The following is a 230,686-nucleotide window of genomic DNA, read 5'->3' on the forward strand; positions in this document are numbered from 1 at the left end:
ACCCGCAACAACAGGTCCAGGGTTTCCCGGATCGCCCAGGCGTGCGCGTAGGGGCCGAAGTACCGCACGCCCTTCTTGCGCGCGCCGCGATAGACGAACAGACGGGGGAACTCCTCGTTCAACGTCACCGCGAGCACCGGATACGACTTGTCGTCCCGGTAGCGCACGTTGAACCGAGGGTCGAACTCCTTGATCCAGTTGTATTCGAGCTGCAGCGCCTCCACCTCGGTGGAGACGACGGTCCATTCGACGCTCGCGGCCGTGGTGACCATCTGCCGCGTGCGCGGATGCAGCGACGCGACGTCGGCGAAGTAGGAGTTCAGTCTGCTGCGCAGACTCTTTGCCTTGCCGACGTAGATGACCTGCCGATATGCGTCCCGGAACTTGTACACCCCTGGTTCGACGGGAATCGTGCCCGGCTTGGGCCGGTACGTCGCTGGATCTGCCACCCATCAAGCCTATCGAGCACGTCCGACAAGCTCGGCAAGGCGATCCGGGTTCGGTTCCGGTGCGGCGTCGCGACTCGGATCGAGCTGCTGCGCTCTGCCGAAACACGCTGCCGGACAGGGGGTTCAGTGCCCGGGTTCGCGACCGCACGCGTCATTCGCCGGCGCTGAACCACTCCTTGGCTTCGGCGCGGCACAGCTGGTAGACGACGGCGCCCGACGTACCGAGCGAGAAGAGCACCGCCACGATCCACTGCTCGAACGGGATGTCGTTGGGTTGCGTGCGCCAGCCGACCACGGCCTGCGCGAGCGCCAAGATGACCGCCAGCACCCGCACGCCGCTCGCGCCGCGGGTGAATCCCCAGGCGACGAGGCCGAGCAACCAGCTGAACAGGAACTGGATGGCCGCACCGCCCGCGGCCTCTGCGCTGCGCGTCAGACCCATGACCACCGGATAGGCCAGTCCGAATGCCGCCAGCCCCCAAGCGGCTTCCCGGGCTTCCCTTGCCGCCTCGGGCAGCTCGGTCAGCGCCCATAATCTCTCGGCGACCGCTAAGTCCTCGTCCGAAAAGTCCGCGCCCACGGCGCTCCCCACTCCCGATCAACACTCTCGACCCGAATCAACGGGTGCGCCAGCAGGACGCTAGAGCACCGGAGAGAGCCGGACAACTCGGGCGCGGCGGGGGTTATCCGGAAATGATGCCGTCTTGATCACGGGCGCGCCGGTTGATCAGGACAGTCCGTGCTGGTCCAACGCGTCGAGCAGACCGGACGGGCGTTCGGTGGTGGGCAGCGGGTCTACCAGGGCGAATCGGCAGCCGAGCGCGGTTGCGCCGCCGTCTGCCTCGGCGCTGTCACCGACCATCAGGGCTGCGGCCGGATCGACACCGAGTTTGTCGAGGGTGGCGGCGAAAATTCGGGGATCCGGTTTCACCGCGCCGATCTCGAAGGAGAGGGCGAACGCGTCGATGTATCGGTCCCAGTTCCGGGTGGTAAAGGCGGGGCGGATGTCGAACGCGATATTGCTGACCACGCCGACCTGAATGCCCTGGGCCGCAAGTGACGTCAGCGCTTCGTCGACGTCGGGGTAGGGCGTCCAGGACAGCGGATCGATCAGGCGGCCGTAGAGGACGGCGGCTTGGTCGTCGGTCGGTACCCCGGACTTGCGCAGGACCTCCAGGTAGGCCCGCCGGTGCAGCTTCGGGTCCAGGTCACGGTTGTCCCAGGCGTGCTGGCCGTCCGCGTCGAAGTGCACCAGCTGGCCGACCGGTGCGGTCATCCTGCGCAGGATCTCGGCCTTCTCGTGCACATCGAAGGGGCGGCCGTCGGCCGCGACCAGGTCCGCACCCCAGGATTCGTCCTCCTCGAGTCGAAACAAGGTTCCGGAATAGTCGAAGAGCACCGCTTCGATGGTCACCGGATCAGCCTACCGACCGGTCCGCAGTGATCGGAGTCGTCGCAGGTCACGAGGGTGACGGGCGGATATGTGGTGGCGCGCAATCGAGTTCGTCGTCGTCACGCGTGCCTCGTTGTGCCGGGAAGAATCCCTTCGATGCGCCGACTTCCGTCCGGCACTGGTATCGCCGGACTCTCCGGGCGTTGGTCGGACAAACTCTCCCCCGGTGTCGGCGCCGAGCGTTAGAGTCCCCCCATGAGGCGCGCGCGAGGAACGTGGACGGGTGTGGCGGCTGTGGTGCTGCTCGCCCTCGGAACGGTCACGGCTTGTTCGTCCGACGAAAACAAAGCCGGAGCCGTCTGCGACACGGTGCCGAACGGAACACCGGTGGCCGCCACCTCGGCAGGCGCCACGGGCGGCAAGACCCAGGACATCAGCACCAACCCGGAGATCTCCACCGGCTACCGGTCCGGCATGACGGCGGTGCGCACCAAGACGTACGCGGTCGCGACCGCGAACCCGGTGGCCACGAAGGCCGCGTGCGGCGTGCTGCGCGAGGGCGGCACCGCCGCGGACGCGCTCATCGCCGCCCAGACGGTGCTCGGCCTGGTCGAACCCCAGGCCTCCGGCATCGGCGGCGGCGCGTTCCTGATGTACTACGACGCCACCACCAAGACTGTCGACGCCTATGACGGGCGAGAGGTCGCGCCTGCGGCGGCCACCGAGAACTACCTGCGCTGGGTCAGCGACACCGATCGGTCCGAGCCGAAACCGAACGCGCGCGCCAGCGGCCGATCCATCGGCGTGCCAGGGGTTTTGCGCATGCTGGAGATGGCGCACCGCGACCACGGCAAGACCGGCTGGCGGGAACTGTTCGACCCGGCCATCGACCTCGCCGACCGCGGGTTCCCGATCAGCCCCCGCTTCGCCGGGCAGATCGCGGAGTCCGCCAAGGATCTGGCGCTCGATGAGGCCGCGAAGGCGTACTTCCTGAATCCCGACGGCACACCCAAGCCCGCGGACACCATGTTGACCAACCCGGCGATGGCGAAGACGTTGGGTGCCGTCGCGACCGAAGGCGCACAAGCCTTCTACACCGGCGCCATCGCGGCCGATATCGTGGACGCGGCCACCTCCGCGTCCGGCGGCCGCACCCCAAGCCTGATGACCACCGCCGATCTGGCGAACTACCAGGCGAAGAAACGCACCGCGCTGTGCACCACCTATCGCGCGCACGAGATCTGCGGCATGCCGAACCCGTCGTCCGGCGGCAACACCGTCGCCGCCACCCTCGGCATCCTGGAGAACTTCGACCTCGCCGCGCTGCCGCCGGACAATCTCGGTGCCGGTTCCGACGCCCGCAACGGCGGCAAGCCGAAGGCCGACGCGGTCCATCTCATCGCCGAGGCCGAACGCCTCGCCTACGCAGACCGCAACAAGTACGTGGCCGACTCGGACTTCATTCCGCTGCCGGGCAATTCGCCGCAGACCCTGGTGGACAAGAACTACCTGAAGCAGCGCTCCGCACTGATCGACCGCGGCCGCAGCATGGGCACCGCACAGCCCGGCGACTTCGGTCCGGTCCCGCTCGGTGTCGGCGCGCAGCCGCCCGAGCACGGCACCAGCCACATCTCGGTGGTCGACAAGTACGGCAACGCGGCGGCCATGACCACCACGGTGGAATCCGCATTCGGCTCGTTCCACCTGGTCAACGGTTTCGTGCTGAACAACCAGCTCACCGACTTCTCCGCAGACCCGCTCGGCACCGACGGCGCACCGGTCGCCAACCGGATCCAGCCCAACAAGCGCCCGCGCAGCTCGATGGCCCCCACCCTCGTCTTCGACAAGGCCCCCGACGGTGCCCGCGGCGCCCTCACCCACATCGCCGGCTCCCCCGGCGGTTCGGTGATCATCCAGTTCGTCGTGAAAACCCTGATCGGCATGCTGGATTGGGGCCTCGACCCGCAACAGGCCGTCTCCGCCCTGTCGTTCGGCGCAGGCAACACCCCGTCAACCGGCGTCGGCGGCGAACACCCGAGCATCAACACCGCCGACAACGGCAACAACGATGCCCTGGTAGTCCGCCTCCGCGAACTAGGCCACCAGGTCACCGTGGCCCCGCAATCCAGCGGCCTCAGCGCACTGCAACGCGACGGCGACGGCTGGATCGGCGGCGCCGACCCCCGCCGCGAGGGAGCTGTGCTCGGCGACACCCGCTGAGTCGTTATCCCACTCCAACCGGGGCAGGCTCGACGTCGTCCTCGTCGCGCGTGTCGAGGGTTTATCTTGCGGTAGCGCCCGGGTTGCCCGTTAACCTGCAGTTATGCAGACCGGTGCGTTCGTCCTCGCGGAGGCTTTCGCCGAGGATCCGCTGATGACTTACTTCTGGCCGCGACCCGGGTTGCGGCGGCATGCGCTGCCGGCGTTCTGGGATTCGCGGATTGCCTCGCGAGCTGAAACGGGCATGGTCGACGCCGCGTGCGATGCGGACGGGAACATTGTCAGCGTCGCGTTGTGGGAACCACCAGGAGTGATCTCCTCGATTGCGAAGCCGTTCACCCTGTTCCGTGCGTTGAAGGGCAGTCTCCCCAGGGCACTTGCGGCCTCCCGCCAGATCGAAGACGTCCGACCCGATACACCCCACCTGTATCTCGCCGCCGTCGGTACGCACCCGAATTGTCAGCGTCAGGGCTTCGCATCGTCCCTCATCGAGCAGCGGCTGGCGGGCTCGACCGAGTCCTGCTTCCTGATCTCCAACTCCCGTGCGGCCTGCCCGTTCTTCGAACGCTTCGGCTTCAAACGGCAGGGCGAGCTATCCATCGACCACGGGCCCATCGTCTATCCGATGCTGCTATCCCGCTGAACCTCGAACCGGGCGACGCGATCAGACCGCCACGGTTCATTCCTGCTCGGCGGTGTTACTTCACGCCTAATGCGCGGCGCCGCTCCATTGCTTCAGGGGCGCGATGAGAGCGCCACCGTTTACTGCTGCTCGGCGGTGTACTTCACGCCCAGTTCGCGGAGCTGCTCCATCGCTTCGGCGGCACGCACCTTGTCGTTGGAGCGGATAGCCAGCATGGGGACGTAGTCGTCGTTGACGAGTTCGAGCCGGGCCCAGGCCTTCCGGTCGGGGAAGGTGACGCCGCGCACGGTGTCCCAGGAGAAGTCGTTGTCGCCGAGGATGTTTCGCACCGAGACACCACCGGCGCCGACCCGAACCCGCGGCCGGGTGAGCAGCAGGACCGCGGCGGCGATGACCAGGCCGATGCCGATCATGGCTATCTGGTCGACGACACGGAAGTTCACCCCGGTCGATCCGGTGCGCAGCCAGATACCACCCGCGAGGAAGGCGGCGGCGATCACGACGGCGACGATTCGTGCGTTGCGCACGGAACGGCGAGGCCGAATCTCGAGCTCCCACTCGGGGGTATCGTCTTGTCCTGCAGCGGGTTCAGCGTTCCTTCGAAAAATGCGAGAGACCGGCATCACACGGACTGCCGCAGGGAACGCAGCGTCATCGCGGCATCGAGTGCCGCAGCACACGCCTGCTCACCCTTGTTCTCGGCCGACCCGGGCAGACCGGCCCGATCCAGCGCCTGCTCCTCGTTGTTCGTGGTGAGCACCCCGTTCGCGACGGGCGTGCCCGCGTCCAGCGAAACCCGGGTGAGCCCGGCGGTGACCGCATCGCAGACGTACTCGAAATGCGGTGTGCCACCCTGGATCACCACACCGAGCGCAACCACCGCGTCATGCGTGCGCGCCAGTTCCTGGGCCACCACCGGCAGCTCCATCGCGCCCGCGCAACGCACCACCGTGACGTGCAGGACACCGGCGTCTTTGGCCACCTGTTCGGCGTTCGCCAGCAGGGTGTCGCAGATGGTGGTGTGCCAGCGCGACGCGACGATGCCGAGTTTCAGATCCTTGGCATCCGCGAGCGCGAAAGTCGGTACGCCGGTACCGCTCATCGATGTCTGCCTCTCCGTGGAATTAGCGGGCGGTCTCGCCCAGATCGATGTCGTCGAGCCCGATCAGATCGTGGCCCATCCGGTCGCGTTTGGTCCGCAGGTAGCGCAGGTTCTCGGCGTTGGCGCGCAACGGCATCGGCACCCGGTCGGTGATCCGCAGGCCGTAGCCGTCCAGGCCGACGCGCTTGGCCGGGTTGTTGGTGAGCAGTCGCATCGACCGGATCCCGAGGTCCACCAGGATCTGTGCGCCGGTGCCGTAGTCGCGGGCGTCGGCGGGCAGCCCGAGTTCCAGGTTCGCGTCGACCGTGTCGTGGCCGGAGTCCTGCAACTGGTAGGCCTGCAGCTTGTGCATCAGCCCGATGCCACGGCCCTCGTGCCCGCGCATGTACAGCACCACGCCGCGGCCTTCCTGGGCGACCATTTCCAGCGCGGCATCCAGTTGCGGACCGCAGTCGCAGCGCAGCGAACCGAACACATCGCCGGTGAGGCACTCGGAGTGCACCCGCACCAGCACGTCCTCGCCTTCGGCGAGATCGCCGCGCACCAGCGCGACGTGCTCGACCTCGTCGTAGATGCTCTGATAACCGACGGCCATGAATTCGCCGTGCGCCGTGGGGATCCGCGCCTCGGCGACGCGCACCACGTGCTTCTCGTGCTTGCGCCGCCAGGCGATCATGTCGGCGATGGAGATGAGCGCGAGGTTGTGCTCGTCGGCGAAGACGCGCAGTTCCTCGGTGCGGGCCATGTGGCCCTCGTCCTTCTGGCTGACGATCTCGCAGATCACGCCCGCGGGACGCAGTCCGGCCATCCGGGACAGGTCGACCGCGGCCTCGGTGTGCCCCGGCCTGCGCAGCACGCCGCCGTCCTTCGCGCGCAACGGCACCACATGGCCGGGGCGGGTGAAGTCGTCGGCCTTCGCCTCGTCGGAGGCGAGCAGTCGCATGGTGGTGGCGCGATCGGCACCCGAGATGCCGGTCGTGATGCCCTCGCGGGCGTCGACCGACACGGTGTAGGCGGTGCCGTGCTTGTCCTGATTCATCGCGTACATCGGCGGCAGGCCGAGCCGATCGCAGTCGTCACCCGTCAGTGGCACACAGATGTAACCGGAGGTGTAGCGAATCATGAAGGCCACCAGCTCCGGGGTGGCCTTCTCCGCCGCGAAGATGAGGTCGCCCTCGTTCTCGCGGTCCTCGTCGTCGACGACGACTACGGCCTTACCGGCGGCGATGTCGGCGACTGCGCGCTCGATGGTGTCGAACCTGGTCACGTCTGTTGTGCTCCATCTCGAATTAGGTCCGCCCCTACACTACGGCGTCGCTCGTGGCTGATGACCGCCCGGCTGTTCACCCGCGCTGCTGCAGACGCTCCACGTACTTCGCGATGACGTCCACCTCCAGATTGACGGTGGTGCCGACGGTGGCAAAGCCGAGATTTGTCAGGGCAAGCGTGGTGGGGATGAGCGAGACCTCGAACCAGTCGCCGCTGCCCGCCTCCGCGGGCTCGTCGGCGACGCCGAGGCCGGAGACGGTGAGCGAGATGCCGTCGACGGTGATCGAGCCCTTCTCCACCACGTAGCGGGCGATCTTGTCGGGCAGCGAGATGCGCACCACGTCCCAGTTCTCCGAGGGGGTGCGGGAGAGCACGGTGCCGGTGCCGTCGACGTGGCCCTGCACGAGGTGTCCGCCGAGCCTGCTGTTCAGTGCGGCGGCCCGTTCCAGGTTGACCTTCGATCCGGTGTCCAGCTTGCCGATGCTGGAGCGATCCAGCGTCTCCTGCATCACGTCGACGGTGAACGAATCGCCGCCCACCACCTCGACGACGGTCAAGCACACGCCGTTCACCGCGATCGAATCACCGTGCCCGGCATCGGAGGTCACCAGCTCGCCCCGGATCGTCAGCCGGGCGGCGTCGGCCAACCGCTCGGTGGCGACGATCTCGCCCAGCTCCTCGACGATGCCTGTGAACATGCCATGACTCCCTGTCGTTGTCCCCGGTTGCGGAACAGCCCGGCCGCGACGGGTATTCCCGCCGGTCGATGCCCTTGGCTCAGCTTAACGACGGCTGGTCGTAGCCGACAGCACGGTTCCGCTCAAAGAGCCAGCAGACCGTGTCCCGGCAACCGCCGAAGGAAGCAGACCGCCAGCCAGTAGACAGGCGCGTGGGCAAACGATCAATAAAGAGTTGATGTCGAATTCGAATCAACAATGCGGATATTTCGACTTTTTCAGGTCGACAATGATTATTGGGCCGCGATATGGATACCACCAGTTTGTGTTTTGCACACTTCCGGCAAACCCGTGAGTGCTGGTCGTACCCAGTTGCCGCTCACTTTTAACATTTGCTTGCGCCGTGACCGAAATAGCAGCAATATTGTTATGTAGCTGATTCCTATCGTTCACCGAACAGTTCGAAGAGGAACCGTTAGACCTGGTGAAGCACGTGATACCACCAGGAAGTTCGACCGAAGGATTTGTCCACCACTCACGGAAGCAAGAAACCACAGTGGGCCTAATCAAGTTCGACACAGTTGGGGGCGCGGCGTGACCACTCTTCTCGATTCGACGCTGGAAGTTCGCTGCGTGCAGTACCAGCGCGAATTGCACCTGCCCGCCTCGATCGATCCCACCTCGCGACGCATTCTGTTGCACATCGGCACGCATTACGGTGCCATCACCATGCCCGCCGACCTCGGCGAGCGGGTGCAGCAGCGGCTCGAACAGGCCGCCATCGCGGGACCGGTCCTCGATCATCCCCGCGCCCAGCGCTGGACCTTCCTGACCGGACCGTACCGGCCGGACACCCTGACCGCCGCGGTCTCCGCCGAACTGTTCCGGCTGTACGCGACGGTGGCCTGCACCGGCAGCCAGATCGTGCTCCCCTCGCCCGACGACGAGCACACCGGCTACCGCACCTGGATCCGCTCCCCCGCAACCGCGACCACCCGGCCGCCGCTCAACGCGGTGATCGAGGCGACGCGGGCGATCGGCGCCTGCAAAACGCGCGCGCTGTAAGCGAATTCGCCGGGACAGACCAACGCGCACCACGGCACCGCTCCATTGGGGCGATCGCGCGACGAGGTAGAGCGTTGCCCGCAACCCATGCGCTGCAAGCGATTCGCAGCTCGCGTCAGGTCGCGTACCTGACCGCCACTCAACGGGCGAATCGACGCCACTCGCACGAACGATGCGCAAAACTCCGCGCAGCTGGCGATCGAGCACTCAGCCGGCGCGCACCACGGCGGCTTGCCTGCGCAGCGACTCGACGGCCGCCTTGGGGTCGGCCGTGTTGTACACCGCGGACCCGGCGACGAAGCAGTCGATGCCTGCCTCCGCGGCGGCCTCGATCGTGTCGGTGTTGATCCCACCGTCGATCTCCACCAGCAGTCGCAGCTCGCCCGCGTCCACCAGCCTGCGCACCGTGCGCGCCTTCTCCAGCACGTCGGCGATGAACGACTGCCCGCCGAAGCCGGGCTCGACGCTCATCACCAGCAGGGTGTCGAACGAGCGCAGAATCTCCAGGTACGGCTCGATCGGTGTGTTCGGCTTCACCGAGAGTCCGGCCTTGGCACCCGCCGCGCGGATATCGCGGGCCACCGCGATCGGATCGTCGGTCGCCTCGGCATGGAAGGTCACATTGTGCGCGCCCGCCTCGGCGTACGGCGGCGCCCAACGGCCCGGATCCTCGATCATCAGGTGGCAGTCGAGGGGGATGTCGGTCGCCTTCAGCAGGCTCTCCACGACAGGCAGGCCCAGTGTCAGGTTCGGTACGAAATGCGCGTCCATCACGTCGACGTGTAGCCAGTCGGCCCCCGCGACCGCCTTGGCCTCGTCCGCGAGGTGGGCGAAGTCGGCGGACAGGATGGAGGGGGCGATCATCGGAGCGGCCGGGCGCGCGTAAGTCGGGGTGGACACAACGTCGCAGTCTATCGGTAGTGTGGGTTGTCCAGCGCGGGAGTGGGTAGCCTGCATAGGGTGATCAACATTTCGGCGGAACAGGGGCTGTACAGCACCCCGGTGGAGATTCGGGTGGCCGCATCGGTCACACAGCTGCCCATCGTTCGTGGGCTCGCCGAAACTCTCGTCCTACTAAGCGATTTCACGCTGGACGAGGTGGCCGACATCCGGCTGGCCGTCGACGAGGTCTGCTCGACCCTGATTGCCGTCGCCGGACCCGACACCAGCCTGAACTGTCGCTTCACCGTGGGCGAGACCGAGTTGCTGGTCCGCGTCAGCGGCATCGCGGGCAAGGCGGGTTTACCCGATCAGCGCAGCTTCGGCTGGCATGTACTGCGCACCCTCACCGATGAGGTACAGGCAACACAGGATTCGTTCGATTCGACGGTTTCCGGATATCCGACGACGGTCGAGTTCCGTCGGGTCCGGGGGAAAGCGTAGTGGCGGACGAGGACACCGTGTTCGACTCCGATCGCGACGACAACGCCGACACCGTTACCGACAAGGCGGATCCCGCCACCGAGAAAGCCGACGACGCGGAGAGCGCCGCCGAGGACACGGACGATGTCAGCACCGAGGATGCCGTCGAGGAAAACGAAACCATCGAAGCGGTCAAGACTGTCGCCAGCTACGACGACGTCGGTCTGCTCTTCGAACAGCTGGGCGCGAGCAAGCCGGGGACCGCGCGGCACAGCGCGATCCGGGCCGAACTGATCAGTCGCTGCATCCCGCTGGCCGATCACATCGCGCGCAAGTTCAGCGGGCGCGGTGAACCGTTCGACGACCTCACCCAGGTGGCGCGAGTCGGGTTGGTGCACGCCGTCGACCGGTTCGACGTCGAGCGCGGCTCGAACTTCCTGTCCTTCGCGGTGCCGACGATCATGGGCGAGGTGCGTCGTTACTTCCGCGACAACACCTGGGCCATGCGGGTGCCGCGGCGGGTCAAGGAGACGCATCTGCGCATCGGCGCGGCGATCGACGCGCTCTCCCAGCGGCTCGGCCGGTCACCGACGGCCAAGGAGATCGCCGCCGAACTCGACGTGGACCCGGACGAGGTGACCCAGGCCGTCATCGCGGGCAACGCCTACCAGCCGAGCTCCATCGACGCGGCCACCCTCGGCCGCGACACCGATGCCTCCCTGCTGGACACCCTCGGTGAGGAAGAGTCCCAATTCGACCGGGTGGAAGAGTATGTCGCGATCCGTCCGCTGCTGGCCGGGCTGCCCGAGCGGGAACGCCGGATCCTCACCATGCGGTTCTTCGAATCGATGACGCAGACCCAGATCGCCCAGCAGATGGGCATCTCGCAGATGCACGTGTCGCGCATCCTCGCGAAAACCCTTGCGCGGCTTCGGGAGCAGTCGAGCCGGGAGTAACGGGCTCAACCCTTGGCGGACGCTCGCTGCTTGCGCACCTTCGGCGGAGCGGTGAGCCACCATGCGTCGTCCAGCATTTCGCGAAGCTGTTCGCGGGCGACACGTTCGAGATCGATGAGGATGAACGGGTGACCGTCGTAGTGCGGGGTGGTGTAGAACGCCGGATCACCGGAGGCCAGTAGCGCCTCCTTCTCGGCGGGATCACACACCAGAGCCAACCCACCCTCGGCGTCGACGCGTAACCGGCCGAAGCCCTTGCCGCCGACCTTCAAGGCTGGACTGTTCCACCAGGTCGACTCTTCGACGCCGGGGAGTTCGGTCGCGAGGGCGACCACGTCTTGCCACGTCAGTGCCATGAACGTCAGTCTGCCCGATGCCGCACGGCGCGGGATTGTACGAATGGAACCGGGCGGGAGCTGACGGTGACGGAACGATCGGCACCTCGGCTCGGACCGCGCCCAATTCGATGGCCCCAGCCCATCGGCCCGCACCGCTGAACCCGCACGAGCCCCGGCGTGATGCCGGCGATCATCGACGCGGGCTGGCGGACCGAAGCGCGCAGTCGGCTGCCGCAACCGCCGGGACCTATTCAACGACGCGTACGCCAGGCGCGCCCGTCGACGTTCACCGTCGAACCCGAGCTGGACGAGTGATCACGAGGAACTGGTGCTGGCGAATCGCCCGAGAAGCCGCCTACACCAGTTCCCCTCGATCCTGCGGGTCAGGGTTTGCGGAGGGCGGCCATGAACATCGCGTCGGTGCCGTGGCGGTGCGGCCAGAGTTGGGCGGTCGGGCCGTCGCCGAGGTCGTCGACCCCGGGGAGGAGGGGGCGGGCGTCGAGTTGTTCGGCGCCGAGGCGGCGGACCGCGTCGGCTACCACGACGACCGTTTCCGACAGGTGCGGCGAGCAGGTGGAGTAGAGCAGGACGCCGCCGGGGCGGAGCAGATCCCATGCGGCGGTGAGCAATTCGCGCTGCAGGGTGACCAGTTCGGCGACGTCGGCGGGGGTGCGACGCCAGCGGGCCTCGGGCCTGCGGCGCAGTGCGCCTAGGCCGGTGCACGGCGCGTCCACCAGGATGCGGTCGTAGCCGGGGGTCAGTCCGCTGTCGCGGCCGTCGGTGACGTGCACGTCGACGGGCAGGCCGTGCACGGACTTGCGAACGAGTTCGGCGCGGTGCTCCGCGGGCTCGACCGCGTCGACACGGAAGCCGTCGATCGCGGCCAGGGCACCGAGCAGGGCGGCTTTACCGCCCGGGCCGGCACAGAGGTCCAACCAGCGGCCGCCGTCCGGACCGTTCAGCGGGGCGCGGGTCAGCGCGAGGGCGACGAGCTGACTGCCCTCGTCCTGCACCCCGGCCATGCCTTCGCGCACCGGCTCCAGTTTTCCGGGGTCGCCGCCGTCCAGGTAGACCGCGTAGGGCGACCAGCGGCCTTCTTCGCCGCCGGTGACGAGCGCCAATTCCTCCGCGGTGATTTCACCAGGGCGGGCGACCAGATGCACCGCAGGGCGGGCGTCATCGGCGGCCAGCGCGTCGCGCAGCTCCCCCGCCCGTGCGCCGAGCGCGTCCGCGAAGGCCTGCGCGATCCACATCGGATGCGCGAACTCGAAGGCCAACCGGCCCACCGGATCCGACGGCGCGAGCTGCGCCACCCATTCCTCGACCGTCTTCTCCCCGGCGCGCCGCAGCACCGCGTTCACGAAACCGGCCTTGCCCGCACCGAATTCGCTGCGCGCGAGCGCCACCGAGGTATCCACCGCCGCGTGCGCCCCGATACGGGTCCGCAGCAGCTGATATACGCCGAGCCGCAACACATCCAGCAGCGGTCCATCGATCTCCGCGATCGGCCGACCGGCGCCCGCCTCGATCACCGCGTCGAGCAGCCCGCGCGAACGGCAGGCACCGTAAGTGAGCTCGGTGGCCAAGGCCGCATCCCGGCCGGTGATCCGCCGCTCCCGAAGCAGTCCCGGCAGAACGAGATTCGCGTACGCGTCGCGCTCCCGCACCGCCCGCAACACGTCGCGCGCGACAAGCCGAGGAGCATCGGCGGTCTCGCCCGGACGCCCACCCGCGCTCGATCCCCGATCCTTCGGGCCGCCACCACGTTTCGCTGATCCAGCCGAACGCCCCGCCGGATCAGCTGACCGCGAACCACTCTGGGTCGACTGCCCACCGCGACCGGGTGCCGACCGGCTCGCGCCAGTCCCCGCACCACCCTTCGCCGATCCCGTGGCCCGCCCGGTGCCCGATCGTCCGGCCGACCCGCCCGATCGTCCGGCCGACCCGCCCGATCGTCCGGCCGACCCGTCGGCTGCACGCGCCCCGCGCGGAGCCGAACCGCCCCGCGCGGATTCAGCACTGCCCGACCGGTCATTACGCGGCCGGCCGGAATCACGAGACTCATTGCCGCGCTTACGCTCCGGTGGTGTCATGCGATCACCGCGCCCTGCGCGATTTCAACCGCAGCACCGTGCGCGAATCCGGTCACGCCGCCCCGCGCGAAACCAACGCCCCAGGCCCGCACGAAGCCGGTTGGCCCGCCCTGTGCGAAACCGGCCGCCTCGCTATGCGCGAACCCCGCTTCGACACCTCGCTCGGTTAGCGAGATCTTGCACCGTGCTGTCATGCTCCACCGCTCTCGTTGAGGTCGCGGCGCATCGCCACGGATATGAATTGGCGCGCCGTCTTCGGCCGCGCCAGGGTTGCGCTGTTGAGGCACCAGATGATCGGCGTTCCACCACGATGCCCAGCAGCGAGTGCGCGCTGCTTCAAAAGCGTGGCGACATCACCGCGGGCCGGCCTCCTCCGCACCGATGTTCCTGGACGATCGAGGATCGTCACTCGACCACCGCACCGGGCTGCAATCGCGCGCCGCGCGCCCAGTCGAGGGCCGCCATCATGCGTTTGCCTTGAGGCTGAACCTGATCCAGGCGAAGTGCCGTAGTTGCGGTGCCGACATAAACACCGGACTTACGGACCTCGATGGTCCGCAACGGCAACTCTTCCTCCACCATTTCGACCGGACCGATCTTCAGGCGATTGCCGTCGACCTCCGTCCACGCGCCGGGCGCGGGGGTGACCGCACGAATACGGCGGGCGATGGCCAGCGCGGGCAGGTCCCAACGGATGTGCGCGGCCTCGGCGGTGATCTTGGGAGCGTGCGAGATTCCCTCGTTGGACTGCGGAACCGCTTGCAGCGTCCCGTCTTCCACCCCGTCGAGGGTCGCTTCGAGCAACTTGGCACCGCTCACGGCGAGCCGGTCGAGCAGGGTGCCAGCGGTGTCGGTGACGGCGATCTTCTCGGTCACCGTGCCGAACACCGGACCGGTGTCGAGCCCGGCTTCGATCTGGAAGGTGGCCGCCCCAGTGATCTCATCACCGGCGTCGATCGCGGCTTGCACCGGCGCCGCGCCACGCCACGCGGGCAGCAGCGAGAAGTGCAGGTTGATCCAGCCGAAGCGGGGGATGTCGAGCACCTGCTGCGGCAGCAACGCACCGTAGGCCACGACCGGGCAGCAGTCGGGCGCCAGCGCGGTGAGCTGTTCGATGAACTCCGGCTCGGACGGACGACGTGGTGTCAGCACCGGGATACCGTGCTCGTCGGCCAGCAGCCCGACCGGCGACCTGGTCACCTTGCGCCCACGCCCGGCGACCGCGTCGGGCCTGGTCACCACGGCGATCACCTCGTGGCGCTCGGATTCGATCAAGCGCCGCAGCGACGGCACGGCCGGTTCCGGCGTGCCCGCGAAGACGATGCGCATCAGCGACCCCGTCCGAACGGACCGGCCTGGCCCGTTCCGCTCATCGACCGCGACGGACGCACCGTGACACCCGCGCTGAACCAGTCGGATTCGCGAATGGTCCGCATCGCGTCCTTGCGCGCCGCCGGGTCGAGCCGATCGATGAACAGCACCCCGTCGAGGTGGTCGGTCTCGTGTTGCACGCAGCGGGCCAGCAGCCCGTCGGCGGTGAATTCGACCGGCGCGCCGTGCATGTCGACGCCGGTCGCCCGGACTCGCAGCGCGCGCCGGGTGTCGTAGCGCACCCCCGGAATCGATAGGCAGCCCTCGGGCCCGACCTGCTCTTCGTCGCCGATGACTTCCCACTGCGGGTTCACCAGATGCCCCGCGGCGTCATGAGTGTCGTACACGAAAACACGCATCCCCACTCCGATCTGCGGTGCGGCCATGCCGACGCCACCATCGTCGTGCATGGTGTCGGTCAGGTCGGTCACCAGCTGCTGCAGTTCCCGGTCGAATACGGTGACCTCCGCCGCGCGGGCACGCAGGATGGGATCGCCGAACAGGCGAACTGACTGAATGGTCACGGCAAACTCCCGGAGGCGGACGAACACGGTCGTCTCATTCTAGTGAGACGACCGAATGTCCCCGATCCACCAGCCCGAAGCTGGTAGAACTCCATTGCGGTCGGGCGGGGTGAACTGTCCCCCGCCCGGCCGCCCTGGTCAGGAGTTTCCTGCGATGATCACTTCAGGGATGCCGGTGCCCAACATCACCGGACTGCAGACCGGCGCCGGGGTGCTCGGGTCGAGCACGTTCAACAGCAGCTGCTGCACGAACGGGTCGTACACCATGTGGAAGTGTCCGGTCAGGTCGATCGCGCAGCGGTCCTGCAGCGAGATGTTCACCGCGCCGGGGCCGCGCAGCGCGATATTGCTGTTCGGCTGGATCATCTCGTCGACCTTGCTGCCGATGGTCGTGTACTTCGGGCCGGGCACGGTGTCGCCGCCCGCGTTGAGTTCGAGCATGACCGCCGAGCCCTGCGCCTGCTGCACCGCGGCGAGCGAGGTCACCCTGGCGAACGCCATCATCCCGCCCGGCACCGCGTCCACCACGGGCACCAGTCCGTACATCACTCCGCCGTAGCTCGGCGACGCCAGACCGACCCACTGGCCGACCTTCGGCGCACCGCCGAGCTTGTTGACGTAGAAGCGGGTGACCGTGGCGCCCTGAGAGAATCCGACCAGGTCGACCTGGCTCGCACCGGTGGCCGCGAGCACCTGGTCGACGAACGCGCCGATCTGGTGCGAGCTGAGCACCACGTCCTCGGTGCCGTAGCTTTCCGCCCCCGGGGTGCCGCCGTAGTTGAGCGCGAAGACGCAGAAACCGGCGGCGGCGAGTTGCGGCGCGATGGCCGAGTAGTCCGAGTAGGCGCTGGAGTCGGTACCGTGTGCGAGGACGACGGGGCGCGGGTGGGCTGCGGTCGGCTTGCAGCCGAAGTTGTTGGTGCCCAACGGGACCACGTTGTCGTTAGTCTTCAGATAGCGAGCCGCGCCGAGGTGGTCGGTCTGCGGCGGGCCGGGCTGGGTGGGGATCTCGGGCGGACGGTAGCCGGACGGCTCGGCCTGCGCGACACCGGTGCCGAGTATCGCTACGGCAACCAGCGCGGCGGCCAACACCGCCTTACCCAAGTGTGAAAATCCCCAAACCCACAAACCCCGAAACTGTCGCATCTCACAATGATCTACCGAAACCGCCCCAAATGTGCACTCTGACGCGGTGTTTCACACCCCGTTACTTTTCGGGGGTCTCGTCTTCGGCCAGAATTCGGTAAAGAGACTTTCTGGTCTCGGTGAGCAGCTCCGCCGCGCGGGCCGCCTGCGCCGGGGTGCCCGCCGCCGCGACCTGTGCCACCGCGCCCATCAGCTGGCCGACGAGTTCACGCAGGTCGATGGCCTGCGCACCGACGTCTTGCTTGACGTCGGCCCACGGGTCGCCGATGTCGTCCCGATGTTCGGTGACGTACGCGGTGCCCGCCTCGGTCAGCTGGGCCGTCTTGCGCCCGGCGATCTTCTCGATGAGGACCAGGCCCTCGTCTTCCAGTTGTGCCAGCGCGGGGTAGATGGACCCCGGGCTCGGACGCCAGATGTCGTCGCTGCGCTCGCGGATCTGCTGGATGAGTTCATAACCGTGCATCGGCCGCTCGGTGAGCAGCAGTAGCACCGCCGCTCGCACGTCACCGCGCCGGCCACGTCCGCCGCGACCGCGGCCGCGACCGAAGTGCGGTCCGAAACCCGGCCCGAATCCTGGGCCGAAGCCCGGTCCGAAGTCGGGACCGTGCCCGTGTCGTCCGCCGCGGCGGAACCGCTGGCGCGGGTCGAAGTCTTCGCCGCCCGGGCGCTGCCGGGGGCCACGCCGGCCGAATTCTCGATGTCCTTGGTGTTCCATGTAAGCCTCCTCAGGCTCTCGTGTTCGTTTCACATTATCGACGATATATCGACAATGCATCGAACGCAAGAGTCTGGTGAAGCATTCCCGAGGCATCGAGGGCTCAGGAAGCCAGCGAATCGATCCAGCGCGCCAACCTCTCCCCCTCGGTAACCATGAGCTCGGGATCGCGGAAGGTGTTGGTGAGCAACGAGATTCCCTGATAAGCGGCGATCAGTGCGACGGCGAGCTCCTCGGCGTCCGCGCGACCCATGGCCGCGAACTGCGTTTCCACCCAGTCGACGAGCTGCCGCATGACACCGGCCAGCTCGCGGTCCAGACCGTCGGCACGCTTGTCCAGTTCGGTGGCGAGGGTGCCCGATGGGCAGCCGAATCTAGCGGCCGTCTCGCGCTCGTCGACCCAGCCGCCGATCAGGGCTTTGAGCCGGTCCTGCGGTGCGGGCAGCTGCTCGAGCTCGGCGATCATGCTGTTCAGCGTTTGGTCGTGCGCGCCGATCGCGGCGCGGACCAGCTGGTCCTTGGTTTTGAAGTAGTAGTAGACGTTGCCGACCGGTACGTCCGCGGCATGGGCGATGTCGGCGATGGTGGTCTTTTCGACGCCTTGCTCGTGGAACACGCGGGCGGCTGCGGCACCTAGCCGCTCGCGTTTACCACCCTTCCGCCGCTCTCCGGCTGCTGAGTTAGTCACATAACTCACTATAGACAAGCTGGGCGTTCGTCGGTTACGTTCGATTTAGTCAGTCAACTAACTCAAATGGAGAACATGATGATCGTGGTTACCGGAGCAACCGGAAACATCGGCGCACACCTCGTGCGGACCCTCGCCGAGGCGGGCCGGCAGGTCACCGCGGTTTCACGAGGCGGCGGGGACGTGACGCTGCCGGACGGTGTGCGCTCGGTGCGCGCCGACCTGGGCGATCCGGACAGCCTCACCCCTGCCGTCGCAGGTGCCGAGGCGTTGTTCCTGCTCATCACCGGCGAGCAACTGGTGGGCGGACCGGATCCGGAGTTGCTGCTGAAGGTCGCTGAAGCCGGTGGTGTGCGGCGGGTGGTGTTCGTGTCGTCGCAGGGGGTTGCTACCAGAAGTGATGCCCAGGGCTATGCCCGGTTGATCGCCTTCGAAGAGGCCATTCGGCGATCCGGACTGGAGTGGACGCTTTTGCGGCCCGCCGGTTTCTACAGCAATACGTACGCGTGGGCAGAATCCGTGCGGGCCGAACGGACGGTCGCGGCGCCCTTCGGGGCGGTCGGCTTGCCGTCCATCGATCCCGCCGATATCGCGGCGGTCGCGGCCGCGGCTTTGACCGAGGACGGGCACGCCGGGCAGGTCTACACCCTGACCGGACCCGAGCTCAGCACACCGCAGGAGCAGGCGGCCGCCATCGGTGCCGCGCTCGACGCACCGGTTCGATTCGTGGAATTGACTCGGGCACAGGCATATACGGGGATGTCGCAGTTCATGCCCGGGCCGGTGGTCGAGCACACGCTGTCGATTCTGGGGGAACCGACCGCCGCCGAGCAGGAGATCAGCCAGGACGTGCGGCGTGTGCTGGGGCGGGCGCCCGCGAGTTATGCCGAGTGGGCCGAACGTAATCGAGACGTGTTCGCCTGATTACCTGGCGCGGTTGCCTGACCGCCGGGCGAAGCTCGCCTGACCAGCAGGCATGGCTGCCGTCGTCTCGTCACCAGACGAGGTCGCCTACTCGACCTGGCCGAACAATCGAATGTGCTGTTCCCCCTGACGGTCTCGGGCATCGATGCCGAGGTCGAGCAGTTCCTCATCGAGTTCCTCCACGACGAGGGGCTTTTCGTCGGCGAGTGCGCGCCGACGAGCGCGCAGCAGGGTGTCGGCGGCCTTCCCGGTCTCGGGTCGGCCGTCGACCCAGCGAATGAAGTCCGCGCCGAACGGATCGTTCTGCGCTAGCCATGGATAGCCGTGATTGCGGAACGCGTGCTCGATATCGGTGCGGCGCAAGTCGTTTGCGCGGAACCGTGCGAGCCGGCGGTTGGCATGATCGGTGAGCACCAGGTCGGCGTCCTCGCGGAATACGGCGGCGACGTGTTTCCGCGGCACATGTTGTGCGCGACCCTCTTTGACCAGTTCGACGTGGTCGTCGGCGACGGTGAGGGTCAGGCTCTCCTTGCGGCCGATCTCGAAAAGCACCAGGCCCGCGCCAATTCCGAGGCACGCCGCGGCCGGCACCAGCCAGACCGGCGGCACCGCCATCGCGACCTGGAGCGGACCGGGATCCAGGCCGACGCTGATCGCCCAGCGCCCGACCGGCGGCACCGCGAAGCCGAGGCCGCAGCCGACGGCCAGTCCGCCGATCACGAACAGCCAGCGCCACATCGAGGAGAAGCGCAGCACAGTAGGTGTGGAGGTGGTGGTCATGGGTGCTCCGTTTCGATCGGCCGCAACAGCCGGGATACGGTCGCGCGCACCAGCGGGCGCGGGTCACGCGGGTGATCGGGGTCGGCATTGAGGAAGGCGCCGTCGATGACGGCGAGAATCCAGCGCGCGGTCTCCATGGGTTCGAAGCCCGGGTCGATCTGCCCGGTGCGGATGCCGCGTTCGACCAGTGCGCCAAGCGCCTCGGCACTCAATCGCGCATCCTCCACAACGACCTTCGTCAGCTCCTCGTCCTGACCGAGGCGGCGCAGCAGCTCCACCATCAGCCCGGGTGCCGCCGGGTCCAACGCCTCGGCGGCCAGCGCGTCGACGATGTCGAGAATGGCAGCGAGACAATCGGTTCGGTCGATATGGCGGGCAATCACCGCGGTGTGCAAGGGAATCGACAGCTCGAAGATCGAGCGGAAGACGGCGGCCTTGTCCTTGAAGTAGTAGAAGACGCTGCCCGAACTCAGTCCGGCGGCGCGAGCGATCTGCGTGGCGGTGGTGCGTTCGTAGCCGTGCGTGGCGAACTGCTCGGCGGCGGCCAGGGTGATGGCGTGCCGGCGTTCGGCGACACGATTCGGATCGACGGTTCTGGCCATAGCCCGATCTTATCATTAACTGATCGGCCAGTTAAAGAATAATCACGAGCGACCATTGCTACGGTTGGCGGGTGGTGGATATCAGCATCGAGACCGAAGCCCAAACGGCCCAACGACTTCGGCGGGTCATCGCGGAAGCGGACCTCGACGTGCACGACGGCGTGTGGTGTTTCCGGGAAAGCCCACTGGCCGAGCCGCCGCAGTTGACGCCGCGGACGCTCGCCGTAGTCCGTGACGCGGAGAGCTGGAGCGCGCTCGTTCCGTTCGCCGAGGCCGAGGGCGCCGAGGTGGAGAAGTTCGGCCTGTTCTCGTTCCACTTCCCCGCCGGGCTGGACAACAGCGGCTTCGTCGGCTGGCTGGCGGGTCACCTCAAACGCGCACTCGGCACCGGGGTATTCATCGTCTGCGGCAGCAACCGGGACCGCGGTGGAATCTACGACTATTGGGGCTGCCCGGTCGAGTTGCTCGCCGCGGTCGAGCGGGAGATCGAGGCGCTGCGCACCACCGAGAGCTAGAAGACGGGCGTGGTCCGGGCGCTCAGTTCACACTTGTTGCCGAAGGTCTTCTCCCAAGTGACCGACCTGCCCCGCCAGGTGCCGGTGGCCATCGCAGTGACCGGCTCGAAGACCTGCACGCAGACCGCGGTGGGATCGCCCGCGAGCTTGTCGAAGTCGCCGTCGGCCGCAGTCAGCGCCGCACAGGCCGCGTCTGCGGCGGGATGCTCACCGCCGGTGGGCTCACAGGTGAGGGCGATGCGCGTGCCGGCCGAGCCAGGGGCTTGCGGGGATACAGACAGGGTCAGGATCGACTTCGCCGGATTCGTGTCGTCGGCGGTGCAGGCTGTGGGAGTCAGGGCGACGAGCACAAAGCACACGGACGCTGAGGGGCGGCGGAGCGAAGGGGGCGTCATCGGTCCACTCAATCACGAGGCGCGGCGCGTTCCCCTTAAGTGCCTGCGAACTCGCCGCAGGGCGTGCCGAATTCGGCGCAGTGGCTCACCGCGCGGTGCGACAGGTTCGGCGTCGTGGCTCACCGCAAGGCGTGCCGAATTCGGTGTGGTGGTTCACCGCACGCTGCGACGGATTCGGCGTTGTGGCTTCACCGCACGCTGGGCCGACATCCGGAGTGACGGGCAGTCGGTCGATTCAGCCGATCGCACCCCGGCGTTCCGGCGAGTGGCGCACTAGGCGGTCCTTCCCGACGTTCGCCGCCCCAATGTCCCACACGCCCCCCACCCGAACGTCGAACGGGACATGGCGGCCGATCTACTCGACGTCTGCCGCCACCATGTCCCACCCCACCCGGCCTGAAATGTCGCGCGGGACATGGCGGCGGGTCTGCTTCTTTGCCGCCGCCATGCGCCACCTGCGGCCAACAGCTCACCGTTGCCGCACAACTTTGTGGCGCGCTTTCCGCACCAGGGGCTTGGAATCGAGAGTCGAATCCGCCACCGAGAGCGAGGCCTCGATCAGCCGATGTCGACCGGGTCGATCTGTACCCGCAGTGGCGCGTCCGAACGATGCGTACTGCGGATGGCCTGGGCGGCGGTGAGCGCGCGCGCGAGCGCTGCGCCGGACTTGCGGTCGACGCGCAGCAGGATGCGTTCGACTTCGGCGGGTGAGTCGCCGGAGGAGAAGGGTTTGCGGGCGCCGTCCGGTAGCGGGACGGGGCCGAGGACGTCGACGTCGGCCGGAAGGTCTGTGGCGGTGAGTAATTCGTTGATGGATTCGGCGGTGCCGTCGACGGCGGCCATGCGCACGGCGGGCGGGAAGCCTACTTCGGCGCGGGAGGCCAGCTCGACTCGCGCGTGACCGACCGGGTCCCAGCGGACCAGGGCCTGCACGGTGGGGATGCCGGGGTCAGCCATCACGATGACCTGACCGCGCGACCGGACCAGGGTCGCGGCGGTCATCCAGCGGCGCAAGGCATCCTCGGACGCCCGGAGGTCGGCGCGCCCGAGCAGGGCCCAGCTGTCGAGCAGCAGCGCGACGCCGTAGCCGCCGGGCAGGACCGGTTCGGCGCCGACGGTCGCGACCACGACTTGCGGGCCGGGTTCCACCGTGTCGAGCATCGCGCCGCCGCCCGATCCGCGAATCGGCACACCGGGGAACGCCCGGCCGAGTTCCTCCGCGGTGCGCTGCGCGCCGATCACCACGGCACGCAACGCGCGCGACCCACAGGACGCGCAGCGGAAGGCGGCCTCGGTGATGCCGCACCAGCGACAGTTCGGACTGTGCGCGGCGTCGCCTTGCGAATCACTGTGCCGCGCACGGCCGTCCGGTAGCGCGAGCGGTCCGTTGCAGTGCCGGCACCTGGCCGGGGTCCGGCATTTCGCACAGGCCAGCGACGGGACGTACCCGCGCCGCGGCACCTGCACCAGCACGCCGGCGCCTTCCTTCAGCGCCGACCGCGCCGCGGCGTAGGCCACGCCGGGGATGCGGACCGCGCGTGCGACCGGATCCCGCTCCAGCGCGATATCGGTATCGCCGGGCACGCTGATCCGCGGCGCCGCGTCCCGCACCACCATCCGGTCGGCGACCAGGTCGTGCGCCCAGCCGGACTCGACGACCGCCTGGATCTCCGCGGTTCGCGCGAAACCGCCCGCGACGAACGCCGCTCCCGTCTCGTGCGAGCGCAGCATCGCCACCTCACGCGCATGCGGATACGGCGACCTCGGTTCCGCGTAAGTGTCGTCGCCGTCGTCCCAGATCGCGATCAGTCCGAGGTTTTTCGCGGGCGCGAACACCGCGCTGCGGGTACCGACCACCACCTGTGCCGTCCCGCGTAGCACCGCGAGCCAGCGCCGATACCGCGCGGCCGGTCCGAGTCCTGCGGACAAGCCGACCGCCGAATCCCCCATCAGCCGAGTGCATTCCGCCAGCACGCGATCCAGATCCCGCTGATCCGGCACCATCAGGATCGCGCTACGTCCGCGCGCGACCACCGCGGCGGCCAATTCCGCCAAGCGGCGCGGCCAGTCCTCCCCCGGCAACGCTTGCCACGCCGCCCGTGGACCTTTGCCTTGCTCCAATGCGGTCATGAACGCCGGGCCATGGATATACCGTCCCCATGGGCCGTGGTCGACAGTGACCTGCTGGTCGTCTTGCGCTGTCGCCGACCCAGACACAGGCTCGGCACCGCCATCGGCCGCGCCTGGCGTTCGACTCGCGTCGGTCGCCGAATCCGCTTCGGTTCCCTCGGCATTCGCGGCGTTCGATTCCGGCGATGTCGGCGCAGCGGCGTTGCCTGCCGACGCGGACGAAACTTCGTGCGTCCCTGCGGACTCAGCCATCTCCGATGCGGCGCCGACCGAGCCGACCTCGCCTGCTGCACCATAACCGGCAAGCGAATCACTCACTCCACCAGCTGAATTGGCTTTCAGCGCCACCTCGGAGGACGACTGCGGCGACGGGCCAGCACCATCGGGGCCGGACGGCATGGGCGAGACATCTTGCGTCGCTATAGGATCGGCCGCAGAAGTTGCAGAGCCAGCGACGGACTCCGGATCAAGCGTGCCGGAATCGGTGTCGATCCGATCGGAAGCGGCGGTCAGGGATGCAGATTCCGACGACTGCACTGGCTCATTAACGCCTACTGGCGTAGTCGAGACATGTTGCGCGGCAACGGAGCTCGGCACACTCGAAACCCCAGCTGAGGCACTCGAATCCACCATCGGCTCATCCGTCACCGAATCAGCTTCGGCCCCAGCCGAATCGGCCGACCCCACGTCCGACGCCGACTTCACCTTCAGCGGGACACTCGCAGCCGAACCACCGCCCCGCTTCCCACCCTTCGTCGCAGCCGACGAATCCTCTTGCGCCGCATCACCTTCGGCAGACTTCTTCTTCACCCCACCGGTTTCCGTGCGCGCATGCCTCGGCGGAATCGCCAACCGCAACACGTCGGCCCGAGTTCCCGCATACCGGGTAGCCACCGCAGTGGCCAACTGCAAAATCTCCGGCGTCAGCACCCGCTCACCGGAAACAACCCGTTCGAGCGGGACCAGCTTTCCGCCGTGATCACTGTGCGTGCGACGCTCCAGCAGGTACCCGTCGACCAGCCGTCCCGCAAAACGAACGCGCACTCGAACACCCGGCTGCGCAAGGGCATCCAGTTCAGGCGGCACCAGATAATCGAAGTCCCGGTCCAAATGCGCCGGAGACAGCAACGGGAGCACCCGAGCGATCGGGTGCTCCACGGCTGCGGGGCCCGCTGGCGGTACCCCCGGGATGGCGGGGGTTTCCGCCGCGGGTTTGTTCACTCGGCTGGCGTCGGCCTACAGGCCGACGGCCGCGCGCAATTTATCCGCCCTAATCGGATAGAGCCTCCCAGGGCAGGACGACACGCCCACACCGGCACCGGCCCCATCCCTACAGGCCGACGGCAGCACGCAACTTGTCCGCCCTGTCGGTGTGCTCCCAGGGCAGGTCGACGTCGGTGCGGCCGAAGTGGCCGTACGCGGCGGTCGGTGCGTAGATCGGGCGCAGCAGGTCCAGGTCGCGGATGATCGCGCCGGGGCGCAGGTCGAAGACCTCGGAGATGGCGGCCGAGATGCGGGCCGGGTCGACCTTCTCGGTGCCGAAGGTCTCCACGAACAGGCCGACGGGGGCGGACTTGCCGATGGCGTAGGCCACCTGCACCTCGACGCGGTCGGACAGGCCGGCCGCGACGACGTTCTTGGCGACCCAGCGCATGGCGTACGCGGCCGACCGGTCCACCTTCGACGGGTCCTTGCCGGAGAAGGCGCCGCCACCGTGCCTGGCCATGCCGCCGTAGGTGTCGACGATGATCTTGCGGCCGGTCAGGCCGGCGTCACCCATCGGGCCGCCGAGCACGAACTTGCCGGTCGGGTTGACCAGCAGCCGGATGTTCGAGGTGTCCAGCGAGGGCAGCTCGAGGTCGGCGATCACGGCCTCGACGACCTTTTCCCGGATGTCGGGGGCGAGCAGGTTGTCCAGGTCGATGTCCGCGGCGTGCTGGGTGGAGATGACGACGGTGTCGAGCCGAACCGGCCGGTCGCCGTCGTATTCGATGGTGACCTGGGTCTTGCCGTCGGGGCGCAGGTAGGGCAGCACACCCGATTTGCGAACCTCGGTGAGCCTGCGGGAGAGCCGGTGCGCAAGCGCGATGGGCAGCGGCATGAGTTCGGGGGTGTCGGTGGTCGCGTAGCCGAACATCAGGCCCTGATCGCCCGCGCCCTGCTTCTCGATCTCGTCGTCGGACCCGCCGACGCGCGCCTCGTGCGAGGTGTCCACACCCTGGGCGATATCGGGCGACTGCGCGCCGATCGCGATGTTCACACCGCAGGAGTTGCCGTCGAAACCCTTTGCCGAGGAGTCGTATCCGATCTCCAGCACCTTTTCCCGGACGATGCGGGGAATATCGGCGTAGGCGGAGGTGGTGACCTCACCGGCGACGTGCACCTGGCCTGTTGTTACGAGAGTTTCCACCGCGACCCGGCTGCGCGGGTCTTCCGCAAGCAACGCGTCGAGAATGGAATCGCTGATGGCGTCACAGATCTTGTCCGGGTGACCTTCGGTCACGGACTCACTGGTGAATAGCCGGCTGCCGGACGTGCGCACAGTTCTTCCCTCTCCCTCAACGGGTATTCCTCTGGTTTGCGACAGTAACGCGATGCCGTCACGCCGCAACCCTTCATCTCAGACTATGGCAAACCACTGACGTTCCGAGCGTCGAGAGACCTCTATCTCAGACAGTTCGTCGCCCGGACCCCCCGGGCACCGCGGTGCCGATGGCTCGCCACTCGGATCATTATCCAGTCTTGCAATTGATTTCAGCGCAACAATGGCCCGAGCGCGTCGAGCACCCGGCTGGCGAGCAGCGCCTTCGACCCGTGGTCGAGCGACTGTTCGGTACCGTCCGCACCGAGCAGCCAGCCGTTGTTGGTGTCGACCTCGAACGCCTTGCCCTCGCCGACCGCGTTGACCACCAGCAGGTCACAGCCCTTGCGGGCCAGTTTGGCGCGCGCGTAGGTGAGCACATCGCCGTGCTCGTCACCGGTCTCGGCGGCGAATCCCACGATCGCGGTGCCGGGCAGATGGCCCTCGCGGCGCGCCTGCACCAGACCGGCGAGGATGTCGTCGGTCTTGGTCAGCGCGATGACGTCCGGCTCGCCGGCGCCCTTCTTGATCTTGGCCGCGGCCACATCGGTGGGCCGGAAGTCGGCCACCGCCGCCGCCATGATCACCGCGTCCGCGCCGGCGGCGTGCTTGTCGACCGCGGTCTTGAGCTGTTCGGCGGTGGTGATGTGCACCAGGTCGACGGCCGCGGGCGCGGCCATCTCGATGGTGTTGCCCGCGATCAGCGTGACGTGCGCGCCGCGCTGGGCCGCGACCCTGGCCAGGGCATAACCCTGCTTGCCCGAGCTGCGGTTGCCGAGGAAACGCACCGGATCCAGCGGTTCCCTGGTACCGCCCGCGGTGATGACCACCCGGCGGCCTTCGAGGTCGCGCGGGATGGCGTCGGCGCGTTCGAGCAGCAGCGTGGTGAGCCCGAAGATCTCCTCGGGCTCGGGCAGCCTGCCCGGTCCGGTGTCGGTGCCGGTGAGCCTGCCCGCCGCGGGTTCCATGACGATCGCGCCGTGCGCGCGCAGTGTCGCGACATTGGCCACGGTCGCCGGATGCTGCCACATCTCGGTGTGCATCGCGGGCGCGAACACGATCGGACATCGGGCCGTCAGCAGCGTGGCGGTGAGCAGGTCGTCGGCGCGACCGGCGGCCGCGCGCGCCATCAGGTCGGCGGTCGCCGGGGCGATGACCACGAGGTCCGCCTCCTGGCCCAGCCGAACGTGCGGCACCTCCGGCACATCGGTGAACACATCGGTGTGCACCGGATTTCCGGAGAGTGCTTCGAAGGTTGCCTTGCCGACGAACTGCAGCGCCGACTCGGTGGGGATCACCCTGACCTTGTGCCCGGTCTCGGTGAACCGCCGGACAAGCGCGCAGGCCTTGTACGCGGCGATCCCTCCGCCGACGCCGACGACGATCCGTGTGGTCACTACGCCTCCGGCCTAGTTGAATTCACTGCGAGCAGTCCGGCTACTCGCCTTCGACGTGCTCGAGCAGGTCGGAGTGGATCTCGCGCATCGCGACCGAGAGGGGCTTCTCCTGCAGGCCGGGCTCGACCAGCGGGCCGACGTATTCGAGGATGCCGTCGCCGAGCTGGTTGTAGTAGTCGTTGATCTGACGCGCCCGCTTGGCTGCGTAGATGACCAGGGCGTACTTGGACGACGTGCGCTCCAGCAGCTCATCGATCGGGGGGTTGGTCAGGCCGATCGGAGTGTCGTATGCGGGAACGGTCTTGATGTCCGTACTGCTCACTAGGGGGGCTCCTGCGCGTTGGAAGGGTTACGAACTCGAATTTGTGCTAACGAACAACGATACCAACTGCTCACAGGCGGTGGTCACCTCGTCGTTCACGATGACGATGTCGAACTCGTCACAGGCCGCCAATTCGGTCCTGGCGGTTTCCAGCCTGCGCTCGATCACCTCGGGTGATTCGGTGCCGCGCGAGGTGAGCCGGGATACCAATTCCTCCCAGCTGGGCGGGGCGAGGAAGGCGAGCGTGGCTTCGGGAATTGCCTTGCGTACCGCGCGTGCGCCTTCGAGATCGACCTCGACCAGTACGGGCAGACCCTCCGCGAGGGCGGCCCGTACCGGCGCGGCCGGGGTGCCCGAACGTTGCAAACCACCGTGTATATCCGCCCACTCGAGTAGTTCGCCCGCCGCGATCATGGCGTCGAACTCTTCCCTGGACACGAATCGATAGTCGAGACCGTCGACTTCCCCGGGCCTAGGGGCCCGAGTCGTTGCCGACACACTGAAGATCAGGTGCGGCAGTCGCTCGCGGACACAACGGACCACGGTCGACTTTCCGACGGCCGAGGGGCCGACCAGTACAACCAGCCGACCCTTCCGCGTTTGTTCGACCACCCTCGTTATCAGGCGTCGAAGTCGAACCGGGCGAGCAGCGCCTTGCGCTGCCGATCGCCGAGTCCGCGCAGACGCCGGGTGGGGGCGATCTCCAGTTCGCTCATGATTTCCGCTGCCTTGACCTTGCCCACCTTCGGCAAGGCCTCCAGCAGCGCCGACACCTTCATCTTGCCGAGAATCTCATCGGATTCGGCATCGGTGAGGACCTGCTTCAGGTTGGTGCCGCCTCGCTTCAGGCGCTCCTTGAGCTCCGCCCGAGCGCGGCGAGCGGCAGCCGCCTTCTCCAAAGCAGCGGCGCGCTGCTCGTCAGTCAGCTGGGGAAGGGCCACGGTTCCTCCGTCTCATCGTTCATTGCATCAACTCCTGCCGGTAACCCGGCAGTCTCAGCGACCGTACCCACGACCTCCGCCGATTGCGAACCCACCCCCCAGGTCAGCGCATGATTCCGGATGCCGTAGACGCGAGAGCAGCACGTTCCGCACCGTTCCTCTGTCGCTGCGCAGATCGTACCGCCGAAATCACGAAATGCCTCGTCAGCAGGGGGTTTTCATGATTGACACAGGTTAGCGGAAGGGTTGCTATGACGTGACATGTGTCCCCAGCAAACCTGCGCCCAGCCGACCAGGAACTTTCTCGGAAATGCCCGCGTGTCGCGTTGTCCGTCAGCGTGTCGTGGGCCACAGACAGGTCGAATGACCGATTCGGCACCACCGCAGGGCCGATCGATTGTCGATCTGCCCGGCCGAGATGTCGAGAGGCAGGTCAGGAGATCGCCCCGCTGGGCTGATCCAGGCCCGTCAGCTCATCCGGGCACCATCGGGCCCGGAAACGGGCGTAGCGGGGCACACAGGCCCCGCTACGGGCCGTATGCACACGTGCACATGAGCCCGGAAAAGCAGCGAGACCGGCGCGGATGCGCCGGTCTCGTGGCTTATTTCCGCAGGAACGCGAACGCGTCCTGCAGTTCGTTCAATCTGGCGCGTAAGGCCGGAACCGACGGCCCGTCGCGCAGCACCTCCCGCGAGACGGCAGGCACCGCGGCCGCCAGCATCCCCTCCGAGACCAGGTCTCGGATGGTTTCCGGCCCGCCGCCCTGGGCTCCGACACCGGGCATCAGGATCGGCCCGTTGAGCGCGGACAGGTCCGGCGCCTCGGTCAACGTCGCGCCGATCACGACGCCGACGGAACCGAATTCCGCGCCCTTGTTGCGCGCGGCGGCCTCGTCGACCATCGTCTGGGCGATGGTGCGGCCATCCCCCGCGACGACCCGCTGCACCTGTGCCCCTTCGGGATTCGAGGTGGCGGCGAGCACGAAGACACCGCGGCCGTTGGCCTCGGCCAGGTCCAAAGCCGGTGCCAGCGAGCCGAATCCGAGGTACGGCGACACCGTCACCGCGTCCGACCCGAGCGGGCCGTCGGCGAGCCAGGCCTGCGCGTAGGCGTCCATGGTGGAGCCGATGTCGCCGCGCTTGGCGTCGGCGAGCACCAGCGTGCCCGAGCCCCGCAGCACCTCGATCGTGCGCTCTAGCACCGCGATTCCGGCCGAGCCGTAGGTCTCGAAGAACGCGACCTGCGGCTTCACCAGTGCGACACAGCCGTCGAAGGCTTCGACGCAGATCTCCGCGAACTTCTCCAGACCGTCCGCGTCGGCGCCGAGACCCCAGGACTCCAGCAGGCCGGGGTGGGGATCGATGCCGACGCACACGGGGCCGAATTGCCCCATAGCGTGCTGCAATCGGTCACCGAAGGTCTGCACCGCACCCACTCCGTCCTGTGCTGTTCGATTCGAGCTGGGCTCAGCCACGCAGCACCGAATGCAGTTCCTGCAGCGAACGCACCCCGATCCCGCCGTTGATGCTCGCCTCGATGCCCTGCACCGCGGCGGCCGCGCCCTGCACCGTGGTGATGCACGGGATGTTCACACCGACCGCGGCGCTGCGGATTTCGTAGCCGTCCACGCGCGGTCCGGAGTTGCCGTACGGAGTGTTGAACACCATGTCGATCTCGCCGTCCCTGATCATCTCGACGATGGTCGGCTGGGGCGCGTCGGTGTCGGCGCCCACGGTTTCCGGGTCCGAGTGCTTGCGCACCCGCTCGCACGGAATACCGTTGCGGCGCAACATCTCCGCCGTTCCCTCGGTGGCCAGGATGCGGAATCCGAGGTCGTTGAGGCGCTTGACCGGGAACACCATGGCGCGCTTGTCCCGGTTGGCGATCGAGACGAACACGGTGCCCTCGGTGGGCAGCGAACCGTAGGCAGCGGTCTGGCTCTTGGCGAAGGCGGTGCCGAAGTCGGCGTCGATGCCCATCACCTCGCCGGTGGACTTCATCTCCGGGGAGAGCAGCGAATCCACGCCGGTGCCATCGGCCTTGCGGAACCGGTGGAACGGCAGCACGGCCTCCTTCACCGCCACCGGTGCGTCGAGCGGAACGTGCCCGCCGTCGCCCTCGCCAGGCAGCATGCCTTCCTTGCGCAGCTCGGCGATGGTGGCGCCCAGCGCGATCCGCGCGGCCGCCTTCGCCAGCGGCACCGCGGTGGCCTTGGATACGAACGGAACCGTGCGGCTGGCCCGGGGATTCGCCTCGAGCACGTAGAGCACGTCGTCCTTGAGTGCGTACTGCACGTTCAGCAGGCCCTTGACGCCGATGCCCTTGGCCAGCGCGACCGTCGAGCGGCGCACCGCCTCGATGTCGCTGCGGCCCAGGGTGATCGGGGGCAGCGCGCAGGCGGAGTCGCCGGAGTGGATGCCCGCCTCTTCGATGTGTTCCATCACGCCGCCGAGGTAGACCTCTTCGCCGTCGCACAGTGCGTCGACGTCGATCTCGATGGCGTCTTCCAGGAACCGGTCGACCAGCACCGGGTGCTCGGGGCTGAGCTCGGTGGCCCGAGAGATGTAGCCCTCCAAGGAGTTCTCGTCGTAGACGATCTCCATGCCGCGCCCGCCGAGCACGTAGGACGGGCGAACCAGCACCGGGTAGCCGATGCTCGCGGCGATCTTCTTGGCCTGCGCGAAGGTGGTGGCGGTGCCGTACTTCGGCGCGGGCAGTCCGGCCGCGACCAGCACGTCGCCGAACTCGCCGCGGTCCTCGGCCAGGTCGATGGCGGCGGCGCTGGTGCCGACCACCGGCACGCCCGCGTCGGTGAGCCGCTGCGCGAGGCCGAGCGGCGTCTGCCCGCCCAGCTGCACGATCACGCCCGTGACGTGCCCGGACTCGGATTCCGCGTGGTACACCTCGAGCACGTCCTCGAAGGTGAGCGGCTCGAAGTAGAGCCGGTCGGCGGTGTCGTAGTCGGTGGACACGGTCTCCGGGTTGCAGTTGACCATCACCGTCTCGTACCCGGCCTGCGACAGCGTCTGCGCCGCGTGCACACACGAGTAGTCGAACTCGATGCCCTGGCCGATCCGGTTCGGTCCGGAGCCGAGGATGATCACCTTGTCGCGCTCGCGCTGCGGCGCCACCTCGGATTCCGCGGCGGGATCGAGCTCGTAGGTCGAGTAGTGGTACGGCGTCTTGGCCTCGAACTCGGCGGCGCAGGTGTCGACCGTTTTGAACACCGGACGGACCCCGAGCCGGTGCCGCAGCGACCGAACGCCGGTCTCCCCCGCCAACTCCGGGCGCAGCGCGGCGATCTGACCGTCGGACAGGCCGTAGTGCTTGGACCGGCGCAGCAAGGTCTCGTCGAGCACCGGCGCGTCCATGATCTCCTGGCGCAGCTCGACCAGGCCGGCCACCTCGGCGACGAACCACGGGTCGACACCCGAAGCGGCAGCGACGTCTTCGATGCTCGCACCGAGTCGCAGCGCCCGCTCGACCTGGTAGATGCGGCCCTCGATCGGGGTACGCAGGTCTTCCAGGATCGCTTCTACGTCAGTCCATTTGCCGTCTTCCTGGGTCCAGAAGCCCGCGGCCTTGGTCTCCAGCGAGCGCAGCACCTTGCCGAGCGCCTCGGCGAAGTTGCGGCCCAGCGACATTGCCTCGCCGACCGACTTCATGGTGGTGGTCAGCGTCGGGTCGGCGCCGGGGAACTTCTCGAACGCGAACCGCGGCGCCTTGACGACCACGTAGTCCAGCGTCGGCTCGAAGCAGGCCGGGGTTTCCTTGGTGATGTCGTTGACGATCTCGTCGAGGGTGTAGCCGATGGCCAGCTTGGCGGCGATCTTGGCGATCGGGAATCCCGTTGCCTTGGAAGCCAATGCGGACGAGCGCGAGACGCGCGGGTTCATCTCGATGACGATGAGGCGGCCGTCGGCCGGGTCCACCGCGAACTGGATGTTGCAGCCGCCGGTGTCCACGCCGACCTCGCGCAGGATCGCGATGCCGAGGTCACGCATCTTCTGGTATTCGCGGTCGGTGAGCGTCATGGCCGGGGCCACGGTCATCGAGTCGCCGGTGTGCACGCCCATCGGGTCGACGTTCTCGATGGAGCAGACCACCACGACGTTGTCGCGGCTGTCGCGCATCAGCTCGAGCTCGAACTCCTTCCAGCCCAGGATGGATTCCTCGATGAGCACGTTCGCGGTCGGCGAGGCGGCCAGGCCGCCACCGGCGATGCGATCGAGATCCTCGTCGTTGTAGGCCATTCCGGAGCCCAGGCCACCCATGGTGAACGAAGGCCGCACCACCACAGGGAATCCCAGCTCGGCGACCGTCTCGCGCACCTCGTCCATCGTGTAACAGACACGGGAGCGGGCACTTTCGCCGCCGACCTTGGCGACGATGTCCTTGAACTTCTGCCGGTCCTCACCGCGCTGGATGGCGTCGAAGTCGGCGCCGATCATCTCGACGTTGTACTTCTCCAGCACGCCGTTCTCGTGCAGCGCGACCGCGGTGTTCAGCGCGGTCTGACCGCCGAGGGTGGCCAGGATGGCGTCGGGGCGTTCCTTGGCGATGACCTTCTCGACGAACTCGGCCGTGATCGGCTCCACGTAGGTGGCGTCGGCGAACTCGGGGTCGGTCATGATGGTCGCCGGGTTGGAGTTCACCAGTGAAACCCGCAGGCCCTCGGCCCGCAGCACCCGGCACGCCTGGGTGCCGGAGTAGTCGAACTCGCAGGCCTGGCCGATGACGATCGGCCCGGAGCCGATCACCAGGATGTGCTTCAGATCGGTGCGGCGTGGCATCAGGCCCCTTCCATGAGACCGGCGAAGCGGTCGAAGAGATAAGCAGCGTCGTGGGGTCCGGCGGCGGCCTCCGGGTGGTACTGCACCGAGAACGCGCGGCCGTCGATCAGGCGCACGCCCTCGACGGTGCCGTCGTTGGCGCAGACGTGGCTGACCTCGGCGCGGCCGAATGGGGTGTCGAACTGTTCACCCTGCTCGCCTTCCAGGGCGAAGCCGTGGTTCTGCGCGGTGATCGCGATGCGACCGGTCCCGTGCTCGATCACCGGGATGTTGATGCCGCGGTGGCCGAACTTCATCTTGTAGGTGTCGCGGCCGAGCGCGCGGCCGAGGATCTGGTTGCCGAAGCAGATGCCGAACAGCGGCACGCCGCGCTCCAGCACGCTCCTGGTCAGCGCGACCGCGCCGTCCTGGGTGGCCGGGTCGCCGGGGCCGTTGGAGAGGAAGACCCCGTTCGGCTTCAAGTCGAGGATCTGCTCGATCGAGGCGTTCGACGGCACCACGTGCACCCGCATGCCGCGCTCGGCGAACATCCGCGGGGTGTTGGTCTTGATGCCGAGATCGACTGCGACCACGGTGAATCGGGGATCCCCGGTCGGCTCGATGGTGTACACCGAGTCGGTGCTCACCTCCTCGGCCAGGTCGGCGCCGAGCATGGACGGCTGGCCGGTGACCCGGCCGAGCAGCTCGTCGGTGTCGGCGAGGGCGGCGCCGGAGAAGATGCCCGCCTTCATCGAGCCGCGGGTGCGCAGGTGCCGCACCAGGGCGCGGGTGTCGATGCCCGCGATGCCGACGATGTCCTGGCGTTGCATCGCCTCGGGCAGCGTGCTGGTGGCGCGCCAGTTGGAGGCGCGGCGCGCGGGGTCGCGGACCACGTAGCCAGCCACCCAGATCTTGCCGGACTCGTCGTCCTCGTCGTTCCAGCCGGTGTTGCCGATCTGCGGTGCCGCGGCGACCACGATCTGACGGTGGTAGCTGGGGTCGGTGAGGGTCTCCTGGTACCCGGTCATCGCGGTGCAGAACACCGCCTCACCGAGCGTCTCGCCCACGGCGCCGTAGGCCGAGCCGCGGAATACCCGGCCGTCCTCCAGCACCAGAGCAGCGTCTTGTGTTGTCGTCATCCCTCGTCGTCTCCCGTCGTCGTGCTGGTCTGGTCCGCCTGCAGGCCACGCGTCCAAGCCGGGTACACCGACTTGTCGTCACCGCGGAAACCGGTATCTATCTCGGTTCCGGTGGGCAGCTTCCAGCGAACTACCAGCACACCATCTTCTGTCATCACTTTGCCCGCATGCCCGCGCTCGGTGCGCACCGCGGTGATGGATTCCTGGGGGATCCAGATCACCGTCGCGCCGTCGCGCTCGAGCAGAATTCCTCGTTCGAACCGGGTGAGTTCCGCCGTGGCCCGGAAACCCAAGTCGCCCACCGCGATCCGGTCCTGCCAGCTGGGCGCCATGGTGCTGCCGAGATACAGGCCGGTGGTCGGCTCGAGCAGCTGGGCGCCGAGATCGGCGGGCACGGCGGGCAGTTCGCCGATGCTGCTCACCTGGCGCGCGGCCCGGTTCTGCCAGCCCCGATACATCAGCCAGATGCACAGGGCGAACAGCGCGGCAAGCCCGATTACCCATAGTGTTCTCTCCACTTACGGACCTCCTGTATCCGATCGGCGGCGCTCCCGGTGCCCTGCGTGGTCACGCTTCGCTACCGCCTCCGGGCCCGTCGCTCGCACCGCGGGGTTACCCACCGCCTTGCCCTCGCGGGCGGTCACCCGGCCCCTGAGCAACGTCGTTGTCACTCGAGCCGGGAACGTCATGTCCTCGAACGGTGTGTTGTTCGAGATGCTGGCGAGCTCCTTGGCGCGCACCGTCCAGCTGGCCTCGGGGTCGACCAGCGTCAGATTCGCCGGCTCACCGACCTCGATCGGCCTGCCGTGCTCGTCGAGCCCGACGATCGCGGCGGGCTGCTCGCTCATCACCCTGGCGACGCCGCGCCAGTCCAGCAGGCCGGGCTGCACCATGGTCTGCACGATGATCGACAGCGCGGTCTCCAGGCCGAGCATGCCGGGGCGGGCGGCGGCGAACTCGCAGCACTTGTCCTGCTCGGCGTGCGGGGCGTGGTCGGTGGCGACACAGTCGATGACGCCGTCGGCCAGCGCCTGGCGCAGCGCGGCGGCGTCGGACGCCTCGCGCAGCGGCGGGTTGACCTTGTTGACCGCGTCGTAGGTCTCCAGCCGCGAGTCGTCGAGCAGCAGGTGGTGCGGGGTGACCTCGGCGGTGATCGAGATGCCTTGCGCCTTGGCCCACTTCACCAGCTCGACGGTGCCCGCGGTGGAGGCATGGCAGATGTGCACGCGCGCACCGGCATCGCGGGCCAGCAGCGCGTCGCGCGCCACGATCGACTCCTCGGCGGCGCGCGGCCAACCGGCCAGCCCGAGCCGGGCTGCGGTGGGGCCCTCGTGCGCGATCGCGCCGACGGTGAGCCGCGGCTCCTCAGCATGTTGGGCGATCAGCACGCCGAGGGTGTTCGCGTACTCCAGTGCGCGGCGCATGAGCAGCGGGTCGTAGACGCAGTGGCCGTCGTCGGAGAACATCCGCACCGCGCCGACACCGGCTGCCATGGTGCCCATCTCGGCGAGTTGTTTGCCTTCGAGGCCGACGGTGACCGCGCCCACCGGGTACACGTCGACCAGGCCGACCTCTTGCCCGCGCCGCCACACATGGTCGGTGACGACCACCGAGTCGGCTACCGGGTTGGTGTTGGCCATCGCGAACACCGCCGTGTAACCGCCCAACGCGGCTGCGGCGGAACCGGATTCGATGGTCTCGGTGTCCTCGCGGCCGGGCTCGCGCAGGTGCGTGTGCAGATCGACGAAGCCGGGCAGCAGGATCTGTCCGGCGGCGTCGATGACTTCCACGTCGTCGCCCGCGGCGAGATCGGTACCGATCTCCCGGATCACACCGTCGGCGACCAGCACGTCGACCGGCTCGCCCTCGCCATAAACCAAGGCGCCCTTGATCAACAGCTCGCTCATGCCACCGCCTCCTGCGTACCGACCAGCAGCCGGAACAGGACGGCCATGCGCATGTGTACTCCGTTCGTCACCTGTTGCAAGATCGCGGCCTGCGCCGAATCGGCCACCGGCGACGCGATTTCCATGCCGCGCAGCATCGGGCCGGGATGCAGGACCGTCGCGTGCTCGTCCAGCAGCGCGAGCCTGCGCTCGGACAGTCCGTAATTGATCGAGTATTCGCGGGCCGACGGGAAGAAGCCGCCGTTCATCCGCTCCGCCTGCACGCGCAGCATGAGAACCGCGTCGGCGCCGGGCAATTCGGCGTCCAGCGAGTGCGCGATCCTGGCGGGCCAGGCGTCCACGCCGACCGGCAGCAGAGTGCGCGGGGCGACCAGCACCACCTCCGCACCGAGGGTGGCCAGCAGGAAAACGTTCGAGCGGGCCACCCGGCTGTGCAGGATGTCGCCGACGATGACGACCCGCTTGCCCTCGATATCGCCGAGCCGCTGGCGCAGGGTCAGCGCGTCGAGCAGCGCCTGGGTGGGGTGCTCGTGCGTGCCGTCGCCCGCGTTGATGATGGCCGGGCCGGCGGTGCGACCGGACTGCACCGCCCAGGCGTCCATCCAGCGCGCGATCTGGTGTGCCGCACCGGAAGCCGGGTGCCGCACGATCAGCGCGTCTGCGCCCGCGGCGTGCAGGGTCAGCGCGGTGTCGCGCAGCGATTCGCCCTTGGAGACCGAGGAGCTGCTGGCGCTGACGTTGATCACGTCGGCGCTCATCCACTTGCCCGCGACCTCGAACGACACCCGGGTGCGGGTGGAGTTCTCGTAGAACACCGTCATCACGGTGCGCCCACGCAGGGTCGGCAGCTTGTGCACCTCGCGGCCGAGCAGCGCCTGCTCGAAACGTTCGGCCTCGTCCAGGTACTCCGTCGCGGTGGCGCGATCCAAATCGCCGACCGTAAGAAGATGCCTCACGACTGCACCTCGCTGACGCTCGGTTCCGTCGTTCGGCACGGGGCCGCTGTGTTGATGGTTCGCTCGCTACGCTCGCTCACGCTTCCGCCTCCTGGCGCAGATAAACGCCGTCGCGGCCGTCGTGTTCGGTGAGCAGGACCGAGATGTCTTCGGAGCGCGAGGTGGGCACGTTCTTGCCCACGTAGTCGGCCCGGATGGGGAGTTCGCGGTGGCCGCGGTCGATGAGCACCGCGAGTTGCACGGCGCGCGGGCGGCCGAGGTCGCGCAGCCCGTCCAGGGCGGAGCGCACGGTGCGGCCGGAGAAGAGCACGTCGTCGATCAGCACGACCAGCGCGTCTTCGATGCCGCCCTCCGGGACCGAGGTGCGCTCCAGCGGCCGGTGCGGCCGGGTGCGCAGATCGTCGCGGTAGAGGGTGATGTCGAGCGAGCCGAGGGCCGGGCGGACGCCGGAGAATTCCTCGATCTTGTCGGTGAGCCGCGCGGCCAGCGAGGTGCCCCGGGTGGGGATGCCGATGAGCACGACGCGTGGCGCGCCTTGCTCACCCGCGTCCAGCGCGGTCTTTTCGATGATCTGATGCGCGATGCGCGCGATGGTCCGGCTCACATCGGAAGCCGACAACAGCTCCCGCCCCGCCTCCACCCCCTCGGGGGTGTGTCGCTGCGATGACTCGGCAGCGCCGGACTTGGCGGCCCGTTCGGGCACGGCCATGCCGACCTCCTTCCCCGCCTCACCGGACGGTCCGTTAAAGGATGTCTTACGGCAAGCAGCGTAACAGCGGTCCAAACCCGGCTTTCACCAGGTGTAGCGCGGTGTGAGCGGAGACACGGCCGGGCTGTGAGCGGGGCCACGAACGATCATGCGCGGACGTCGATGCGGTGAGCGTGACGCTTCGCCGCATCGATGTCCTCTGGACAGGGAGCAGATCCGCCGGAGCGGCAAACTGGCCCGCAGCGGCCACAACGGAGCGATGTCGCGTCATACCTGGATCGCGTACACGCCGTGCCCGCCGTACCCATAGGCCCTCTTGTCCGCGACCGCGACCGAACTGCGTGCTGCGGCGGGGTCGCGTTCCCATCGGGTTTCGTCGAGGGCGGTACCGTCCAGGGCGGCACCGATGTGGCATTCCCATCGGAGTGTGCCGGTGGCCGCGTCGAATGCGTGGACTTGGGATTTCCACACCGCGAATACGGTTCCGTCTGCCGCGAAAGGTGCCCCCAAGTGCCCTTTGCCACTGCTATTCGACCATCGCTTCGTGCCGGTTCTGCGGTCGAGGGATTCCAGCAATGTGCTCGGCGCTCCGCCACCGCCATATTCTTCCGGTGCACCGCCGAGGACGATCGCGTTCCCCTCCGGGACGGCGTATTGCCCGGGGTCGGCACCGAATTCGCTGCGGCCGCCGAGAGTCCACAGCGGTTCGCCGGAGGCGAGATCGAAGACCTGGATCTGCGGCTGCTGCAACTTCGAGACAACCACGGTGTCGGCGGCGATGGATGGCCGGGCGAGGGGGTCGTAATCGCTCCGATCACCCACGGTGGCCCGCCACCGTATCGCGCCACTGACGGCATCCAGGACGAAGAGCGAATCGCCTTGGACTGCTGCGATAACACCGTTCCCCGCAGTGAAGTACATGGAGCCGGGGGTGCCGCTGTCAGTCGGAGTCGTCCAGCGTGGGGTACCGCTCTCGGCATCGAGCGCAACGACTTTGAAGCCGGGCAGCGGCCCTTCCGCATAGACATATGGCGGATCGTTTGTGGCGCACAGACTGTAGGTGCCATCGGCGGCTCCGGTCGCCCATCGCCGCGCTCCGGTGGTCGCGTCGAATCCGATCAATGAGCGCTCGCCGTCGACGACAATGGTGCGATCCGCGAGAGCAAGGACCTGCGAATGGCGGCCGCTGAGCTTGCTGCCGATCTCGGCGCTCCACCGCACAGCGCCGGTCGCTGCGTCGAGCGCGTGCAGCCGGTTGTCCTGACCGCACATGTAGACGCGTCCGTCGGCGACTATGGGTGGCGAACCGGCGCTATTGGTGTGGGGACGGATCTTGGATTGCCAAAGGATTTGGCCAGGTCGTGGTTCGGGCTGGGCCTTGGGAGTTTCGTCTTCGGCCGCCAAGAGCTTTACCGCGGCGTAGCCGCCGCCGACGAGAGCGCCGGCGCCGAGCCCGATCAGCCCCTTGGTGAGCACGGTTCTGCGGCCCAGCGAAATGGGGACCGAGCGTGGGCGGAGCGAGTTCGGTAGGACACCCGAAACGTCGGTGGGCAGTGCGACAGGCGCTTGGAACGATGGGGCGGTTGCTTGTTCGAATATCGATGTGGCTTCGAGCTGTCGGAGTATCTGTGCAGTCGTGAGCCGGGCATCAGGATGTCTGGCGAGGCAGCCCGTGATAACAAAGCGGAGTCTGGTTTCGGGTATGCCGGTGAGGTCCGGTTGCTGGGTAGTCACGCGATGTAGGAGTGTCGCAGCGTCGGTGTCGCCGAATGGGGGACGCCCGATCAGTGCGTAGGAAAGCACAGCGCCGGTGGAGAACACATCGGAGGCAGGCCCGCCCGGCTCGCCGGCGAGTTGTTCCGGCGACGTGAACGCCGACGGTGCGGAATGCGGCGTGGAAAGACCGAAATCGATGACCCGGGGGCCGGTTCCGGCGATGATCACCGACTCAGGGGTGATGGCGCCGTGCGTCAGACCCGCGCCGTGGGTGGCGATCAAGGCATGCGTGATACCGATAGCAACGTCCTCGACGGCCGGTAGCGGCAGCGGCCCGTGTTCGGTCGCCAGCTCGCGCAGCGACGGGCCGGTGATGTATTCGGTCGCTATCCACGGCTGCGGAGCTTCCGGGTCCGCGTCCAGGACCGCCGGCGTGAAGTCGCTGTGCACGGTTCGTGCGGCCGCGAAAACACGTGCAAGCTCGGTGCGTTCGCTGATATTGGTTCCGCGGTCCACGTGCACCGTCTGGATGACGACATTGCCGGTTCTGGGGGCACTACCTAGATAGGTATCGCCGCGTGCGTCAGAACCGAGTCTGCCGATCAGCGCGTACGGACCGATCGTTGACGGATCGGAAGCCCGCAACGGCAGCGTGCGCGGGCCGGACGGCGTGGCCGGGTCGGCCACGGATGCCTCGGCTGAGGCCCCGGTCGGCAGCGAAATCGGCGGTGGTTGTGGTCTTTCCCCCAGAGCATTCGGTTGCTGAGCCGCCCGAGCGTGCTGCCAACGTTGCACTTGGCTGATCACTGCTCCGAGGCAGAATGCCGCGACCGCGAGCACACCTGCCCGGATGAATTCCACTGCTATCAGCCCGAATCCACCCACCGGCGCGAACCCGTATATGACGTAATCACCGGTTGTTTCCACCCGCGTTGCAGGGAGGCCCAACACCAACGTGACGAACCCGAGTGCCCACCCGATCAGCAAGAACAACCACCACGCGGTTACCCATCCGCCGGCGCGACGGCCGCGCAGATCCAGCGCGTCCGGCGGTGTACGCGGGTCGCTCGTGCGCCACACATCGGACATGATCGTGTGCGGGAACCAAATATTGACCACCGGACAGAACCAGCCGCCGATCACCCAGCCGATCGAACGCCGATGGCGGGCGGCGCACATCGTTTCGGCATTGCGGCGCGCCCGCCACAACCAGGTGATGACGGTGACTCCTGCGCCGAGTTGCAGGATGGCCGAGATGATTCCGGCCCAGGTGTAGGACTGCCACTCCGTGCGTGGCCCGCCCGGCTGTCTCCAGCTTCTTTCGAAGTCCGCCAGCAGCACCCAGTCGACGATCGCACTGACGAACATCATGATCACGGCCCCCGCGACAAAAGTGATCGCCCATACCCCCAGCATCCCGAACGGACGTATCTGCTTACCGTCGCGCACGATTGGCTGTACCCACCCCATCGACATGTTCCAATCCCTTCACGTCCAGCGTGCCACGCCGGGCCGCTGACTTTTCCGAATATGTTGCCGCTGTACGGCATCGAGTCGAAGCACTCACCATGCGACCAGATCCAGGCCCATGGGCAACGTCGCACCGGCGACTCCTTCGCGGCAACGCTGGCGACGTGCGCAGGGTGTTGGTCATGCCGGACCCGCAACGAGGCAACCCTCGCCCGCATTCACACCGCTGAGGTGTGCGGCCTGGCTCGTTCCATGCGTCGAGTCAAAGGCGCACCGTGTTGCCGGGGCGTATAAAAATTTCGATACGCCGACCATATGCGTCGACGAATAGCATCGAGTCCGTGTGTGTGTCGACGTCATCCGGCCGGATCGATGGCTTTCTTTCACCACCACCTGACCGCACCCGGGATCGGACGATCGCGCTGATAGAACCGGCCAGCGAGCACCTGGCGCCGTGCGGGACGGGCAGTCGGGTGTCGTACCTCGTCACCAGTTCGCCGTTGTCGAAAAGGGACACCGAGGTCGTGCCGTCGTACCAATAGCCCACCGGTACCGCGCGGGTGCCACCGGACACACGGCGCAGCACCTCCTCGCGTGTGCCCTCGAAAAGATGAAGAACTTCCTCGATGCCGAACGCCCAACCGCCGTGGGTTCCCACGCGGACCACCGGCAGCAGCACGCCCTGTATTGCTGCTTACTGCGCGCTGGTCAATCGACCGGAGCGGTTGCTGGACAAGGCCTTCCAACGCGCAGCTGTGTGAGCGGGGCCACGCTGGATCATGCGCGCACGGCGATGATCAAGCCGACGCCGGGGTTGTCCACCGGACGGTCGAGCGGTGCGACGAGCTCGGCCCAGCTGCGGAAGGTGGTGTGCCAGCCGCGGTCCGCGAGCCATTTCTCGGCGTCGGGACCCAAGCCCGCGAGCCGGTCTTCGCCCTCGTGCCCGGCGCGGACCAACCGGCGCAGTTCGCTGTACTGGGCGGGGTTTTCGTCGACCGCGAAGCGGAGGACGTCGAAACGGCTTGCCGGAGCGGAGAGTTCGGTCAATGTTTCGGCGAGCCGCAGGGCATGCGCGCGGGACAGGTATCCGAGCACCCCTTCGTCGACCCAGTGCGTCGGGACGTCGGGCTGAAAACCGTTCGTGCGCAGCGCTGCTGCCCAGTCGCCCCGCAGGTCGGCGGCAACCACCCGGCGATCGCAGGTCGGTACGGCACCCGCCAGGACCGGCTCCTTGAACGCGAACAGCTCCGGCAGATCGATCTCGAAGAAACGAATGTCGGCAGGCAACCCCAATCGGAATGCCCGCGTATCCAATCCGGCGCCGAGCACCACGACCTGCCGGCAACCCTGCGCCACCGCCTCGGTCACTTGATCGTCGATCAGCCGGACAGTAACCGTGCGACCCTCGAAGAACGTGTCGGCCAAGGCTTCCAGCTGTGTCCACCGCTGCGCGCCGTCCTCGGTCGCGGCGAAACCGCGGCGCGCGGCCGCGACGAAATCCCGCGCCAGCGGATCGTTGTACAGCCGGTCCGGCCGATCCGATTCCCGCACCCGGATGACCGCGACTCCTATCGCCGTCATCGCGACCCCCGCCATCGGCGCTTCCGGTCTCGCCTCGCTCATCGTCTTCTCCCCTTCGTGACAGCTTGCCCCGCCAGTTAAGCGAATGGCGGGCGGCTGCGCCCGAAGATCACGACCACCACGTCCGTCTGGTGCATCAGAATTCTTCGCAGTGTGATCCGTTCGAGGTATCCGGAACGGTGCGGAATGCGACAACAGTGAATGGCCAGGTCGCCGTATCGGCGACCTGGCCATTCACTGGGAATCACGTACGGGTAACTCGTTGCCGACCATTCGGCTCGTGCGACGTAGTAATTGCCCGATCTAGAAGTTCGACACCAGCTCTAGCGGCTCGAAGGCTCAGGCAACGACCACTGCGAATCGCCGATCAGGGCAGGACCTGCGGAATCACATCTGGGGCAACCGCACCCAGGATCGCACCGATCACCGCGGCGAACACGACGTAGCTGATCCCGCTGGCCACGATGCAGGCGAAGTAGCCGATGATGAAGGCAAGCACGGCGGGAATGCACAGGATTGCGGCGATGCCGAGGCCGGTGAGCGCACCGGCCGCGAGGCCGTTGGCAACCGGGTCGTGATTCCGCGCGTCCGGGTTGGTCGCGATGGGCTTCAGATCACCGGTGGCGGCGACGTTCTTCAGCTCAGCGTCGACCTCCGGGGTGATCAACGGGGTGACGACCAGCGTCTTCCCGTCCGGGGAAATCTGCGGCGCCAGCGAAATCGCATTGCCCGCAGCCGTCTTCATCGACATCGGAAACTCGGTGACCTTCGCACCAGTGGCGGACTCCACGTTCACCACCGACGAATCCGCGGTCAAGGTGAACTTGCCACTGTTCAGCACGGTGGAGATGGACTTCAGGTCAGCGGCCGTGGTGGTCTTGAATTCGACGCCCTGCTCGTTACCCGACGCCGACAGGCTGTCGGCCCAGCGTGTCTGCTGCGCGGTGTAATCCGTCGCGGACGCCGTACCCGCGTTGGCGAGTGTCGCCACCACCGCGAAGGGCAAAACTACGGCGAGGACCTGACGGCCTGCACGCATGACAGTCTTACGGAACATATTGATATCTCTCCCGCCCCCGATCCCCACGGAACGCCTTGTCCCCCAGCCGAATCGAAGAGTTGATGTTGATCGATCGAGATATTCATATCCGACAATCGGCAGAAAACGGAGAAATGTGACGAGCGCCACGTTTGATTCCGAGTGGCCTCACTCTTCGGGGTGTTGGTTCCGCAGCCTGCCGACGGCTCGATGCAAGACATCCGAATGGAGCTAGCACATATGTTCGATTCGGGGTAGATTCGCTGGCATGTCGACACCGCTGCAGGGATCGCTGCTCGACGGGTTCGGTGACACCGAATTCGGGTCGCTTCGCGCCGCGCGGCGCACGGTGCTGGACCACGGCGCCTGGGTGGACGTGCTGCCCGGGTGGCTGTCGGGCGCCGACGCGCTGTTCGACCGGCTGGTCGACGATGTGCCGTGGAAGGCCGAACGGCGGCCGATGTACGACCGCGTGGTGGATGTGCCGCGGTTGCTCAAGTTCTACGAGGAGCACGAGCCGCTGCCCGATCCGGCGCTGGCCGACGCTCGACAGGCGTTGAGCGAGCACTATCGGCGCGAACTCGGCGAGCCGTTCCGCACGGCGGGGCTGTGTTATTACCGCGACGGACAGGACAGCGTCGCCTGGCACGGCGACAACTTCGGCCGCGGCGCGACCCAGGACACCATGGTCGCGATCGTATCGATCGGTGCGCCGCGGGCACTGCTGCTGCGCCCGCGCGGGGGCGGCGAGAGCATTCGATATCAGGTGGGGCACGGCGATCTGCTGGTGATGGGCGGCTCCTGCCAGCGCACCTGGGAGCACGCCGTGCCGAAAACGCGGAAGCCGACCGGGCCGCGGATCAGCATCCAGTTCCGCACCCGCGGCGTGCGCTGAAACCGTGCGCGCGGCAAGCCTTGACATGAACCATTGTTGAGGTTGGAGGCTGATTCCCATGAGCACGGAGACCTTTCAGCCGCCCCTGGTCAGCGATACCAGCGTCGACCACACCACCGATATCGCGGCCATCGAGCAGATCATCGGCAATGTCGAGACCGCGTACAACACCAACGACGCCGAATTGATGACCGCCGACTTCACCGCGAACGCCACGGTCGTCAATGCGGTGGGGGCACTGATGACGGGACGCGACGCGCTGCTCGAAGCGAATCGTCGTGGGCTGGCCGGTTTCCTGAAGGACCAGTACGTCCGCTACGAGATCACCGACATCACCTTCCTGCGCCCCGACGTGGCGCTCGCCCACAAGGTGGCGCGGGCGACCACGCCCGACGGCGAGCTGATCGATATCGACCACGCGATGATCGCGCTCTATGTGCTGGTCAAAGAGGACGGCCGCTGGTGGACCGCGGCCAGGCAGAACACCCTGATCCCCAAGGCCGAATGACCACCTCCCCCAACGGCGCAGCGCCGCAACAGCACCGAGGGGTGCGGCGCTGCGCCGGATCCGTTGGCCCAGCACTGTGCCTAGTTCGGCGCGGGTTCGGGGAGGCGCGGGAGGCGGTTACGACGCAGGGCTGCGGCGTGGCACCAGATGGCGTGTTCGTCATCCTCGGTGATGGGTCCATGGTGATCGGGCCCGAGGATGTCGATGCGGGCGCGACGGGCGGTGGTCACCCGACTGCGGTAGTCCCGGAAGATCTGCACCTCACCGTTGTTCTCCGGGTAATCCAGATAGTGATAGTCCATGCCGAAGTAGTCATAGGTGCCCAGAGTCGCGAGAGACTGCGCCAGCTCACGCAATTGGTCGGCGGCGCCGAAAAGGGTGACCAGGCCGCCGATCCGATCCACCCGCAGCCAACCGGTGGGCTGCGGCAGGTAGCGGTCGAATCGTTCGCTCACGTCCTTGGCACGCCACGCCAGCTCCTCCTCGACCGCTCCGTTCAACCCGAAGGTCTGCCAGCGCACGGTGCCTTCGGAACGTTCACGGAACGGCAACCGCCGCCGCAAGGCCACCGCCGCCGCCCTGGTGAAGACGGTCAGCTCGGACGGCACGAACACGATCGGATCCGACGGCGCCCCGTCGAACGGATTCGAGTCCAGCTGCGCGGGATCGAGCACGACGAGGGTGCCCGGCCGCCGCTGATACGCCAGCCCCCACACCAACCGCGCGAGCACCCGCGCACCGCGCCAGTCGGTCAGCACATGCCAGGTGTCGTGAAAACGGTTGGTGGCGAAGCGGAAATCACTGCCGGGGCGCAGGCTGACGACGGTGTACACCCGTCCGTCGAGCACCATCGTGCGCCGATGCAGCTTCAGCATCTCGTCGGTGGCCGAACGGTGTCGCGGCCGCTTGTCTTGCGCGGCCACGTGTACCTCCGGTTCCTGCCTCGCGTTCCATTCAGGACACCACGGCGCTACCGGCGGCGGCAACGGATTTTTACCGCGACGCCGAGCGCGGTGCGCCGTTAGATTGACAGCATGAGCAATCCTGGGGCGGGGGTCTTGGCCGTGATGCCGCTGCATACGATCAGCGAGGTCTACGGCGAGGCCGGGCTGCGCGAACGATTACTGCTGGAGATCGCGGACCTGCCGGACGCCGACCGGCTCACCGACGCGCTCGACCTGGCCACCGAACTGCACCGCGACGACCGCTACGGACGCGAACCGTATCTCAATCATCTACTGCGCGTGGCCATTCGCATCATCAGCCACTACCGGGTCCGCGACGGCGATCTGGTCGCCGCGGGCCTGCTGCACGATGCCGTCGAGGATCATCCGGTGGAACTGGCCGGCGACCGGCCGGGACCGGCCACCGCGGCGGCCCTCGCCGAACTCGCCGACCGCTTCGGCGAGCGGGTGGCCGAACTGGTCGCGGCCGTCACCAATCCCGAACCGGACCCGTCGATCGACCGGCACCTGCAATACCGCGAACACGTTGCCGCGAATCTCGAGCAGTCCCCGTGGGCCCGGATCATCAAACTCTCCGACTTCACCGACAACGGAGTGGGCATCCTGTACGCGACCGAGCCCGCCATGCACAAGCTCGCCGCCAAATACCGTCCACTGACCGCCATCTACCGTGACCTCGTCACCCGAGCGGACACACCCCTGGACGACGAGGTGAAGCAGCACATCCTCGGCCAACTCGACAGCGCGGACGAACGTTTCGACGCCATCCTCGCGCCCGAGTGAGACCGGCGGCGGGTCTCGTCCTTTCGAATGACATCTGGTCCGCCGGGTCGGCAAGGTAGACCACTGATGGCATCGTGAGGCGCATGCGACTCCGAAAGACCGGCAGCCTCCTGCTGGTAACGGGACTACTGGTGTACGCCGCCGCGGTGGTGACGCTGATCGCGACGGGGCACACGATGATGCGGGTCTCGGCCACCTCCGACGACACCGTGGCGCTGTGGATCGCCGGCCTCACGGTGGCCGGCGGGTTGGCGGTCGCCTGGCTGGTGCCGCCGAAGCGACGCGACGACATCCTCTTTCCGGCCGCCGATCCACGTGCGGTCGAACGTCAGGCGTGGTGGCTGTTCGCGCTCGGGCTCGCCTTCGCGGTCGGCTTCTACCTCTCCCCCGGCGGCGATCTGTGGTTCGTCGGCCTGAAACTGCTTCTGCTGGTGGCCGTTCCGCTGCTGTTCCGGTTGGTGGCGGGGCGCGAATGGTATCGGGTCGACACACAAGGCCGATGGCTGCGGCCGATGCTGGCGGTGGTGACCTTCCTGGCCTTGTTCACGCTCTTCGGACGGCCCTACAACGGTGCGCCACCGGATCTCATCGCGGTGGTCGCAGTGTTCTTCCTGAACGCGGTGCTGGAGGAGATCTTCTACCGGGTCTGGCTGCAGACCAGGCTGGAAGCCACTGTAGGACGCTGGCCCGCGATAGTGGTCTCCTCGCTGATATTCGCCGCCTGGCACGTAAAGATCCACGGCGGCAACGGTTTCGGCATCGACCTCGCCGCCACCTTCGTGCACGTCGGCAGCTACGGCCTGTTCCTCGGTTACCTGTGGTCGCGGTACCGGAATCCCTGGTTGCTGTTCCTGGTGCACGGCATCATCAATCTGCCGATCGCGATGATTGCCGCAATGCTCTAGCGCACAACATGTTTCAAGGTCGACATGTTTCAGGGTCGGCGCAGTACCGATTCGACCAGTTCGCGCACGGCGCCGAGCAGCCGGTCGGTCTCACCGGAGCGGACCATGGTCGGCACCAGTTCGCCGCCGATCGTGGCGAGCAGCAATCTGCCGACCACCTGGGCGTCGACATCGGGGCGAGCTTCGCTCAGTAGCGCGGTGATGTGGTTGTCCCAGAACGCGTGGAACTCCCCGGTGCGCGGGTGCGGCGGCACCGTGCGATAGGCGACCATCAACTCCGAGTTCTCGATCACCAGGCGCGTCATCGCGTCGAAATAGGCGAGCAGTCGCGCGTCGGCCGGCGCGCCGGGCCCCAGGGGCGGCGGGCCGCTGGTGATGGCGTCCATCAAGGTGAGCGCGCTCTCGGCGACCATCTCGTGCAGCAGCCCCGCGCGGTTACCGAACCGGTGAAAGATGGTGCCCTTCCCCACCCCCGCTGCGGCGGCGACCCGGTCCATGGTGATCGCCTCGGCGCCGTGTTCGGCCAGCAGTGCGGTCGTAGCGTCGAGAATCGCACGCCGGTTGCGCGCGGCGTCGGCCCGTTCCTTCGGACGCCCGTCGGTCATCACACCCGCTTTCATTGACAAACTTGACCGCCGGTCCATATCGTTGCAGAAGTAACTTGACCGATAGTCAACTTATGGAGTTTGCGATGAAAGCAATCGTAATGACGGGGACCGGCGGACCCGAGGTATTGGTCCCCGAGGAGGTTGCGCCGCCGCAGGCCAGCGCTGGTGAGGTCGTGATCCGCGCCGAAGCCATCCCGGTCCTGTTCCCGGAGACCAAGCTGCGCTCCGGGGAGTTTCCGCTCGGGGTCGAGCCGCCGCTGGTCTTCGGATTCCAGGCAGCCGGTGTGGTGACCGAAGTAGGGACGGACGTGGATCCCGCACTGATCGGACACCGGGTGACGGTGGCCACCATGGGTTTCGGTGCCTACGCCGAATTCGTCAGCGCTCCAGTCGGTTCCGTAACACTCATCCCGGACGGCCTGTCCTCGGTGGACGCGGCGGCGGTGCTGATGAGCGGGTCGGTGGCGCTGCCACTGCTGGAAACGGCCCGGCTCTCCGGCACCGAGACGGTGCTGATCGAAGCCGCCGCAACAGGTATCGGCAGCTACCTCACCCAGCTCGCCAAGGAGTACGGTGCCGCCCGCATCATCGCCACGGCGGGCGGACCCGCCAAGATCGAGCAGGCCCGCAAGCTCGGCGCCGACGAGGTGGTCGACCACAACGGCCCCGACTGGCCTCGTCGATTGCGCGAAATCCTCGGCGGCACAACGCTCGACGTCGTCTTCGACTCGATCGGCGGCAGCACGGCCCGCGACCTCCTCGACCTCATGACACCGCTGCACGGCCGCATGCTCAGCTACGGCTGGCTCTCCGGCGCCCCCGCCCAACTGACCGCCGCCGACCTGATCACCCGCGGCCTGACCCTCACCGGTTGCGCCGGCCCCACCTGGCTGGCCCGAGTCACCGCCGCCCACACCGCAACCCTGGACCGCGCCGCCGCGGGAGGTCTGGATCCGCTGGTCGAGACAGTGCTGCCGCTGGACCAAGCAGCGCACGCCCACCAGCTCATTGAGAGCCGCACACCACTGGGCAGGATCATTCTCCGCCCGGACCACGAGTCGTAGAGGGCTATTACCCCGTCAGCTGGGGGCGCGGCGGGCGAAGTCGGGGGCGTGCTCGGGGAGGATGCCGCGGGCGATCAGGAACGGAGGGATGCTGCGCACCACGGGGATTCGGCGCAGCACGCGGACCGGCAGTGGGGCTTGCGGGGCGTTGGCGATATTGATGCCGCCCTGGAGCGCTGGGCGGAGCACCCGGGCGTGCAGGATCCGTTGCAGGCCTTGGGTTACCACGGTCGGCAGGGTGCGGCGGCGCTGCACCTTGGCCAGGTCGCGGGTGCTGACGGATTTCGAGAGCAGCGGCGCGGCAAGGATTCTCGCGGCCGCGACGGCGTCTTGGACGGCCAGGTTGATGCCGACACCACCGACCGGGGACATGGCGTGCGCGGCATCGCCGATGAACAGCAGTCCCCCGGTGTACCAGGTGGTCAGCCTGTCGAGCTGGACGTCGAGCAGCTTCACCTCGTCCCAGCTGGTGAGCGCGTCGACCCGGTCCTTCAACCACGGCACCGAGTCGGCCATGGTGCGCATGATCTCCTCGACCGGCCCGCGCCGCGCCGCCGCGTCGGTGCCCTTGGCGATGAGGGTGCCGCACTGCCAGTAGTCGCCGCGGTCGAGCAGGACCGCGGCACGATGCGGGGTGACGATCGGCACCCCGCCGGCGGGGTCGGTCTCGTTGCGCGGAAAGTGGAACCACCACACATCCATCGGCGTCGGCCAACTCTGCGACGCCAAGCCTGCGGCGGCACGTAGCACCGACCCTCGCCCGTCGCAGGCGACGGTGAGGTGGGCGCGGATCTCCCCGGTGCCACCGTCCGTGGTCCGATAACCGACGCCGGTGACCTTGCCGTCCGACCGAATCAGCTCGGTCGCTTCGGTATTCATCCGCAGCTGGAAGCTCGGCTCCTGTTGGGCGGCGCGCGCCAGCAGGTCCAGCAGATCCCACTGCGGCACCATGGCGATGTACTTGTGCTTGCCGGGCAGGTCCCGCAGCAAGGCGACGGTCTGCAATCCCGAAGCGGTGGCCAGCTGTATCTGTTCCAGTTTGCGCGACGGCAGTTTCGCGAATTCCGTACCGAGCCCGAGCTCGTCGAGCAGGTCGAGGGTGGTGGGATGCACGGTGTCGCCGCGGAAGTCGCGCAGGAAGTCTTTGTGCTTCTCCAGCACGGTCACCTCGACGCCGGCCCGCGCGAGCAGCAGTCCGAGGATCATCCCGGCCGGCCCACCGCCGACCACCAGGCAGGTCGTATTCTCCATCGACTGTCCCTCCTCGGTCAGTGCCGCAAGGTCTCGCCTGTACTGGAAATGCTACTGCCTGTGGCTACGCACCGGGCCGAGATGCACTGTGGCGGATCGAAACTCACCGTTCAGGATGTGGACTCCTGCCGCAGGATGAAGAAGTACGGCTCGGCCAACCCGCGCATATCCATCACACCGAGCAGCGTGTGCGCGTCGACCCGCCGGAAGTGATCGATGATCGGCAGGTGGTCGTAGATCATCGCCGCGCTGAGCACGCCGCGATACTCGACATTGCGCAAACGCGCTGTCGGCCGGTGCGTTTGGAAGGCGAACCGTAGGTAGCCGAGCATTTTCTTCCCGGCTCGCATGCCCGCCATCGGCACGCGCCCCGCGAGACCGAGCGGCACCCGCCGGGGATCCACCGGAAACACCACGCCGTCGGCGGCGAACAGCAGCGGATGCACGGTATCCGCGTCGTCGAACTGCTTGCCGTACCACCCCGACGCGACCAGCACTCCGGCGAACGGATGCCCGGTGTCCAGCTCGTCGCCTTGCCAGCGTCCGGTGGTGATCTCGGCGACCGGCGCCGCGGGCAGGCTGTCGAAGTACGCAGAGGCCTGCTCGGGGGTGCAGCGATGAGCGCGCAGTGCCGCCAGCTCGGCCGCCGCCGTTCCGTTCGTATCGGCCATGTCCGGTCTCCTCACTGTTGCGATGATGCAACGCTAACTCTATCTCTGTGTCTGAGCCGCCCAGGTGCGCAGGGCGGAACAGGACTGGTCTGTCGGGTTTATCCGTTGTGCCGCTGCACGAATCGCCGGGCACAGCGACTGGCAGACGATTACTCTGAAGCCGTCTGTCGGGGCCCGCGGGGTGGAAAGAGAGCGCAGATGGGGCGTTTTTCAGCGCAGCTGCGAACCGATCTCGAGTGGATCAAATCCAATGCGGAAAGCGTGGTCGCGGTGGCGCTAGCCGTGACCATGAGCGTATTAGGCCTCGTCGACGTGATTCCCACCGATCTGGTCAGCAAAGTCATTCCGCTCACGCTCGGTGTGGTCGCTTATGCGATGCTCCGGGACCGGTGGCGCCAGGAATCGGTGAACGCGGAGATCAGGCAGACGATCACCGAGGTCGCGGGCACTCTGCGCGAGCTGCATGATCGGGTCGCCACCCTGACACCCGTCGAAGGCGTGCTGGAACGAACCCAGCGCACGCTCGACGACCTGGCCGCCGTGCGCTTCGCCGTGGGCACCGAGGTCTCGGAGGCCCTGGCCAAGGCGCGGCAGGGCACCGAACGCTGGACGTTCAAAGGTGGCACCGGCGCGCACACGCGCGTGGTGACGCTGCCGGACTGCCTGAAACAGGCCCATCACGACGGCCGGGATTTCCACGCGCGCATCGAGATTCTCGATCCCACCGATCTCGATGTCTGCCAACGCTATGCGGCGCTGTATCGCACGCTGGCCGAGGGCGAGAACGACGACGCGCTCACCTGGACCGGCAAGGGCACCCAAATCGAGTTGTACGCAACGATTCTCGCGGTCTGCTGGTACAAACAGCGGCTGCGCCAATTCCTCGATATCGAGATCGCGCTCACCTCGAGTGTGTCGATGTTTCGCTGGGATATGTCCTCGCGCTATCTGATCGTCACCCAACGCGGACCGCGCTTTCCGGCGATGATCGTGCAGCGCGGCCAGCCTTATTACGACTCGTGGCGCACCGAGTTGCAGACCAGTTTCCACGAATGCCGACGCGTGCCCATCGAACGAGCGCCCCGGGTGCCGCTCGATCAGGAGCCGACCGTCGCGGAGGTACGCACGCTGTTCGAGGTCCTCGGCCTGGACATTCCCGACGATTACGACGACGCCGACGTCCAGGTGATCATCGAAAAGGCGCTGCGCGACAGCAATCCGTTCCTGCGCGGCGCCGGGGACAATCTGGCGCGCGGCGTCGCCTAACTCAGAACGGCGCGTCCAGCGGTATCTGTCCGACCTCGGGCAGATACGGATCCAGCTCCCCGGATTCGAACCGCGCCATGCCGATCACATGCCAGAACTGTCCCGCGGTATTGCCCTCGAACTTGTACCGCCCGTCGGGAGCCAGCGCCGCCCACCCCTCGGACAGTCCGAGTAGTTCCGCGCGAATGGTGGGCGCCGTCTCCGGATCCGGATAGTCGCCGCCCGGCACGGTCCACAGGATCGTATTGCCGTCGTCGCCCCCGCTGGCCAGCAGCCGCCCGGACGGGTGGAAGGCCAGCGACCACACCTGCCGCTTGTGCCCCTCCATGGTGTGCAGGTGACGCCCGGTTGCCATGTCCCACAGGCGAACCACCAGATCTTCGCCGCCGGTGGCCAGGATGCCGCTCTGCGGGTCGACCGCCGCCGCCCACACTCGGCCGGTGTGCCGGGTGAGCTCGTGCAGGCAGGCCCCGGAGTCGGCGTCCCAGATGCGCACCGTCTTGTCCCAGGAGACACTGGCCACCCGGTCACCGTGCAGGACCACCGCGTAGACCCGATCGCGGTGCCCGTGCAGTTCACGCAGCAGCCTGCCGGATTCGACATCCCACAGCCGCACCACCGCATCGTCGCAGCCGGTGGCCATGGTGGCGCCCTCGGCGTCGAAGGCGATGGACCGCACCCGTCCGTGGTGCTGCGAGCACACCATGTGCAGCGCGCCGGTGGTCCGGGACCAGATGATCACCGTGTCGTCGTCGTTGGCGGTGGCCACGTACTGATCCGTGGGATCGAAGGCGATCGCCCAGACCGGCGCGGCCTCGACATTGATGTGCCGCTGGAACAGGCCGGTGTCGAGGTTGAGCAGACTCAACCGCCCATCGTTGCCGACCACCGCGAGCTGCTGCGGCTGCACCGGACTGAACAGCGCCGTCTCGAAGGTGATCAGCCGGTCCTCGCTGCCGGCCAGGCGCCGGATCTGCTTGGCCGTCACCGGATCCCACAGCCGCACCACACCGTCGTTGCCGCCGGCCGCGAGCAATGTGCCGTCCGCGTTGAACGTCACCGACCGGACCTGGCGGCCGTGCCCGGTCAGCACGTGCCTGGACCCGCCCGTCACGGGATCCCAGAGCCGCGTGGTGAATTGGTCGTCGGTGACCGCGAGCTGCCCGCCGTCCGGCCGGAAGGCGAACGGCCAGATCGAGCCGGTGTGCGCGGTGATCCGGTGCCGCAGTTCGGCGGTCGCGCTGTCGCGCAGCGTGAGCAGACCCGCGCTGTCACCGGCGGCCAGCAGGTCACCGGTCGGATCGAAGACCACCCAGTAGATGGCCGCGTTGTGATCGGACGGCGCGTGCCGTACCTGACCGGTCTCGACATCCCAGATGCGCAGTCCGCCATCGGTATCCCCGCTGGCCAGCAGCGGCAACCGAGGATGGAAGGCCAGCGTGTACACCCGACCGGTGTGCCCGGGCAGCTCACGAACCAAGGTGCAGCGCACCGGATCCCAGAGCGCGACCAGGCCACGGACATCACCGACCGCGAGCAGATCGCCCGCCGGATTGAACGCGATCCGGAACACCGAACCCGGCGCGCCGACGAATTTACCGCGCTCCCGGCCGGTTTCGGCATCCCACAGCCGCACCACACCGTCGCGATACGCGGCGGCGACCACACCGTCGTGAAAAGCCAAGCTGTAGATCAGCTCTCGGCTACCGTCCGCAGGAACGCATTCGTGCCGCAGGTCACCGCCGGGCAGCGACCACAGCCGCAGCATGCCCTCGGCATCGCCGGTGGCCAGCAGATCACCCGCGCGGCTCAGCATCACCGGCCACGGCCATTGGCTGTGGCCGTGCAGGATTCGGCGCAGCTCGCCGGTGGTTACGTCCCAGAGCCCGACGGTGCCGTCGCTGGACCCGCTGATCAGCACGGCCTCGGTGTAGGCGACCGCGAACGAGCGATTGCGGTGACCCTGCAGCGTACGCAGCGGCAGCCCGGTCTCGGAGTCGCAGATCAGCACGCCGCCGTCATCGCTGCCGATGGCCAGGGTGCCGCCGTCCGGGCTGTAGGCGACCGGCTGCGGCAACCGGCCGTGCCTGGCATGGAATCCGTGCCGGACACCGATTGCCGCAGGGGCGAATTCGGTCCTGGCCTCCGAGCCGGGCACCAGGGCGGCGCCGCGCAGATCGGTGCCCGCCGGGGTGCCGACGACATCGAGCAGCGCCGCACGATTCCAGCGACTACCCGGCGCACGAGACCCGGTCAGGTCCGCGCGGGCCAGCCGCGCCCTGGTGAGATCGGCGTCGGTGAGGTCGGCGCCGACCAGGCTCGCCTCGTCCAGGCGGGCGCCGACCAGCCGGGCGCCACGCAGGATCGCGCGGTCCAGGTTCACGCCGACCAGCCGGGCGCCGGACAGATCCGCGCCGGTCAGGTCGACCTGCTGCATGTCGCGATAGGACAGGTCCTCCCCGGCCAGCACCGCGCCGCGCAGGTCGGCGGTGGGCGCGGTGCGCAGCCGGGTGGTCAGCCGGATCGCGTTGGTCCGGGAGACCTCGTCGGCGGCCGGATCGTCGAGCACGCCGTCGGCCCAGGTACGCGCGAACCGGATATCGGCCAGGTCGCACAGGAAATCGATGGACAGCTGGGACAGCGGGGCGTGCCCGAGCTGCGGCGGTGCGGCGACCCCCGCGGCGAACTGTTCGGCGATGTGGTTGGCCACCAGCCATTCCGGCACCGACGAGTGGATGAAGCCGAACAGGTTGTCCTCGGTCCGCACCAGCAGGCTGCCAGAGCCGATGGCGTGCGTGGACTGCTGCACCGACATCCGATTGGCCCCGGTCATCTCCACCAGATGCTGTGCCACCTCGGTCAATTCGGCCAGCCGCAGGTACGGCTCGCCGGTCTCCCAGATGCGCAACGCGAATTCGGTGACCGCGAGCCACAATTCGTGCAGACCGAGACCGGGCAGCGAGCCCGCCGTCGCGGCGGTGCGATCGGCCTCGTAGGACAGCCAGGATTCGAGGATCTCCCGATACAGTCCGGCCGCGCCGACGGTCTGCTGGGCGCCTGCCGCGGCCCGCAACCGCCGTTCGTCCAGATCGGCGATGAAGCTCAGCATGCGCGGGTTCTGGGCCAGACCCAGCAGGTCCTGGATGCCGGTGATCAGCCGCATCCTGGCGTCGGCGCGCGACACGTCGCCGCCGTAGCGGTTGGTGAGGAAGGCGTGCACCTGCGCGGGCGCGAACTCCTCGATGCTGAGGATCTGCCGGTCCTGGAGCAGCCCGACCCGCTCCCCCAACGCGGTCAGCACCTGCGCGCGGGACTCGAAATGCTGAGTGCGGCTGGCCACAATGATCTTCGCCTTGCCGACCGCGGCCTGCAGCAAGGTTTCCAGATGGTCGGCGGCGAACTCGTAGCTGATCCGGGTGACGAGTTCGTCGAAGCCGTCGAACAGCAGCACCACCCGGCCCTCACGGAGCATGTAGCGCAACGCTTTCAGGTCGATCCGGTCCTCGCCGTGGTTGGCCAGGTGCGCGGCGACCAGCGCGTCCACCGAATGCGTTTTGTCGAGGGTGCGCAGGTCGATCAGGATCGGGATCAGCGCGGGCATCGTCTCGGTGATGCGGCGGGCCACCTCGTGCAGCGCGAAGGTCTTGCCGCGACCGAAATCGCCGAGCACCAGGACGAATCGGCCGTGATCGACAGCTACCAGGCGCAGCAGTTCGGCGGCGAGATCATTGTGCACCGGTTGTTCGCCATGCTCCAGCAGCCGGAAACGCTGCGGCACATAGAGATCCGGCGGGTAGCGGCGGTCGGTGCGCAAGCGCTCCACCTGCTTGGCCAGGTACTCGTCCAGGTCGAGCAGGCCCTGGAACTCGGTGAAGCTGCGCACCCGCAGGCCGTGGCTGGCGGCTTCGTCGCGCAGCGAACGCGGCGGCGGCGCACCGCGATAGACGAGTTCGGAGCCGTATTCCGGGTCGTGGCCGAGGAACTCCTCGACCACCCGCCTGGTCATGTCGCCGACGTGCACGCCGACGCGCCACTGCGCGGTCACCTCGTCGCGCTGATGGGTGAGCAGCAGGTGCGGCGGGTCGGTCTCCACGCGACGGATCTTGGCCTCCGGATACCGGGTTTCGCACACCTCGACCACCCGTTCCAGCAGCCGGCCGTGCGGGTCGAGCACGGCGGGAGCTTCCAGGGCGGCGGGCTCGGTGAGCTCGTCCGGACCGGTGAGCTCGGCCGGGGCGTCCGAGGCCAGTGCCGCAACGGCATTCGTCCACGGCTCGGCCAGGCGGGCGGTGGGTTCCGCGGGATCCTTTGCGGTCGCGGAGAAACGGGCGAGGCCCTCGTGGGTCAGCTGGATGATCTCGTCGCGGCCGGCCGCGGCCCCGGGGATGACGGGCAGCCTGCCGTCCAGCCGATCCAGGTGCGGCCCACCGGGACCCGGGCCGTGCAGCAGCAGGTTCAGTCGGCCGCCGAGCAGCCGAGACAAGGTGTCCGCGTCGCGCAGCAGCGCGGGATCACGGGGCGAGGCGGCCGGGCCGGGCAGCGGGTCGTGCCGGACCACGCCGAGGCGGAGCCAGCCGCTCTCCTCGAACTGCCGCAGGCGCTCGGCGAACCAGGCGGCCTGGGGTTCGCCGATGCTGCCGTAGTCGTCGTCGGGCAGGTGCGTCGCCGCCATGGTCGAGTTCAAACCCGCGACCACCACCCGCAATTCGGGGATCGGGAACAGCGTCCACGGCTGGCCGACGTCGAACACCAGATGGTCCAGGCCCTGGTACAACTCGGCGAACAACCGCGCGTACTGCTCGAGCTTCGGAAAGTACGGCGGCTGCGGTTTGCGGTCGCGCGCTTCGCAATTCAGGAAGTAAGCGTGGCAGGCCACCTTGGAGACGTCGTGATTGCCCGGCACCACGACCAGCCGGTCGGGTTCGAGTCCGAGCAGCACACGCAACCCGGTCAGGAAGGTGAGGGCCTCGTCCACCTCGCGCGGACGGCCGGATTCGGTCACATCGCCGGTCACCACGATCAAGTCGGGCTTCGGCACACCCTGACCGACCAGCTGGGTCACGTTCGCGTAGATGCGCGACTGGAGTTCACGAGCGGTGCTCGGCTCGTCGGCCGCGAACAGACCACGCCCGAAGCGCGGACCGGCCACGTGCAGCACGCTCACTCCGGAGCGGTGCTCGTCCCGGTGCTTGCCACCCGGAAAGGCCGGGGCCGCAACGGGAGTGCGCCTGCTCATCGGGGACTCGACGGTGCCTGCCGGGTCCTCCTCGCCGTAGCGGTCTGGTAGCGCGCTGACACCGAGTTCGTTCGGGAATCGAGGTTCGAGCTGCGGTTTGCCCCGGCCCGCGAGCAGGTGCCGCACCCGCTCCAGCAGGATGCGGCGGGCTTCCTCGTCGGTCGGCACACCCACCAGGTCGATGTAGGTGATGGTGGCGAGCAGCCCCTCCAGCGCGCAGTCCGCGACGCGGATCGGCAGCAGCTTGCCGGGGTCGGTGCGGAACGCGGCCTGCCATTCCATTGTCCCGTAACGCGATTGGAGGTAGTTCTCGGAGAGCACCGCGAGCACGACGGTCGAATCGCGCACGCCGCGGTCCATGAAGTCGATGAAGTTGGTGCCGGGCACGAAGTCCCAGGCCTGGATCAGGGTGCGATATCCGGCGCTCTCCAACTGCCAGGCCAGCCACGTCGCCCATCGTTCGTCCGCCGGAGAATAGCTGATGAAGAAGTCTCGTGCCCGCCCACCCTGCTGTGTCACGCACCCAGTATGGCCCAGGCCAATAGCATGGCAGTTGTGCCCGAACAGGTCGACTCCTCCGAACGGAACCCTCCGGCGAGCGCCGCGGCGTCGGCCGAACGCCTGCACTGGGGTTTGAGCGTGCTGGACTGGGTCCGGATCGGGCTGCTGCTCGCCGGGCTGTTGTGCGTGCTCACCGGGCTGTTGCCGCGCGACGAGGCCGCGGACAACATGCGCAGAATCGGCCCGCTGCTGCTGTTTCTCGGCAGCGTGATCGTGCTGGCCGAACTCACCCGTCAGGCCAAGGTGTTCGACGTGATCGCGCACCGGCTGGCCATTCTCGGGCGGGGCTACTATCCGGCGCTGTTCGTGCTGTGCGTGCTGTTCGCCTCCGCCACCACAACACTGTTGAACCTCGATACCACGGCCGTGCTGATCACCCCGGTCATGCTCGCGCTGGCCGCACCGGCCCGCATTCCACCGCTCCCGCTGGCCATCACCACCATCTGGCTCGCCAATACGGCCAGCCTGCTGCTGCCGGTCTCCAATCTGACCAATCTGCTCGCCGCCGATCGGGTCGCGCTGACGGCGACCGAGTTCGCCGCGAAAATGTGGGCGCCGCAGCTGGTTTCGCTGGTGGCGACGATGCTGTGCCTCTGGGTCTGGTACTGGCGGCGCGGACGCCGCGACAACGACCGCTACCTGCCGCCCGAGCCGATCCGGCCGCAGAATGCGAAGGAACGGGTGTTGATGTACACCACGGCGGGGGCCTGCCTGCTGTTCATCTTCGCTATTCCGTTCGTCGGCCACCGCATCGGCATCGCCGCGACCATCGCCGCCGCCATCGCGGTGCTCGCCTTCGCCGTCTTCGACCGCTCGTCACTGCGCTGGGCGCTGTTCCCTTGGCGGCTACTGGTTTTCGTCGTCGGCCTGTTCCTGGTGGTGCCCACCCTCGGGCGCCTCGGCCTGTCCGATCTGATGCACACGTTGATCGGGTCCGACTCGGGCGCGGCCGGTGCCTTCCGCGCGGCGGGCGCGGGCGCGACGCTGTCGAACATCGCCAATAATCTGCCCGCCTACACCGCGGGCGAAGCGGTCGTGCCGCCGGAGAACCACAATCAACTGCTGGCCTTGCTCATCGGCACCAATATCGGCCCGATCGTCACCCCGTGGGCCTCACTGGCAACACTGCTCTGCCTGGAATTCTGCCGTACACACAACGTTCGGGTCCCGATGCTGCGCTTCGTGCTGACCGGACTCGGGCTCGCCGTCGTCGGCACCACCGGCGCTGTCGCGGCCCTGCTCGTCTTCGGCTAGTCGGGTAATCCGGTGACGGTGACCTCAGCCGCGGACTTCACCAGGAGCGTCAGTTCGGGAATCATCTCGGCACTGCCTGCGATGAAATCCACTTCGCCGACGGGTAATTCGAGGCGCTCGTCGAGGGTGGTGCCGTCGAAGTCGGTGAGGTGCATACCGGATTCGCGAGCGAGCAGGGCGCCGGCGGGGAGGTCGATGAGGCCGGCGCGGTAGCCGACGAAACCGTCGATGTCACCGTTGCTCAACATGACCCAGCACAGCAGCGGGGACCAGAGTTGGATCAGGCGGCGAGACGCCGACTCCAGGGTGAGGCGCAGGGCGCGGGCGGTCGGGTCGGCGCGGGTGACCGGGTAGCCCTGGAGCCATGCGAGCACCGGGGCGGCCGCGGGACGGTGCGCCGGATGCCACAGCGGGCCGTTCGGGCCGAAGGCGCCGCGGCCGCGGACGGCGGTCCAGGTGTGGTCGGCGATCGGCTCGTGCACCACGCCGAGCACCGGTGTTCCGTTGTGGCACAACGCGATACCGACCGTACAGACCGGTAGGCCGATGGTGATGTTGTTGGTGCCGTCGAGCGGGTCGACGACCCAGCACCAGGTGTCGTCGGTGCTGTCGAGCACGCCGGACTCCTCGGCGAGGATGCGATGGTCCGGGAAGACGCGACGCAGATGGCCCAGGATGATCTGCTCCGCGCGCAGATCCAGGTCGGTGACCACGTCGCCGGTTGCGTCCTTGGTGTGCACGGTCAGCGCGCCGAGCAGCCCGGCCCGGATCGCGTGACCCGCTTCGACCGCCGCAGTGACGGCCACCTCGGCCGCAACATCGAGCAAGGTGTCCGGGAGTACCAGGTTCATTACGTTGCCCGCTCGCATCGGTTCTCCAGTTGCTTCCGTAGCGGCTGATCCCGCAGGTGGGCCAGCACGGTGTGCGCGGCGCGCCGGGTCTCGGTGGGGGTGCACAGCGTGCGGTGCACCCAGTGGTCGCTGGTGGCGATCGTACCGAGCGACAGGTCCGGCCGGTCCCGATTGTCCTCGCCGAGCACGACCGTCGCCGCCTCGCCGTGCACATCGGACACGTGGAACGCACCGTTCGGAAGGGTGTATACCTCGCCCGAGTGGAAGTATTCGCGCGAGCGGGTCCGGTAGCTGACCAGACGCTGGGTCGCCCGCACCAGGTCACCATCGGCGGTGCTCTGGATCTCGAACAGGCGATGCGTGGGTCGGGCCGGCGCACTGTCTATCTCGATGATCTCGTTGCCGACGGTGCCGTACAGCACGGTGCTGAGCAGGTCCCAGCTGTGCGCGTGCACCTTCGAGGTGGTCGAGTCGTCGCGCACGCCCTCGGTCCAGACGTGCACGCAGATACCGAGGCCGCCGCCGCGCCACGCGGGAAAACACAAGAAGCCCAACGGATGCCGGACCGCGGACAGCTCCGAGCTACCGTCGACGACACCCGCGAGCACGTCGCGGGCCCAGCGGCGCACCGCGGCGCCGGTGGCATCGGAACCGATCAACGTGCGGACGCGGGCATATTCGTTCACTAATACGGGTTCCTCGGCTGGAGCGCGCGACGCACGATGTCGGCGACGTCGCGATCGGTGAAAGCGGCCGGGAGTTCCAGCGAGAGCAACTGGAACAGGCTGCGGACCTGGTCGACGGTCGGCTCGTCGGACAGCGGCAGTTCCTCGCTACGGCTCAGCGGGACCTGCTTGGTCTGCTTGAAGCTGGCGACCAGTTCGCGGTTGAAATCGCGGTAATACGGTTTGTCCCGCTCGAACATCAGCGCGGGCGTGTTCGGATTGTCCTGGGTGACGATCACGCAGCTGGACGACAGATCCCAGCGGAACGTCGTCATCACCGTCGACAAGCCGACGTCGATGGTCAGGAAGGTGAACCGCTGCCGGTACCAGCAGGCGGCCAGCACGGTAGCGAAGGCTTCCTTGCGGGTGCGTTCAGTGGTCCACGACTCGCCCGTGCGGTCGGCCTCGGGCGACAACGACGAACGGAACTGGGCGTAGGTCTTGCACAGCGCTTCGTTGGTCGGGTCGAGAATCTCCAATTGCACACGCAGCGGGCGTTGTTCGCGCCGCGCGTTCTCCACACACTCACGCAGCGTCACCGCGCGGATGTAGGTTCCGGTGCCGCCCTTGAAGATCCACTGCTCGGTGCCGCGCCTGGCGAGCGTGTGCGCGTGCCCGATCTCCGGACCGTACAGCAGCTGCACCGAATTCGCGTCGCGCACAGCCTGAGCCGACAGGTGCCGATCGCGCAGCAGCGTGGTCGCCAGCAACGCGAGCACCAGCAGCACCGCGGCGTTGACGTTGTCCACGCTGATCACGTCGAGGACCGCGAGCAGGCCGACCACCACGGCGAGCACCAACGCGACCACACCGTCGACGTTGTTACGCAACCAGATCAGCAACCGCCCCATGCGGCCCTCCCCTCTATTCCCCCCAGGATAGAGGCAGGCGTCGACCCGTCGCGAAAGAAAGCGGAAGTCGTGTGAGGTGCTCCAGCCCACATCCGGTCCCCTTGACCTCGAGTGCGGTTGAGGAAACAGGATGGGAACCGGTCGCCGAGCACTCGGCGGCAGCAGGCCCGGATGCCTCGGCATCCCGCTCCCGCCGGTCCCGTACACCCCCGGCGGGAGCGCAAGGGTCACGCAACGACTTACCCGCTGGCGCGGATTCGGGACGGGCGCGCAAAATGCAACAGCCGCACGCTTTCTGATTTCACGCATACCGAATCGCATGCGATTCGGTATGCGCCTTGTCAGAAGGTGTGCGGCTGGTCGTTAGTTGGGGGTGGTGGGTTCCCACTCGTGGACGGTCACAATCGAGGAGCCGGTGGTGTGCACCGGGTCGGCGAACGCGAGTTCCGTTGCGATGTCGAGGTTTTCGGCGGTGATGAAGTACGCCCCACCGGTGCCGTCGGTGAAGCGGGCGCTCTCCACCAGTTGACCGCGCTCGCTCAGCTGCTTCAGGAAGAGCTTGTGCGGCTCGATCACGGCCGGGTCGAAGCGCGGCGTGCGCATCGCCAGGACCAGGTACTTCTTCACGCCTCGGCCTCGGGGCGTGGGGCCCGGGTGGCGGCCGCCGCGGCCCGCACCTGGGGCGCGCCCAGCACGACCTGGCCGAGCACGCCGTTCACGAACGACGGGGAGTCGTCGGTGGACAGCTCCTTGGCCAGCTCCACGGCCTCGTCCACCGCGACGACCGGCGGAACATCGTTGGCGTGGAACAACTCCCACACCGCGATCCGCAGAATGGCGCGGTCGACGGCGGGCAGCCGGGACAGCTCCCAGTCCTTGAGGTAGGACTCGATGGTGCCGTCCACCCGGTCGAGGTCGTCGGCGACGCCCTCGACCAGCGTGTGCGTGTAGGCGTGCACCGGCGCGACCGCCTGGTCGCGGGCGGCCAGCTCGACCCGCTCGTCGAGCAGGTCGGCCGGGTCCACGTCGCGTGCCTCTGCCTCGAAGAGCAGATCCACGGCCCGGCGGCGGGCTTTGTGCCGCGTGCCGAGCTTCTTGAACGACTTTTTGTCTAACGGCTGTTCAGCCACAGTCACCATTATCCTGACGCCGCGCGGCGATCAGGCGTTGACTCGGCCGAGGTAGCTGCCATCACGCGAGTCGATGCGCAGCTTGTCGCCCGTGTTGATGAACAGCGGGACCTGAACCTCGGCGCCGGTCTCCAGCGTGGCGGGCTTGGTACCGCCAGTGGAGCGGTCGCCCTGCAGGCCGATGTCGGTGTGCTTGACCTCGAGCTCGACGGTGACCGGGAGCTCGACGTACAACGGCGCGCCTTCGTGCGTGGCGACCTGCACGGTCATGTTCTCCAGCAGGAAGCGCGCACCGGGACCGATGGTCGCCTCGGTGATGGAGATCTGGTCGAACGTGACGCCGTCCATGAAGACGTAGTCCGAACCGTCGTGGTACAGGTAGGTCATGTCGCGGCGGTCGACCGTCGCGGTCTCCACCTTGACGCCCGCGTTGAAGGTCTTGTCGACGACCTTGCCGGACAGCACGTTCTTCAGCTTGGTCCGCACGAACGCGGGACCCTTGCCCGGCTTGACGTGCTGGAATTCGACGATCTGCTGGAGCTGACCGTCGATCTTCAGCACAAGGCCGTTCTTGAAGTCGCTGGTGTCCGCCACTGTCCTCGGATCTCCTAATTCGTAAACAACATGGGGGTCGACCGACGTCAATCGACGACGGTCAGGTCTTTGCTGGTGTTGGTGAGCAACTCCGGGCCCCCTTCGCGCACCACGAGCGTGTCCTCGATCCGGACCCCGCCGCGGCCGGGAAAGTACACACCGGGTTCGACGGTCACCGCCACGCCAGCAAGAAGTGTACCGGTTCCGTTTTTCGCAATGCCCGGCGCTTCGTGGATCTGCAATCCCACCCCGTGCCCGAGGCCGTGCACGAACAGCTTGCCGTGTCCGGCCGCCTCGATCACCGCGCGAGACGCCGCGTCCACGTCGGCGACCTTCACTCCTGGACGCAGGGCTTCCCGCCCCGCCCGCTGCGAGGCTTCGACCAGCTCGTACACCTCGCGTTGCCAGTCGCTGGGGGTGCCGAGCACGAAGGTGCGGGTCATGTCCGAGTGGTAGCCGCCGACCGTCGCGCCGAAGTCGAGTTTGACGAAATCACCGGCGGCGAGCACCGCCTCGGTCGGCCGATGATGCGGGACAGCCGAATTCACGCCGGTCGCGACGATGGTCTCGAACGACACCGCGTCGGCGCCGTGCTCGTACATGGCCCACTCCAGGTCCCTGGCGACCTGTCGTTCGGTGCGGCCGGGGCGCAGCAGGCCGCGTTCCAGCAGCGTGGCGAGTCCGGCGTCGCCCACCGCACAGGCTGCCCGCAGCTGGGCCACCTCGTAGGCGTCCTTCACCATGCGCAGTTGCTCGACCAGGCCGGGTGTGGGGACGAAATCCAGGCCGGTGCGTTGCTCGACGAAGCCGCGATGTTGCTCGACGGTCACGATGTGACTCTCGTAGCCGACGCGGCCCAGCTGCCATTCCCCTGCCAACTCGAGGATCCGTCGTGCGGTAGCCCTGGCGATCTCGGCGCGTAGATCCGGGACCTGCTCGGCGACCTGGGTGCGATAGCGCCCGTCGGTGCCGATCACCGTGCGCTCCTCGGCATTGCGCATGTCCCAGGAGTGCACGAGCAGCGCCGCGTTGGATCCGGTGAACCCGGTCAGATATCTGAGGTTCACCAGATCGGTGACCAGCAGAGCGTCGACCCCGTTCTCCACCAGCAGGCTCCGCAGCGCGCCACGCCGCGCGGCGTAGTCGGGCGCCTGGCCCACGTGATCAGCACACATGGTTCAAAGCTACCGCCGACACGCCGTATCGCCCGCATACAACACGTGCTCGGGCTGCCGCGAGTGCGCTGACCTCGTGCGGAAGATCATGCCTGCGATCGCGGATGCCGTTGGTACTCGCCGATTTACGAACCGGGCGGCATGGGGATCGATCGTTGTCCACATGTCGGAAAGCTATGCACATTCGGGTCGAGCGGGGTTGTCACGCGCCGCGATCGGACGAGAGTGGACGGCATGCCGAATGTTGCTTTCGCCGCCCTCCTCGCGTGGTGTGTTGTGTTGAGCGTCATCGATTTTCGGCAGCGGAGATTGCCGAATTCGCTGACCGGATGGGGTGCGGTCGCGGTGTTCGGTTATGCCTTGTCCACAGATCAATGCACAGCCGCATTGCTGGGTGCCGTGCTGCTCGCGGTGCCGTATCTGCTGGTGCATCTGGCGCTACCCGCGGCGTTCGGTGCCGGAGATGTGAAGTTAGCCGTCGGGTTGGGTGCGGCGGCGGCGCTCGGTGGTGGGCACGCGTGGGTTCGGGCGGCGGTGGCCGCACCGTTGCTCACGGCGTGCGCTGGGATTGCTGCGGTGGTCCTGTGCCGAATTCGTAATTTCACGGATCCGCCCCGCCGAATCCGCTGTTCCACCGCCCCCTTCCACCAAATCCGCGAGTCCGCCGACCCGTCCAGCCGAATGAGCGACTCTGCCGGTCGATCGGCGTCGAGCCGGAGTTCACCTAGCCCCTCGGGTGTGCCGCCATGCGAAGTTCCGGTCGCTAAGCGGAGGGTCGAAAGACCCAGCCGAATCGCGATACCGCACGGGCCCGCCATGTGTATAGCTACGGTGTGCGCGCTGGCCACCGCGGGCGGCGGCGGATCATGATGGGTAGCGCGACGCTCATGGCTTCTGGCGAGCGCCGGGTGCGGCGGCTTGCGGCAGGCAAGGCATCTTGCGAGCATCGAACGATGTCGAGGGCGGCAGGTTACCGCATCTCGCAGCAGCCGGATGTGTCGGATTATGGCGGGCAACGGCGTCTCGCGGGTGCCGAATGGCGCGTAGGGCGGCAGGCACGGCGTCTGCGGATTGCGGGGTCGAACCCCGGGGCCGTGGGCCGACCCGGCAGCGCCTCACCGGGTGCGGGGACGGTGGGTGCGCCGAACGTGCCCGTCATCACTGCGGGCCGCGTGCCGGAGCGGGCGCGCCGACATGGGAAGATGGAGCACGTGTTGCGCTGGATAACTGCCGGAGAATCCCACGGTCCCGCTCTCGTCACCATCCTCGAGGGCATGGTGGCCGGTGTCGAGGTCACGTCCGACGAGATCTCCGCGCAGTTGGCGCGCCGCAGGCTCGGGTACGGCCGCGGCGCCAGGATGAAGTTCGAGGCCGACAAGGTGACCGTCGTCGGCGGTGTCCGGCACGGCCGCACCATGGGCGGACCGGTCGCCATCGAGATCGCCAACTCCGAGTGGCCCAAGTGGACGACCGTCATGTCCGCCGACCCGGTCGACCCGGACGAACTCGCCGAACTGGCCCGCAACGCCCCGCTCACCCGGCCGCGCCCCGGCCACGCCGACTACTCCGGCATGCTCAAGTACGACTTCGACGACGCACGCAACGTGCTGGAGCGCGCCAGCGCCCGGGAAACCGCGGCACGCGTCGCGGCGGGCACCGTGGCGCGGAACTTCCTGCGGCAGGCCTTCGGCGTCGAGGTGATCTCGCACGTCGTCTCGATCGGCACCGCCCAGAACACCACCGGTGTCATCCCGGCCGCCGCCGACCTCGCCGCCATCGACGAGAGCCCGGTGCGCGCGTTCGACAAGGACGCCGAGTCCGCGATGATCGCTGAGATCGAGGCGGCCAAGAAGGACGGCGACACCCTCGGTGGCGTCGTCGAGGTGGTCGTCGAAGGACTTCCGGTCGGCCTCGGCTCGTTCACCAGCGGCGAGAACCGGCTCGATTCCCGGCTCGCCGCCGCGCTCATGGGCATTCAGGCCATCAAGGGCGTCGAGGTCGGCGACGGTTTCGAGACCGCGCGCAGGCGCGGCAGCCAGGCGCACGACGAGATGCGGCCCGGCAGCGACGGCGTGCTGCGCTCGACGAACCGGGCCGGCGGCCTGGAGGGCGGCATGACCAACGGTGAAGCACTGCGCGTGCGCGCCGCGATGAAGCCCATCTCCACCGTGCCGCGCGCTCTGGCCACCGTCGACATGACCACCGGCGAGGAAGCCGTCGCCATCCACCAGCGCTCGGACGTGTGCGCCGTGCCCGCCGCGGGCGTCGTCGCGGAGTCCATGGTCGCGCTGGTCGTCGCGCAGGCCGCGCTGGAGAAGTTCGGCGGCGACTCGCTCGGCGAGACCCTGGAGAACATCACCAGCTACGTCAAGCGGATCAGCGCCCGCCCGCACAACGCGCCCGCTGACACCAGCACGCCATGATCGTGCAGACCGATCCGCGCGCCCCGCGCGTGGTGCTGGTCGGACCGCCGGGCGCGGGGAAAACGACGATCGGCCGCAAGCTCGCCAAGGAACTCGGCGTCGAGCTGTACGACACCGACGCGGGCATCGAACGCGAGACCGGGCGCACCATTCCGGAGATCTTCGCCACCGACGGCGAACCCGAGTTCCGCCGGATCGAGGAGCGGGTGGTGCGCCGCGCCATCCTCGCCGAGCGCGGTGTCGTCTCGCTCGGCGGCGGCGCCGTGCTGTCCAAGGACACCAGGGATCTGCTGCGCAACCGCACCGTCGTCTACCTGGAAATCAGTGTCGGCGAAGGACTGCGTCGCACCGGGGCGAGCACCAATCGGCCGTTGCTCAACGGTGCCGACCCCGCTGCCAAGTATCGCGAGCTGATGCGCAAGCGGCGGCCGCTCTACCGCGAGGTCGCCACCGTTCGGGTGCGTACCGACGGCCGCAGCCCCGGGCGCGTCGTCAAGATGGTGCTCGCCAAACTCGGTTTCGAGCCGGTCACCTCGGACACCGGCGCGGATGCCGACTGTCCGGAGCTCACCGACACAGGGACTCCGCCGAGCACTGCCGAAGACACCGCAACGCCGCAGGGCAGCAGTCGATCTCGGGCCCGGCGCCGTGCACGTGCGCGTGCTGCCGCGCGCAGGGCAGCTGCCGCGCGGGAGGGCGCAGACGGATCCGGCGAGCCGGAGACGTCCGCTCCGGCGGAGAAGTCCGTTGCGGCGGAGAAGTCCGTTGCGAGCGCGGGACGGAGCTGGCGCACGCGGCGAGGTGGTAGTGAGTCCGCGACGACGTCGGTTGCGAATGCCCCGGTGGCCGCAGAGTCTGCAGCGACCAGCTCAGTTGCCAACGGCCCGTCCACAACCGAGACCTCAGCGGCGAAGCCTTCCGGCTCGACCGGGAGAGGCTGGCGCGCTCGCCGGTCGGCTGCCGCGGCTGAAACCGACGCGACAGCACCGTCGAACGGCACGGAAGATTCCGGTCAAGGCAAGTCGTCGAGCGGACGGGCCAGACGAGCCAGGGCGCGGCGGGCTCGCGTTCGCGCGCGCAAACACCAGGAAGCATCAACAGAATCGGAGCAGCAGACGTGAGTGAGCCGAATCGTCTCGAAGTTCGTACCGCGGACCCGTATCCGGTGATCATCGGCCGTGGGCTGCTCGGTGAGCTCGTCGAGGCGGTCAACGGCGCGACGAAAGGCGTGCGGTCGGTGGCGATCTTCCATCAGCCGCCGCTCGCCGAGACCGCCGAGGCGGTGCGCAAGGCGTTGGCCGACACCGGCATCGACGCCCACCGCATCGAGATCCCGGACGCCGAGGCGGGTAAGGAACTCGCCGTCGCGGGCTTCTGCTGGGAAGTACTCGGGCGAATCGGCCTGACCCGCAACGACGTCGTGGTGAGCCTCGGCGGCGGTGCCGCAACCGATCTGGCCGGCTTCGTGGCCGCCACCTGGATGCGCGGCGTGCAGATCGTGCACGTACCGACCACGCTGCTGGCCATGGTCGACGCCGCCGTCGGCGGCAAGACCGGCATCAACACCGAGGCGGGCAAGAACCTGGTCGGCTGCTTCCACGAACCCGCCGCCGTGCTCGTCGACCTCGCCACTCTGGAAACCGTGCCGCGCAACGAGATCGTGGCCGGCATGGCCGAGATCATCAAGGCCGGTTTCATCGCCGACCCGGTCATCCTCGACCTGGTGGAACGCGACCCCGAGGCCGCGCTCGACCCCACCGGTGACGTGCTGCCCGAGCTGATCCGGCGCGCAATCCAGGTGAAGGCCGACGTGGTCGCCGCCGACCTCAAGGAGGCAAGCCTCCGCGAGATCCTCAACTACGGCCACACCCTCGGCCACGCGATCGAGCGCCGCGAACGCTACCGCTGGCGTCATGGCGCGGCTGTTTCGGTCGGCCTGGTCTTCGCCGCCGAACTCGGCCGCCTCGCAGGCCGTCTCGACGACGCCACCGCCGACCGCCACCGCGCCGTCCTGGAAAGCGTCGGCCTGCCGACCACCTACGACGCCGACGCCCTCCCCCAACTCCTCGACACCATGCAAACCGACAAGAAAACCCGCTCCGGCGTCCTGCGTTTCGTCGTCCTCGACGGCCTGGCCAAGCCCGGCCGCCTGGAAGGCCCCGACCCCACCCTCCTCGCCGCCGCGTACTCCGCCATCGCCCGCGAAGGCACCCCGAGCACCGGCATCCTCCTGTAACCCGCACTCGCACAGCAGAAACGGCGCACTCCTACGGGGTGCGCCGTTCTGTTTTGCCTCGAACCTCTGCCCGAACGCGATCAGCGAGCACCCGATCTCAGGGCATTAGACGGAGGTTGGCAGTGTCACGGCCGAAAGTTGGCTGCCTCATCACCATGCCAGTGCAATGACCGCAGTGGCGGCCGCTGATCGCAAGGTCGCCGCCGCGCTGGCCGAGGCCGTCGGCGGGAGCCGGACATGCGGGGGCAGGCTCAAATGTGTGCCGGGCAGGCCGCGGAACTCGCCGAGCACGGGCCAGGCCTCGCGCCAGCCAGAGCCGCCGTGAGGTCGGCCGAACGTGGGGCTGCGCCGTGGGTCAGGCGGGGGTGGGCGCTGGGGTGGGCTGTTTGTTGTTGGAGCGGTCCGCGAGGATGCGGCCGAGGCCGACGCCGATGAGGGCGGGGATGAAGATGAGCAGGACGATGAATGCGGAGCCGGCGGTGAGTTCGAAGAGGAGGCCGTTGTCGCCGAGGTCGAACTTGGGCAGCCAGTCGAGGAGCCACGCGCCGAGACCGCTGCCGACGCCACCTGCCACCGCAGCCTTCAACCAGAGCAGGGTCAGGTCGGTGCCGCGTTCGGGATCGGGCTGGGCCGACCGGTCCTTGCGCCCGTCCAGCAATCCCCAGTACAGGACGACGGCGACGAGCAGAAACAGGCCGAACATCCGCATCCACACCCCGTGGGTCGGCCAGTTCACCATCGCGAACCCGAGCGCGGCGCGCAGGAAAACGACCAGCGCGCCGAGCACGATAGCCCGCAACACCCAAGCATTCATGCGCACCACCATAACCCTGCCCATCGCCGAACCAAACTAGAACCGGTATCAGTTTCTGACGAAGTGTTCTCCTACCGACGACAGCGCCGACTGACCCGACTCCAGCAGCAGAACTACGCCGACACTCGTCGGCCGCACACGGGCGCGCGCTCCCGGCTACACGCCATTGGCCGACAGCACACGAGCACGCCCTCCCGGCTGCACGCCATTCCCGCCCAGGCCGGTCATGGGACCGCGCAAGGTCGGCCCGTCTGAAGCTCGCCTTGGTGCAGGTCGCCATTCACTTGGTCAGCGTGCCCAAATCCGGCGCCGTGATCGCCGCCGCCATGGCTGACGTGGCTGCGGATAAAGCGGGTGCAGTCCCGCCAGCACCTGCTGAACGGGCACTACGCGGCGCGGCGAAACTCGGCAACGCCTAGGGTTACAAATACCCGTCGGTGCGGATCGCAACGTCATCAGTGGTGCGGGGCCGGCGACCTCCGTCGAACGTGCTTGGCAGCCGGCGACAACAGCATTTCGTCCCCACCGGCATCTCGTGTCCACCGCGCCGAGTCTGTAGCGCAACCGTCGCCGACGTCGACCACCCGGACAACACGAAACCCGCAGCACCCCCATCGAACGATCACCCTGCACCGAGCACAACCGCCCACTTCAGCGCCACCACGTCCCTCTCGAGACGGTCACCACCCGCGGACGGAAAACAACGCCGGACTCACCCGCAATTCGTTGCCACCACGTCCCCCTCGACACGATCACCACCCCCGAACGGGACATCACGACGCACTCACCCGCAATCCGACGCCATCAGGTCCCCCACGACATGACCACCACCCCCGAACGGGACACGACGGCGCACTCACCCGCAATCCGACGCCATCAGGTCCCCCACGACACGATCACCACCTCCGGACGGGACATGACGGCGGCGTCGCTCACGATTGGACGAAGGGCCACCAGCGCGTCGGACCACCAAGTATTCGCCGACACCGGCCGGTTCAGGTCCCACTCGCAAGCACCCGCAGCGGCCCGCCGCCACGCCTCCATCAGCCCCGTGCGGCCGAACTCGCGAGCACTGCAGCTACTTCCAGCCGACGTACACCCGTATCAACCGCGTCAGTCCGCAGCTGAGAACCGCTGAGGTCAACAGGCGCACCATGTTTCGGAATCCGCACCACCTAAGGACCCCAATAGCAAGTGCGGATCCCGAGAACGAGTGCGAACTCTTCAGCGCCAAGGCAACTTCCAGCCGATGCACGCCTACACCAGCTGGTCAGCCCGAACTCTCCAGCACCACGGCCACTTCCAGCCGAGACACGCCGACACCAGCCGGGTCAAGCCGAACACTCCAGCAGTACGGCCACTTCCAGCCGACACACACCGACACCAGCCGGGTCAAGCCGAACACTCCAGCAGCACGACCACTTCCAGCCGACACACACTTACACCAGCCGGATCAACCCGAACACTCCAGCAGCACGACCACTTCCAGCCGACACCAGCCGAGTCAGGCCGAACTCTCCAGCGCCGCAGCCATCTCCGCGCGCGGCGCCGCACGCCCAGTGAACAACTCAACCTGCCCATACGCCTGGTTCAACAGCATCTGCAACCCACTGACCACCGTATGCCCAGCCCGCGCAACAGCCTCGGCCAGCGGCGTCGGCCACGGGTTGTAGATCGCGTCGAGCACCACAGGAGCCTTCGCCACCGCCTCCGCAACCACCGCGGCAGCCTCGGCCGGAATCGTGCTCACCACCACGCTCGCCCGCTCGCACAGTCCGACGAGCGCATCCGGATCGAACGCCGTCACCGCCGCATTCATGCCGAGCCGCTCCGCGAGATCCAACGCACTGCTCGCCCGCCCGGCATCCCGAGCGATCACGGTCACCGTCTTCGCACCGAGTTCGGACAACGCGAGCAGCGCAGGCCGCGCGGTACCACCAGCACCGAGCACCACCGCCTCGTCCAAACCGACAACCCCACCCCCACGCAACGCACCGAGCACACCGTCCACATCGGTGCAGTCGGCCCACCAACCACCGTCACGCCGGACGAGCGTATTGGCCGACCCGACCAGCACCGCCCGCTCGGTGCGCTCAGCGGCATAGGCCAGCGCCGCCTCTTTACCGGGCATGGTCACCGACAGCCCGACCCATTCGGCCCCGAGCCCGTCGACCAGTCCGGGCAACTGCTCGCCCGTGCACTCGATGCGTTCGTAACTCCAGTCGAGCCCGAGCGCGCGATACGCGGCCAGGTGCAACTGCGGCGAACGGGAGTGCGCGATGGGCTTACCCAGCACTGCCGCTTTGCGTTCAGCGACCACTGTCGAGGATTCCGCTCGCCTGCGCCTGCCGGATGTAGCGCTGGTGCTGGTTGTAGTCGTCGGTGAACAGCGTGGTGCCCTGCTTGTCGACCGTGACGAAGTACAACCAATCCCCGGGTTCCGGGTTCTCCATGGCGCGCAACGCGTTCAGCGACGGTGCGGCGATCGGTGTCGCGGGCAGCCCGGACATCGCGTAGGTGTTCCACGGCGTTTCCTGGGCACGGTCCGCATCGGTGGTCTGCACCTCGGTGCGGTCGAGCGCGTAGTTCACCGTCGAGTCGAACTGCAGCATCTGCGGAACCCGCAACCGGTTGACGATCACCCGCGCGACCTTGCCCATGTCCTGCGGCTTGGCCTCGCGTTCGACGAGCGACGCGGCGATCAGCGTCTGGTACGGCGTCAGCTTGGTCTCGCCGCCGGACTGCAACAGGCCGGTGGATTCATAGGCCTTGGCGCTGGCCGTCACGACCTGCCGCAGCATCTGCTCCGGCGTGCCGCTCGGGTCGAAATCCAAAGTGCCCGCGGCGATCAGGCCTTCCAGCTGCCTGGTCCGGTCCGGGCAGTTCTGCACGCCCTGCACGGCCCAGGCGGGCACGCCGAGCGCGGCGAGGTCGACACTCGAACCGGCGGCCTGGAGTTCTTCGTAGGTCGCGCACTTCTGGTTGGTGCCGGTGCCGATGCAGCTGGCCTCGGCCATCATGCGGTAGATGCCGTCGGTGCGCCTGCCGGAGCCCACCTCGAACTGGTCGTGCAGCAGCCGTCCCTCGGGAATGACGAGGTTGCCGACCCTGGCCTGCTTACCGGTCAACGCGGACACCGCCTGCACCGCGGGACTGCGGCTCGGGATCGCGTAGAAGCCCGGCTGCACCGAGTTCATGTTCGTATTGCGCACGGCCGCTTCGATGAACGCGCCGGTGCTGGCGACGATGCCTTTTTCTTTCATACTGGCTGCGATCTGCTGCGAGGTGTCGCCGTCGTGCACCTGCACCACGACCAACGGCCCGACCGGTCCGGCGAAATCCTCAGGCGGGCCGAGCTTCTCGATGAGCTTCATGCCCGCGAACACCGCGGCACCGGCGAACAGCAGCACGAAGACACCGGCGAACAGCCACATGGTGCGCCTGCGCCGTTTGCGCTCCTGCGCCTTGCGCGAGGCCGCACGGGAGCGTTTGCCGCGCTGCGCACTGCGCGACCGCCGGCTGCCCTCCTCCGGCTCGTCGTCCTCGTGCCGAGCCGCTTCCCGGCGGCCGACGCGCTTACGCGGCGGGCGCTCCGAGTCGGCCCGCGGGCGTGGCGCGGGTTCGGGCGGGTCCATGTCGTCGGTGTAGCGCGGGATGACGGTGGTGTCGTCCTCGTAGTCGTCCCAGTCGTCCTGCTCCCGGCCGACCACCCGGTTCGTTTTGCCGCGCGTGTCTCTGCTGTTCTGCCCGCCCCAGGCTCGGTCGTCACGCCGGTAACGCCGATCAGCTTCGCGCTGCCGGTACCGTTCCTCGGCTCGTGCCCATCGATCCGTCATGCGTCGTCCTCGGACGACGCGTGCCGCACCGCTTCAACCGACCTCAACACCGCACTCCGTTCGTCCAACCATCCTTGCAGGATCGAGACGGCCGCCGCCTGATCGATCACTTGCCGCTGGCCACGCGCGCGAACTCCACTGTCCCGCAATGCACGTGCAGCTGACACCGTAGTCAAACGTTCGTCGGAAAGTCGTATAGGCACCGGCGACACGGCGGCCCGCAACTGATCGGCGAATGCGGTGGCAATGGTAGCGGCAGTGCCCTTCTCCCCGCGTAATGTTCGGGGTAGACCCACGATCACTTCGACGGCCTCGTACTCCCGCACAATTTCAGCAATTCTGGCGATATCAGGTGCGGGCCCGGCCGAGCGCTTGTTCGGCTTCGCGCGCGGCACGGTCTCCACGGGCGTGGCAAGAACACCGTCCGGGTCGCTCGACGCGACGCCGATCCGGACACTGCCGACATCGACGGCAATCCGCCGGCCGCGACCCGGGTCGGTGTCTGGATGGGGCCGGTCGGCGCCGTGCGGCGCCGACCTCTCGGGATGGTCGGGGTCGGCCACGTCACGTGCCCGACCGCCACCCCCTGCGGAATCGCTCGGCGAAGCCATCACCCGGCCAGTTCGGCCACCCGAGCGCGGACAGCGGCGAGACCGGCGGGAATCCCCGACGGGTCGGATCCGGCGCCCTGCGCCATTTCCGGCTTGCCACCACCGCGCCCCGCGATGCTCGGGCCGAAGGCGGCGACAAGGTCGCCGGCCTTGAAGCCGAGGTCCTGAGCGCCCTTGTTGACGGTCACCACGAACGGCACCTTGCCGTCGGCGTTGCCGAGCAGCACCACCACGGCGGGGTTCGTGCCGAACCGGCCGCGGATGTCGGTGGCCAGCGTGCGCAGATCACCGGCGGTGACGCCCTCGGGCGCCGCGACGGCGACCAGCAGCACGGCACCGATCCGCTCGGCCTCCTCGACGAACTTGCCCGCAGAGGACAGCACCGCGGCCATCTTGGTGCGCTCGAGTTCCTTCTCGGCCACCTTGAGCCGCTCCACCAGTTGCTCGACCCGCGCGGGCACCTCTTCCGAGGGCACCTTCAGCGAGGACGCCACACCGGCCAGCAGCGCGCGCTCCTTGGCCAGGTACTTGTAGGAGTCGAGCCCGACGAAGGCCTCCACGCGGCGGATGCCGGAACCGACCGAGGACTCGCCGAGCACGGTGATCGGGCCGATCTGCGAGGAATGCTGCACGTGCGTACCACCGCACAGCTCCATCGAGAACGGGCCGCCGATCTCCACCACGCGCACCTCGTCGCCGTAGTTCTCGCCGAACAGCGCCATCGCGCCCATCTGCTTGGCCTTGGTCAGGTCGGTGACGAAGGTGTTGACCGGGAAGTCCGCGCCGACCGCGTCGTTGGACACGGCCTCGATATCGGCCTTCTGGCTCTCGGACAGCTGCCCCTGCCAGTTGAAGTCGAACCGCAGGTAACCCGGCTTGTTCAGCGAACCCGCCTGTACGGCGTTCGGGCCGAGGATCTGCCGCAGCGCGGCGTGCACCATGTGTGTGCCGGAGTGACCCTGGGTCGCACCGCGACGCCACGCCGGATCCGCCTGCGCGAGAACGACATCGCCCTCGGTGATCTGCCCCTGCTCGACGGTGGTCTTGTGCACCCACAGCTTCTTGGCGATCTTCTGCACGTCGTTGACGCGCAGTTTCACACCCGAAGCCGTGATGGCGCCGCGGTCGGCGATCTGGCCGCCGGCCTCGGCGTAGAGCGGGCTGCGATCGAGGATCACCTCGACGTCCTGGCCCGCCGAGGCCACGGGCACCCGCACGCCGTCGGCGATCAGAGCGAGCACGTTCGCCTCGGAGGTCAGCTCGTCGAAGCCGGTGAACTCGGTGGCGCCGCGATCGACCAGCTCCTTGTAGACGGTCAGGTCGGCGTGGCCGTGCTTGCGTTTGCGCGCGTCTTCCTTGGCGTTGGCCACCTGCTGGGCCATCAGCTCACGGAAACCGTTCTCGTCCACCGTCAGCCCGGCCTCGGCCGCCATCTCCAGCGTGAGCTCGATCGGGAAGCCGTAGGTGTCGTGCAGCTTGAAGGCGTCCGATCCGGGAATCGTATTGCCGCCCTTGGCCTGCACCGCGCTCGCAGTGTTGTCGAACAGCGCGGAGCCGGTGTTCAACGTCTTGAGGAAGGCGGTCTCCTCGCCGACGGCGACCGTCTCGATGCGCTGGAAATCGGTGGCCAGCTCCGGGTACGACGGCGCCATCAGGTCGCTGACGACCTTCATGAACTCCGCCATCACCGGCTTCTCCGCGCCGAGCAGTCGCGCCGAGCGCACGATCCGGCGCAGCAACCTGCGCAAGACATAACCGCGCCCGTCGTTGCCCGGGTTCACGCCGTCGGCGATCAGCATGGCGCTGGAACGGGTGTGGTCGGCGATCACCCGGAAGCGGCGATCGTTCTCGTGCTCGACACCGTAGGAGCGGCCGGTGAGTTCCTCGGCCTTGTCGATGATCGGGCGCAGCAGGTCGGTCTCGTAGACGTTCTCGACACCCTGCAACAGCATGGCGACACGCTCGACGCCCATGCCGGTGTCGATGTTCTTCTTCGGCAGCGAACCGATCGGTGGGTGGCCCTCCTTCGGGCTCAGCTCACCGCGCACGTCCTGCATGAACACGAGATTCCAGATCTCGAGGTAGCGGTCCTCGTCGGCGACCGGGCCGCCGTCGCGGCCGTACTCGGGGCCGCGATCGAAGTAGATCTCCGAGCACGGACCACCGGGGCCGGGCACGCCCATGTCCCAGTAGTTGTCCTTGCCGTCGCGGAACTGGATCCGCTCCTCGGGAATGCCCGCGACCCGGCGCCAGATCTCGGCCGCCTCCGGATCGGACTCGTACGCGGTCACCCAGATCCGCTCGGGATCGAAGCCGAAACCGCCGTCCTCCTGCGACTTGCTGATCAACTCCCAGGCAAGGCGAATCGCCTCTTCCTTGAAGTAGTCACCGAAGGAGAAGTTGCCCGCCATCTGGAAGAAGGTGTTGTGCCGCGTGGTGACGCCGACCTCTTCGATGTCACCGGTGCGCACACACTTCTGCACGCTCGTCGCGCGCGGGTACGGCGGAGCCTCCTGGCCCAGGAAGTACGGCTTGAACTGGACCATGCCTGCGTTGACGAACAGCAGGTTCGGGTCGGCCAAGATCAACGAGGCACTCGGCACCTCGGTATGGCCGGCACGGACGAAATGGTCCAGGAAGCGCCGTCGAATCTCGTGGGTCTGCACAGATATCCAGCCTACCGGTGCCGTGCACGTGGTTTTTCATCGAGTCGGGTGCTGTGGGACACCCCGCAACCTTGCGGCGATTGTCTGACGCGCTGGTGGCGCTTCGTCCCGCTGGCAGGTCCTTGAGGGCGGGCGCGAAGGGCGAGCCGTCTCGTCTCCGCGGATGGCCCAGCGCAGCACGGTCCGGCCATCGACCCCGGGTACGCACGCCGGTTCCGCCTACTTGCCGCGGATGATCCGGCGCAGTTTGTCGACCCGCGGGCCGACCTCGCGTTCGTTGCCGTGGTCGGTGGGTTGGTAGTAGTCGACGCCGACCAGTTCGTCCGGCGGGTACTGCTGGGCGAGCACGCCGTCTCGGTTGTCGTGCGGGTATTTGTAGCCCTGGGCGTTGCCGAGTTTCGCCGCGCCCGCGTAGTGGCCGTCGCGCAGGTGCGGCGGGACCGCACCCGCCTTGCCAGCAGCCACGTCGGCCATGGCGGCGCCGAGAGCGGCGATCACGGCGCCGGATTTGGGCGCGCTGGCCAGGTGAATCGTGGCCTGCGCCAAGGCGAGGCGGGCTTCCGGCAGACCGACCAGCTGGACAACCTGTGCGGCGGCGGTGGCGGTTTGCAGGGCGGTAGGGTCGGCCATGCCGATGTCCTCGCTGGCATGAATCATCAGCCTGCGCGCGATGAAACGCGGATCCTCACCCGCCGTGAGCATGCGCGCCAGGTAGTGCAGTGCGGCGTCGACGTCGGAGCCGCGGATGGATTTGATGAAGGCGCTGATCACGTCGTAGTGCTGGTCGCCCGCCCGGTCGTAGCGGACGGCGGCCTTGTCCACGCTGGCCTCGACGAGTTCGACGCCGACGGTGCCGTCGAGCGAGGATTCGGCCGAGGCTTCCAGTGCGGTGAGCGCGCGGCGTGCGTCGCCACCCGCGATGCGCACGATGTGGTCGAGGGCCTCGTCCGAGACCGTGTACTGGTCGTCCAGTCCGCGTTTGTCGTGGATCGCGCGCAGGAGGACCTGACGGATGTCGTCCTCGGTGAGCGATTGCAGTTGCAGCACCAGCGAACGGGACAGCAGCGGCGACACCACCGAGAACGACGGATTCTCCGTGGTCGCGCCGACGAGCAGCACGATCCGGTTCTCCACCGCGGCAAGCAGCGCGTCCTGCTGCGTTTTCGAGAAGCGATGCACCTCATCGATGAACAGGACGGTCTGCTCACCCGCCGACAGCCTGCGCCGCGCGACATCGATCACCGCCCGCACTTCCTTCACCCCCGCCGACAAGGCGGACAACGCCTCGAACCGGCGACCGGTCGAATGCGAAATCAGCGAAGCCAACGTCGTCTTACCCGTGCCCGGCGGGCCATACAACAGCACCGACGCCGCCCCCGACCCCTCNCTCGCGCGTCCACGCAGACTACACCGACCGGTACACTTTTCTGCTAGATAAGCCGGCCGTAGCAGGAACCACCCCCCACGCCGTCGTCGGCAGCGCAAGATGTGTAAAAGAGCCGGCCCCCAACCCGCCGCAACGGCGACCCCGGCCCGAGCAAATGCCGCTGCCCGACCACCTCGTCCAACGACGCAGGCCGCATCCGCACCGCAAGCGGCGCCCCGGAATCCCGGCGCACCACACTGTCGATGCTGTGCTCTGCAGGCACACCGTCGCCGGGCACGTCGAACAAGCCATCGGTCACATCCGGCAACGTTACCGAGGTACACCGACAAGACCGAACGCGCTGCACCACCACCCGCACGCTGCCGGGTGCCACGGCGGCGACGACACGTCGCGCAGGCCGCCACCATGTCGCGCTCGTCAGCAGCGTCGTCGCCGAGAGGGGCATGGCGGCGAGGACGCACCACGTCGGCCGCCACGACGTCCCGCTCGACAGCACAGTCGTCGCCGAAAGGGACACGGCGGCGACGCGCCACATCCGCCGCCACGGCATCCCACTCGACAGCACAGTCGTCGCCGAAAGGGACACGGCGGCGGCGACGCACCACATCCGCCGCCACGAGGTCCCGCTCCAGCGGCAGGTCTTACGGGACATGGCGGCGGAGACCGACCAGGTAGGGCACCGCCATGCCCCGCCTGACTATCCGGCGGGTGTACGCCGAACCGATCCCTCCCAGCCGCACAGCTACTGTGCCGCCCTGCCGCCACCACGTCCCGAACAGCGGCAGCGCCGCCGCCGAAAGGGGCACCGTGGTGGAGACACGCCGCACGAGCCGCCACTAGGTCCCGCTGACGATCCGGTCGGCGGCGCCACGCGATCGCATGCCAGCCGCACCCTCGAACCGCCGACTTGACTACCACGCCCACTCGACAACTCGAACCACGGCGGCGTTGTCGCTTCAGGGATGGCGGCGGAGCCACCTAGACCACGCCCACCACCTGGTCCCGACCATTGCCATCGCTGCCACCGGGCGGGACATGGCGGCAGCGATTCGCCGAGTGGTCCACCGCCATATCCCGTTCGACAGCACCGCTATCGCAGAAAGGGACATGGCGGCGGAGCCCGGCCGCGTAAGGCGCCGTCAGTCCCTTGGGCGCCCGCGAGCGTGCCGGCATCCGGCCGATGTGCGCCGAGCCACTCGGGTTTCAGCTGCACAGCCCCAATACCGCCCGGCTCCAGCATGTCCCGAGCAACGGCAGCGCTGCCGCCGGACGGGACATGACTACGAAGATTCGCGGGGTGGGCCACCCTCATATCCCGTTCGACGGCACCGCTATCGCCGAAAGGGACATGACGGCGGTGACACGCAGGTCGGCCGGCCACCGTGTCCGGTCGGCGACCCGCGAGAATGTCGGTGAACCGACCGGATGCCGACCGCACGACCAACAGGCCAGCCCGCGCCACCATGCCACGACCCACGCCAACGCTGTCGCCAAGAGGGACATGGCGGCGGTGACGCACCGCATCGGCAGCCACGACGTCCCGCTCGGCAGCAAGACTCTTGTCTTAGGGGAAATGGCGGCGGTGCACCACCGCGTAGGGCGCCGTCATGTCCCGTCTGACGATCCGGCGAGTATCCGCCGAACCGATCCCCTGCCAGCCGCATAGCCACATGCCGTCCCGCCGCCACCATGTCCCGAACAACCGCACCGCGGCCTCCGACAGGGACAAGGCGGTGGGGACACGCCACGTGGGCCTCCTTCATGTTCCGTTCGGCGATCTGGGCGGTGTGCGGCGAGCCGATTTGCGTGTCGACCGCGCATCGGATGTGATCAATACTCGTGGCTGAAAACACGGTCGTTTCAGATTCTCCGTTCGGGCCCTTCGCGCGGCGCACCCTGCTGAAAGGTGGCGCGGCTGCTACTGCGGCGGCGGTGCTGAGCGCGGCTCCGGCGTGGGCGGCGAGTGCGGTGTTCCGGCACGGGGTCGCCTCTGGTGATCCGTTGCCGAACGGGGTAATCCTGTGGACCCGCGTCACCGTGTCCGACGAGGCGACGCCGGGCTCAGGTGTGGGCGAATCGGCAAGTGTGCGTTGGGAAATCGCTGAGGACGAAGGGTTCGGTAGCGTCGCGGCTTCCGGAAACGTCACGGCCACAGCGGCTTCCGATCACACCGTGAAGGTCGATGCCGCGGGCCTTGCGCCGGGTCGCGAGTACTTCTATCGGTTCACTGCCCTGGGCGAAACGTCCCCGATCGGCCGCACCCGGACCGCCCCAGCGCTCGGTGATTCGCCCGAGCGCCTCCGCTTCGGGATCGTCTCCTGCGCGAACTGGGAGGCCGGATACTTCGGCGCCTACCGGCATCTCGCCGCCCGCACCGATCTCGACGCCATCGTGCACCTCGGCGATTACATCTACGAGTACGGCCGCGGCAAGTACGGCGGACGCAATGGCACTGTGCGGCCGCATGATCCGGCGAACGAGATCGTCAGCCTGGCCGATTATCGAATCCGGCACGCGCAGTACAAGACCGATCCCGATCTGCTGGAGCTGCACGCCCGCCAGCCGTTCATCTGCACCTGGGACGACCACGAATCCGCCGACAACTCGTGGTCCGGCGGCGCCAACAACCACAACCCGGCGACCCAGGGCAGCTGGCAGGACCGCCGGGCCGCGTCCGCGCAGGCCTATCTCGAATGGATGCCGGTGCGCGCGCAGGGTTCCGGCGCGGAGGTGCAGATCTACCGCAGGCTTCGTTTCGGCACGCTCGCCGAACTATCCATGCTGGACCTGCGCAGCTATCGCGACCAAGAAGCGAAGCCCGGCGCGGGCTGGCGCGAGGCGGACAACCCCGCGCGCACCATCACCGGCAAAGCCCAAATGGACTGGCTCACTGCCGGTTTGGCGTCCGCACCGGTGCGCTGGAAGCTGGTCGGCAATTCGGTGATGATCGCCCCACTCGTCTTCCCACCGCTCGAACCGGCCACCACCGCCGCCATCACCAGCACCCTCGGCCTCCCGCAGTCCGGCCTCACCGTCAACGGCGACCAGTGGGACGGCTACACCGCCGACCGCCAGCACCTGTTCCGCGCGATCACCGACCAGCAGATCGCCGACGTCGTATTCCTCACCGGCGACATCCACACCTCCTGGGCCGCAGACCTCCCCATCGACGCCGCCAACTACCCCGCAGGTCCCACCGCAGGCACCGAATTCGTCATCCCCTCGGTCACCTCCACCAGCATCGGCGACCTACTGAAGCTCAACTCGGCCCCCATCGCGGACTCGATCCGAAGCGTCAACCGCCACCTGCACTACACCGAACTGGACTCCCACGGCTACGGCGTCCTAGAGGTAACCCCAGACCAGACCCAAATGGACTGGTTCTACCTCATCGACGTAACCGACCCGAACTCCGCTGTGCGCCACGGAACTTCGCTCGCCGTCCGATCCGGCGGACGCCTCGAACCCCGCTCCACCCCGGCAAGCTGACAGTCCGCGCGGTGCGGCCACCACACTGACAGTCCGCTCGCCAAGCCCCGCCACACAGACAGTCCGCGCGGCAAGCCCCGACACGCTGACTGGCTGCGCGGCGAGCCGACTGGCTGCGACAGAACTTCGCTGGCCCGTCCAGACAGGCGGGCGCCCGGAGCTCGTTCCACGCCCGCAAGCTGACAGTTTGTCCGGCAAGCCCCAAGTCGATGACCGCAGCCCGCCAAAAGCGACAGCGGCGCGCTGACTGGGGGCAGGCTGACACGACAATGCGCGGTCGTGGGGCGCATCCGCGAGACGTTCCCCGGGTCCTGAGCTGTCGGTGCTGCCCCTGGCTTCCGTCCGATCGGCCAGAGGCCTTGCGTGGCAGGTCGATCGGACGGTTTCCGCTCGGAAACTCGATCCGTGCCGGATGAAGCTCAACGGACACCACAGCCCCGATGTTCGAACCGGGGCGGGATTGGCAATCGGTACGCTCATCCGGCTTTCGAACAGTCGATGAAAGGAATCAAGGTGCCTATCGCACGCAGCAACGGATACAAGATCGCCTTCGACGTAGTCGGGGACGGGCCGCCGCTGGTGCTGCACCCCGGCATGTTCCAGGTCGGCGCGCACTGGACCGACGCCGGATACACCTCGGTTTTGGCGGCGACCCACACGGTGATTACCGTGGACCCGCTCGGTCTCGGCAACAGTGACAGCCCGCGGGATCCGATCGACTACGCACTGGAGCGGCGAACCGATTACGTGACCGCGGTGCTCGACGAGGTCGGCGCGGATCGGGCCGCGTACTGGGGCTATTCGCTCGGCGCGCTGACCGGATTCGCTGTCGCCGTGCACGCACCCGAGCGTCTCACCAGGCTCGTCGCGGGCGCCTTCGACCCGATCGATGGATTCGGTTCGGCCCTCGCCCTGATGCGCGGCCAACTGGGCTTGCCCGACGACGCCGACGTGTACCCGCTGATCGAGCAGGGATCCACCGCAGATCCCGCGCTCGCCGCCGTGATCGAAGCCGCAGACCCGGCGGCGCTGCGCGCGAACTACGCGGCGTTCTCCGCCGAGCCCGGCCTGCATGACCGATTGGCCGAGTCGCCCGTCCCGATGCTCCTCTACGCAGGCACCGGCGACATCTGGTACCAACCGATGCGGACCTTCGCCGAACGGACCGGCACGAGGTTCCTGTCGATACCCGACCACGACCACATCACCGCGTGGAGTAATGCAACGGAGGTGCTGCCGCGCGTTTCGCCGTTCCTCGCCGGCGACCTGAGCTGACCGGTCACTGCCCAGGTTCTCCGGAGACGGTGATCGCGGACGTGCTCGGGTGGACCGAGGACGTCCACGAATTCTGGGCGCTAGGTCTGGGAATCCGATTGCGNCGACACGCCGTGTGGCGCGGGGCAGGCGCGGGGCATCGCGACGGAGGGCCGGGCCGCGGGGGGCGGCGGAGGGCGCGGCGGCCGGGGGGGGAGGGCCGGGGGCGGCCGGTCGGGGGGGGGGGGCGGGGGGGGGGGAGCGGTGCGGGGGGGGGGGGGGGGGGCGGGGGGGCGCGGGTCAGTGGGTTTCCAGTGTCGTGGCGGTCCGCGTTGCGGCGGCGGATGACCAGGATTGTGAGTGCGACAGCAAGGATGGCCAGCACGGCAATCGCTGATAGCAGGTAACCCATGATGGCCCCCTCGATCAATTCCGACGCTCGAAGTCGGACTCCCCCGCATTGTGCCATTTACTATCGGCCCGTCGCTAGCGCAACTTTCGGGGGGCGACCCGCCTGATTCGCCGCAGCACCAATCCAATTCAGTGACACTGCCACTCCCGGCACCGCCTAGAGGTTGACCGCCCGCCGAACGGGATCGGTGGCACCAAACGCGAGGGACCCCACCGAGATGTCCCGCTCGGCGACCATCTCACTTAACGTAAGTTCCGCACTCTTGACGCAGGCTGCAACCTCAGTCAAGAGCACGGAATCTACGTCAAGTCGGCGCGCGACCCGGTCGCCGAGCGGGTCGTCGCCTGCGGTGCCAGGGAAGTTGGGGTCACCTACAGGCGTGCGGACGGTGGGTATGTTCCGCTACTCGGACCAGCGTTCTTCGAGCATCGCTGAGACGTCTTCGGCGAAGTCGCCGATGATGTCGTCTCCAGTGCAGCGGGCGTCTTCGGCCAGGGCGGCCCAGCGGTTGATCAAGGCTTCCGACCGCGGTACGGACATGCCGTGTTCGCGGGCGGCGGCGATGCGGGCGTGGTCTGCGGGGAGAAACCAGTAGGTGGACAGCCACACCCAGATGAGGCGGGCCTCGAGGATGCGCTCGGACATCAGCTCGTCGTCGGCCAGGGCCGGCCATACGCCGACCACCTCGGAGCGCCATGCTTCGACCATCTGCCTGGCGCGTTCCCTGGACAGTTCGAAGTCGCACAGGCAGCCGGGGAAGGACACCAGTGCGTAGGCGATGTCGAGGGTGGCGTCGCGGAATCCGCCCCACTCGTAGTCGAGGAAGCGTGCGCCTTCCTCGTTGAGAATCACGTTGTCGGGGCACAGATCCGACGGACTGAACGCGCGGAATCGCCCGGCGGAGAACAGTCGGTTGCCGCGCACGATCCGTTCGGCGATCTCGCCGGGCACCTCGATGCCGAGTTCGCGCTGCAGCAGTCCGGGCACCTCGGCGATCGCGGATTCGGCCTGCTGGGCAATGCCGTCCACGCGATGCACCACGTCGACGCGGCGCAGCAGGGCGACGAAATCGGCTTCGCGGCCGACGGTCGCCGCGTGCATACGGCCGAGCGCCTGCGCGAACGCCATCATCCCGTTCCTGGTCGCCGGTTCGGCGCCGGACCGCAACATCTGAGTAAGCAGCGAATTCTCGCCGAGGTCACTGAGGATCAGCAAACGCTCAGGCAAACTATGCGCGATCAGGTACGCGCCCGGTCGCTGTTCGCGGCTCAGCGCAGTGGTGAACTGGTACGAGACCGCTTCACGGAGGAACGCGGAGTCGATGCTGGCGACTCCGGGCGCGAGACCACCCGTGGTGCGGTCCTGCGAGTGTCCGCGAACTTGTTTGACGATGAGCGTTCGCGGCAGCGAGTAGGGGTTTTCCGCTACACGCACACGGAGAACCGTCGTTCTACCACTACCGCTGAGTTCGATCGGATCGCTCAGCTTTACCGGAGCACCCATTCGCTTTGTGAGCAACTGTTGCGCTGCGGACACGACTTCGGCGGCGCGTTCGGCCAATAGTGCGGTCATCGCCCTTCAAGTTACTCGCATCAGGTCACTTCTAGCGAGCGGATACACAACCTTTCCGCGTCGTTCGGCGTGTCTCTCTCGAGGTTACGGGACGGGCGGCCGTTGCTTGACACGATTGCACCCGTCAGGTTTTCTCATCGTCAACTGCTCTGCGCCACACCGCAAACCAGTTGAGTGGAAAGGTCTATGGCATGACCGGCACACCGCCTCCCCCGCCCCACGCATCAGCTGGCGACCCTCCCGAGCACGGAGACGACGAACGCCACGCGGCGCAACAGGGCCAGCACGAGAGTCACCCACCGCAGCCGCCGAGCGCGAGCACCGAGCACGGCAAGCACGAGATGGCGGGGTCGGCCGGGTACCCGCAGTTCGAAGGTCCGGGCGCCGCGCAGTACGGCAGCGAACCCGTCGAGCCACCGCCGCCGGTCGCACCGCCGCAGTCATCAGCACATCCTGGGCAAACGGGTCAGCCGAGTTACGGTCCGCCGGGGACCGGGCCCGGAGCGGAACCCACGAGTATGCCTTCGGGGTCCGGGTCCGGGTCCGGGTCCGGTGCCGGTGCCGGGGCTGCGGCGGCGGCATCCGCGGGTATGCCTCCGGGCGCTACGCCACCACCAGGCACTGGGCCGCAGGGAGCGATGCCCCCGCAGGGGAACCTGCCGCCGGGATCGATGCCGCCACAAGGAAATATGCCGACGGGCTCGCCACAACAAGGAAACATGCCGTCGGGTTCCATGCCGTCGCAAGGAAACGTACCGCCGGGTTCTATGCCGCAACAGGGGACGGCGCCACCCGGTTCGATGCCGCCCCAAGGGAACATGCCCTCGGGATCACCAGCACAAAGTTCCATACCGGAACAAGGGACGATGCCACCCGGATCGATGCCGCCACACGGCAACATGCCGTCGGGCTCGCCAGCACAAGGTTCCATGCCGCAACAGGGGACGGCGCCACCCGGATCGATGCCGCCACACGGCAACATGCCGTCGGGATCACCACAACAAGGGAACATGCCAGCTGGATCACCACCGCAAGGCACCATGCCGCCCGGATCCACGCCGCAACAGGGAATGCCGACCGGGTCCATGCCGCAACAAGGCACCATGCCACCGGGATCGATGCCGCCACAAGGGAACGTGCCGTCCTACGGCGCGCCACCACAAGGCGGCATGCAACAGCCGGGCATGATGCCCCCGCAAGGAACACCACCCACCTACGGTTACCAACAGGCCGCCGCCTCCACCCCCGGCACCCTCGATGTGGGCCAGGCACTCAGCTACGGCTGGGAACGGTTCCGCTCGAATCCAGGGCCATGGATGGGAGTGATCGCATGCGGGCTGGTCATCTACCTCGGCTTCGTGCTCGTCGTGCAACTCACCGACCCGACGACATTGCTGCCGGTACTACTGATCTTCCTCGCCGTACTCGCCGCCGTCTGGCTGCTGCAGGCCGCCATGGTGCGCGGCGCACTCTATGAAACCGACGGCTACAAACCGCATTTCGGTTCGTACTTCCGTTTCGTGAACGCCGGCAATGTGCTGATCACCGCCCTGCTGGCGTTCCTCCTGACCGTCATCGGTGCGGCGCTCTGCCTCGTACCCGGACTGATCGCCGGCATCCTGTGCATGTTCTCCCTGCACTTCGTCGTCGACCAGAACGAGGGGCCGTTCGAGGCGATCAAGTCCAGCGCCACGCTGGTGGTCACCAACATCTGGCCGGTACTACTGCTCGCCCTTTCTGTCCTGTTCGTCACCTTCGTCGGTGTTCTACTGTGCGGCCTCGGTCTACTCGTCGCAGGACCCGTCGCAGTCATGGCAGTCACCTACGCCTACCGAACCCTCACCGCAGGCACCGTCTCGCCCCTCTAATCGCCACACGTCGATCGAAGCCACACGGACAACCCGGCCACCTGCACAACTTTTGATGTGGCGCATACGGAATTGCATGCGATTCCGTATGCGCCACATCAGAAAGTGTGCGGCTGTGCTCCTGCGATCGGGGTGGCCGCTTGGTCTGCCGCGGATCGACCGGCGAAGGAACGCAGCGCCGGGGCGCTTGGCAACCGCCACCCCGCGGCTCAGCCGGTGGAGGAACGCACCGCTCGGGCTTCACTGGTGTGCCGCTTGCAGAAATGGGTGCAGCCGGCGAAAACGCAGCGCCATACTCGGCCGCGCTCACCACCGAGTTGGCAGGAGAGGAACGCTGCCTGATCTCAGCTGGGCCGCACAGACTGACCGATGACGGAACGCAGGGCTCGACACCTCATCCGCGGCCACCTTCACAGACTGACCGGCGAAGGAACCCACCGCTTGGCGTTCAGCCCTGCCACACCGCGGATTTACCGGTGGAGGTTCGGGTCTGTAGTGCTACTTCTCAACCAACGAGCGCATACCGATCCACCGCTTGAAACGTTCCAACGGACCGAACTCGTTGCCGGCGCGCGGCCGCAGCGCAAGCACGATCACACCGGCCGTAACGATGCCCGCAAGGTTCACCGCAAGCTGACCCGCGGACAGGAACGCCGCGTTCCACTCCCCCAAAGTGGCTGCGACGACGGCGAATCCGGCAGCGGGCACGGTGGTCACCGAGATGAACACACCGACCAGCGCCGCGGATTTCGAGGTGACCAGCGACAGCATGCCCGCCGCCCCGGCCAGCAACGCGACGACCAGCGAGAACGGCCCTACCTCATAGATGAAGTCGACGTTGGGCAGACTCTCCACACCGTTGAGCTTGATCCAGCCGAACTGCTCCCACAGCAACGTTGCGAACAACGTGATCACCATCGCTGTCGGAAACCCGATCGCCAAAGCGATGGCGGATCGGCGCGCGAGCCGAAAATCCCTGCGCACCATGCCGACCGCGAACGCGGCCAGCGGACCGAACTCCGGCCCGACCACCATCGCGCCCACGATGGTCACCGGAGAATCGGTGGCCACACCTACCGCGGCGAGCAGGCAGGCGATGGTGAGGAAGGCGATGAAGGTCGAGTTGAGCGTCGACTCTTCTTTCGTCTGCGCGAGCAGTTCTTCCCACACCACCGCGTCGGTCGGATCGCCGGGCGCGGCCTTGACGGCCCGGTCCCCTGCTTCGGACAGCACGGTCTCGACCGGCCCGAGGGTGATGCCACCGGATTCAGAGATCCCGAGTGCGGTCAGCTCGGCCAGCACCTCGTTGGCCGCCTCGCGCGCGACGTCGGCCTGGATCAGGTCACCGGCGGGTTCCACCGCGACGCCGCGAGCCAGGGTCACATGGGTGGCCCCTGGGTTCGCGGCGAGCACGGCCAGCACCTTGTCGGTGGTGTCCGACGGGCAGATCATGCGCAGGTGCAGCAACGGATCCCCTTGTGGTCAGCGTCGCCCGGCGGGTCGACGGATCGAAACTGTCCAGAAGGTACCGTTCCCACCGTTATTCGGCGGGCTTGTCCGCCTTCGCGTCGGCCTTGTCACCCTTCGCATCGGCCTTGTCACCCTTGGCTGCAGGCTTGGCGTCCAGCCCCGCCTCTTTGCGCTGCTGCTCGGTGATCGGCGCGGGCGCGTCGGTCAGCGGGTCGACGCCGCCGCCGGTCTTCGGGAACGCGATCACCTCACGGATCGAGTCGAGCCCGGCCAGCAGCGCGACGATGCGGTCCCAGCCGAACGCGATGCCGCCGTGCGGCGGTGCGCCGAAGGCGAAGGCGTCCAACAGGAATCCGAACTTCTCCTGCGCCTCCTCCAGGCTGATGCCCATCACCTTGAAGACGCGCTCCTGCACATCGCGGCGGTGGATACGGATGCTGCCGCCGCCGATCTCGTTGCCGTTGCAGACGATGTCGTAGGCGTAGGCGAGCGCGGAACCGGGGTCGGTGTCGAAGGTGTCGACGGACTCGGGCTTCGGTGACGTGAACGCGTGGTGCACCGCCGTCCAAGCCGAATGACCAAGCGCCACATCGCCACTCGCGGTGGCCTCGGCGGCGGGCTCGAACATCGGCGCGTCCACGATCCAGACGAACGCCCACGCGTTCTCGTCGATCAGCCCGACCTTGCGGGCGATCTCGCCACGCGCCGCACCGAGCAGCGCGCGCTGCGCCTTGGCCGGACCGGCCGCGAAGAACACGCAGTCGCCGGGCACCGCGCCGACGTGTTTGGCCAGCCCGTCGCGCTCCGCGTCGCTCAGGTTCTTGGCGACCGGGCCGCCGAGCGTGCCGTCCTCGTTGATCAGCACATACGCCAGACCCTTGGCGCCGCGCTGCTTGGCCCATTCCTGCCAAGCGTCGAGCTGACGCCGCGGCTGGCTCGCGCCGCCCGGCATGACGACCGCGCCGACGTACGGCGCCTGGAACACCCGGAACGGCGTGTCCTTGAAGTACTCGGCGCACTCGGTGATCTCGATGCCGAAACGCAGGTCCGGCTTGTCGGAACCGAAGCGCCGCATGGCTTCCGCGTAGGTCATGTGCGGAATCGGGGTCGGGATCTCGTAGCCGATCAGCTTCCACAGCCCGACCAGGATCTGCTCGGCGAGCAGGATCACATCGTCCTGGCGCACGAAGCTCATCTCGATGTCGAGCTGAGTGAACTCGGGCTGACGGTCGGCGCGGAAGTCTTCGTCACGGTAGCAGCGCGCGATCTGGTAGTAGCGCTCGATGCCGCCGACCATGAGCAGCTGCTTGAACAGCTGCGGGCTCTGCGGCAGCGCGTAGAAGCTGCCGGGCTGCAGGCGCGCGGGCACCAGGAAGTCGCGGGCGCCCTCCGGGGTGGAGCGGGTCAGCGTCGGCGTCTCGACCTCGACGAACTCGTGGTTCGCCAGCACCGCGCGAGCGGCGGCGTTCGCCTTGGACCGCAGCCGGATCGCGTGCGCCGGGCCTTCGCGGCGCAGGTCCAGGTAGCGGTACTTCAGCCGGGCTTCTTCGCCGGGCTGCTCGTCCAGCTGGAACGGCAGCGGCGCGCTCTCGTTGAGCACCTCGAGCTCGGTGACGTTCACCTCGATGGTGCCGGTCGGCAGCTCCGGGTTCTCGTTGCCGTCCGGGCGCAGCTCCACCACGCCGGTGACGCGCACGCAGTATTCGGCGCGGAGCCGGTGGGCCTGCTCGGCCGGTTCGCCCTCGCGGAACACCGCCTGCGACACACCCGACGCGTCGCGCAGATCGATGAAGATCACGCCACCGTGGTCACGCCGCCTGGCCACCCATCCGGTGAGGGTCACGGTCTGACCGGCGTGCTCGCTTCGCAGCGAACCAGCCAAGTGGGTGCGCAGCACAAGGTTCCTTTCGACGACTTCGCACCGGCAGGCAATGGCCAGGTGCGGTAGTCATCGTAGCCAGCCCGGCCGCTGAGCCGGAAACCGATATCCATGCTGTTCACCTCAGTCGCGACGACGTGGGTCCGCCGTTCCCGCGCGATCCGTCCGCCACGTCGATTCCGCCCCGCCGCTCACCGGTTGAATCGCCCGGAACGTGGCATCCCGTGCTCGTAGCGAAACACGTCCGCCGGGTAGAAACAGACCTCGCCCCGCCTGTGTCAAGCTTTAGACCACGCGGCGCCCGGGCAGGCGACAACACAGAGAGCGACGACGATGACCTTCAACGAGGGCATGCAGATCGACCCCGATCGGGTTTCGGTAGGTGGCGGACCGGGCCGGGGCGGCAAAATCGCGCTGGGGGGTGGTGCGGGCGGGCTGATCGTGCTGGTGCTGGCACTGCTGCTCGGCGGCGATCCGGGCTCGCTGATCGGCGATCTCACCGGCGCCCAGGACTCCCAGGTGGCGCAGGCGCCCGGTGGCTTGCCGGAACACTGCACAGACGGAGCGAGTGCGAACAAGTATGTCGACTGCCGGGTCGCGCTCACCATCCAGAGTCTGGACTCGGTGTGGGCACCCGAACTGCCGAAGCAGACCGGCCAGCGTTATGTGGAGCCGAAGGTCCGGATGTTCTCCGGTGCCATCAGCACCGGATGCGGCAATGCGACCAGCGCGGTCGGCCCGTTCTATTGCCCGGCAGACCAGTCCGCCTACTTCGACGTCAGCTTCTTCCAGGAGCTCGTCGACCGCTTCGGTGCCAGCGGCGGACCGCTCGCCCAGGAATACGTGGTGGCGCACGAGATCGGCCATCACATCCAGAACCAGCTCGGCGATATCGACCGCGCCCAACGGGATCCGCAGGGCGCGAACTCCGCCGCCGTGCGCACCGAACTGCAGGCCGACTGCTACGCCGGTCTCTGGGCGCACTTCGCGGACAAGACTCCGGCGCCGGGCAGCAACCAGCCATTCCTGAAGCCGCTGTCGGACAACGACATCCGCGACGCGCTCTCGGCCGCGTCGGCCGTCGGCGACGACCGGATCCAGCAGGCGTCCCGGGGACGGGTGAATCCGGAGGCCTGGACGCACGGGTCGTCGGAGCAGCGGCAGAAGTGGTTCCTCACCGGGTACAAGACCGGCCAGGTCAAGGCTTGCGACACCTACTCCGCGCCGAGTGTGGACAACCCGCCGGCATTGCGCTGACCGGTCGGATTGCCCAACACGCCAACAGCATTCGCCACGCGCGGATTTGACGCTCCGCTGACAGCCCTGTGCGATGTCAGCGGAGCGTTTTCATCGATACGGAGGTTGCGAACTATGCGACGAACGAAAGCCGCACTGCTGGTCGCCATGCTGACGCTCGCGATCAGCACCGGAACCGCGGCTGCCGCACCGCCCGATCAGCCGACGGCGCACGGTCCCGTCTCCGCTCCGCTGGCGCTGCTCACCCTCACCACCATCCCGAACGGCTGGCAGACCCGCATCGACCTCCGCCCCCAACTCGAGGTGTCCGGTGACGGGCGCGCCGTCAAGATCCCCGATGCCGTTGCCGCGGAACGACATCCGGACAGCCCGCCGCAGAAGGTCAACGGCCACATCCCACCCGAGGTCCTCACCGCCGCCCTGGCCGAAACCCGAGCCCTCGCCGCCGTCGACTTCGGCATGCCGACCATCACCGACCAAGGCAGCCAGATCATCGACCTGATGCCACAGGCCCCGGAGGAAGACGCCCACCTGATCGTCTACGCCCCCGACTCCACCGAAGGCCTCGGCCCAGACCAACAAGCCGCCCGCAAACGCTTCGCCGCCCTCTACCGCAAGCTACTCGACGCCTTCATCCCCGTCCCCTGACCCGCGCCCGGCTCCGCCGAACAAAACATAGCGACGCCACTCTCGACTTCCCACCACCATGCCCCGCTCGGCGAACCGCAACCTCGTCAACTCCGCCGAGCGGGACATAACGAAGCCGCCACTCGACATTCCCCGCCACCTCGTCCCGTTCGACCTCGTCAGCTTCACCGGGGCGGGACACGAGGGCGGCGCCACTCGGCATTCCCGGCCACCATGTCCCGTTCGACTACGCCAGCTTCACCGAGCGGGACATGACGGCACCGCCACTCGATGCTTCACCGCCGCCATGCCCCATTCGGCAAATCACGATCTCGCCAGCTCCGCCGAAAGGGCAATAGCGGCATCGCCGCTCAACATTCCCCGCCACCATGGCCCATTCGACCTCGCCAGCTTCACCGAGCGGGACATGACGGCACCGCCACTCGATGCTTCACCGCCGCCATGCCCCATTCGGCAAACCACGACCTCGCCAGCTCCGCCGAAAGGGCAATAGCGGCATCGCCGCTCAACATTCCCCGCCACCATGGCCCATTCGACCTCGCCAGCTTCACCGAGCGGGACACGACAGCGGCGCCACTCGACATTCAGCGCCACCACGTCCCGTTCGGTGAAGCACGGAACACCGGTTCGGCTCAACCTCCGCAGCACCGGATGGATGACGCTGCTGCGGAGCAGCTTCCATACGCCGGCCGAGTATTCGGGTGCGGCCCACCGATTCCCGCGCAGCACAGCAACGTCGACCGCGCACTCGGGCCAACCACGGCAAAGAGCCCGACCCGAGCACACTGTCACTGCTCGAGCCGGGCTACCCCGAACGATCCGTTCCTAGAACTGATCCTGCTCATAGTCGGAGCTGATGATCTCATCCGAGTGCGTCGCGCCGATGACATCCGGCGTGGATTCACCGAGCGGACCGGTGAGATCGTCGTTACCGGTGGCACTTTGGTAAGGCTGCACATTGCGCGAGTGCTCGTCGTCGTTGCGCTGACCACCTGCAGCACCGGGAGCACCCATGAAACCGCTGCCTGCACCTGCCGCGGTAGTGCTCGGCGTGCCGGTCGAGGTGGGGCCGAAACCGGTGGTGCCGGGGACACCGCTGATCGACCGGAGCGGCGACATGCTGGTGCCGGGCAGCGCGGTGGCCTTGGGCATCGACGGTGTGCCGGTGCTCGGCCGACTGCTCGGACTGCCCGTGCCGGTACGGCTCGACGGGCTGCCGGGCACGCCGACGGGAGTGCCGTGGCTGGTCGTGCTCGGGCTGCCGGTGCTGTTCACCGAGGCGGGCGACGTCGAAGTCGGGGCGCCGGTGGACGAGTTCAGCCCTGCGGCTTGGGTCGCGGTCTCCGATGCGGTCGACTGCGCCTGCTCCAGGATCGGCTGGCCGACGTTCTGGGCCAGCGCCTGCGCGATCTCCTGCGGTGCCGGTCCGCCGCCGGGCGCGACCAACTGCTGCACCATGCCGCTCAACTCGCCCGTCTTGCCTGCGAGGTCACCGCGGGTGGCGTTGACGATGCCGACGGCTTGACCGAGATGCTCGGTCGCCGACGCCATCAGCGTGGCCTGGGCGGGCGGAGTCAGGATGACCGGCGCCATGGCCGTCGCCTGCGTGGCGAACGACGAAGCGACGGTGAGCAACTGCGCGTTCCCCTGCTGCACCACCGCGGCGGCCCGCTGGGTGAGTTCGGAGATGTCGATGCCGCGCTTGCTGGTTTCCTGGCCTTCGGTGTTGGCCTGCTGGCTGGTGGCCTGGGCGTTGCGGGCGGCCTGGCTCTGCCACAGCTGCTCGACGGTGGTCATGCTGCCCTTGCCGACCTGCATGGCCATGTCGATGACCTTGGAGGACTGGCTCAGGATGGCGGTCGGGTCGAGCGCGCCGATGACGCCGGTGCCGAAGCTGCTGAGCAGGTCGAGGATCGGCTTCATCAACAGGTCGACGCCGGGCAGCGCGGGCACCGCGACGCCCTGCATGAGCGCGGAGACCGGGTCGGCGGGCAATGCGGGCAGCGCGGTCGGGACGGCGGCGGCCGCCTGGCTCACCGCGGCGGCGGCCGAGCTCGGCGCCGAGCCGAGTGCACCGTTCAGCACGCCGGTCACCTGATCGAGCGCCTGCGTCACCGGCGCAGACACGTGCTGCAGCGCGGCTTGGGTGTCACCGAGCAGGGCCGAGACATCGGACGGCACACCGACGATGCTCTGCGCGTCCGGCGTGGGATTGCCGTTCATTCCCGGCAGGCCGGCCGGCGTGGCGAGCGCGTTGTTCTGCTCGTCGCTGATCCTCTTGGACAGCACGAACTCCGGCGACTCGATCGGCGGCATATCGTCGGGCACCTGGCCGAGCGGCACGTCGAGCACGGCCTGGGCGGCCGAGTTCTGCGTCGCCTCGAACACGGCCTGCTGGCTGATGGCCACGTTCTGATCGGCGGCATGCGCTATCGCATGCTCCTCCGGCGCGATCACCCCCGTGTCGAGTGGCTTCATACCGCGCCGCCGATCTGGTTGCCGATGGCATTGAGCGCGGCCGAGCTGGACCAATCGGTCGCGTCGTAGGCCGCGGCGGCGCTGAACGCCGACTCGGAAAGCTTGGAATACTTGGCGGACAGATCATTGATGTCCTTCGCCTGCAGCACCTGCGCCGCGGCGAACATTGCCAGGTAGTCGACCCCGATCAATCCGAACACCGGCACGAGTGCCGAGACGTTCTTGACCGCGTCGAAATTACCTGCCCCCGCAAGATCACCGGCGATGCCCGCGTTCGTGGCGGCGAACGCCCGGACCGCGTCGGTCTCTACCGAGAGATCACTCATCGAGTTGCCCCCCAAATCGTCGTGCACATCAGTGTCGTGAACTTCTTCGTCGTCACCGTCTGCCCATGCCGAACGGCTTGGCCGCTACGGTTGGGCTCAATATAGCGGACGGTACCGGCAACTTTCGAGCCCATCGCGACGTTCACAGGGGGAATAGGAAGGAAACTGGAACGTGTTGCAAATTAGAACAAGTTCTATATTCTCGATGCCATGAAGGTCGCAGTGACCGGCGCAGCCGGCTACCTTGGCACGAATCTGCTCCGCCTGCTGGTCGCGCGCGGCCATGAGGTGACTGCCATCGATCGGGTGGTGCCACCGACGGCCGACGAGCCGAACGTCACCTGGGTCAGCGGGAACGTGCTGGATCCGGCGTCGATGCGGGAGACGCTGCAGGGCGCCGAGATCGTCTATCACCTGGTCGCGGTGGTCACCCTCGCCGAAAAGAACGACCTGGCGTGGAAGGTGAACACCGAGGGCGTCCGGGTCGTCGCCGAGGCCGCGCTCGCGGTGGGCGCGCGGCGCATGGTGCACACCAGCTCGATCCACGCGTTCAACCAGTACACCTGCGGTGGGCAGATCGACGAGAGCGCGCCCCGCTCCACCGATCCCACCCTCCCCGTGTACGACCGCTCCAAGTGGACCGGCGAGGTGGCGCTACGCAAGGTGATCGACCAGGGCCTCGACGCGGTGCTCTGCAACCCCACCGGCGTGTTCGGCCCCCTCGACTACAGCAAGCCGCTGTCCCGCATCAACCGCACGCTGCGCGACGCGGCGCAAGGTCGCATTCCGGCGATGATCGGCGGCGGCTTCGACCTGGTCGACGTGCGCGACGTGGCGCAGGGCCTGGTCTTGGCGTCGGAGCGCGGCCGCACCGGCGAGAACTACCTGCTCGGCGGCGAGATGATCTCGATGCTCGACCTGTGTCGCCTGGCCGCAGCCCACGGCGGCAAGCGCGGCCCTCGATTCGCCATCTCCCCCAAGCTCGTCGGCGCGGCGATCCCGCTGCTCGCGCCGATCGGCAAGGCCTTCAAATCCGACATCGTCTCGAAAGCCGCACTGGGCGCGCTGATTTCGGCACCCGTCGTGGACCACGGCAAGGCCGAACGCGAACTCGACTACCGCCCGCGCTCCACCGACGAGACCGTCCGCGACCTCGTCGCCTTCTTCGCCGACCCGACCCCGCTGGCACCGGATACTCGGCAGATCGCCTGATCGACGGCACCCGGACCGGCTAGTCAAACTTGCCTAGCCGCCCTCCGGGTGCTACTTTTTCCGTAGCTAGCCAAATTTGGCTAGCTTCTCCGAAAGAGGGTGTTCTCGATGGCAGGCGAAATGACGATGCCGATACTGCCGTGTAATTCGATCGATGAGGTCGCCGAGTTCTACCGCATGCTCGGCTTCGAACAGACCTACCGGCAGACCCGCCCGAACCCCAGCCTGGTCATGCGACTGGAAGATATCCACCTGCACTTCGGCGCGATCCCAGGCTTCGATCCGGCCGATTCCTACGGATCGTGCGTGGTGTTGGTCCCCGATATCGGCGCGCTGTTCGCCGCTTTCGCCGAGGGGATGCGCGCGGTGCACGGCAAGCTACTGATCTCGGGAATTCCGCGGATGACGCGCCCACGCAAGCGCAAGAACGCCGACGGCCTCACCGGTTTCCTGGTGGTCGATCCGGGCGGGAACTGGATTCGTTTCCACCCCAAGGCCGCAACACCGGACCAGCCTGCCGACTCGACCCCGGGCAGGCTGCGCAAGACCCTGGACAACGCGGTCGTCATGGCAGATTCGCACGGCGACAATGCCCACGGCGCAAAGATTCTCGACGGCACCCTGGCGCGCGAGCAGAACACCGCAACACCGGTCGACCTCATCGACGCACTGACCTATCGAGCCGAATTGGCAGTCCGGATGGGCGACCCCGACTTGGCAGTCCAGCTACTCGACCGCGTCCGAGCGATACCGTTGACCGACACCGAACGCGTCACTCTCGCCGACGCCCTATCCAATGCCGATGAGCTGCAACGCATTCTGCGCTCAGCCACCGACTGAAAGGAACTCATGTCCGCGGTTCGCCTGCTCGTCCTCGGCGCCGTCCGGCGCCGGGACCGCGCGCACGGGTATCAAGTTCGCGCAGACCTGGAATCCTGGGGTGCCCACGAATGGGCGGGCGTGAAGTCCGGCTCCGTCTATCACGCGCTCAAAGCCATGACCGGCGAAGGACTGCTGATCGCGCACGAAATCACCCCGAGCACCACGGGTGGGCCGCCGCGCATCGAGTACGAGGTCACCGACGCGGGCGACCAGGCCTACTTCGCTCTGCTGCGCACCGCTCTCTCACACCGGGATCCGCGGATGGACATGCTCGCCGCCGCAGTGGGTCTCATCGATGATCTCCCCCGCGCCGAAGCCATCGACCTGCTGCGGAAACGCGCCGAGTTGATGGAGCAGTGGCGGACGAGCGTCACCGGTGAACTGCCGCCCGGCACCGACCTGGACACCTGGGGACCGGTCGGCGAAGTACTCGGACTGTGGTTGCACACCGCGGACAGCCGCGCCGAGTGGACTCTTCGACTCATCCGCCGCCTCGAAGCCGGCGCGTTCGATATGGCAGACGACAAAACTCGGCAGTGACGTATTCGCTTGGCGCGAACTGTTCTAGCGCAACAACCCGATCAGGGACAGCGAGTGGCGAGAACGCAGAACTCGTTCCCTTCCGGATCGGCGAGGGTCACCCAACTCACCTCACCTTGACCGACGTCCACATGCCGAGCACCCAAGTCCAGTAAACGACGGACCTCTTCATCCTGATCCCGGTCGGTCGGGTTGACATCGATGTGCAGCCGATTCTTGATCGTCTTGCCCTCCGGCACACGCGCGAACCCCAACGTCGGCGGCACCGGACCGGGACGATCCCGGCCTTCCGGCACCGAAGGCGAACCGATGCTGACGAACCCCTCCTCTTCGTCCAGCACCTCGTAACCGAGGACCGCACACCAGAACCGAGCGAGACCGACGGGGTCGGCACAGTCGATCGCGAGTTCGGTGAACTTACTGGCCATGTCCGGACCTTTCAGTGGATAACGGCGACGCTCCCCCACTCAACCCTCCACCGAACAGTTCGGCCACTCAATTTGCGCCTCGTGGTGATCCGCAAAGTGGCGACCCATACGTCGAGCGGCGTACCCGAAAAGTCGCTTCCGGGAGGACGCGTACCTGACCGGTATCCCCGATCGTGGAGATGCAGCGAAAAGGAGAAGTCGATGCATCGACACGAACGTAACTGGAGACGATGGTGGGGACTGATCGCCGTGGGAATCGGGACCATGGTGCTCGCCGGCACACCAACGGCCACTGGGGATCCGGAGCAGTCCGTGCCCGGCTGGATCGGGCACCACGCCCTCGCGCTCGACCACGTAAATCCCACCGGGTCGCTCGAAGACCTGATGCCCCTTCGTCGTTCGATCGGCGACGCGCAGATCGTGGGGCTGGGTGAGTCGACTCATGGTGCGGCGGAGGAGCTCACACTCAAGCACCGCACCGTGCGGCTGCTGGTCGAAGAGCTGGGGTTCCGTTCCCTCGCCTTCGAAGATCAATGGACGACGGGACTTCAGGTCAACGAGTACATCCGCACGGGCACAGGCGATTTGAACGCGATCGTGAACCAGCTGAGCGGTCAGTGGCAGACCCAGGAAGTGACCGATGTGCTGCGGTGGTTGCGCGACTTCAACATCGGGCGCGACGACAAGGTGCAGTTCCTCGGTGTCGAGTACTACCTGACGGGGCGGCCGGCCTATGACGAGGTCGACGCCTACGTCGCCGGTGCGGCGCCAGAACAACTCGCCGAGCTCCGCGATCACCTCCAAGCGATCCGGCCCACCACACCGATGGACGACCATGTCAGCTGGTACCAAGGTGTTCCGGACAAACAGCCCTATCTCGACCATGCCCACCGCGTTCATGACCTGATCGCCGGCATGCCGCACCAGTCCAAAGCCCACGAACTAGCGTTACAGCACGCACGCCAGATCGTCTCGTTCTACGAGCATTACAGCCTGCCCTTCGCCGACAGCCTCGTCTACCGGGACGCCCACGCTGCCCAAAACCTCAGGTGGTGGCGCGAATTCACCGGCGACAAGATCGCATACTGGGCCGCGAGCGCACACACCGCCAACGCCCCCGAACTACGAATCGCTGTCCCACCCGGCCCGGACCTGCGCTTCCCGAGCGCGGGATCGTATCTGCGCCAATGGTTCGGCCACCAGTATCTGTCGATCGGCTTCACCTTCGACCACGGCACCGTCAGCCTCGGACCCGACGAAACCGCCGCCATGCCGCCACCCGCCGCGGACTGGTTCGAACAGCCCTTCGGCAAAGTTCACCTCGACCAGTTCGTACTGGATCTGCACCGGCCCGCACCTACCTCGGTGCGACGCTGGCTCGCGGCTCCCGTGAAAACACGGGGCCTGGCCCACGCCGGCCCCGATGCGTACATGGACGGCGGCACCCTGGGTCAGTGGTTCGACATGATCGTCCACCGCCAAGAAATCAGCCCCGCTGTACCGACCTGAATATCTCGCAATCCGGCGGTCCCCCAAGAACATCGAATGGCGAAACCTCGTTGGCGGACCGCGCCGACCCGGGCGTCAGTAGGCGGTGCCGGCCAGGCTGCCGCTCGTCGAAGACGGGCCCCGACCCTCGATGGCGGTGGCTGCAGGCACAGCGGCGCGAAGCCTACGGTCGGAATCGGCCGGGTTCGTCAATGATGAGGAGGACCATGAAGCCGATCACTGCCGTTTGCATGAACAGCTGCCCCAGTGGGTCGTTCCAGACCGTGCCGGTGCGGACGATCGACGTGGCGATGCCTGCCAGGAGGAAGGCGACAACGATCAGTGAGGCAACCGGTCTACGGATTGTCCACCGTTTCCGCGGACCAGCTACCGCGCCGGTGTCCAGCCCGACTGAGACCAAGACCAGCAAGCTGGCAACGACAATGGTTATGCCGAACAGGCGAGTCGCCGTCTGGTCGCCCCAGTCTCCGCTGACAGCCAACCTGGTCAAGCCGGCAACATACAGGCCGATGACGACAAGCGCGCCGACCCCTCTGAACTTCGACCATCGCTTCTTCGGGTTTTCTGCGGCAACCGATCCCACCCCTTTTGTACTCACAGCAGGAGCCTACAAGTCCGGGTGGTCGCGCGACCCGGTAAGCAGCACACTCATACCGCGTACTACGGGCCCATCTGCGGTTTCCCAACGGAAGCAGTGGATGACTGCGCTGGACCCAGTAGGGGCACGAACTGCGCACAACATCGCGGACACCTTGGGCTAGCAGTCCGTACCTGATACAGCGAGATCCACTGGGGGACAGCGTCTTCGGCAGTCCCGCTCCGCGCCGCCACACAACTCCCCCAGTCGGGGGAGCTCGAAATCGGTCTCCCGGCCGACGTCTAGGGGCACCGACTTTCCATACCGTCGAAGAGCCCCGCCAAGCCGATCCCGCAGCACGTGGATTCGCTCGGCTTCTCAGCGTCGCGCCCACCAGGAGCTACTGTGCTTTCCGCCTTCAAGTCGGCTGCCCGAACCCCGGACCTCCGGCGAAAGGTGTGCTGGACGCTCGGACTGCTGGCATTGTTTCGATTCGGCGCGATACTTCCTTCTCCCGGCGTGGATTTCGCCGCGGTACGCAGCTGTATCGAGCTGAACTCGGGTGGTGAGTCCGCCGGCATCTACCAGCTGATCAACCTTTTCTCCGGCGGCTCGATGCTGCAACTCTCGGTTTTCGCGGTCGGCATCATGCCCTACATCACCGCGAGCATCATCACGCAGCTGCTGACCGTCGTGATCCCACGTTTCGAGGAATTGCGGCAGGAAGGACAGTCCGGCCAAGCCAAAATCACGCAGTACACCCGCTATCTGGCGATGGCGCTGGCATTGCTGCAAGCCTCGACGCTGGTTGCGTTGGCCGCGCGCGGCCAGCTTCTGCGCGGCTGTGCCGAGGACATCTTCGCCGACAGCTCGCTCTTCGCGATGCTCACCGCGGTGCTCGTAATGACCGCAGGGGCGGCGCTGGTCATGTGGTTCGGCGAGTTGATCACCGAGCGGGGTTTCGGCAACGGGATGTCGCTGCTGATCCTCGCGGGCATCGCCTCGCAGATTCCGGCTCAGGGCCGGTCGATCTTAGAAAGCCGGGGCGGAATCGTCTTCGGCGGAGTCTGTTTCGCGATTGCCGCCCTGATCGTCGGGGTGGTCTTCATCGAGCAGGGGCAACGTCGGATTCCGGTGCAATATGCCAAGCGCGTGGTGGGGCGGAAGATGTACGGCGGTTCCGCGACGTACCTGCCACTGAAGGTCAATCAGGCCGGTGTCATTCCGGTCATCTTCGCCTCGTCGCTGCTTTTCCTGCCGAACCTGCTCGCGCAATTCAGTTCGGGGAACTCCGTTGCGGAGTTCATCCAGAAGTATCTGGCCGACACCGATCATCCGGTCCACGTCACCGGCTATTTCGCCCTGATCGTTTTCTTCTCGTACTTCTACGTCGCGATCACCGTCAACCCGCAGGAGCGTGCCGCGGAGATGAAGAAGTTCGGCGGCTTCATCCCCGGCTATCGGCCCGGCAAGCCGACGGCCGATCATCTGAATCACGTGCTCACTCGGATCACCCTGCCCGGATCGCTGTATCTCGGTGCCGTTGCGGTGCTGCCGAATCTGGTGCTGGGTTTCGGCGCGTCCGGTTCGGCGTCGACCCTGGCCTTCGGCGGTACCTCCACGCTGATCATGGTGAGCGTCGCGCTGGACACGGTCAAACAGCTCGAAAGCCAAGTGCTGAACCGGAACTACCAGGGGTTTCTGCGATGAACATGCCGCCCCGCTGGGCATCGGCGGCCGATGAGCCTACGGTCTGAAACCATGGTTGCGAACCGCTCGACCCAGGCACTGCTGCGCGTGGTGTCCACGCTCATTCTCGCGATAACCGCGATGACGCTGTCGGTCGCTACCGCGCACGCCGACACGCGATCGGCCAACCACTCGGTGGACCAGCACGCAGGCCCCACTCGCGGACCGGCGATCTCGATCCTGCTGGCCGACGGTCAGCTGTGGTTCCGGATGGGTATGCAAGCGGCGATCGCAGGCCAACCGGATATGACCTGCGTCGCGGAGGTCAGCGACGGCCTGTCCGCCGTGCGGGAGATCCAACGCCTGCGCCCGGACGTCGCCTTCATCGATCTCGACCTGCCCGGCTTGGCCGACGCCGGTCCGATCGACACCGCCACCACCAGAATCCTCGCCCTCGCCACCGAGCACACCGACGAAAACCTCTACCGTGCATTGCATCTCGGTGCGACCGGGTTCCTCGCACGATCCGGTCCCGTCGACGACCTGCTCGCCGCCATCCGCACTGCGGTGCACGGCGCTGCCCTCATCGACCCGGTACTGACCAGGCAGCTGATCACTCGCCTGTCCGCAGGCATCGAACCGTTTCCGGCCACCCCGGAGGTCGAAACCCTCACTCCCCGTGAACATCAGGTCCTGGGGTTCATAGCGAAGGGGTACACCAACCCCGAGATAGCCCGCGCCCTCGGCATCGGCGGCCAGACCGTCAAAACCCATGTCTCCCATGTGCTCACCAAACTCGGCGTCCGTGACCGCATCCACGCCGCGGTCTACGCGCACACCCGCCGGATCGGGTCGATCGAGACGTAATGGGCCACTGAGCGACCAGTCCGCAAGGGCTGCTCGCTGGCGAATTCAAATACACCATGAAGCGTTTTTGAAAACCAGCCTTTCTTCGATACGCTCGGCCGACTTCGAAGAAGGAGCAATCGGTGAGTGAACGCCGCGCGGCCCGGCCAGGACCAGGCCGCCCCCGGGACCCGCAACTGGATGATCAGGTGTTGCGCGCCACCCAGGAACTGTTGGTGGAGCAGGGTTTTCAGGCCACGACCATTCAGGGGGTCGCGCGGCGGGCCGGGGTGGTCGCCACCTCGATCTACCGGCGGTGGCCGAACAAGATCCACCTCGTCGAGGACGCGATCTTCGCCCTCGACACCGGCGTCGTCCCCCAGCCGACCGGTGACATCGGCGCGGATCTGCTCGGCTGGACCCGCCTGTTCTTCGCCGCCGCCACCCATCCCGCGGCCCGATCGGGCATTCCCGGCCTGCTCTCGGCCTACCACGACGACGAGCAGAGCTACCGCAGGCTGCGCGAACGCGGCGAAGACCTGGCCCGGCTCGGGCTGCGCGCCACCCTCGACGCGGCGATCGAATCCGGCCAGGCGTCCCCCCGCTGCGATCCCGACCTGATCTTCGAATTCCTGCGCGGCGCAACGCTCTTGCGCGCCCTCACCCGCGGTGACGAAGACGGCGAGCAATTCTGCCGGCAGACCGCCGCAGCCCTCGTCACCCTGGCCACTCACCACGAAAGTACGACATGAGAACTCGGTACCGCCGCCTGATCGTCGCGGCGGCGGCCGTGCTGCTGGCTCCCTCCGCCCTCGGCATCGCAGAACCCGACCCCGCGGGAACCGTCCTGGAGCACCGGGACATCGCCGATACCGCCGTTGCCCGCGCAACCTGCGCGGATGATTCGCTACCCGAACCCGGCCTGCAAGGCGATGTGCCCGCCGCCGACCGCGAGAGCGGCCGCAGCACCCAGGGTTATCGGTGCAATATCAGCCGCATCGGCGGCTACGCGGGCCGCGGCGCCGGCATCACCTCGACCCAGTTCGAGCACTGCGTCTACCTCGGCAGCTTCTTCCCGGGCAACCTGCTCGGCCCCGCCCAGGGCGTGCAGGTGATCGACGTCGCCGACCCGGCGAATCCGATCCGCACGGCCACGCTCACCGAACCGGCGATGCTGGCCGGAACGTGGGAGAGTCTCAAGGTCCATGCCGCGCGAAAGTTGCTGGTAGGCACCGGAGTTCCCGCGATGACCGGAGCCGGGCTGATCTCGGTCTACGACATCTCCGACTGCGCACACCCGCGCCTGCTCAATCCCGGACCGGGCACCGACGTCAGCCTGCCGATCCAGATCACGGCCCACGAAGGCGGCTTCTCGCCGGACGGGCGCACCTACTGGGCCTCGGGCGTCATCCCCGGCATCGTCAGCGCCGTCGACCTCACCGATCCGGCTGTCCCCCGGGTCATCTGGCAGGGCATGCCGGGCCAGTCCATGCACGGCATGGGGCTGCGCGCCGACGGCAACCGCCTGTACCTGGCCAACAATATGGGCGGGCTGACCATTCTCGACACCTCCGCGGTACAGCGGCGTGACCCCGACCCCCAGGTGCCGATCATCGCTCAGCTCACCTGGACCGACGGCTGGGCGACCCAGCAGAACGTCCCCGTCACCTACCACGGCGTGCCCTACCTGTTCAGCACCGACGAAGCCGGATCCGGCGGCGTCAAACTCATCGACATCTCCGACGACACCCGGCCGCGCGTGGTGAACACGATCAAACTGGAGATCAACCTGCAGCGCCACCGTGACAGCGCGCTCGCCTCCGGGATGGGCGGGTCGATCTTCGCCTACGACGCGCACTACTGCTCTGCTGACCGCCCGGTGAACCCCACCGCACTGGCGTGCGGCTGGATCTCCTCCGGCATCAGGGTGTTCGACGTGCGCGATCCGTTGCAGGTCCGCGAAATCGCCTACTACAACCCGCCCGCGCGCACCGGCCAGAACGCGGAACTGTGGAACTCCCCGCACGCGCTGGCCTCGATCATCGGCCTGCCGCTGCTCAGTGCACCGTCGGTGCTGCAAGCGATCGAGGCGGGCGCTTTCGACCCCGAGCAGGCGCAGAGCTCGCGCACCGGCGACGTGGCTTTCGGCGATATGTCCACCGACTGGTGCTTCTCCGCCCCCGAGTGGCGCGGCAACCAACTGTGGGCCGCCTGCGCCGACAACGGCCTGCTCACCTTGCAGTTGTCCCCCGAGGTGTACACCCCGCCGGTCGACCAGCATTCGACGGTCGGTTCATGACCCGGCGAGTGCTGCTCGGCGGCGCGGGGCTCGCCTCGGCCCTGCTGCTGCTGGTTCTCGGCGCGGCCCTGCGACCGCTCGTCATCTCCGAGACCAGCACGCCCGCAACGGTATTGACCCCTACCGAGATCGGTTTCGTGCAGGACATGGCCGGTCACCATCAGCAGGCGCTGATCCTGGTGCAGCGTCTGGCCGCCGACGTGGACCCCACCGTGCGGGGACTGGCCGACCAGATCGCCGACGCCCAGCGCCTGGAGATCGGCATGATGCTCGGCTGGCTGCGACTGGCCGGGGCCACTTCGACCAACCCGCGTCCGATGGCATGGATGCCGGCCGGTCACCACACCACCGCGTCGACAACCATGCCCGGCATGGCGACCGGCACCGACCTCGACGCCCTCACCCGAGCGCGCGGAGCCGACGCCGAATCGATGTTTCTGCGCCTGATGTACCGCCACCACCAGGGCGGAGTCGCCATGGCCCAGGCGTTCGACCAACTGGCCGCCGGTGGGCCGGTCGAACAGGCCGCCCGCGACATGATCAGCACGCAGAGCCAGGAGTCCGGAATCATCGGGCTGCTGATCGCCCAGCGCACTCCGTCCGGCTGAGCCGCCGAGACGATCAGCGGTGCGGGACCAGCTCGCACATCGTCGACCAGACCTCACGCGGCGGTCAGCTCCGTGTCACCGGCCGCGTGGGCCAGCCGGTAGGGCCTGCTGTGCCGCGTGGGCCCAGCCGGTCCGGCCTGCTGTGCCCGCTTGCGCCAGTCCGTCCGGCCTGCTGTGCCGCGTGGGCCAGCCCGTCCGGCCTGCTGTGCCGCGTGGGCCAGCCCGTCCGGCCTGCTGTGCCGCGTGGGCCAGCCCTTCCGGCCTGCTGTGCCGCATGAAGATCCATGCGGCACAGCAGGTTTCAGGAAGAATCAGCCGACTGCGCGGGCGGCCTCGCCGATGACCTTCGCAACAGCACCGGGCTGCGAGACGGTCAACGCGTGCGAGGCGCCCTTGATCTCCACCGTGGCGCGCGACCCGGCCCGTTCCGCCATGAAGCGGTGTGCGGCGACGGGGATGTTGTAGTCGGTGTCGGGGAAGATGAACCAGGACGGGACGTTCTTCCAGTTCGGTGCGCCGGATTTGCCGTTGAGCGCGCGGTCGTTCAGCGGGCGCTGGGTGCGGGCGTCGAGGGCGGCTCGGTCCGCGGGGACGTCGGCGGCGAACTGCTGGTGGAACTTGGCGGGCTGGATGTAGAGGTCGGTGCTGCCGTCGGGCAGCGCTACCTTGTCGAGGGTGTCGCCGAGCGTGCTGCCGGGGAACTTGCCGGAGAGCTCGCCGATGGTCTCACCTTCTTCGGGTGCGAAGGCCGCGACGTAGACCAGTCCCTTGACTTTAGGATCGTGAACCTGCGAGATGACCTGCCCGCCATAGGAATGCCCGACCAGTACGACCGGCCCGTCGATCGAGGCCACCACGCTGCGGACGGTGTCGGCATCACCCGAGACACTGCGTAGTGGATTGCCCACGGCGATGCTGGTCAGACCCTGCTGGTTGAGGTTGTCCAGCACGCCGTTCCAGCTGCTGGACTCGGCGAAGGCTCCATGGACGAGCACGATGGTCGGCTTGGCGGGGGCGGGCCCCGGTTCGGCGCCGGCGCAGCCCGCGCCGGCGAGGGTGAAGCCCAGCGCGACGGCGGTGAGCTTGACGATGGTGTTGATACGCATGACGGGTTCCTCGAAAGAGTTGGGTTCTCAGCCGGTGACGGCTTCGAAGGTCGGGCAGCGGATGGCGTCGCGCAGTGATCAGTGCGCGAGGAAGGCGAGCAAGTCGGCTTCGAACGCAGTGCGGAACTCGCCGTAAAGGCCGTGCGGCGCACCGGGATACACCCGCAGCGTCGCGTTCGCGAGCAGGGCCGCCGACTGCATCGCCGAGGCGTGCAGGGGGACGATCTGGTCGTCGTCGCCGTGCGCGACCAGCACCGGCACGTCGATCCCCTTCAGGTCCTCGGTGAAATCGGTCTCGGAGAACTGGGCGACGCATTCGTAAGCCGCGCGCGCCCCGACCTGCATGCCGAGCCGCCAGAACGCGCGCCGCGCCCCCTCGGAGACGATCGCGTCGGGCCGATCGAACCCGTAGAAGGTCTCGCTGAGATCCCAGTAGAACTGCGAACGGTCGGCCGCCACACCGGCGCGGATGCCGTCGAACCCCGCCATGGGCGTGCCGCCGGGGTTGGTCTCGGACTTGACCATCACCGGGGGCACGGCGCCCAGCAGCACCGCTTTGGCAACCCGGCCGCTACCGTGGCGCGCCAAGTAGCGCACGACTTCGCCACCGCCGGTGGAGTGGCCGACCAGAACCGCGTCGCGCAGGTCCAGGTGCTCGATCAGCTCGCCGAGATCGTCGGCGTAGCGGTCCATGGTGTTGCCGTCCCAGGTCTGGCTCGAGCGGCCGTGACCACGGCGATCGTGGGCGATGGCACGGTAACCGTGCTCGGCGACCAGGCGGGCCTGCTCGTCCCAGGCATCGGCGCTCAGCGGCCAACCATGGCTGAAGACGACCGGACGGCCTGCGCCCCAATCCTTGAAGAAGATCTGCGCCCCGTCGGTGGTGGTGAAGGTGTTTGTCATGCCGATGAAATTACGAGCGGACGCACCCGCTACACATCAGTCGAACGACTGCACAGATGACTGAGTCATGGTGCGGTTCGGTGACGCAGTCGTCACACCGATTACCGCACCTACCTGCGTCGTCACTTTGTGAAACGGTGGGTTCTCTGTCAGGATCTGGCGGTGATCGGTGAGTTTTCGCAGTCGGCGCTGATTGGTCGAGACCGGTATTCGGCCATGCTGGCAGAGCTCCTGGATCGAGCGGTTGCCGGCAACGGCTCGGTGCTGATCCTGCGCGGACAGGCCGGTATCGGAAAGTCGGCTCTACTCGGCGCGATTCGGACGATGGCAACCGACCAGCACCTGACCGTGGTTTCCGCGGCCGGTGTCGAGAACGAAGCAGGCTTGCCGTTCGCCGCACTGCACCAGCTGCTGCGGCCCCTTGAAGCCGAAGTGTCCAAGCTTCCCGTTGCGCAGCAGCGCACACTGCGCGCGGCGTTCGGACAGGCGGACGGATCGCCCGACCTGTATGCGGTGGCGTTGGCCACACTGCAACTGGTCGGCGAGGCCGCCGCGGTATGTCCGACGGTCCTGCTCGTCGACGATCTCCAGTGGATCGACAGCTGTAGCGCAGATGTGCTCAGTTTCGTCGCGCGCCGGATCGGCAGTGACGCGGTCCTCGTGCTCGGCGCCACCCGAACCGGATCCGAGGACGCCGCCCGGCGCGCGGGGCTGCCGGAGGTGCTGGTCGAACCGCTCGATGAACAGTCCGCCGCCGCCTTGCTCCAGGCGCAAGCACCCACCTTGCCGAGCACCGTGCGACAGCGACTGCTCAGCCAGGCCGCGGGAAATCCATTGGCGCTCACCGAGTTACCGCGCGCGATGCGCCAGACCACGGATCGCATGGTCGACGATCTGCCGTTGACCGCCCGCCTGGAAACCGCCTTCGCCGCGCGTTCGGCCGAGCTCAGCGAGCCGACGCGGACCTTGCTCGTCGTGCTCGCCGCCGATGTCGGCTGCGACGCGGGCAGGCTGTTGCGGGCGGCCTCCACCCTCGCCGGTGTTCCGGTCGGTGCGGCGCACCTGCAAGAAGCCATCGACGTCGGCCTGGTCGAGATGGCGGGTCCGCTCCTGCGTTTCCGGCATCCGCTGATGCGTTCGGCGACCTACGTCCGGGCGCCGCTGACGCAGCGGCTCGCGGCGCATTCGATCTTGGCCGAGGTGCTCGCCGACTTCCCCGACAAACAACTCTGGCATCGCGCCGCGGCCACGCTCGGCACCGACGACGCCATCGCCACCCAACTCGAACACTATGCGCAGCGATCGCGAGCCTGCGGGGCCATCATGGCCGCGGTCGCCGCCCTGGATCGCGCGGCGAAACTGTCCGAACGACCTGAGCGCACAACAGCTTTGCTCCTGCACGCCGCGGAACTGGCGAGCGAGACCGGTGCGCGTCGCGAGGCCATCGACCTGCTGGATCGGGCCGACCTCAGCGTCTTGGGGCCGATCGAGCTGGCCCGCCTGGCAGCCGTCGAGGAGATGGTCGCGTTCCATCGTTACGAGGATGCCGACCGTCGCATCCGGCAGCTCGTCGATATCGCCGCCGGTGTACAGGATGCGGGCAATACCGATCTCGCGGCAGCGGTCCTGTGGTTCGCCGCCGCACGATGCTCCTCCCAGGATGCCAGCGACGAATCCCGCAAATACATTGTCGCCCAACTGGATTCCCTGGACCTGCCCGCACACGACCCCCAGGCACTCGCGATCGGCGCGTTCAGCCTGCCGTGGGAGCGCGGCGCCGGAATTCTCGAGCAACTCGACCAGCTCGATCCGAATCGCACCGACGCCGACGCCATGCGCTCGCTCGGTTACGCCGCGCTGTACCTCGGCGACTTCCGCCGCGGCACCGCCTATGTCGACAACGCCGCCGAAATCAGCCGCAGCCAAGGGCGACTCGGCCTGCTGTCCGGCCTCCTCGGCGCCGGGAACTGGATCCGCATCTGGCTCGGCGACTGGGACAGGGCGCGCGCCGAATCCGAGGAAGCCCGCGCCTTCGCCGCGGAGAACGGCCAGGAGTTCTATCTCGTCACCGGGCACGCCAATCTGGCCATGATCGCCGCTTTGCGTGGCGAGTCCGAACTGGCCGCCGAGCATCTGCGCGCGATCGGCGCCAGCCCGTTGGCCGCCGGGATGCGGTGTATCCAGATCGCCGCGCAGCAGACCCGCGGCATGCTCCTGCTGCTGGCCGGGCAGGCCGAGGACGCGTTCACCACGCTGGCGCGCGTCTATGACCCCGCCGACCCGGTGAGTCACCCCATGCAACGGTGGTGGGTCGCGCCCGAACTCGCCGACGCCGCGGTCGCGTCGGAGAACGCCGATGCCGCAAGGGAATTGCTGGCCGACCTCCCGGAGCTGGTGAAACGAGTACCTGCCGCGATGCTGCTCGTCGTCGACGAATACAGCCGCGCGGTACTCGCCGACGACACCGCTGCCGATGCCGCCTACACCGCCGCGCTCACCGGCCAAACAGGTAAGTGGCCGCTGTACCGCGCGCGACTGCAACTCCATCACGGTCGACGGCTGCGCCGACTACGCCGCACCTCGGAAGCTCGCGAACCGCTGCGCGAAGCCCGCGATACCTTCGACGCTCTAGGCGCCGGACCCTGGGCCGAGGCCGCGCGCAACGAACTGCGCGCCGCGGGCGAAACCAGCGCCCGCCGCTCCCCCACCGCCCGCGACCAGCTCACCGCCCAGGAACTACAGATCGCCACCCTGGCCGCCGAGGGTTTCACCAACCGCCAGATCGCGGAGAAGCTCTACCTCTCCCACCGAACCGTCGGCTCCCACCTCTACCGCATCTATCCCCGCCTCGGCATCAGCAGCCGCGTCGAACTCGCCGGAGCCATCTCGGCGATCAGCTGAGGAGAAGATTGCACTCCAAGCGAACATATGTTCGACTGGAGTGGTGCGGTGGCAAAGCCAGACCTTGGACGCCGACGACGGCGCGCTGCCCGGGCTCACCCGGGCCGGGTTGACACGCACTGTGCAGACACCCGAGTTCGAGGGCATCACCTTCCACGAAGTGCTCTGCAAGAGCGCGCTGAACAAGGTGCCGGCGAGTTCCAACCTGCCGTCCAGTGGACCATCAACCCCATGCGCGGCTGCTCGCACGCCTGCCGCTACTGCTTCGCCCGCCCGACGCACGAGTATCTGGACCTGGACGCGGGTAAGGATTTCGACTCCCAGATCGTGGTGAAGACGAACATCGCCGCGGTGCTGCGCAAGGAACTCGGCCGCCGCTCCTGGCATCGGGAACCGGTCGCGCTCGGCACCAACACCGATCCGTACCAGCGGGCCGAGGGGCGATACCGGCTGATGCCCGGCATCATTCGCGCGCTCACCGATTCGGGTACGCCGTTCTCCATCCTGACCAAAGGCACCCTGCTGCGCCGGGACCTCCCGCTGCTCACCCTGGCCGCGCGCGAGGTGCGGGTGAGCGTGGCGGTATCCATCGCGATCCACGATCTGGACCTGCACCGCAGCCTCGAAACCGGCACACCGGCACCGAAAGCCAGGCTGGAGCTGGTACGCGCACTCACCGACGCGGGCTTCGACGTGAATGTCATGGTGGCGCCGGTGATTCCGTGCCTCACCGACAGCAAGGCGCACCTGGACGAGCTGTTCGGTGCGATCGCCGACGCGGGCGCGCGCTCGGCCGTCGCCTTCCCGATGCACCTGCGCGGCAGTACCCGCGACTGGTTCCTCAGCTGGCTCGCCGAGCATCATCCGGCACTGGTGCGGCGCTACCGTCAGCTCTACGGCCGTGGCGCCTATGTGACGCCCGAGTACTCGACCTGGCTGCGCGAGCGGGTCGACCCGCTGCTGAAGCGACACGCCCTGAAGCCGGAAAAACCGGCCGAACCGGAGACACAGCCGGAAAGTCCGCACGCCGCAGACCCGCAGCTGGCATTGTTCGGCTGAAGCCTCGCGCGATCGACCACCGGTAACCGCACGCAATACCCGTGAACCTCACATATCGGGCGGACGTACCGAGCGGTGCGGAGTAGTTTGGCGATGGCACCCCTCTCATCGACGAGGAAGTGAAGCAGGCAGATGGTTTCGCACCACAACGAGGTCGGCACAGCCCAAAACGCCGCCGACGCAGCGAAATTGGAAAAGGTAGTCATTCGGTTCGCCGGTGACTCCGGCGACGGCATGCAGCTGACCGGTGATCGTTTCACGCACGAAGCGGCCGCGTTCGGCAACGACCTCGCCACCCAGCCCAACTTCCCCGCCGAGATCAGAGCACCCCAGGGCACGCTACCTGGCGTTTCGTCGTTCCAGATTCAGATCGCCGACTACGACATCCTCACCGCGGGCGATCAGCCCGACGTGCTCGTCGCGATGAATCCGGCAGCGCTGAAAGCGAATCTGGAGGATCTGCCGCGCGGCGCCACCGTGATTGTGAACACCGACGAGTTCACCAAGCGCAATCTCACCAAGGTCGGCTACCCCGCCGATCCGCTCGATGACGGCAGCCTGTCGGACTTCGTGCTGCACCGCGTCCCGATGACCTCGCTCACCCTCGGCGCCACCGAGTCCACCGGGGTCGGCAAGAAGGACGGCCAGCGCGCGAAAAACATGTTCGCGTTAGGCCTGCTGTCCTGGATGTACGGGCGGCCGATCGGCGGCACCGAGAAGTTCATGCGGGAGAAGTTCGCCGCCAAGCCGGACATCGCCGAGGCCAACGTGCTGGCGTTCCGGGCAGGCTGGAACTACGGCGAGACCACCGAAAGTTTCGCGACCACCTATCAAATCGCGCCCGCGAAACTACCGCCGGGCACCTACCGGCAGATCACCGGCAATACCGCGCTCGCGTACGGATTGGTCGCGGCGGGTCAGCTCGCCGGGCTGCCCGTGTTCCTCGGCACCTACCCGATCACCCCCGCCTCGGACATCCTGCACGAGTTGAGCAAGCACAAGAACTTCGGCGTCACCACCTTCCAGGCGGAGGACGAGATCGCGGGAATCGGTGCGGCACTGGGGGCTTCGCTCGGCGGCGCGCTCGGTGTCACCAGCACCTCCGGGCCCGGGCTCGCACTCAAGAGCGAGACCATCGGCCTCGCGGTGATGACCGAGCTGCCGCTGCTGGTGATCGACGTGCAGCGCGGCGGGCCGTCCACCGGCCTGCCGACCAAGACCGAGCAGGCCGATCTGCTGCAAGCGCTGTACGGGCGCAACGGCGAATCACCGGTCGCCGTGCTCGCGCCGCGCTCCCCCGCCGACTGCTTCGCCACCGCGGTCGAGGCGGCCAGGATCGCGCTCACCTATCGCACGCCGGTGCTGCTGCTGTCCGACGGATCGATCGCGAATGGTTCGGAGCCGTGGTCGATTCCGCAGGTCACCGATCTGGCGCCGATCGAAACCGGGTTCGAGCCGGAAGGCGAGGAGAGCGATTCGTTCCAGCCCTACGCCCGCGACCCGGAGACCCTGGCCCGGCCGCTCGCCGTCCCGGGCACGAAGGGTCGCGCGCACCGGATAGGCGGACTGGAGAAGGCCGACGGCAGCGGCAACATCTCCTACGAGCCGGCCAATCACGAACTGATGGTTCGGTTGCGGCAGGCCAAGATCGACGGGATCAGCGTGCCCGATCTCGAGGTCGAGGATCCGGACGGGCGGGCCGAGCTGCTGCTCATCGGCTGGGGTAGTTCGTACGGACCGATCGGGGAGGCTTGTCGCCGCGCGCGCCGTCGTGGTGTGCCGGTCGCGCAGGCGCACCTGCGTCATCTGAATCCGTTGCCCGGCAACCTCGGTGCCGTGCTGCGGCGTTATCGCACGGTGGTCGCGCCGGAAATGAACGGTGGCCAGCTCGCGCTGCTCCTGCGCGGGAAATATCTGGTCGATGTGCAGCCGTGGACGAAGATCGCCGGGACCGCGTTCTCCGCGCAGGAACTCGTCGGCGTCATCGACGCCGCGTTGGACGGCTCGATCGAGGAGATGGAACAGGACAAGGCCTTCGCCGCCCGAGCGCGGGCCACGTACGTCAGCACTGGGGGTAACGAATGACCATCGTGGAAACCTCGCTCGTCGGCACAGATCTCGGCTTGACCGGACTGTCCGGGGTGCCCGCCGCGGCGGGTCCGCAGAAGGTGAAGGACTTCACCACCGATCAGGAGGTGCGCTGGTGCCCCGGTTGCGGTGACTACGTGATCCTGGCGACCGTGCGCGGGTTCCTCGCCGAGCTCGGATTGCGCAGGGAGAACCTGATGTTCGTCTCCGGGATCGGCTGCTCGAGCCGCTTCCCGTATTACCTCGAGGCGTACGGCATCCACTCCATCCACGGCCGCGCGCCCGCCATCGCCACCGGGCTCGCGGTGACCCGCCCCGACCTGTCGGTGTGGGTGGTGACCGGTGACGGTGACGCGCTGTCCATCGGCGGCAACCACCTCATCCACGCGCTGCGCCGCAACGTCAACATGACAATCCTGTTGTTCAACAACCGGATCTACGGACTCACCAAGGGGCAGTACTCGCCGACCTCGGAACAGGGCAAGGTCACCAAGTCCACGCCCATGGGCTCGGTCGACCACCCGTTCAACACCCTGTCGATCGCGCTCGGCGCCGAAGCCACCTTCGCCGCCCGCGCCTTGGACTCCGACCGCGCAGGACTCACCGAAGTACTGCGCGCCGCCGCCGAACACCGCGGCACCTCGTTCGTCGAAATCCTGCAGGACTGCCCCATCTTCAACGACGGATCATTCGACGCGTTGCGCCGCGACAACGCCGCCGCGCACCTGGTCCCGCTACACCACGGCAAGCCCATCCGCTTCGGTGCCGACGATGATTTCGCCGTCGTCCGAAGCGGTTTCGGACTCGAAGTAACCCGCACCGACGCCGTCCCCGAATCCGACATCGTCGTACACGACGCCTACACCGACACCCCCGAATCCGCCTACGCCCTCTCCCGCCTCTCCGACCAAGCCCTCGACCACGTGGTTACCGGTGTGTTCCGCAGTGTCAGCCGGCCTACTTATGACGATGGAGTGCGCGCACAGACGGCGCAGGCACATGAACGCAAGCCTATTGAGCAGGACTCGCTGCAGTCACTGCTCAGCGGTCCTGAAACCTGGACTGTCAGCTAGGTCAGCTGATCCGTTGGGGGCCAACAGATTCAGGCCCGACGGTCAGCCATGGTCTCGAACGGGACGTGATGGCGGCGAAGTGCGAGTAGCACCGCCCTCATGTCCCGCCCGGGCGAGAAGTCCAGGCTTGCTCGGCGGTGAGTGGCACATGACGGAGGCAAAACACGAGTAGGCCCCGCCACCATGTACCACTCAGCGAGAAATCGAGGTCCGGTGAGCGGCGGGCGAGACATGGTGGCAGCACACGTGCGAGTAGCCCTGCCGTCATGTCCCGCCCAGCGACGGATCGAGGCCAGCTAGTCGCCGGACGGGATAGGGGGGCGGCAAAGAGCGAGTAGCCCGCCTTCATGTCCCGCCAGGGCGAGAAATCAGGGCCAGGCGGGACATGGCGGCGGCGAAGTGCGAATGGGCCCGCCCTCATGTACCGCCCGGGCCAGAAGCCAGGGCCGGGTGGGACATGGCGGCGGCGAAGTGCGAGAAGCCCCTTCCCCACGTCCCGCCAGGGCGAGAAGTCAAGGCCAGGCGGGACATGGTGGCGGCGAAGTGCGAGTAGCGGCGTCCTCATGTCCCGCTCAACATCGAATTCGGGCCAGTTGAACGCCGAGTGGGACGTGGTGGCGGTGACGTGTGGTAGCGCCGCCCGGGTACGCCTCACTGCGCTGTACGGCTCGGCGACGAATCAAGGCCGGGCGGGACATGGCGGCGGCCGAGAGCGAGTTGCTCCGCCGTCATGGCCCGGCTGGTAAAGAATCAAGGCCGGCTCGGGCGGATGGGGCGGTGCCGGAGCTTCGGGTCAGGGGCGCTTGGCGAAGCCCAGGTCGATTACGGCGTCGCGTTCTTGGGTGAGTTCGGTGATGGTGGCGTCGATTCGGGGGCGGGCGAAGTTGTCGATGGGGAGGTTGGGGACGATGGTGTAGGTGCCGTTGGCGCAGGTTACGGGGAAGGAGCTGATTAGGCCTTCGGGGACGCCGTAGGAGCCGTCGGAGGGGACGGCCATCGAGACCCAGTCGCCGGCGGCGGTGCCGCGCACCCAGTCGTGGATGTGGTCGAGGGCGGCGCTGGCCGCGCTGGCGGCCGAGGACGCGCCGCGGGCCTGGATGATGGCGGTGCCGCGTTGTTGCACGGTGGGGATGAAATCGTCGGTGAGCCAGGACGGGTCGTCGATGCGATCGAGGGCGGGGCGGCCGTCGATGGTGGCGTGCGCGATGTCCGGGAATTGGGTCGCGGAGTGGTTGCCCCAGATGGCAACTCGGGCGATGTCGGCGGCGGGCGCGCCGGTCTTCTTGGCCAGCTGGGCGATCGCGCGGTTGTGGTCGAGACGGGTCATCGCGGTGAAGCGAGCGGCGGGGACGTCGGGTGCGTTGCTCATCGCGATGAACGCGTTGGTGTTCGCGGGATTGCCGACGACGAGCACCTTCACGTCATCGGCGGCACTCGCGTTGATCGCGGCACCCTGCTCGGTGAAGATCGTGCCGTTGGCAGCCAACAGATCCGACCGTTCCATCCCCGCCGTGCGCGGCCGGGCCCCCACCAGCACCGCGACGTTCGCCCCCGAAAACCCTTCCCACGGATCATCACTGATGTCGATGGACTCCAGCAGCGGAAACGCCCCGTCCTCCAACTCCATCGCCACCCCCTCCAGCGAAGCCACCGCGGCCGGAATCTCCAACAGCCGCAACCGCACCGGCGTATCCGCACCGAGCATCGCCCCCGACGCAATCCGGAACAACAACCCATACGCGATCTGCCCGGCCCCACCGGTCACGGCAACGGTTACGGGCGCGGTCCGACCTCCGGTGCTCACGACCGAGCCTCGCTGACGCTCGGCTCAGTCGTGCGCACCAGCGCACTGCGCCGTCGGTTCGCTCGCTGACGCTCGCTCACAGCAAACTCCTAGTAGTTGTGCGGACTCTCAAACCTCACCCTAACGACTCCCCATCTCTGAAAAACCGCACGGTGAGCAACGCGACAGTCAGCTCCCGTCCCCAGTCCGACGTACCCCGTCGCCCGCTGGCATCACGCAATCTCCGCCATTTCGAGCACCGCCGCGGCACCTGCCGATGTGCGCGGCAGGGGTCGTACGCGGAGGCGACAAACTCGGCTGCCACGACCGCCTCTAAGACCGAACCACCGGTGGTCGGTAGAACGAACCTCAGGTCAGGGCGGCGACTTCTCGGTCGGTGAGGACCACCGGGGAGACGGCGTCCTTGACTCGGGCCATTTGGACGGCGCGGTACAGCGGACGTTCGGCTAGCCGAGCATCTCGGGCTTCGGCGCGGAGCTGATGGACCAGCAAAGCGGAAACGGCTACGGCGGCGGCTAGTTGGCTGGTGGACAAGGCGTCGGCCAGGCGGCGCAGACCTAGGAGGTGCAGTTCGCGGCCGCTGCCTGCGTCGGTGTACATGGCCAAGGGGACGATTTGGGAGTTCTCGCCTGCGGTGACGCGCAGGACGATGCGGCTGAGGCGGGCGGGGGAGATCAGTACCTCGACGCCGGGGGCGGCGGACACCTCGATGCGGCGTTCGCCGAATAGTCGGCGGGCGTGGATCATGGTGCCGGACATCCACATTCGGCGGCGGCGCAGGGCGAAGGCGTAGCCGACGGTCGGTGCGCCGACGACCAGGCCGATGGTGGCCGCGATCGGCCAGCTGACTACGGTCGCGGCCAGTAGTGCCGAGCCGATGCCGATTCCGGCCGCGGCCAGCGCCAGCCTGCGCAGCATCGGCGCGTACATCTCGGGTGCGACGAGGTCCAGCCCGACGGGTGGATCCGCATGCTGCTCACCAGAATTCGACGACACAGGCCCACCTCTCCGCGACTCCGCGCCACGTCGTGCGCGCAGTCACGTTACCCCCGCACCCCCACTCCGGTGCCCCCTTCCGCGACGTTGCCACCGTTCCATACACCAACGTGACACGCGGAGGTGCCGGAGAAGGACGGCCAGGCGCCCGCATAGCTACGGGTTGTGACAGCCCGCCCACCGTCCATCCGCATCGCCAACAGACATCGCCGCGCCCTTGGGCGAGTGCCGAAGCCATGGTCCCGCTGATCATGACCAGACGCCCCCGCATCACCACCGAGACACGATGCGGCATACGACTACTGCCGCTGCCATGACACATTGACCATGGCAGCGACCCGACACCTGACTGTCGCCACCAGCGGGGACATCACGGCGGCATCCGACGAGCATCGCCGCTCTCATGCCCGCCTGGCCACCTGCCCGAGATGTCCAACCCACTTGTCAACGGGACATCGCGGCGGCATTCCGCGAGTAGCACCGCTGCAATGCCCAGTCGAAAAGCCGAGTCCGACCTACCGCGACACGTCCAGTGCTTCACGAATCGCGACAACCACCTCATCGATCGGAATCTGGCGCTGCTCCCCGGTCGCCATATCCTTCAACCCGATCGTCTCCTCGGTGAGGTCACGATCCCCGAGCACGAGCGTGAACTTCGCCCCGGATCGATCGGCCGCTTTCATCGCACCCTTGACCCCACGCCCACCGTAGGCGAGGTCCACGCTGATGCCCGCCGCGCGCAGGTGCGCGGCCAGCACCACCAGGCGCTGTTTGGCGGCATCGCCGAGCGGCACGCCGAAGACCTCGCAGCGCGCGGGATCACCGGCGGTCTTGCCTTCGGCTTGCAGAGCCAGCACCGTGCGGTCGACACCGAGCCCGAATCCGATGCCGGACAACGGTTGTCCGCCGAGCTGCGCCATCAGCCCGTCGTAGCGCCCGCCGCCGCCGATGCCGGATTGCGCGCCGAGTCCGTCGTGCACGAACTCGAAGGTGGTCTTGGTGTAGTAGTCGAGCCCGCGCACCATCCGCGGGTTCACCACGTACGGCACGCCTAGTGCGTCGAGGTAGCCGAGCACCTGCTCGAAGTGCGTCTTGGCGGATTCGGAGAGGTGGTCGATCATCAGCGGCGCGTCGGCGGTCATCGCGCGCACTTCCGGCCGTTTGTCGTCGAGCACGCGCAGCGGGTTGAGCTCTGCGCGCCGCTTGGTTTCTTCGTCCAGCGGCAGCCCGAACAGGAACTCCTGCAACAGTTCCCGATACTGCGGACGGCAGGTGTCGTCGCCGAGCGAGGTGAGTTCGAGCCGGAACCCGTCCAGCCCGAGCCCGCGGAAGCCGGCGTCGGCGATGGCGATCACCTCGGCGTCGAGCGCGGGGTCGTCGACGCCGATCGCCTCGATGCCGACCTGCTGTAGCTGGCGGTAACGACCGGCCTGTGGTCGCTCGTAACGGAAGAAGGGCCCGTTGTAGACCAACTTCACCGGAAGCTGCCCGCGATCGAGCCCGTGCTCGATGACGGCCCGCATCACACCGGCGGTCCCCTCGGGGCGCAGCGTGACGCTGCGGTCGCCGCGATCGGGGAAGGTGTACATCTCCTTGCTGACCACGTCGGTCGACTCGCCGACGCCGCGGGCGAACAGCCCGGTGTCCTCGAAGACCGGCAGCTCGATATGTCCGTATCCGGCCAGCCGGGCGGCGCGGATCAGCCCGTCGCGCACCGCGACGAATTCGGCCGAGCCGGGCGGGACGTAGTCCGGTACCCCCTTCGGGGCGGAAAAGCTGCTGGTCTTGGTCACGATGGTCCAGTTTCCACCACCACGCCCCCGCAAGTCCAACCGGTTACGCCTACCTCCCGTCCCGGACCCGTTCGTGCCCGTTATGCGCGATTCCGACTACCTGTGAGGCGCACCGCACTCGGGAAGTGTCGGGCAGTCTCAGGAATAAATGGCAGACTCTCATGCCGTAACAACCGGACACGGGAGGAACGTGGTAGTGCCGAGCAACGAACAGCGGCGAGCAGCGGCGAAACGTAAGTTGGAGCGCCAGCTCGCCAACCGGGCCGAGCGCGCACGCAGGCGCAAGCAACTCACGATCGCCGGGTCGGTGCTCGGTGTTGTCGTCGTGGTCGCCGCGGTAACCGGGGTGTACTTCCTGACCAAGAGCGACGACAGCAGCAACGACGCCAAGGACGCGACCCAGTCCAGCAGTGCGCCGTCGGCGGCCGCACCGCCCGCGGCGGTGGCCAAGCCCGCGACGGTCAACTGCGTCTACAAGGACAGCCAGAAACCGGCGGACAAGCCGGCGACCAAGCCGGTGAAGGCGGAGGGCATCCCCACCACCGGCAACGACGCGAAGGTCAGCGTCAGCATGGAGACCAACCAGGGTCCCATCGGCCTGACCCTGAACAACGCCGAATCACCCTGCACGGTGAACAGTTTCGTCAGCCTGGCGTCGCAGAACTTCTTCGACGGCACCAGCTGCCACCGGATGACCGCAGGCGAGGGTCTGAAGGTGTTGCAGTGCGGTGACCCGACCGGCAGCGGCATGGGCGGTCCGGGCTACGAATTCGACAACGAGTACCCGACGGATCAGCTCGATGCCAACGATCCGATGGCCGCGCAGAAGCCGATCGCGTACAAGCGTGGCGTGCTCGCCATGGCGAACGCGGGCCCGGGCACCAATGGCAGCCAGTTCTTCGTCGTCTACGGCGATTCGCAGCTGCCGCCGAACTACACCATCTTCGGCACGGTGGACGAGAACAGCATGGGCACCCTGGACAAGATCGCCAACGGTGGCCAGGACGACTCCAACGGTCCCGGCGACGGCAAGCCGAAGCAGCCGGTCACCATCGAGTCGGTCCGCGTCGACTGAATCGTGAAACCCGTTCGGGCCCTGCACTTGACCGAGTGCGGGGCCCGACACGTGTCGCGCTTAGCAAGGCGACCCTAATACTTCGGTTAGGGTTGGCTCAGACCGGAGATACTCCGGCGAGTTCCCGAGCCTGTCGGAATTGTGCGATATATGCTGATAAGCGGCACAGCCGTACGGTTGGGCCGTGGCTTTCTCGGGTAACCTCGAAAGAAGGAGTTCCCGTAGCGTAGTAACCCCTTCACCTGGGCGACCCCCGAGCAAGGGCGCGCGACGACACGGAGTTCTCCCGGTGTCCAAGTTTGCAGCCGGGGCATCCTCCACGGACTACAGTTCGCGTGGCGGTGTCCAGACAAAGCACCACAACAACCATAATGTGATCACTGCAGCATCGGGGAGCAGCCATGTCCGAGGAACTGGACGACATCGGCCGCGAGACAGCGGCCATGATGAGGACTATGTTGCAGCTTGCGACACTGGTCGCACTGCGGACCCGCGAGCGTGGTCAAAAAGAAGCCGAAGCGCGCGTCAAGGTGACCGAGGCGCGCATGAAAGAGGCCCGCGAGATGCAGATCCGCGAGGCCCGCGACTCGAAGGCCAAAGACCCGCGCAATACCGAGCTGGCCAGGATGATCGAGAAGCCGATCCCCGAGCGCGGTGTCTCGCTGGAGAAGGATCGCTTCACGGCGCAGGCCGAGGCCACCCGTATGGCGGGCATCGCCGCCGCCGCGCATACCAAGCCGGTCCTGCAGTACGACTCGCCCGAACGTCGCATGGCAATTGCCGCGCATCTGGCGAAGATGGGCGTCGCACCCGAACTCGCCGCGGTACGGATGCTGATCGAGGTAGGCCAGGCCCAGCCCCCCATCGAGGCGGTACGCACCCGTCCCGAGGAGGCACCCGCGGTCACCAGGGCCAGGGAACAGGAATCCCGCGGCCTGGAACGCACCAGGTAGACAGCCGAGAAAACGCCCGCTTATCAAGCGGGCGTTTCTTTTTCGCGCTAGGTCACTTCCGCACCGGATCGCTCCGCGCCGCTGCTCGTGCGGCCCCGCTCCGATGCGTTGCCCGGACACCTACATCCGGAAATCACCGACCGTCGGATCACCGAACATCCCGTGCTGCGGCGACTTCAACGGCAACGGGCTGAGCATGTCCTTGTGCCCGTTACGCACACTGCAGTACTTGAACGGCCCCTTCGGGTCGAACAGCTTCGCCATGTGCGGATCGGCGTGATCGAGGAACCACACGCTCAATCCCGTGGCCGGCTCGAGCCGGAAGTGCTCCCACGCCCGCCACATCGCGTCCAGGCGGGCGATCGCCTCGGCATGCTGCCACCACTCCGGGCACCACACCGTATCGCTGAGATCGGTGACCTGACGCCGATACACCAGACTCAGATAGTTCTCCACGAACTCGACCACGCTCGCGTAGATCATCGGCTGCTGCTGCTGTTCCGTCACGGCCGCGCCTCACCGGCGCGCGTAGTGACCGATAGTGCTGCGTCCGAGGCTCGCTCGATCACAGTGGCCTGACCTCCTCGATCTTCCCGAACTCCGGTGGCGGCGTGCCCTTGCTGAGCGACGGTGTGCCCGGAATCAGGTCGGTGATCTCCGTCTTACGCTGCGGATCATGGTGTGAGATGGACTGCTTCACCTCGGCAGCGTACTCGCCCTCCCACCACGGAACCGTACGAACCAGTACCGGCGGCGCGCCGGACGGGAAGACGATCACCCGGCCGCGCGGCAGCTGGGCCAAGGCCTGCACGCTGAACGTCTTCGACGAGCCGAGCGAACGCGAATAGCTCTTGCCGCCTTTGGATTCCGACACCGAGGCGGACACGACCTCGTAGTCGCCGATCGCCTCGGACCGCTCGCGCAGGAAGTTCGTATCGTCCACCCCGCTGCCCAGCACCTTGATGTTCGCGGCGGCCCACAGCGCGTTCATGCCGGGCTCGCCCCAGCAGCGCACGCCCTGCGCCCACGACTGCAGCACGGTCATCACCACGATGCCGCGCGAGCCGAAGTGGCTGTACTGCTTGGGCAGATCCTTCCAGCGCACCACGTTCGCGGCCTCGTCGAGCACCGCGAGCAGCGGAATGGCCAGCCGGCCACCGGCGGACTGCGACGCCTTGCGCATGGCCACATCGATCACGGCCTCGGTGAGCGCGCTCACCAGCGGCGCCGCCGAGCCGCGACCCTCCAGCGAGAGGCTGTAGAGCGTGCCGTTGCGTTCGATGAACTCGAGCTCGTCGAACTCCCTGCGGTCGCCGCCGCGGGTGATCCACGGGTGCACGTTGGACAGTTTGAGGCAGCGGATCATCTTCTTCGCGGTGCCGAAAATGCCACTGCGCGTACGCGCGTCGGTGTTGTACTGCGACGACAAACCCGACGCGGTGTAGTGATGACGGGCCGCGCGCAGCAGCTCGATGGGCTCGGTGTCCTGCGGGTTGGTCACCCATTCCCACACCTGCACGATCGGCCTGCTGCCGTTGCGGTCGCCGACGGCCGCGGCCAGGAACAGCCCGGCGAGCAGATCCTCGGCCTCGGGGTCGAAGAACGCGTCGGTCTTGGCGTCGGAGCCGTCGTCACCGTCGGCGAAGTGCCCGGCCAGCCGCGCCGCGCGCATTTCGCAGCCCTCGCGGCGGGCGTCCACCCAGGCCAGCGGATCCCAGAACCAGCTGGGCTCCTCCCCCGCCACACCCTGCGGGTCGAACACGAAGGTGGGACTTCCCTTGGCCTCCCGCACATCTCGGGTCGCGTCCACCACGTCCCGCTTGTTGGAGGTGGCCAGCACCGGCCCGATCGCGGTGAGGATCGCCGGGATCACCCGGGAGGTCGACTTGCCCTGCCGCGGGCCCCAGATGTCGAGGTGCAGATCCTCGTAGGAGCCGTACAGCATCTGGCCGTCGGCGATGCCGATGCCGATCGGCACGCCGGGCACGTCCTCGGTGCCCAGGCGCACACCGAGCTGCTGCGCCTTCTCCCGCACACCCTTCGCGGTGAGATGGGCGATGGCGCCGCCCTGGCCCATCACATTGGCCTTCTCGTCGACCGGCAGCACACCGACGGACCTGCGCTTCTTCAGCTGCCTGCGGATGAGCACCCAGGCCACCACCGCCGCAACCACGATCAGCACGATCACCGTCGAGGCGCGGGGCCACCGCAGGTCACCGCGGATCAGGTCCGCGACGATGGCAATCGGATTGATCGGGATCGACTGCGTCGGGAACGACAGCATGTTGCCCAGATGCAGCGACAGCCAGAGCGTGCCGAGGATCGCGAACCCGGCGTATAGCAAAATGAGGGTTGCGTCCGGCCCGATCGCGGCCGGATCTTTAACCGGCTTCTTCGCCATGGCTGCCTCCTCTTTCTCTGCGGGAAATGTCTTGGGGTTCAGCGGAACGCGTCGAGCCGCCAGCCTTCGGGCGTGCGCACCACGGTGGCGATGACCGTCGCGGGCGGCAACGTCTCCTTGCGGCCGTTCGGGTAGACCACGGTCTGCTCGATGCCGATCTTGAACTGCTGCATGTTCGGGTCGCCGCCGCTGGGCGGCTTCTCGCCGGAGGCGAAGGTGAACGCCTCGACGCGCGCCTTCGCGGCGGCCCAGTCGGCCCACTGCAACGTGGTCCGCGGCGTCTCCAGGCCGGTCGGCGAGCCGTCCAGCATGCGAACCAGGCTGGGGCCCAACCACTTCCGGGCCCGCGTCAGCGACGTGCCTTGGGCTTCGGTGGCCGGCTGCCAGGTGTAGATCTCCTTCAGCGCGGCCACCGCGACGCCGTCGGGCGTGACCGGATCGGGGGCGGGCACCCCCTCGAGCAACCGGGTCGTTGACGTAGCCGGGGGCGCGCCACCGGATCCGGTGTCCGCACCGTCTCCGCGACCACAGGCCGCGCCCAGCATCGCGACGCTCACCACCAGCATCACCACCAGTTTCGCGCGTACCTGTGCCGTGTCCGATATGCGGCGTCCGTCGTTCCCGCCGCTGTTATTCCAGGCTAACCGCATCGACCGACAGTTCGGCAGTCCCGAGGTCGCGTGTTCGGATTCGTTGCCCGCGATCACAACACCCTCCTCGCCCGGCTGTCCCCCGGCACCTGTACCTCGCCGACACCGCCGCCGCCACGCGTGCCCGGCACGGCCTGGATCATCCGTCCGTTGCCGGCGTAGATGCCCACCTGTGCGGGCCCGCGCGGGCCGAACGAGCTGAACACCAGATCCCCCTCTTGAATCTTGCTCATCGGCACCTCGACACCCGCCTCCCACTGCTGTTCCGCGGTGCGCGGCAAGGTCACCGAGCCGGACGAGGCCGCGAACACCGCGGCGGCGGTCAAGCCCGGACCGTCCAGTCCGCCACCGCTGGGCCCCTGCGGGCCACCGCCACCCCACACGTACGGCGTGCCGAGCCAGTCGTGCGCGGCCTCGACGATCTGACTGCCACCGCCGCCCTCCTCGGGTGCGAACCGGCCGAGCGCGCCCGGCGCGCGGTACTGCGCCTCCATCGCGAGAATGTTCGCCACATAGGGCTGAGTCTCGGACAGGTGCGCCCCAACCCGATTCGGCATGCCGCCGGAGGCGAGCACCGCGCCCTCACCGGCGTTGTAGGCGGCCAGCGACAAGGCGGTGATGTCGCCCTGCACCTTTCCCTCGGCCTGCCACTGCGTGATCTTGTTGGCAATGGCGCACATATAGCGCCCCTGCCCGATGATCGCGTCACCGTCGTCCCACACGCTCGCGCTGCCGTTGCCGTCGGCGTCGATCACATAGGGCTGACCGTCATCCGGGTTCACGCTGACCGCGGTGGTCGGCAGGAACTGCGCCAGACCCTGCGCGCCTGCGGGTGAGGTGGCGCCGCGGCGGAAGCCGGACTCCTGCTTGCCCTGCGCCGCGAGCAGCGAGGGAGTGATCTGCGGGCAGATCGAACCCGCACGGCGATACCAGATTTCGAGCTCCGGCGGCACCTTGCCCGCGGCGAGCGCGCCGCCCGCGCTGCCGAAACCACGGGTGCAGCGGGGATCGTTGGAAAAGGCCTGCGCGCCACCGACATCCGGGGTCGGCGCGCCGTCCAGCCAAGGCAGCGGGTCGATCTGGCGGCCGCCGGTGAACCGGCCGCCGGGCACGATCTCGAAATGCAGGTGCGGGCCGCTGGATTCGCCCGCGGAGCCGACCTGGGCGATCGGCTGGCCCGCGGTCACCGTGTCGCCGACGCGCACGTGCACGCCGGAGTCCCACATGTGGCCGTAGACGGCGGAGTACGCGCGGCCGTTGGTATCGATCGAGTCGACGACGATCCAGTTGCCGAAACCCGATGCGGGCCCGGCGGCTACCACCCGGCCGTCGGACACCGAGTAGATGGTGGTGCCGTCGGTGGCGGCCATATCGATGCCGAGATGCTTACCGCCGCGCGCACCGAAAACGTCCGACACCGTGAAGGTCCCGGTCGCCAGCGGCAGGGTGCGCCGGATCGGTCCGGCACCGGCGGCCAGCGACGGCGCGCCCGAGCTGGTCGGGTTCTGCGTGCCCGACGGCGGCGCCGCTGCGGCGGGATTCGCCTGGGTACCTGAGGGATTCGCACGCGGATCACCCGGCGCGTAGCCACCCAGCGGCGGCAGATTCGATTGGGTGCCGAGGATCAACGCGCCCTCGCACGGGTCGTCGGCCGAGGGCAGCACGATGACCACCACGAGGGTCATCAACCCGAGCACTGCGACCAGTGCTCCCCACAGCAGGCCCTTCCCGGTCACCGCGGCCTCGCCGGGCCCGGCCCTCCACGCCGGCGCGGCAGCGCAAGGTTCACTGCCCGCGCCGGGATTCGTTGAGGGTGTCGGCCAGGGTGCGGTTCATCTCCGCGGCGGCCGCCAATTGTTGTTGCAGCAGCGCCACTTTGCGGCGCAGCGCGGACGCGTCCAAGCGCTCCAGGCTCGGGCCCTCGGCCGCGCGCACCCAGTTGCGCACCGAGTTCGTATGCACGCCGATCTGTTCGGCGACCACGCGACAGGCTTCCGACTCGCTGCGCATCTGCCCGGTGAGCGCCATGACCTGCTGGACAGCGGCCTGACGCACCTCGGGCGACACCCGGCGATAGGAGCGGTGTGGCATCATCCGACGCACCTCCTGGTCGGCAGGTGCCTCGGTAAACCGGATCTCGGCTGATCTGTCATGCGGCGCTCCCGCTCGGCGAATCCGTCCCTCGGGCAGTCGATTCGGTGAATTCGCTGAACCGCTGGTTGGTGTCGTGAATACCGCTCTCCTTCTCCGAGAGCGTGAACTCCATGTGGAACGGAATGCCGGGGCGCCGATCCTCGCCGATCTTCAACAGGAACTTGCCGGTGCCCGGCGGCGACGGCCGCAGCTGGCCCGGCTTGAGGGCCTCGCCGGTCAACGCCTGCGGCGCGGACCAGCCGGTCACCATCTGTTCCTCGGCGGAGGTGAACGGCACGATGCTGTCCAGCCGCTTCACCTCCTCGCCGGGCAACGCGCCGAAGATCTTGGCGCGCGCGCGTTCCAGGAAGCCGAGCGCCTTGGCGATCGCGGCTTCGGATCCGAGAGCCTGCAAATCCTTGATCGTGTGACTGATCATGATCAGCGAGGTGGCGATGCCACGCTGCAGACGGGTGAGCTCGTCGACGCGGTCGACCATGAAGTCGCCGAGGCCGAGCACCTGCCACAGCTCGTCCATCACCACCTGGAAGTAGCGCTGCGGCCCGAGGTCCGCGTCGGAGAGCACGTGCGCGGCCTCGACCGAGGCGAACCCGTCGGCCCAACAGGCCAGCATCACCGCGGCTTTGAGCTTTTTGTCGCCGGTAGGGATGTGCGAGACGTCAATACAGACCGCGACCGCGCTGGTGTCGATCGGCACCGAGGTCTGCCCGTTGAAGATGGCGCCGAACGGGCCCTGGGTGAGCGCGCGCAACGAGCGACGCAGGTTCTTGATCGCGTTCTGATACTCGTTGGGGTCGTCGGCGCCCGCGTCGAGCATCAATTCCTCACCGCCCGCGACGATCACCTCGAGCAGGTGCTCCATGATCGGCGGCTGGTCCGGGGTGTAGCCACTGCCCGGCTGGTAGAGGATGCGCAGCGCGGTGGCGATGAGCGTCTCCTCGAAGTCGCGCACCCTGGCGCCGCGGACCAGTTCGACCAGACCCGCGATGAGGGTCACCTGGCGCGCCCGCAGGTCTTGCAACACCTGAATCTGCAAGGCGGGGTGGTCGTCCAGGCGCGGCACCACCGCGCCCAGCACGCCCGCGGCGAGCGGGTTGAGCTTGCCGTGGCCGTAACCGAGATCGATCACCTGGCCGCCGACCAGCTCCACCATCTTGCGATAGTCCGGCTTGACGTCGGCCAGGATCAGCGGCGTGATGCCCTGGGCGATACCGCCGAGCACGATCCGGCGCACCAGCGACGACTTACCGAAGCCGTTGAGACCCAGCACGAAAAGGCTCGGCGCGGTGATGAAGCTACCGCGCATGAACCAGTTCATCGGGTCGAAGCAGACCGGGGCACCAGTATGCAGGTGCGAGCCGAGCGGGGTGCCGATCAGCGGCGCACCGGCGCCGACCGACCACGGCCACAGGCCGGCGACCTGCGCGGTGGTGGCCCGGTATTCGACCGGGCGGCCGACCACGTTCATCCGGCCGCCACCCTCACCCGCGTAGCCGCGATCGGTGAGCTGGGCGGTGCTGCGGTCGAATCCGTCCTCGAAGACCTGTTCGGCGCGGGCGGCGTAATTGCGGCGACGGATGTCGTCGGTGCGAATCCGGAACTGCGCGAAGGCCGCCCGCAGGCCGGTCTGCTCGCGGACGATCATCTCCAGCTTGGCGCGGGTCTGCTCGTCGAGCAGCGGCGGGCCGGAGTTCTTGCGCCGGTCGGCCTTGGCCTTGGCGCGCAGCGCCGCCTTGTCCATCACCGGCGTGCCCATGGCCCGGTCCGCGGTGTAGTCGGTCTTGGTGGGGCGCTGCGGGTTACGCGCGGCCCGCGAGCCGTTGCGGTCTCGCACACCGCGCTCGGGCTTGCCGTTGCGCGCGGCCTTCTGCGCGCGCGGATCCGCCTGCTGGCCGCGCTGCTCCGAACGCGCCGGACGGTCGCCGCGCGCGGTCGCACCGTCGCGGGTACGTGCAGGTCGCTCGGGCGCACCGTCGCGAGCGCGCGCAGACCTGGCCGCGTCGCCGCGGGCCCGGTCCGAACTGCGCTCGCCCCTGCCGGTTTCGGCCCGCGTCCGATCGCCGTCGGGCCGTGGCCGATCACCGTCGGCGCGCACGCGATCACCGTCGGCGCGCACGCGATCGCCGCCGGCGCGCGACCGATCAGAACGCGACCCGTCCGCGTGGGCGCTCTCGGCCCGCGCCCGACGCTCGGCCGCCGCCCTGGCGCGCTCGCGCTCGGACTTCTCGTCGAGTCCCGATCGGTCGTCGCTCACCCGCGCCGCGCCCCTGCCGAATCGCCGTGGCCGGTCCGGCATCTCCTCGATGCCGGAGCGTTCCCGCACGCCGGGACGGCGCCTGCGCTCGGCCGGTGGGCGCTCGCCCCACTCGTCACGTGCCATGAATCGATCACCCCGCCAGTGCCTTCGGAATAGTCGCGTGCTCCGGCAGGATCACCCCGCAACCGAGCGAGGCCGCGAAGGCCGCCGCCTGGTAGCGGTAGCACCGCCGGATCTTCAACCGCGCCTGCGTCGACAGGTCGCGCGTGATGGCTTCGATACGCGGCAGATCGCCGCGCAGGGGCTCGGTGATGGTCACCAACGCCCCGAAGCGGGTCACACCGTGACCCCGGGCTTGCTCCTCACGGGCTTGCTGGGTGGCGCCCACCCGCAGGGTCGCGGCCGCGGAGACCACGCCCCGCTCGCTCTGCTGGGCCACCAGCGCGTTCTTGAAATCGTCGTCGACGATCTCGGCGGCGTCGGCGGCCGAGTGCGGCCGGTACACGATCGCGATGCGCTTGCGTGGCACTTCGGGATTGGGCGCGAGCAGCCGTTGCAGCACCCGCTCGTCCACCGCGCCCTCCGGCGCCGCGTCCATCTCCCAGGTGACCGAGCGGCCACCGTCGTGCACCAGGTGGTCCCACTTCTCGTCGTGCGAAACCGGGCCCGCGTCAGCCCAATCCAGGCCGTGGCCGTCGGGTTCGCTTGCGGCGACTTCCAAGTCGGCCTGCGAGGCCGGGTCGTAGCTGCGCCGGATGAACGAGATCACCTCGTCGGCCGACATCGGCTGGGCACGCACGCCCGCCTCGGCGAGCGCCGCGCAGATGCCGGGCAGGCGACGGCCGATCTCGACCGCCTCCTCGGCGGGGGTCTTGCGGCGCTCGGCGGTGGTGGCCTTGAAGGTGATCGCCACCCGGGGCAGCAGCTGCACCCGCTCCTGCGGCAGCTCGGTGGCGAGCTCGTACATCACCTGCTGCGCCAGCTCGGGCGCGTCCGGCCGGGTGATGGTGGAAACCTCGGTGAGCAAACGGTTTCCGGTCTCCGGCACGGTGTCGATGACCGGCACCACCGCGACGATGTCGCTGGTCTGGCCGACCGAGGCGAGGAAGGTGCCCCACGCCGACACCCAGCGGTCGATCACCGGCTGGTCGACCGCCTCGTGGCCTTGCGGCCAGGCCCGCAGCACCACCGTGTACTGAGCGAACTGCGGCAGGTGGATCATGCCGAAGCTGTAACCGCCCGCGTCGATGCCCTCGTACAGCTTCGACGGCGCGAGCAGACCCGGCAATCGGGTGACGCCGCCGGGGATCCGGGAGAACCGGCCACCCCGGTACACGTGCTCGCCGCGCTTGCGCGAGCGCATCCAGTTGAACATCATCAATCCCGTCTCGTAGCCCGAGCGGCCCCCCGTCCGCCACACCAGTGGAACCATCACCACGACGCCGGTGACGCCGACGATCAGACCCCATTTGAAGCCGCCGACCATCGCGGTGATCAGTGCCGTGATCACCACCACGAAGCCGATCACGGTCTCTTCCCAGCGCAGTCCGAAAAGGCCTGCGCTGCGGGGCTTCTGCCACAGCCCGTACGAGCGACGCTCGTAGGTATCGTTCGTCGTCATCGTCATCGCGGAATGGTGCTCCTCCCGAGGTCGGGCGATCGATTCGCCCAACGGTCACCGGCCACATCACCCATTGCCTGATCCGCACGGTTCAGGCTGCTCGTCGCGGCGCGGGCCGCGCCGATCCGGCCCGCCGCACGTGTAGCACCGGACGGTACTCCCGCCGCGCCGCCGGGCCCGGAGGCGCGCGGTGCCGCACCGCCGGCCGGGCCACCACCACCGCGTGGCGGGGTCGGGCGTGGTGCGCCGCTGCCGCGTCCGCCCGCGCCACCCGGCGGGCGCGGACCGGTGCCGCTGCCGCCGACGTAGCCCGGTGTGCCCGAGGCCGCAGTGCCTTTGACGCCAACAGCTTTGGTGCCCATGGCGCCAAGTGCCCCGGCGGCGAGCAGGGTGCCGCCGGTCGCGGTGAGACCGGAGCCGCCGCTGCCGACGATCGCGACCGCGGGCGTGACCAATCGCATCAGCGCGGGCAGCACGAACGCGACGCTGCAGAGCAGCACGATGGCGACCAGCATGCGTTGCGCCTGTTCACCATCCGGCAGATTGTTCACCGGGGTCATCGAATCCACATGTCCCGCAGTGGTGAACGCGATCATGTAGACGATCGCGGCCACCGGTTTGTACAGCATGAAAGCGATGATCCAGCCGATCAGCTTCTGGTAGGACTGTTTTCCGACATTCATCCCGGACGCGGCCGCCGCCAGCGGCAGTACACCGGCCGCGATGATCAGCAGCCCCTGCCGCACGATGGCGAGCACGATCTGCGCGAGCGCGCCGAGCAGGCCGACGACCGCGATGATCAGCACCAAGCCCGGCGAGAAGGCCTGGAGCTTACTGGTTTTCACCATCAGCTCGGCCAGGTCCTTGGCGTTGCCGTTGGTGGAGTCGTTGATGATCCACTCGGAGAAGCGATCCGAGGCCTGGGTGCCCGCGACGATCACCGCGCCGAGCATCCAGGAGCTGAACACCACTCTGGCGAACATGCGGAACGATTCGGCGGCCTCGTTCATCGTGGCCCCGCGTCTCGCCTCGGCCAGGCGGGCGCCGGACAGGATCACCGAGGCTATCAAGAGCAATATCCGGGCTTGATAGGTGTAGTCGTTGATCTTCGTGAACAACGAACCCGAGTCGCTGGCCGCCTCGTTGGGCACCTTCATCCAGAAGGTCAGCGCCAGAATGATGGCCTCGCCGAGGCCCTTCATCAGCGAGTCGACCACCTTGCCGAAGGTCGAGTCCCACGCCTTGTCCTTGACGGCGGTGGCCGCCTGACCCGGATGCGAGGCGGCGTTGCCCGCCTTGCACGCGGCGGAGGCGGCGTCGCCCAGCGAGATACCGGGCAGGCCGACATTGTCGAGCGTGTCGTGGATCTCGTTGCACGTCTCGTCGAAGCCGTACTGCTGTCCGTAGGCCACGGTCGGCGTCGCCATCATCACCGTGAAGATGACCGCGAAGATCGTGAGTATCCGCCTCACCATTGTGTGCACCCCTCGCTGCTCCGCAGGACGGCCATCAATTTGTCGTCGAGCCTTTCCGATCGTGCTCACCATTTCGTCCACCCACCCAGCGATTCGATGTACTCGGTTTGTGCGGAGTTGGACGTCGAGGGCTTGAGTCGCCAGTCACCGGCATCCCAGACCATGACCAGGCGGATCGCCGCCCATAACTGTTTGCCGTCGACCACCGGCCCGCGCGAGGCGAGCCGGACGATGGCCAGGTCGTCGGCGTAGTCATCGACCTTGAACGCGTCCGAGGCGATGAAGTATTTGGTGACCCGCTCGGGCTGCTGTTCGGGCAGCCGGTCACTGGCGAGCGCCTTGTCGTACGCGGCGATCTGCTGGGCGGAGACGCGCACCTGGGTGACGTACAGATCGCGATCGGCCGGACGGGCGTTGAGCCGGTAGGTGATCTGCGCCGCGGCCAGCACCGCGCCCTGCGGCGTGTGCGAATAGCCAACGGCCAGACCGTCTTCGATCCGGGTGGGGCCGTCCGAGGTGGAGAACGGCACGGAGGCGCCGTACACCCGCTGCCAGCCGCGCGGTCCGGTGGTGCCCTCGGGCGCCTGGGTCAGCCAGTCACTGTCGGACGGTTTGCGCTGCCGCGTGGGGTCCTGCGGAAGTGGTTGCCCGGCAGGGTTGTTCGGCACGTCGACGCGCCTGCCGAGGATGTCGACCTCGGGGGCGGCGAAGCCGGTGCCGCCCGCGGTCTCGGCGGGCGCGGGGGTGCTCCCCGCTGCGCTGCCGCCGTCGTCGCGGCTGATGTAGACGACGATTCCCGCGATCACGATGAGCGCCAGCACGGCTGCGGACGCGACGGCACCGAAGGAGACGCGATCGCGCGCGTAAGACTCCTTCTCTGTCACTGTGGTGCCTCCAATTTCACTGTGCCATCAGGTATTACATCGATCGAGTCGATCGGTCTAGCGGTCGAGCCCGGGTCGGGCAGGCGTAACAACCAGTCCTGGCCGACCCATTCGACGGTGGTGTGGTTCACGGCTTTCGATCGGTCGGAGTACTCGGTGTGCACGTCGACGGTGCTGCGCTGATCGGTGTACCCGGTGATCCGGTAGCCGAGCACCCGCGGCGCGTAGTCGGGGGCGGCGGGCCCGGTGATGGACAGCTGGATCCGGTTGATCGCCCACTCGTCCTTCGCCGGTCCCGGAACTACTTCCCGCGCAGCGACTTTCGCCCACTGACTGTCGGCGGCCACGGCCAGCCGCACCGCGTGGTGGATCGCGGCGACGCCCGCGCCGCGTGGCGAATGTTCGAAACCCGTTGCGGCGCCGTCGGCCACCGACTTCGGGCCCTGCTCGGTGTGCGGCAGCGGCACGCCCTGGAACGGCTGCCACCGCACGCCGGTCGGCGCCGCCGACAGATCCGGCCCGGCCGGCTCGTCGCTGCCGCCGCAACCGGCCGCCGCGATCAGCAAGACCGCGCCTGCCGCCCCCACGGTCCCCCTGCGCCTGTTCATGTCGGTAGGAACGCCAGCGCGATCCCCGACGCTGTGCTCGCCACTATCGCCCCGAGCAGGCTCATCAGCACCCCATGCGAGGCGTCGTTCATCGCGAGGTCGTCGCGGAAGGCCAACCACAGCTTGCCTGCGGACACGATCATCCACGCCAGACACACCAGCAGCACGAACCACAGCAGCCAATTGATCAGCTGCATCAGCGGTTGCAGGACCTCGGAGGGCATCTGTTTGTAGGCCAGCAGCTCGGCTGCCGACGCGCGCACGGTAGATATTCCGGACATCAGGTTCCAATAACGGCGTTCATGATGGTGCCGGCGCTGGTCGCGACGACGCCGCCGATCATGGCGCCGGCCACCATCTTCGGCGATTCGAGCCCGCCGCCGGTCCACTTCTCCCACGCGAACTTGCCGCCCGCGTAGATGATGCCGGTGATACCGGACAACAGCACGAACCAGGTGAGATAACGCACCAGCTGCAGGATCTTCTCCGATCCGGGGGGCGCCTCGGGCGTCGGGTTACCGACCTGCGCGAGTACGGTGCCGTACGTGTCCTGCACGGCGAGGAGAATCATGCTCATCGGGTGCCTTTCTCGAAAGTAGTGGGGTAGTCGCCGATTCGATGCGTACGTTCACTGATCGGGTGGCTTTCTGGCCCGGTCGTGCGCCGGATCGTCGAGTGCTGCCTCCTCCAGTGCCGTTCGAGCCGCCGCGACGATGTCGGCGCCCAGCTCCCGGACATCGAGCGGCACCTCCTCCAGCGGGTCGATCTTGCGTTTCTTCGGTGGCAGTGGGTCACCGGGTGCCCACACCGGCAGCTTCTCCGGTTCCACCAGCGTCCATTCCTCATACCACGGGACCTGCCACAGCTGACCGGCCAGCGAGCCGACCACGTCGCGGTAGCGGCGGATCTCGGCGGGCAACCGGCCGGGGCGCGCGGCGACGGTGATCAGCCCGAGCACCTCGCAGGACCCGGCGAAACCCGAATGATGTTGGCGCAGTAGGTCATGCGCGCGGGTGAGGCCCGCGATGGTCTCTCTGGCCACCAGGACGACGAAGGGGGACTCGCGGTCGAAGACGCCGGGCCAGCGGCGGCCCGAATCCGCCGCTGGCGCAAGCACATGCGCGAGGCTACTGGCTCCGGCACCGCCGTGCACACCCAGCAGCCAGACCAGCGGGGCCCGGCCCACGCCGGGGACCGGACGGTCCCAGATCGGTGCGCGCCGGGACTCCGGCGGGGCGACGACGCCTGCGGGCGCGGATTCGGTGTGACGGCGAAATTTCATGGCGGCGGTCATGATGCCACCCCGGTCAGCAGGCGCCCATAGGCCCGGCGCGTCTCGGGGGCCAACGACGCGTGGCGGACCAGCTCGCCCCTGGCCAGGTGGGGGTCGTACGGTATTTCCCTGATGTCGCGCACCCAGCCGGACAGATGCTCGCGCAAATGCTCGGCAACGCGCGACTCGGTGCCCGGATGTTGGTGTGAGACAACGATTGTGGTGTCGCCGACGATGCCGCCGCCCTGCCCTTCGGTCGAGTCGCCGAACTGGTCGTCGAGCCATTCCAGGGTCACCCGCAGCCGGTTCGCGGCATCGGCGCGAGCCGGAATGGCAAGCACCAGAGCAACATCCGCGTCGTCGAGCAGCGGGCGCAGCTGCCGCCCGGCAATCGGGCTGCCGCCGTCGTAGACCGCGGTGAAACCCGCGTCGTACACCGCCCGCGCCACCGTGAGGTAGGTCGCCCGTCTGCGCAGCGGCGCGGCGTCGCGCCACAGCAGGCCGATGCCCGAGGTCGCCCGGGACAGGCACTCCTTCAGCGGGGCAGGTTCGTCGTCGCCGCGGCCGTACAGCCAGGACTGCAGGCTGATCGGGTGTAAGTGCTCGTCCGCGCCGCGCAGCGCGAGGTCGCTGCCCGCCGCGGTCGCGTCCACGGCCACCGTCGGGGTGCCCGCCATGCCGAGCTCACCCGCGATGCCCAACGCCGTCGTGGTGGTGCCCGCACCACCGCAGCCGCCGACCACCAGGATGGGGCGTTGCAAAGGTTGTCCCGCCCCGGAACCGCCGCCCTTGCCGCGCCGCAACCGCACCACCGGAGCCTTGGAGCGCACGGGCCGGCCCGACGGTTCACCCTGGTCGGGTGCCTCGTCGAGCCAGCGGCTCCAGTCCTCTCCCATCGCTTCCTGCTCTCCTCTATCCGGCCGCGATACCCGTGATCAGGGTGCGACCGTCGATCACCGCGGTGGTGACCGTCTGCTTGTTGTACGTGGCGGGCACGCCGCCGGGGCGGTACTCGGTGACCTCCACCGAGTACCGGTTGTCCGAGATGGTCACGATCCGCACGCAGTGCGCGGTGCCCGCCGGGATCGTGTCGATGCCGCGCTGAATGGTCGCGGCGGGCGAGACGGCGGCGTCCGGGGCGACGACCTCGCGGACCCGCTCGCCGGAGCGCTCCACGTAGTACGCGTACTGGAACGCGAGGATGGCGTCGGGACCCGAAGTGGTGCCGCCCTTTTCGGCCGCGCGCACGATCGCCGCGGCGCGCTCGGTCGGGCAGGCGCCGGACGGACGGCTGGTGTTCACCCCGGCCTGCGAGCGGCCGCGCAGGCTGTCGGTGCTCACGCCCGCCTGCACGCTGCCCATGGTGAACTGCACCGAGGCCGACGAGGTGGGCAGGCGCGGCGTCGCGGCGCGGTTGGTGGACGAGTTCAGCAGGAACAGCACGCCCGCGGCGGCCGCGCCGAGCAGCAGCACCGCGATGACGAGCACCACGAACACGCGGCTGCGGCGCGAGCGCCGGGCGCGGGCCTCCAGACGCAAGGCACTGGACGAGCGCGGTCGCGGCTCGTCCAGGTGGTCGTCGTAGTCATCGTCGTCGTCGGGCCAGGGGAAACGCACCAGGTCCGCGTCGCGCGGGGTGTAGTCGTCATCCGGGCCGGGTGCCCGGCCCACCCAGTCCGACCAGCCGCCGGTGAATTCGCTGCGCTGCGCACGAAGGTCGTCGGGGACCTCGGGTTCGCGGATGTAGTGCGGATATCGGGCGGGCCCGTCCTCGTCCAGGTGCTCCGAGCTCGGTTCGCCGGGCGGCACCGGCGCCGTCTCCGGCTCGAGCGCGGCGTACCACCGGGACAGCTCTTTGTACGACTTCAACATTCCCCCGTTCCCGCTGAGCGAGGCGCATAGTTCCGCATCGTCGGACCCTCTCGGCGATCAGTTCGTAGAGAACGGGTAGATGTGGGCGGTGCCGGGTCGAACGGTGGGCGGAATCGACGTCGCGCCGCCGGATGAGGCGCCGTCGGCTCCTGTCCCGAACGGAAATTGTCCCGTACCGGACGAATTCGGCGTAGTCGACGCGCCGGATTGCTCGCCGAAGAATCCCGAGGGCGGCTTGTCCGGTCCACCCTGTGGCCTGCTGTTCATGCCGAATGCACCGGCAATATCGCGGGCTACGGCGGCGAGCCAGTCGGCCACGAAAGTGGTGGGCGTGTCGCCGTTGGCGGCGACCGTCGCGGTGTTGTACGCGCCGTGCCGCTGCACCGTGTCCCAGTACCGCACCCAGGTGGCGGTGTTGAGCAATTCGCTGTTGTCGGTGATGTTCTGCACCACCGCGTCGAACGCCTGATTGACCAAGCGGACGCCGGTGGTCGGCGGGACGAGCTGGGTCACCGCACCGACCAGCTTGGCGCCGAGCGAGAGCAGCGCGGCGGGCGGGTTCGACAGGCCCGCGGTGGCCAGTTCGGCGATGGTCGACGGGTTGAGCACCGTCTTGACCACCGTGACGACCGCGTTCAGCCCGATCATGCCGACCTTCAGCAGCGCCTGTAGCGCGCGGGGAAGGTCGAGCGGGGTACGCGGGTCGGCGGCGTCGGCCAAACGCTCGGAGATCGACTTCTTGGGCGAGATGGCCAGCGTGGCGAGCGAGTTGCCCTGCACGTCCTCGTTGACCACCTTGGTCGCGGTCTTGATCGAGGTGTAGGCCAGCGCCTGGGCGATGGAGACCAGCGAGGCGATCGGGTCGCCGCCGCTGAGCTTGGACTGGCCGACGACGTTGGTGACCGCCTTCAGGATCGGCGCGCCCTGCGGTGCGTCGCAGGCGAGGTCGCCCGCCGCGCAGAAACTGGCCACGCGACCGGTGAGCGCGCCGAAGTTGGCCGCCCGGTCCCGGTCGGGGCCGATGCCACCGCCGGCGGCGGGCGGCTGCGGTAGCGCGGCGAGGCCGGCGAGCTGATCGCCCGCGGTGCCGGGGGCCGGATCCGGTGACGCCTTGCCGGGCGAGCCGGGGAACAGCGCGGCGCCGGGGTTGCGGGTCGGATCGGCGAACAACGCGACCGCCGCGATCTTCTCGGCCGGGAGTATCCCCTGCCCCTGGCCGATCTCCTGAGCGAACATCGAGGCGACGTGCGCGCCTTGCGAATAGCCGACCACCGCGAACCGGGTATCCGCGCACCGGTCGGCGACGGCCTTGGCCATGGTGCGCAGCCGGGCCAGCCCGCCGGTCACCGATTCGGCGTAGGGCATCGCGCTGCCGCCGGTCACCCCGCCGAAGCCGGATTCGTATGGCACATAGGCCCGGTCGACCAGTCCGGGGCCGTTGGCCTTGGCCAGCATCGGACGGAAGACGGTGGACAACATGCCGGTGTCGGTAGAAGGTGCCGCATCCGGTGACGATTCGCCTGTACCCTGAATTCCCAAGGCGTACAATGCCGGACACGCGCTGAGCGCGATATCGGTCGAAGGGCCTGCGGGATTCGGTGGACCGGCCACGGCGGTACCCGCCGTAGCCACGGTCACGGCGAGTGCTGTCAGCACCACCGTGAGTCTTGCCGAATAATTTGTCATAGCGATCCGCAATCAATCCGTGTTGCCGCAGTTACCCTCAACGCCATGAAACGCAATAGACCGTAACAGATTCCGGCTATTGCTGCGGCATCGCCGAAAACTTTCCGCGAACTGCCGAAACGGGTTTCACACATTCCCGCGTGCCGAGCAACCTCCTCCGGCAACTTTCCGACGGTCTGAAAATGAGAGCAACCACTCGGCGACCCACCGGTCACGCGAATTCCCTACCGGGACTCCATCTTCCGTTCGCCCGATGGCTTCAGCATTCGTGCAGATATCTCCCGCGTCGCTGGCCGTTCGCCGGAAGGTTGCCGGGGGCATGACAATTGACATGTCAAGGGGAGATGACCTAGTAGGGGTATTCGCTAGGGGGTAATTCAGGCAGCCGAGGTTACCCGGTAGACGTCGTAGACGCCTTCCACATTCCGGACCACATTCAGCAGGTGTCCCAGGTGCTTGGGGTCGCCCATCTCGAAGGTGAACTTGCTGATCGCGACCCGGTCGCCGTGGGTGGCGACCGACGCGGACAGGATGTTCACCTTCTCGTCGGCCAGCACCTTCGTCACGTCGGACAGCAGGCGGGTGCGATCGAGCGCCTCGATCTGGATGGCGACCAGGAACACCGAGGACGGGGACGGCGCCCAGGACACCTCGATGATGCGCTCGGCCTGATCCTGCAGCGACCCCGCATTGGTGCAGTCGGTGCGGTGCACGCTCACCGCGCCGCCGCGGGTCACGAAGCCCATGATCTCGTCACCGGGCACCGGCGTACAGCACTTGGCCAGCTTGGCCACGGTGCCCGACGCGCCAGGAATCAGCACGCCCGCGTCGCCGGTGGTCCGCTGCCTGCTCGGCGTGGTCGACGGGGTGGACCGCTCGGCCAGCTCGTTCTCCACGTCGCCGATGCCGCCCAGCTGCGCCATCAGTCGCTGCACCACGTGGTGCGCCGAGACCTGATGCTCGCCGACCGCGGTGTAGAGGGTGGAGATATCGGTGTAGTGCAGCTCGTGCGCGACGGCGGTCATCGCGTCGACGCTCATCAGCCGCTGCAACGGCAGACCGACGCGGCGGACCTCCTTGGAGATCTGCTCCTTGCCGTTCTCCAGCGCCTCCTCGCGGCGCTCCTTGGCGAACCACTGCCGGATCTTGGCCTTGGCGCGCGGGGACACCACGAAGTTCTGCCAGTCGCGGCTCGGCCCGGCGTTCTGCGCCTTCGAGGTGAACACCTCGACGACCTCGCCGTTCTCCAGCTGCCGTTCCAGCGCGACCAGGCGGCCGTTCACCCTGGCGCCGATGCACTTGTGCCCGACCTCGGTGTGCACCGCGTAGGCGAAGTCGACCGGGGTCGACTTCTGCGGCAACGTGATCACGTCACCCTTCGGGGTGAAGACGAAGATCTCCGGCGACTTCAGGTCGAAGCGCAGCGACTCCAGGAACTCCGCCGGGTCGGCCGCCTCGCGCTGCCAGTCGAGCAGCTGCCGCATCCACGCCATGTCGTCGACCTCGGTCGAGTCGTTGGAGTGCTTGCCGCGGGTCTCCTTGTAGCGCCAGTGCGCGGCGATGCCGAACTCGGCGGTGCGGTGCATGTCCTGGGTGCGGATCTGCACTTCCAGCGGCTTGCCGTCCGGGCCGACGACCGTGGTGTGCAGTGACTGGTAGACGCCGTAGCGCGGCTGGGCGATGTAGTCCTTGAACCGGCCCGCCATCGGCTGCCACAGCGAGTGCACCACGCCGACCGCCGCGTAGCAGTCACGCACCTCGTCGCAGAGGATGCGGATGCCGACCAGGTCGTGGATGTCGTCGAAGTCCTTACCCTTGACGATCATCTTCTGATAGATCGACCAGTAGTGCTTGGGCCGGCCCTCGACGATCGCGTTGATCCGCGACGCCGCAAGGGTATTCACGATTTCCGCGCGCACCTTCGCCAGGTACGTGTCACGCGACGGCGCGCGGTCCGCGACCAGTCGCACGATCTCGTCGTACTTCTTCGGGTGCAGGATCGCGAACGCGAGGTCCTCCAGCTCCCACTTGACCGTCGCCATGCCGAGGCGATGGGCAAGGGGCGCAATGACTTCGAGGGTCTCCTTGGCCTTCTTCGCCTGCTTCTCCGGCGGCAGGAAGCGCATGGTGCGCATGTTGTGCAGCCGGTCGGCGACCTTGATCACCAGCACGCGCGGGTCCCGCGCCATCGCGATGATCATCTTGCGGATCGTCTCCGCCTCGGCGGCCGCGCCGAGATTGACCTTGTCCAGTTTGGTGACGCCGTCGACCAGGTGCGCGACCTCGGCGCCGAAGTCCAGGGTGAGCTGCTCGAGCGAGTAGCCGGTGTCCTCGACGGTGTCGTGCAGCAGCGCGGCCACCAGCGTGGTGGTGTCCATGCCGAGCTCGGCCAGGATGTTGGCGACCGCGAGCGGGTGGGTGATGTACGGGTCGCCGGACTTGCGGAACTGGTGCTTGTGCCGTTCGTCGGCTACGTCGAAGGCGCGCTGCAACAGCGTCAGGTTGGCCTTCGGATACAGCTCACGGTGCACGCTGGCCAGCGGCTCCAGCACCGGCTTGACCGCGGCGATGCCGCGCTGGCCGGTCATCCGGCGGGCGAGCCTGGCCCGCACCCGGCGCGAGGCCGAGGTGGGCACGGCGGCCGAGGCGCCCGGCTGGCGCGGTGGGGTGGGCGTTGCGGCCGGGGTGGCGGACTTCGGCTGCTCTCCCCCGGTGGCGGCACCGTTCGACTGCGGGGCGCCTGCCGATTGCTCGACATTCGCCTCGCCCACGTGCTGAGTCATGCCACCACCTCTCAGTGCCCAACTCGCAGCGCTGCCGGTCCCTCCGTGGATACGCAGGCTGCCGCCTCCGGGCCTCACGTTCACGCCGCGTGCCTCGATCGGACCACCCTATCCGACCGCTGCAACCGCCCAGACCACCAACTTTAGTCCCGGCGGCGCAGTGGCGTCGGGCACGAGGTTGCGGCGGGCGCTGCGGCGGCGGTACGGCCGGGATGACGCGGCGTTAGCCGTGGACTCTGCGGAGTACCGGAAAGCGTGACATATCAGACATCGATCCGGCGCAGTTGCGACCGAATCGCCGCCGAAGGTTCGGTCCGGTATCGACGACCGACGGATACGCCGGATGGGGCCTCGACGTGGGCCTGGCGCACGGGCCTAACGGATGGTGGCCGAGTCGGCGGGCTCGCGGGTGATCATGGACCGGCCGTCGAAATCGGGACTCGGCGCGACGTGCAGGAGGTCGACGACGGTGGGGGTGATGTCGACCAGGGTGTAGCGGGAGGTGGTGTCGCCCGCGGTGAAGTCGGGGCCGCGAGCGATGACGAAATTGGTTGTCTCGTCCGGGGATTGGCCACCGTGACCGCCCTTGGGCAGGTGGCCGTGGTCGGCGGTGACCAGGATGGTCCATCGTTCGGCCGGGTTGGCGGCGGCGCGGGCGTCCACCGCGGCGGCGATGCGGCCGACCTGCTCGTCGATGCGGCGGACCGCGTCGAGGTACTCGCCGGAGACGGCGCCGTCGCTGTGACCTGCGTGATCGACCTGGTCGAGGTGGGTGAAGAGGAGGTCGGGGGCGAACTTCTCGATCGCGCCGACCACGGCGGTGGTGGTTGCCGCGTCGGTCTTCGACTCGTCGGGATCGTTCGGGACCGGCGCGGTGGAGACGACCACGTCGGCGCGCGGGTTGCCGCTGCCCGCCATGGTGGCGATCTGGTCCCAGGTCGCGATCGAGTGGGTCTTGCGGGCCGGGTCGGCGCGTTCGAGTTGCGTGAACACCGTCGGGTACTTCGCGAACGGCGCCGCGGTGAAGTTGTTGTCCTTGATGCCGTGCTTGCGATCCCACACCCCGGTGAGCACGGTGGCCCAGGACGGGCCGGAGATGGTGATGTGCGGGGCGATCGAGGACCGGCTGAGCAGTCCTTCGGCACTGAGCCGCAACAGGTTCGGTGCCTGGACCTTCAGCACCTTGTCGTACATCAGGCCGTCGAGACCGATCACGACAACCTTGTCCACGCGGGTGTCGGCGTGCGCGCCACCCACGGTCCAGGTCATCGCAGCAGCGGTAACGGCGAGAGCGACAAGCACTTTCGACCACCTGGACCGATCGGCGACGCCCTCATCGCGCCGCCATCCGGTGCCACCCGACCGATGATTCGCTCGCTTGTCGCGCTCGCTCATAGTGCGAACCATGCGGGGTGGGCGGGGCCCGCGGATAGCCTCCCGGCGCACTGTTCATTGACGTTTCATCGGTCGCCGCATCGCCCGTTGCCTCGCTGAACGGGCACTGAACTGCCGATAGCGGGAAGCTATTCCGGCAGCTCGCCAGCGGGTGGCGGGCCGATGAACGGCAGATTGCGGTTGACACCCTGTCGCGGATGTGGCTGTCTGGCGCCATGCCAGCCGAATTCGCGCAGCCAGGTATCCGGATCGCCGCCGTCGCGGACACGCACCTGCGGCCCGCGGTGGCCGGGCGATTTCGACCGGACTTGCTGCGGATCGCCGAGCACGCCGATGTGCTGCTGCTGGCAGGCGATCTCACCGAGAGTGGCAGCCTCGCCGAAACCGACCTGCTCTGCGCCGAGATCGCCGACCTGCCGGTGCCCGTCGTCGCTGTGCTCGGTAACCACGACCACGACCACAAGCTCGGCTTCCGAATCGCCGCACAGCTCAGCGACATCGGCGTGCACATGCTCGAAGGCACCGCGATCACGCTGGAGCTGAACGGGATTCGGCTCGGCATCGCGGGCGTGATGGGTGGTAGCGGTGGGTTCCCCGACTACCCAGGCGATCCCGAGAACGGTACCGAAGAACATCGGGCCCGGATGCTGCGCGGGCCCGTCGACGCGCTGCGGCTGCAACAGGCCTTGGACACCCTCGACACCGACATCCGGGTCGCGTTGATGCATTTCGCGCCGGTGGTCGACACTCTGGTGGGCGAACCGACCAAGTTCTATCCCGGTCTCGGCTGTCATGCCCTCGCCGAAGCCGTGGATGCGGGCCGGGCCACCCTCGCCCTGCACGGGCACGCTCATCACGGCGCCGAGTTCGGGCGCACCGCAGGCGGAGTTCCGGTTCGCAATGTCTCGTACCCGGTGATCGGGCGTCCGTATGTGGTGTACGAGCTGGCGACGATGCCGGCCCAACCGGCTTGAACCACCAGCGTCGGCGGAAATCGGCCGCACATCACCTGCGTCGGTGGAAAACGGTCGCGCATCACCAGCGTCGGTGGAAAACAGCCGCGCATCACCAGCGTCGGCGGGAATCGGTCGCGCGCCGCAATTACATAGCGGCGGGGCGAGCGGACAGCCGCGTCTCGCATGCCGCTGACTCACGTCGGCACCGATGGGTTGTACGTCGCCGATCCCGGCTGTCGGTAGGTTCACCCTCATGACCGTCGCCCGCTCCCTGCTGCTGTTCGCCCTGGCCGCCCTCGCCGAGATCGGTGGCGCGTGGCTGGTCTGGCAGGGCTGGCGCGAGCAGCGCGGGATTCTCTGGATCGCGGCCGGCGTCGTCGCGCTCGGCGCCTACGGCTTCGTCGCGACCTTCCAGCCCGACCCCAACTTCGGCCGCATCCTCGCCGCCTACGGTGGCGTCTTCGTCGCGGGCTCGCTCGCCTGGGGCATGCTCGTGGACAAATTCCACCCCGACCGCTGGGACTACCTCGGCGCGACCATCTGCCTCGTCGGCGTCGCCATCATCATGTACGCGCCACGCCGCTGAACAACGTTCTGCCGCATCGAGTTTCAAAGCCGGACTGCTGTCCGGGACTGTCGGCGAGGTTTCCGGCGTTACCTCCAGCGCGACCGGTCCATCGAAACAATCTCGCGAGGAGCCCCTGTGGCACAGGATATTCAGCCCATCACCGACAAGCAGCGCAATGCGGCGGCCGCTTTTCGCGCGCTGCACGAGCAAGGAATCTTCGTGCTGCCGAACGCGTGGGACGCGGTCAGCGCGGCGGTGATCGCGCGCGCGGGCGCACCGGCGATCGCGACAACCAGTGCGGGCGTTGCCTGGTCGCTCGGCACCGGCGACGGACAGCAGCTCACCAGGGACGACACGATCGGCGTCATCCGCAGGATCGCCGCTGTGGTCGACGTGCCGGTGACCGCGGATGTCGAGGGCGGGTACGGGCCCACGCCCGAGGACGTCGCGGCCACCATCCTCGCCGCGGTATCCGCCGGGGCGGTCGGAGTGAACCTGGAAGACTCGACGGCACCCGGTGGGCCGCTGTTCGACACCGCCGCGCAGGCCGATCGGCTGCGGGCGGCCCGCGACGCCGCGCAGCAGGCGGGTCTGCCGGAACTGGTGATCAACGCCAGGACCGATGTCTACCTGTTCGGCATCGGCGACCAAGAAGGCCGTTTCGACGAAGTGCTCACCAGGGCAGCCGCTTACGCCGCGGCCGGTGCGGACAGTCTCTTCGTCCCCGGCCTGCTCGATCTGCCGACCCTCACCGACCTGGTCGCCAAGTCGCCGTTGCCGATCAACGTGATGGCCGGCGCCGGCGCGCCTTCCGTCGCGGAACTCGGTGCGGCGGGCGTACGGCGGGTCAGCGTCGGCTCCGCAGTGGCGCAGGCTGCCTACACGCTGGCCGAGACGGCAGCCACCGAGCTGCTAGAACACGGCACCTATACAGCGCTGGAGAATGCCCTCGATTTCGGCACAGTGCAAGGATTGCTCCCCCAGGGATAACGATTCCTCGGTGGCGCACCAGCTTCGAACTCGGCTCAGCCTGGTGCCTCGAAGTTCCGGACGTCGGCGAGCAGCACACCAGGTCGAACCCAGCTCGGCCTGGTGCCTCGATCTTCCGGACGTCGGCGAGCGGCACACCAGACTCGGGTCGGCCTGGTGCGCCGAGGTTCCGGATACCGGTGAGTGGCACACCAGCGAGAGGCGTTCTCGCGATACGCCGCAACCATGTGCCACTCACGGCGACTGCGGCACGGTTGGGTGCCGATCTGGGAGTGGGTCGGCCGCCACGTCTGCGGACTCGATTCGGCCGGTCCGCCGGATACCGGTGAGTGGCGCCGACGTCGGCTGCGACTGGATTCGGGTAGCGGCGACCACGCCATCGCCGGCTGAGCCATTGCGGCGCAGCGCGTCGACATGGCACAACCATGTGCCACTCACGACGACCGCGGCACGATTGGGTGCCGATCTGGGAGTGGGTCGGCCGCCACGTCTGCGGACTCGATTCGGCCGGTCCGCCGGATACCGGTGAGTGGCACACCAGCGAGAGCCCTTCTCGCGATACGCCGCCACCATGCGCCACTCACGACGACCGCGGCACGATTGGGTGCCGACCTGGGAGTGGGTCGCCCGCCATGTCTTCGGTGCTGGAGTCGAGCTGCGCCTCGATCCGGGTAGCGGCGACCAGGGTCGCCGCGCGCCCACATGACGTGGGTTGCGTGCTCTTGACTGATGTTGCAGCGTGCGTCATGAGAGTGCACCGTGCGTCAAGACCCCCGATACGCTTACCTCGCTGCACCGGTACTTAGGTTCACACTGTGTTTACGGCTGGATTCGTATGTTCTGCGGCTGCTTCGAGTCCTGGCCCTGTTGGTTGCTGTTACTGGCTTGGCTGACCGCCGCTGAATACTCCTGTTCCGGGCGACCGGTGCTGCCGTAGCGCAGGCTCATGCGGAGGGTGCCGGTGCCGACGAGGGTGGCGAGGTAGCCATCGCCGGCTGAGCCATTGCGGCGCAGCGCGGCGATATGGCACAACCATGTGCCATTCACGGCGACCGCGGCGCAGTTGGGTCCCGACGGCTGAGCCATTGTGGCGCAGCGCGTTTCAGCTAAGCGTCGGCGTCGGCGTCGAAGGCCCAGACCGCGGCGGGGCGGCCGGTGGCTTTCACGCGGCGGCGTTCGGTGGTGCGGGTCAGGCCTGGAATGGCGGCGAGGGTGCGGTTGAGGTTGGCGGGGTCGGGGCGGGTGCCCGCGAGGTTCGTGGTGGCGGCTACGGCTCGGGTGGCGGGGAATTCGTCTCCGAGCAATGCTCGGGTGAAGGGGAGGTCCTTCCACAGGAGTCCGGCGAGCAGGCTGCGGGAGGCGGCGACGATGCGGTTGTGGTCGAAGGCCAGCTCGGGTATCTCGTCGAAGCCGACCCACTGTGCGGGGCCATCGTGCGGCCCGACCACCGCCCACATCGCGATCGACAAGGTCGGCCCGCGCGGGTCACGATTCGGTTCGTCGAAGGTCACCAGCTGCCCCACCGCGCCGATCGCGGCTTCCGGCACACCGAGTTTCGTGTGCACCGCCCGCCGCGCCGCCTCCACCAGCCGCTCCCCCCGCCCGAGCAGCACACCCGGCAGCGCNTCATTACCATCTGTCTTTTTTTTTTGCAAGCAGAAGAAGGAATAAGAGATTCTCTCTGGTTTTGGTTTTTTTCAAAACAAAAGACGGCATAGGATATCTAGTACGGTCTCGTGGGCTCGGAGATGTGTATAAGAGACAGGACCTGAACAGCACACAGCCTCGTCTCGACCGCCGATGCAGCAAGGTGCCCGCGTGTCGGCGGTCGTTCTGCCGACTACGGCTGTGGGAGAACATGGTTGGACCTCACAGATAGGGGTGGCAGTCCATAAAGTCAGGCGGCCACGATAGTGGCCGCAATCAACGGCCGGTCTGCCGGGCCACCGCTGCACTGGGCAGGCCGTGAGATCGCGGCGCCAACGGCTGCCGCGGTGGGTGGCGGGTCTGCCGAACTCACGGCGGCATGCATGCGGTCACGCGGCGGCAACGATTGTTGCGGTTGATGTCCGGTGGGCTCGGGTGGGGCCGTTCGAGGTCAGGACTACCGGTGTGTCCAGTGTCTGTGCCAGCCAGGGGGCTACGTCTTGCGGCATTTCGGTGAGGGTCGGGTGGGCTGTGGTCAGGAGGTCGGTGAGGTGTTGCTGGTGCACAAGGTCCTGCCAGGGGCCGGGTGGTAGGTCGTTGAGCACGCCGTCGGTGGTGTGGTATTTCGTTGCGGCGTAACGGGTTCCCGGTGTGTCCAGGTGGGTGAGGGCTAGGCCGTCGATGCCGCCGGAGACGGTGATGGCGTAGCGCAGCAGGATCGGGTCGAGGTGGCCCAGGCGGAAGTCACCTTGGTAGGGGCCGGTGGTGTTGTGTGGCTCAGGGAACTCGAGGGTGTGGTCTTCGGTGGGGAGTGGGCCTGCGCCGTGGCGGGTCATGTAGGTGCGGGTGACGCCGAGAATCGCACCGGTGGCGCCGATTTCGGCCAGCATGGCGCGGGCGTTGCGTGGTTCGACGGTGGACCAGGTGGTGTGCGGGTGGAAACCGCGCCACTCGTCGAGCAGGACACCTTGCGCCCCTTCGAAGATCAGCCGACCGCGCCGGGCGAAGCGGGCCAGCTGCTCGCCACCGACGATGCGCACGGCCGCGGCGAACTCCCGATACATGTCGACCAGGGTGTCGATCGGTTCGTAGCGGTGTTCGCTGGGCGCGATCAGCGGACCGTAGTGCGCGGCGAGCGATCGGAGTTTGTCGCGAAGAACCATGGGGCGCAGGCAATCCGACACGGTCGGTGCATCGTGTGCCAGCGCATACCAGGCGGTCTCGCCGATGCCACGTCCGCACGAACCGTGCCGCGAGGAACCCCTCGCGTCCTCGCGGGCACGGTTGGCGGCGATGTGGATCGGCGTGGTGAGCAGGGCCCGGCCGTCGATGTGCAGCAGCGCCAACGGATCCGGCACGCCGAGCGCCGCGAGCGTGCGCGCCTCCCCGGCGAGTGCGATGGGTTCGACCAGCACATGCTGCGAAAGCAGCGTCGGCACACCGGAAAAGGTCCCGGAGCCGAACTGCGCGAACGTGTGGTGCCGTCCGTCGGCGATCACGTTGTGCGCCGCTTGCGCGCCGCCGTTGAACCGCACGACGGCCGACACGTCGAGCCCCGCCGCCGGAGAGCACAACCAGTCGACGGTCGCGCCCTTCCCGGCGTCACCGAAGCCGAGATCGACTACCACGATGTGTGACCGAAACATGGTGTGCCTCAGCTACGCCCACTCGGCAGCGCCCGCATCCGCGGCCCGCTGACCCCCAAGGCCTTGCCGACCGACGCGGCCTCGGCCGCCGACCCGACATCGCGCAGATCCGCGAGCCCGGCGTCCACGTCGACGCGCCCCTCTTCCAGCCCGACGGTCAGTGCGATGAGTTCGCAGACGGCCGCCGGATCGTCGAGCTTCAGGAAGTTCTGGCCCAGCAGTCCGCGCCAGTGGTCGGCGATCTCCGGATCGTCGTAGTAACTCGACTGATTCGGCAGGATGTAGTAGACGTGCCAGCGCTCGGCGAGCTCCCGGTAGATGGACTCCACCGAAACATCGCGCCGCACCGGGTCGCCGATGACGCTGCGGATGTGCCGTGACGCCAGCCGCGCCTTGTTCAGCTCGTCACCGATCAGGAACAGGTAGCCCTTCTTGCGCCGCTTCTCCCAAGCGTCGGTGACGATGTGGGTGGCCATGAAATATCCGGCCAGTTCATAACTTTCGGACTTCTGCCCGCCACCGCCGCCCTCCAGCAGGATGGCGCGCAACTGCTCGTCCATCCGGTTGTCGGACTCGAACTGCCCCACCTGCAACGGCACTCGGTCGCAGTCGGCATCGCCGATGGCGCCGAACAGGATCTGCGGGTCGTCCGCGTAACCCTTGCGTTGCAGCAATCCGTGCAGCTTGCCGAGCTTGCGCTGCATGATCCGCGGCACCCGGCCCATCGAGCCGGTGACGTCGAACAGCACCGCTATGGGCAGCGAATTGCCGTGGTCGGCCGAGTCCCGGCATTCCCGCGCGGTGATACCCAGCGGGTCGAGGGTCGGGTGCGCCTGCCAGTCCCCGTACGGCACCCCCTGCATCTCGGCGGTGTATCCGAAGTCGTCGAGCCCCCGGCTGGCCCGGAAGGCCTTGGCCGCGCGGTAGGCGGTGTCGTCCCAGTTTCCGTATCCCATGGGATCACTTCCTCTCGTGAATCTAGTTTTAGTGTAGATGACTAAAACTCTGCCGGTCAAGGAATGCCCTCGGCGAAACCCGTTCCCTGGCAAGATCGGACGCGTGGAGCTGCGACAGCACAACCCGACCGACGGCATCTATCCGGCCACCGACGACTACGTGCACGCGATGGAGGTCCGCGGTGCCGAGCGCCTGCTATTCGTCTCGGGCACAATGGGTCTCGATGCGGAGGGCAAGCCGGGCACGACCCTGACCGAACAGCTCGAACTGATCTGGTCGAACCTGCGCACCATCCTCGCCTCGGCGGACATGACCGTGGACAACATCGTCCGGCTCACCAGCTACCTGCGCGACGCCTCCGACGCCGATGCGAACGCCGCCGCCCGAGTGGCCGCACTGGGCGGCCGGGCCGTGCCGACCACAGCGATCGTGGCGCAGACCCTGGAGAACGACTGGCTCGTCGAGATCGAGATCGTCGCCGCCCGCTGACGCGCGCAGCGGGATCGCGCCGGGCGGCGTCCTTGGTTCGGCTCGATACCTCTGACCGATGCACTGCTGCGTGACCTCGCCACCGCCGAAAGCGGCCGTTCCGCCGAGCGATTCGTCGTCGGTGCGCTCGAGCGCCATCGAAAATCGAAGGCTCGGGGCGGTGACGGCGGTTTAGGATCGCGGCCATGGATGAGATCGCCCGGAAGCCGACCGTGCTCGCCGTCGAGTCCGCCCTGCGCGCGGCCGGCGTCACCCCGCGGGTACGGGTGCTCCCCGAGACGGCGCCGACCGCGGCCGCGGCGGCCGAACAACTCGGCTGCCCGGTCGCCGCCATCGCCAACAGTCTTATCTTCGACGCCGAAGGCGCGCCGCTGCTGGTGCTCACCAGCGGTGCCCACCGGGTGGACACCGGCAAAATCGCCGCACACCTGGGGATCGGGAAACTGTCGCGGGCCAGCGCGGAGTTCGTCCGGGTACACACCGGCCAGGCCATCGGCGGCGTCGCACCGCTCGGCCACCCGGCGCCGATCAGGACGTTGATCGACGAGACGCTGGCCGATCAGCCGGAGATCTGGGCTGCGGCCGGGCACCCGCACACCGTCTTCCCGACCACCTTCGACGAGTTGCGCGCGGCCACCGGCGCCGAGGCCGTCTCGGTGAACTGAGGGGACATCGGCCCGGTCGACACACGGGACGCCGCTCGGTCGATGAACGAAGCGGCTCAACCGATCGCACATCACTGAGCAGACGTAAGACCCAGCAACGCAGGGGAACTCGGCCGATCGGTCAAGCGGATGGCTCCATGTGGTCGCCGACGAGCATCGTGCCCGGCCCTCGATATCCGCCGGGCCCCTGCGCGAATCGCACATTGTCCGCAGTCAGTGGTGCTTCGCATTCCCGGCACACCACCACGCCCGCGGTGACCCTCCCGCAGTCGTCGTGCACGATCAGCGCGGGCGGCCCCTCGGGTCCGGCCAGCCAGGTGTCGCCCCAGGCGACGAGCATGGTCAGCACCGGGTACAGGTCGCGGCCCTTGTCGGTGAGCAGATATTCGTGCCGCACCGGATTCGACTGGTAGGCACGGGCTTCCACGATGCCGTGCGCTTGCAGCGCGGTCAGGCGGGCGGCGAGCACGTTGGACGCGATGCCGAGGTCGCGGCGGATGTCCTCGAACCGGGTCACGCCGACGAACAGGTCGCGCAGGATGAGTGGCGTCCAGCGTTCGCCGATCGCGTCGATGGTGCGGGCGATCGAGCAGACGATGTCGGACAGCGCAGCCTTGGGCACACCCTCAGCCTAGTCCATTGCTTTTTGCAAGTGACTGCGCCTAGGTTCGAGTCATGGACTCGGCGATGGACGAAGCAACGACCACAGACGCGGTGGACAGGTTCCGCGCGGCGACGAAGGACCGCGATTTCGAGGCGGTGCAGGCGACGCTGACCCCCGACGCCACCCTGATCTCGCCGCTGTCCGGACGATTGGTGTTTCGCGGCGCGGATGATCTGCGCATCCTGCTGACCGCTGCATATGGCGGCGTCTCCGGCCTGCGCTGGACCGAGCAGATCGGGGACGGAGCGCACCGCGTACTACTGGCGGAAGCGGCCCTCGGCCCCTTCCGGTTCACCGAAGCGCTGGTGCTCGAACTCGCCGACGACGGCCGGATCCGCACATTGAAGCCGCACCTGCGCCCGTGGCTCAGCCTCACCGCGCTGGCCGTGTGGCTCGCACCCGGGCTACTCAAGCATCCGGGCGTGCTGCGACGCGCCATGCGTGGAGCGTCCGCGCCGTAGACTGCGCACATGGACCCGTTGACGCGGATCCGCGCGATCTGTCTCGACCTACCGGAGTGCAGCGAACGGCTCAGCCACGGCTGCCCCACCTTCTTCGTGCGCCAGAAGACCTCGTTCGTCAAATACATCGGCGGGGGTTACGACGAGCCCGGCCCGACCATCTGGTGCCCCGCCCCCGAAGGGGTGCAAGCCGAGTTGGTAGACGCCGAACCCGAGCGCTTCTTCGTTCCGCCGTACGTCGGGCCCAGCGGGTGGATCGGTGTCCGGCTCGACATCGACCCGGACTGGGGCGAATTCGGCGAGATCATCCACGACGCCTATCGCAAGGTCGCCCCGAAAAAGCTGGTAGCTGAACTCGACCGATAGGTGGCCGCACACCCCCTGACCCAACGCACATCGAATCACATGCACGAAAGATCAAGGGGTGTGCGGCTTTCCACTACCGGATCAGCGTTTCCACCAGCCCGTCGGCGGTGAGCTCCACCCGCCTGGTGAGCCCGATGTCATCGAGAAAACGCGGGTCGTGGCTGACCACGATCAGCGCCCCCTCGAAACTGGCCAGCGCCTGGGTGAGGTGCTCGAGGCTGGGGAGGTCGAGGTTGTTGGTCGGCTCGTCGAGCAGCAACAACTTCGGGGCAGGTTCGGCCAGCAGCAGCATTGCCAGCGCAGCCCGCAGTCGTTCACCACCGGACAGCGCCGAGGCGGCGACATCGGCGTCGCTGCCGCGAAACAGGAAGCGGGCCAACTGGGCTCGGATCTGTTCCGGCGACGCGTGCGGCGCCGTCGATGCCACGTTCTCGAACACCGACCGCTGCTCGTCGAAGATGTCGAGGCGTTGCGGCAGCATCCGCCACGGCACCTGCGGGCGGGCCGCCACGATCCGGCGCAGCAGCGTGGTCTTGCCCACGCCGTTGCGTCCGGTCAAGGCGATCCGCTCCGGTCCACTGATCCGCAGCGAAACCGTTGGGCCGCAAGCCAACTCCACCTCGTCCAGGTCGATCACGTCCTGGCCGGGATAGAGCCGGGTGTCCGGTAGATCCACCCGGATCTCCCGATCGTCACGCAACAACTCCTGTGCGTGCTGGAGTTGGTCCTTGGCCGTCTCCAGCTTGTCGATGTGGGTGTTGCGCAACTTGCCCGCCGACACCTGCGCCTGCCGTTTGCGTTCGGCCATAATGATTTTCGGTTCACGCTTGGTGTCCCACATCTTCTGCCCGTACCGCTGCCTGCGATCCAGTTTGATCCGCGTCTCGACGAGTTCGCGGGCCTGCTTGCGCACATCGCTGCGCGCGTCGCGGACCGCGGCCCGAGCCGCCTGCTGCTCGGCCTCGATGATCCGCTCGTAATCGCTGAAGTTGCCGCCGAACATCCGGAGGTCGCCGTGCCGCAGCTCGGCGATGGTGCTCATCCGCTCCAGCAGCTCGCGGTCGTGACTGACCGTGAGCACGGTGCCGGAGAACTGGCCGACCACCTCGTAAAGCCGTTCGCGGGCAAGCTGATCCAGGTTGTTCGTCGGCTCGTCCAGCAGCAGGATCTCCGGCTCGGCCAGCAGTTCGGCCACCAGCCCGAGCAGCGTCGTCTCGCCGCCGGAGAGGGTCTCCAGTCGGCGATCCAGCTGTGCGGACGAGTCGGCGACGTAGTGCAGTCCGAGCCGGCCGAGCAGCGCGATGGCCCGTTCCTCGACATCCCAGTGGTTGCCGACGATGTCGAAGTCGGACTCCGCGCCGCCGCCGGATTCGATGCGGTGCAACGCTTTCCGGAGTTCGGCGATGCCGAGCACCGCATCGACCCGCTGGCCCGCGGCGAGACCGAGGTCCTGTCGCAGGTAGCCGAGGTGACCGGTGACCGAGATCGAACCGCGGGTGGGGGTGAGCTCACCGGCGATCAGCCGCAGCAGCGTGGACTTGCCCGCGCCGTTGCTGCCGACCAGGCCGACATGCCCGGGGCCGAGCACGCCGTCGAGTCCGTCGAACACGGGGGTGCCGTCCGGCCAGGCGAAAGTGAGATCGGAAAATGACAGATTTGCCATGGTGACTCCAGAGGTCGCTCAGAATACGCGGCGCGCGACTGCGGACCGCCCGAGTGGCTACCTCATGAAATCAATGGCATGGCTCCGATCAACGGCAATAAGACTCGTCTAGATTAACCACACTTCCGCAACGTGTGCCAGTGATATTTGGATCACACCTGCGCACCGGCACTTTCCGCGCCCGAGGACTAGCCGGCGCCGATCACGCGGGCGATCTCGGAGGGCAGCGGATAGGGCCGCTCGACCGGCAGCGCACGGGCGGCCGCGTCGAGTTTCCCGTCGGCCACCAGCCCCTTGATCCGCCGCGCTTCCGGGGTGACGTCCCGAATCCCGGTGATCCACCGGTCGACATACAACCCCACCGCCGGGCCACCGAGGCCGACCTGCAGCGACCGATGCGCGAGCGGCCGGTGATGCAGGTCGCGCTCCGGATCCCATTGCACCCGAACGGGACTGGTGCGCAGCCGGGCCATCCACGCCCGCTGATCCGAATACATGTCCGGCACATAGTGACTCAGGCAGGACTGCCACAGTGCCCACTCGAACCCGCTGCGGGTGATCGTCACGGCGAGCACCCGCTCCTGGCCCGGCTTACTCCCCCAGCCGCACCGATACATCATCCACAGAAACGACGGCTTGATCCATGTCATGCGCTCCCGGCTGAACGGGGCGACGAAAGTTCCTGCGGCAACGGCGGCTTCGGCGATCTCCGCGGAATACGCTTGATAGACAACCACGGTCGCCGCATCATAGTCAGCTCTGACCTGCCGCATCGGCGGCGAAACACTCACCGGCAGATCCTGACATTCCGACCGCGACACGCCAACGCTGCCGGCGGTGTCCCCAGTGCGGCAGGCCCCGCCGATCTGCGGGCGCCGCACATCTCGGACAGCGCGAGCAGGTTCGGCGCGCCAGCAACCATCGCCGCACCTCCAGCTCACACGTCCAGCTATCCAAAGTATCGGCATTAAGGGCGTCTGAGACGAGACCTCAATTCCGGCGGGGCTACCGCACCGATGCGTGCGGTAGCCCGTGCCGTCTACTCCAGCCCCGCCGCCACAGTGGTCTCAACCGGAGCCGGGGCCTTGCTGGTCTTGGGCACGATCAACGCGCCGACGATGGCACCCGCGGCAAGCAGACCTGCGGCCAGGCGCAGGGACGTCGTGTAGCCGTCGGCCAATGTCGCTCGCCCGGTGTCGGTTCCGATGACACTGGCGGCGACCGTCACCAGGATTGCCAGCCCGAGCGAACCGCCCAGCTGCCGCACGCTGTTGAGCACGCCGGAGGCGAGCCCGGTCTGCTCGGGCGGCACCCCCGACACCGCGGCGGTGCCCATCGCGACCACCGACGCACCGATCCCGATGCTCGCAACCAGCGACGGACCCAGCAGCCCGGTCAAGAAGGTCGTCGAAGTATCGGCGAAACCGAACCACAGCAGGCCGGCGGCGCCGACCAGACCGCCGACCAGCAGCACCGGGCGCGGACCCCACTGCGGTGTCGCCACCATCGCCAGCCGCAGCCCGATCACGATGCCGACGCAGAACGGCAGGATCGCCACGCCGGTGAGTGTTGGGCTGTAACCGAGCACCCGCTGCAAGAGCTGGGCGACGAAGTAAAAACTGGCGATCTGCGCGGAGGTGAGCATGAATCCGAAGACGGTCGCGCCGAGCAGCGAGCGACGGCGCAAAAATTCGAGCGGCACCAGGGGATCCGCCGCCTTGGTCTCCACCCAGGCGAATCCGGCCAGCACCACCACGCCCACGGCAACCCAGCCGAACACGCGCGCCGAACCCCACGCATGACTCTCGGTGGAGATCACCGCGAACACCAACGCCGTCCCCCCGAAGGTGACCAGCACCGCGCCGGGCACATCGAGGCGGCCGCCGCGTTGCGGCACCCGGTTGTCGGTGCCGCGCAGCACCGCCACCACCGCCGCCGCGACGAACAGCAGGTTGACCCACATCACCGACCGCCAGCCGAGATGATCGGTCAGCACACCGCTGAGCACCACTCCCACCGCGCCGCCCGCAGCGCCTGCCCCACCCCACACCGACATCGATTTCGTGCGCTCGGGGCCCTCCGGGAACTCGGAGGTGGCCAGCGCCAACGTCATCGGCGCCAGCACCGCAGCGCCGACCCCCTGCAACGCGCGCGCCGCCAGCAGTTCCCAGCCGTGCTGTGCGGCGCCACCCCACGCGCTGGCCAGGGCGAAGACGCCCAGGCTCGCGAGCAGCAGTGTGCGACGGCCGACGAGGTCGGCCAGCCTGCCGCCGAGCAGCATCAGCCCGGCGAAGGTCAGCAGGAACGCGTTGATCACCCAGCTGAGTCCGGACGGACCGAAGTGCAGCGACTCGTCGATCGCGGGCAGCGCCACGTTGACGATCGAAAGATCCACGGAGACAAGGAACATCACGAGGAACACGACGCCGAGCGTCCATCCCTTACCCGCGCCGGTTCGCTCGGTCACGACAACCTCCATAATTTAGTAACGCGTGTGTTTAATATAGTTAGCACAGCCTTACCTGGGTGTCGAGAGTCTGATCCGGACAATGAGAGGAGTGACAAGCAACGCGCTCCGCCGCCGCGGCCGCCCGGTCCGGGTGCCGCGCGAAGACGTCGTCGCCGCCACCACCCGAATACTCGACGGCGGCGGCGCCGAGGCCTTCAGCATGCGCAAACTCGCCGACGAGCTCGGCGTGAGCACGGCCGCCGTCTACCACCACTTCCCCACCAAAGCGGCACTGATGATCGCCGTGCTGAGCGCCCGCGCCGACCAGCTCGACCGGCCGGAACTACCCGACGCCTCCCGCGACCGGCTCGTCGCGATCATCACCTATCTGATCGACGTCCTGCATGACATGCCCTGGGTCGCCGACATTCTCGTCAGCGGCGAATCGTTCGGCCGAGCCGCCATGTGGATCCTCGACGAATTCGTCGACACCGCAACAGCACTCGGCGCCACCGACGACTACGCCGGTTACATGTACAACGCCGTCTGGCGCTTCGTCCTGGGCGAGCTCATGATGCGCCGCGCCGACGACGAACGCACCGAAGCCACCACCGCCGGCCACCCCCGCCCCCGCTGGACCGACCAGGCCACCCCCGAAGTCCTGGCCGAATTCCCCACCACAGTCCGAATGCTCCCCCAATGGAACACCATCCGCGAGGCCTACCGCACCGAGTCAGCGGTAGGCCACTTCATCGACGGATTGATCGCCGGAATCCCCGCCTGAGGCGGTCAGACCTGGACGATGGAGGTCAGGGGGTAAGCCCCCTGGTGGTCGCGGCCGTTGAGGAAGGTCAGTTCCAGGACTACCGCGGCGGCGATGACTTCGGCGCCGGCTTGGGCGAAGAGGTCGGCGGCGGCGGCGAGGGTGCCGCCGGTGGCGAGCACGTCGTCGAGGAGCAGGATGCGGCGGCCGCGCAGGTCGACGCCGTCGGCGGGGATCTCCAAAGCGGCGGTGCCGTATTCGAGCTGGTATTCGCGGCGCAGGACCGGCGGCGGGAGTTTGCCTGCCTTGCGGACGGCGAGCACGCCGGTGCCGAGGCTGGCGGCGACGCCCGCGCCGGTGAGGAAGCCGCGGGCGTCGATGCCGGCGACCAGGTCAGCGTCGGGGGCGCAGGCGGCGAGGCAGTCGATGACGGAGCGGAAGCCTTCGGCGTCGGCGAAGACGGGGGTGAGGTCGGCGAAACGGATGCCGGGGGCGGGGAAGTCGTCGCGCCAGCGGGTCAACTGCTCGACCGCGTGCGCGGCCCGGCCGGTCCGATCGGCGGCTAACTCCTCGGACTCGATCGCCGCGTGCTTACTCATCGACACCTCTCCATCATCACACCAAGGAGCGCGGGCACGGGCGAATACCCGGGCCCGCACCCACAGCACCTGTCACCGCTTCAACACCCAGCGGTCCATGTTCCAACCCGACCCCGCCTGATTGGGCGCGGCGATCCCGTTCTGCAGACCACCGCCGAACGCGATCGTGCGCGGGGTGGCGAACAAGGGAATGCTCGGCAGCTCCGCCCACAGCAGGTTCTCGGCATCGGTCAGCAGCCTCAGCTGTGTGGTCGAGTTGTCGTCGGCCACAAGCTGATCGGTGATCGAATCGTAGCGGCCGTTACCGAATCGCCCGAAATTGAGCCCGCTACCGGTGCGCAACGCACTGGTGGCCGCGACCCCGGTCAGCGATCCGGCCGGGCCTGGCGCGGCGGCGGTACTGGCCAGGACAGCGTCGACTTTGCCCTCGGTGAGCTGGGACGGGGCGAAATCGGCCGCCCCGGCGTCGACGACGGTGATACCCGCCGGCTTGCAGGCTTCCGTGATCATCGCCACGGTCTGCGCGCGACGTTCATCAGGACGCAGATAGCCGATGCGGATGGTCGGATTGTTGGTCCGCGACGCGGCGACGGCTTGCGTCGAGGCGGGCACGTCGCCGCCGCCGAACTTGCCTGCCGCACCGGTGACCGACGGATAGAACAGCGAATCCTGCTGCACGATATGCCCGTTCAGCGGCCCGGAACCGAGCCCGCTCTTGGGCGCGTCCGGCACTTTGCCGAGCTTGTCGAACAGCGCCTGGCGCGGCACGCACAGCGCGAATGCCCGGCGCATGTCGACCGAGCCGAACACCCCGCCGGTCGAGAGCACCAGCTGCTCGGCGCCCCGCCCGGGCAGGTTCTGCACCCGGAACCCTTCCAGGTTCAGGTCTTTGATCGATCCGGTACCGATGTCGACGACACCGAGGGCGCTGTCGCCCTCCTTGGATTTCAGGTCGACGTTCTTGGGCCAGATCAGGATTCGACCGGTCTCCGGCTTGGTACCCCACCACCGTTCGTTGGCGACCAGTACCAAACCGTCCTTCTCGCTGAAGGATTCGATCCGGTACGGCCCGGACGACGGGAACCGCGTCAGGTCGAGATTGCTGCCGAAGGCCCAGCCGGTGTTCCAGAATTCGGCGATCCGCCCGAGCGCGCTCGGATCGGCGGATTGCAAGGCGGACACCACATTCGGCACGTTCGCCACCCGCGCCGCGACATGCGCGGGCACCAGCTCGCCCGCGGTGAACAGGTTGCGCCAGGCCGAGTAGTGCCGATCCGGCCGGAACACCACCGTGGCGTCGCGCGAGCCGGGCTGGCAGTCCACCCGTTCGATGTCGGCGTAGCCCGCGGTGCTCGCGGCGTCGAACAGCGGAATCGGCCCTCGGTCACCGGGTTTGGTGAATCGCCCGCTGTGCGACGCCCAGGCGAGCACCAGGTCGTCACAGGAGGTGGGTACGCCGTCGGAGTACACACCGTCGGGGTTGAGCCGGTACTGGATGGTCTGGACGTCGCCGGGCACCTCCTTGGCGGTGCCGAAGTCGGTGTCGGCGACCTGCTGCCCCTCGGGTCCGGTGTAGAAGAACCCGGTGAGCACCCGGGCGAACACCGCGCTTGCGCCGCTGCTCGCACCGAGGGTGCTGCCGCCGTTGTAGCTGGCGACGGTGGCGTCCACGGCATAAGCAATGGACGGCACCTGGTTCTTGCTCGAGCACCCGGCCGCCAGTCCGGCGGCCAGGGTGCCCGCGGCCACCACCGCGATCAGACGTACCGCTCGGCTGCGTGGCTTGCGCATGAAACCCCTGTCTGTGTCAGTGCCGCCGCTTCTGCCGTTTCCCGCTCGGGCGCGCGCCCGGGCGGGGCGCCTGCCCCGGTTCCCGCGGCCTGCGCGGTTCGTCGTCGTAACCACGGCCGGTCGCGGCGGTGGCCCGGCGTTCCGCCTCGTAACCGGCCCGCGCGCTCGCGGCCCCGGCCCGGCGGGACATGACCCGGTCGGTGTGCTTGGCGACCGGACCCCAGCGTTCCTTGATCGACACCAGCAGCGGTGTCGCGAAGAAGATGGAGGAGTAGGTGCCGACCAGCAGACCGACCAACTGCACCAGCGCGAGGTCCTTGAGCGTGCCGACGCCGAGCATCCAGACCGCGATGACCATCAGCGCGACGATCGGCAGGATGCCGATGAGCGCGGTGTTGATGGACCGCATCAGGGTCTGGTTCACCGCGAGGTTGGCCTGCTCACCGTAGGTGCGCCTGCTCAAATGCAGGATGCCCCTGGTGTTCTCCTCGACCTTGTCGAATACGACCACCGAGTCGTAGAGCGAGAAGCCGAGGATGGTCAGGATGCCGATCACGGTCGCCGGGCTCACCTCGAAGCCGACCAGCGAGTACACACCCGCCGTGACGGCGACGTCGAAGATCAGCGCGGCCAGCGCGGCGATCGCCATGTGCGTTTCGAACCGGATGGCGATGTAGATGACGACCAGCACCAGGAACACCGCCAGCGCGATGAGCGCCTTGCGGGTGATCTGGCTACCCCAGGTCTCGCTGACGTCCGAGGCGCTGATCGCGGCCCGGCTGGGGTTACCGTCCTTGCCCTTGGGCTGGAACTCGGTGAACAACGCGTTGTTCAGCTTGTCCACCTGGTCCTTGTCCAGCGCCTCGGAGCGGATCAGGATGGTGGCGTTGCCGCCGCTGCCGACGGTCTGCACCGAGACGGGATCGGTGCCGATCGCGGACCGGTAGACGTTCTCGACCTCACTGGTGCTCGCACCCGCGGCGGGGAACTGGATGCGCGAGCCGCCCTCGAAGTCGATGCCGAAGTTGAAGCCACGGAAAATGATGCTGCCCAACGAGATCAGGATGATCGCGGCGGGGATCAGGTACCACATCCGGCGCTTGCCGATGACGTCGATGGCGCCGGTGCCGGTGTAGAGCCGGTTGAAGAAACCGTGCTTGGGCTGCTCGGACACCGCGGTGAACACGTCCGTGGTCTCGGCCGGGTTCTCGGGGCGCGAGGTGCTCGTGTGATTGGTCATCTCGTTTTCACGCCTTCCCGAGTGCGGCCTGGGCCGCCTTCCGCTCGCGCGCGATCTGCTGGACCGCACCGAGGCCGTTCACCGACGGTTTCGCCCAGAAGTTCGTGCGCGAGGCGAGCAATACCAGCGGCGAGGTCATCAGGAACACCACGACGACGTCGAGGATGGTGGTGAGGCCGAGGGTGAACGCGAAGCCCTTCACCTGCCCGACCGCGAGGATGTAGAGCACCGCGGCGGCGATGAAGCTGACCGCGTTGCCGGACAGAATGGTCCGGCGGGCCCGCTGCCAGCCGCGTGGCGCGGCGGAACGGAAGCTGCGGCCCTCGCGCATCTCGTCCTTGATGCGTTCGAAGAACACCACGAACGAGTCGGCGGTCATACCGATACCGATGATCAGACCGGCGATACCGGCCAGGTCGAGGGTGAACCCGATCCATCTGCCGAGCAGCACCATGATGCCGTAGACCGCGAGACCCGAAGCCACCAGCGACAATCCGGTGACGAACCCGAGCATTCGGTAGTAGGCGAGGCAGTAGAGCAACACCACGGCCAAGCCGATCGCACCGGCGAGCAGGCCCGCCTTCAGCGAGGACAGCCCCAGCGTCGCCGACACCGTCTCGGCCTCCGAGGTCTGGAACGACAGCGGCAGCGAACCGTACTTCAGGGTGTTCGCCAGTTCCTTGGCGGACGCGGCGGTGAAGTTACCGGAGATCTGGGTGCGGCCGCCCTGCTGCGGGCCCTGCTGCACGACCGGCGCGCTGACCACCTTGGTGTCGAGCACGAAGGCGACCCGCTTGTTGACGTACTCGCCGGTGAGCTGGGACCAGGCGTCGCTACCCGCGGACTTGAACTCCAGGTACACCTCGTGCCGCGCCTGCTGGGTGTTCATGCCCGAGGTGGCGCTCTTGATCTCCTGGCCGTCGATGCGGCTCTTGTCGAGCAGCAGGATCTCCTGGCCGTCGGTGGAGCAGGCGACCAGCGGCAGGTTCGGATCGTCGTTGCCCTGCAACGGATCCGGCTTGCTGCAATCCAGGGCGGCCATCGCGGCCTGCGCGATGTTCGGGTCGGAGCTCTGCCGGACCGCCTTGGCGTCCTGAATCTCCTTGACCGCCAGTTCCTGCGGCGTCAGATTCGGATCGGCGGGCGGTTGTGTCGGTGCCTGGGCCGGGAACACACGCTGCTGCGGGGCCGGCTCCGGCTGCGGAGCGGGGACCTCACCCGAGGCCGGTGCGCCGACGGACGGCGCCGAGTCGGCAGGCGCGGGCGCCGGTGCCTCACCCGCGGCAGGCGGTGGCGCCTCACCGGGGGCCGGTGCGGCCGGCGGCGCCTGGCCGCGCTGCGCCGCGGGCACGGCGTTGAGCACCGGACGGATGTACAGCTTGGCGGTGGTCGCCAGTGCGCGCGCCTGCGCCCCGTCGTCACCCGGCACCGTGATCACCAGGTTGTCGCCGTCGATGACGACCTCGGACCCGGCGACACCGAGACCGTTGACCCGGTTCTCGATGATCTCCTGCGCCTTCTTCAGGCTGTCTTGGTTCGGCTTGCCGCCGTCCGGGGTGCGAGCGGTCAGCGTGACCCGGGTACCACCCTGGAGGTCGATGCCGAGCCGTGGTGTCGAGGATTTGTCACCGGTGAAGAACACCAGCGCATAGATCACGGCCAGCAGCGCGGCGTAGACACCGAGCAGCCGGAGCGGATGCGCCGATCCCTGGGAAGGTGGCACAGTACGTCATCTCCTAGGCGGGAAGTCGAGAGTGGAACAGGCAAGCACACCCCAGCGTCGCCGGGTGCGGGCAGTAATGGCGTGAACGACGGCCCGCCGGTCGGCGGGCCGTCGCAAGCACCGAACCGGCGATCAGTCCTTGGTCAGCCGGGTCTGGGTCTGCTCGGGGGATTCCTCGATCGCGTCGACCGCGGTCGCACCGGTCGAGTCGGTGTCGATCGCGTCGGTGACGGCCTCGGTCTCGGTCTCGACGCGCACCTCGCGGATGGCCGCGCGCAGCCACGTCGTCACGACCTCCTCGGCGATCTCGAGATCGACCGTGGTGTCGTCGAGATCGACGACGGTGCCGTACAGCCCCGACGTGGTGATGACCTGGTCGCCGGCCTTGAGGCTGTCCTGCATCTCCGTGACCTTGGCGGCTTCCCGCTTCTGGCGGCGGACACCGAGGAACATCGGCACGAGCAGGGCTACCAGCAGCAGCGGAAACAGAAGTTCCATCGTCGAAGTCAGTCCCTAGTCTTGTGGGTGGGATGGGTATGTATCCAGACAGTCTGCCAGTTCATGTCTCCGCCGCCACACCGGCACACCTGCTGGGGAGCACGGCTGCGCGGATCGGCCATATCGCACCCGGAATTCGACGCGGCCACCGGAGTGCGAAGAGCCCGGTCGGTTTGCCCGTAAATTCTCCGCCCGGAAACGTATCCGCAGCGAATTACGTTGGCATACAGTAGAAATCGCAGGGAATTCATCAGCGCAGGACGTCCCGACGGCGTGGCCGGGGAGCCTGATCTACGCACGAACTCATCGATCGTCGAGCCGTGTCCCGGGACGTCCTGTGCGTTCACAAAGGGGAAGATGATGGCTCAGGAAGCCAGAATCGACGTCAAAACGCTATTACAGAAGGCGACAGGGGATCTGTCCGCGCCCGAACTGTACGACCTGGCGCGGATCGCCGAATCGGGACCGTGGTTCGGCACCCCGACCATCAGATCCGCGGAGTCTCCGCGCCCGCCGGACTACGAGTGGCCGCTCGTGTCCCAGCATCCGTACCTGGGGAAATACGGTAAGGGCACCGCATCGGTCCATCTGGCGAACGGGCACGACCGGCTGGTCAACCCGATGATCTTCGCCGACGGCTTCAGTTACGGCCCCAGCGATCTCGACGCACTGTGGCAATGGTTCAACGAGCCCTACTCCGACGCGGGTGAGCGACTGTTCGACCAGCTGCTCGCCTCGGGTATCGACATCGTGCTGCTCGGCTTCGACATCCGCCACGACTACCTCCAGGTCAACGCGGGTGTCGCACGGGCATGCATCGGCAAGGTCATCGCCGAGCGGCAGGGCAACAATCCGCTGATCACCGGCGGGGTGAGCATGGGTGGCCTGGTCACCCGCTACGCGCTCGCCGCCATGGAACGCGACGACGAGGACCATCAGACCGAGACCTATCTGTCCTGGGACTCGCCGCACAACGGGGCGTGGATCCCGCTGATCCTGCAGCAGATGGCCTACTTCTTCGAGTTCTTCGAGGCGCTCACGCCGGGTAAGGCGAGCAAGGCGAGCCTGATCCGCAGCCCGGCGGCCCAGCAGTTGCTGTGGGCGTGGGTCGAGGACGCGCGGTATTCGGGGCCGGTCGCCACCGCGTCGCCGCTGCGCGCCCAATTCGTCCAGGAGCTGGCCGAACTCGGCGGCTTCCCGCAACGGCCGGTGCGACTCGGCGTGGCGAACGGCCGCGGGGACGGGCAAGGTCCCGCGCTACAGCCCGGCGAGGTGGTGTTCGACAAGAAGTTCCTCGGCGGCATCGTCGGCAGCGCCACCGCGCGCTACCAGCCTGCCTTCGGCGAGCAGCAGCCGGTCGGCGGCATGCATCTCGGCCTGACCTCCCGCACCTCGACGACCACCGCGGTCGCGCCGTTCGACGGTGCGCCCGGTGGCATGCTCGATTCGTTCGGCCAGGTCGCCACGACCCTGGGGGTCGAGCTGGAGGAGATGAAACGCTGGAGTTGCTTCGTCCCGTCGGTCAGCGCGGTCGCGCTGGACTTCGACCCGATGACCTGGGAGGTCGAGCTGGACCAGGATCTGCGCAAGGTGACGGCCGAGCACACCATGCTCACCGAGTTCTGTTGCAACGCAATAAATACCGAGCACTCGGCGGTAACTCCGACGCTGGCGGAGTGGGTGCTTCGTAAGATCGCGAAATAGCGCGGTGCGCCCCGCCGGTGTGGGTCCGGCGGGGCTTGCGTTACCTCGTACCTCGACTCAGGCGGACTTGCCGTACACGTAGTCGTCGAGCGGGAAGCTGACCGCTTCACGGTGCGCGGCGAGGGTGCTGGTCGGGCGCAGCAGCGCGGCCTCGCCGTGCGGGTTGAAGTAGTAGCTGCGCGCGGTCGAGCAGTCGCCGCCGTAGAAGACGGAGGTGCCGAGCTTGTCGGTGACCTTGTCCAGGAAGCCCGCGTTGGCCGCCTCGGTCACCTCGAAGGTCTGCTCGCCGCGGCGGAACAGCTCGCCGAAGAGCCGCCCCATGTGCTTCATCTGCGCCTCGATGGTGGTGAAGTACGACAGGCCGCTGTAGGAGTACGGGCTGTTGAGGCTCAGGAAGTTCGGGAACTTCGGCACGGTGATGCCCTCGTAGGCCTGGAAACGGTTGTCCCGCCAGAACTTTCCGAGGTTGACGCCGTCGCGGCCGATGATCTCGATGGCCGGGAAGTTCACGTCCCACAGGTTGAAACCGGTAGCCAGGATCAGCGTATCGATCTCGGTCTTGTGGCCGTCGGCGGTGACGATGCCGTCGGGCTCGACGCGCTCGATCGAGTTGGTCTCCAGGCGCACGTGCGGCTGGTTGAACGTGCGGAAGTAGGTGTTGGAGAAGGTCGGTCGCTTGCAGCCGAAGTCGTAGTGCGGCGTGAGCTGCTTGCGAGTCTCCTTGTCGCGCACCGAGGCCCGCAGGTGCGCCTTGGCGAGCACGCCCGCGGCCTTGTTCAACGGCTTGGCCTGCGTGTAGTGCAGAACGCCGACGACCATGAGGGCCTCGAGCAGGCTGGTGTTGAACAGCCGCGCGGCCTTCTGGGTGACGGGCACCCGGTCGAACAGCTTCTGCACCGGCGCGGGGATAGCCGCGTCGATCTTCGGCACCACCCAGATCGGGGTGCGCTGAAAGACGGTGAGCGCCTGCGCCTTCTTGGCCACCTCGGGCACCAGCTGCACCGCGGTGGCGCCGGTCCCGATGATCGCCGCCTTGCGACCGGTGAGGTCGAAATCGTCCTCCCACGCGGTGGTGTGGATGATCTTGCCCTGGAACGAGTCGATGCCGGGGAACGGCGGGGTGTAGGGCTGGGACAGGAAGCCCGTCGCAGTGAGCAGGTAACGGCCCGTGAGGGTTTCACCGCCCGCGATCGAGACCACCCAGTGCTGGTGCTCTTCGTCCCAGCGCGCACCGTCGACCACCGTGCCGAAGCGCATCCGCCGGCGCAGGCCGTACTTGTCGGCGACGTGTTTCGCGTACTTCTTCAGCTCCGCGCCCGGCGCGAACAGCCGCGTCCAGTACGGGTTCGGCTCGAAGGAGTACGAGTAGGTCACCGAGGCGATGTCGACCGCGAGGCCGGGGTAATGGTTGACGTGCCAGGTGCCGCCCAGGTCGTCCTCGCGATCGAGGATGACGTAGTTGCTCAGGCCGAGCCGATCGAGCTCGATGCCCGCCCCCATGCCACCGAATCCCGCTCCGACCACGACCGCGTCGTACTGAGGCGCCACTCCGAACCTCCAAGTATGTGAACCGTTTATCACAGAATGACACATCATTCCGTTTGTGACGACTGTATCATCGGGGTCGTGACGAAGCCATTGACGCGTGCCGAGCGACGTAAAGCCGAGCTCCGGCAAGAGATCATCGACACCGCGTTCGTCTGCTTCGCGGAGAAGGGCTATCACGGCACCGGGATCGCCGATATCGCCGGTCATCTCGGCATCGGGCACGGCACCTTCTACCGGTACTTCAGCAACAAGCGCGACATCATCGACCACGTCATCGATGACCTGTCCGCCAAGATCATCGACACCCTCGGCACCGAGAACGCCCCCGACGCCGCCACCACGCTGGACGAATACCGCGCGCAGACCGATCGGATCGGCCAGGCGCTCACGCACATCCTGATGGACGACCGCCGGGTCGCGCAGTTGCTGCTCGTGCACGCGCCCGGCATCGACGACGAGCTGACCGCGCGCCTCTACGGCCTGCTCGACATGGCCGACGCGCTGACCGCCGGCTACCTGGAGCACGGCGTCGAACACGGTTATCTACGAGCGGATCTGGACACGGTCAACACCGCGCGGGCGGTCACCGGCATGCTGCTGGCCGGCATCATGCACGGCCTTCGCGACACCGACAAAAGCTCCATCCAAGGCCTCAACGAGGCCATCCGGCGGCTGCTGATCGACGGTGTCCGCAAGGACTGAGCAAATCGATAAGCCCCCTGACGGCGTTCGCGGCGTTAAGGTGTGGGAACTGTTCCGACGCTGTCCGCCAGGGGGCGCTCGTGGTCGCAAGAGACCAGGGAGTACGAAAAATCCACATTCCCACGGACCGGCGTACCGGGCCTGACAGAATGTCGCCCGTGACCCCCGAGGATGTGAGCCGGATCAGTTTCGCGACACCACCATTCGGGCAGCGTGGCTACCACGCGGACGAAGTGGACGCCTTCCTCGACCTCGTCGCCGCGACCATGGCCGGGCGGGGTGCGCTCGCCGCCGACGATCTACGGCACGTCACCTTCGACGCACCGCGGCCCGGCGGGCGCGGATATCGCGCCGACCAGGTCGACGAATATTTGGATCGGGTGCGCGTCGAGTTGGAGAACCGGCAGCGCGGGGTGCGGCCCGCACCGGCCGGGAACGGGCAGTCGATGCTCACTCCGGACGATGTGCAGCGGATGCGGTTCACCCCCTCGCCGGTCGGGCGGCGCGGATACCACGACGAAGAGGTCGACGCGTTCCTCGATCTGGTCGCGGCCACCCTCGCGCACGGCGGGCCGGGCAGTCTGACCGTCGCCGATGTGCGCTCGGTGCGGTTCACCGAGGCGCGGCTGGGCACGCGCGGATACTCGCGCGAAGAAGTGGACGCGTTCCTGGATCTGGTGGTGACAGCGCTCGAGCGTGCCGAGCATCAGCATCATCGGTGGACGTTGCACCGGGACGTCGGCGACTAGGTTCGGCCTACCTTCACGAGGCGGCTTGTCGCGCGACGTTATTCGAACAAGTCCAGGGTGGGCTGCGGATCGCGCCCGCGAACTTCGATGGAGCCGAAGACCAGGTCGGGTGGCGGCACGAGACCGAGGTGTTCCCAGGCGGCGGCGGTAGCCACGCGCCCACGCGGGGTGCGGGCGACCATTCCGGCGCGCACGAGGAACGGCTCGCACACCTCCTCGACGGTGGCGGCCTCCTCCCCCACGGCTACCGCGAGGGTGGATACACCGACCGGACCGCCGCCGAAACTTCGTACCAGCGCGGCGAGTACGGCACGGTCGAGGCGATCCAGACCGAGCACGTCGACGTCGTACACCTCGAGCGCCGCCCGCGCGATGGGCAAGGTGATCACCCCGTCGGCGCGGACCTCCGCGTAATCGCGGACGCGACGCAGCAGCCGGTTCGCGATGCGTGGCGTGCCACGGGACCGGCCCGCGATCTCCGCGGCGGCCTCGCGATCGATCTGCACGCCGAGGATCTGCGCCGAACGCAGCAGGATGAGCAGCAGCTCGTCGGGGTCGTAGAAGTCCATGTGCCCGGTGAAACCGAAACGGTCACGCAGCGGGCCGGTCAGCGCACCGGACCGGGTGGTGGCTCCGACCAGGGTGAACGGGGCAATATCGAGCGGGATCGAGGTGGCGCCCGGGCCTTTGCCGACGACCACGTCGACGCGGAAGTCCTCCATCGCCAGGTAGAGCATTTCCTCGGCGGGGCGGGCGATTCGGTGGATCTCGTCGATGAACAGCACGTCGCCGTCGACCAGGTTGCTGAGCATGGCCGCGAGATCACCGGCCCGTTCCAGCGCGGGACCGGAGGTGATGCGCAACGCGGTGCCGAGCTCGCCGGCGATGATCATCGCCATGCTGGTCTTGCCCAGGCCGGGCGGGCCGGACAGCAGCACGTGATCCGGGGTGCCGCCGCGCTGTTTGGCGCCGCGCAGCACCAGCGCGAGCTGTTCGCGGACGCGCGGCTGGCCGATGAAGTCGTCGAGCGACTTCGGGCGCAGGCTGGCCTCGATCTCGCCGTCGGACTTCAAATAGCTCGGCGTGACCTGGGATTCGTCTGATTCTTCGTAATCCATGCGGTATTACCGATTCTTGCCGAGCAGGTTGAGGGCGGCTCGCAATCCTACCGAGGTGTCGGCGGCGGGCTGTTCGGCGAGCACCGCGTCGATGGCCTGCTCGGCCTGCTTGGCCGGGAAACCGAGGCCGGTGAGCGCCTCCACCACCTGCTCGCGCACCGGCGTGATGACCGGGGTGGGCGTGCCGGGCGGACCGGATTGCACCGGAACGAGATTCACCTTGTCGCGCAGCTCGACCACCATGCGCTCGGCGCCACGTTTGCCGATGCCGGGCACCCGGGTGAGCGCGGCGACATTGCTCTCGGCGAGCGCCTTGCGCAGCGCCTCGGGCTCGAGCACCGCGAGGACCGCCATGGCGAGGCGGGGGCCGACGCCGGACACCGTTTGCAGCAGACCGAACAGGTCGCGCGCCTCGGTGTCGGCGAAACCGTACAGCGTCATCGAGTCCTCGCGCACGATCATCGCGGTGTACAGCCGGGTTTCCTCGCCGCGGGTCAGCGTGGACAGCGTCGCGGGGGTCACGTTGAGCCGGTAACCGATGCCCGCCGCCTCGATCACCGTGTGGTCGAGGGCGATCTCCAGCACCTCACCGCGTACCGACGCGATCACCTCTGTACCGCCTTCCGTTGTTCGGCAAGCCGTTCGGCGTACTTGCGTTGCGCCTCGGCCGCTTGGGCTTCGGCCTTGGCCATGCGCTCGATCAGCGGCGCCCGCCAACAATGGCAGATGGCCAGCGCGAGCGCATCCGCCGCGTCGGCGGGTTTGGGCGCGACCTGCAAACCGAGGATCCGGGTGACCATCGCGGTGACCTGGGCCTTGTCCGCGGTGCCGTTGCCGGTGACCGAGGCCTTCACCTCGCTGGGCGTGTGGAAGGCGACCGGGATGCCGCGGCGCGCGGCCGCGAGCGCGATCACGCCACCGGCCTGCGCGGTGCCCATCGCGGTCCGCACATTGTGCTGGGCGAAGACGCGTTCGATGGCGACGGCCGCCGGTTGGTGGGTGTCCATCCAGAGTTCGGCGGCGTCGGAGACCTGGAGTAGTCGCTGGGCGAGGTCCATGTCGGGCGGGGTGCGGACCACGTCGACGGCGATCGCGGTCACCTTACGACCGATGCCGCCCTCGACCATGCTGAGGCCGCACCGGGTGAGCCCGGGGTCGACGCCCATCACCCGCACGAAAACCCCTCTCGCAGACACGAACAACTGTTCGAGAGTCTAGCGGAGGCAGGGTCTTTCGCGGTCCAGCGACACGGGGTGCAGCCTGGCTCAGGACGCTACCGGGAACCCGAGCAGTTCCGGTTTGGTCGCGCGAGCCGCCCATTCGCGCGCCGGATCGTTGACGAGTCGGCGCGCTCGAAGGTCCAGCAGCCCACTGACATTGATCACCGTGGCCGCCACCTCGCCGTCCGCGCGGGTCAAAATCTGTTCGACACGGTAGGTCTTGCCGGTCCCCCACAACCACACGCAGGACACGTCGACCGCGTCACCGCCGCGCAGCTCGCGATGGAACTTGATCGTGGTTTCCAGATTCACCGGCCCGAATCCGTCCGCGATCAGCTCGTCGACCGAGATCCCCGCCGCCTGGACACAGGCGAAACGCGAGTGGTCGGCGAACTGGTGATAGGCCGCGCCGGTGACATGGAGCTGCGGATCGAGATCGGAAATCCGGACTTCGATGCGAGTACTGAACGACACGACGCCGACTATGCCAGCGCCCACCGACAACTTTCGCCGTGCGATTACGAGCCACGGATGCGGATCGCGCGTCGGTCCGGCGTCAGGCCGGGGCGAGGGTTTGGGCAAAGGTGCGGCGGTAGGCCTGCGGGGAAACGCCGATCGCCTCGTGCAGATGCTGGCGCAGCGAGGTGCCGGTGGCGAAGCCGACTTCACCGGCGATGCGGTCGACCGTCATATCGGTCGATTCGAGCAGGTGGCGGGCACGGAACAGTCGCTGCTGGATCAACCAGCGGCCCGGGCTCATACCGACCTCCTCGCTGAAGCGGCGTGCGAACGTGCGCTTGCTCATCTGGGCGCGCAGGGCGAATTCGTCCACGGTGAGCGGCAAGTGGAGGTTTTCCAGGGCCCACTGGCGGGCCGCGGCGGTGCCCGCGGACATGGCAGGCGGCACGGGCTGCTCGATGTACTGCGCTTGCCCGCCGTCGCGCCACGGCGGCACGACGCAGCGCCGAGCCACCGAGTTGGCGACCGCACTGCCGTGATCACGGCGCACGAGATGCAGGCACACGTCGATGCCCGCCGCCGCGCCCGCGGAGGTGAGCACGTCATCGTCGTCGACGTACAGCACATCGGGATCGAGCCGGACCCGCGGAAACGTGCGCCGGAAGAGATCGGCCTGGCGCCAGTGCGTGGTGGCCGGCCGGCCGTCGAGCAGGCCGGCCGCCGCCGCGACGAACGAGCCTGCGCAGATCGCCACGAGCCGGGCACCGGGCCGGATTCGGGCGAGCGCGTCCCGGACCGGCTGCGGCAGGGTGCCGTCGAGGGTCATCCCGATGTCGCAGGCGGGCAGGACCACGGTGTCGGCGGTGTCGAGAATGCTGCTGTCGTGCGCGACGGCGATCGAGTAGTCGGCGCTGGTGCGCACCGGTCCGCCGTCGACGGTGCAGGTGCGGATCTCGTAACGGCCGCCGGCACTGCCGAATACCCGGTTCGGGATGCCGAGTTCGAACGGATAGACCCCGTCCAACGCCAGCACCGCCACGCGATGGACGGAAGATGTCATGGCACGATCATATCGAAGAATGGCAATCGTGCCATTTCCTGACTCGTTCCAGCGCAGCAGACTCGACGACATGACCGAAACCATGCGCGCGATCAGCCAGCACACCCTCGGCGGCCCCGAGGTCCTCACCGAAGTACGACTCCCCCGACCGGTTCCGGGCCCCGGCGAAATCCTGGTCCGGGTGCACGCGGCCGGGCTCAACCCCACCGACTGGAAGCACCGCGCCGTCGCGAACCTCTTCCTGCCCGAACCGCCGTTCGTCCTCGGCTGGGACGTGTCCGGCGACGTCGCCGAGACCGGCATCGGCGTGACGCTGTTCGAGCCGGGCGACGAGATCTTCGGCATGCTGCCCTACCCGAACGGCCACGGCGCGCTGGCGGAGTACGTCGTCGGCCCGGCCCGCGCCTTCGCCCGCAAGCCCGCGAAACTGGATCACGTCCAGGCCGCCGCGATCCCGTTGGCCGCGCTCACCGCCTGGCAGGCGCTGGTAGACAACGCCGCACTCGAAGCCGGACAGCGCGTGCTGATCCACGCGGCCGCGGGCGGCGTCGGACATTTCGCTGTGCAGATCGCCAAGGCCCGCGGCGCGTACGTCATCGGCACGGCCAGCGCACCCAATCACGAGTTCCTGCGCAGCCTCGGCGCGGACGAAGTGCTCGACTACCGGACAACGGATGTCGCCGAGGCGGTCCGCGACGTGGACGTGGTGCTGGATTCGATCGATGACGACAACAGCCTGCGATCCTTGCGCACCCTGCGTCCGGGCGGTCTGCTGGTCACCTTGCGCGCCGCCGGTTCGGTCGATCTCGGGACGGCAGCACGCGAGTCGGGGGTGCGCGCGATCCGCATGCTGGTGGAGCACGATCACGCGGGCATGCGCGCGCTGGCCGGCCTCGTCGAATCCGGCGCGTTGCGGCCGACGATCGCGGGCGCCTTCCCGCTGACGGAGGCCGCGAAGGCGCATGCCTTGGGCGACACCGGTCGTACCGTCGGCAAACTAGTTGTCACGCTGCCCTGAGACCGAAGATTTTTCCGCGCGGCGCTTCGGTGAATCTACGAAATCGGGACCGTCACGCTTCTACCATCCGATGATGAGCACTGTTGTGAAGGCTGTCCTCGAGGGCGGGCCGAAAGACATGCCCGCGCGAATCGTTCCGATCACCCCGCCGGGGATCGAATTGAAAGTCCCGTTCAAGGGTGGCTACGAACACTTCAAGGTGACCCGCAAGGAGCAGGACACCCCGGAGGGCCGGTTGCCCGTCTACGAGTGGTCCAGCCGGACCGAACTCGCGGAGTGACGCGCGAATAATCGTCCAGCGCGGCCGGTCGATCATCGACCGGCCGCCTTCCGATGCGGTAGCCGGAAGCAGCCGACTATGGACAAAAGCGTAACCAAGTGGTTACGCTTTCCGGGTGGACGAAGTGGCGAGTGCGATCGCCGATCCGGTACGCCGGGAGATCCTGACGATGTTGCGCGGGACCCGGCTCACCGCGGGTGAGATCGCGGCGGAGTTCGATATCAGCAGGCCCGCGGTGAGCAGACACCTGCGAGTGCTGCGCGAAAGCGGACTGGTACACGACGAACTCATCGGCAGGCAGCGCTACTACGTGCTCGACTCGGCACCACTCACCGAGATCGCCGATTGGATCGCGCGCTTCGACACCGCGGCCGCCTGGGAACAGCGGCTCGACGCATTGGAAACCGAGGTCTACCGGACGCGCCGCGAACACCGCAGCGCACCGGCCGACCAGCACCCGAAGGAGAACACGGGATGACAACCCGACCCACCGGCCGCCTCGACCGCACCGACGGCAAGCGCGACCTGATCCTCACCAGAACCTATCGAGCGCCGATCGAGGACGTGTGGGCCAGCGTCACCGAATCCGACCGCACCGCACGGTGGTTCGGGCCATGGAAGGGCGAGGCCGGGCCCGGTCGGCAAATTCAGGTGCAGATGGCTTTGGAAGAAGGCCAGCCCTGGTGCGACGCCACGATCGAGGTGTGCGAACCGCCACGGCGGCTGGGCATCATCACCAAAGACAACTACGGCACTTGGCATCTGGAGGCGGAGCTCACCGAGACCGACGGCGTCACGGAACTGGTCTTCACCCACCATCTGGATCCCGAGGCGAAGATCAGCGAGGTCGGACCCGGCTGGGAGTATTACCTGGACGCACTGGGGGCGGCCCGCGCGGATGCGGACCGCCCCGAGTTCGAGGACTACTACCCCTCGATGAAGCAGTACTACGAAGCCCTGGAGGACTAGTCCAGCGCTGCCGGACGGTGCCCGTCCGCAGACCCGCGCACGGCCGGAGCGCATGCGCGGGTACGCACTAGTCGTCCAGTTGCGCGAGGATCTCGTCGGAGATGTCGACGTTGGTGTAGACGTTCTGGACGTCGTCGCTGTCCTCGAGCGCGTCGACCAACTTGATCACCTTGCGGGCACCGTCGGCGTCGACCTCGACCGAGACCGACGGCTGGAAGCCGGATTCGGCGGAGTCGTAGTCGATTCCGGCGGCCTGCAAGGCCTTGCGCACGGGGATCAGGTCGCTCGGGTCGCTGATGATCTCGAAGGAATCACCGAGGTCGTTGACCTCCTCGGCCCCCGCGTCGAGCACGGCCATCAGGACGTCGTCCTCGGACAGGCCGTTCTTCTCCAGCGTCACGACGCCCTTGCGGTGGAACAGGTAGGACACCGAACCCGGGTCGGCCATGTTGCCGCCGTTGCGGGTCATCGCGACCCGCACCTCGCCCGCGGCGCGGTTGCGGTTGTCGGTGAGGCACTCGATCAACACCGCGACACCATTGGGGCCGTAGCCCTCGTACATGATGGTCTGCCAGTCGGCGCCGCCGGCTTCTTCGCCGCCGCCGCGCTTGCGGGCACGCTCGATGTTGTCGTTGGGCACCGACGACTTCTTCGCCTTCTGGATGGCGTCGAAGAGTGTCGGGTTGCCTGCGGGGTCACTGCCACCCGTGCGGGCCGCCACCTCGATGTTCTTGATCAACTTGGCGAAGAGCTTGCCGCGCTTGGCGTCGATCCCCGCCTTCTTGTGCTTGGTGGTGGCCCATTTGGAGTGGCCGCTCATTCCCTACTTCCTTCAGGTCGATGGCACGTTTGGTGATGTGTACCGTACCGGCACGGCCGGAGGGACAACTTCTCCAGCCTACTCGGCCGGTCATCGCGGTCTGAACGGCGCGTGAACTACGGCTCCCGAACGAGGTCCACGAACATCCGGTGCACCCGCAGATCGCCGGTGACCTCCGGATGGAACGACGTCGCGACCACCTTCCCTTGCCGCACTGCCACAATGCGACCGGCGAACGGCCCGTCCGGCACCGTCGCGAGCACCTCGACGCCCGCACCGGCCCGCTCCACCCACGGCGCCCGGATGAACACCGCGCGCATCGGGCCGTCGTCGAGCCCGGCGAAGTCCAGGTCCACCTCGAACGAGTCGACCTGACGGCCGAAGGCGTTGCGGCGCACCGTCATATCGATGCCGGACAGGTGATTGGCGTCGGGCCGGGTATCGAGCACCTCGTCGGCGAGCAGGATCATGCCCGCGCAGGAACCGAAGGCGGGCATGCCATCTCGCAGTCGCGCGCGCAGCGGCTCCAGCAGCTCGAAGACCTCCAGCAGCTTGCTGATGGCGGTCGACTCGCCGCCGGGCAGCACCAGCGCGTCCACCGCGGCCAGTTCGGACGCGCGCCGCACCAGCACCGGCTCGGCGCCGCAGTGCGCGAGAGCCGCGATGTGCTCGCGCACGTCACCCTGCAGCGCGAGCACGCCGATGGTGGGACGGGCCTGCAGGTCGGTGGCGGCGGGCGCGGCGACCGGGGAAGCGTTCACGTCGCAAAGTTTACGAGCCGTCGCGGTGTGGGCCTGCTCACGGTCGCCGTCAGGGTTCCGTCAACGCGCGGGCCCGCCGGCCGGGATCGGGTCGACACTCGCATGGTGATAGCTGTGTTGCCGCGTAAGGTGCCCGCGCCGCGTGGAGAAGCGGAGGCGGCCCCGGCCCGCCGTGGTCTCACCGTGCCGACCGGGCTGGCCGGACTCTCGCTCGACGCGATGGCTTCGGTGTCCTACGGCCCCGAGGCCATCGTGCTGGTGCTGGCGGCCGCGGGCGGTGCCGGACTCGGCCTGACGCTGCCGGTGACGATCGCGATCGCCGCGTTGCTCGCCGTGCTCGTCGCCTCGTATCGGCAGGTGATCGCCGCGTTCCCGGACGGTGGTGGAGCGTATGCGGTGGCGAAGGCGCACCTCGGGCATCGCACGAGTTTGACCGCTGCGGCCTCGTTGATCATCGACTATGTGCTGAACGTCGCGGTGTCGATCGCCGCCGGTGTCGCGGCGCTGACCTCCGCGTTTCCCGTGTTGCTTCCGTACACGGTGTGGTTGTGTGTGGCGATTCTGGTCGGCATCACGGCGTTGAATCTGCTGGGCATCACCGAGAGCGCGCGGGCGTTCATGGTGCCGACCATCGTTTTCGTGGTCGGCATCGGCACGGTGATCGTCGCGGGGCTGGTGCGCTCCGAGCCCGCCAGCGTCAGCACCGGCGCCGCCACCGTGCTCGACGCGCACACCATCGGCGTGCTGTTGCTGCTCAAGGCGTTCTCCAGCGGGTGTGCCGCGCTGACCGGCGTGGAGGCGATCGCGAACGCGGTGCCGAGCTTCCAGGCGCCGAAAGTGCTTCGCGCACAACGCGCGGAGGTCGCGCTCGGAGCGCTGCTCGGTGTCATGCTGATCGGGCTCGCGCTGCTGATCGAGAAGTTCGAGGTGCATCCGATCGACGGCACCACGGTGCTCTCGCAGCTGACCGAGGCCGCGCTCGGGCACGGAATCGGTTACTACGTGGTGCAATTCGCGACCGTCGTGTTGCTGGCGCTGGCCGCCAATACCTCCTACGGCGGGCTGCCGACACTCACCAAGATCCTCGCCGACGACAACTGCCTGCCGCACCGGTTCGCGGTGCGCTCGCCACGTGAGGTGTACCGGTACGGCGTGCTGACCCTCGCCATCGCGGCGGGTGTGCTGCTGGTCGGGGCCGACGGCAATATGAACGCGCTGGTCCCGCTGTTCGCCATCGGGGTGTTCGTCGGGTTCACCATCGCGCAGGTCGGCATGGTTCGGCACTGGCTGATCGCCAGGACAGCGGGCTGGCGGTGGCGGCTGGCGCTCAACGGGTTCGGCGCGCTGCTCACCTTCGTCGCCGCCATCGTCACCACCGCAATGAAATTCACCGCGGGCGCCTGGTTGATCGTGCTGGTGCTGCCCGCGCTGGTGGTCGGCATGGACCGAATTCGCGGCGCCTACAGCAAGATCGGCGCCTATCGCCGCTCCGACGAGGTGCCGCCGCCACCGCGGCCGCGTGACGCCGTCATCGTGGTGCCGGTGTCCGAGGTCTCCGACCTGAGCTGCGAGGCGCTGTCCGCCGCGCTGTCGATCGGCAAAGACGTTGTCGCGGTGCATGTCTGCCTGCCCGGCGAGTCGGTGAAGGCGTTCACCAAGGCGTGGGAGGCGTGGCATCCGGAGGTGCGGCTGGTGCTGCTCGAAGACAGCGACGCGACGGTCGGCGGGCCGGTCGCGCGGTACGTGCGGGAGAACTTCGAGGGTCGCCGCAAGGTGGTCGTCATCGCCGAGGTCGACCCGCCGGTCGGCTGGAACCGTGTGCTGCCCAGCCACCGCAGCGACGAGCTCGAGCGCGTACTGCGCCGCATGTCCGACACAGTGGTCTGCCACCTGCGCGTACAGGTGGGCTGAAACCTGAGCGAATTCAGGCGGCCGCGGTGGTGTGCGTCGGCCACACGCACACCATCGCGGTCGACATCTCGCGCTCAGTCGCGCAGGTTGCGGATCAGTCCTTCCTGGACCACCGCGGCCACCATCTGACCTTCGCGGTTGAAGATCTTCCCGCCGGTGAGCGCGCGGCCGAAGCCCGCGGACGGCGAGGCCTGGTCGTAGAGCAGCCAGTCGTCGGCGCGGAACGGACGCAGGAACCACATGGCGTGATCCAGCGAGGCGTTCTGGGTCTGCTCGTCGGGGTGGGTCACCTTCGACGAGCCGAGCAGCGTCATATCGCTCATGTAGGCCAGGGTGCAGACGTGGAACAGCGGGTCGTCGGGCAGCGGATGCCGGTAGCGGAACCACACCTGCTGCTGCGAGACGACGCCGTCGCGGCGGGCGATCTGGTCCTGCGGCACCGTCCGGATGTCCCAGTGCTCCCACTCGCGCATCGCCCACAGACGTTCCGGGCTCATCGTGGTGCTCGCGTCCGGGAGGTCGTCCGGGGCCTGTACCTCGGGCATCACGTCCTGATGCTCCGGCCCCTCGTCGCCGAGGTGGAACGAGGCCGACATGGTGAAGATCGCCTGGCCGTCCTGCACACCGGTGACGCGTCGGGTGCAGAACGAGCGCCCGTCCCTGATCCGCTCGACCAGATACACCGTCGGCTGGTCCGGGTTGCCCGGCCGCAGAAAGTAGCCGTGCAGCGAATGCACCTGATACCGCGGTTCCACCGTGCGCACCGCTGACACCAGCGCCTGGCCGGCAACCTGTCCGCCGAACGTGCGCGGCAGCTGAGTCTTCGTGGACGCCCCACGGAAGATGTCACGCTCGAGGCGCTCTATCTCCAGCGCCTCTTCGATTGTCGCCATGGGCTGAGATTAACTCGCCGCGCTGACCGGCTCGTCCTCGGCCGTCCGGTGCTCGGCGGACCCGGACGAGGACGAGTCGGCCGGCGACCACGCGCACGGCCGCCGACCGGACCCAGGCCGCCGACGAGGGCGGTGCCCACCGTTTGCTCTGATAGACCGGTGCCACAGTTCGTCCCGATCACCCAGGACGCCCTCATCGAGCGTCTCGTCGAACGCGTCCGCACCCTGCCCGGCTACCGGGTGCTCGCGATCGACGGCGCCGACGCCGCTCACCCCACCGACTTCGCCCACCGGACCGCCGCCGCACTGCGCGACACCGGCAGACCCGCGGAAGTGGTGTCGCTGCACGACTACGTCCGCCCCGCCTCCCTCCGCATGGAATACGGCGTGGACGAAATCTCCTACCGCACAGCCTGGTTCGACTACGAAGCACTGCGCCGCGAAGTCATCGACGCCCTGCACGCCGATGGCCGCTGGCTGCCCGCCCTGTGGAACGAGACCACCGACCGCTCGGCTCGCGCCCCCATCCGCCAGGCGCTCCCCGACACCGTCCTCGTCATCGCGGGCCCGATGCTGCTCAACCACTCCCTCCCCTTCGACATAACCGTCCACCTGGCCATGTCGGAACCGGCCCTACGGCGCAGTACTCCGCCCGAAGACCACTGGACCATCCCCGCTCTCCTCGAAACCCCCACCGCCCCAACCTTCTTCATCCGCTGGGATCACCCCACCCGTCCGGCACTCCGACTCCCTTGACCCCCTGGGCTCCTTGTTTTCTGTTCCGCAGTTCTCAGCTATCTCCAACTGCGCAGATAGTTAGATGCGCATATCCATGTATCGAGATGGCTGACCTACTCACCAAACGCGAATGGCACACGGTTGCAGCGCTTCTCAGCGTTTGCCGCAACCATGTGCCACTCGATGGGCGTCAGCCGCCCGTGCGTTCGATCAGGAGCAGGCCGGAGACTGGAGGTTCAGAGCGGTCAGTGCGTTGCAGGCCCAACCCTTTTGAACCTTCCACTTGCCGTTGTCGAGAACGAAGGGCACATCGATGGGGTTCTCGGCGCCGTTGATGGTCAATTTGCCTTGCGCGCTGACGGAATCGCCAAAGGCGGTCACCCCGGTGATCTCCGACTTGGCGTTCGCATCCTTGTAGGCCTTAGCAAGGCGGTTGGGCAGGTCCGGGTCGGCTTCGATGCCCTGCACGAGGTCAAGCTTTTCCGCGCTGGGCACCGCCGGATCGAGCGCCTTCTGCAGCAGTGCGTTCAACTCGGCAACAGTGGGCGGCGCAGGTTGGTTCGCGTTGGCGGCGGCGCTGGTCGTGGTGCGGGACGGCTGCGGCGGATCCTTCTTGTCATCGCTGCCGCAGGCCGTCAGGCCCAGTGCGGCCACGACGGCCAAACCGGCAATCGCCATGCGTCCGGTCTTACGAAGGTTCATCTGCTCGTCCTTAACGTTGGGCTGGTACATCGACGGTGATGCGGCACTCCCGACGCAACGGTCGACGGGCATCGAAACGTGAAGTTACCCAGCACAATTGTGAGAACAGTAAGACGACGGTGTGGCGCGGAGAAGAGTCGCGCCGTCGCGATGCCCCTGACGCACACGAGCAGGGACTCCGAAGAGTCCCTGCTCGTGAAAGTTCACCAAACCCTCAGGCGTGGAATCACCAACCGCGCTCGGCGAGCCGGTGATCCACCGGCAGCTCCTCGACGTTGATGCCGACCATGGCCTCGCCCAGTCCACGCGAAACCTTCGCGAGCACATCGGGGTCGTCGTGGAAGGTGGTCGCCTTGACGATGGCGGCGGCCCGCTCGGCGGGGTTGCCGGACTTGAAGATGCCGGAGCCGACGAACACGCCCTCGGCGCCGAGCTGCATCATCATCGCGGCGTCGGCCGGGGTGGCGATGCCGCCTGCGGTGAACAGCACGACGGGCAGCTTGCCGGTCTCGGCGACCTCCCGGACCAGCTCGTAGGGCGCCTGCAGCTCCTTGGCGGCGACGAACAGCTCGTCGGCGGGCAGCGAGGACAGCCTGCGGATCTCCTGGCGGATCTTGCGCATGTGCGTGGTGGCGTTGGAGACGTCACCGGTGCCCGCCTCGCCCTTCGAGCGAATCATGGCCGCGCCCTCGGTGATTCGGCGCAGCGCCTCACCCAGGTTGGTGGCGCCGCAGACGAACGGCACGGTGAAGTTCCACTTCTCGATGTGGTTGGTGTAGTCGGCGGGGGTCAGCACCTCGGACTCGTCGATGTAGTCGACGCCGAGGCTCTGCAGGATCTGCGCCTCCACGAAGTGGCCGATGCGCGCCTTCGCCATGACCGGGATGGAGACGGCGGCGATGATGCCGTCGATCATGTCGGGGTCGCTCATCCGGGACACGCCACCCTGCGCACGGATGTCGGCGGGCACCCGCTCCAGCGCCATCACCGCGACCGCACCGGCGTCTTCGGCGATCTTGGCCTGGTCGGGGGTGACGACGTCCATGATCACCCCGCCCTTGAGCATCTCGGCCATGCCGCGCTTCACGCGGGCGGTGCCGATGGTCTGGGTGGTCTCGGGCGTAGTCACGGCAAACTCCTGGGTCATCTGCGCCAATCGGTCGCAAGGGATGGAATCGACCCAATTCTAGGCGGGCCACCCAGGCCACTTGATAGCCAGTCGGAGATGACTGGCCTTGTCACCTACCAGGAGCTCTGTCCGCCGGTGCGGTGCACTGGACCGCTCGGCGAGGCCAGGAAAAGCGGTTTACCGGTGCCGCAGGGCAATTGTGTCGGCCCCGCTATCTTCCGGCGTCGCTCAGAGCGGACCGACGACCAGCAACTGCGCCCAGTACTCGGCGGCAGCGGGCCCGACGACCGGCAGCAGGAAATCGTAGAGCAGGTAGGACATGTACAACGGAACCTCCGCACACCGAGCATTTACCCCCGCCGAACGGCGGGGATCGCGGCACCGAAGTTTGAGTGCCTTGGAGTAAGCACTACCCAGCCCGCGTCCAATCCAGTCGCGACCGTAGCACGATCGTGAAACACATCACATCGCGTCAGCGGATCGAGCGGACCTCCGGGTCGGTGGCGCTGTCGGCGGCGGCTGCGGCTTCGGGCAGCAGTTGGTCCAGGTTGTAGGGGTAAACGGTTTCACCCGCGCGATCGAAGGCGACGATATCCGTTGCGGTGCACCACTTGTTGCCGGTGATTGAGCGGCGTTCGATGGCGGTGAGGTTTGTCGCCTGCGGCTCGTAGGCGGGCACGCGCAGCGCGAAGAACAGTTCCTCGGAGCGGATCAGGTCGCCGTCGAAGGGGAACACCGCGACGCGACGCCAGATCGGGCCGCGCAGGCTCTCCGGGTCGGCCTGGTAGCCGGTCTCCTCGTAGAGCTCACGGACGGCCGCTTCGCGCAGCGTCTCCTCCGGATCGACCCCGCCGCCGACGGTGAACCAGAACGACACGTCGGGTGTTGTCGGGTCGTTGCCGCGCATCAGCAGCGTGCGCCCCTGCTCGTCGAACAGCACGATGCGGGCGGTGGTGCGGGTGGTGTCGACGGTGAGCCCGGTGGACGCGGCCGGGGTGGCGCGCTCGGTGATCTCGAAGTAGGTGGGCAGCGGCGCGGTGCCACCGAGGTGCAGGATGCGCACCGACCGGCGGGTGCGCAGCGCCAGGGTGTCGCGGACCGCGTCGTTGTGGAAGCGGCGGGCGATCAGCACCCGCGCCTCGGCGTCGGCCAGCTCGGCCACCATCTGCGGGCGCAGCTTCTCGATATCGATCGTCGACAGCGCCGCGGAGAGCTGGTTCTCCACCGTCTCGCGGTCGGCGCGCCCGGCCCGTTCGGCACGATCGGCAAGGTGGGCAAGAACTTTGGCTTGATCGGCCAGCGCCGGATCGGCCACCGGGTCCGCGATCGCCGCCGCGACCGATCTGGCCACCACCGCCCGCCGGGCCAGCGCCGCGTCGAGCGCCTGCCAGGACTGATCGGAGCGCACGTGCAACCGGTCGAGCCGGTTGGCGGTGGAGTAAGCCCAGATGCCGAGCGCGACGATGACCGCCGCGATCAGCGCGAGGACGAGAACCGTGGTGGCGGAGAAGGTGATCATCCGGCGGCCCGCACCCTGGTGTCGCCGATGGTGACCGTCTCGTACACCCGCAGGATCTGTTCGGCCACCACCGGCCAGTCGTACTCGCCGACCACCTGGGTGGCCGTGTGCACCAGGGCCGCCCGGCGGCTGTCGTCGGTGAGCAGACCGTCGATGGCCCGCGCCAGCGCCGCCGAATCACCCACCGGCACCAGCTCCCCCGCCGTCCCGTCGCGCAGCACCCGGCGGAAGGCGTCCAATTCGCTTGCTACCACGGCGGTTCCGGCGGCCATCGCCTCGATCAGGATGATGCCGAAGCTCTCGCCGCCGAGGTTGGGCGCGACGTAGACGTCCGCGCTGCGCATGGCCGAGGCCTTCTCCGCATCCGACACCTGCCCGAGGAAACGCAGGTGCCGGGCGAGCTGTCCCGCCTCGCGGCGCAGCCGCTCCTCGTCCCCGCGCCCCACGATGAGGACCTGTAAATCCTTGTGCCTGCGCACCAGTTCGGGCAGCGCGCCGAGCAGCACGTCCATCCCCTTGCGTGGTTCGTCGTAGCGGCCGAGGAACAGCACGGTCCGGCCCGCCCGCGGATACCCGGGCAGCATCGGCGCCCGCGCGAAGGCGGGCACGTCGACCCCGTTGGGGATCTCCACCGCGTCGGAGCCGAGCGCCTCCACCTGCCAGCGCCGGGCCAGCTCCGAGACGGCGATCCGGCCGCTGATCTTCTCGTGGTACGGCCGCAGCACGCCCTGAAAGGTGCTGAGTATCAACGACTTCGTGGTCGAGGTGTGGAAGGTGGCGACGATCGGGCCCTCGGCGATCTTCAGCGCGAGCATCGACAGGCTCGGCGCGTTGGGCTCGTGGATGTGCAGCACGTCGAAATCGTTGCCGTCGATCCAGCGCCGAATCCTGGTGTAGGCCATCGGGCCGAAGGACAGTCGCGCCACCGACCCGTTGTACGGGATCGCTACCGCGCGACCGGCGGACACCACGAAATCGGGCAGCGCTGTCTCCTCCGAGGCGGGCGCGAGCACGCTCACCCGATGTCCGCGTTCGATGAAGACCCGGGCCAGCTCGACCACGTGGGCCTGTACGCCGCCGGGCACGTCGAACGAGTACGGACAGACCATGCCGATCTTCATGCGGCGCCGTCCGAGTTCGCCGCGGTGTTCGCATCATCCTGCGCCGCCGCGATACGGCCGCGCCGTGCCGCGGACAGATCGCTCTCCCACATCGGTTGCAGCATGTGCCAATCCGCCGGATGCTCGGCGATATTCGCCGCGAACCGGTCCGCCAGGGCCTGGGTGGCCGCCGCGACGCCGTGCGAAACATCAATCGGCGCTTCGACTTTCATGCCCCACCCGGCCCCGTCGTCGGCGGTGAACCAGGTGTGCACCGGCAGCAGCACGGCACCGGTCTCGATGGCCAGTTTGGCGGCGCCGGCGGGCATCCAGGTGCGCTCGCCGAAGAAGGTGACCGGGACGCCGCGACCGGTCAGGTCGCGCTCCCCCAGCAGGCAGATCGCCTTGTTCTCCCGCAGCCGTTCGGCCAGCTGGCCGAACGGTGGCTGTTCGCCGCCGGTCAGCGGGAACACCTCGAAACCGAGGCTCGACCGGTAGGCGACGAAACGCTCGAACAGCGACTCCGGCTTCAACCGTTCCATGACGGTCGCGAAGGTGCCATGGTTCTGCACCAGCCACACCCCGGCCATATCCCAGTTCCCGGAATGCGGCAGCACCAGGATCACGCCGCGTCCGGCGGCCAGCCCCGCCTCCAGGTTCGGTTTCCCTTCCAGCGCGAGCTTGCCGATCGCCGCGTGGTCCATCGAGGGCAGCCGGAACGCTTCGCGCCAGTACCGCGCGTAGGAGCGGACGCTCGCCTGGATCAGCTCGTCCGGCACGTCCGCGGGGGTACCGCCGATCACCCGGGCGAGGTTGCGCCGCAACTGGTTCGGCGCGCCACCGGCCCGGAACTGCCGATTCGCCTTGCCTGCGACCCGATCGGCGCCCCAGTCGAACAACCGTCGCGCCGTCGTCTCGGGCAACGCCCGCACCAGCCGCCAGCCCGCCGCGTAACCGGCGTCGCTCAACCGCTCCCCGATACTCATGACCATTGCCCCGTTCCCTGCACCACACCGCCACGATAGGGCGGTCTCACGTCGGCAGCTCCGTCGCGTTCGCCGTTCCCGCCGAGGGGTTTTCGGGCTGCGCCGGCTTGTCGGACTGCGCCGGGTCTTGCTGCTGTGCCGAATTTCGCGGCTGCGGGGGCGTGATCACCTCGCGCGCACCCGGCGAATTGCGCACCGCGAGCACCCGCTGGAACACCGTGACGATGCTGAGCACCGCGAGCACCCACATCGCGACGTGCACCGCGTAGGTGAGCCAGTCGATGCCCCAGTACCCGCCGATGCCGGTCAACCCGGCGCCGACCAGCACGATGATGAGCCGATCCGGCCGCTCGATGAGCCCACCGTCGGCCGACAGTCCGCTGGCTTCCGCGCGCGCCTTGGCGTACGAAATCACCTGCGAACTCACCAGCACCACCAGCGTCGCGGCGAACAGCGGCTTGTGGTTCTCGTGGTACACCGCCCACCACGCCAAGCCGGCGAAGATGGCGCCGTCGGCGACCCGATCGCAGGTGGCGTCGAGCACCGCGCCGTATTTCGTGCCGCCGCCGCGCGCCCGCGCCATCGCGCCGTCGAGCATGTCGAACATGACGAACAACCAGATCACCATGGTCCCCCAGAACAGGTGTCCGGTCGGGAACAGGGTGACCGCGGCGGCGATCGACGCGGTGGTGCCGATGACCGTCACCGCATCCGGGGTGAGCCCGGTGCTCACCAGCGCTTTGCCCAGCGGCGCAGTCGCTTTGGCAAACGTATCGCGGCCGAAGAAGCTCAGCACTTCTAGTCGACTTCCTTCCAGGCTGCCGACAGCAGCGCCCTCGTCTCCCGGAGCAGCTGCGGCATCACCTTGGCCCCGCCGACCACGGTGATGAAGTTCGCGTCGCCGCCCCAGCGCGGGACGATGTGCTGGTGTAGGTGGTCGGCCAGCGAACCACCGGCCACGCCACCGAGATTCAGGCCGACGTTGAACCCGTGCGGCCGCGATACCCGCTTCATCACCCGGATGGCCTGCTGGGTGAACGCCATCAGCTCGGTGCCCTCGGCCAGGGTGAGGTCTTCGAGGTTGGCCACCTTGCGGTACGGCACCACCATCATGTGGCCCGGGTTGTACGGGTACAGGTTGAGCACCGCGTACACCAGCTCGCCGCGCGCGATGACCAGGCCGTCCTCATCGGACATCTTCGGAATGTCGGTGAACGGATGCCCGGTCGACGCGGGGTCGGTCGCCGCCGCCTCGGCGATGTAGGACATCCGGTACGGCGTCCACAACCGCTGTAACCGGTCCGGTTCACCCGCGCCGCGGTCCACGATGCTGTCCTGAGCCGTGGCGTCGGTCAGCTCGGTGAACCCGTCCGGGGTCGTGCGCTCGGTCATCCCGCACCCTTGATCTCGAAACCCGCCGCGGTCGGAGAAGTGTTCTCCCGGCTCGCAATCCATTCCACAATGGTGGCAACCGCGTCGGCGACCGGCACCCCGTTCACCTGAGTTCCGTCGCGGAATCGGAAGCTCACCGCGTCGGCGGCGACGTCGCGCTCGCCGGCGAGCAGCATGAACGGCACCTTCTGTGCGGTGTTGTTGAAGATCTTCTTCTGCATCCGGTCGTCGCTGCGGTCCACCTGGGCCCGGATGCCCGCGTCCTGCAGCCGCTCGATCACCCGATCCAGGTGCGGCGCAAAGGCTTCCGCGACCGGGATGCCGACGACCTGCACCGGCGACAGCCATGCGGGGAACGCGCCGGCGTAGTGCTCGGTGAGCACGCCGAAGAACCGTTCGATCGAGCCGAACAGCGCGCGGTGGATCATCACCGGACGCTGCTTGGTGCCGTCGGAGGCGGTGTACTCCAGGTTGAACCGTTCCGGCAGGTTGAAGTCGAGCTGGATGGTCGACATCTGCCAGGTGCGGCCCAGCGCGTCCTTGGCCTGCACGGAGATCTTCGGGCCGTAGAACGCGGCGCCGCCCGGATCGGGCACCAGCTCCAGCCCGGAGGCCGAGGCCACCTTGGACAGGGTCTCGGTGGCCTCCTCCCAGATCTCGTCGGAGCCGACGAACTTCTTCGGATCCTTGGTCGAGAGCTCCAGGTAGAAGTCGTCGAGGCCGTAGTCCTTCAGCAGGCCGAGCACGAACTGCAGGGTGCTGGTGAGCTCCGCGTGCATCTGCTCTTTGGTGCAGTAGATGTGCGCGTCGTCCTGGGTCATGCCGCGCACCCGGGTCAGGCCGTGCACCACGCCGGACTTCTCGTAGCGGTACACCGAGCCGAACTCGAAGAGCCGCAACGGCAGTTCCCGGTACGACCGGCCGCGCGCCCGGAAGATCAGGTTGTGCATCGGGCAGTTCATCGGCTTGACGTAGTAGTCCTGGCCCGGCTTGCGGACGGTGCCGTCCTCGTTCAGCTCGGCGTCCAGGTGCATCGCCGGGAACATGCCGTCGCGGTACCAGTCCAGGTGACCGGAGACCTCGAACAGGTGTCCCTTGGTGATGTGCGGGGTGTTGACGAACTCGTAGCCCGCCGCCACATGCTGACGCCGGGAGAACTCCTCCATCTCCTTGCGGATGATGCCGCCCTTGGGGTGGAACACCGGCAGACCGGAACCGAGCTCGTCCGGGAAACTGAACAGGTCCAGTTCCAGACCGAGCTTGCGGTGGTCGCGGCGTTCGGCCTCGGCGAGCAGGTGCAGGTACTCGTCGAGCGCCTCCTGCGACTCCCACGCGGTGCCGTAGACGCGCTGCAGATCCTCGCGGTCCTGATCGCCGCGCCAGTAGGCGGCCGAGCTGCGGGTGAGCTTGAAGGCCGGGATGAACTTGGTGGTCGGGATGTGCGGGCCGCGACACAGATCGCCCCACACGCGTTCGCCGGTGCGCGGATCCAGGTTGTCGTAGATGGTCAGCTCTTTGCCGCCGACCTCCATCACCTCGGGATCGTCGATGCCGGACTTGTCGCTGATCAACTCCAGCTTGAACGGCTCCTTGGCCAGCTCGACCCGGGCGTCCTCGACCTCGACCACGCGCCGGGAAAACCGCTGCGCGCCTTTGACGATCTTCTTCATCCGGGATTCCAGCTTCGCCAGATCCTCGGGGGTGAACGGCCGGTCCACCTGGAAGTCGTAGTAGAAGCCGTCCTTGATCGGCGGGCCGATGCCGAGCTTGGCCTCGGGGAACTCCTGCTGCACCGCCTGCGCCAGCACGTGCGCGGCGCTATGCCGGATGACACTGCGGCCGTCCTCGGTATCGGCGGCGACCGCCTCCACCTCGACGTCGGTGTCCGGGGTCCAGGACAGGTCCTTGAGGCCCTCGGCGTCGCGCACGACGACGATGGTGTCCGGTCCCTTGGTCGGCAGACCAGCCTCGCGCACCGCGGCCCCCGCCGTCGTCCCCGCCGGCACCCGGACGCGGGGGGCAGGGGTGGTGCGGGCTGAGGTGGTCACGGCAGTGCTCTCCTTGGAGTTTCTCGGGTACGGGGCAAATCCCCGCGGTTCAATGCCAGGACATCGAGTGCCCCAGCGCGACCATGCTATCGGCAACCCCCCCCCCCTGTGCCCGCGCAATCCCCGCCTCTCCGGGTATTCAGCCAGATGCTCGCCCGCGTCCCCGCGAATTCAGGCCGGATGCTCACCCGTCCCTCCGCGTACACAGGCCGGATACGGGTGCGTGGAAGGTGCCGGTGGCGACCGGCGGAGGTGGAGGTGGAGGTTGGACAGTGGCCCATGCCCGGCGAGTTACCCATTTCTTGCGAAATCGGTTGGTGCCTCAGGGAACCAGCGTCAGTTGTCTGCGGCCAGTTGTTTTAGAAGGGACTCGCGTTCTGCGGCGGGGCGTTTGGGGCAACTGGTGCACATCTCGCAGTTGGGGACTTCGAAGACGAGGCAGCAGGAGATGCGTTTGACGAAGGTGCGGCCGTCGACGTCGATGAAACGCGGGATGGGGAGTTTGCCGCCTATTTCGGTGGCCAGGCGGGTGCCCGCGGCCGGGGAGCCCGCGTCCAGGGCTCGGTTGCCGACGGCGTCGGCGACGATCGCCCAGAGGGCCGGGATGCCCGCGCCGGAGACCTCGGCGACCGGGGTGATCACGGCGGCAAGGGTTTCCCGCAGGGCCGCGCCGGGCTCGGTGGGTTCGTCGGGTCCGGCGAGCAGGTGGATGCGTTCCACGCCGCCGTCCGGGCGGACCTCGCAGTCGAAACGGTCCAGCAGCGGCTCGGCGGCTTGTTCGCCGCGTGCGTACGCGCGGGCGATCTGTTCGACCAGTGCCGAGGCGACCATGCACCACCACAGCGTGCCCGCGATCCGCGGCGAGGTCGTGCCCCAGGAGTGCCCCATCTCAGTGATCCGGGCCGCCAGCCAGTCGGGCTGTGTCAGCGTCCGGCCGGGGACGGTGTTCACCACTTCAGGGGACTGCGTAACCATTGCGACTCGACTCCGATCCAGCTGCCGACCATCCCGAACGTGCCCAATGCCCACAGTGTCGCGACAACCAATGCGAAAGTAATGGTCGCCGCGAACACCCGCATGGCGGCACCCCGTGCGGAGTACCACGCCATACCCTGCCGGTACCTGTCCCGCAGCCAGCCGAGAGCCCGGTGTGCCCAAGCGAATTCGGTGGCGAGGATGCCCAGTCCGGCGAATACGATCGCCCAGCCGGGTCCGGGGTAGGGAATCGTGACGACTCCGACGGCGAGCACCGCGGTGCCGGCCAACGCGACCCCGATCCGATAGGCGAGGTTCAGCGTAGGTCGCGCGGCAACACGGGCCCGGAAGGCGCGCCAGCCCGTCTCCGTCTGCGTCGATCTTGATTCCAACTCGGCGGTCACCTCTCCCAGCGTACGAGAACGCCCGGTCCTGTCCATGGCGCGAACGAGCCCGCCCGAACCGTGTGGTTCGAGCGGGCTCGTTGTGCTGACTCAGACGAGCTCGGGTGTCGTCACCCGATGACCCACCTCATCATCGATGTGGGCCAGACCGTTCTCGGTGATCTCGATGACGCGCGCGCTGGCGATATCGAAGAACAGACCCGACACCGTCACGCCGCGCTCGGCGACGGCCGAACGCACCGCGGGATGCCGTTGCAGGTTCTCCAGCTGCACCGCCACGTTCACCATGCTCAGCTGGTCGACCTCGCCGAAGCCGGCCCGCGCCGCGGCGATCGCCACCGGGTGCCCGCGCCGGAATCGATCCAGGCTCGGGTGCGCGTGCGCGAGCCACTTATCGATCTCCGGACCCGCCTGCGCCCCGGAGTGCAGGGCCTTCATGGCGCCGCACGAGGAGTGACCGCACACCACGATGGAGCGCACGTTCAGCTCTTCCAACGCGAAGACCAGCGCGGCGTCCACCGACGGGTCGCCGACGGCGGGCACCAGGTTGCCCACATTGCGCACGGTGAACAGGTCACCCGGCCCACTGTTGGTGATCATGTTCGGCACAATCCGCGAGTCCGCGCAGGTGAGGAAGAACGAGTCCGGATCCTGGCTGTCGCGCAGCTCGTCCAGGTGCGGGCGCACGACGTGCGCGTGGCTGCGGTGGTACGCGGCGACACCGGCCGCGATCGGGTCGGCGTGCTCGTTGCGCCGCCACGGGCCGAGGATGTCGGTCCACACCGCGCGCCCGAAGCCGCGCGAGGGCGGACCGGCCGTCGCGTGCGCCATTTTGGCGCTGCCGATCTCCACGAAATCGACACTGCCGCCGTTGCTTTCCTGCTGGCGCACCCAGTCCTCGATGGCGTCGAAGGCGGCGTGGTCGAGGAAGTCGACGGTCATCTCGACGGTGACGTCGGCGTCGGCGGGTATCTTCGCGAACTCCGCGGACAGCTTCGGCAGCGCGAGGAAGGTGCAGGAGCCGTCGATGGAGACCATCCAGCGCTGCGAACCCGGAATCTGCCTGGCGCTGATGGCGACGCGCACCACCCGCCACAGCAGCAGACCGAAGGCCAGCGCCAGGCCGATCAGCACGCCCTCCAGCAGATTCAGGAACACCACCGACACCACGGTGACGACGTACACGAGCAGGTCGCCGGTGCGCCGGGCCAGTCGAATGTGCGCGATCTTGACCAGCTGCATGCCGATCACGATCAACAGGCCGGCCAGCGCGGCCTTCGGAATCTGTTGCACCACAGCGGCCAGCGCCACCGAGAAGAGCAGAATCCAGCAGCCGTGCAGCACCGCCGAGGCCTTACTGCGCGCACCCGCCTGCACGTTGGTCGCGCTGCGCACGATCACGCCGGTGACCGGCAGGCCGCCGAGCAGGCCGGAGAGCACGTTGGCCGAGCCCTGACCGATGAGCTCACGATCGAAATTGGTGCGCTTACCTGAGTGCATCTTGTCCACGGCGACCGCGGACAGCAGGCTTTCCACGCTGGCGATCAACGCGATGGTGATGACCATCAGGACCACGGCGGACCAGTCACCGCGCGGCAGCTCCGGCAGCCCGATCGCGTCGAACAGCGAGCCGTTCAATACGATTCGCTCGGCGCCGGTCGGCAGCACCAGGGACAGCACGGTCGCCGCGAACACCGCGACCAGCGGCCCCGGGATGACACGGAGCCGGTCGGGCGCGTATTTCCAGCCGAGCATGATGGCGATCACCACGGCGCCGATGAACGCGTCGCCGCCGTGCAGCGACATCAGCTGCTCGGGCAGCTGGGTGATGTTCTTCCACGCCGAGCTCTGCGACGAACCGCCCAGCAGCACGTGAACCTGTTGCAGCGCAATGGTGATACCGATACCGGCGAGCATCGCGTGCACCACCACCGGCGCGACGGCGAGCGCGCCGCGCGCAATCTTGCTCAGCCCGAACAGGATTTGCAGCACACCCGCCGCAGCGGCGATGAAACAGGTTACTTTCCAACCGAATTGGTTGATGGACTCGGCCACCACCACGGTGAGGCCGGCGGCCGGGCCACTCACCTGAAGAACGGAGCCGCCGAGCAGACCGGCGACGATGCCGCCGATCACGGCGGCGATGAGACCGGCGGCTACGGGCGCGCCGGAGGCGACCGCGATGCCGAGGGACAGCGGCAACGCGACGAGGAAAACCACGATGGAAGCGGGCACATCGTGCCGGAGGATTGATTGCAGGCGTTCGGACAGGGGTCCGGGACCAGGACCCGAGTCCGCGGGGACCGGCGGGGTAATCGGTGGGGCCAAATCGTTCTCGACAGCCATGACTTTCTCCTTCGCCGAACCCGGCGCGAAGTCCGGGGTCGGTTGACGATCAACATGTCCAGCAGGGGGCACACGACCGCGAACCGGCATCTCGCGGTGAAGCAGGTCTCGACGCACCAATGGGTCGAGATGTAAACCGATGCAAGGCTATGAGTAAAGACTAAGCAAAGCCTGAGAACGGGGCTAACTGTGCGTAAACTCCGTGCTCACCGCTTTATGGCCTGCCTCACAAGGGCACAGAGGCCTGCACGGGGCCGTCTCTGGGATTGCACCGGCGCTGCGGCAACACAGCGGACCTCATCCGCACACTGCCCTTCCCACGGGGCGCGGCGTCCGTGGTGCGAAATCGGTGTCGGTGAACATATTTCTCCTTCGCCGGGCGGTGTCCGTCCCGGTTCATCGGTGGAACATGTACTGGCATCGAAGGCGAGCGGCGGGCGTAGCTCAACCGCTCGAGAGCGGCGACCCGGTGACGCGAAGGTCCAGCTAATAGTAAAGACTTCGCAAAGCTTATGGAAAGCTTTCAGGTGGAATCGGGGCAACCGTCATCAAATTGTGATCCAGGTCACTCCGAAACGCAACCCGGCACGAGCGGTATCGATACCGACGAACCGGCTGTTACCAGCGAGGACAGTGCCTGGTACTACTTCAGGTACCAGGTGACCAGTCGTTCGACGAGTGCCAGATCGCAGACCTCGTCGGGGACGTGCAGCACCGATTCCAGGTTGCTGCGGTCGAATTCGATGCGTTCCAGCAAGTACTTTCCGGTGTAGGCCATGCGGGTAGCTACCGCTCGGTCGAGCGCGGTGAGGTTGCGCTGCTCCCACTCTTCGGGGCGAACGGCATGCAGTGTCATGCCGAGGCCCGCGCCGACCAGGGTGACCGTCTCCGCGGCCGAGACACCGACACGGTCGGTCAGGTTGACGATCTGCGGCAGGTTGTCGGCCTCGGCCAGGCCGAGCAGCCACTCCACACACGTATCGATAGGGACCAGGTTGAGGGTCGCGCCGTCGGCGACCTGCACGGCCGCGTCACCGCCCGGGAAGCGTCTGGCTACCCGCCGCATGTTCGACATGAAGTTGTAGATGCCGAAATCCGAGGTGGTGTGCGCGGTTTTGGCGGAGCCGACCACCTGGCCGAGCCGGAAGACCGCACCCTCGACGCCGTGCTCCCGCAGGAAATCCCGAAAGACCAGTTCCCCAGCGCATTTGGTGGCCTCGTACACCGTCCGGAACTGGGTGTCGCCGGTGATGGGCTGCCAGGTCTCCGCGGTGGGCGTGTCCGATACGCCGCCGACGTAGGCGGTGCTGATCAGGAAGAAGCGCGAGCCGGGGCGGCTGTACTCGGTGAACAGTCGCAGCGCCCGCTCCGTGCCCTTGGTATTCACATCCTGGAGTAGAGCCGGGCGGTTGGGCGAAAGGTCAACGGCCGCAGCGAAATGCCAGAAGTCGCAGGGCTCCGAGAAGAGCGTCGCGGCGACAAAATCGTCGATGCCCAGATTCTCCTGGGTCAGCTCGCAGTCGAAGGTCTCGAGGTCGCTGACGTCGGGCCGGGTGTCCCCGTCGATGATGCTCGCCGAGTCGAGCGCCTCGAAGACGCGGGTCCGGGCCCCGCGGGCCAGGGCTTTCACCCGGACGCCGCGTTTGAGCAGTTCACAGATCGTATTGCTGGCCACGTACCCGTTCGCGCCGTCCACGACGGCCACTTTCGACAGCACCATCAGACACTCCACAGGGTGCTGTGGAAGCGACGGTCGACGGTGCCGGCCAGTTGCCGCAGCGCGACCTCGGGGTGCCGCGCCGCCTCGAGACAGACCTCGGTGACGGTGGCGCACATGGCGGACGCCAGTTCGTCATCCCACAATCGCCGGGCCGCATTGAACGTCATGGCCAGTGTCTCCTGTGTTCCCTTGATCGTGAGCAGGCCGTCGATCGGCAGCACGTTGCCCACCGACGTCCGGTGCAGGGCGTAATCCGCTGCGACACAGTCGGGCCCGAGCAGTTCCGCACCCGCCGGAGTCTTCGGGACATTGAGCATCTGCACCGGAAACAGGCCACTGTTCGGGTCGATCAGTGAAACGGACAGCTCCGGACACACTTCGAGTACCTCGATGAAGGGATACCACTGAAATCGATAGGCCAGCAGGCAGTTCTGCTTGAACGACGCGACGAGTTCCGCGAAGGACAGCTCCGGTGACCACTGGAACTTGATCACGAAGGGATTGAAGAGCATGGCCACCGACTGGTGAAACCGCGGATCCCGGCGACCGTGGCTGAAGGTCGGCATGAGGTAGGCGTCGCTGCCACCGAGGTGCCCCAGGACGAAACCGTAAGCCGCGGCGATCACCATGAACGGCGTCGCCCGCAGCTTGCCCGCCAAGCCGCGCACCGCAGCGGTTTCCGCGGGCGCCAGGCCACGGTCGCCCCGGCTGGTCAGGGCGCCCTCCCCGGCGTCCTGGCCGGATATCTGCAGAACATCAAGGGAACCAAGGTATTCCGGCCAGAAGTCGCGGGCCTGCGCCGCCTCCGGTGACTCCAGTGCGGCGAGCTCATCGAGGACGATCTGCCCGTAGTCCACCTCTAACGGCTCGGGTTCGCATGCCAGTCCGCCTGCCGCGCGATAGTACTGTCCGACATCGCGTTTCAGCACCTCCAGCGACCAGGCATCGGCCACGCTGTGATGCACCGTCACCTGGAGCAGCCGCCGCCGCGCCTGCTCGTCCTCGAGCAGCAGCACGCGGACCAACGGTGGACGGACGAGGTCGAAGGGGGCGTTGTTGTGCTCGACCAGCGCCTCTTCGATGCCCGGCTCGTACCCGTTTCCCAATGTCGCGGCCAGCACGGTGGTTTCGGGTTCGCTGCCGGAACCGATGGCCTGCTCGGACATGCCGCGCCCGCGGACCACGGCGGTGCGCAGCGCCGCGTGCCGTTCGATGCTCCTGGCGATGGCGTCGAACAGTCGGCTGCGGTCGAGCGCCCCGTCGATCGTGAGCCGGAAGGAGATGTTGAACGCTTCCGCCGCGCCGCCGGGCCGGATCGATTCCAGGAAGTCGAGCAGATGCTGCCCCGGCGTCAAGGGCAACCTGGTCTCGCCCGGCAGGCTCACGTTCGCGAGCCTTCATGCAGGAAACGATGTGCGGCAACCGCATACGTCAACGCGTACCGTTTCAGGTCGTTTACCTCGACGTACTCGTCGGCCATGTGCGCGATCCATTTTCCGCCGGGCCCGTACACCACGCTGGGGACGTTTCCGTAGTGGGTCAGGATGGTGCCGTCGGTGGTCCCCGGTACCGCGCCGAGGACGGGGCGCACGCCGTTGACGACCTCGTGCGCGTCGATAAGCGCGGTGACAAGCAGTGTGTCCGAGCCGGTTTCGACCCACGGCCGATCGTCGATCACGGTGACCGAAGAGCCGATCCCGCGCTCGCGGGCCGCGGTATCGACGCACTCGCCGATCCGCTTCAGCACTGTCTCATGGTCCACCCCGGCGACGGTGCGCACGTCCAGGAACAGCGAACTCGTGCCGGGGATCGTATTCATCTGATCCGCAGCGCCGGCCTGAATCACTGTCGGCGTAATGGACGGCGACCCGAGCGAGGTCCGGCTGCCGACTTCCTCGATCAGCCGCTCTTCCAGCTCTTCCAGGCCCAGCAGCACCCTGGCGATCGCGGGTAACGTGTTGCGGCCCTGCCACGGCATCGCGCCGTGGCTCATCACGCCCGTGAAGTCCACCCGGAGCCGGATCGCGCCCTTCGACGTCGGGCACACCTCGTCGCCTTCGGGCTCGCAGCAGATCACGCCGTCGACATCCTGGACGAAGCCCTGAGCCACCGCCGCCTTGGCCCCCGTCATCATGCCCTCTTCGTCGGCCAGTAGCAGTAGCCGGATCCTGCCGGGGAACGGACCGGACAGCTGTAATGCCCGTGCCCCGTACAGCATTGCCGCGACGCCCGACTTCATATCGGCGGAGCCACGACCGTAGAGCTTCCCGTCGCGGATCTCGCCGCCGAACGGGTCGACGGTCCACTGGTCGGGATCGCCTTCGGTCACCACATCCATGTGGCCTTCGAAGGCCAGCGTCGGTCCCGGCCCGCCACCGCCGGTCAACGTCACCACGATGTTGGGGCGGCCGCCTGCGTCGAAAAGCTCTACCGCCCAGTCCCATTCCCGGATTTTCGCGAGCAGGAACTCCGCTACCGCGCGCTCACCGCGGCCCACCTCTTCCAGAGTGTGCGTGCGCACGAGGTGCTGCGTGAACTCGATGAGTTCCGGCTCATTGATTCCGGCATCAAACGAAGTGATGTCCACGGGGACCCCCAGGCGTCAAGTCTGTCCATGCTACGACGAGGTAGGTGTCCCCGTGCTAGATCGCGTCGCTTCGCTGCGCCTTGATCCACGACATCGCCTGCTGTAGTCCGGCGACCTCGCCTTCGCGCAGGACGACGCTCGTTCCGAAAGTGCCGTCCGCGTCGATGTGCCCGAGCGGCAACAACTGTCGCCGGATCTCGGCCGACTCCGCCGGGCCCGCGCCGCCGTCGTGCAGCCACTCGTCCAGTGGCCGGAAACTGGTGGTCCGGTGTCCCTCCACCACGTCCAAGGAGTTGTCCCGCAGCAGGTCCAGCAGCTGTTGCTCGGTCAGTGTCGTCGCGTGTCCCGGGTCGCGTACCCGCTGTATCTGCTCGAGCTGTTCGTGTGCGTCGCCGGAGAGTCCGGTGACGTTGTCCGCGATGATGACGTGCCCGCCGGGTCGGACCACGCGCGCCATCTCGGCGACGACGAGTTCCGGGCGCCGCACGTGGTGCAGCGCCCGCGTGCACATGACGAGATCGAAAGTGCCGTCCGCGAACGGCAGTTCCTCGACCAGCGCGACGACCAGCTGCACCGAGTCCACCTCACCGTTGGCCCGCGCCTGCGCGAGCATCTCCGCCGACGAGTCGACCCCGATGATCTTCGGGCGCACACCGACTTTCGCGGCCACCGCCGCGGCGGCCGCAGTGCCGGTGGCGACGTCGAGGGCCCGCTCGAACTCCAGCGGGCGGATCAGCTCGGCGAGCAGTTCGACGTCGAGTCGCCTTGCCTGTCCACCGGCGTACGACTCCGCAATTGTGGCGAACCTCAATTGGTTTCGGGAAACCTGTGCGCGGTAACCATCGGTCGTCTGTCGCACTTCGGCGCCGTCGATGTTCATGCGACTCCCAGGGAACCGGCGGGACGGCGAATGTGATATTCGCCGATATTCACCGGGCCTACGGTACCTTGTATTCACGCAAAAAACCCTGTCCGAGCACCGGGGGGACACCGAGGGGACAGCTTGTTCCGTGGCGGGCACCCGCACGTCCACGGGCGGTGTCCGACGTGCTGCCGGCGTCCGTTCCGAGGTGCCCTGCGGTAGTTGCCGGCTCGTGTTCTTCCGATGGAGGCAGGTGGTTGATGGATGCCGCCGATGTTCGAGACAGCACCTTGCTGCTGAACTCGCCTCGCACGATTGTCGGCATGCGCGCCGCCGAGGTCGCCACCGAAGTCGTTGCCGCGGCGGCAGGTACGGCGCAGGCTCCGCGCGTATTGGTGATTACCGGCGGCGGCTTCACGCTACGTAGCTGGTCCGAACCGCTGCTCGCAGCACTGCGGTCGTTTCCGCTGCACGTCGTGACGCACTCCGGCCTGCCGACTCCCGAATCCGTCGCGCTGCTGGCTCGCGCGGTGCGCGCCCATCGCGCCGACGTAGTGCTCGCGGTAGGCGGCGGCAGCGTCATGGATGCGGGCAAAGCCGCTGCGGCGCTGTCGATCAGCGCCGATCCCACGCCCGAGCTGGTGGTGCGGGCCTGCGCGGAAGAGGCAGGCGCCGAGGACGTTCCGCCGATCATCGCGCTGCCCACCACGCCGGGAACCGGCGCCGAAGCCACCCCGTTCGCCACGATCTGGCATCGGGACCAGGGCCGCAAGCTCTCCCTGCGCGGCGCTGCCCTGCGACCGGTGACGGCGATTCTGGACCCGGACCTGATCGCCGGGCTGCCCGAGTCCTACTTCGTCAGTTGCCTGTTGGATACGCTCGCGCAGGGCTTGGAGGGCGCGTGGTCGATCCGCGCCGACGAGCAGTCCGAGTGGCTGGGTGCTACCGCATGGAACCTGTTGGCCGAGTTACTGAACCGGCCGCACCACGGTTTCGGCTCGGCCGAACGTCATGCGGCGCTGCTCGCCGGTCACCTCTCCGGACGGGCCATCGCCATCGCGGGAACCACTGTGTGCCATGCGATGTCGTATCCGCTTACGCTGCGCCATGGGCTCAGCCACGGCCATGCGTGCGGACTCACGCTGGCATCGGTGCTGCGGTACAACGCCCTCGTCGGCGACGACTGCACCGACCCGCGCGGGGCCCAGCGGGTACGCGACGCCATCACCCGGGTGGTGCAGGCGGCGGGCGAGAGCACCGTCGAGTCGTTGGCTTGCAAGATCGACCAGCTCGCGCGATCACCCGCACTGCCCGCGCCCCCGGACATCCGCCACGACGCACCTCGAATCGCCACCGAAGCACTCGCTTACGACCGCGCGGGCAACAACCCCCGCCGCGTGGATGTGGCAGCCCTGACTCATCTGTTGGCCGGGACCGCGGAGAGAGACTATGCGCGTTGACAATTACAAGGTCATGCACTGGCTGAACACCAGGAAGATGACGACCGGCCAGACCGCCGACGCCGTCGGACTGGATCACGAACAGCTCGAGAAAATGCTGTCGAGCGAGGAGTGGCCGGACGAGCTCGCCGCCGCGGTGGCTCGCGCGCTCCAGATCACCCCGGAGCAGTTCGCCGCCAGCGGACGATCCGGGCTGACCGTGCTGGTCCGCACCGCGCAGGACCTGCACGACACCCGGCGCCCCATCCAGCGCGACGGCATTCATTTCTACAACTACTACACAATGGCGGCGCCGCAGGGCGCGGTCGCGCCGGTCATTCTCGACATCCTCTGCCCCGCAGATCGTTTGCCCGCCTTGAACAATGGGCATCTGGAGCCGGCTATCACCATCAATCTAGGTCCCGGTGGTATCCACGGGCGTTGGGGCGAGGAGCTCAGCGAGGCGACCTGGCAGGTGATCAGAGCCAATGCCGGAGCGGACAATTGGATCGTCGGCGACTCCTACGTCGAGCCGTCGTACTGCCCGCACACCTACTCACTGGCCGGGGCCGCCCCGGCCCGCATCGTGTCCTATACCGGTCAGTCCTCGCTCGCCGGGTTGATGGAGGACGTCAACGACTGGTCGGACCCCGCCGCGCACGCGATGTTCGGCTGGCTCGAAGAAGGCCCGGCCCCGCAGCAGGTCGCCACCCTGCTGCTGGATCGACGCGGCCACACTCTCGAATCGGCCGCGGCCCTCCTGGGTGCAGGCGAAGCAGATCTCCTCGCGGCGCTCGACGAGGGCGGTATCGAGCTGCTGCGCGCGCTGGGGACGACGCTCGGCTTCGATTACCGGCTACTGATCCGGCCCGCTACCAGGCACGACGCTGTGGGTAAAACCTTCAAGGACATCGGAGAATGTCGCAGGGAGGTAAGGACTTTCAAGGGCTACCAGGTCACCTCGACCGCCTCCGCCCCGCACCTGCCCGATCTCACCGGACTCTTCATGCTCGTGTCCGGTCACGGTGCAAACCTGGGGGAACCGGCCGAGTCCCACTATCTGGTGACCGCCGGCTCCCCCACCCTGCACTGGACCAATGCCGACGGGCGCGAAGAACACGCGGAGCTGAGCGTCGACGCCTCGGCGTGGGTCGCGCCGTTCGTGACGCACCACTGGTCGGGCGACGGCGCGGTGCTCAAGCTCGGTTCCGGACGACATCTCGGCTACCTCGATCTGTACGAACTGACCAATACCTACGCCGCGGTGTCCACCTTGCGGCGTGGCCGCCGCGACAACCGCGGCTGGGGTTACGACTCTTGAGCAGCACGGGAGAGAAGTTTGCGCGTCGTCTACACCGATCCCGCCTGGGCGCTGAACGACCTGGGACAGCCGGACCTCGCCAGGGCCGACATCGAACGCGCGGCCTTCGGCAGTGAGACCGAGCTACGCCTCGGACTGTTCGACGGCCGATATCTATTGCAGGGTCCGGCTTTTCACGACCATGTGCGCGGCGCCGACGCCCTGGTGATCTATCGCTGCCAGGTGACTCCGGAGCTGTTGGAAGCGGTCGGGCCGACCTGCCGGGTGATCGCTCGCAGCGGGGTCGGTATCGATAACCTGAACGCCCCGCTGCTCGCCGGCACCGGCATCGTTTCCTTCAACGTGCCCGATTACTGCGTCGACGAGGTCAGCACCCACACCCTCGCCCTGCTGCTCGCGCTGGAACGCAAGGTCTGCACCCAGGATCGCCTGGTCAAGAACAGTCAGTGGAACATCCACGCGGGCGGGGTGCCGCGACGGGTGTCGACGTGTACCGCAGGCATCATCGGGTTCGGCCGCATCGGCCGGGCGACCGCGCGAAAACTACAGGCGTTCTACCAGAACGTCATCGCCTACGACCCGTACGTCTCGGCCGATCTGATGGCAGGTTACGGCGTCACCGCCGCCACCGACTTGGCCGAATTGTTCGGCAGCGCAGACGCGGTGGTGATCCACGCGGCGCTGACCGGCGAGACCGACCGGCTCATCGATGCCGCAGCACTGTCTGCGGTCCGGCCTGGTGCGCTGCTCGTCAACACCGCCAGAGGACGGCTGGTCGACCCGGCCGCCGTGCTCGACACGCTCGAGGCCGGTCGGCTCGGCGGGTTCGCCTCGGACGTGTTCACCCCCGAGGATCCCAACGACGATCCGACCGCGCGCAAGCTGCTGACCCGCGACGACGTGGTCGTGTCCGCGCACCGCGCGTTTCTCTCGATGGAATCCGAGCGCAGTTGCCGGCGCCGGATCGCCGAGGGAGTCGCCACCGTTCTGGCCGGCGGGCCGCCGCCCGCCGAAGGCAGAGTGACCTGATCCGAGAGGCAGTACCCGTGATAGAGAACCTCCCCCTTCACTCAGCATCATCGGCCGGGGGTGCCGCCGGAGTGCGGTTGCGCAGGCTGCTCGCCGACCCGGCGCCGTCCTTCCTGATGGGCGCGCACGACGGCCTCAGCGCCCGCATCGCCGCCGAGGCCGGATTCGCCGGGCTATGGGCTTCCGGGCTGTGTATGTCGACCGTCCTGGGCGCTCGGGACAGCGACGAGGTGTCCTGGGGCGAACTGCTGGCCCTCGCCGCCAGGGTGGTCGAGTCCGGTGCCATCCCCGTGCTCGTCGACGCCGACACCGGCTACGGCAATTTCAATACCGCGCGCCGGGTCGCGGCGCGGGCCGAGCAGATCGGGGCGGCGGGAATCTGCATGGAGGACAAGGTCTTTCCGAAGATGAACTCCTACTTCGGGGACAGCCACCCGTTGGCGCCGATCGGCGATATGTGCACCAAGATCGCGGCTTGCCGGGACAAGGTCGACGCCCAGTTCGTGCTGGTGGCCCGCACCGAGGCGTTGATCGCCGGCGCCGGACTGGCCGAGGCGCTGCGGCGGGCCGAGGCGTATCGCGAGGCCGGGGCCGACGCCATCTTCATTCACTCGCGGCAGCGAACCATCGACGAGATCGCCGAGTTCACCACGGAATGGGGGAATCGGCTGCCGCTGGTGATCGCGCCGACCACCTATCACGAGACACCGCAGGAGCGGTACGCCGAACTCGGTATCGCGGCGGTGATTTGGGCGAATCAGGCGATGCGGGCCACGGTGGTCGCGATGCGGCAGGTCTGCCGGTCGTTGCGGCTCGACGGTGCGGCGGCCGTGGAGCCGACCATTGCCGCGCTGGGGGAACTGTTCGCCCTCATGGGTTATCCGGACCTCGAGACCGATGAGGAGCACTACACCGAACTGGCCAAGAAATGGGTGGATTCGTGATCGACGCCGACGATCTGCTCGGTGGGCTCATCGCCCGCGGCGTGGTCGATATCGCCGGGGTGCCGTGCTCCTATCTGACTCCGGTGATCAACCGGGTGGCGTCCGGGGTGGCCGCCGGGTATCTGCCCGTGACGCAGGAGGGCGAGGCGGTCGCGATCGCCGCGGGGTGCTGGCTGGCGGGTGCGACAGCGTGTGTGATGGCGCAGAATTCGGGGCTCGGCAATATGGTCAACCCGCTGACGTCGCTGACCCATCCCAGCCGCATTCCGGTTCCGTTGCTCATCAGCTGGCGCGGCGAACCGGGGTGTCCGGACGAGCCGCAACACGAGCTGATGGGGGCGATAACGCCGGGACTGTTGGAGCTCATGCAGGTCGGGCATGCGGTGCTACCGTCCGAGGCCGCCGAGCTCGATGCTTGTCTGGATACCGGCTGGGCCGAAATGGACCGCGCGCAACAGCCTTTCGCGTTCGTGCTGCGGAATGGCGTGCTGGCTGCCCAGCAACTCGTTGAGCCGCCGCTGGCTGCGCCCGTGGTACCGCCGGTCACCGGCTCCCCCAAGGCTCGCGATGCCCCGACTCGCATGGCGGCATTGGAGTGCCTGGTCGGATCCGTTGGCGATACGGCGGCCGTGGGGTCCACGACCGGCAAGACGAGCCGTGAGCTCTACACGCTCGCGGACCGGCCGCAGCACTTCTATCTGGTCGGCGCGATGGGGTCGGCCAGTGCGGTCGGGCTCGGGGTGGCCCGGCACACCCGCCGACCGGTGGTGGTGATCGACGGTGACGGCGCGGCGCTCATGCGGCTGGGCACGCTGGCAACAGTCGGTGCGCACGCCGGGCCGAACCTCATTCATGTCTTGCTGGACAACGGCGTTCACGATTCGACGGGCGGGCAGCAGAGCCTGGCGGCGCAGGTCGACTTTCCCGCCGTGGCGCGGGCCTGCGGCTATGCGCGCGTGTACGACTGCGCCGACCTGGCCGAATTCACCGACGCCATCAAGGTTGCCCAGGTCGAGCCGGGACCGGCGTTCGTCTACTTGATGATTCGCCCCGGGTCGATCGCAGAGCTCGGCAGGCCCGCGGTCGGTCCGGCTGAAGTAGCAAGGCGGTTCCGGGCTTTCGTGACAGCATCCGGTGAGATCTCCGAAAGGCACGATCATGTTTCGTAACGGCGCACTGTTACCCGCTACCGACCAGAGCACCGTGCGTAACCCGTGGACCGGTGAGGACGTCGGCCTGGTCGCGCGCGACAGCGTGGCCCAGATGGACGAAGCGGTCCGGGAACTCCGGGCCGCCTGGCGACCGATGCGACCGGATCGGCGGGCGGCGGTCCTGAGTGCGGCGGCACACCTCATCCGCGAAAGATCCGGAGCCCTGGCCGAACTCATCTCCCAAGAGTCCGGCGTGTGCATTGCCGAGACGCGTAAGGAAACCGAACGCGCGGCAACGAATCTCGTCGTCGCGGCGACCGAGGCCGAGCGGTTGCGCGGCGAGAGCATTCCGGTGCCCGGCCATGATCGGTTGGCGCTCACCATCTTCGAACCGGTCGGGGTGGTGGCGGCGATCACGCCGTTCAATCGGCCGCTCAATCAGGTCGTCGTGAAGGTGGCGCCGGCCGTGGCGGCCGGGTGTGCGGTCGTGCTGAAACCCTCGGAGAAGACGCCGCTTACCGCGCTGGCCTTCGCTGAGATCCTCCTGGAAGCGGGGTTGCCGCCCGAACATCTGGTCGTCACCACCGGCGAGCCGGGCACGATCGGCCCGGCGTTGGCCGGTCATCCGGACATCGACATGGTGACCTTCACCGGCTCGGTGCGCACCGGACGGGATGTGGCCAGGGTTGCTGCGGGCAAGAAGCTCTTGCTGGAACTGGGCGGCAACGATCCCTTGATCGTCCTGCCCGACGCCGATCTCGGGCTGGCGGTGGAATTGGCGGGCCAAGGTGCGTTCGCCACTGCCGGGCAATCCTGCCGAGGGATCAAGCGGGTGATCGCCGTGGGTGCGATCGCCGACGATCTGGTTGCCGGGCTGGTCGAGGCGGCCCGCCGTAAACGAGCCGGGGATCCACTCGATCCGGCGACCGATGTCGGGCCCCTCATCAGTGCGGAAGCCGCGATCGTCGTGGAGCGCCGAATCTCGGACGCGGTCGCCGCGAACGCGAAGCTGCTGTACGGAGGCGATCGGCGGGACTCGCTCATCACCCCCGCTGTCCTCGATCATGTGCCCGCCGCCGCCGAGTTGGTGGTCGAGGAGACGTTCGGTCCGGTAGCGCCGGTGATCCGGGTGGCCGATACGGCGGCGGCGATCGAGGTTGCTAACGGGACCAGGTACGGGTTGCAGGCGGGGGTGGTCACCTCGGATGCAGCCGAGTTCTCCGAGATCGCCGCGGCACTGCGCGTCGGTGCCGTAAACCTCAATGCCGGACCACATTTCGACTCGCCGCACATCCCCTTCGGCGGCGTGAAGTCCAGCGGGCTCGGCCGGGAAGGGCTGTCCTACTCGATTCGGGAGATGAGCACCGTCAAGACGGTCACGCTGCCCTACCCGCTGTAACCCCCTCGCCACGCACGGCGACCGTTCGTGATGAACAAGTTAGGACGAAACCGATGACCGCGGAGCCCGAAGCCACTGTTCCAGTCGACTATCGATCGCTGTTCCGACTCGACGGAAAACGTGCCCTCGTCGTCGGCGCGGGTAGCGGTATCGGTCGCGAATCCGCGCTTGCTCTCGCGGCCCTCGGCGCAGAGGTGGTGTGTGCGGATCTCGATCTCGCGCGGGCGGAGGAAACCGCGAGCTCGGCTGGTCATCCGGCCACCGCCGTGCAGTTGGATGCGCGGGATGCTGCTGCCGTCGAGGCGGCCGCGAATGAACTGGGCGAGCTGGACGTGTTCGTCTTCACCACGGGGCGGAATGTCCGCAAGCGCTTATTCGACTATGCGACTGAGGAATTCGATGCCGTCCTCGATCTGAACCTACGCGCCGCCTTCCACATGATTCGTGCGTTCGGGAAGGGCATGGTCGCCCGAGGGGGCGGTTCGATCGTGGGTATGTCGTCGATTCGGGCGCTCACCGTGGAGCCGGGGCAGGCCGTTTACGCCGCGTCGAAGGCGGCGCTGGTGCAGCTGATACGTGGGGCCGCTGCGGAGTTCGGTCCGGCCGGGGTGCGGGTGAACGCGGTCGCGCCCGGGGTGGTGCGGACGCCGCTGACCGATCCGATCTTCGAGGTGCCGGAGTGGCAGCAGGCGTACGCGTCCAAAAGCGCGCTGGGGCGGTGGGCGCAGCCTAGTGAAATCGCCGGAGCTGTCGCCTTTTTGGCGTCCGATGCAGCCAGCTTCATCACCGGATCGATGCTGTGTGTCGATGGCGGCTGGACCGCCGTGGACGGTCGCTACGAGCCGCCGCGTTGAGTCAGCAGCAGCGCGTCCTCGACGAAGGTGCCCATGTCGGGTGCCTCGAACAGGAGGTTCATCGGGACTGTGACGCCGAATTCGGCACGGAGCGCGGACATCAGCTCGCCAGCCAGGAGTGAGTCGCCGCCGAGTTCGTAGAAGTTGGCGGTGGGCTCGGTGTAGCCGGTGCCGCACACGCGGTCGACGACGGACCAGATTTGTTCCACGTCAGTCCTTTCGGCGCAGCTTGCCGGACGCTGTCCTGCGCACATCGTCCACGATCTCGATCGCTCGCGGTGTCTGGGCTCTGGTCAGTTCGTCGCGGCAGCTGCGCAACAACTCGGCTGAAATCTGCGCTGGGTCGCCGCTGTGCAGGCTGACCTCGGCGTGCACGACCTCGCCGAGATCCGGATCGGGCATTGCGCGGACGCGGACGTCGTGTACTTTGTCGTGGCGTTCCAGGATGCGTTCGATGTCGCGAGGAAAGACCTTGATGCCGCCCACGTTGATGGCGTCATCCTTGCGGCCCACCAGCATCACGTAGCCTTCGTCGTCCATCCACGCGAGATCGCCGACGCTGAAATGCCCGTCTACTTCAGCTAGTTTCGGCCCGGTGCCGAGGTATCTGGGCTGTTCGGCACTCTCGTCGGTCATGAACAGTTCACCGGTGGTACCGGCGGGGACTTCCCGATGGAACTCGTCCAAGATGCGGACCGAGCAGTGCACCGGACGCCCGACGGATCCGGGATGCTCGAGCCACTCGTCGCCGCGGATGCTGAGCACGCCGATCCGTTCGACACTGCCGTATTCCTCGTACACCTTGGTCGGGTCGATCCGCTCCAGCCAGCGGCGCTTCACCGTCTCCGGGCACCTGGCCGCAGTGTGCACGACCAGGCGCAGCGAGGAGAACCAGTGACTGGCCGTGCCGCTGGCTTGGATGAGCGTGGCCATCTGTGCGGGCACGGTCCTTACGACCTCCACCCGTTCGGATTCGAGCAGCTCCAGGAACAGTTTCGGGGACGCGTTACCCGGGATGATGATGCGATGCCCCAGCGCGAGTCCGTGGTACAGGGCACCGAAACCCGCGTGATAGAGCGGGAGTCCGACGATCTGGGTTTGGCCGTATGCCATGCCCCGCTCACGTTCTTTGCTGCTGAGCGGACCCTTTTCGTCGTACGCCCATGGGCGATTTCTGATGATGAGCTTCGGGTCGCCGGTTGTTCCGCCGGACAGCGATATCGATCTCGGCAGGCCGTCTGACAGTTCCGAGATGCGTTCTCTCCGTGAGTGATAGGAAATCAAGCCGTTGCCTTCGACCACCCAGCCTCGTGGATATCGGTCGACGATGTTCGACTTCAGGGTGTCGGACCATCGGTGGTCCACCGGGAGCACGGTGGTGCCCACTTCCCACAGCGCCAGCGTGGCAATGACGTGGCCGATCCCGGGCGGCAGTGCTACCGCCGCTACGTCGCCCGCACGTAAGCCGTTCTGTCTGAACACCTCTGCTTGCTCTTGCGTTTTCGACACGAGTTCACGCCAGGTGATCTCCTCGCCGGCGCTGAAGCCGCGAACCTTGACGGCGCAGTCGTGTGGCCGGTCCGCCGCTGTTTTCGCGATGAGCTCGCAGATCGATACCTTGCCGGTCATGGATGCCACTTATCCGTTGCCGACGACGTATTCATCGGCGATGCACAAGGTTTCGTCCAACAGTGCCATTCCTTCTCGGATCTCCGCCTCCTCGATGATCAGCGGCGGGCAGACCAGGATCATGTTCCAGTGGGTGAGCAGATACAAACCCTTGCGGAATGCGGCGGCGGTCAGCCTCGTCATCGGTTCGGCGGCAGCGGTATTCGGGTTGAACGGGACGAACGGCTGTTTGCTCGCGCGGTCGGTGACCAGTTCGATTCCCCAGAAGCAGCCGCTGCCGCGAATATCCCCGATCGACGGATGCCGATCGGCCAAGGCGCGCAGCTCTTTCTCGATCAGCGGGCCGAGCCGCTCCGCGCGTTCGACGAGTCGTTCCTTCTGGTAGACGCCCAGCACGGCGACGGCGGCCGCGCAACCGACGGGATGGGCGCTGTGGGTCAACCCGTATGGGAAGACCGAGTCCTGCAGCCAGCTCGACAGCCGGTCGCTCACGGCCGCGGCCGCCAGCGGCACGTAACCGGCGGTCAAACCCTTTGCGCAGGTGATGATGTCCGGCACGACGCCCCACCGGTCGCAGGCGAACCAGCTTCCGGTGCGGCCGAAGCCGGTCATCACCTCATCGAAGATCAGCAGGATGCCGTGCTCGGTACACACGTCACGGATCGCCTGCAAGTACCCGTCGGGCGGGACGATCACGCCGTTGATCCCGGTGATCGGCTCGAGGATCACCGCCGCCACATTATCGGCACCTTCGTATTGGAGCAGTTCCCTGAGGTGCGGTGCGCCCGAGCACACGGGGCAGGGCGTGGGATGGCCTGCGGGACAACGATAGGTGTAGGGGTCCAGCATGCGGACGACGCCGGGCATGCCCGGTTCACCGACCCAGCGGCGCGGCTCGCCGGTCAGCGTGAGAGCGCCCGCCGTGCTGCCGTGGTACGAGCGGTAGCGAGCGATGACCTTGCTCCGGCCGGTGTATGCGCGCGCCAGCCGAATCGCGGCCTCGTTCACCTCGGTGCCGCTGCACGCGAAGAAGAACGAGTTGAGGTCACCCGGCGTGACTTCGGCGAGACGGTCCGCCAGCTCGGCCACGATCTCGACGTCCCACGGCCGGCCGAGCGTGGCCATGGTGGCCACCTGTTTCTGGACCGCCTCCTGGACCTCCGTGCGGCTGTGCCCCAGGTTCGCGTTGACGAGCTGGGAGCCGAAGTCGAGGTAGGACCGTCCGGCGGCGTCGAAGAACCGGCACCCGTCGCCGCCGACGATCCGCGGCGGCGGATCCCCGCCCTGCCTCGACCACGACTGGATGACCCGGCCTTTTGCTGTCGCGGAATCTCCCATTGTGTTGCACACCTTTCGATTACGGCACTGCGGCGGTTCCCCGCTGTCAACGAATAGCGACGCGACGCTGGCTGCCCGGATCGAACGCGAAGGCCGCGATGATCGATAGGACGCAGGCCCAGCCGGCGAGCACGAGCAGGTTGGGCCCGATGCTCACCACTCCCCCGTGCTGGGCGAGGACCCGCTGCATGCCGTCCACCGCCCAGTACTGCGGGGTCAGCGGGGCGAGCGGGCGGTCCCAGTCGGGCATCAGCCGGACCGGTACGACGGCGCCGCCCACCGCACCCATGCCGAGAACCACGAGCTGGCAAAGGTTTTGCATGGCCGACACGTTCCGGGTGAGCGAGATCAGCACCAGGCCGAGGGCGATGGCGGCCCAGGCGATGGTCAGGATGAGCACGGCCAAGGCGAGCAGTGAACCGTTGACCGTCGCGCCGAAAAGCCACCAGCCGGTGAGGATCAACAGCGCCATCTGCGCCGAGGAGAGCACGAAGTACGGGATGGCCAGTTGGATCGCCATCGTTGCCCTGGACAGACCGCTGGCCTTGACCAGACTCCATGCGCCGGAGGCGTGTTCGCGGTAATGGGAGGTGCCCATGAACATCATCACGTAGAAGCCGAACATCACTGTGAAGCCGGGGACAGTCTGATTTGCCCCGGTGCCGCCGATGATGCCGGAGAAGGCGTCGCTGAGCAGCGCCTGCATCAGAAGTGGTGCGGCGAAGAGGAATACGAAGAGGGTGGGGTCCTGGCGCCAGGTGGCCAGTTCTTTTCGGACGAAGGCCCAGGTGATCGTCATCGCGCCGCCGACTTCGACTGCTGCTCGATGATCTGCAGGAAGGCGTTCTCCAGCGAAACAGGCACGGCGCGCACATCTTTGACGGGCAGGTCGCTCTCGTCGAGCACTCGCACGAGGGTCGGCAGGATCTCCGGTTGTTGGGCCGCCACCCGGATCCGCCTGCCGTGCACCGTTATCGCGGTGTCGGGTAGCACGTCGTGCAGTAGGGTCGTCACGGCTGCCGCCTGCTCGCTGATGATCTCGCAGTACGGGCTGGCGTATTCCGCCACAAAGCTTTTCACGTCGGTCGTGACGATGAGCGTGCCCTCATCGAGCACACCGATTCGGTCGCAGAGGATCTCGGCTTCCTCCAGGTGGTGGGTCGTGTAGAGGATCGTCGAGCCTTCGCCACGCAGTTCTCTGAGAACGTTGTGAATCGCTTGGCGGGAGTCGATGTCGACGCCGGTGCTCGGTTCGTCCAGGACCATCAGCGGGGGCGAATGCACGATGCCCATGCCGATCGACAGCCGGCGGCGCTCGCCACCCGAGAGTTGCGCGCCGCCCCGGTCCGCTATCCGGCTGAGGCCGAGCCGCTCCATCACCTCGGCGGCTTTACGGTGCGCGGTGGGGCGTGGCATGCCGCGCACAATCGCGGCGAAGCGCAGGTTCTGCCACACCGTCATGGCCAGGTACACCGTATTGTCCTGGGGGACATAGCCGATGCGCCTGCGTAGCCGACGGCCGTGCCTGCGCACGTCGGTGCCGAAGACCTCCACCCGCCCGGCGGTCGGTTTGACGAGTCCGCAGATGATGTCGAGCGCCGTGGACTTTCCGGCGCCGTTGCGGCCCAGCAGACCGAAGATTTCGCCGCGACCGACGGACAGACCCACTCCGTCCAGGGCGACGACCGAGCCGTAGGTCTTGCGCAGGCCGTCTACCAGGACAACCGGCTCGTCGGCTACGTCCATGACGTGGCCTGGTGGCTCGCCACAATCGAGCGGACCTGATCCCGGTAGTAGACCGCTCGTCCGTAGCGATAGGTCATCAGGACGGCCCCTACGCCGGTGGCCATGTTGAGGACGAACGAGCTCGCGGCACGGCCCAGCCATCCGACCGTGTTCGCCTGCGGCGCCGACCAAGTCGGATCACTGCTCGGCACATGGAGGCCGTAGGAGAAGCCGTAGCCCTTGCCCGGGATGTAGTCGGGCCCGCTACCTGCCAGCTGACCGATCTGATCGATGAAGAGTTCCCTGGTGAGGGGACCCAGAGCAGGGATGAACAGTCGACCGTCGTGGTCGGGGGCGATCGCGCACAGCAGCTTTGCGAAGTCGACGGCAGTGGAATACGCGCCCGAACCGGCCGATAGCCACGCAGGTCTTTCTCGATGTGTCACAAGGTCTTCGGGGGTCGACGGAATTCCGGCGAAGGGTTGGGCGGCGCGGTGCATTTCCGTCGGCCGGATGTGAAAGCCGGTGTCGCGCAATCCGAGCGGGCGACAGACTCGGTGCTCGATGATCTCATCGAGCGGCCGGTTGTCCACCAGTTCGAGAATGCGCCCGAGGACATCCATGGCAACGCCGTATTCCCACCTGGCCCCGGGATCGGCGGAAAGGGGCAGCGTCGCCATTTTCCGGACCACCTGGTCGAGAGTCGGTGTCGCGGTCCGGTGTTCGTACTTCTGCAACTGAGCTTGCTCGTAGTAGGGCGTGACGTTCGCTGAGGTGTGCCGGCCGCCGCCGATGCCCGCGGTCTGCCGCATCAGGTCGGCGAGGATCAGCGGCCGCCGCGGCAGTCGCAGGGTGCCGGCGTCCTCGACCCGGATGCCGGTGAAGCAGGGCAGCCACTCGGCGACCGGATCCGTCAGCCGGAGGCGGTCTTCGACCACCATCGTCAACGTCGCCAGCGCAGTGAGGACCTTCGTCATGGAGTAGACGCGGAAGATGGCGTCCTCGCGCATCGGCAGCGCGCCGCTCGGGTCGAGAGCGCCGACGGCCCGCAGGTCGACCAAGGACCCGCCGGCGGTGACCGCCACCACCGCTCCAGGTAACCGCTGCGCTGCCACATCCCCCGACACGGCGTCCAGCAGTTCCGTCATCATGTCCATTCGTCGCCCTCCGCGCCCCCCATGTGCATTCGTACTTCAGCGCCGAGTACGCCGTGGGTTCAAATCTCCGTGTTGTCGATCAGGCGGGTGCTGCCGAGCCAGACGGCCGCGACCAGGCGGTCACTTTTGGTGGCTGCCCGGACCGGGTCCAGGGTCTCCCGATCGACCAGCTCCAAGTATTCGACGCGGTCCATGCCCGCCTCGGTCAGCGCCCGCCGCCCCTCGCCGAGCACATCGGTGACCGAGCCCGGTTCCACCCGCAACTTCTCCGTGAGCTCCGTCAAGATCCGGAACAGCGATGCGGCCGTTTGCCGTTCGGCGGCACCCAGGTAAGCGTTCCGGGACGAAAGGGCCAGACCGTCCGGCTCTCGCACCGTGGGCACCGACCGCACTTCGATCGGCAATCCCAGATCGCGAATGACAGCCCGCATCACCACCAACTGCTGAAAATCCTTCTCCCCCAAATACACCGCAGTCGGCGCGAGCAGCAACAGAATCTTCGACATCTCGGTGGTAACACCGGCGAAGTGTGTCGGCCGACCCACCCCACACAACACCGACGACAGGCGAGGCACCGCGACCGTCAGCCCGAACCCCGGCGGAAACAACTCATCCGCCGACGGCAACCAGGCAATATCCGCCTCCGCCTTCTCACAGAGCGCCAGATCCCGGTCCTCATCACGCGGATACGAATCGAAATCCTCATCCGGCCCGAACTGCAACGGATTGACAAAAATCGAAGCCACCACCACGTCATCACGCGCCCTGGCCGCCCGAACAAGCGCAAGATGCCCGTCATGCAACGCCCCCATAGTGGGCACGTACCCGATGCTCTCCCCCCGACCACGAGGCTCCGCCAAGGCCTGCCGCACGTCCGCGACACTCCGCACAACGATCATCACGTGATTCCCTCAGCGATACGACGCACAGCCACCGCGGACGTGTGAAATCCCCCACGCGCGCTGCACACGGCGAATCTTAACAAGGAGTTCGCCCCCCGTTCCCGAATCCGCCGTACTCCGAACAGGTTTCGCGGTACCAACCGTTGCTTAGTCTCGCTAGCGGCCGGAGTCAGAGATGCTGATCGATGAACGCCATCAACTGTTGCTTACTCCGCACCCCAGGCTTCTGCGCCACCCACGCTCCCCGATCGAACAGCACCACCGTCGGAAGCGCCCGAACCCCACACTTGGCCGCAGTATCAGCATGCTCATCAGCATTGATCCGACACCCATCAACCTTGCCGTCATACCCCGCAACCACCTCCCCCAACACAGCCTGATAGTCAGCCCACCCATCCGACGCCGCCCAGAACAAAACCAACACCGGCCGCTCAGATCTCTCGATCTCCCGCTCGAACGACGCGTCCGTAACATCCTTCAAAGTGCCCGACATGGGATCCCCCGCCCTCGAAATACGTTGCCCCACCGATGATCCCGCATTCTCCCGACGCTTGTCCGCCCATCGCCAGAAACTTGGTCGGAATGTCGCCCTACAGCCCGTCGATCGCGGCACCGAGGTCCGCGCCATAGCTGGACCAGCAGTAGATCGGCTCGCCCGGCTCGACCCGGTGACCCATGTACCACTCACCGTTCGCGACCAGGTGCGCGAGGCACAAGCCGGTGAACCCGATAATCACGTCGACGTCCAACGGGGCGGATTGGTCCGGTTCACGAGGAGCGTGAAATACCGGCGTGCAGGGATCCAACACCTCCACGGTGTCGTCCTGGGCGCGTTGCCGCACCTCCTGGATAGTCCACCCATCCGGGAGGATACTTTTCTCCACCAGCGCTCCGACCTGCCCTATCACACCAAAAATCCCCCCGACCAGATGCTGTCGAGGGGATTCGGTGGTCCCAGCTGGTTTCGAACCAGCGACCTTCCGCGTGTGAGGCGGACGCTCTCCCGCTGAGCTATGGGACCTGAACTCATGCCACATGGTGGCGGGCCGGGTGGCGCGTGCGCACCCTCCGAACGAGATGGAACATTAGCATGCGCCACCGGCGGTTCACCAAATCGCCACCCGGACAGGGGCGGAAGGTGGTGTGCGGCAGGCCGCCTCGACGGGGTGCCGGATGGGCCGCGCTCCCCTATTTGGCGGGCCGGCAACCCTACTGGAGCTCGGGTCGAACCTCCTCAACCACACCGGCCACCTCCGCCCCACTGGCAACCTTGCCGATTTCCCCCGTTCTACCAGCGGATTTGTAGCTTTCACCGGGCGTCCGCTAATGTTCTGTCTCGCACCACGGAGGCCACCACAGCCGCCGAGATGCAAAGAATGCGGATGTAGCGCAGTGGTAGCGCATCACCTTGCCAAGGTGAGGGTCGCGGGTTCGAATCCCGTCATCCGCTCGAAGAGGTAGGGCAAGGCAAACAAGTTTCGCCGTCCCCCTTCGCACGGTGGAGTGGCCGAGTGGTGAGGCAACGGCCTGCAAAGCCGTGCACACGGGTTCGATTCCCGTCTCCACCTCGCGCGATTAGCTCAGCGGGAGAGCGCTTCCCTGACACGGAAGAGGTCACTGGTTCAATCCCAGTATCGCGCACCACCGTAGTACCAGGTCAGGCCCCCTTTCGAGGGGGCCTTTCTTGTTTTCGTGAACAATCCATGAACAGACCAGCTGCCGCCTCAGACCACTTGACAGGCTGCCGCAGACCCCGTAGCGGTCGACACGACTCCGGATCCTTGCCTGCGCTAGGCAAGTGGACTGGCCGGTCTCATGCGCGCCACATCCCTCCAGTATCTGATCGGCAACGAAACAGGTTGGGCCAACATCTCGATACTGAGGTAGGTGACAGGTCAAGGAAGGATTCTTATGACCAACACAAGAGCACCGATCTTCGATACTTTTGAACGCACCGACCCTGCCCCGGCTCGCCACCGCGAACCGACGTCTGAATTCCTAGGTCGCGTAGCCGGTGCTTTCTGGGATCACGTGCGACAGCTGATGCAGACATGGGCCGATCACATCACTAACATTGCGGAGTACAACGACCTGTGTCAACGCATCCGCCTCGGTGAAGACGAACAGTTCCGGAGCGCATTCCTGGAGCTGTACCTACACGAATGCCTCCTACTGGCTGACTACACAGTTACGGTCCATCCGCACACACCGACCGGTTCACGCCGCCCTGACTTCTACGCCGAGCGCGATGGCACAGGCTTCTACCTAGAGGCCATCGCTCCAGGCAGCAGCCCCGACGCGAAGGGTGCCAATGCGCGTCGTGCCGTGCTGTTCGACATCGTGAATGAACTAGGCGATCCTAACTTCTTCCTGTGGTTGTCTAGCCTTACAGAGGGACCGAACCCGCCTTCATCAGCCCGACTACGAAATGGCCTGCGTAAGTGGCTCGCTGGCTTAGACCCGGACGACTACCCCGACTTTGGGGTCGCGCCCGAGTGGCACTGGGAGCACAGCGGCTGGGCCGCCACTTTCAAAGCAATCCCGAAGAAGGCAGAAGCGCGCGGCACACGTCCAACCGACAGAGCAATAGGCGTGTATGCCTACGCCGGTGTCAGCCGCGTCGATGACGCCCCCATGATTCGCGACGGTCTGGCCGCTAAGCACAACGCCTACGGCGATTTGAACGCCCCGTTCGTCATCGCGATCGGCACCTACATCTTCGATAGCGATCGCTGGCACAGCACCAACGCATTCTATGGTCACGAGGCAATCCAGTTCAGCGCTACTGTGGGTGACGAGACGACCCAAGTAATACGAGAACCTGATGGCTACTTCGGTGTTTTTCCAGACTGGCAGCACCGCAACGTCTCCGCAGTATTGCTGATCAACCAGCTTATGCCATACCACCTGCTCCAAGCCGAAACTACCCTGTGGCAACACCCTGATCCACTTCACCCGTTGCCCGAGAGCCACAGCTTTCCATGGGCAACAGTCAAATTCGACGGAACCCAGCTCATTGGGATAACAGCGCCGGTCACCGCATCGGACTTCTTCGGACTGCCTGAAGATTGGCCTCCAGGCGAACCCTGGCCGAAACCCGTTGCCAACTAGTGCTCAGAGAGTCTCAAACAAGCCGTCACAAACCTCACACCGGTTCTCGCCGACGTCGAACGCGCTCTGCGAGATCCGAACTTCCGACCGCAGTCGCATTCGGCGGATAGGCCGTTGTTGTTGGACTTACGCCCGCCGCGCCGACCGGATTCGCGTCGACGGTAGGCCACCAGCGCGAAGGTTCCACGAGCCCGCGCCGGTCTACGACGGTGACCACGAACACCTTGCGGTCGTTGTCGTACCTCACAGGCCGCCTAGCCGTCCGCCGAACCGAACCGAGGCAAGGCGAGGCAAGGCGAGGCAAGGCGAGGCGAGGCGAGGCGAGGCAGTGCAGGGGAGGTCGAGCGCCGCCCGCTCGCGGATGATCTGACGCTGATCGGGAACTGATCGGCAGGACATGCCTGGTCAGTACGTTGGCGTGCGGGTCGGGTTCTCGAATGGAGAGTTATCTATGCGTCACAAGTTGGGGTTCGGGGTGGGGGTTGCTGCCTTGGTCGTGAGCACGGTGGGTGTTTTGGCACCGCAGGCGGCTGCGCAGGAGTTGGCACCGGGGGTGTCGTGCGAGGGGTTTGTTTGTCGCAATGACACCGATGACACGTATCGGGTGGAGGGGGTGGCCTCGTGCTCGGATTGGTATGAGCGGCGGATGACGGGGCAGGTGCCGGTGCGGGAGCGGATTCGGCCGCATACGACGGTGACCATCTCGGTGACGTGCGGGCGGCCGGGTGATGTGACCGAGGAGGTGTTGTGGATCGACTATCGCGGTGCGGTGGTCGACAACACGCCGCGGACGGGTTCGGCCGGATAGTTGGTGGACTCGGCCGCGGGAATCGTGCGGCAGCTGTTCCCGCGGCCGGCGCGCTCGCACTGTGGCCGTGAGATCGAAGAGAATGAGGGGATGTCACGGCCTGAGCTGCATGCGCGACCCGAGTGGCGGTTCACGCGGAACGTCTACTTTCCGGTGGCCGCTGTGGTTGAGGATCAGTGGTGGGTGTTGCGGCTCAACAGCTTTCCGGACCACGCATTATGGACGCTGTTCATCGACGGCGTAGTGCGGTTCGATATTGATGACACACCACCGTCGTGGGGCCGGCCGCTCGATCGTTCCGCACCGCTGCTGGAGCCGGAGACGGCCGAGGCGGTCTTGGCACCGGTGCGGGACTTCGTCGCATACGGCAGCGAAGTCGGCCAGCCGTGCGACGATCCGTTCTGCTGCGGTTGAGTTCTGGAACGAACTAGTGAAAGAGGGTCAGGGCGCGATGAGTTCACCGGACGATGCACGGTTCGACGATCCAGCACGGCAGTTGGGAGCGGATTTGCAAGCTTTCGGCGCGGCGTATCGGGATGCGGAGGTGAACAGTCGGCCGGTGCTGTCGGTCTCGCACGCCGGGTGGCACCCGGGTGCGCGCATCGGGGCCCGCACGGCCGGTGGCTCGCTGTTGGCCTACAACGATTCCGGTCATGCGGGCGAGTTGTTGTTCGATGAGAACCCACTACCCCTCGGCAATATCTGGGGTGACGGGTTTCGGCGCGATTTCAGCGAGCGTCCGTTCTCGGTCACGAATGTGCGGCAGCACGGGGTGTCGGGTGAGATTGCCGAGGGTGCCGAAAAACTGGAGCTGATCAGCCAGGACGGGACGGTCTTCGTCGCCGACATTGTTGCCCGAACATTCGGTGTGACAATAGATCTCGATCTGCCCTTCGAGCGGCGGATGGGCGAGCTGCGGGCAGCGGGCGCGTCGACGGACGAAATTCTGGACGTGCTGTTCGGCAGTGACACCGGCGAGCAGCAGCGTGCCGCGACGCGCCACCTGACGGTCCGGGTGTACGACGGCAACGGCGCGGTGCTGCACGAGGGCCCGGTGTTCGAGGACGCCTGACGCTCAAACGTCGAGGAAGCGCACGTCTTTGGCGTTGTGGGTGATGAAGCTGCGGCGGGCTGCCACGTCTTCGCCCATCAGCACGCTGAACAGCTCGTCGGCCGCGGCGGCGTCGTCCAGGGTCACCTGGCGTAGCACCCGGACCTGCGGGTCCATGGTGGTCTCCCAGAGTTCCTTAGCGTTCATTTCGCCGAGACCCTTGTAGCGCTGGACGCCGTCGTCGCGGTTGATCTTCTTGCCTGCGGCGAGCCCCTCGGCCAGCAAGGTGTCGCGTTCGCGGTCGGAGTAGGCGAACTCCGGATCGCTGCGCTGCCACTTGAGCTTGTACAGCGGCGGCTGAGCCAGATACACGTGCCCCTGCTCGACCAGCGGACGCATGAACCGGAACAGCAACGTCAACAGCAACGTCGCGATGTGCTGGCCGTCGACATCGGCGTCGGCCATCAGCACGATCTTGTGATAACGCAGCTTGGCGATATCGAACTCGTCGTGGATACCGGTACCGAACGCGGTGATGATCGACTGGACTTCGTTGTTCTTCAACACCCGATCAATGCGAGCCTTCTCGACGTTGATGATCTTTCCGCGCAGCGGCAGGATCGCCTGATACATCGAGTCACGCCCGGACTTGGCCGAACCACCGGCGGAGTCACCCTCGACGATGTAAATCTCGGACCTACTCGGATCCTTGGACCGGCAATCAGCCAGTTTGCCCGGCAGACCACCGAGATCATTGGCGCTCTTGCGGCGGACCAGTTCGCGCGCCTTGCGGGCGGCCGTGCGCGCCTGGGCCGACGAGATAGCTTTGCTGACAATAGTTTTGGCGTCGGCGGGATTGGCTTCGAACCAATAGGTGAGGTGCTCGTTGCAGGTGCGCTGGACGAAGGACTTCACCTCGGTGTTGCCGAGCTTCGTCTTCGTTTGACCCTCGAACTGCGGCTCGGCGACTTTCAGACTCACGATGGCAGCCAGACCTTCGCGGATGTCGTCACCGGTCAGGTTGCCGTCTTTCTCCTTGAGTAGCCGCTTGTCCCTGGCGTACTTGTTGACCACCGTCGTCAGCGCCGCGCGGAAGCCCTCCTCGTGAGTGCCGCCCTCGTGGGTGTTGATGGTGTTGGCGAAACTGTGCACCGACTCCGAATACCCTGCGTTCCACTGCATCGCGACCTCGAGCTCGTGGCCGGTGCCCTTACCGAGGAACCCGACAACAGAGTTGTGGATCGGCTGCTTGGTCCGGTTGAGGTGCCGGACGAAGTCTGCCAAACCACCCGGGTAGTGATAGGTCCGCGTTTTCACCTGCTCGGCCGGCGCCTCCTCGGCACCCTTCGGCGCTTCGGCGATCTCGCTGTCCACCTCGTCGGCGGCGCTCGCCCGCTCATCGGTCAGGACGATCGTCAGGCCCTGATTGAGGAAAGCCATCTCCTGCATGCGACGGGCGACCGTTTCGAAGTTGAACGTAGTGGTCTCGAAAATCTCGGGATCCGGCCAGAACCTGGTGGTGTTGCCGGTGCGCTCGGTCGGCGCACCGCGCACCAGTTCCTCGGGTTTCGCATGCAGGTAGTTCTGCGTCCAGTGGTAACCGTCGCGGTCGATCGCCAACTCGATCCGAGTCGACAAGGCGTTGACCACCGATAGGCCCACACCGTGCAAGCCGCCGGACACCGCGTAGGTCTGGGAGTCGAATTTGCCGCCCGCGTGCAGCTGGGTCATGACGACCTCGACGGTCGGTATGCCCTTCGCGTGCATCTCGACCGGGATACCGCGGCCGTCGTCGCACACCTCGACGCCACCGTCGGCGAGCAGGGTGACCTCGACTCGGGTCGCGTAGCCGGCCATCGCCTCGTCGACGGAGTTGTCGACGATCTCGCGCACCAACTGGTGCAGGCCGCGCTCACCGGTGTCCGCGATGTACATGCCCGGCCGCTTGCGAACCGCCTCGAGTCCTTCGAGGACCGTGATGGACGAGGCACCGTAGCCCTTCTTGCGCGATTTCCCCCTGCGCGAGCCGCTTGCCGGGGCGTCTTTGGCAGCCACTGGTCGGTCGCCCTCCTTACTTGCCGAGCTCCGGCGCAGCGGCGATCGCACACGGAAGGCCCAGGAGGATGTCACCGGGAGATACGGGTCCTCGCGCGTGCTGCGCGCAACGCGCCGAAGGATTCGCCGCTAGTTACTTCTCCATCCTAGCCATAGACGGACGAGACATGTGGATTTAACAGGTCTGTGGTCGACGTAGATCCTCCACAATCCTTTCGGTCGATCCCCCCTATTTGCTTCCCACTACCAGACGCTCTGCGGGCACGCTAGACGCCAAACAAAGGAAAATGGCCGAACTGGCAAAAATGAGCCATACGTGCCACGTCAACAACCTTGCTCAACGCTCGGAAAGTACGACCATTCGGACAACATGAGCGCTCACAACCCACCGGGTCGGATCGCAGACCGCTACAAACCGACTGGTCGGTGATGGCAATTGGTCGGCAGCGGGAGACGAGCAGCGACTGAGCCTCGACCCCTCGGACAGATCTAAATCATGGCCGCAGGAGTGGCAGACACCAGTCCCCCATCAATGAGCAGGTCGTGCCCGTTGATGTAAGCCCCTTCGTCCGACGCCAGGAACGCCACCGCGCCCGCAACCTCCTCGGACGTCCCGATGCGACCCGCGGCGACCGTGGCCCCGAGGGCCGCCTGCACGTCCGCCGACGCCTCGGCCTCGAACGCCGGCGTGGCGGTGTAACCCGGACTCACCGAGTTGACCCGAATTCCCCGGGGCGCCAGCTCGGCTGCCAACGTGCGCGCCAGATTGTGCACGGCCGCTTTGGTCGCGGAGTACAGCGCCGCACCGGGGCTACCCCGATGCACCGCGAACGACGCGTTGATCACGATCGCCCCGCGGTCGGCCAGCAGCGGAAGGGTCTTCTGGATGGTGAAGAACGCCGCCTTGAAGTTGATATCGACCACGCGGTAGAACTCCGCTTCGGTGACGTCGGCGATTCGCTGGAACGCGCCGACGCCCGCGTTTGCGAAGACCACATCCAGCCGCCCGAACCGGTCCTGAATGGCGGTCGTCAACGCGTCGAGGTCGGCGAGATTCGCGGCGTCGCCGGACACGGCGAGCACGCGGTCCACACTGCCCAATTCCTGGACGGCGGCATCGAGCCGAGCCTTGTCGCGACCGGTGACGACGACTCGCGCACCCTCGTCGAGCAGACGACGCGCGGTCGCCAACCCCATGCCGCTGGTACCGCCGGTGATGAGCGCGATCTTGTCGTCGAAGCGAGAACTACTAGCGGGCATGGGGCCGACCTTTCAACAGTTGAATTGTTCGAATACTTACGTACAGTTCGACTGTATGTCAACAGTCGAGATATCCTGGCTCCGTGATGACCGCACATCCCGAACGGGACCAGATACAGTTGGCGAACGTGCTCTCCGCTGTGGGAAACCCGCTGCGGCTGTGCATCGTTCGGGTGCTGGCCGACGGCTGCGAGCACACCTGCGGGTCGATCGTGGACGGCGTGCCCAAGTCGAACCTGACCCATCACTACCGAGTGCTGCGCGACGCGGGCATCATCTGGCAGCGCCCCTCCGGCCGGGAAACCCTGCAATCGTTGCGCCGCGAAGATCTCGATGCCCGATTCCCCGGCTTACTGGACGCCGTGCTCGCCGCAGCCCGCAGTGAAACCAAGGACCCGTTCGCCGAGATCGCGCGCTGAAAGATCGCTGCCCGCAGACGCACTGGCGAGGATTCACGGCTGTCAGTGACACTATCGGCCGACTCGAAGAATAGGGTCGGCCGTCGTCAGTGACGGCGAGCAACGAGCCTGAGGGGACAGCACCCACCCCACCGCGGCCGGTGCGCCGGAATTGTCGGTGCCCGGCATTAGGCTGAGCCGCACATGAAACCGAGCCGAGGGGGTCCAGCGTGACGGCAAGCCGGGAGGTCGAGGCGCCCGCGGCGGCGGACGGGACGGACCCCGAACTGCTCGATCTGCAGGACGACATCTCGTTCGAGCTCGAGGAAGTCAACGAGCTGCTCGCCGAATTGATCGCGCTGCAGGCGGACCGCAAAGCCAAGGACGGCGAGATCCTGTCCTACCGGCTCGGTGTCACCGGGGAGCCGCCCGAGACGCTCGCGAAGATCGGCGCCCGCTACGACCTGTCCCGCGACCGCATCCGGCAGCTGCACACCAAGGCTGTCGGACAGCTGATCCGCAACGCCCAACTCAGCGGGCACCGGGCCGCGAACGTGTTCGCCGAGCGTTATCCGATCGGCGCCCGCGACCAGCAACTGGTGCGTGCACTGCTGGTGGAGACCTACGCCACCGACACCGATATCGCGGCAAACGAGTTGTCGTACTTGAAGTTGCGGCTGGCCGGGCACGCCGCCGAGGACGCCAAACGGATCGCCGGCTTCGTGACGCAACGGATCGCGGCCTGGCAGAAGAAGACGAACCGGCGGCTGGCCAAACTGCGCGACGCCGAACCGCGCGCGACGAGCCAGCTGAATCCCTGGCTGGGCCAAGTGGATTGGCCGGCCTCGGGCACGCCGGACGCGCTACCGGTGACCTCGGCCCGCACGGTCGACAGCGACGATGACGGGCGCGGGCACTTCTACCTGGACAAGGTCGGCCGCGACGTGCCGTTCGACTCCGGGCTGGAGGCACGGCTGCTGTGGATCCTCAACGCCAGTGACCTGGTCGACTCGTTCCAGGAACAACCCGGCGCGATCACCTACGCCGTGAACGGCACGGAGCAGCTCTATTACCCGAGCATCGCGGCCCGGCTCACCGACGGCCGGACCGTGCTGATCGATGTCCAGCCGCTCGGACACGTTGCCTTCCATGTCAATCGAGCAAAAGCCGCCGCTGGGCGTGCTTACGCGCACAGCACGGGCTGGGGCTGGCTCATCTGGACCGGCAGCCTGCTCGGCATCCCCGACCTGCTCGCCCGAAAAGTCGACGCGGCCGCCGCGGCCGAGCTCACCGAGTTGCTCGAGCACGGGCCGGTGCCGTGGTCGGCGATCCGGCAGGTGCGCGCCGAGACCGGCCTCGAGCTCCTCGATTTCGTCGCCTTGGTCCTGCGCAACGAATGGCGTTGGGACCGAGGACCGTTCCAGCTCAGCGCACCACCATCGCGCCCGCCAGGAACGTGACGATCAGCATCATCGCGCAGCAGGTCATCAACTGCCAGTGATTGATGGTCTGCTGCAGGTTCTTGATGGTGGCCCGCAGTGAGGTGTCGAGCCGGTGGTGGTCGTCGAGTTTGCGGCGCGCCTGCGCGAGAGCCTCGGCCCGCTCCTGCGCCTCCTGCTCCGCACGCTCCAACCGAGCGGTCAGCTTCATCAGGTTTTTCTGCTTGTCGCGCACGGTTTTCCGGGACAGCGCGAGTGTGGTGCGCTGATTGACCAGCTCCTGACGCTGCCGGGAGATGATCATCGCCTGCGTTTTCGTGTGGTGCTCCCAGTCGGCCACGGTGGCCCAACCTCCTTTCGACACATCACGATATCCCCAGACGATGTCGCCGGTGACCCAGCCGTGGATGAACTCACGCAGCTCCAGCGGCTCTCGGCGCGGCGCGGCCACCGCACTGTGCGCGGTGTCCAGCACACCGGCCACCGCCTGGTAATCGCATGCGGGCGGGGCGAAATCGGCGATGCCGAGCGCGTGCAGATGATCGACCCAGTAGCCGGGCGGGCACAACCACAGCACCTCCGTGATGCCCGCCGCGCGCAACCGCTCCGTATGTTCCTGCGCGAGAGTTCGTTCCAGCGATCCGCTGCGCACCTCGATCACGTACTCGCGGTCGCCCTTGCGCCAATAGATGTCCACCGGCAAACCGGCCACCCGCCGGTCCACCTCGGCCACGTCGGCGCCGTACGCCAGCAACCGGCCGCACACCCAATATTTCAACCGCCGCATATCCCATTGCGCGGCGTCACATTCCGGACACTTACAGCCATACCCGCCGGACTGTCTGCGGGCTCGGCCCGGACCGTCCGTAATACCCAACTCGGCGAGCATCGCCCGGCGCCCGCAGGCGATCTCCGCCCGCTGCTTCGTTCTCACGCGACCACTCCCCTGCCCAAACCACCGCAGGTCTGGCGACCTACGCCATAGATCAAGAGTGCGTCAGACTCGCGAACCTCGCCAGTCCCCTTTACCCCGCGCCCGGGTGCGCCTCAACGGCAGATTTCCGGTCCAAGGCCTGGTGTAGGCTGTGGCACAAGTAATTTCGGCGCAGCGGGCGGCCACAACAACACGGATATGTCGGTGAATTGACAGTTGCCGCCATCCTGCGATTTCGTTGCGCCACGCGCCGATGTGCGCCGTCGCCGGTCTTCGGGCTGCCGCCGGAGCCGGAAACCGCATAGGCTACGACCGGGGTGCGCCCGGCTGGTCGCCGATTGGTAAGCAGATCTGTTCCGGACAAACCGGATCGCGCCGACCTCCGCCTGCAACGGCGCAGGACGGCCCGCCTACGCTGCTTCGATCAGAGCCAAGGAGGACCGGTACCGAGCCGGTCTTCGACAACGAGCGCCAGCGAGTGAACCGACAACACGGCGCCCCATGGCGAACGACGGAGCCGAGCGTCAGCGAGGCAGTCGCGAACCACGTATTTCCAACTGGGCGGATAGAATCGTCCGGCCGAGTGCGAGCTGGGCCGATACGGGGAAGTGGGTACTGGATGGAGCACGGTCAAGAGGCCGGCGAGTCGATCGGCGCGATGCTGTCGAGCATCGCGGCGGTTCTCCGAGAGGTCAGCGACAAACTGGACGCCGTGGCGGCTCGGGTCGACGGCGTCGACATCGCCACCGTCGTGCCTGCCGACCACAGCCTGGAGGCGCGGCTGGCGAAGCTCGAGGCGTGGGCTTTCCGTGCCGGACAGGACATTTCGGGCATCGACGGACGGCTGGAGAAGGTCGAAGCCGGTGGTGCGCCGTCGCATGCCGCTCCGGACAGCGAGCGCGCCGAGCGTCCGTTACCGCGCGCGGCGTCCCGCCGGAACGCCGCGGCCGCCGAGCCGAACGCCCCAGCTCAGCGCGAATCCCCTGCCACCGTGGCCACTCCCACCATCAGGGAGAGCATCGGCACCTCGCACGAGCTCGCTCAGCCGATCCGCGACAGCACCCTCGCTGCCCGGGAGAACGCCACCGCGACCAGGGAGAGCGTCTCCCGGCGGTACGAAGGCTCGCCGACCGCCCGCGACACCCCGCCCGCGCGGGATTCGGCGGCGCACGAGGCGAATTCCGTGCCGCAACGTAGTTTCAGCGCGCCTCGCGAACCGGCGTTCGAGCCGAGTTCCAGCTCCGCGCAGAACTTCACGACCCCGACACCGCGGGAGCCGAGCCCGGCACCCGCCCAGAACTTCACCGCGCCGACGCCGCGCGAGCCGCTGCCCGTCCGCCAGTCCAGCTTCACCGCGCCGCGCGAACCGGCCGCCTCCTCGTCGTATCAGAACTTCACCACGCCGCAGGAGAATCCGTACGAGAGCATGGTTCCCTCCGCGCCGGACAGCGGCGACTACAGCCGCCCCACGAACGGGTCCGCGCCGGAGGCGAACGGCACCGCGCTCACTGGTGCGCACCGCGCCGACGACGACCTGATCCCGGTCGACAACACCCACGTCGACAAACTGCAGGCGATGCTGGACGAGCTGAAGAAGACCGCGGCGGCCCCGCTGGGACGGTCCGACGTCTTCGGTCCGCCTGCGGGCGACCTGAACTCGACCAGTTATCAACCCGCCGGCAGCGAAACCCGCAGCACCGACACGCCCCGCGACTACCGACTGTCGAGCCCGCCGCCGGTTTCCTGATCCTCGGATTCCGAGTTGGTGAGGATCGCGGCGATCAGGTCGCGCAGCCAGCGATGCCCGCTGTCGGCGGTATTGCGCGGATGCCAGGCCATGCCGATCGCGACCTCGGGCAGCGGCAGCGGAATCTCGAACGCGCACAACCCCAGTGCGGGCAACGCCGACCTGCTCAGCAGCGCGGGTGCCGGGCAGATCAGATCGTTGCCGTGCACTGCGAACAACGCGGTGGTCAGATTCGGCACGGTGGCGACCACACGGCGGGTGCGACCGTGCAGGGCCAACCGGTCATCGATCGACCCGCGCAGGTGACCATTTCGCGAAATGCTCAGATGTGCCGCGGCCGCGAACCTGGCCACCGTCACCCGCTCGGTGACCAGCGGATGATCGGCGGCGGCGATCCCGATGATCCGGTCGCCGAGCACGCGGCGCACCGTCGTCTCCGGATCGCTGTGGTCGATCACGCCGACCTCGATGTCGACCCGGCCGTCGCGCAATGCCGCGGTGCCCTCGACGGTGTCGGGTAGGAAACGCAACGTCACCCCGGGTGCCTGCGCGCGCACCGCGGCCAGCAGCGGGGCGGCCAACTCGGTGAGCACCGTGTCGTCCGCCTGCACCGCGAAGTTCCGCTTCAGCGCGGTCGGATCGATCGCGCCCCGCGGTGCCAGCAGCGCCCGTCCCTGCTCGACCAGAGTGCTGACCTCGTAACGCAATTCCAGCGCACGCGGGGTCGGCACTAACCGGCGACCGGCCCGTACCAATAGCGGATCATCGAGCACCTGCCGCAACCTGGCCAGTGTCCGGCTCATCGCGGGCGCGGAAGTGTGCAGCCGTTCGGCCGCCCGCGTGACACTGCTCGTCTCCAGCAGTGCGTCGAGCGCCACCAGCAGGTTCATGTCCAGGGGCTGCACTCCTGGATTATCACCAGTGGAATCGTTGATCACCAACATTGCGCTGGTGATAAGCCTGGGCGAGTCGCGGGTATGCCAACGAATCTCGACGACGTCACGATTGTTGGCTCGGCGGACGCAGTGGGTGCTGGCCTCTGGGCATCAGCGCGATCCTGGGTTCGCAACGGGTTTCATCAGCCATCTGCCGTTCGGAACCGGCAGCGTGGTGGATACCGAACTGTGCTCGTCCTGAACCCGCCGGAGTACCGGCGCGCCAGAGTTCCACCGTGCGCTGCTGTGGTCCTGTCGAGGGAGCTCCGAGACGCAGCAGAGTCAAATGGTGGTTCGTGAAACCAGCAGAGTCGAATGGTGGTTGGTGAAGATCGTTCAGCGACCATATGACTCTGCTCGATTGTCGGGTCGGTGGAGGTGGTGGGTGCTGACCTCTGGGCATAGGCCGCGCACCCCTTTCGTAGGCCGCACACCCGGTATAGCTGGTGTGCGGCCTACGAAAAGGGGTGCGCTCGGGCACCGGTGCGGGCCGGGTTGCGGACTCCCGGGCGCGCGCGATCTCGCCTGCATTCCGGCGGGGCGAGCTGCGCTTATCTGCCCTGCGAACCCGTGCAAGAGGGCATTTGGCACGCCGGTGGCCGGGTTGTGCCCCAGGCATACCGGCGGGCAGAACTTCCTTACTTGCCCTGCGAACCGTGCAATAGGAATGTGGGCACGCCGGTGCTCAAGCTGTGTGACCCAGGCACTCCGGCGTTCAGGTGGTACGGCCCCGGCGCTCCCGCGTCGGGAGCATGCGCTCGGGCACCGGTGCGGACCGGGTTGCGAACTCCCGGGCGCGCACGGTTTCACCTGAATTCCGCCCGGCCGAGGGATGCCTACTTGCCCTGCGAACCGTGCAGGAGGTCGGTGGGCACGCCGGTGCTCAAGCTGTGTGACCCAGGCACTCCGGCGTTCGGGTCGTATGGCCTCGGCGCTCCCATGTTGGGGTTGTGCGCACCAGTTCCTCCTGCGCTCGAACCATGCGTCCTGGGCGCACCGGCATTCGGGTCATATGCCCCGGGCGCACCGGCATTCGCGTTGTGCGCCCCGGGCACCACTGCATTCACGTTCTGCACCCCAGGCACACCGACACTCAGGTCGTGTCCACCCGGCCCGCTGAAGTTCGGGTCGTGCGCGCGACCCGGGTCCTGCGCCGCGGTGTCAGCGTGCTCGACCACCGAGTATGCGGGTGGCGGGGTCTCCGAAGCGGATTCGTGCCTGGTGTTCAAACCACGGTAGGACTCTGGGCGGATGGTGCGGAACCACTGCGCAGCGCGGGTGCGTAGGGGGAGGCGGAACTTCAGGTCGGCGAGCATTTCGTCGACGTTGCGGATGGAGAAGGGGGTGATGGCGGTGCCGTGGGCGTGGTGGCCGCGGGTGCGTTCCTCCATCCAGCGCAGGCGGGCGTCGATCTGTTCGTCCACCACTTCACGGTCGGGCAGGTTGAGCTGGCCGGCGAGCAGTGCGGCGGTCCAGTGTGCGCCGACCTCGGCGTTGAGGGTGCTGATGACCGACGAGTTGTAGCCGGCGAAGGTGAGATTGGGGACGTCGAGCGGCAGGATCTGGCGGTACAGCCGGAAGTTGCCGTGCTCGTCGGTGAGCCTGCGCTGGACGTACGGGGTCAGGAACGGCACCCGCTGCTGGAATCCGGTGGCACAGACCACGATGTCGGCGGGGACAAGATGCCCGTTGGACAGTTGCACCGCGGGCACCTCGCCGCCACCGCCGCGCATCTCGGTGATGGTGGTGTCGCGCTGCACGACGATCCGGCCGTTCGCGACCTGCTCGTAGAAGTTCTCGGTGGCGAGGCTGACGGTGCTCTCGGCGATCTCCTCGAACCGGCCCTCCGGCAGCAGCCCGAGTTCGCGCAGGTTCATGTGCTTGGTCGCGAGTTCCTGGATCAGGTCGAGATTGCTGATCCGGAACGACACGCCCGGCCCGTCCAGGAAGCGGTCCATCCGGCCGGGTTCCAGGTGGTGGAAGTGCGCCTCGCCCAAGCGGGTCAGCATCATTCGCTCGTAGTCGAGCACGCGGGCCATCTTGCGCGGCATCTTCCACAGCAGCCTGCGCGCCACGACGGTGGTCGAGCCGGCGACGTCGCTCACCGCTTCGGCGATGTCACACGCCGACTTGCCGTAACCGACCACAACGACGGACTTACCGCGCACCGCTTCGACATCCAAGAACTCCGACACGTGACCGAGCTGGCCACCTGCGGCGCGGAACAGCTCGATGCCGCGGAAGTCCGGGACGGCGGGCTCGCTGAACACCCCGTTGGCGATGACCAGATGATCGCAGGAGCTCCGATGTATCCCGCTCTGATCCTTGACCTCGAGCAGCCAGCCACTGTCCACCGGATCGGCGGCGACGACCTCGGTGTTGAGCCGCAGGTGCTCGCGCAGCCCGAAATGGTCCGCGTAAGCCTCCAGATACGCCTGCATCTGCGCACCGTCGAGCACCTTCGGGTAGTCCGAGGGCATCGGGAAGTCGGAAAAGTGATAGGTGTTCTTGGAATTCTGGGTTCGCAGCCCCGGGTACCTGCGGGTCGCACTCCACACGCCACCGACATCGGGCGCACGGTCGAAGATCTCGACCGGAAAACCCTTCTGGATCAGCACTTTCGCGCAGGCAAGACCTGCGATACCCGCACCAACGATCGCGATGCGGTTTCCGCTCGTCATGCGCAGGAGATTACGTCTCTTATGGCGCGCAGCAAAGTCGGTTGGCCCAATCGGGTGATTCAACGCCGTGCGGGGGCGCCTGTCGAATCCACCGGGGCACCGGCCGGATGCACCGGCAGGTCGAGCAATCCGCGCAGCAGAATGCTCTCGCGCCAGCGCAAGTCGCCCTCGTCGACGGCCAGGCGCAGCTCAGGGAAGCGCCGGACCAGCCGGGTCAGCGCGATGCGGGCCTCCATCCTGGCCAGGCCCGCGCCGAGGCAGTAGTGGATGCCGTGGCCGAAGGCGATGTGGTTACTCGACCGGTCCGGGTCGAAGGCCGCTGGATCGGCGAAATGACGTTCGTCACGGTTGGCGGAGGCGAGCGCCACCAGCACGAGCTCGCCCGTGGGGATTTCGGTGCCGCCGAGCGTGATCGGGGCGGCGGTGTAGCGCAGGGTCGCAACGTTCACCGGGCCGTCGTAGCGCAGCATCTCCTCGACCAGGGGTGTGACGGCTTCCGGGTTCTGGTGCAACGCGCGGTAGCGCGGCGGATCGGCGAGCAGGGTGAGCACGGTGTTGCCGATCAGGTTGACCGTGGTCTCGTGTCCGGCGATGAGGATCAGGAACGCCATCGAGATGAGTTCGTCGTGGCTGAGCCGGTCGCCGTCGTCGGAGGCGGTGAGCAGGTGCGAGATCAGGTCGTCGCCGAGACCGTGCTTCCGGCGCGCGGCCACCGAGCGGTCGAAGTAGTCGACGATGGCGTCGGTCGCGCTGCGCATGCCCGCCGGCGTGGACATCGGTGTATCGACCACGGCGACGGACCAGTCGCGGAACTGCGCGCGGTCCTCGACCGGCACGCCGAGCAGCTCACAGATCACCGTGATGGGCAGCGGAAAGGCGTACTCCTCCAGCAGGTCCACCGGCCCGGCGGCCTGGTCGATGCGGTCGAGGAGTTCGTCCGCGATCGCCGTGACCCGGGGTGCGAGCGCCTCCATCCGGGCGGGCGCGAACGCCGGAGTGACCAACTTACGCAGCCGCGAATGCTGTGGCGGATCGGCGTTGAGCAGGTGGTGGCTCAACCGTTGATTGGCCGCGGTGACCCCGCTGTTGCCGGCGGCGGCTTGCCTGGCCTGCGCACCGGTTGCCGAGTGTGGGTCCTTGCGGACGTCGGGGTGGCGCAGCACCTCTTTGGCGGCGTCGTAATCGACGACCAGCCAGGCACGGACGCCGGTGCGCAAGCGGATCTGGTGCACGGACCCCTCCGCCCGCAGTTGCCGGTAGAAGGCATACGGCGTACGAAAGAAGTCCGCTGGCAGCTGTCTCATCTACGCTGGCCTCCACATTTCGCGAGTGTCGTTGCGGCGCTTCGAGGGTCGCACTCGCGGCGGATCGCGGGCGGCATCGTTCGGCACGCTCATCCGGCCGATCGCGATTGTCGATCGAAGCGGCACGCAGTCGATTCATTCACCGCACGTCACCCCGATCCCCTCGCTACCCTGCGCAGATGAGTTCGATCGCGCCCGTCCTGCGGGGCGCCCGGATCGCGAACTCGTTCGCGTTCGGTATGCAGGGGTTCTTCTTCGCCGTCGTGCTGACCCAATTGCCGCAGCAGAAGGACAGGTTCGGTCTGACCGATGGGCTGATCGTCGGGTCGGTGGTGCTGGTTTCGCTGCTCGCGGGAGGCGGCAGCGTGGCGGCGGAGCGGTTGGCGTTGCGCTGGTCGAGCCAGGTGACGCTGCGTATCGGGTTGTTTCTTGTCGCGCTCACCGGCACGGGGATCGCGTTCGCGCCGAACACGGCGGGGCTGCTGATCGCGCTGGGCTGCTACGGGATAGCGGTCGGCATCGTCGACGCGAGCACCAATATGCAGGCGGTGTTCGTTCAGCACGGGTACGGGAAGTTCATCCTGTCGTCGTTCTATGCCGCGTGGAGTGCGGGGTCGATCGCCGGCGCGCTGTACGTGTCGGCGTGTGAAGCCCTGGCGGTGACACTGCGCGAATCGCTGCTCGGGGCGGCGGGCATCGTGCTCGTGGTCGGACTGGTGCTGGGACCTCGCCTGCTGGGACCGCAGGAGGCCGAAGCAGGTCCGGCCGAAGAGGTCGTCGACCCGCCGCCGATTGCCTTGCGGTTGTATCTGCCGTTCGGCATCGCGATGGCACTGGTGTTCGCCATCGACCTGGCCGTCGGCAACTGGTCGGCGCTGTATCTGTCCGACGACCTGCTGGCCAGTTCGTCGACGGCGGCGCTGGCGCTGGCTGCCTACCAGGGCACGTCACTGATCGCGCGGCTGACCGGCGACCTGTTCGTCCGCCGGTTCGGGCCGCGGCGCGTGGTGCGG

At 67.5% G+C, this 230,686-nt stretch carries 204 protein-coding genes, 4 tRNA genes and 7 pseudogenes (2 of these 215 cut by a window edge); 77 read left to right on the forward strand and 138 right to left on the reverse strand.

Annotated features, from left to right (window positions below; genetic code table 11):
- From uvrC to DBO33_RS29060, 3 genes are all read right to left on the reverse strand, one after another.
- On the reverse strand, positions 1–449 hold the 5' portion of the coding sequence (gene uvrC / locus DBO33_RS29050; RefSeq protein WP_107657917.1) for an excinuclease ABC subunit UvrC. It extends 1,561 nt beyond the left edge of the window; 449 of the gene's 2,010 nt are visible here — the first part of the coding sequence; its start codon is at positions 447–449; its stop codon lies off the left edge, out of view.
- Positions 450–600: 151 nt separating this feature from the next.
- Positions 601–1,029, reverse strand: coding sequence for a hypothetical protein (locus tag DBO33_RS29055; protein WP_107657918.1), 429 nt, complete (start codon positions 1,027–1,029; stop codon positions 601–603).
- Positions 1,030–1,176: 147 nt separating this feature from the next.
- Positions 1,177–1,863 carry an HAD family hydrolase gene (locus tag DBO33_RS29060; protein WP_107657919.1) on the reverse strand — a complete coding sequence of 229 codons (687 nt, stop codon included), beginning with the start codon at positions 1,861–1,863 and terminating at the stop codon, positions 1,177–1,179.
- A 234-nt stretch (positions 1,864–2,097) separates the two neighbouring features.
- Between DBO33_RS29060 and DBO33_RS29065 the strand changes: the two genes are divergently transcribed.
- Positions 2,098–4,062 (forward strand): gamma-glutamyltransferase family protein, encoded by a 1,965-nt coding sequence (locus tag DBO33_RS29065; protein ID WP_107657920.1) that lies wholly within the window; start codon positions 2,098–2,100, stop codon positions 4,060–4,062.
- A gap of 103 nt (positions 4,063–4,165) precedes the next feature.
- Positions 4,166–4,705, forward strand: coding sequence for a GNAT family N-acetyltransferase (locus DBO33_RS29070; protein WP_107657921.1), 540 nt, complete (start codon positions 4,166–4,168; stop codon positions 4,703–4,705).
- 119 nt (positions 4,706–4,824) lie between these two features.
- Here the strand turns inward: DBO33_RS29070 and DBO33_RS29075 are convergent, their stop codons facing one another.
- The 4 genes from DBO33_RS29075 to DBO33_RS29090 all read right to left on the reverse strand — a co-directional run bounded on the left by DBO33_RS29075 (position 4,825) and on the right by DBO33_RS29090 (position 7,774).
- Entirely contained in the window at positions 4,825–5,232 is a 408-nt protein-coding gene (locus tag DBO33_RS29075) for a PH domain-containing protein (RefSeq protein WP_325050752.1), read from the reverse strand.
- Between the two features lie 95 nt (positions 5,233–5,327).
- The gene (ribH, locus tag DBO33_RS29080) at positions 5,328–5,807 is read right to left on the reverse strand and encodes a 6,7-dimethyl-8-ribityllumazine synthase (RefSeq protein WP_107657923.1); all 480 of its coding nucleotides are present in this window, start codon (positions 5,805–5,807) and stop codon (positions 5,328–5,330) included.
- Positions 5,808–5,829: 22 nt separating this feature from the next.
- Positions 5,830–7,074: a bifunctional 3,4-dihydroxy-2-butanone-4-phosphate synthase/GTP cyclohydrolase II gene (locus tag DBO33_RS29085; RefSeq protein ID WP_107657924.1), complete on the reverse strand. Its 1,245-nt coding sequence runs from the start codon at positions 7,072–7,074 to the stop codon at positions 5,830–5,832.
- 76 nt (positions 7,075–7,150) lie between these two features.
- On the reverse strand, positions 7,151–7,774 hold the full coding sequence (locus DBO33_RS29090; protein WP_107657925.1) for a riboflavin synthase: 624 nt from the start codon (positions 7,772–7,774) through the stop codon (positions 7,151–7,153).
- A gap of 573 nt (positions 7,775–8,347) precedes the next feature.
- Between DBO33_RS29090 and DBO33_RS29095 the strand changes: the two genes are divergently transcribed.
- A complete protein-coding gene (locus DBO33_RS29095; protein WP_107657926.1) occupies positions 8,348–8,818 on the forward strand; it encodes a hypothetical protein in 471 nt (156 codons plus the stop codon).
- A 207-nt stretch (positions 8,819–9,025) separates the two neighbouring features.
- On the opposite strand, the gene rpe is transcribed toward DBO33_RS29095, so the two are convergent.
- Positions 9,026–9,682 carry a ribulose-phosphate 3-epimerase gene (gene rpe, locus DBO33_RS29100; RefSeq protein ID WP_107660670.1) on the reverse strand — a complete coding sequence of 219 codons (657 nt, stop codon included), beginning with the start codon at positions 9,680–9,682 and terminating at the stop codon, positions 9,026–9,028.
- Between the two features lie 96 nt (positions 9,683–9,778).
- Here rpe and DBO33_RS29105 point away from each other — a divergent pair, with 96 nt between their 5' ends.
- Together DBO33_RS29105 and DBO33_RS29110 are read left to right on the forward strand one after the other, a co-directional pair.
- The gene (locus tag DBO33_RS29105) at positions 9,779–10,201 is read left to right on the forward strand and encodes an ATP-binding protein (RefSeq protein ID WP_107660671.1); all 423 of its coding nucleotides are present in this window, start codon (positions 9,779–9,781) and stop codon (positions 10,199–10,201) included.
- Entirely contained in the window at positions 10,201–11,136 is a 936-nt protein-coding gene (locus DBO33_RS29110; protein WP_107657927.1) for an RNA polymerase sigma factor SigF, read from the forward strand. The genes DBO33_RS29105 and DBO33_RS29110 overlap by 1 nt, the downstream gene beginning before the upstream one ends.
- 5 nt (positions 11,137–11,141) lie before the next feature.
- Here the strand turns inward: DBO33_RS29110 and DBO33_RS29115 are convergent, their stop codons facing one another.
- Positions 11,142–11,492, reverse strand: a complete 351-nt coding sequence (locus DBO33_RS29115; protein ID WP_107657928.1) for an MmcQ/YjbR family DNA-binding protein — start codon at positions 11,490–11,492, stop codon at positions 11,142–11,144.
- 159 nt (positions 11,493–11,651) lie between these two features.
- Here DBO33_RS29115 and DBO33_RS43105 point away from each other — a divergent pair, with 159 nt between their 5' ends.
- A complete protein-coding gene (locus DBO33_RS43105; RefSeq protein ID WP_159080588.1) occupies positions 11,652–11,789 on the forward strand; it encodes a hypothetical protein in 138 nt (45 codons plus the stop codon).
- A 68-nt stretch (positions 11,790–11,857) separates the two neighbouring features.
- Here DBO33_RS43105 and DBO33_RS29120 read toward each other — a convergent pair.
- Positions 11,858–13,183 (reverse strand): annotated as a pseudogene (locus DBO33_RS29120) (RsmB/NOP family class I SAM-dependent RNA methyltransferase); the annotation flags it as partial.
- 377 nt (positions 13,184–13,560) lie between these two features.
- Here DBO33_RS29120 and DBO33_RS43110 point away from each other — a divergent pair.
- Positions 13,561–13,737, forward strand: a complete 177-nt coding sequence (locus tag DBO33_RS43110; RefSeq protein WP_159080589.1) for a hypothetical protein — start codon at positions 13,561–13,563, stop codon at positions 13,735–13,737.
- 235 nt (positions 13,738–13,972) lie between these two features.
- Here the strand turns inward: DBO33_RS43110 and fmt are convergent, their stop codons facing one another.
- From fmt to DBO33_RS29150, 5 genes are all read right to left on the reverse strand, one after another.
- Entirely contained in the window at positions 13,973–14,896 is a 924-nt protein-coding gene (gene fmt, locus DBO33_RS29130; RefSeq protein WP_107657931.1) for a methionyl-tRNA formyltransferase, read from the reverse strand.
- Complete coding sequence (gene def / locus DBO33_RS29135) at positions 14,896–15,462, reverse strand: peptide deformylase (RefSeq protein WP_107660672.1); 567 nt, start codon at positions 15,460–15,462, stop codon at positions 14,896–14,898. The genes fmt and def overlap by 1 nt, the downstream gene beginning before the upstream one ends.
- Before the next feature lie 138 nt (positions 15,463–15,600).
- A complete protein-coding gene (locus tag DBO33_RS29140) occupies positions 15,601–16,608 on the reverse strand; it encodes an esterase/lipase family protein (protein WP_107657932.1) in 1,008 nt (335 codons plus the stop codon).
- A gap of 61 nt (positions 16,609–16,669) precedes the next feature.
- Positions 16,670–17,323 (reverse strand): PadR family transcriptional regulator, encoded by a 654-nt coding sequence (locus DBO33_RS29145; RefSeq protein WP_107657933.1) that lies wholly within the window; start codon positions 17,321–17,323, stop codon positions 16,670–16,672.
- Positions 17,324–17,426: 103 nt separating this feature from the next.
- Positions 17,427–18,011 carry a TetR/AcrR family transcriptional regulator gene (locus DBO33_RS29150; RefSeq protein WP_107660673.1) on the reverse strand — a complete coding sequence of 195 codons (585 nt, stop codon included), beginning with the start codon at positions 18,009–18,011 and terminating at the stop codon, positions 17,427–17,429.
- A gap of 66 nt (positions 18,012–18,077) precedes the next feature.
- On the opposite strand from DBO33_RS29150, the gene DBO33_RS29155 reads away from it, so the two are divergent.
- Entirely contained in the window at positions 18,078–18,935 is an 858-nt protein-coding gene (locus DBO33_RS29155; RefSeq protein WP_234391099.1) for an SDR family oxidoreductase, read from the forward strand.
- Between the two features lie 87 nt (positions 18,936–19,022).
- Here the strand turns inward: DBO33_RS29155 and DBO33_RS29160 are convergent, their stop codons facing one another.
- Together DBO33_RS29160 and DBO33_RS29165 are read right to left on the reverse strand one after the other, a co-directional pair.
- Complete coding sequence (locus tag DBO33_RS29160; protein WP_107657934.1) at positions 19,023–19,715, reverse strand: YqeB family protein; 693 nt, start codon at positions 19,713–19,715, stop codon at positions 19,023–19,025.
- Positions 19,712–20,317, reverse strand: a complete 606-nt coding sequence (locus DBO33_RS29165) for a TetR/AcrR family transcriptional regulator (RefSeq protein WP_107657935.1) — start codon at positions 20,315–20,317, stop codon at positions 19,712–19,714. Before DBO33_RS29165 ends, DBO33_RS29160 begins: the two co-directional genes overlap by 4 nt.
- 71 nt (positions 20,318–20,388) lie before the next feature.
- On the opposite strand from DBO33_RS29165, the gene DBO33_RS29170 reads away from it, so the two are divergent.
- The gene (locus tag DBO33_RS29170; protein WP_234391100.1) at positions 20,389–20,832 is read left to right on the forward strand and encodes a DUF6196 family protein; all 444 of its coding nucleotides are present in this window, start codon (positions 20,389–20,391) and stop codon (positions 20,830–20,832) included.
- On the opposite strand, the gene DBO33_RS29175 is transcribed toward DBO33_RS29170, so the two are convergent.
- The 19 genes and pseudogenes from DBO33_RS29175 to DBO33_RS29265 all read right to left on the reverse strand — a co-directional run bounded on the left by DBO33_RS29175 (position 20,829) and on the right by DBO33_RS29265 (position 43,906).
- Positions 20,829–21,227: an SSI family serine proteinase inhibitor gene (locus DBO33_RS29175; protein ID WP_107657936.1), complete on the reverse strand. Its 399-nt coding sequence runs from the start codon at positions 21,225–21,227 to the stop codon at positions 20,829–20,831. The two genes, DBO33_RS29170 and DBO33_RS29175, sit on opposite strands and share 4 nt — an antisense overlap.
- A gap of 558 nt (positions 21,228–21,785) precedes the next feature.
- A complete protein-coding gene (locus DBO33_RS29180) occupies positions 21,786–23,357 on the reverse strand; it encodes a primosomal protein N' (protein WP_199857079.1) in 1,572 nt (523 codons plus the stop codon).
- An 819-nt stretch (positions 23,358–24,176) separates the two neighbouring features.
- Positions 24,177–24,548, reverse strand: a pseudogene (locus DBO33_RS29185) (primosomal protein N' family DNA-binding protein); the annotation flags it as partial.
- 139 nt (positions 24,549–24,687) lie between these two features.
- The gene (gene metK, locus DBO33_RS29190) at positions 24,688–25,899 is read right to left on the reverse strand and encodes a methionine adenosyltransferase (protein ID WP_107657937.1); all 1,212 of its coding nucleotides are present in this window, start codon (positions 25,897–25,899) and stop codon (positions 24,688–24,690) included.
- A 212-nt stretch (positions 25,900–26,111) separates the two neighbouring features.
- Positions 26,112–27,335, reverse strand: a complete 1,224-nt coding sequence (gene coaBC, locus DBO33_RS29195) for a bifunctional phosphopantothenoylcysteine decarboxylase/phosphopantothenate--cysteine ligase CoaBC (RefSeq protein WP_107657938.1) — start codon at positions 27,333–27,335, stop codon at positions 26,112–26,114.
- Between the two features lie 40 nt (positions 27,336–27,375).
- Positions 27,376–27,657: a DNA-directed RNA polymerase subunit omega gene (rpoZ, locus tag DBO33_RS29200; protein WP_107657939.1), complete on the reverse strand. Its 282-nt coding sequence runs from the start codon at positions 27,655–27,657 to the stop codon at positions 27,376–27,378.
- Between the two features lie 27 nt (positions 27,658–27,684).
- The gene (gene gmk, locus DBO33_RS29205) at positions 27,685–28,269 is read right to left on the reverse strand and encodes a guanylate kinase (RefSeq protein ID WP_107657940.1); all 585 of its coding nucleotides are present in this window, start codon (positions 28,267–28,269) and stop codon (positions 27,685–27,687) included.
- Positions 28,270–28,277: 8 nt separating this feature from the next.
- Positions 28,278–28,598, reverse strand: a complete 321-nt coding sequence (mihF, locus tag DBO33_RS29210; RefSeq protein ID WP_014986450.1) for an integration host factor, actinobacterial type — start codon at positions 28,596–28,598, stop codon at positions 28,278–28,280.
- 602 nt (positions 28,599–29,200) lie between these two features.
- Positions 29,201–30,025, reverse strand: coding sequence for an orotidine-5'-phosphate decarboxylase (gene pyrF / locus DBO33_RS29215; protein WP_107660676.1), 825 nt, complete (start codon positions 30,023–30,025; stop codon positions 29,201–29,203).
- A gap of 40 nt (positions 30,026–30,065) precedes the next feature.
- Complete coding sequence (gene carB, locus DBO33_RS29220; RefSeq protein WP_107657941.1) at positions 30,066–33,392, reverse strand: carbamoyl-phosphate synthase large subunit; 3,327 nt, start codon at positions 33,390–33,392, stop codon at positions 30,066–30,068.
- Positions 33,392–34,510: a glutamine-hydrolyzing carbamoyl-phosphate synthase small subunit gene (carA, locus tag DBO33_RS29225; RefSeq protein ID WP_107657942.1), complete on the reverse strand. Its 1,119-nt coding sequence runs from the start codon at positions 34,508–34,510 to the stop codon at positions 33,392–33,394. The genes carB and carA overlap by 1 nt, the downstream gene beginning before the upstream one ends.
- Positions 34,507–35,028, reverse strand: a complete 522-nt coding sequence (locus tag DBO33_RS29230) for a PH-like domain-containing protein (RefSeq protein ID WP_107657943.1) — start codon at positions 35,026–35,028, stop codon at positions 34,507–34,509. The genes carA and DBO33_RS29230 overlap by 4 nt, the downstream gene beginning before the upstream one ends.
- A complete protein-coding gene (locus tag DBO33_RS29235; RefSeq protein ID WP_234391101.1) occupies positions 35,029–36,417 on the reverse strand; it encodes a dihydroorotase in 1,389 nt (462 codons plus the stop codon).
- Entirely contained in the window at positions 36,414–37,373 is a 960-nt protein-coding gene (locus tag DBO33_RS29240) for an aspartate carbamoyltransferase catalytic subunit (RefSeq protein WP_107657944.1), read from the reverse strand. Before DBO33_RS29240 ends, DBO33_RS29235 begins: the two co-directional genes overlap by 4 nt.
- A gap of 76 nt (positions 37,374–37,449) precedes the next feature.
- A complete protein-coding gene (pyrR, locus tag DBO33_RS29245) occupies positions 37,450–38,082 on the reverse strand; it encodes a bifunctional pyr operon transcriptional regulator/uracil phosphoribosyltransferase PyrR (protein WP_107657945.1) in 633 nt (210 codons plus the stop codon).
- A 267-nt stretch (positions 38,083–38,349) separates the two neighbouring features.
- A complete protein-coding gene (locus DBO33_RS29250) occupies positions 38,350–41,268 on the reverse strand; it encodes an outer membrane protein assembly factor BamB family protein (RefSeq protein ID WP_159080590.1) in 2,919 nt (972 codons plus the stop codon).
- 262 nt (positions 41,269–41,530) lie between these two features.
- Positions 41,531–41,947, reverse strand: a complete 417-nt coding sequence (locus tag DBO33_RS29255) for a hypothetical protein (protein WP_107657947.1) — start codon at positions 41,945–41,947, stop codon at positions 41,531–41,533.
- A gap of 98 nt (positions 41,948–42,045) precedes the next feature.
- Positions 42,046–42,891 carry an SAM-dependent methyltransferase gene (locus DBO33_RS29260; protein WP_234391102.1) on the reverse strand — a complete coding sequence of 282 codons (846 nt, stop codon included), beginning with the start codon at positions 42,889–42,891 and terminating at the stop codon, positions 42,046–42,048.
- Positions 42,892–43,216: 325 nt separating this feature from the next.
- Positions 43,217–43,906 (reverse strand): hypothetical protein, encoded by a 690-nt coding sequence (locus tag DBO33_RS29265; protein ID WP_107657948.1) that lies wholly within the window; start codon positions 43,904–43,906, stop codon positions 43,217–43,219.
- 250 nt (positions 43,907–44,156) lie between these two features.
- Here DBO33_RS29265 and DBO33_RS29270 point away from each other — a divergent pair, with 250 nt between their 5' ends.
- Positions 44,157–44,783, forward strand: coding sequence for an alpha-ketoglutarate-dependent dioxygenase AlkB (locus DBO33_RS29270; RefSeq protein ID WP_107657949.1), 627 nt, complete (start codon positions 44,157–44,159; stop codon positions 44,781–44,783).
- A gap of 58 nt (positions 44,784–44,841) precedes the next feature.
- The gene (locus tag DBO33_RS29275) at positions 44,842–45,291 is read left to right on the forward strand and encodes an SgcJ/EcaC family oxidoreductase (RefSeq protein WP_107657950.1); all 450 of its coding nucleotides are present in this window, start codon (positions 44,842–44,844) and stop codon (positions 45,289–45,291) included.
- Positions 45,292–45,371: 80 nt separating this feature from the next.
- On the opposite strand, the gene DBO33_RS29280 is transcribed toward DBO33_RS29275, so the two are convergent.
- Positions 45,372–46,214 (reverse strand): hypothetical protein, encoded by an 843-nt coding sequence (locus DBO33_RS29280; RefSeq protein ID WP_107657951.1) that lies wholly within the window; start codon positions 46,212–46,214, stop codon positions 45,372–45,374.
- Between the two features lie 111 nt (positions 46,215–46,325).
- On the opposite strand from DBO33_RS29280, the gene DBO33_RS29285 reads away from it, so the two are divergent.
- Together DBO33_RS29285 and DBO33_RS29290 are read left to right on the forward strand one after the other, a co-directional pair.
- On the forward strand, positions 46,326–47,039 hold the full coding sequence (locus DBO33_RS29285) for an HD domain-containing protein (RefSeq protein ID WP_107657952.1): 714 nt from the start codon (positions 46,326–46,328) through the stop codon (positions 47,037–47,039).
- Between the two features lie 83 nt (positions 47,040–47,122).
- A complete protein-coding gene (locus DBO33_RS29290; RefSeq protein WP_107657953.1) occupies positions 47,123–47,944 on the forward strand; it encodes a CPBP family intramembrane glutamic endopeptidase in 822 nt (273 codons plus the stop codon).
- A gap of 29 nt (positions 47,945–47,973) precedes the next feature.
- Here DBO33_RS29290 and DBO33_RS29295 read toward each other — a convergent pair whose 3' ends face one another.
- On the reverse strand, positions 47,974–48,564 hold the full coding sequence (locus tag DBO33_RS29295) for a TetR/AcrR family transcriptional regulator (protein ID WP_407670543.1): 591 nt from the start codon (positions 48,562–48,564) through the stop codon (positions 47,974–47,976).
- 71 nt (positions 48,565–48,635) lie between these two features.
- Here DBO33_RS29295 and DBO33_RS29300 point away from each other — a divergent pair, with 71 nt between their 5' ends.
- A complete protein-coding gene (locus DBO33_RS29300; RefSeq protein WP_234391103.1) occupies positions 48,636–49,616 on the forward strand; it encodes a quinone oxidoreductase family protein in 981 nt (326 codons plus the stop codon).
- Between the two features lie 15 nt (positions 49,617–49,631).
- Here DBO33_RS29300 and DBO33_RS29305 read toward each other — a convergent pair whose 3' ends face one another.
- Together DBO33_RS29305 and DBO33_RS29310 are read right to left on the reverse strand one after the other, a co-directional pair.
- On the reverse strand, positions 49,632–50,867 hold the full coding sequence (locus tag DBO33_RS29305) for an FAD-dependent oxidoreductase (RefSeq protein WP_107657955.1): 1,236 nt from the start codon (positions 50,865–50,867) through the stop codon (positions 49,632–49,634).
- A gap of 110 nt (positions 50,868–50,977) precedes the next feature.
- The gene (locus tag DBO33_RS29310; RefSeq protein ID WP_107657956.1) at positions 50,978–51,538 is read right to left on the reverse strand and encodes a DUF4334 domain-containing protein; all 561 of its coding nucleotides are present in this window, start codon (positions 51,536–51,538) and stop codon (positions 50,978–50,980) included.
- A 198-nt stretch (positions 51,539–51,736) separates the two neighbouring features.
- Between DBO33_RS29310 and DBO33_RS29315 the strand changes: the two genes are divergently transcribed.
- Complete coding sequence (locus DBO33_RS29315; RefSeq protein WP_107657957.1) at positions 51,737–52,804, forward strand: hypothetical protein; 1,068 nt, start codon at positions 51,737–51,739, stop codon at positions 52,802–52,804.
- A 1-nt stretch (position 52,805) separates the two neighbouring features.
- Here the strand turns inward: DBO33_RS29315 and DBO33_RS29320 are convergent, their stop codons facing one another.
- Positions 52,806–58,559 carry a WD40 domain-containing protein gene (locus DBO33_RS29320; protein ID WP_107657958.1) on the reverse strand — a complete coding sequence of 1,918 codons (5,754 nt, stop codon included), beginning with the start codon at positions 58,557–58,559 and terminating at the stop codon, positions 52,806–52,808.
- A gap of 27 nt (positions 58,560–58,586) precedes the next feature.
- Here DBO33_RS29320 and DBO33_RS29325 point away from each other — a divergent pair, with 27 nt between their 5' ends.
- On the forward strand, positions 58,587–59,855 hold the full coding sequence (locus DBO33_RS29325) for an ArsB/NhaD family transporter (RefSeq protein WP_107660679.1): 1,269 nt from the start codon (positions 58,587–58,589) through the stop codon (positions 59,853–59,855).
- Here DBO33_RS29325 and DBO33_RS29330 read toward each other — a convergent pair.
- The 7 genes from DBO33_RS29330 to DBO33_RS29360 all read right to left on the reverse strand — a co-directional run bounded on the left by DBO33_RS29330 (position 59,852) and on the right by DBO33_RS29360 (position 65,181).
- The gene (locus DBO33_RS29330) at positions 59,852–60,724 is read right to left on the reverse strand and encodes an inositol monophosphatase family protein (protein ID WP_234391104.1); all 873 of its coding nucleotides are present in this window, start codon (positions 60,722–60,724) and stop codon (positions 59,852–59,854) included. The two genes, DBO33_RS29325 and DBO33_RS29330, sit on opposite strands and share 4 nt — an antisense overlap.
- The gene (locus DBO33_RS29335) at positions 60,706–61,392 is read right to left on the reverse strand and encodes a hypothetical protein (protein ID WP_107657960.1); all 687 of its coding nucleotides are present in this window, start codon (positions 61,390–61,392) and stop codon (positions 60,706–60,708) included. The genes DBO33_RS29330 and DBO33_RS29335 overlap by 19 nt, the downstream gene beginning before the upstream one ends.
- On the reverse strand, positions 61,392–62,282 hold the full coding sequence (locus DBO33_RS29340; protein ID WP_107657961.1) for a hypothetical protein: 891 nt from the start codon (positions 62,280–62,282) through the stop codon (positions 61,392–61,394). The genes DBO33_RS29335 and DBO33_RS29340 overlap by 1 nt, the downstream gene beginning before the upstream one ends.
- A gap of 363 nt (positions 62,283–62,645) precedes the next feature.
- Positions 62,646–62,909 carry a YciI family protein gene (locus DBO33_RS29345; protein WP_107657962.1) on the reverse strand — a complete coding sequence of 88 codons (264 nt, stop codon included), beginning with the start codon at positions 62,907–62,909 and terminating at the stop codon, positions 62,646–62,648.
- On the reverse strand, positions 62,906–63,412 hold the full coding sequence (nusB, locus tag DBO33_RS29350) for a transcription antitermination factor NusB (protein WP_107660680.1): 507 nt from the start codon (positions 63,410–63,412) through the stop codon (positions 62,906–62,908). The genes DBO33_RS29345 and nusB overlap by 4 nt, the downstream gene beginning before the upstream one ends.
- 30 nt (positions 63,413–63,442) lie before the next feature.
- Entirely contained in the window at positions 63,443–64,006 is a 564-nt protein-coding gene (efp, locus tag DBO33_RS29355; RefSeq protein WP_107657963.1) for an elongation factor P, read from the reverse strand.
- A gap of 47 nt (positions 64,007–64,053) precedes the next feature.
- Complete coding sequence (locus tag DBO33_RS29360; protein ID WP_107657964.1) at positions 64,054–65,181, reverse strand: M24 family metallopeptidase; 1,128 nt, start codon at positions 65,179–65,181, stop codon at positions 64,054–64,056.
- Positions 65,182–65,415: 234 nt separating this feature from the next.
- On the opposite strand from DBO33_RS29360, the gene DBO33_RS29370 reads away from it, so the two are divergent.
- The 4 genes and pseudogenes from DBO33_RS29370 to aroB all read left to right on the forward strand — a co-directional run bounded on the left by DBO33_RS29370 (position 65,416) and on the right by aroB (position 69,840).
- On the forward strand, positions 65,416–66,051 hold the full coding sequence (locus DBO33_RS29370; protein ID WP_107657966.1) for an A24 family peptidase: 636 nt from the start codon (positions 65,416–65,418) through the stop codon (positions 66,049–66,051).
- Positions 66,052–66,392: 341 nt separating this feature from the next.
- Complete coding sequence (aroC, locus tag DBO33_RS29375) at positions 66,393–67,604, forward strand: chorismate synthase (RefSeq protein WP_107660681.1); 1,212 nt, start codon at positions 66,393–66,395, stop codon at positions 67,602–67,604.
- Positions 67,601–68,119 (forward strand): annotated as a pseudogene (locus DBO33_RS44175) (shikimate kinase); the annotation flags it as partial. The gene aroC and the pseudogene DBO33_RS44175, both read left to right, overlap by 4 nt.
- Positions 68,120–68,721: 602 nt before the next feature.
- Positions 68,722–69,840: a 3-dehydroquinate synthase gene (aroB, locus tag DBO33_RS29385; RefSeq protein ID WP_107657968.1), complete on the forward strand. Its 1,119-nt coding sequence runs from the start codon at positions 68,722–68,724 to the stop codon at positions 69,838–69,840.
- 355 nt (positions 69,841–70,195) lie between these two features.
- Here aroB and DBO33_RS29390 read toward each other — a convergent pair whose 3' ends face one another.
- The 7 genes and pseudogenes from DBO33_RS29390 to DBO33_RS44185 all read right to left on the reverse strand — a co-directional run.
- The gene (locus DBO33_RS29390; RefSeq protein ID WP_234391105.1) at positions 70,196–70,654 is read right to left on the reverse strand and encodes a B-4DMT family transporter; all 459 of its coding nucleotides are present in this window, start codon (positions 70,652–70,654) and stop codon (positions 70,196–70,198) included.
- Between the two features lie 1,504 nt (positions 70,655–72,158).
- The gene (locus tag DBO33_RS29395) at positions 72,159–72,974 is read right to left on the reverse strand and encodes a shikimate dehydrogenase (protein ID WP_107657970.1); all 816 of its coding nucleotides are present in this window, start codon (positions 72,972–72,974) and stop codon (positions 72,159–72,161) included.
- Positions 72,964–74,490, reverse strand: coding sequence for an endolytic transglycosylase MltG (locus tag DBO33_RS29400; protein ID WP_199856793.1), 1,527 nt, complete (start codon positions 74,488–74,490; stop codon positions 72,964–72,966). Before DBO33_RS29400 ends, DBO33_RS29395 begins: the two co-directional genes overlap by 11 nt.
- The gene (ruvX, locus tag DBO33_RS29405) at positions 74,487–75,101 is read right to left on the reverse strand and encodes a Holliday junction resolvase RuvX (RefSeq protein WP_234391106.1); all 615 of its coding nucleotides are present in this window, start codon (positions 75,099–75,101) and stop codon (positions 74,487–74,489) included. The genes DBO33_RS29400 and ruvX overlap by 4 nt, the downstream gene beginning before the upstream one ends.
- The gene (alaS, locus tag DBO33_RS29410; RefSeq protein WP_107657972.1) at positions 75,101–77,767 is read right to left on the reverse strand and encodes an alanine--tRNA ligase; all 2,667 of its coding nucleotides are present in this window, start codon (positions 77,765–77,767) and stop codon (positions 75,101–75,103) included. Before alaS ends, ruvX begins: the two co-directional genes overlap by 1 nt.
- A 219-nt stretch (positions 77,768–77,986) precedes the next feature.
- Positions 77,987–79,156 (reverse strand): annotated as a pseudogene (locus tag DBO33_RS29415) (replication-associated recombination protein A); the annotation flags it as partial.
- 119 nt (positions 79,157–79,275) lie between these two features.
- A pseudogene (locus DBO33_RS44185) lies at positions 79,276–79,461 on the reverse strand (replication-associated recombination protein A); the annotation flags it as partial.
- A gap of 136 nt (positions 79,462–79,597) precedes the next feature.
- On the opposite strand from DBO33_RS44185, the gene DBO33_RS43115 reads away from it, so the two are divergent.
- From DBO33_RS43115 to DBO33_RS29435, 3 genes are all read left to right on the forward strand, one after another.
- Positions 79,598–80,065, forward strand: coding sequence for a hypothetical protein (locus DBO33_RS43115; protein WP_159080591.1), 468 nt, complete (start codon positions 79,598–79,600; stop codon positions 80,063–80,065).
- Positions 80,066–80,993: 928 nt separating this feature from the next.
- The gene (locus tag DBO33_RS29430; protein ID WP_407670544.1) at positions 80,994–82,643 is read left to right on the forward strand and encodes an alkaline phosphatase D family protein; all 1,650 of its coding nucleotides are present in this window, start codon (positions 80,994–80,996) and stop codon (positions 82,641–82,643) included.
- A 513-nt stretch (positions 82,644–83,156) separates the two neighbouring features.
- Complete coding sequence (locus DBO33_RS29435) at positions 83,157–83,918, forward strand: alpha/beta fold hydrolase (RefSeq protein WP_159080592.1); 762 nt, start codon at positions 83,157–83,159, stop codon at positions 83,916–83,918.
- 793 nt (positions 83,919–84,711) lie between these two features.
- Here the strand turns inward: DBO33_RS29435 and DBO33_RS29445 are convergent.
- On the reverse strand, positions 84,712–85,881 hold the full coding sequence (locus tag DBO33_RS29445) for a phosphotransferase family protein (RefSeq protein ID WP_107657975.1): 1,170 nt from the start codon (positions 85,879–85,881) through the stop codon (positions 84,712–84,714).
- Between the two features lie 1,010 nt (positions 85,882–86,891).
- Here DBO33_RS29445 and DBO33_RS29455 point away from each other — a divergent pair.
- A complete protein-coding gene (locus tag DBO33_RS29455) occupies positions 86,892–87,749 on the forward strand; it encodes a DUF2189 domain-containing protein (protein WP_234391107.1) in 858 nt (285 codons plus the stop codon).
- Between the two features lie 498 nt (positions 87,750–88,247).
- On the opposite strand, the gene DBO33_RS29460 is transcribed toward DBO33_RS29455, so the two are convergent.
- Positions 88,248–89,216, reverse strand: a complete 969-nt coding sequence (locus tag DBO33_RS29460; RefSeq protein ID WP_199856794.1) for a DUF389 domain-containing protein — start codon at positions 89,214–89,216, stop codon at positions 88,248–88,250.
- 73 nt (positions 89,217–89,289) lie between these two features.
- On the reverse strand, positions 89,290–91,116 hold the full coding sequence (gene aspS / locus DBO33_RS29465; protein WP_107657976.1) for an aspartate--tRNA ligase: 1,827 nt from the start codon (positions 91,114–91,116) through the stop codon (positions 89,290–89,292).
- A 315-nt stretch (positions 91,117–91,431) separates the two neighbouring features.
- Here aspS and ypfJ point away from each other — a divergent pair, with 315 nt between their 5' ends.
- Both ypfJ and DBO33_RS29475 read left to right on the forward strand, forming a co-directional pair.
- Positions 91,432–92,355 (forward strand): KPN_02809 family neutral zinc metallopeptidase, encoded by a 924-nt coding sequence (ypfJ, locus tag DBO33_RS29470; RefSeq protein ID WP_107657977.1) that lies wholly within the window; start codon positions 91,432–91,434, stop codon positions 92,353–92,355.
- 114 nt (positions 92,356–92,469) lie between these two features.
- The gene (locus DBO33_RS29475; protein ID WP_107657978.1) at positions 92,470–93,003 is read left to right on the forward strand and encodes a hypothetical protein; all 534 of its coding nucleotides are present in this window, start codon (positions 92,470–92,472) and stop codon (positions 93,001–93,003) included.
- An 825-nt stretch (positions 93,004–93,828) separates the two neighbouring features.
- On the opposite strand, the gene DBO33_RS29480 is transcribed toward DBO33_RS29475, so the two are convergent.
- The gene (locus tag DBO33_RS29480) at positions 93,829–95,481 is read right to left on the reverse strand and encodes a hypothetical protein (RefSeq protein WP_107657979.1); all 1,653 of its coding nucleotides are present in this window, start codon (positions 95,479–95,481) and stop codon (positions 93,829–93,831) included.
- Positions 95,478–95,807 carry a type VII secretion target gene (locus tag DBO33_RS29485; RefSeq protein ID WP_167768771.1) on the reverse strand — a complete coding sequence of 110 codons (330 nt, stop codon included), beginning with the start codon at positions 95,805–95,807 and terminating at the stop codon, positions 95,478–95,480. Before DBO33_RS29485 ends, DBO33_RS29480 begins: the two co-directional genes overlap by 4 nt.
- A gap of 210 nt (positions 95,808–96,017) precedes the next feature.
- On the opposite strand from DBO33_RS29485, the gene DBO33_RS29490 reads away from it, so the two are divergent.
- The 3 genes from DBO33_RS29490 to DBO33_RS29500 all read left to right on the forward strand — a co-directional run bounded on the left by DBO33_RS29490 (position 96,018) and on the right by DBO33_RS29500 (position 98,441).
- Positions 96,018–97,019, forward strand: a complete 1,002-nt coding sequence (locus DBO33_RS29490; protein WP_107657981.1) for an NAD-dependent epimerase/dehydratase family protein — start codon at positions 96,018–96,020, stop codon at positions 97,017–97,019.
- A gap of 108 nt (positions 97,020–97,127) precedes the next feature.
- Entirely contained in the window at positions 97,128–97,859 is a 732-nt protein-coding gene (locus tag DBO33_RS29495) for a VOC family protein (RefSeq protein WP_107657982.1), read from the forward strand.
- 9 nt (positions 97,860–97,868) lie between these two features.
- The gene (locus tag DBO33_RS29500) at positions 97,869–98,441 is read left to right on the forward strand and encodes a PadR family transcriptional regulator (RefSeq protein WP_107657983.1); all 573 of its coding nucleotides are present in this window, start codon (positions 97,869–97,871) and stop codon (positions 98,439–98,441) included.
- A 41-nt stretch (positions 98,442–98,482) separates the two neighbouring features.
- Here DBO33_RS29500 and DBO33_RS29505 read toward each other — a convergent pair whose 3' ends face one another.
- The gene (locus DBO33_RS29505; protein WP_107657984.1) at positions 98,483–98,869 is read right to left on the reverse strand and encodes a VOC family protein; all 387 of its coding nucleotides are present in this window, start codon (positions 98,867–98,869) and stop codon (positions 98,483–98,485) included.
- Positions 98,870–99,070: 201 nt separating this feature from the next.
- On the opposite strand from DBO33_RS29505, the gene DBO33_RS29510 reads away from it, so the two are divergent.
- Positions 99,071–100,378: an erythromycin esterase family protein gene (locus tag DBO33_RS29510; RefSeq protein ID WP_107657985.1), complete on the forward strand. Its 1,308-nt coding sequence runs from the start codon at positions 99,071–99,073 to the stop codon at positions 100,376–100,378.
- Positions 100,379–100,541: 163 nt separating this feature from the next.
- Here DBO33_RS29510 and DBO33_RS29515 read toward each other — a convergent pair whose 3' ends face one another.
- Positions 100,542–100,976, reverse strand: coding sequence for a hypothetical protein (locus tag DBO33_RS29515; RefSeq protein ID WP_159080593.1), 435 nt, complete (start codon positions 100,974–100,976; stop codon positions 100,542–100,544).
- A 384-nt stretch (positions 100,977–101,360) separates the two neighbouring features.
- On the opposite strand from DBO33_RS29515, the gene secY reads away from it, so the two are divergent.
- The 5 genes from secY (at position 101,361) to DBO33_RS29540 (ending at position 106,397) form a co-directional block, all read left to right on the forward strand.
- Entirely contained in the window at positions 101,361–102,665 is a 1,305-nt protein-coding gene (gene secY, locus DBO33_RS29520) for a preprotein translocase subunit SecY (protein WP_107657987.1), read from the forward strand.
- Positions 102,666–102,716: 51 nt separating this feature from the next.
- Positions 102,717–103,511 carry a LuxR C-terminal-related transcriptional regulator gene (locus DBO33_RS29525; RefSeq protein WP_234391108.1) on the forward strand — a complete coding sequence of 265 codons (795 nt, stop codon included), beginning with the start codon at positions 102,717–102,719 and terminating at the stop codon, positions 103,509–103,511.
- Between the two features lie 122 nt (positions 103,512–103,633).
- Positions 103,634–104,242: a TetR/AcrR family transcriptional regulator gene (locus tag DBO33_RS29530; protein ID WP_107657988.1), complete on the forward strand. Its 609-nt coding sequence runs from the start codon at positions 103,634–103,636 to the stop codon at positions 104,240–104,242.
- Entirely contained in the window at positions 104,239–105,789 is a 1,551-nt protein-coding gene (locus tag DBO33_RS29535) for an LVIVD repeat-containing protein (protein WP_107657989.1), read from the forward strand. The genes DBO33_RS29530 and DBO33_RS29535 overlap by 4 nt, the downstream gene beginning before the upstream one ends.
- Positions 105,786–106,397 (forward strand): DUF305 domain-containing protein, encoded by a 612-nt coding sequence (locus DBO33_RS29540; RefSeq protein WP_107657990.1) that lies wholly within the window; start codon positions 105,786–105,788, stop codon positions 106,395–106,397. The genes DBO33_RS29535 and DBO33_RS29540 overlap by 4 nt, the downstream gene beginning before the upstream one ends.
- Before the next feature lie 311 nt (positions 106,398–106,708).
- Here DBO33_RS29540 and DBO33_RS29545 read toward each other — a convergent pair whose 3' ends face one another.
- Complete coding sequence (locus DBO33_RS29545) at positions 106,709–107,503, reverse strand: alpha/beta fold hydrolase (protein WP_107657991.1); 795 nt, start codon at positions 107,501–107,503, stop codon at positions 106,709–106,711.
- Between the two features lie 78 nt (positions 107,504–107,581).
- Complete coding sequence (locus DBO33_RS29550) at positions 107,582–108,406, reverse strand: alpha/beta fold hydrolase (protein ID WP_107657992.1); 825 nt, start codon at positions 108,404–108,406, stop codon at positions 107,582–107,584.
- 162 nt (positions 108,407–108,568) lie between these two features.
- Between DBO33_RS29550 and DBO33_RS29555 the strand changes: the two genes are divergently transcribed.
- The 4 genes and pseudogenes from DBO33_RS29555 (at position 108,569) to DBO33_RS29570 (ending at position 115,527) form a co-directional block, all read left to right on the forward strand.
- Positions 108,569–111,307 carry an AAA family ATPase gene (locus DBO33_RS29555; RefSeq protein ID WP_267897900.1) on the forward strand — a complete coding sequence of 913 codons (2,739 nt, stop codon included), beginning with the start codon at positions 108,569–108,571 and terminating at the stop codon, positions 111,305–111,307.
- Positions 111,308–111,350: 43 nt separating this feature from the next.
- Positions 111,351–112,366: pseudogene (locus DBO33_RS29560) on the forward strand (Rv2578c family radical SAM protein).
- Positions 112,367–112,498: 132 nt separating this feature from the next.
- Entirely contained in the window at positions 112,499–114,451 is a 1,953-nt protein-coding gene (locus tag DBO33_RS29565) for a 2-oxoacid:acceptor oxidoreductase subunit alpha (protein ID WP_107657994.1), read from the forward strand.
- The gene (locus tag DBO33_RS29570; protein ID WP_107657995.1) at positions 114,448–115,527 is read left to right on the forward strand and encodes a 2-oxoacid:ferredoxin oxidoreductase subunit beta; all 1,080 of its coding nucleotides are present in this window, start codon (positions 114,448–114,450) and stop codon (positions 115,525–115,527) included. Before DBO33_RS29565 ends, DBO33_RS29570 begins: the two co-directional genes overlap by 4 nt.
- 793 nt (positions 115,528–116,320) lie before the next feature.
- Here DBO33_RS29570 and DBO33_RS29575 read toward each other — a convergent pair.
- The 3 genes from DBO33_RS29575 to hisS all read right to left on the reverse strand — a co-directional run bounded on the left by DBO33_RS29575 (position 116,321) and on the right by hisS (position 120,120).
- Positions 116,321–117,331: a malate dehydrogenase gene (locus DBO33_RS29575; protein WP_107657996.1), complete on the reverse strand. Its 1,011-nt coding sequence runs from the start codon at positions 117,329–117,331 to the stop codon at positions 116,321–116,323.
- Positions 117,332–117,679: 348 nt separating this feature from the next.
- The gene (locus tag DBO33_RS29580) at positions 117,680–118,327 is read right to left on the reverse strand and encodes a hypothetical protein (RefSeq protein ID WP_107657997.1); all 648 of its coding nucleotides are present in this window, start codon (positions 118,325–118,327) and stop codon (positions 117,680–117,682) included.
- A 515-nt stretch (positions 118,328–118,842) separates the two neighbouring features.
- The gene (gene hisS, locus DBO33_RS29585) at positions 118,843–120,120 is read right to left on the reverse strand and encodes a histidine--tRNA ligase (protein ID WP_107657998.1); all 1,278 of its coding nucleotides are present in this window, start codon (positions 120,118–120,120) and stop codon (positions 118,843–118,845) included.
- A gap of 196 nt (positions 120,121–120,316) precedes the next feature.
- Here hisS and DBO33_RS29590 point away from each other — a divergent pair, with 196 nt between their 5' ends.
- Entirely contained in the window at positions 120,317–121,195 is an 879-nt protein-coding gene (locus DBO33_RS29590; protein ID WP_107657999.1) for a peptidylprolyl isomerase, read from the forward strand.
- A gap of 401 nt (positions 121,196–121,596) precedes the next feature.
- Positions 121,597–122,148 (forward strand): hypothetical protein, encoded by a 552-nt coding sequence (locus tag DBO33_RS29595; protein ID WP_107658000.1) that lies wholly within the window; start codon positions 121,597–121,599, stop codon positions 122,146–122,148.
- 120 nt (positions 122,149–122,268) lie between these two features.
- Here DBO33_RS29595 and DBO33_RS29600 read toward each other — a convergent pair whose 3' ends face one another.
- The 18 genes from DBO33_RS29600 to DBO33_RS29685 all read right to left on the reverse strand — a co-directional run bounded on the left by DBO33_RS29600 (position 122,269) and on the right by DBO33_RS29685 (position 143,081).
- Complete coding sequence (locus DBO33_RS29600; RefSeq protein WP_234391109.1) at positions 122,269–122,655, reverse strand: DUF4913 domain-containing protein; 387 nt, start codon at positions 122,653–122,655, stop codon at positions 122,269–122,271.
- A gap of 58 nt (positions 122,656–122,713) precedes the next feature.
- The gene (locus DBO33_RS29605) at positions 122,714–124,549 is read right to left on the reverse strand and encodes a type IV secretory system conjugative DNA transfer family protein (protein ID WP_107658001.1); all 1,836 of its coding nucleotides are present in this window, start codon (positions 124,547–124,549) and stop codon (positions 122,714–122,716) included.
- 38 nt (positions 124,550–124,587) lie between these two features.
- Positions 124,588–125,199, reverse strand: a complete 612-nt coding sequence (locus DBO33_RS29610; protein WP_107660688.1) for a hypothetical protein — start codon at positions 125,197–125,199, stop codon at positions 124,588–124,590.
- 53 nt (positions 125,200–125,252) lie between these two features.
- Positions 125,253–126,935, reverse strand: a complete 1,683-nt coding sequence (locus DBO33_RS29615; protein WP_107658002.1) for a peptidoglycan DD-metalloendopeptidase family protein — start codon at positions 126,933–126,935, stop codon at positions 125,253–125,255.
- A 49-nt stretch (positions 126,936–126,984) separates the two neighbouring features.
- Positions 126,985–127,293 (reverse strand): transposase, encoded by a 309-nt coding sequence (locus DBO33_RS29620; protein WP_107658003.1) that lies wholly within the window; start codon positions 127,291–127,293, stop codon positions 126,985–126,987.
- Between the two features lie 55 nt (positions 127,294–127,348).
- Complete coding sequence (locus DBO33_RS29625; RefSeq protein WP_234391110.1) at positions 127,349–129,733, reverse strand: hypothetical protein; 2,385 nt, start codon at positions 129,731–129,733, stop codon at positions 127,349–127,351.
- 7 nt (positions 129,734–129,740) lie between these two features.
- Positions 129,741–131,237: an SCO6880 family protein gene (locus DBO33_RS29630; RefSeq protein ID WP_407670545.1), complete on the reverse strand. Its 1,497-nt coding sequence runs from the start codon at positions 131,235–131,237 to the stop codon at positions 129,741–129,743.
- Positions 131,234–132,706 carry a hypothetical protein gene (locus DBO33_RS29635; protein ID WP_107658004.1) on the reverse strand — a complete coding sequence of 491 codons (1,473 nt, stop codon included), beginning with the start codon at positions 132,704–132,706 and terminating at the stop codon, positions 131,234–131,236. The genes DBO33_RS29630 and DBO33_RS29635 overlap by 4 nt, the downstream gene beginning before the upstream one ends.
- A 65-nt stretch (positions 132,707–132,771) precedes the next feature.
- Positions 132,772–133,590 carry a hypothetical protein gene (locus DBO33_RS29640; protein ID WP_107658005.1) on the reverse strand — a complete coding sequence of 273 codons (819 nt, stop codon included), beginning with the start codon at positions 133,588–133,590 and terminating at the stop codon, positions 132,772–132,774.
- The gene (locus tag DBO33_RS29645) at positions 133,587–134,198 is read right to left on the reverse strand and encodes a hypothetical protein (protein WP_107658006.1); all 612 of its coding nucleotides are present in this window, start codon (positions 134,196–134,198) and stop codon (positions 133,587–133,589) included. Before DBO33_RS29645 ends, DBO33_RS29640 begins: the two co-directional genes overlap by 4 nt.
- A complete protein-coding gene (locus tag DBO33_RS29650; RefSeq protein WP_107658007.1) occupies positions 134,195–134,479 on the reverse strand; it encodes a hypothetical protein in 285 nt (94 codons plus the stop codon). Before DBO33_RS29650 ends, DBO33_RS29645 begins: the two co-directional genes overlap by 4 nt.
- Positions 134,479–134,775, reverse strand: coding sequence for a hypothetical protein (locus tag DBO33_RS29655; RefSeq protein WP_107658008.1), 297 nt, complete (start codon positions 134,773–134,775; stop codon positions 134,479–134,481). Before DBO33_RS29655 ends, DBO33_RS29650 begins: the two co-directional genes overlap by 1 nt.
- Before the next feature lie 51 nt (positions 134,776–134,826).
- Positions 134,827–135,492: a hypothetical protein gene (locus DBO33_RS29660; RefSeq protein ID WP_107658009.1), complete on the reverse strand. Its 666-nt coding sequence runs from the start codon at positions 135,490–135,492 to the stop codon at positions 134,827–134,829.
- Positions 135,489–136,367, reverse strand: a complete 879-nt coding sequence (locus DBO33_RS29665) for a MinD/ParA family ATP-binding protein (protein ID WP_107658010.1) — start codon at positions 136,365–136,367, stop codon at positions 135,489–135,491. The genes DBO33_RS29660 and DBO33_RS29665 overlap by 4 nt, the downstream gene beginning before the upstream one ends.
- Before the next feature lie 16 nt (positions 136,368–136,383).
- Positions 136,384–137,343: a hypothetical protein gene (locus DBO33_RS29670; RefSeq protein WP_107658011.1), complete on the reverse strand. Its 960-nt coding sequence runs from the start codon at positions 137,341–137,343 to the stop codon at positions 136,384–136,386.
- A gap of 57 nt (positions 137,344–137,400) precedes the next feature.
- Positions 137,401–138,822, reverse strand: a complete 1,422-nt coding sequence (locus DBO33_RS29675) for a cutinase family protein (RefSeq protein WP_325050756.1) — start codon at positions 138,820–138,822, stop codon at positions 137,401–137,403.
- A 584-nt stretch (positions 138,823–139,406) separates the two neighbouring features.
- Complete coding sequence (locus tag DBO33_RS29680; RefSeq protein ID WP_107658012.1) at positions 139,407–141,812, reverse strand: RelA/SpoT family protein; 2,406 nt, start codon at positions 141,810–141,812, stop codon at positions 139,407–139,409.
- A 375-nt stretch (positions 141,813–142,187) separates the two neighbouring features.
- Positions 142,188–143,081: an alkaline phosphatase family protein gene (locus DBO33_RS29685; protein WP_107658013.1), complete on the reverse strand. Its 894-nt coding sequence runs from the start codon at positions 143,079–143,081 to the stop codon at positions 142,188–142,190.
- 341 nt (positions 143,082–143,422) lie between these two features.
- Between DBO33_RS29685 and DBO33_RS29690 the strand changes: the two genes are divergently transcribed.
- The 3 genes from DBO33_RS29690 to DBO33_RS29700 all read left to right on the forward strand — a co-directional run bounded on the left by DBO33_RS29690 (position 143,423) and on the right by DBO33_RS29700 (position 145,721).
- Positions 143,423–144,181 carry a metallophosphoesterase family protein gene (locus DBO33_RS29690; RefSeq protein ID WP_234391112.1) on the forward strand — a complete coding sequence of 253 codons (759 nt, stop codon included), beginning with the start codon at positions 143,423–143,425 and terminating at the stop codon, positions 144,179–144,181.
- 235 nt (positions 144,182–144,416) lie between these two features.
- Positions 144,417–144,749, forward strand: a complete 333-nt coding sequence (locus tag DBO33_RS29695; RefSeq protein ID WP_107658015.1) for a YnfA family protein — start codon at positions 144,417–144,419, stop codon at positions 144,747–144,749.
- 117 nt (positions 144,750–144,866) lie between these two features.
- Positions 144,867–145,721, forward strand: coding sequence for an isocitrate lyase/PEP mutase family protein (locus tag DBO33_RS29700; protein ID WP_234391113.1), 855 nt, complete (start codon positions 144,867–144,869; stop codon positions 145,719–145,721).
- A gap of 903 nt (positions 145,722–146,624) precedes the next feature.
- Here DBO33_RS29700 and DBO33_RS29710 read toward each other — a convergent pair.
- From DBO33_RS29710 to DBO33_RS29725, 4 genes and pseudogenes are all read right to left on the reverse strand, one after another.
- Positions 146,625–146,705: pseudogene (locus tag DBO33_RS29710) on the reverse strand (response regulator); the annotation flags it as partial.
- 122 nt (positions 146,706–146,827) lie between these two features.
- Positions 146,828–147,397, reverse strand: coding sequence for an NUDIX hydrolase (locus DBO33_RS29715; RefSeq protein WP_407670634.1), 570 nt, complete (start codon positions 147,395–147,397; stop codon positions 146,828–146,830).
- A 360-nt stretch (positions 147,398–147,757) separates the two neighbouring features.
- A complete protein-coding gene (locus tag DBO33_RS29720; protein WP_107658017.1) occupies positions 147,758–149,014 on the reverse strand; it encodes an adenylosuccinate synthetase in 1,257 nt (418 codons plus the stop codon).
- Between the two features lie 8 nt (positions 149,015–149,022).
- On the reverse strand, positions 149,023–149,970 hold the full coding sequence (locus DBO33_RS29725) for a hypothetical protein (protein ID WP_107658018.1): 948 nt from the start codon (positions 149,968–149,970) through the stop codon (positions 149,023–149,025).
- A 37-nt stretch (positions 149,971–150,007) separates the two neighbouring features.
- On the opposite strand from DBO33_RS29725, the gene DBO33_RS29730 reads away from it, so the two are divergent.
- Both DBO33_RS29730 and DBO33_RS29735 read left to right on the forward strand, forming a co-directional pair.
- On the forward strand, positions 150,008–150,460 hold the full coding sequence (locus DBO33_RS29730; protein WP_234391114.1) for a RidA family protein: 453 nt from the start codon (positions 150,008–150,010) through the stop codon (positions 150,458–150,460).
- A 185-nt stretch (positions 150,461–150,645) separates the two neighbouring features.
- Positions 150,646–151,125 carry a YbaK/EbsC family protein gene (locus DBO33_RS29735; protein ID WP_107658020.1) on the forward strand — a complete coding sequence of 160 codons (480 nt, stop codon included), beginning with the start codon at positions 150,646–150,648 and terminating at the stop codon, positions 151,123–151,125.
- 121 nt (positions 151,126–151,246) lie between these two features.
- Here the strand turns inward: DBO33_RS29735 and DBO33_RS29740 are convergent, their stop codons facing one another.
- Positions 151,247–151,747 carry a winged helix-turn-helix transcriptional regulator gene (locus DBO33_RS29740; RefSeq protein WP_199856796.1) on the reverse strand — a complete coding sequence of 167 codons (501 nt, stop codon included), beginning with the start codon at positions 151,745–151,747 and terminating at the stop codon, positions 151,247–151,249.
- Between the two features lie 53 nt (positions 151,748–151,800).
- Here DBO33_RS29740 and DBO33_RS29745 point away from each other — a divergent pair, with 53 nt between their 5' ends.
- Both DBO33_RS29745 and DBO33_RS29750 read left to right on the forward strand, forming a co-directional pair.
- Positions 151,801–152,250 carry a nuclear transport factor 2 family protein gene (locus tag DBO33_RS29745; RefSeq protein ID WP_107658021.1) on the forward strand — a complete coding sequence of 150 codons (450 nt, stop codon included), beginning with the start codon at positions 151,801–151,803 and terminating at the stop codon, positions 152,248–152,250.
- Positions 152,251–152,259: 9 nt separating this feature from the next.
- Positions 152,260–152,616 (forward strand): MmcQ/YjbR family DNA-binding protein, encoded by a 357-nt coding sequence (locus DBO33_RS29750; RefSeq protein WP_107658022.1) that lies wholly within the window; start codon positions 152,260–152,262, stop codon positions 152,614–152,616.
- 73 nt (positions 152,617–152,689) lie between these two features.
- Here the strand turns inward: DBO33_RS29750 and DBO33_RS29755 are convergent, their stop codons facing one another.
- The 3 genes from DBO33_RS29755 to DBO33_RS29765 all read right to left on the reverse strand — a co-directional run bounded on the left by DBO33_RS29755 (position 152,690) and on the right by DBO33_RS29765 (position 156,746).
- On the reverse strand, positions 152,690–154,279 hold the full coding sequence (locus tag DBO33_RS29755) for an ABC-F family ATP-binding cassette domain-containing protein (RefSeq protein WP_107658023.1): 1,590 nt from the start codon (positions 154,277–154,279) through the stop codon (positions 152,690–152,692).
- 188 nt (positions 154,280–154,467) lie between these two features.
- Positions 154,468–155,052: a DUF4291 domain-containing protein gene (locus DBO33_RS29760; RefSeq protein ID WP_107660694.1), complete on the reverse strand. Its 585-nt coding sequence runs from the start codon at positions 155,050–155,052 to the stop codon at positions 154,468–154,470.
- A gap of 266 nt (positions 155,053–155,318) precedes the next feature.
- Entirely contained in the window at positions 155,319–156,746 is a 1,428-nt protein-coding gene (locus DBO33_RS29765) for an MFS transporter (RefSeq protein WP_159080595.1), read from the reverse strand.
- 82 nt (positions 156,747–156,828) lie between these two features.
- Between DBO33_RS29765 and DBO33_RS29770 the strand changes: the two genes are divergently transcribed.
- On the forward strand, positions 156,829–157,512 hold the full coding sequence (locus DBO33_RS29770) for a TetR/AcrR family transcriptional regulator (RefSeq protein ID WP_234391116.1): 684 nt from the start codon (positions 156,829–156,831) through the stop codon (positions 157,510–157,512).
- Between the two features lie 5 nt (positions 157,513–157,517).
- On the opposite strand, the gene DBO33_RS29775 is transcribed toward DBO33_RS29770, so the two are convergent.
- The 5 genes from DBO33_RS29775 to yajC all read right to left on the reverse strand — a co-directional run bounded on the left by DBO33_RS29775 (position 157,518) and on the right by yajC (position 163,342).
- Entirely contained in the window at positions 157,518–158,090 is a 573-nt protein-coding gene (locus DBO33_RS29775) for an adenine phosphoribosyltransferase (RefSeq protein WP_107660695.1), read from the reverse strand.
- A gap of 72 nt (positions 158,091–158,162) precedes the next feature.
- Positions 158,163–159,881, reverse strand: coding sequence for an ABC transporter substrate-binding protein (locus DBO33_RS29780; RefSeq protein WP_107658026.1), 1,719 nt, complete (start codon positions 159,879–159,881; stop codon positions 158,163–158,165).
- A gap of 16 nt (positions 159,882–159,897) precedes the next feature.
- Positions 159,898–161,121 carry a protein translocase subunit SecF gene (gene secF, locus DBO33_RS29785; RefSeq protein WP_107658027.1) on the reverse strand — a complete coding sequence of 408 codons (1,224 nt, stop codon included), beginning with the start codon at positions 161,119–161,121 and terminating at the stop codon, positions 159,898–159,900.
- 7 nt (positions 161,122–161,128) lie between these two features.
- Entirely contained in the window at positions 161,129–162,844 is a 1,716-nt protein-coding gene (gene secD / locus DBO33_RS29790; protein WP_107658028.1) for a protein translocase subunit SecD, read from the reverse strand.
- Between the two features lie 132 nt (positions 162,845–162,976).
- Positions 162,977–163,342 carry a preprotein translocase subunit YajC gene (gene yajC, locus DBO33_RS29795; RefSeq protein ID WP_107658029.1) on the reverse strand — a complete coding sequence of 122 codons (366 nt, stop codon included), beginning with the start codon at positions 163,340–163,342 and terminating at the stop codon, positions 162,977–162,979.
- Between the two features lie 360 nt (positions 163,343–163,702).
- Between yajC and DBO33_RS29800 the strand changes: the two genes are divergently transcribed.
- Complete coding sequence (locus DBO33_RS29800) at positions 163,703–165,046, forward strand: hypothetical protein (RefSeq protein ID WP_234391117.1); 1,344 nt, start codon at positions 163,703–163,705, stop codon at positions 165,044–165,046.
- A gap of 57 nt (positions 165,047–165,103) precedes the next feature.
- On the opposite strand, the gene DBO33_RS29805 is transcribed toward DBO33_RS29800, so the two are convergent.
- Positions 165,104–166,594 carry a flavin-containing monooxygenase gene (locus tag DBO33_RS29805; protein WP_107658031.1) on the reverse strand — a complete coding sequence of 497 codons (1,491 nt, stop codon included), beginning with the start codon at positions 166,592–166,594 and terminating at the stop codon, positions 165,104–165,106.
- 36 nt (positions 166,595–166,630) lie between these two features.
- Here DBO33_RS29805 and DBO33_RS29810 point away from each other — a divergent pair, with 36 nt between their 5' ends.
- Both DBO33_RS29810 and DBO33_RS44605 read left to right on the forward strand, forming a co-directional pair.
- Complete coding sequence (locus DBO33_RS29810; RefSeq protein ID WP_107658032.1) at positions 166,631–167,296, forward strand: TetR/AcrR family transcriptional regulator; 666 nt, start codon at positions 166,631–166,633, stop codon at positions 167,294–167,296.
- 149 nt (positions 167,297–167,445) lie between these two features.
- Complete coding sequence (locus tag DBO33_RS44605; protein WP_107658033.1) at positions 167,446–168,045, forward strand: DivIVA domain-containing protein; 600 nt, start codon at positions 167,446–167,448, stop codon at positions 168,043–168,045.
- 38 nt (positions 168,046–168,083) lie between these two features.
- Here the strand turns inward: DBO33_RS44605 and ruvB are convergent, their stop codons facing one another.
- From ruvB to DBO33_RS29840, 5 genes are all read right to left on the reverse strand, one after another.
- The gene (gene ruvB, locus DBO33_RS29820) at positions 168,084–169,163 is read right to left on the reverse strand and encodes a Holliday junction branch migration DNA helicase RuvB (RefSeq protein ID WP_107658034.1); all 1,080 of its coding nucleotides are present in this window, start codon (positions 169,161–169,163) and stop codon (positions 168,084–168,086) included.
- 6 nt (positions 169,164–169,169) lie between these two features.
- Positions 169,170–169,772 (reverse strand): Holliday junction branch migration protein RuvA, encoded by a 603-nt coding sequence (gene ruvA, locus DBO33_RS29825; protein WP_107658035.1) that lies wholly within the window; start codon positions 169,770–169,772, stop codon positions 169,170–169,172.
- Complete coding sequence (ruvC, locus tag DBO33_RS29830; RefSeq protein WP_107658036.1) at positions 169,769–170,338, reverse strand: crossover junction endodeoxyribonuclease RuvC; 570 nt, start codon at positions 170,336–170,338, stop codon at positions 169,769–169,771. The genes ruvA and ruvC overlap by 4 nt, the downstream gene beginning before the upstream one ends.
- A gap of 90 nt (positions 170,339–170,428) precedes the next feature.
- Positions 170,429–170,857 (reverse strand): acyl-CoA thioesterase, encoded by a 429-nt coding sequence (locus DBO33_RS29835; protein ID WP_107658037.1) that lies wholly within the window; start codon positions 170,855–170,857, stop codon positions 170,429–170,431.
- A gap of 82 nt (positions 170,858–170,939) precedes the next feature.
- Complete coding sequence (locus tag DBO33_RS29840; protein WP_107658038.1) at positions 170,940–171,902, reverse strand: GlxA family transcriptional regulator; 963 nt, start codon at positions 171,900–171,902, stop codon at positions 170,940–170,942.
- An 82-nt stretch (positions 171,903–171,984) separates the two neighbouring features.
- On the opposite strand from DBO33_RS29840, the gene DBO33_RS29845 reads away from it, so the two are divergent.
- The 4 genes from DBO33_RS29845 to DBO33_RS29860 all read left to right on the forward strand — a co-directional run bounded on the left by DBO33_RS29845 (position 171,985) and on the right by DBO33_RS29860 (position 174,169).
- A complete protein-coding gene (locus DBO33_RS29845; RefSeq protein ID WP_407670635.1) occupies positions 171,985–172,920 on the forward strand; it encodes an NADP-dependent oxidoreductase in 936 nt (311 codons plus the stop codon).
- Between the two features lie 73 nt (positions 172,921–172,993).
- Entirely contained in the window at positions 172,994–173,200 is a 207-nt protein-coding gene (locus DBO33_RS29850) for a DUF5988 family protein (RefSeq protein WP_040736649.1), read from the forward strand.
- 115 nt (positions 173,201–173,315) lie between these two features.
- Entirely contained in the window at positions 173,316–173,678 is a 363-nt protein-coding gene (locus DBO33_RS29855) for a metalloregulator ArsR/SmtB family transcription factor (protein WP_107658039.1), read from the forward strand.
- Positions 173,675–174,169 (forward strand): SRPBCC family protein, encoded by a 495-nt coding sequence (locus DBO33_RS29860; RefSeq protein WP_107658040.1) that lies wholly within the window; start codon positions 173,675–173,677, stop codon positions 174,167–174,169. Before DBO33_RS29855 ends, DBO33_RS29860 begins: the two co-directional genes overlap by 4 nt.
- A gap of 67 nt (positions 174,170–174,236) precedes the next feature.
- Here the strand turns inward: DBO33_RS29860 and DBO33_RS29865 are convergent, their stop codons facing one another.
- On the reverse strand, positions 174,237–174,989 hold the full coding sequence (locus DBO33_RS29865; RefSeq protein ID WP_107658041.1) for a YebC/PmpR family DNA-binding transcriptional regulator: 753 nt from the start codon (positions 174,987–174,989) through the stop codon (positions 174,237–174,239).
- 116 nt (positions 174,990–175,105) lie between these two features.
- Positions 175,106–175,750 (reverse strand): pyridoxal 5'-phosphate synthase glutaminase subunit PdxT, encoded by a 645-nt coding sequence (gene pdxT / locus DBO33_RS29870; RefSeq protein WP_325050757.1) that lies wholly within the window; start codon positions 175,748–175,750, stop codon positions 175,106–175,108.
- A 219-nt stretch (positions 175,751–175,969) separates the two neighbouring features.
- Here pdxT and DBO33_RS29875 point away from each other — a divergent pair, with 219 nt between their 5' ends.
- Complete coding sequence (locus tag DBO33_RS29875) at positions 175,970–177,661, forward strand: APC family permease (protein WP_234391416.1); 1,692 nt, start codon at positions 175,970–175,972, stop codon at positions 177,659–177,661.
- A gap of 74 nt (positions 177,662–177,735) precedes the next feature.
- Here DBO33_RS29875 and DBO33_RS29880 read toward each other — a convergent pair whose 3' ends face one another.
- A complete protein-coding gene (locus DBO33_RS29880) occupies positions 177,736–178,554 on the reverse strand; it encodes an acyl-CoA thioesterase (protein WP_107658042.1) in 819 nt (272 codons plus the stop codon).
- A 159-nt stretch (positions 178,555–178,713) separates the two neighbouring features.
- Between DBO33_RS29880 and DBO33_RS29885 the strand changes: the two genes are divergently transcribed.
- Positions 178,714–179,310, forward strand: coding sequence for a nucleoside/nucleotide kinase family protein (locus tag DBO33_RS29885; protein ID WP_107658043.1), 597 nt, complete (start codon positions 178,714–178,716; stop codon positions 179,308–179,310).
- A 192-nt stretch (positions 179,311–179,502) separates the two neighbouring features.
- Here DBO33_RS29885 and DBO33_RS29890 read toward each other — a convergent pair whose 3' ends face one another.
- From DBO33_RS29890 to DBO33_RS29960, 15 genes are all read right to left on the reverse strand, one after another.
- Entirely contained in the window at positions 179,503–179,994 is a 492-nt protein-coding gene (locus DBO33_RS29890) for a hypothetical protein (protein ID WP_199856797.1), read from the reverse strand.
- A 226-nt stretch (positions 179,995–180,220) separates the two neighbouring features.
- On the reverse strand, positions 180,221–181,123 hold the full coding sequence (gene pdxS, locus DBO33_RS29895; protein WP_199856798.1) for a pyridoxal 5'-phosphate synthase lyase subunit PdxS: 903 nt from the start codon (positions 181,121–181,123) through the stop codon (positions 180,221–180,223).
- 472 nt (positions 181,124–181,595) lie between these two features.
- The gene (locus DBO33_RS44495) at positions 181,596–182,639 is read right to left on the reverse strand and encodes an NUDIX hydrolase (RefSeq protein WP_107660700.1); all 1,044 of its coding nucleotides are present in this window, start codon (positions 182,637–182,639) and stop codon (positions 181,596–181,598) included.
- Positions 182,639–183,763 (reverse strand): glycosyltransferase family 4 protein, encoded by a 1,125-nt coding sequence (locus tag DBO33_RS29905; protein ID WP_107658045.1) that lies wholly within the window; start codon positions 183,761–183,763, stop codon positions 182,639–182,641. The genes DBO33_RS44495 and DBO33_RS29905 overlap by 1 nt, the downstream gene beginning before the upstream one ends.
- Complete coding sequence (locus DBO33_RS29910) at positions 183,760–184,728, reverse strand: phosphatidylinositol mannoside acyltransferase (protein ID WP_107660701.1); 969 nt, start codon at positions 184,726–184,728, stop codon at positions 183,760–183,762. The genes DBO33_RS29905 and DBO33_RS29910 overlap by 4 nt, the downstream gene beginning before the upstream one ends.
- Before the next feature lie 46 nt (positions 184,729–184,774).
- Positions 184,775–185,524: a phosphatidylinositol phosphate synthase gene (gene pgsA, locus DBO33_RS29915; protein ID WP_107658046.1), complete on the reverse strand. Its 750-nt coding sequence runs from the start codon at positions 185,522–185,524 to the stop codon at positions 184,775–184,777.
- A 2-nt stretch (positions 185,525–185,526) separates the two neighbouring features.
- Positions 185,527–186,120, reverse strand: coding sequence for an HIT family protein (locus tag DBO33_RS29920; RefSeq protein WP_107658047.1), 594 nt, complete (start codon positions 186,118–186,120; stop codon positions 185,527–185,529).
- Entirely contained in the window at positions 186,117–188,168 is a 2,052-nt protein-coding gene (gene thrS, locus DBO33_RS29925; protein ID WP_107658048.1) for a threonine--tRNA ligase, read from the reverse strand. Before thrS ends, DBO33_RS29920 begins: the two co-directional genes overlap by 4 nt.
- A 336-nt stretch (positions 188,169–188,504) precedes the next feature.
- Positions 188,505–189,143, reverse strand: coding sequence for a (2Fe-2S)-binding protein (locus DBO33_RS29930; RefSeq protein WP_199856799.1), 639 nt, complete (start codon positions 189,141–189,143; stop codon positions 188,505–188,507).
- Positions 189,116–189,547, reverse strand: a complete 432-nt coding sequence (locus DBO33_RS29935) for a TIGR02611 family protein (protein ID WP_234391119.1) — start codon at positions 189,545–189,547, stop codon at positions 189,116–189,118. The genes DBO33_RS29930 and DBO33_RS29935 overlap by 28 nt, the downstream gene beginning before the upstream one ends.
- 90 nt (positions 189,548–189,637) lie before the next feature.
- Entirely contained in the window at positions 189,638–191,893 is a 2,256-nt protein-coding gene (locus tag DBO33_RS29940) for a SulP family inorganic anion transporter (protein WP_107658051.1), read from the reverse strand.
- Between the two features lie 643 nt (positions 191,894–192,536).
- Positions 192,537–193,613 carry an SDR family oxidoreductase gene (locus tag DBO33_RS29945; RefSeq protein ID WP_107658052.1) on the reverse strand — a complete coding sequence of 359 codons (1,077 nt, stop codon included), beginning with the start codon at positions 193,611–193,613 and terminating at the stop codon, positions 192,537–192,539.
- The gene (locus DBO33_RS29950) at positions 193,613–194,998 is read right to left on the reverse strand and encodes a condensation domain-containing protein (protein ID WP_107658053.1); all 1,386 of its coding nucleotides are present in this window, start codon (positions 194,996–194,998) and stop codon (positions 193,613–193,615) included. The genes DBO33_RS29945 and DBO33_RS29950 overlap by 1 nt, the downstream gene beginning before the upstream one ends.
- Positions 194,995–196,200: a M20 family metallopeptidase gene (locus tag DBO33_RS29955; protein WP_107658054.1), complete on the reverse strand. Its 1,206-nt coding sequence runs from the start codon at positions 196,198–196,200 to the stop codon at positions 194,995–194,997. Before DBO33_RS29955 ends, DBO33_RS29950 begins: the two co-directional genes overlap by 4 nt.
- 55 nt (positions 196,201–196,255) lie before the next feature.
- Positions 196,256–197,080 carry a class I SAM-dependent methyltransferase gene (locus DBO33_RS29960; protein ID WP_107658055.1) on the reverse strand — a complete coding sequence of 275 codons (825 nt, stop codon included), beginning with the start codon at positions 197,078–197,080 and terminating at the stop codon, positions 196,256–196,258.
- A 242-nt stretch (positions 197,081–197,322) separates the two neighbouring features.
- Between DBO33_RS29960 and DBO33_RS29965 the strand changes: the two genes are divergently transcribed.
- From DBO33_RS29965 to DBO33_RS29995, 7 genes are all read left to right on the forward strand, one after another.
- Positions 197,323–198,522: a phosphonoacetaldehyde reductase gene (locus DBO33_RS29965; RefSeq protein WP_107658056.1), complete on the forward strand. Its 1,200-nt coding sequence runs from the start codon at positions 197,323–197,325 to the stop codon at positions 198,520–198,522.
- Complete coding sequence (locus tag DBO33_RS29970) at positions 198,512–199,822, forward strand: cupin domain-containing protein (RefSeq protein WP_107658057.1); 1,311 nt, start codon at positions 198,512–198,514, stop codon at positions 199,820–199,822. The genes DBO33_RS29965 and DBO33_RS29970 overlap by 11 nt, the downstream gene beginning before the upstream one ends.
- A gap of 18 nt (positions 199,823–199,840) precedes the next feature.
- Positions 199,841–200,851 carry a C-terminal binding protein gene (locus DBO33_RS29975; protein ID WP_107658058.1) on the forward strand — a complete coding sequence of 337 codons (1,011 nt, stop codon included), beginning with the start codon at positions 199,841–199,843 and terminating at the stop codon, positions 200,849–200,851.
- Positions 200,852–200,922: 71 nt separating this feature from the next.
- Entirely contained in the window at positions 200,923–201,795 is an 873-nt protein-coding gene (locus DBO33_RS29980) for an isocitrate lyase/phosphoenolpyruvate mutase family protein (protein WP_234391120.1), read from the forward strand.
- Positions 201,792–202,964, forward strand: coding sequence for a phosphonopyruvate decarboxylase (aepY, locus tag DBO33_RS29985; RefSeq protein ID WP_107660703.1), 1,173 nt, complete (start codon positions 201,792–201,794; stop codon positions 202,962–202,964). Before DBO33_RS29980 ends, aepY begins: the two co-directional genes overlap by 4 nt.
- Complete coding sequence (locus DBO33_RS29990) at positions 202,954–204,345, forward strand: aldehyde dehydrogenase family protein (protein ID WP_107658059.1); 1,392 nt, start codon at positions 202,954–202,956, stop codon at positions 204,343–204,345. The genes aepY and DBO33_RS29990 overlap by 11 nt, the downstream gene beginning before the upstream one ends.
- Positions 204,346–204,398: 53 nt before the next feature.
- A complete protein-coding gene (locus DBO33_RS29995; protein ID WP_107658060.1) occupies positions 204,399–205,199 on the forward strand; it encodes an SDR family NAD(P)-dependent oxidoreductase in 801 nt (266 codons plus the stop codon).
- Here the strand turns inward: DBO33_RS29995 and DBO33_RS30000 are convergent.
- From DBO33_RS30000 to DBO33_RS30045, 10 genes are all read right to left on the reverse strand, one after another.
- Positions 205,181–205,408 (reverse strand): acyl carrier protein, encoded by a 228-nt coding sequence (locus tag DBO33_RS30000; protein WP_159080596.1) that lies wholly within the window; start codon positions 205,406–205,408, stop codon positions 205,181–205,183. The genes DBO33_RS29995 and DBO33_RS30000 overlap by 19 nt on opposite strands.
- A gap of 1 nt (position 205,409) precedes the next feature.
- Entirely contained in the window at positions 205,410–206,828 is a 1,419-nt protein-coding gene (locus DBO33_RS30005; RefSeq protein ID WP_107658062.1) for a class I adenylate-forming enzyme family protein, read from the reverse strand.
- Positions 206,829–206,837: 9 nt separating this feature from the next.
- Complete coding sequence (locus DBO33_RS30010) at positions 206,838–208,166, reverse strand: aminotransferase class III-fold pyridoxal phosphate-dependent enzyme (RefSeq protein WP_107658063.1); 1,329 nt, start codon at positions 208,164–208,166, stop codon at positions 206,838–206,840.
- Between the two features lie 46 nt (positions 208,167–208,212).
- Positions 208,213–208,965: an ABC transporter permease gene (locus tag DBO33_RS30015; RefSeq protein ID WP_107658064.1), complete on the reverse strand. Its 753-nt coding sequence runs from the start codon at positions 208,963–208,965 to the stop codon at positions 208,213–208,215.
- Complete coding sequence (locus DBO33_RS30020) at positions 208,962–209,912, reverse strand: ABC transporter ATP-binding protein (RefSeq protein WP_159080597.1); 951 nt, start codon at positions 209,910–209,912, stop codon at positions 208,962–208,964. The genes DBO33_RS30015 and DBO33_RS30020 overlap by 4 nt, the downstream gene beginning before the upstream one ends.
- Positions 209,903–211,048 (reverse strand): serine hydrolase domain-containing protein, encoded by a 1,146-nt coding sequence (locus DBO33_RS30025; RefSeq protein WP_107658066.1) that lies wholly within the window; start codon positions 211,046–211,048, stop codon positions 209,903–209,905. The genes DBO33_RS30020 and DBO33_RS30025 overlap by 10 nt, the downstream gene beginning before the upstream one ends.
- Positions 211,049–211,107: 59 nt before the next feature.
- Positions 211,108–211,947, reverse strand: coding sequence for a pantoate--beta-alanine ligase (panC, locus tag DBO33_RS30030; protein WP_107658067.1), 840 nt, complete (start codon positions 211,945–211,947; stop codon positions 211,108–211,110).
- 172 nt (positions 211,948–212,119) lie between these two features.
- Positions 212,120–212,443 (reverse strand): thioredoxin family protein, encoded by a 324-nt coding sequence (locus DBO33_RS30035; protein WP_159080598.1) that lies wholly within the window; start codon positions 212,441–212,443, stop codon positions 212,120–212,122.
- Between the two features lie 97 nt (positions 212,444–212,540).
- A complete protein-coding gene (locus DBO33_RS30040) occupies positions 212,541–212,834 on the reverse strand; it encodes a hypothetical protein (RefSeq protein WP_159080599.1) in 294 nt (97 codons plus the stop codon).
- 65 nt (positions 212,835–212,899) lie between these two features.
- Positions 212,900–212,971 (reverse strand) — tRNA-Val (locus tag DBO33_RS30045).
- A gap of 357 nt (positions 212,972–213,328) precedes the next feature.
- On the opposite strand from DBO33_RS30045, the gene DBO33_RS30050 reads away from it, so the two are divergent.
- The 7 genes from DBO33_RS30050 to DBO33_RS30080 all read left to right on the forward strand — a co-directional run bounded on the left by DBO33_RS30050 (position 213,329) and on the right by DBO33_RS30080 (position 216,941).
- Positions 213,329–213,400 (forward strand) — tRNA-Gly (locus DBO33_RS30050).
- 47 nt (positions 213,401–213,447) lie between these two features.
- Positions 213,448–213,518, forward strand: a tRNA-Cys gene (locus tag DBO33_RS30055).
- 1 nt (position 213,519) lies between these two features.
- A tRNA-Val gene (locus DBO33_RS30060) sits at positions 213,520–213,594 on the forward strand.
- 267 nt (positions 213,595–213,861) lie between these two features.
- Positions 213,862–215,061, forward strand: coding sequence for a hypothetical protein (locus tag DBO33_RS30065; protein ID WP_159080600.1), 1,200 nt, complete (start codon positions 213,862–213,864; stop codon positions 215,059–215,061).
- Positions 215,062–215,707: 646 nt separating this feature from the next.
- On the forward strand, positions 215,708–215,869 hold the full coding sequence (locus DBO33_RS43120; protein WP_159080601.1) for a hypothetical protein: 162 nt from the start codon (positions 215,708–215,710) through the stop codon (positions 215,867–215,869).
- A 3-nt stretch (positions 215,870–215,872) separates the two neighbouring features.
- On the forward strand, positions 215,873–216,283 hold the full coding sequence (locus DBO33_RS30075; protein ID WP_234391121.1) for a hypothetical protein: 411 nt from the start codon (positions 215,873–215,875) through the stop codon (positions 216,281–216,283).
- Positions 216,284–216,320: 37 nt separating this feature from the next.
- Entirely contained in the window at positions 216,321–216,941 is a 621-nt protein-coding gene (locus DBO33_RS30080) for a hypothetical protein (protein WP_107658072.1), read from the forward strand.
- Between the two features lie 3 nt (positions 216,942–216,944).
- Here the strand turns inward: DBO33_RS30080 and gyrB are convergent, their stop codons facing one another.
- Complete coding sequence (gyrB, locus tag DBO33_RS30085) at positions 216,945–218,975, reverse strand: DNA topoisomerase (ATP-hydrolyzing) subunit B (RefSeq protein ID WP_107658073.1); 2,031 nt, start codon at positions 218,973–218,975, stop codon at positions 216,945–216,947.
- A 489-nt stretch (positions 218,976–219,464) separates the two neighbouring features.
- The gene (locus DBO33_RS30090) at positions 219,465–220,235 is read right to left on the reverse strand and encodes a glucose 1-dehydrogenase (RefSeq protein ID WP_107658074.1); all 771 of its coding nucleotides are present in this window, start codon (positions 220,233–220,235) and stop codon (positions 219,465–219,467) included.
- A gap of 86 nt (positions 220,236–220,321) precedes the next feature.
- On the opposite strand from DBO33_RS30090, the gene DBO33_RS30095 reads away from it, so the two are divergent.
- Entirely contained in the window at positions 220,322–220,654 is a 333-nt protein-coding gene (locus DBO33_RS30095) for an ArsR/SmtB family transcription factor (protein ID WP_199857031.1), read from the forward strand.
- A 209-nt stretch (positions 220,655–220,863) separates the two neighbouring features.
- On the forward strand, positions 220,864–222,093 hold the full coding sequence (locus DBO33_RS30100) for a sigma factor-like helix-turn-helix DNA-binding protein (protein WP_107658076.1): 1,230 nt from the start codon (positions 220,864–220,866) through the stop codon (positions 222,091–222,093).
- Here the strand turns inward: DBO33_RS30100 and DBO33_RS30105 are convergent.
- Positions 222,059–223,006 carry a hypothetical protein gene (locus DBO33_RS30105; protein ID WP_234391122.1) on the reverse strand — a complete coding sequence of 316 codons (948 nt, stop codon included), beginning with the start codon at positions 223,004–223,006 and terminating at the stop codon, positions 222,059–222,061. The two genes, DBO33_RS30100 and DBO33_RS30105, sit on opposite strands and share 35 nt — an antisense overlap.
- A 619-nt stretch (positions 223,007–223,625) precedes the next feature.
- Here DBO33_RS30105 and DBO33_RS30110 point away from each other — a divergent pair.
- Positions 223,626–224,753: a hypothetical protein gene (locus DBO33_RS30110; protein ID WP_107658078.1), complete on the forward strand. Its 1,128-nt coding sequence runs from the start codon at positions 223,626–223,628 to the stop codon at positions 224,751–224,753.
- On the opposite strand, the gene DBO33_RS30115 is transcribed toward DBO33_RS30110, so the two are convergent.
- Positions 224,720–225,658, reverse strand: a complete 939-nt coding sequence (locus tag DBO33_RS30115; RefSeq protein WP_107658079.1) for a LysR family transcriptional regulator — start codon at positions 225,656–225,658, stop codon at positions 224,720–224,722. The two genes, DBO33_RS30110 and DBO33_RS30115, sit on opposite strands and share 34 nt — an antisense overlap.
- A 16-nt stretch (positions 225,659–225,674) precedes the next feature.
- Between DBO33_RS30115 and DBO33_RS43125 the strand changes: the two genes are divergently transcribed.
- Positions 225,675–225,890, forward strand: coding sequence for a hypothetical protein (locus tag DBO33_RS43125; RefSeq protein ID WP_159080602.1), 216 nt, complete (start codon positions 225,675–225,677; stop codon positions 225,888–225,890).
- A gap of 634 nt (positions 225,891–226,524) precedes the next feature.
- Here the strand turns inward: DBO33_RS43125 and DBO33_RS30120 are convergent.
- A complete protein-coding gene (locus DBO33_RS30120; protein WP_234391123.1) occupies positions 226,525–228,369 on the reverse strand; it encodes a flavin-containing monooxygenase in 1,845 nt (614 codons plus the stop codon).
- Positions 228,370–228,428: 59 nt separating this feature from the next.
- Complete coding sequence (locus tag DBO33_RS30125) at positions 228,429–229,673, reverse strand: cytochrome P450 family protein (RefSeq protein WP_107658080.1); 1,245 nt, start codon at positions 229,671–229,673, stop codon at positions 228,429–228,431.
- Positions 229,674–229,852: 179 nt separating this feature from the next.
- On the opposite strand from DBO33_RS30125, the gene DBO33_RS30130 reads away from it, so the two are divergent.
- Positions 229,853–230,686, forward strand: partial view of an MFS transporter gene (locus DBO33_RS30130; protein WP_107658081.1) — the 5' portion only. 381 nt of this gene lie beyond the right edge of the window; only the first 834 of its 1,215 coding nucleotides appear in the window; it begins with the start codon at positions 229,853–229,855; its stop codon lies beyond the right edge, outside the window.

This window comes from Nocardia suismassiliense, assembly GCF_900269665.1.
GTDB classification, from domain to species: domain Bacteria; phylum Actinomycetota; class Actinomycetes; order Mycobacteriales; family Mycobacteriaceae; genus Nocardia; species Nocardia suismassiliense.

Bases quoted from the DNA above. Each gene is read 5' to 3' on its own strand.
- DBO33_RS29810 (WP_107658032.1), top strand. From the start codon at position 166,631: ATGACACATCATTCCGTTTGTGACGACTGTATCATCGGGGTCGTGACG.
- DBO33_RS30025 (WP_107658066.1), bottom strand. From the start codon at position 211,048: ATGGACATGATGACGGAACTGCTGGACGCCGTGTCGGGGGATGTGGCA.
- DBO33_RS29865 (WP_107658041.1), bottom strand. From the start codon at position 174,989: ATGAGCGGCCACTCCAAATGGGCCACCACCAAGCACAAGAAGGCGGGG.
- DBO33_RS29890 (WP_199856797.1), bottom strand. From the start codon at position 179,994: ATGAACCTTCGTAAGACCGGACGCATGGCGATTGCCGGTTTGGCCGTC.
- DBO33_RS29445 (WP_107657975.1), bottom strand. From the start codon at position 85,881: ATGACCGCACTATTGGCCGAACGCGCCGCCGAAGTCGTGTCCGCAGCG.
- DBO33_RS29850 (WP_040736649.1), top strand. From the start codon at position 172,994: ATGAGCACTGTTGTGAAGGCTGTCCTCGAGGGCGGGCCGAAAGACATG.
- DBO33_RS29690 (WP_234391112.1), top strand. From the start codon at position 143,423: ATGCCAGCCGAATTCGCGCAGCCAGGTATCCGGATCGCCGCCGTCGCG.
- panC (WP_107658067.1), bottom strand. From the start codon at position 211,947: ATGATCGTTGTGCGGAGTGTCGCGGACGTGCGGCAGGCCTTGGCGGAG.
- DBO33_RS43120 (WP_159080601.1), top strand. From the start codon at position 215,708: ATGACGGGGCAGGTGCCGGTGCGGGAGCGGATTCGGCCGCATACGACG.
- pyrR (WP_107657945.1), bottom strand. From the start codon at position 38,082: ATGGCCGTGCCCGAACGGGCCGCCAAGTCCGGCGCTGCCGAGTCATCG.
- DBO33_RS29250 (WP_159080590.1), bottom strand. From the start codon at position 41,268: ATGGGGTGGGTACAGCCAATCGTGCGCGACGGTAAGCAGATACGTCCG.
- DBO33_RS29175 (WP_107657936.1), bottom strand. From the start codon at position 21,227: ATGACGCCCCCTTCGCTCCGCCGCCCCTCAGCGTCCGTGTGCTTTGTG.
- DBO33_RS30090 (WP_107658074.1), bottom strand. From the start codon at position 220,235: ATGCCCGCTAGTAGTTCTCGCTTCGACGACAAGATCGCGCTCATCACC.
- DBO33_RS29360 (WP_107657964.1), bottom strand. From the start codon at position 65,181: ATGTGTGCTGATCACGTGGGCCAGGCGCCCGACTACGCCGCGCGGCGT.
- DBO33_RS29165 (WP_107657935.1), bottom strand. From the start codon at position 20,317: ATGGCCAGAACCGTCGATCCGAATCGTGTCGCCGAACGCCGGCACGCC.
- DBO33_RS30065 (WP_159080600.1), top strand. From the start codon at position 213,862: ATGACCAACACAAGAGCACCGATCTTCGATACTTTTGAACGCACCGAC.
- DBO33_RS29655 (WP_107658008.1), bottom strand. From the start codon at position 134,775: ATGAGCATGATTCTCCTCGCCGTGCAGGACACGTACGGCACCGTACTC.
- DBO33_RS29680 (WP_107658012.1), bottom strand. From the start codon at position 141,812: ATGACTCAGCACGTGGGCGAGGCGAATGTCGAGCAATCGGCAGGCGCC.
- DBO33_RS29300 (WP_234391103.1), top strand. From the start codon at position 48,636: ATGAAAGCAATCGTAATGACGGGGACCGGCGGACCCGAGGTATTGGTC.
- DBO33_RS29510 (WP_107657985.1), top strand. From the start codon at position 99,071: ATGCATCGACACGAACGTAACTGGAGACGATGGTGGGGACTGATCGCC.
- DBO33_RS29545 (WP_107657991.1), bottom strand. From the start codon at position 107,503: ATGCGTATCAACACCATCGTCAAGCTCACCGCCGTCGCGCTGGGCTTC.
- DBO33_RS29660 (WP_107658009.1), bottom strand. From the start codon at position 135,492: ATGACCGCCGCCATGAAATTTCGCCGTCACACCGAATCCGCGCCCGCA.
- secF (WP_107658027.1), bottom strand. From the start codon at position 161,121: ATGACCAATCACACGAGCACCTCGCGCCCCGAGAACCCGGCCGAGACC.
- DBO33_RS44605 (WP_107658033.1), top strand. From the start codon at position 167,446: ATGTCGCCCGTGACCCCCGAGGATGTGAGCCGGATCAGTTTCGCGACA.
- DBO33_RS29500 (WP_107657983.1), top strand. From the start codon at position 97,869: ATGTCCGCGGTTCGCCTGCTCGTCCTCGGCGCCGTCCGGCGCCGGGAC.
- rpe (WP_107660670.1), bottom strand. From the start codon at position 9,682: ATGATCGCCCCCTCCATCCTGTCCGCCGACTTCGCCCACCTCGCGGAC.
- DBO33_RS29325 (WP_107660679.1), top strand. From the start codon at position 58,587: ATGGCAGTTGTGCCCGAACAGGTCGACTCCTCCGAACGGAACCCTCCG.
- DBO33_RS29970 (WP_107658057.1), top strand. From the start codon at position 198,512: ATGCGCGTTGACAATTACAAGGTCATGCACTGGCTGAACACCAGGAAG.
- carA (WP_107657942.1), bottom strand. From the start codon at position 34,510: ATGACGACAACACAAGACGCTGCTCTGGTGCTGGAGGACGGCCGGGTA.
- DBO33_RS29720 (WP_107658017.1), bottom strand. From the start codon at position 149,014: ATGTTTCGGTCACACATCGTGGTAGTCGATCTCGGCTTCGGTGACGCC.
- DBO33_RS29960 (WP_107658055.1), bottom strand. From the start codon at position 197,080: ATGAACATCGACGGCGCCGAAGTGCGACAGACGACCGATGGTTACCGC.
- DBO33_RS29670 (WP_107658011.1), bottom strand. From the start codon at position 137,343: ATGTTGAAGTCGTACAAAGAGCTGTCCCGGTGGTACGCCGCGCTCGAG.
- DBO33_RS29920 (WP_107658047.1), bottom strand. From the start codon at position 186,120: ATGACCGAGCGCACGACCCCGGACGGGTTCACCGAGCTGACCGACGCC.
- DBO33_RS29270 (WP_107657949.1), top strand. From the start codon at position 44,157: ATGTCGACACCGCTGCAGGGATCGCTGCTCGACGGGTTCGGTGACACC.
- DBO33_RS29370 (WP_107657966.1), top strand. From the start codon at position 65,416: ATGCCGAATGTTGCTTTCGCCGCCCTCCTCGCGTGGTGTGTTGTGTTG.
- DBO33_RS29625 (WP_234391110.1), bottom strand. From the start codon at position 129,733: ATGGCACGTGACGAGTGGGGCGAGCGCCCACCGGCCGAGCGCAGGCGC.
- DBO33_RS29330 (WP_234391104.1), bottom strand. From the start codon at position 60,724: ATGCGAGCGGGCAACGTAATGAACCTGGTACTCCCGGACACCTTGCTC.
- DBO33_RS29315 (WP_107657957.1), top strand. From the start codon at position 51,737: ATGGGGCGTTTTTCAGCGCAGCTGCGAACCGATCTCGAGTGGATCAAA.
- DBO33_RS29155 (WP_234391099.1), top strand. From the start codon at position 18,078: ATGGAGAACATGATGATCGTGGTTACCGGAGCAACCGGAAACATCGGC.
- DBO33_RS29480 (WP_107657979.1), bottom strand. From the start codon at position 95,481: ATGAAGCCACTCGACACGGGGGTGATCGCGCCGGAGGAGCATGCGATA.
- DBO33_RS29840 (WP_107658038.1), bottom strand. From the start codon at position 171,902: ATGACATCTTCCGTCCATCGCGTGGCGGTGCTGGCGTTGGACGGGGTC.
- DBO33_RS29735 (WP_107658020.1), top strand. From the start codon at position 150,646: ATGGATGAGATCGCCCGGAAGCCGACCGTGCTCGCCGTCGAGTCCGCC.
- DBO33_RS29390 (WP_234391105.1), bottom strand. From the start codon at position 70,654: ATGAATGCTTGGGTGTTGCGGGCTATCGTGCTCGGCGCGCTGGTCGTT.
- DBO33_RS29750 (WP_107658022.1), top strand. From the start codon at position 152,260: ATGGACCCGTTGACGCGGATCCGCGCGATCTGTCTCGACCTACCGGAG.
- DBO33_RS29145 (WP_107657933.1), bottom strand. From the start codon at position 17,323: ATGGAACACCAAGGACATCGAGAATTCGGCCGGCGTGGCCCCCGGCAG.
- DBO33_RS29675 (WP_325050756.1), bottom strand. From the start codon at position 138,822: ATGTTGTCCACCGTCTTCCGTCCGATGCTGGCCAAGGCCAACGGCCCC.
- DBO33_RS29905 (WP_107658045.1), bottom strand. From the start codon at position 183,763: ATGAAGATCGGCATGGTCTGTCCGTACTCGTTCGACGTGCCCGGCGGC.
- DBO33_RS29990 (WP_107658059.1), top strand. From the start codon at position 202,954: ATGTTTCGTAACGGCGCACTGTTACCCGCTACCGACCAGAGCACCGTG.
- DBO33_RS29650 (WP_107658007.1), bottom strand. From the start codon at position 134,479: ATGTCCGGAATATCTACCGTGCGCGCGTCGGCAGCCGAGCTGCTGGCC.
- DBO33_RS29665 (WP_107658010.1), bottom strand. From the start codon at position 136,367: ATGGGAGAGGACTGGAGCCGCTGGCTCGACGAGGCACCCGACCAGGGT.
- DBO33_RS29610 (WP_107660688.1), bottom strand. From the start codon at position 125,199: ATGCGGTTAGCCTGGAATAACAGCGGCGGGAACGACGGACGCCGCATA.
- DBO33_RS30015 (WP_107658064.1), bottom strand. From the start codon at position 208,965: ATGACGATCACCTGGGCCTTCGTCCGAAAAGAACTGGCCACCTGGCGC.
- DBO33_RS29490 (WP_107657981.1), top strand. From the start codon at position 96,018: ATGAAGGTCGCAGTGACCGGCGCAGCCGGCTACCTTGGCACGAATCTG.
- DBO33_RS29550 (WP_107657992.1), bottom strand. From the start codon at position 108,406: ATGACAAACACCTTCACCACCACCGACGGGGCGCAGATCTTCTTCAAG.
- DBO33_RS29645 (WP_107658006.1), bottom strand. From the start codon at position 134,198: ATGAACAGGCGCAGGGGGACCGTGGGGGCGGCAGGCGCGGTCTTGCTG.
- DBO33_RS30120 (WP_234391123.1), bottom strand. From the start codon at position 228,369: ATGACGAGCGGAAACCGCATCGCGATCGTTGGTGCGGGTATCGCAGGT.
- DBO33_RS30005 (WP_107658062.1), bottom strand. From the start codon at position 206,828: ATGACCGGCAAGGTATCGATCTGCGAGCTCATCGCGAAAACAGCGGCG.
- ribH (WP_107657923.1), bottom strand. From the start codon at position 5,807: ATGAGCGGTACCGGCGTACCGACTTTCGCGCTCGCGGATGCCAAGGAT.
- DBO33_RS30095 (WP_199857031.1), top strand. From the start codon at position 220,322: ATGACCGCACATCCCGAACGGGACCAGATACAGTTGGCGAACGTGCTC.
- DBO33_RS29745 (WP_107658021.1), top strand. From the start codon at position 151,801: ATGGACTCGGCGATGGACGAAGCAACGACCACAGACGCGGTGGACAGG.
- DBO33_RS30020 (WP_159080597.1), bottom strand. From the start codon at position 209,912: ATGGACGTAGCCGACGAGCCGGTTGTCCTGGTAGACGGCCTGCGCAAG.
- DBO33_RS29340 (WP_107657961.1), bottom strand. From the start codon at position 62,282: ATGGGGCGGTTGCTGATCTGGTTGCGTAACAACGTCGACGGTGTGGTC.
- DBO33_RS29605 (WP_107658001.1), bottom strand. From the start codon at position 124,549: ATGGCGAAGAAGCCGGTTAAAGATCCGGCCGCGATCGGGCCGGACGCA.
- DBO33_RS29180 (WP_199857079.1), bottom strand. From the start codon at position 23,357: ATGACCGCATTGGAGCAAGGCAAAGGTCCACGGGCGGCGTGGCAAGCG.
- DBO33_RS29570 (WP_107657995.1), top strand. From the start codon at position 114,448: ATGACCATCGTGGAAACCTCGCTCGTCGGCACAGATCTCGGCTTGACC.
- DBO33_RS29725 (WP_107658018.1), bottom strand. From the start codon at position 149,970: ATGGGATACGGAAACTGGGACGACACCGCCTACCGCGCGGCCAAGGCC.
- DBO33_RS29940 (WP_107658051.1), bottom strand. From the start codon at position 191,893: ATGGCTGTCGAGAACGATTTGGCCCCACCGATTACCCCGCCGGTCCCC.
- DBO33_RS29505 (WP_107657984.1), bottom strand. From the start codon at position 98,869: ATGGCCAGTAAGTTCACCGAACTCGCGATCGACTGTGCCGACCCCGTC.
- DBO33_RS29695 (WP_107658015.1), top strand. From the start codon at position 144,417: ATGACCGTCGCCCGCTCCCTGCTGCTGTTCGCCCTGGCCGCCCTCGCC.
- DBO33_RS29260 (WP_234391102.1), bottom strand. From the start codon at position 42,891: ATGAGCGAGGCGAGACCGGAAGCGCCGATGGCGGGGGTCGCGATGACG.
- DBO33_RS29535 (WP_107657989.1), top strand. From the start codon at position 104,239: ATGAGAACTCGGTACCGCCGCCTGATCGTCGCGGCGGCGGCCGTGCTG.
- DBO33_RS29730 (WP_234391114.1), top strand. From the start codon at position 150,008: ATGACTAAAACTCTGCCGGTCAAGGAATGCCCTCGGCGAAACCCGTTC.
- ypfJ (WP_107657977.1), top strand. From the start codon at position 91,432: ATGACCTTCAACGAGGGCATGCAGATCGACCCCGATCGGGTTTCGGTA.
- DBO33_RS29685 (WP_107658013.1), bottom strand. From the start codon at position 143,081: ATGACCTGGACCGTGGGTGGCGCGCACGCCGACACCCGCGTGGACAAG.
- fmt (WP_107657931.1), bottom strand. From the start codon at position 14,896: ATGCGCATCGTCTTCGCGGGCACGCCGGAACCGGCCGTGCCGTCGCTG.
- ruvX (WP_234391106.1), bottom strand. From the start codon at position 75,101: ATGGCTTCGCCGAGCGATTCCGCAGGGGGTGGCGGTCGGGCACGTGAC.
- DBO33_RS29565 (WP_107657994.1), top strand. From the start codon at position 112,499: ATGGTTTCGCACCACAACGAGGTCGGCACAGCCCAAAACGCCGCCGAC.
- DBO33_RS30010 (WP_107658063.1), bottom strand. From the start codon at position 208,166: ATGGGAGATTCCGCGACAGCAAAAGGCCGGGTCATCCAGTCGTGGTCG.
- DBO33_RS29945 (WP_107658052.1), bottom strand. From the start codon at position 193,613: ATGGTGCTGTCGAAAGTGGCCGTCGTGGACGGCGCGAACGGGTACGTG.
- DBO33_RS29930 (WP_199856799.1), bottom strand. From the start codon at position 189,143: ATGGTTACGCAGTCCCCTGAAGTGGTGAACACCGTCCCCGGCCGGACG.
- DBO33_RS29475 (WP_107657978.1), top strand. From the start codon at position 92,470: ATGCGACGAACGAAAGCCGCACTGCTGGTCGCCATGCTGACGCTCGCG.
- DBO33_RS29770 (WP_234391116.1), top strand. From the start codon at position 156,829: ATGAGAGGAGTGACAAGCAACGCGCTCCGCCGCCGCGGCCGCCCGGTC.
- DBO33_RS29995 (WP_107658060.1), top strand. From the start codon at position 204,399: ATGACCGCGGAGCCCGAAGCCACTGTTCCAGTCGACTATCGATCGCTG.
- DBO33_RS29635 (WP_107658004.1), bottom strand. From the start codon at position 132,706: ATGGTGAGGCGGATACTCACGATCTTCGCGGTCATCTTCACGGTGATG.
- DBO33_RS29160 (WP_107657934.1), bottom strand. From the start codon at position 19,715: ATGACCACCACCTCCACACCTACTGTGCTGCGCTTCTCCTCGATGTGG.
- DBO33_RS29620 (WP_107658003.1), bottom strand. From the start codon at position 127,293: ATGATGCCACACCGCTCCTATCGCCGGGTGTCGCCCGAGGTGCGTCAG.
- DBO33_RS43115 (WP_159080591.1), top strand. From the start codon at position 79,598: ATGGCGGCGAGGACGCACCACGTCGGCCGCCACGACGTCCCGCTCGAC.
- DBO33_RS30110 (WP_107658078.1), top strand. From the start codon at position 223,626: ATGGAGCACGGTCAAGAGGCCGGCGAGTCGATCGGCGCGATGCTGTCG.
- DBO33_RS29875 (WP_234391416.1), top strand. From the start codon at position 175,970: ATGGCTTCGGTGTCCTACGGCCCCGAGGCCATCGTGCTGGTGCTGGCG.
- DBO33_RS29140 (WP_107657932.1), bottom strand. From the start codon at position 16,608: ATGCGACAGTTTCGGGGTTTGTGGGTTTGGGGATTTTCACACTTGGGT.
- carB (WP_107657941.1), bottom strand. From the start codon at position 33,392: ATGCCACGCCGCACCGATCTGAAGCACATCCTGGTGATCGGCTCCGGG.
- DBO33_RS29845 (WP_407670635.1), top strand. From the start codon at position 171,985: ATGCGCGCGATCAGCCAGCACACCCTCGGCGGCCCCGAGGTCCTCACC.
- DBO33_RS29295 (WP_407670543.1), bottom strand. From the start codon at position 48,564: ATGAAAGCGGGTGTGATGACCGACGGGCGTCCGAAGGAACGGGCCGAC.
- DBO33_RS29090 (WP_107657925.1), bottom strand. From the start codon at position 7,774: ATGTTCACAGGCATCGTCGAGGAGCTGGGCGAGATCGTCGCCACCGAG.
- DBO33_RS29455 (WP_234391107.1), top strand. From the start codon at position 86,892: ATGCCAGCTGGATCACCACCGCAAGGCACCATGCCGCCCGGATCCACG.
- DBO33_RS29880 (WP_107658042.1), bottom strand. From the start codon at position 178,554: ATGGCGACAATCGAAGAGGCGCTGGAGATAGAGCGCCTCGAGCGTGAC.
- DBO33_RS29540 (WP_107657990.1), top strand. From the start codon at position 105,786: ATGACCCGGCGAGTGCTGCTCGGCGGCGCGGGGCTCGCCTCGGCCCTG.
- DBO33_RS30080 (WP_107658072.1), top strand. From the start codon at position 216,321: ATGAGTTCACCGGACGATGCACGGTTCGACGATCCAGCACGGCAGTTG.
- DBO33_RS29485 (WP_167768771.1), bottom strand. From the start codon at position 95,807: ATGAGTGATCTCTCGGTAGAGACCGACGCGGTCCGGGCGTTCGCCGCC.
- DBO33_RS30035 (WP_159080598.1), bottom strand. From the start codon at position 212,443: ATGTCGGGCACTTTGAAGGATGTTACGGACGCGTCGTTCGAGCGGGAG.
- DBO33_RS29910 (WP_107660701.1), bottom strand. From the start codon at position 184,728: ATGAGTATCGGGGAGCGGTTGAGCGACGCCGGTTACGCGGCGGGCTGG.
- DBO33_RS29285 (WP_107657952.1), top strand. From the start codon at position 46,326: ATGAGCAATCCTGGGGCGGGGGTCTTGGCCGTGATGCCGCTGCATACG.
- DBO33_RS29115 (WP_107657928.1), bottom strand. From the start codon at position 11,492: ATGGCACTGACGTGGCAAGACGTGGTCGCCCTCGCGACCGAACTCCCC.
- DBO33_RS29265 (WP_107657948.1), bottom strand. From the start codon at position 43,906: ATGTTCCGTAAGACTGTCATGCGTGCAGGCCGTCAGGTCCTCGCCGTA.
- DBO33_RS29780 (WP_107658026.1), bottom strand. From the start codon at position 159,881: ATGCGCAAGCCACGCAGCCGAGCGGTACGTCTGATCGCGGTGGTGGCC.
- DBO33_RS29775 (WP_107660695.1), bottom strand. From the start codon at position 158,090: ATGAGTAAGCACGCGGCGATCGAGTCCGAGGAGTTAGCCGCCGATCGG.
- DBO33_RS29400 (WP_199856793.1), bottom strand. From the start codon at position 74,490: ATGACGGATCGATGGGCACGAGCCGAGGAACGGTACCGGCAGCGCGAA.
- DBO33_RS29595 (WP_107658000.1), top strand. From the start codon at position 121,597: ATGTCCGAGGAACTGGACGACATCGGCCGCGAGACAGCGGCCATGATG.
- DBO33_RS29800 (WP_234391117.1), top strand. From the start codon at position 163,703: ATGGCTCAGGAAGCCAGAATCGACGTCAAAACGCTATTACAGAAGGCG.
- DBO33_RS29305 (WP_107657955.1), bottom strand. From the start codon at position 50,867: ATGGAGAATACGACCTGCCTGGTGGTCGGCGGTGGGCCGGCCGGGATG.
- DBO33_RS29275 (WP_107657950.1), top strand. From the start codon at position 44,842: ATGAGCACGGAGACCTTTCAGCCGCCCCTGGTCAGCGATACCAGCGTC.
- DBO33_RS29495 (WP_107657982.1), top strand. From the start codon at position 97,128: ATGGCAGGCGAAATGACGATGCCGATACTGCCGTGTAATTCGATCGAT.
- DBO33_RS29860 (WP_107658040.1), top strand. From the start codon at position 173,675: ATGACAACCCGACCCACCGGCCGCCTCGACCGCACCGACGGCAAGCGC.
- DBO33_RS30125 (WP_107658080.1), bottom strand. From the start codon at position 229,673: ATGAGACAGCTGCCAGCGGACTTCTTTCGTACGCCGTATGCCTTCTAC.
- DBO33_RS29070 (WP_107657921.1), top strand. From the start codon at position 4,166: ATGCAGACCGGTGCGTTCGTCCTCGCGGAGGCTTTCGCCGAGGATCCG.
- DBO33_RS29525 (WP_234391108.1), top strand. From the start codon at position 102,717: ATGGTTGCGAACCGCTCGACCCAGGCACTGCTGCGCGTGGTGTCCACG.
- DBO33_RS29965 (WP_107658056.1), top strand. From the start codon at position 197,323: ATGGATGCCGCCGATGTTCGAGACAGCACCTTGCTGCTGAACTCGCCT.
- yajC (WP_107658029.1), bottom strand. From the start codon at position 163,342: ATGGAACTTCTGTTTCCGCTGCTGCTGGTAGCCCTGCTCGTGCCGATG.
- DBO33_RS29760 (WP_107660694.1), bottom strand. From the start codon at position 155,052: ATGCGGCAGGTCAGAGCTGACTATGATGCGGCGACCGTGGTTGTCTAT.
- DBO33_RS29290 (WP_107657953.1), top strand. From the start codon at position 47,123: ATGCGACTCCGAAAGACCGGCAGCCTCCTGCTGGTAACGGGACTACTG.
- DBO33_RS29310 (WP_107657956.1), bottom strand. From the start codon at position 51,538: ATGGCCGATACGAACGGAACGGCGGCGGCCGAGCTGGCGGCACTGCGC.
- DBO33_RS29755 (WP_107658023.1), bottom strand. From the start codon at position 154,279: ATGGCAAATCTGTCATTTTCCGATCTCACTTTCGCCTGGCCGGACGGC.
- DBO33_RS29630 (WP_407670545.1), bottom strand. From the start codon at position 131,237: ATGACGATGACGACGAACGATACCTACGAGCGTCGCTCGTACGGGCTG.
- DBO33_RS29235 (WP_234391101.1), bottom strand. From the start codon at position 36,417: ATGAGCGAGCTGTTGATCAAGGGCGCCTTGGTTTATGGCGAGGGCGAG.
- DBO33_RS29065 (WP_107657920.1), top strand. From the start codon at position 2,098: ATGAGGCGCGCGCGAGGAACGTGGACGGGTGTGGCGGCTGTGGTGCTG.
- ruvB (WP_107658034.1), bottom strand. From the start codon at position 169,163: ATGGATTACGAAGAATCAGACGAATCCCAGGTCACGCCGAGCTATTTG.